The 175063-nt window shown below is 64.4% G+C and carries 171 protein-coding genes and 2 pseudogenes (1 of these 173 only partly in view); 88 read left to right on the forward strand and 85 right to left on the reverse strand.

Going from position 1 to position 175063, the window contains the following annotated elements:
• Both traA and KEC45_RS21000 read left to right on the forward strand, forming a co-directional pair.
• Positions 1-1159, forward strand: partial view of a Ti-type conjugative transfer relaxase TraA gene (traA, locus tag KEC45_RS20995; protein WP_062185656.1) — the 3' portion only. It extends 1793 nt beyond the left edge of the window; only the last 1159 of its 2952 coding nucleotides appear in the window; the start codon falls outside the window, past its left edge; the stop codon is at positions 1157-1159.
• 9 nt (positions 1160-1168) lie between these two features.
• A complete protein-coding gene (locus tag KEC45_RS21000) occupies positions 1169-1630 on the forward strand; it encodes a hypothetical protein (protein WP_062185654.1) in 462 nt (153 codons plus the stop codon).
• Between the two features lie 102 nt (positions 1631-1732).
• Here the strand turns inward: KEC45_RS21000 and KEC45_RS21005 are convergent, their stop codons facing one another.
• The 8 genes from KEC45_RS21005 to KEC45_RS21040 all read right to left on the reverse strand — a co-directional run bounded on the left by KEC45_RS21005 (position 1733) and on the right by KEC45_RS21040 (position 11402).
• Positions 1733-2233 (reverse strand): VOC family protein, encoded by a 501-nt coding sequence (locus KEC45_RS21005; protein WP_062185652.1) that lies wholly within the window; start codon positions 2231-2233, stop codon positions 1733-1735.
• A gap of 113 nt (positions 2234-2346) precedes the next feature.
• Complete coding sequence (locus tag KEC45_RS21010; protein ID WP_062185650.1) at positions 2347-3054, reverse strand: type 1 glutamine amidotransferase domain-containing protein; 708 nt, start codon at positions 3052-3054, stop codon at positions 2347-2349.
• A 118-nt stretch (positions 3055-3172) separates the two neighbouring features.
• Complete coding sequence (locus KEC45_RS21015) at positions 3173-5581, reverse strand: TonB-dependent receptor (protein ID WP_193749218.1); 2409 nt, start codon at positions 5579-5581, stop codon at positions 3173-3175.
• A gap of 257 nt (positions 5582-5838) precedes the next feature.
• A complete protein-coding gene (locus tag KEC45_RS21020) occupies positions 5839-6663 on the reverse strand; it encodes an enoyl-CoA hydratase/isomerase family protein (protein ID WP_252171281.1) in 825 nt (274 codons plus the stop codon).
• A gap of 102 nt (positions 6664-6765) precedes the next feature.
• Positions 6766-7437: a histidine kinase dimerization/phosphoacceptor domain -containing protein gene (locus KEC45_RS21025; RefSeq protein ID WP_083435981.1), complete on the reverse strand. Its 672-nt coding sequence runs from the start codon at positions 7435-7437 to the stop codon at positions 6766-6768.
• Positions 7438-7541: 104 nt separating this feature from the next.
• Complete coding sequence (locus tag KEC45_RS21030) at positions 7542-8213, reverse strand: response regulator transcription factor (protein ID WP_152682489.1); 672 nt, start codon at positions 8211-8213, stop codon at positions 7542-7544.
• Between the two features lie 26 nt (positions 8214-8239).
• On the reverse strand, positions 8240-8614 hold the full coding sequence (locus tag KEC45_RS21035; protein WP_062185642.1) for a response regulator transcription factor: 375 nt from the start codon (positions 8612-8614) through the stop codon (positions 8240-8242).
• A 403-nt stretch (positions 8615-9017) separates the two neighbouring features.
• Complete coding sequence (locus KEC45_RS21040; protein ID WP_083435980.1) at positions 9018-11402, reverse strand: PAS domain-containing sensor histidine kinase; 2385 nt, start codon at positions 11400-11402, stop codon at positions 9018-9020.
• 437 nt (positions 11403-11839) lie between these two features.
• On the opposite strand from KEC45_RS21040, the gene KEC45_RS21045 reads away from it, so the two are divergent.
• The 5 genes from KEC45_RS21045 to KEC45_RS21065 all read left to right on the forward strand — a co-directional run bounded on the left by KEC45_RS21045 (position 11840) and on the right by KEC45_RS21065 (position 15482).
• A complete protein-coding gene (locus tag KEC45_RS21045; protein WP_062185634.1) occupies positions 11840-12760 on the forward strand; it encodes a LysR family transcriptional regulator in 921 nt (306 codons plus the stop codon).
• 153 nt (positions 12761-12913) lie between these two features.
• Positions 12914-13624 carry an SDR family NAD(P)-dependent oxidoreductase gene (locus KEC45_RS21050; protein ID WP_252171282.1) on the forward strand — a complete coding sequence of 237 codons (711 nt, stop codon included), beginning with the start codon at positions 12914-12916 and terminating at the stop codon, positions 13622-13624.
• A gap of 24 nt (positions 13625-13648) precedes the next feature.
• Complete coding sequence (locus KEC45_RS21055; RefSeq protein ID WP_062185630.1) at positions 13649-13885, forward strand: 4-oxalocrotonate tautomerase family protein; 237 nt, start codon at positions 13649-13651, stop codon at positions 13883-13885.
• A 23-nt stretch (positions 13886-13908) separates the two neighbouring features.
• Positions 13909-14979 carry a nitronate monooxygenase family protein gene (locus KEC45_RS21060; protein WP_062186941.1) on the forward strand — a complete coding sequence of 357 codons (1071 nt, stop codon included), beginning with the start codon at positions 13909-13911 and terminating at the stop codon, positions 14977-14979.
• Positions 14980-14993: 14 nt separating this feature from the next.
• Positions 14994-15482: a DUF3237 domain-containing protein gene (locus KEC45_RS21065; protein WP_062185628.1), complete on the forward strand. Its 489-nt coding sequence runs from the start codon at positions 14994-14996 to the stop codon at positions 15480-15482.
• Positions 15483-15491: 9 nt separating this feature from the next.
• On the opposite strand, the gene msrB is transcribed toward KEC45_RS21065, so the two are convergent.
• Complete coding sequence (gene msrB / locus KEC45_RS21070; protein WP_062185626.1) at positions 15492-15977, reverse strand: peptide-methionine (R)-S-oxide reductase MsrB; 486 nt, start codon at positions 15975-15977, stop codon at positions 15492-15494.
• Positions 15970-17022: an alpha/beta fold hydrolase gene (locus KEC45_RS21075; RefSeq protein ID WP_238586770.1), complete on the reverse strand. Its 1053-nt coding sequence runs from the start codon at positions 17020-17022 to the stop codon at positions 15970-15972. The genes msrB and KEC45_RS21075 overlap by 8 nt, the downstream gene beginning before the upstream one ends.
• Before the next feature lie 396 nt (positions 17023-17418).
• On the opposite strand from KEC45_RS21075, the gene KEC45_RS21080 reads away from it, so the two are divergent.
• From KEC45_RS21080 to KEC45_RS21090, 3 genes are read left to right on the forward strand one after another with little or no spacing between them, the layout of a single operon-like run.
• Entirely contained in the window at positions 17419-17943 is a 525-nt protein-coding gene (locus KEC45_RS21080) for a hypothetical protein (protein WP_062185624.1), read from the forward strand.
• 11 nt (positions 17944-17954) lie between these two features.
• Complete coding sequence (locus KEC45_RS21085; protein ID WP_062185622.1) at positions 17955-18593, forward strand: isochorismatase family cysteine hydrolase; 639 nt, start codon at positions 17955-17957, stop codon at positions 18591-18593.
• Positions 18590-19507 carry an alpha/beta fold hydrolase gene (locus tag KEC45_RS21090; protein WP_062185620.1) on the forward strand — a complete coding sequence of 306 codons (918 nt, stop codon included), beginning with the start codon at positions 18590-18592 and terminating at the stop codon, positions 19505-19507. Before KEC45_RS21085 ends, KEC45_RS21090 begins: the two co-directional genes overlap by 4 nt.
• 46 nt (positions 19508-19553) lie before the next feature.
• Here the strand turns inward: KEC45_RS21090 and KEC45_RS21095 are convergent, their stop codons facing one another.
• Positions 19554-20867 carry an epoxide hydrolase family protein gene (locus KEC45_RS21095; protein WP_062185618.1) on the reverse strand — a complete coding sequence of 438 codons (1314 nt, stop codon included), beginning with the start codon at positions 20865-20867 and terminating at the stop codon, positions 19554-19556.
• Positions 20868-20891: 24 nt separating this feature from the next.
• Positions 20892-22178, reverse strand: coding sequence for a carbohydrate porin (locus KEC45_RS21100; protein WP_252171283.1), 1287 nt, complete (start codon positions 22176-22178; stop codon positions 20892-20894).
• 208 nt (positions 22179-22386) lie between these two features.
• Between KEC45_RS21100 and KEC45_RS21105 the strand changes: the two genes are divergently transcribed.
• Genes KEC45_RS21105 through KEC45_RS21120 form a run of 4 tightly spaced genes read left to right on the forward strand, consistent with a single transcriptional unit; the run spans position 22387 to position 25554 of the window.
• Positions 22387-23331: an enoyl-CoA hydratase/isomerase family protein gene (locus KEC45_RS21105; RefSeq protein WP_083435979.1), complete on the forward strand. Its 945-nt coding sequence runs from the start codon at positions 22387-22389 to the stop codon at positions 23329-23331.
• Positions 23328-24053, forward strand: a complete 726-nt coding sequence (locus KEC45_RS21110; RefSeq protein WP_202966828.1) for a hypothetical protein — start codon at positions 23328-23330, stop codon at positions 24051-24053. The genes KEC45_RS21105 and KEC45_RS21110 overlap by 4 nt, the downstream gene beginning before the upstream one ends.
• A 23-nt stretch (positions 24054-24076) precedes the next feature.
• A complete protein-coding gene (locus KEC45_RS21115) occupies positions 24077-24664 on the forward strand; it encodes an NADPH-dependent FMN reductase (RefSeq protein ID WP_062186933.1) in 588 nt (195 codons plus the stop codon).
• Between the two features lie 20 nt (positions 24665-24684).
• Positions 24685-25554 (forward strand): MFS transporter, encoded by an 870-nt coding sequence (locus tag KEC45_RS21120; RefSeq protein ID WP_062185614.1) that lies wholly within the window; start codon positions 24685-24687, stop codon positions 25552-25554.
• A gap of 119 nt (positions 25555-25673) precedes the next feature.
• On the opposite strand, the gene KEC45_RS21125 is transcribed toward KEC45_RS21120, so the two are convergent.
• From KEC45_RS21125 to KEC45_RS21140, 4 genes are all read right to left on the reverse strand, one after another.
• On the reverse strand, positions 25674-27902 hold the full coding sequence (locus tag KEC45_RS21125; RefSeq protein ID WP_062185612.1) for a triacylglycerol lipase: 2229 nt from the start codon (positions 27900-27902) through the stop codon (positions 25674-25676).
• 144 nt (positions 27903-28046) lie between these two features.
• Positions 28047-28256 carry a hypothetical protein gene (locus KEC45_RS21910; protein ID WP_168707824.1) on the reverse strand — a complete coding sequence of 70 codons (210 nt, stop codon included), beginning with the start codon at positions 28254-28256 and terminating at the stop codon, positions 28047-28049.
• Between the two features lie 213 nt (positions 28257-28469).
• Entirely contained in the window at positions 28470-29216 is a 747-nt protein-coding gene (locus KEC45_RS21135; protein ID WP_238586769.1) for a LytTR family DNA-binding domain-containing protein, read from the reverse strand.
• Complete coding sequence (locus KEC45_RS21140; RefSeq protein WP_062185608.1) at positions 29213-30304, reverse strand: sensor histidine kinase; 1092 nt, start codon at positions 30302-30304, stop codon at positions 29213-29215. The genes KEC45_RS21135 and KEC45_RS21140 overlap by 4 nt, the downstream gene beginning before the upstream one ends.
• Positions 30305-30510: 206 nt before the next feature.
• Here KEC45_RS21140 and KEC45_RS21145 point away from each other — a divergent pair, with 206 nt between their 5' ends.
• From KEC45_RS21145 to KEC45_RS21170, 6 genes are all read left to right on the forward strand, one after another.
• Positions 30511-31494, forward strand: coding sequence for an aspartyl protease family protein (locus KEC45_RS21145; protein WP_062185606.1), 984 nt, complete (start codon positions 30511-30513; stop codon positions 31492-31494).
• Positions 31495-31522: 28 nt separating this feature from the next.
• Positions 31523-32680 carry a hypothetical protein gene (locus KEC45_RS21150; RefSeq protein ID WP_062185604.1) on the forward strand — a complete coding sequence of 386 codons (1158 nt, stop codon included), beginning with the start codon at positions 31523-31525 and terminating at the stop codon, positions 32678-32680.
• A 28-nt stretch (positions 32681-32708) separates the two neighbouring features.
• Positions 32709-33563, forward strand: a complete 855-nt coding sequence (locus KEC45_RS21155; RefSeq protein ID WP_062185602.1) for a hypothetical protein — start codon at positions 32709-32711, stop codon at positions 33561-33563.
• Positions 33563-35482, forward strand: a complete 1920-nt coding sequence (locus tag KEC45_RS21160; protein ID WP_062185600.1) for a TonB-dependent receptor — start codon at positions 33563-33565, stop codon at positions 35480-35482. The genes KEC45_RS21155 and KEC45_RS21160 overlap by 1 nt, the downstream gene beginning before the upstream one ends.
• Positions 35483-35513: 31 nt before the next feature.
• Entirely contained in the window at positions 35514-36173 is a 660-nt protein-coding gene (locus KEC45_RS21165) for a hypothetical protein (RefSeq protein ID WP_062185598.1), read from the forward strand.
• A 63-nt stretch (positions 36174-36236) separates the two neighbouring features.
• Positions 36237-36791: a hypothetical protein gene (locus KEC45_RS21170; protein WP_252171284.1), complete on the forward strand. Its 555-nt coding sequence runs from the start codon at positions 36237-36239 to the stop codon at positions 36789-36791.
• A gap of 129 nt (positions 36792-36920) precedes the next feature.
• Here the strand turns inward: KEC45_RS21170 and ahpF are convergent.
• The 10 genes and pseudogenes from ahpF to KEC45_RS21220 all read right to left on the reverse strand — a co-directional run bounded on the left by ahpF (position 36921) and on the right by KEC45_RS21220 (position 44204).
• A pseudogene (ahpF, locus tag KEC45_RS21175) lies at positions 36921-38478 on the reverse strand (alkyl hydroperoxide reductase subunit F).
• Positions 38479-38601: 123 nt separating this feature from the next.
• A complete protein-coding gene (gene ahpC, locus KEC45_RS21180) occupies positions 38602-39165 on the reverse strand; it encodes an alkyl hydroperoxide reductase subunit C (RefSeq protein ID WP_062185594.1) in 564 nt (187 codons plus the stop codon).
• Positions 39166-39307: 142 nt separating this feature from the next.
• Positions 39308-39601: a hypothetical protein gene (locus KEC45_RS21185; RefSeq protein ID WP_056369387.1), complete on the reverse strand. Its 294-nt coding sequence runs from the start codon at positions 39599-39601 to the stop codon at positions 39308-39310.
• A 171-nt stretch (positions 39602-39772) separates the two neighbouring features.
• On the reverse strand, positions 39773-40042 hold the full coding sequence (locus KEC45_RS21190) for a hypothetical protein (protein ID WP_056369389.1): 270 nt from the start codon (positions 40040-40042) through the stop codon (positions 39773-39775).
• Positions 40043-40243: 201 nt separating this feature from the next.
• Complete coding sequence (locus KEC45_RS21195) at positions 40244-40801, reverse strand: hypothetical protein (protein ID WP_056369390.1); 558 nt, start codon at positions 40799-40801, stop codon at positions 40244-40246.
• Positions 40802-40837: 36 nt separating this feature from the next.
• Positions 40838-41446, reverse strand: a complete 609-nt coding sequence (locus tag KEC45_RS21200) for an NADH dehydrogenase ubiquinone Fe-S protein 4 (RefSeq protein WP_152682487.1) — start codon at positions 41444-41446, stop codon at positions 40838-40840.
• Complete coding sequence (locus KEC45_RS21205; RefSeq protein WP_062185592.1) at positions 41361-41876, reverse strand: Hsp20/alpha crystallin family protein; 516 nt, start codon at positions 41874-41876, stop codon at positions 41361-41363. Before KEC45_RS21205 ends, KEC45_RS21200 begins: the two co-directional genes overlap by 86 nt.
• A 74-nt stretch (positions 41877-41950) precedes the next feature.
• Positions 41951-42430 carry an Hsp20 family protein gene (locus tag KEC45_RS21210; RefSeq protein ID WP_062185590.1) on the reverse strand — a complete coding sequence of 160 codons (480 nt, stop codon included), beginning with the start codon at positions 42428-42430 and terminating at the stop codon, positions 41951-41953.
• Positions 42431-42634: 204 nt separating this feature from the next.
• Positions 42635-43729 (reverse strand): calcium:proton antiporter, encoded by a 1095-nt coding sequence (locus KEC45_RS21215; RefSeq protein WP_238586768.1) that lies wholly within the window; start codon positions 43727-43729, stop codon positions 42635-42637.
• A 106-nt stretch (positions 43730-43835) separates the two neighbouring features.
• Complete coding sequence (locus KEC45_RS21220; protein ID WP_252171285.1) at positions 43836-44204, reverse strand: hypothetical protein; 369 nt, start codon at positions 44202-44204, stop codon at positions 43836-43838.
• A gap of 210 nt (positions 44205-44414) precedes the next feature.
• On the opposite strand from KEC45_RS21220, the gene KEC45_RS21225 reads away from it, so the two are divergent.
• The gene (locus tag KEC45_RS21225) at positions 44415-45110 is read left to right on the forward strand and encodes an arsinothricin resistance N-acetyltransferase ArsN1 family B (RefSeq protein WP_238586767.1); all 696 of its coding nucleotides are present in this window, start codon (positions 44415-44417) and stop codon (positions 45108-45110) included.
• 87 nt (positions 45111-45197) lie between these two features.
• Here KEC45_RS21225 and arsH read toward each other — a convergent pair whose 3' ends face one another.
• The 4 genes from arsH to KEC45_RS21245 all read right to left on the reverse strand — a co-directional run bounded on the left by arsH (position 45198) and on the right by KEC45_RS21245 (position 47807).
• Entirely contained in the window at positions 45198-45953 is a 756-nt protein-coding gene (gene arsH / locus KEC45_RS21230; protein ID WP_062185584.1) for an arsenical resistance protein ArsH, read from the reverse strand.
• A 5-nt stretch (positions 45954-45958) separates the two neighbouring features.
• Complete coding sequence (arsB, locus tag KEC45_RS21235; RefSeq protein WP_238586806.1) at positions 45959-46954, reverse strand: ACR3 family arsenite efflux transporter; 996 nt, start codon at positions 46952-46954, stop codon at positions 45959-45961.
• An 82-nt stretch (positions 46955-47036) separates the two neighbouring features.
• Positions 47037-47465, reverse strand: coding sequence for an arsenate reductase (glutaredoxin) (gene arsC / locus KEC45_RS21240; protein ID WP_062185582.1), 429 nt, complete (start codon positions 47463-47465; stop codon positions 47037-47039).
• Positions 47466-47477: 12 nt separating this feature from the next.
• Complete coding sequence (locus KEC45_RS21245) at positions 47478-47807, reverse strand: helix-turn-helix transcriptional regulator (protein ID WP_058538767.1); 330 nt, start codon at positions 47805-47807, stop codon at positions 47478-47480.
• Between KEC45_RS21245 and KEC45_RS21250 the strand changes: the two genes are divergently transcribed.
• Positions 47724-48023, forward strand: coding sequence for a hypothetical protein (locus KEC45_RS21250; protein ID WP_252172060.1), 300 nt, complete (start codon positions 47724-47726; stop codon positions 48021-48023). The genes KEC45_RS21245 and KEC45_RS21250 overlap by 84 nt on opposite strands.
• A 219-nt stretch (positions 48024-48242) precedes the next feature.
• Entirely contained in the window at positions 48243-48617 is a 375-nt protein-coding gene (locus tag KEC45_RS21255) for a glycine zipper 2TM domain-containing protein (protein ID WP_062185580.1), read from the forward strand.
• Positions 48618-48705: 88 nt separating this feature from the next.
• On the opposite strand, the gene KEC45_RS21260 is transcribed toward KEC45_RS21255, so the two are convergent.
• On the reverse strand, positions 48706-48987 hold the full coding sequence (locus tag KEC45_RS21260) for a DUF1153 domain-containing protein (protein WP_062185578.1): 282 nt from the start codon (positions 48985-48987) through the stop codon (positions 48706-48708).
• A gap of 263 nt (positions 48988-49250) precedes the next feature.
• On the opposite strand from KEC45_RS21260, the gene KEC45_RS21265 reads away from it, so the two are divergent.
• Positions 49251-49685, forward strand: coding sequence for a hypothetical protein (locus KEC45_RS21265; protein ID WP_193749213.1), 435 nt, complete (start codon positions 49251-49253; stop codon positions 49683-49685).
• Between the two features lie 181 nt (positions 49686-49866).
• Here KEC45_RS21265 and KEC45_RS21270 read toward each other — a convergent pair whose 3' ends face one another.
• Positions 49867-50370 carry a DUF983 domain-containing protein gene (locus tag KEC45_RS21270; protein ID WP_336444415.1) on the reverse strand — a complete coding sequence of 168 codons (504 nt, stop codon included), beginning with the start codon at positions 50368-50370 and terminating at the stop codon, positions 49867-49869.
• A gap of 149 nt (positions 50371-50519) precedes the next feature.
• On the opposite strand from KEC45_RS21270, the gene KEC45_RS21275 reads away from it, so the two are divergent.
• The 4 genes from KEC45_RS21275 (at position 50520) to KEC45_RS21290 (ending at position 53245) form a co-directional block, all read left to right on the forward strand.
• Positions 50520-50840 carry a helix-turn-helix domain-containing protein gene (locus tag KEC45_RS21275; RefSeq protein WP_062186927.1) on the forward strand — a complete coding sequence of 107 codons (321 nt, stop codon included), beginning with the start codon at positions 50520-50522 and terminating at the stop codon, positions 50838-50840.
• Complete coding sequence (locus KEC45_RS21280) at positions 50837-52498, forward strand: SulP family inorganic anion transporter (RefSeq protein WP_152682485.1); 1662 nt, start codon at positions 50837-50839, stop codon at positions 52496-52498. Before KEC45_RS21275 ends, KEC45_RS21280 begins: the two co-directional genes overlap by 4 nt.
• A gap of 95 nt (positions 52499-52593) precedes the next feature.
• Positions 52594-52899 (forward strand): alkylphosphonate utilization protein, encoded by a 306-nt coding sequence (locus KEC45_RS21285; RefSeq protein ID WP_252171286.1) that lies wholly within the window; start codon positions 52594-52596, stop codon positions 52897-52899.
• Positions 52900-53056: 157 nt separating this feature from the next.
• Entirely contained in the window at positions 53057-53245 is a 189-nt protein-coding gene (locus tag KEC45_RS21290; protein ID WP_062185570.1) for a hypothetical protein, read from the forward strand.
• 161 nt (positions 53246-53406) lie between these two features.
• Here KEC45_RS21290 and KEC45_RS21295 read toward each other — a convergent pair whose 3' ends face one another.
• Positions 53407-53631, reverse strand: coding sequence for a hypothetical protein (locus KEC45_RS21295; RefSeq protein ID WP_062185568.1), 225 nt, complete (start codon positions 53629-53631; stop codon positions 53407-53409).
• Positions 53632-53754: 123 nt separating this feature from the next.
• Here KEC45_RS21295 and KEC45_RS21300 point away from each other — a divergent pair, with 123 nt between their 5' ends.
• Positions 53755-54501: a fused MFS/spermidine synthase gene (locus KEC45_RS21300; protein ID WP_202966826.1), complete on the forward strand. Its 747-nt coding sequence runs from the start codon at positions 53755-53757 to the stop codon at positions 54499-54501.
• Here the strand turns inward: KEC45_RS21300 and KEC45_RS21305 are convergent.
• Complete coding sequence (locus KEC45_RS21305; protein ID WP_152682484.1) at positions 54486-54698, reverse strand: hypothetical protein; 213 nt, start codon at positions 54696-54698, stop codon at positions 54486-54488. The genes KEC45_RS21300 and KEC45_RS21305 overlap by 16 nt on opposite strands.
• Before the next feature lie 371 nt (positions 54699-55069).
• Here KEC45_RS21305 and KEC45_RS21310 point away from each other — a divergent pair, with 371 nt between their 5' ends.
• From KEC45_RS21310 to KEC45_RS21320, 3 genes are all read left to right on the forward strand, one after another.
• The gene (locus KEC45_RS21310; protein WP_058538779.1) at positions 55070-55615 is read left to right on the forward strand and encodes a cytochrome b; all 546 of its coding nucleotides are present in this window, start codon (positions 55070-55072) and stop codon (positions 55613-55615) included.
• A 330-nt stretch (positions 55616-55945) separates the two neighbouring features.
• Positions 55946-56185, forward strand: coding sequence for a hypothetical protein (locus KEC45_RS21315; RefSeq protein ID WP_152682483.1), 240 nt, complete (start codon positions 55946-55948; stop codon positions 56183-56185).
• 216 nt (positions 56186-56401) lie between these two features.
• The gene (locus tag KEC45_RS21320; RefSeq protein ID WP_062185563.1) at positions 56402-57061 is read left to right on the forward strand and encodes a BON domain-containing protein; all 660 of its coding nucleotides are present in this window, start codon (positions 56402-56404) and stop codon (positions 57059-57061) included.
• A gap of 61 nt (positions 57062-57122) precedes the next feature.
• Here the strand turns inward: KEC45_RS21320 and KEC45_RS21325 are convergent, their stop codons facing one another.
• A complete protein-coding gene (locus KEC45_RS21325; protein WP_062186925.1) occupies positions 57123-57590 on the reverse strand; it encodes an NUDIX domain-containing protein in 468 nt (155 codons plus the stop codon).
• Positions 57591-57796: 206 nt separating this feature from the next.
• Between KEC45_RS21325 and KEC45_RS21330 the strand changes: the two genes are divergently transcribed.
• The 4 genes from KEC45_RS21330 to KEC45_RS21340 all read left to right on the forward strand — a co-directional run bounded on the left by KEC45_RS21330 (position 57797) and on the right by KEC45_RS21340 (position 60313).
• Positions 57797-57970 carry a hypothetical protein gene (locus KEC45_RS21330; protein WP_156419645.1) on the forward strand — a complete coding sequence of 58 codons (174 nt, stop codon included), beginning with the start codon at positions 57797-57799 and terminating at the stop codon, positions 57968-57970.
• 2 nt (positions 57971-57972) lie between these two features.
• Positions 57973-58101, forward strand: coding sequence for a hypothetical protein (locus KEC45_RS21915; RefSeq protein ID WP_274520277.1), 129 nt, complete (start codon positions 57973-57975; stop codon positions 58099-58101).
• 129 nt (positions 58102-58230) lie between these two features.
• Positions 58231-59784, forward strand: a complete 1554-nt coding sequence (locus tag KEC45_RS21335) for an NAD(P)/FAD-dependent oxidoreductase (protein ID WP_062185561.1) — start codon at positions 58231-58233, stop codon at positions 59782-59784.
• Positions 59785-59857: 73 nt separating this feature from the next.
• Complete coding sequence (locus KEC45_RS21340; protein WP_062185559.1) at positions 59858-60313, forward strand: potassium channel family protein; 456 nt, start codon at positions 59858-59860, stop codon at positions 60311-60313.
• Positions 60314-60343: 30 nt separating this feature from the next.
• On the opposite strand, the gene KEC45_RS21345 is transcribed toward KEC45_RS21340, so the two are convergent.
• From KEC45_RS21345 to KEC45_RS21380, 8 genes are all read right to left on the reverse strand, one after another.
• Positions 60344-61039: an ATP-grasp fold amidoligase family protein gene (locus KEC45_RS21345; protein ID WP_062185556.1), complete on the reverse strand. Its 696-nt coding sequence runs from the start codon at positions 61037-61039 to the stop codon at positions 60344-60346.
• 378 nt (positions 61040-61417) lie between these two features.
• Entirely contained in the window at positions 61418-62149 is a 732-nt protein-coding gene (locus tag KEC45_RS21350) for a VIT family protein (RefSeq protein WP_062185554.1), read from the reverse strand.
• Positions 62146-62520 carry an STAS/SEC14 domain-containing protein gene (locus KEC45_RS21355; RefSeq protein WP_062185552.1) on the reverse strand — a complete coding sequence of 125 codons (375 nt, stop codon included), beginning with the start codon at positions 62518-62520 and terminating at the stop codon, positions 62146-62148. The genes KEC45_RS21350 and KEC45_RS21355 overlap by 4 nt, the downstream gene beginning before the upstream one ends.
• On the reverse strand, positions 62508-63065 hold the full coding sequence (locus KEC45_RS21360) for a hypothetical protein (RefSeq protein ID WP_062185550.1): 558 nt from the start codon (positions 63063-63065) through the stop codon (positions 62508-62510). Before KEC45_RS21360 ends, KEC45_RS21355 begins: the two co-directional genes overlap by 13 nt.
• Before the next feature lie 72 nt (positions 63066-63137).
• Positions 63138-63791, reverse strand: coding sequence for a hypothetical protein (locus tag KEC45_RS21365; RefSeq protein ID WP_062185548.1), 654 nt, complete (start codon positions 63789-63791; stop codon positions 63138-63140).
• Entirely contained in the window at positions 63788-64855 is a 1068-nt protein-coding gene (locus KEC45_RS21370; protein WP_062185546.1) for a zinc-dependent alcohol dehydrogenase family protein, read from the reverse strand. Before KEC45_RS21370 ends, KEC45_RS21365 begins: the two co-directional genes overlap by 4 nt.
• 89 nt (positions 64856-64944) lie before the next feature.
• Complete coding sequence (locus KEC45_RS21375) at positions 64945-66561, reverse strand: MBL fold metallo-hydrolase (protein WP_062185545.1); 1617 nt, start codon at positions 66559-66561, stop codon at positions 64945-64947.
• Positions 66562-66609: 48 nt separating this feature from the next.
• Complete coding sequence (locus KEC45_RS21380; protein ID WP_062185543.1) at positions 66610-67194, reverse strand: NAD(P)H-dependent oxidoreductase; 585 nt, start codon at positions 67192-67194, stop codon at positions 66610-66612.
• A gap of 329 nt (positions 67195-67523) precedes the next feature.
• Here KEC45_RS21380 and KEC45_RS21385 point away from each other — a divergent pair, with 329 nt between their 5' ends.
• The 3 genes from KEC45_RS21385 (at position 67524) to KEC45_RS21395 (ending at position 70398) form a co-directional block, all read left to right on the forward strand.
• Positions 67524-69398, forward strand: coding sequence for a PAS domain S-box protein (locus KEC45_RS21385; RefSeq protein WP_062186924.1), 1875 nt, complete (start codon positions 67524-67526; stop codon positions 69396-69398).
• Positions 69388-70002: a response regulator transcription factor gene (locus KEC45_RS21390; protein ID WP_054733988.1), complete on the forward strand. Its 615-nt coding sequence runs from the start codon at positions 69388-69390 to the stop codon at positions 70000-70002. Before KEC45_RS21385 ends, KEC45_RS21390 begins: the two co-directional genes overlap by 11 nt.
• A 72-nt stretch (positions 70003-70074) precedes the next feature.
• Positions 70075-70398: a response regulator transcription factor gene (locus KEC45_RS21395; protein ID WP_058538791.1), complete on the forward strand. Its 324-nt coding sequence runs from the start codon at positions 70075-70077 to the stop codon at positions 70396-70398.
• Here KEC45_RS21395 and KEC45_RS21400 read toward each other — a convergent pair.
• Genes KEC45_RS21400 through KEC45_RS21415 form a run of 4 tightly spaced genes read right to left on the reverse strand, consistent with a single transcriptional unit; the run spans position 70395 to position 73650 of the window.
• Positions 70395-71714: an NRAMP family divalent metal transporter gene (locus tag KEC45_RS21400; protein ID WP_062185541.1), complete on the reverse strand. Its 1320-nt coding sequence runs from the start codon at positions 71712-71714 to the stop codon at positions 70395-70397. The genes KEC45_RS21395 and KEC45_RS21400 overlap by 4 nt on opposite strands.
• Before the next feature lie 60 nt (positions 71715-71774).
• Positions 71775-73052, reverse strand: a complete 1278-nt coding sequence (locus KEC45_RS21405; RefSeq protein ID WP_062185539.1) for a DUF4010 domain-containing protein — start codon at positions 73050-73052, stop codon at positions 71775-71777.
• A 20-nt stretch (positions 73053-73072) separates the two neighbouring features.
• Positions 73073-73402 carry a TraR/DksA C4-type zinc finger protein gene (locus KEC45_RS21410; protein ID WP_054731556.1) on the reverse strand — a complete coding sequence of 110 codons (330 nt, stop codon included), beginning with the start codon at positions 73400-73402 and terminating at the stop codon, positions 73073-73075.
• Positions 73402-73650: a YdcH family protein gene (locus tag KEC45_RS21415; protein ID WP_062185537.1), complete on the reverse strand. Its 249-nt coding sequence runs from the start codon at positions 73648-73650 to the stop codon at positions 73402-73404. The genes KEC45_RS21410 and KEC45_RS21415 overlap by 1 nt, the downstream gene beginning before the upstream one ends.
• 268 nt (positions 73651-73918) lie before the next feature.
• Here KEC45_RS21415 and KEC45_RS21420 point away from each other — a divergent pair, with 268 nt between their 5' ends.
• Together KEC45_RS21420 and KEC45_RS21425 are read left to right on the forward strand one after the other, a co-directional pair.
• A complete protein-coding gene (locus KEC45_RS21420; RefSeq protein WP_062185535.1) occupies positions 73919-74602 on the forward strand; it encodes a Crp/Fnr family transcriptional regulator in 684 nt (227 codons plus the stop codon).
• A 4-nt stretch (positions 74603-74606) separates the two neighbouring features.
• The gene (locus KEC45_RS21425; RefSeq protein WP_238586764.1) at positions 74607-75584 is read left to right on the forward strand and encodes a L,D-transpeptidase family protein; all 978 of its coding nucleotides are present in this window, start codon (positions 74607-74609) and stop codon (positions 75582-75584) included.
• Between the two features lie 24 nt (positions 75585-75608).
• On the opposite strand, the gene KEC45_RS21920 is transcribed toward KEC45_RS21425, so the two are convergent.
• Positions 75609-75737, reverse strand: coding sequence for a hypothetical protein (locus KEC45_RS21920; RefSeq protein WP_274520274.1), 129 nt, complete (start codon positions 75735-75737; stop codon positions 75609-75611).
• A gap of 79 nt (positions 75738-75816) precedes the next feature.
• Positions 75817-76302, reverse strand: a complete 486-nt coding sequence (locus tag KEC45_RS21430; RefSeq protein WP_238586763.1) for an Hsp20/alpha crystallin family protein — start codon at positions 76300-76302, stop codon at positions 75817-75819.
• Positions 76303-76586: 284 nt separating this feature from the next.
• Here KEC45_RS21430 and KEC45_RS21435 point away from each other — a divergent pair, with 284 nt between their 5' ends.
• The 3 genes from KEC45_RS21435 to KEC45_RS21445 all read left to right on the forward strand — a co-directional run bounded on the left by KEC45_RS21435 (position 76587) and on the right by KEC45_RS21445 (position 78729).
• Positions 76587-77246, forward strand: coding sequence for a BON domain-containing protein (locus KEC45_RS21435; RefSeq protein ID WP_062185533.1), 660 nt, complete (start codon positions 76587-76589; stop codon positions 77244-77246).
• Between the two features lie 138 nt (positions 77247-77384).
• Entirely contained in the window at positions 77385-78179 is a 795-nt protein-coding gene (locus KEC45_RS21440; RefSeq protein ID WP_062185532.1) for a universal stress protein, read from the forward strand.
• A 136-nt stretch (positions 78180-78315) separates the two neighbouring features.
• Positions 78316-78729 carry a response regulator gene (locus tag KEC45_RS21445; RefSeq protein WP_054733980.1) on the forward strand — a complete coding sequence of 138 codons (414 nt, stop codon included), beginning with the start codon at positions 78316-78318 and terminating at the stop codon, positions 78727-78729.
• Positions 78730-78751: 22 nt separating this feature from the next.
• On the opposite strand, the gene KEC45_RS21450 is transcribed toward KEC45_RS21445, so the two are convergent.
• The 3 genes from KEC45_RS21450 to KEC45_RS21460 are packed head-to-tail and all read right to left on the reverse strand — an operon-like array spanning position 78752 to position 80631.
• Complete coding sequence (locus KEC45_RS21450; RefSeq protein ID WP_062185530.1) at positions 78752-79018, reverse strand: hypothetical protein; 267 nt, start codon at positions 79016-79018, stop codon at positions 78752-78754.
• Entirely contained in the window at positions 79018-80034 is a 1017-nt protein-coding gene (locus KEC45_RS21455; protein WP_062185528.1) for a zinc-dependent alcohol dehydrogenase family protein, read from the reverse strand. Before KEC45_RS21455 ends, KEC45_RS21450 begins: the two co-directional genes overlap by 1 nt.
• Before the next feature lie 51 nt (positions 80035-80085).
• On the reverse strand, positions 80086-80631 hold the full coding sequence (locus KEC45_RS21460) for a GNAT family N-acetyltransferase (RefSeq protein ID WP_062185525.1): 546 nt from the start codon (positions 80629-80631) through the stop codon (positions 80086-80088).
• Positions 80632-80967: 336 nt separating this feature from the next.
• On the opposite strand from KEC45_RS21460, the gene KEC45_RS21465 reads away from it, so the two are divergent.
• Positions 80968-81777, forward strand: a complete 810-nt coding sequence (locus tag KEC45_RS21465; RefSeq protein ID WP_062185523.1) for a universal stress protein — start codon at positions 80968-80970, stop codon at positions 81775-81777.
• 31 nt (positions 81778-81808) lie between these two features.
• Complete coding sequence (locus tag KEC45_RS21470; protein WP_062185520.1) at positions 81809-82498, forward strand: Crp/Fnr family transcriptional regulator; 690 nt, start codon at positions 81809-81811, stop codon at positions 82496-82498.
• Positions 82499-82523: 25 nt separating this feature from the next.
• Here KEC45_RS21470 and KEC45_RS21475 read toward each other — a convergent pair whose 3' ends face one another.
• Positions 82524-83195 (reverse strand): OmpW family protein, encoded by a 672-nt coding sequence (locus tag KEC45_RS21475; RefSeq protein WP_062185518.1) that lies wholly within the window; start codon positions 83193-83195, stop codon positions 82524-82526.
• 171 nt (positions 83196-83366) lie between these two features.
• On the opposite strand from KEC45_RS21475, the gene ccoN reads away from it, so the two are divergent.
• The 11 genes from ccoN to hemA all read left to right on the forward strand — a co-directional run bounded on the left by ccoN (position 83367) and on the right by hemA (position 94034).
• A complete protein-coding gene (gene ccoN / locus KEC45_RS21480; protein ID WP_062185516.1) occupies positions 83367-85025 on the forward strand; it encodes a cytochrome-c oxidase, cbb3-type subunit I in 1659 nt (552 codons plus the stop codon).
• Between the two features lie 12 nt (positions 85026-85037).
• Positions 85038-85802, forward strand: coding sequence for a cytochrome-c oxidase, cbb3-type subunit II (gene ccoO / locus KEC45_RS21485; RefSeq protein ID WP_062185514.1), 765 nt, complete (start codon positions 85038-85040; stop codon positions 85800-85802).
• Positions 85799-85957: a cbb3-type cytochrome c oxidase subunit 3 gene (locus KEC45_RS21490; RefSeq protein WP_062185512.1), complete on the forward strand. Its 159-nt coding sequence runs from the start codon at positions 85799-85801 to the stop codon at positions 85955-85957. The genes ccoO and KEC45_RS21490 overlap by 4 nt, the downstream gene beginning before the upstream one ends.
• The gene (gene ccoP, locus KEC45_RS21495) at positions 85950-86876 is read left to right on the forward strand and encodes a cytochrome-c oxidase, cbb3-type subunit III (protein ID WP_062185510.1); all 927 of its coding nucleotides are present in this window, start codon (positions 85950-85952) and stop codon (positions 86874-86876) included. The genes KEC45_RS21490 and ccoP overlap by 8 nt, the downstream gene beginning before the upstream one ends.
• Positions 86863-88320, forward strand: a complete 1458-nt coding sequence (gene ccoG, locus KEC45_RS21500) for a cytochrome c oxidase accessory protein CcoG (RefSeq protein ID WP_062185508.1) — start codon at positions 86863-86865, stop codon at positions 88318-88320. The genes ccoP and ccoG overlap by 14 nt, the downstream gene beginning before the upstream one ends.
• Positions 88317-88787 carry a FixH family protein gene (locus KEC45_RS21505; RefSeq protein WP_062185506.1) on the forward strand — a complete coding sequence of 157 codons (471 nt, stop codon included), beginning with the start codon at positions 88317-88319 and terminating at the stop codon, positions 88785-88787. Before ccoG ends, KEC45_RS21505 begins: the two co-directional genes overlap by 4 nt.
• Positions 88784-90898 (forward strand): heavy metal translocating P-type ATPase, encoded by a 2115-nt coding sequence (locus KEC45_RS21510; protein ID WP_252171287.1) that lies wholly within the window; start codon positions 88784-88786, stop codon positions 90896-90898. The genes KEC45_RS21505 and KEC45_RS21510 overlap by 4 nt, the downstream gene beginning before the upstream one ends.
• Positions 90895-91050, forward strand: a complete 156-nt coding sequence (gene ccoS / locus KEC45_RS21515) for a cbb3-type cytochrome oxidase assembly protein CcoS (RefSeq protein ID WP_058538811.1) — start codon at positions 90895-90897, stop codon at positions 91048-91050. Before KEC45_RS21510 ends, ccoS begins: the two co-directional genes overlap by 4 nt.
• A complete protein-coding gene (locus tag KEC45_RS21520) occupies positions 91047-91277 on the forward strand; it encodes a hypothetical protein (RefSeq protein WP_062185502.1) in 231 nt (76 codons plus the stop codon). Before ccoS ends, KEC45_RS21520 begins: the two co-directional genes overlap by 4 nt.
• Positions 91278-91336: 59 nt before the next feature.
• Complete coding sequence (hemN, locus tag KEC45_RS21525) at positions 91337-92692, forward strand: oxygen-independent coproporphyrinogen III oxidase (protein WP_062185500.1); 1356 nt, start codon at positions 91337-91339, stop codon at positions 92690-92692.
• A gap of 127 nt (positions 92693-92819) precedes the next feature.
• The gene (gene hemA / locus KEC45_RS21530) at positions 92820-94034 is read left to right on the forward strand and encodes a 5-aminolevulinate synthase (RefSeq protein ID WP_062185498.1); all 1215 of its coding nucleotides are present in this window, start codon (positions 92820-92822) and stop codon (positions 94032-94034) included.
• A 424-nt stretch (positions 94035-94458) separates the two neighbouring features.
• On the opposite strand, the gene KEC45_RS21535 is transcribed toward hemA, so the two are convergent.
• From KEC45_RS21535 to KEC45_RS21555, 5 genes are read right to left on the reverse strand one after another with little or no spacing between them, the layout of a single operon-like run.
• On the reverse strand, positions 94459-95889 hold the full coding sequence (locus tag KEC45_RS21535) for an aldehyde dehydrogenase family protein (RefSeq protein ID WP_062185496.1): 1431 nt from the start codon (positions 95887-95889) through the stop codon (positions 94459-94461).
• Positions 95890-95900: 11 nt separating this feature from the next.
• On the reverse strand, positions 95901-97013 hold the full coding sequence (locus KEC45_RS21540) for an NAD(P)-dependent alcohol dehydrogenase (RefSeq protein ID WP_062185494.1): 1113 nt from the start codon (positions 97011-97013) through the stop codon (positions 95901-95903).
• Between the two features lie 12 nt (positions 97014-97025).
• Positions 97026-97910 carry a helix-turn-helix domain-containing protein gene (locus KEC45_RS21545; RefSeq protein WP_062185492.1) on the reverse strand — a complete coding sequence of 295 codons (885 nt, stop codon included), beginning with the start codon at positions 97908-97910 and terminating at the stop codon, positions 97026-97028.
• Positions 97907-99118, reverse strand: a complete 1212-nt coding sequence (locus KEC45_RS21550; protein WP_062185491.1) for a cytochrome P450 — start codon at positions 99116-99118, stop codon at positions 97907-97909. Before KEC45_RS21550 ends, KEC45_RS21545 begins: the two co-directional genes overlap by 4 nt.
• 2 nt (positions 99119-99120) lie before the next feature.
• Positions 99121-101343 carry a TonB-dependent receptor gene (locus tag KEC45_RS21555; RefSeq protein WP_252171288.1) on the reverse strand — a complete coding sequence of 741 codons (2223 nt, stop codon included), beginning with the start codon at positions 101341-101343 and terminating at the stop codon, positions 99121-99123.
• A gap of 331 nt (positions 101344-101674) precedes the next feature.
• On the opposite strand from KEC45_RS21555, the gene KEC45_RS21560 reads away from it, so the two are divergent.
• From KEC45_RS21560 to KEC45_RS21580, 5 genes are all read left to right on the forward strand, one after another.
• Positions 101675-102055: an OsmC family protein gene (locus KEC45_RS21560; protein WP_062185488.1), complete on the forward strand. Its 381-nt coding sequence runs from the start codon at positions 101675-101677 to the stop codon at positions 102053-102055.
• Between the two features lie 50 nt (positions 102056-102105).
• Positions 102106-102726, forward strand: coding sequence for a TetR/AcrR family transcriptional regulator (locus KEC45_RS21565; RefSeq protein ID WP_152682482.1), 621 nt, complete (start codon positions 102106-102108; stop codon positions 102724-102726).
• 405 nt (positions 102727-103131) lie between these two features.
• A complete protein-coding gene (locus tag KEC45_RS21570; RefSeq protein WP_062185487.1) occupies positions 103132-104403 on the forward strand; it encodes an efflux RND transporter periplasmic adaptor subunit in 1272 nt (423 codons plus the stop codon).
• Between the two features lie 133 nt (positions 104404-104536).
• On the forward strand, positions 104537-107731 hold the full coding sequence (locus KEC45_RS21575) for an efflux RND transporter permease subunit (protein ID WP_252171289.1): 3195 nt from the start codon (positions 104537-104539) through the stop codon (positions 107729-107731).
• Between the two features lie 11 nt (positions 107732-107742).
• Entirely contained in the window at positions 107743-109152 is a 1410-nt protein-coding gene (locus KEC45_RS21580) for an efflux transporter outer membrane subunit (RefSeq protein WP_062185483.1), read from the forward strand.
• A 16-nt stretch (positions 109153-109168) separates the two neighbouring features.
• On the opposite strand, the gene KEC45_RS21585 is transcribed toward KEC45_RS21580, so the two are convergent.
• Both KEC45_RS21585 and KEC45_RS21590 read right to left on the reverse strand, forming a co-directional pair.
• Complete coding sequence (locus KEC45_RS21585; protein ID WP_193749211.1) at positions 109169-110539, reverse strand: PLP-dependent aminotransferase family protein; 1371 nt, start codon at positions 110537-110539, stop codon at positions 109169-109171.
• Complete coding sequence (locus tag KEC45_RS21590) at positions 110529-110969, reverse strand: DUF983 domain-containing protein (protein WP_062185479.1); 441 nt, start codon at positions 110967-110969, stop codon at positions 110529-110531. The genes KEC45_RS21585 and KEC45_RS21590 overlap by 11 nt, the downstream gene beginning before the upstream one ends.
• A 270-nt stretch (positions 110970-111239) precedes the next feature.
• Between KEC45_RS21590 and KEC45_RS21595 the strand changes: the two genes are divergently transcribed.
• From KEC45_RS21595 to KEC45_RS21620, 6 genes are all read left to right on the forward strand, one after another.
• Positions 111240-112142 (forward strand): LysR family transcriptional regulator, encoded by a 903-nt coding sequence (locus tag KEC45_RS21595; RefSeq protein WP_062185477.1) that lies wholly within the window; start codon positions 111240-111242, stop codon positions 112140-112142.
• A gap of 105 nt (positions 112143-112247) precedes the next feature.
• Positions 112248-113057, forward strand: a complete 810-nt coding sequence (locus tag KEC45_RS21600) for an SDR family oxidoreductase (RefSeq protein WP_062185475.1) — start codon at positions 112248-112250, stop codon at positions 113055-113057.
• Entirely contained in the window at positions 113054-113989 is a 936-nt protein-coding gene (locus KEC45_RS21605; protein ID WP_062185472.1) for an alpha/beta fold hydrolase, read from the forward strand. Before KEC45_RS21600 ends, KEC45_RS21605 begins: the two co-directional genes overlap by 4 nt.
• 117 nt (positions 113990-114106) lie before the next feature.
• Complete coding sequence (locus tag KEC45_RS21610) at positions 114107-115438, forward strand: hypothetical protein (protein ID WP_238586761.1); 1332 nt, start codon at positions 114107-114109, stop codon at positions 115436-115438.
• A 177-nt stretch (positions 115439-115615) separates the two neighbouring features.
• Positions 115616-120319 (forward strand): NAD-glutamate dehydrogenase domain-containing protein, encoded by a 4704-nt coding sequence (locus KEC45_RS21615; protein ID WP_062186917.1) that lies wholly within the window; start codon positions 115616-115618, stop codon positions 120317-120319.
• A gap of 137 nt (positions 120320-120456) precedes the next feature.
• Complete coding sequence (locus tag KEC45_RS21620; protein ID WP_252171290.1) at positions 120457-121314, forward strand: RimK family alpha-L-glutamate ligase; 858 nt, start codon at positions 120457-120459, stop codon at positions 121312-121314.
• On the opposite strand, the gene KEC45_RS21625 is transcribed toward KEC45_RS21620, so the two are convergent.
• Positions 121299-121544 (reverse strand): ribbon-helix-helix domain-containing protein, encoded by a 246-nt coding sequence (locus KEC45_RS21625; RefSeq protein WP_062185466.1) that lies wholly within the window; start codon positions 121542-121544, stop codon positions 121299-121301. The genes KEC45_RS21620 and KEC45_RS21625 overlap by 16 nt on opposite strands.
• Before the next feature lie 215 nt (positions 121545-121759).
• On the opposite strand from KEC45_RS21625, the gene KEC45_RS21630 reads away from it, so the two are divergent.
• Positions 121760-122512, forward strand: coding sequence for a DUF4019 domain-containing protein (locus KEC45_RS21630; protein WP_062185464.1), 753 nt, complete (start codon positions 121760-121762; stop codon positions 122510-122512).
• Positions 122513-122554: 42 nt separating this feature from the next.
• Here KEC45_RS21630 and phbB read toward each other — a convergent pair whose 3' ends face one another.
• From phbB to KEC45_RS21670, 8 genes are all read right to left on the reverse strand, one after another.
• Positions 122555-123277 carry an acetoacetyl-CoA reductase gene (gene phbB, locus KEC45_RS21635; RefSeq protein WP_062185462.1) on the reverse strand — a complete coding sequence of 241 codons (723 nt, stop codon included), beginning with the start codon at positions 123275-123277 and terminating at the stop codon, positions 122555-122557.
• A gap of 117 nt (positions 123278-123394) precedes the next feature.
• Positions 123395-124957, reverse strand: a complete 1563-nt coding sequence (locus KEC45_RS21640; RefSeq protein WP_252171291.1) for a DUF1963 domain-containing protein — start codon at positions 124955-124957, stop codon at positions 123395-123397.
• A 92-nt stretch (positions 124958-125049) separates the two neighbouring features.
• Entirely contained in the window at positions 125050-126069 is a 1020-nt protein-coding gene (hemH, locus tag KEC45_RS21645) for a ferrochelatase (protein WP_062185458.1), read from the reverse strand.
• Entirely contained in the window at positions 126066-128354 is a 2289-nt protein-coding gene (locus KEC45_RS21650; protein ID WP_062185456.1) for a xanthine dehydrogenase family protein molybdopterin-binding subunit, read from the reverse strand. The genes hemH and KEC45_RS21650 overlap by 4 nt, the downstream gene beginning before the upstream one ends.
• Positions 128355-128428: 74 nt before the next feature.
• Positions 128429-129142, reverse strand: a complete 714-nt coding sequence (locus tag KEC45_RS21655; protein WP_062185454.1) for an SIMPL domain-containing protein — start codon at positions 129140-129142, stop codon at positions 128429-128431.
• Positions 129143-129192: 50 nt separating this feature from the next.
• The gene (locus KEC45_RS21660; protein WP_252171292.1) at positions 129193-129789 is read right to left on the reverse strand and encodes a hypothetical protein; all 597 of its coding nucleotides are present in this window, start codon (positions 129787-129789) and stop codon (positions 129193-129195) included.
• Positions 129786-130208, reverse strand: a complete 423-nt coding sequence (locus KEC45_RS21665) for a CoA-binding protein (protein ID WP_062185450.1) — start codon at positions 130206-130208, stop codon at positions 129786-129788. The genes KEC45_RS21660 and KEC45_RS21665 overlap by 4 nt, the downstream gene beginning before the upstream one ends.
• The gene (locus KEC45_RS21670) at positions 130208-131197 is read right to left on the reverse strand and encodes an Mrp/NBP35 family ATP-binding protein (RefSeq protein ID WP_062185448.1); all 990 of its coding nucleotides are present in this window, start codon (positions 131195-131197) and stop codon (positions 130208-130210) included. Before KEC45_RS21670 ends, KEC45_RS21665 begins: the two co-directional genes overlap by 1 nt.
• 91 nt (positions 131198-131288) lie before the next feature.
• Here KEC45_RS21670 and hflK point away from each other — a divergent pair, with 91 nt between their 5' ends.
• The 4 genes from hflK (at position 131289) to KEC45_RS21690 (ending at position 135411) form a co-directional block, all read left to right on the forward strand.
• On the forward strand, positions 131289-132443 hold the full coding sequence (gene hflK / locus KEC45_RS21675) for a protease modulator HflK (RefSeq protein WP_083435973.1): 1155 nt from the start codon (positions 131289-131291) through the stop codon (positions 132441-132443).
• Complete coding sequence (gene hflC, locus KEC45_RS21680) at positions 132443-133291, forward strand: protease modulator HflC (protein WP_062185444.1); 849 nt, start codon at positions 132443-132445, stop codon at positions 133289-133291. Before hflK ends, hflC begins: the two co-directional genes overlap by 1 nt.
• Positions 133292-133430: 139 nt before the next feature.
• The gene (locus KEC45_RS21685) at positions 133431-134924 is read left to right on the forward strand and encodes a trypsin-like peptidase domain-containing protein (protein ID WP_062185443.1); all 1494 of its coding nucleotides are present in this window, start codon (positions 133431-133433) and stop codon (positions 134922-134924) included.
• A gap of 118 nt (positions 134925-135042) precedes the next feature.
• Positions 135043-135411 (forward strand): VOC family protein, encoded by a 369-nt coding sequence (locus KEC45_RS21690; protein WP_062186915.1) that lies wholly within the window; start codon positions 135043-135045, stop codon positions 135409-135411.
• A gap of 130 nt (positions 135412-135541) precedes the next feature.
• Here KEC45_RS21690 and bdcA read toward each other — a convergent pair whose 3' ends face one another.
• Positions 135542-136255 carry an SDR family oxidoreductase gene (gene bdcA, locus KEC45_RS21695; RefSeq protein WP_252171293.1) on the reverse strand — a complete coding sequence of 238 codons (714 nt, stop codon included), beginning with the start codon at positions 136253-136255 and terminating at the stop codon, positions 135542-135544.
• A gap of 76 nt (positions 136256-136331) precedes the next feature.
• On the opposite strand from bdcA, the gene KEC45_RS21700 reads away from it, so the two are divergent.
• Both KEC45_RS21700 and KEC45_RS21705 read left to right on the forward strand, forming a co-directional pair.
• Positions 136332-136922, forward strand: coding sequence for a TetR/AcrR family transcriptional regulator (locus KEC45_RS21700; RefSeq protein ID WP_062185441.1), 591 nt, complete (start codon positions 136332-136334; stop codon positions 136920-136922).
• 70 nt (positions 136923-136992) lie between these two features.
• The gene (locus KEC45_RS21705; RefSeq protein ID WP_062185439.1) at positions 136993-138366 is read left to right on the forward strand and encodes a M20/M25/M40 family metallo-hydrolase; all 1374 of its coding nucleotides are present in this window, start codon (positions 136993-136995) and stop codon (positions 138364-138366) included.
• Positions 138367-138400: 34 nt separating this feature from the next.
• On the opposite strand, the gene KEC45_RS21710 is transcribed toward KEC45_RS21705, so the two are convergent.
• On the reverse strand, positions 138401-138991 hold the full coding sequence (locus KEC45_RS21710; RefSeq protein WP_062185437.1) for a TetR/AcrR family transcriptional regulator: 591 nt from the start codon (positions 138989-138991) through the stop codon (positions 138401-138403).
• 33 nt (positions 138992-139024) lie between these two features.
• On the opposite strand from KEC45_RS21710, the gene KEC45_RS21715 reads away from it, so the two are divergent.
• The 3 genes from KEC45_RS21715 (at position 139025) to KEC45_RS21725 (ending at position 143115) form a co-directional block, all read left to right on the forward strand.
• A complete protein-coding gene (locus KEC45_RS21715) occupies positions 139025-140194 on the forward strand; it encodes an aromatic ring-hydroxylating dioxygenase subunit alpha (protein ID WP_062185435.1) in 1170 nt (389 codons plus the stop codon).
• Between the two features lie 102 nt (positions 140195-140296).
• Positions 140297-141514 (forward strand): FAD-dependent oxidoreductase, encoded by a 1218-nt coding sequence (locus KEC45_RS21720; RefSeq protein WP_062185433.1) that lies wholly within the window; start codon positions 140297-140299, stop codon positions 141512-141514.
• Positions 141511-143115, forward strand: coding sequence for an NAD(P)/FAD-dependent oxidoreductase (locus tag KEC45_RS21725; RefSeq protein WP_062185431.1), 1605 nt, complete (start codon positions 141511-141513; stop codon positions 143113-143115). Before KEC45_RS21720 ends, KEC45_RS21725 begins: the two co-directional genes overlap by 4 nt.
• Here the strand turns inward: KEC45_RS21725 and KEC45_RS21730 are convergent.
• From KEC45_RS21730 to KEC45_RS21755, 6 genes are all read right to left on the reverse strand, one after another.
• The gene (locus KEC45_RS21730) at positions 143077-144399 is read right to left on the reverse strand and encodes an amino acid permease (RefSeq protein WP_062185429.1); all 1323 of its coding nucleotides are present in this window, start codon (positions 144397-144399) and stop codon (positions 143077-143079) included. The two genes, KEC45_RS21725 and KEC45_RS21730, sit on opposite strands and share 39 nt — an antisense overlap.
• A 148-nt stretch (positions 144400-144547) precedes the next feature.
• On the reverse strand, positions 144548-146920 hold the full coding sequence (locus KEC45_RS21735) for a TonB-dependent receptor (RefSeq protein WP_062186913.1): 2373 nt from the start codon (positions 146918-146920) through the stop codon (positions 144548-144550).
• A 140-nt stretch (positions 146921-147060) separates the two neighbouring features.
• On the reverse strand, positions 147061-148875 hold the full coding sequence (locus KEC45_RS21740; RefSeq protein WP_062185427.1) for a sulfotransferase: 1815 nt from the start codon (positions 148873-148875) through the stop codon (positions 147061-147063).
• Positions 148876-148886: 11 nt separating this feature from the next.
• Complete coding sequence (locus KEC45_RS21745) at positions 148887-150485, reverse strand: DsbA family protein (protein ID WP_062185425.1); 1599 nt, start codon at positions 150483-150485, stop codon at positions 148887-148889.
• Positions 150486-150541: 56 nt separating this feature from the next.
• Positions 150542-151945 (reverse strand): M48 family metalloprotease, encoded by a 1404-nt coding sequence (locus tag KEC45_RS21750; RefSeq protein WP_062185423.1) that lies wholly within the window; start codon positions 151943-151945, stop codon positions 150542-150544.
• A gap of 146 nt (positions 151946-152091) precedes the next feature.
• Positions 152092-154758, reverse strand: coding sequence for a ribonuclease E/G (locus KEC45_RS21755; RefSeq protein ID WP_193749210.1), 2667 nt, complete (start codon positions 154756-154758; stop codon positions 152092-152094).
• Between the two features lie 568 nt (positions 154759-155326).
• Here KEC45_RS21755 and KEC45_RS21760 point away from each other — a divergent pair.
• From KEC45_RS21760 to KEC45_RS21790, 7 genes are all read left to right on the forward strand, one after another.
• A complete protein-coding gene (locus KEC45_RS21760) occupies positions 155327-156328 on the forward strand; it encodes an N-acetylmuramoyl-L-alanine amidase (protein WP_368389951.1) in 1002 nt (333 codons plus the stop codon).
• A gap of 667 nt (positions 156329-156995) precedes the next feature.
• Complete coding sequence (locus tag KEC45_RS21765; protein ID WP_062185421.1) at positions 156996-158249, forward strand: D-arabinono-1,4-lactone oxidase; 1254 nt, start codon at positions 156996-156998, stop codon at positions 158247-158249.
• On the forward strand, positions 158246-159391 hold the full coding sequence (locus tag KEC45_RS21770; RefSeq protein WP_062185419.1) for a DSD1 family PLP-dependent enzyme: 1146 nt from the start codon (positions 158246-158248) through the stop codon (positions 159389-159391). The genes KEC45_RS21765 and KEC45_RS21770 overlap by 4 nt, the downstream gene beginning before the upstream one ends.
• Positions 159388-160011 (forward strand): TetR/AcrR family transcriptional regulator, encoded by a 624-nt coding sequence (locus KEC45_RS21775; RefSeq protein ID WP_062185417.1) that lies wholly within the window; start codon positions 159388-159390, stop codon positions 160009-160011. The genes KEC45_RS21770 and KEC45_RS21775 overlap by 4 nt, the downstream gene beginning before the upstream one ends.
• Positions 160012-160073: 62 nt before the next feature.
• Positions 160074-162593 carry a penicillin-binding protein 1A gene (locus KEC45_RS21780; protein ID WP_062185415.1) on the forward strand — a complete coding sequence of 840 codons (2520 nt, stop codon included), beginning with the start codon at positions 160074-160076 and terminating at the stop codon, positions 162591-162593.
• A gap of 72 nt (positions 162594-162665) precedes the next feature.
• Positions 162666-163793, forward strand: coding sequence for a peptide chain release factor 2 (prfB, locus tag KEC45_RS21785; RefSeq protein ID WP_062185413.1), 1128 nt, complete (start codon positions 162666-162668; stop codon positions 163791-163793).
• On the forward strand, positions 163793-164515 hold the full coding sequence (locus tag KEC45_RS21790) for a class I SAM-dependent methyltransferase (RefSeq protein WP_062185411.1): 723 nt from the start codon (positions 163793-163795) through the stop codon (positions 164513-164515). The genes prfB and KEC45_RS21790 overlap by 1 nt, the downstream gene beginning before the upstream one ends.
• 11 nt (positions 164516-164526) lie before the next feature.
• Here KEC45_RS21790 and KEC45_RS21795 read toward each other — a convergent pair whose 3' ends face one another.
• From KEC45_RS21795 to KEC45_RS21820, 6 genes and pseudogenes are all read right to left on the reverse strand, one after another.
• Positions 164527-164892 carry a DsrE family protein gene (locus tag KEC45_RS21795; RefSeq protein ID WP_062185409.1) on the reverse strand — a complete coding sequence of 122 codons (366 nt, stop codon included), beginning with the start codon at positions 164890-164892 and terminating at the stop codon, positions 164527-164529.
• The gene (locus KEC45_RS21800; RefSeq protein WP_062185407.1) at positions 164880-165629 is read right to left on the reverse strand and encodes a HesA/MoeB/ThiF family protein; all 750 of its coding nucleotides are present in this window, start codon (positions 165627-165629) and stop codon (positions 164880-164882) included. Before KEC45_RS21800 ends, KEC45_RS21795 begins: the two co-directional genes overlap by 13 nt.
• A 77-nt stretch (positions 165630-165706) precedes the next feature.
• Positions 165707-166168 (reverse strand): annotated as a pseudogene (gene dut, locus KEC45_RS21805) (dUTP diphosphatase); the annotation flags it as partial.
• Entirely contained in the window at positions 166131-167411 is a 1281-nt protein-coding gene (locus tag KEC45_RS21810) for a phosphopantothenate--cysteine ligase family flavoprotein (protein WP_062185402.1), read from the reverse strand. The gene KEC45_RS21810 and the pseudogene dut, both read right to left, overlap by 38 nt.
• A 110-nt stretch (positions 167412-167521) precedes the next feature.
• Complete coding sequence (locus KEC45_RS21815; RefSeq protein WP_062185400.1) at positions 167522-168634, reverse strand: hypothetical protein; 1113 nt, start codon at positions 168632-168634, stop codon at positions 167522-167524.
• Positions 168622-169746, reverse strand: a complete 1125-nt coding sequence (locus KEC45_RS21820; RefSeq protein WP_062185398.1) for a glycosyltransferase family 2 protein — start codon at positions 169744-169746, stop codon at positions 168622-168624. The genes KEC45_RS21815 and KEC45_RS21820 overlap by 13 nt, the downstream gene beginning before the upstream one ends.
• A gap of 160 nt (positions 169747-169906) precedes the next feature.
• Here KEC45_RS21820 and KEC45_RS21825 point away from each other — a divergent pair, with 160 nt between their 5' ends.
• Positions 169907-170923 carry a hypothetical protein gene (locus tag KEC45_RS21825; RefSeq protein ID WP_062185394.1) on the forward strand — a complete coding sequence of 339 codons (1017 nt, stop codon included), beginning with the start codon at positions 169907-169909 and terminating at the stop codon, positions 170921-170923.
• Here KEC45_RS21825 and ubiB read toward each other — a convergent pair.
• Positions 170916-172466, reverse strand: a complete 1551-nt coding sequence (gene ubiB / locus KEC45_RS21830; RefSeq protein ID WP_062186909.1) for a 2-polyprenylphenol 6-hydroxylase — start codon at positions 172464-172466, stop codon at positions 170916-170918. The two genes, KEC45_RS21825 and ubiB, sit on opposite strands and share 8 nt — an antisense overlap.
• Positions 172463-173200 carry a class I SAM-dependent methyltransferase gene (locus tag KEC45_RS21835; protein ID WP_062185391.1) on the reverse strand — a complete coding sequence of 246 codons (738 nt, stop codon included), beginning with the start codon at positions 173198-173200 and terminating at the stop codon, positions 172463-172465. The genes ubiB and KEC45_RS21835 overlap by 4 nt, the downstream gene beginning before the upstream one ends.
• A gap of 93 nt (positions 173201-173293) precedes the next feature.
• Here KEC45_RS21835 and mutM point away from each other — a divergent pair, with 93 nt between their 5' ends.
• Both mutM and rpsT read left to right on the forward strand, forming a co-directional pair.
• A complete protein-coding gene (mutM, locus tag KEC45_RS21840) occupies positions 173294-174106 on the forward strand; it encodes a bifunctional DNA-formamidopyrimidine glycosylase/DNA-(apurinic or apyrimidinic site) lyase (RefSeq protein WP_062185388.1) in 813 nt (270 codons plus the stop codon).
• Positions 174107-174295: 189 nt separating this feature from the next.
• Positions 174296-174559: a 30S ribosomal protein S20 gene (gene rpsT / locus KEC45_RS21845; RefSeq protein WP_062185384.1), complete on the forward strand. Its 264-nt coding sequence runs from the start codon at positions 174296-174298 to the stop codon at positions 174557-174559.
• Positions 174560-175063 lie beyond the last annotated feature (504 nt).

Consider the following 175063-nt stretch of genomic DNA (forward strand, 5'->3'; position numbering starts at 1 on the left):
CGTCGAACGCGGCGAGCGGATGTTCGCCGAGAACGACCGCGTCATGTTCCTCAGGAACGAGCGGAGCATCGGCGTGAAGAATGGCTCGCTCGGCACGGTGCAGAATGTCGACCGCATGCGCATGGCGGTGATGCTCGACGACGGACGTAGCATCGCCTTCGACCTGAAGGACTATGCCCATGTCGATCATGGTTATGCCGCGACGATCCACAAGGCGCAGGGCATGACCGTCGACCGCGTGCAGGTGCTCGCGACGCCGGGGGTAGACAGCCACTCGACTTACGTCGCGCTGTCCAGGCATCGCGAGCAGGTCGATCTATATTACGGCCGCGACGATTTTGCGACCCGGAACAGGCTCGTGCGCGCTGCCTCGCGCGAGCGCGGCAAGGACATGGCGAGCGACTATCGGGCACCGACACCCGCGAAGTCGACCGAGCCCAAGCGCGGCATGTTCCACGGGCTGAAACTTTCCATCGCGCGCGAGACGCCCGCCGCGGTGACAACCGAACGGCGGCGCCCAGTCAAGCTTGCGGAGGTCCGCGTGAGCGCCCGGTTGCTCGATGCCGAGCCGTCGCGTTCGCCGCTCGACAAGGCCGTTGAGCGATTCGCGGGCATCACGAAGCAGATCGTCGATGTCCGGCGCGCTGGCGGGAAGGAACTGCCGCACGAACTCGATGCCTATCGCACGGCCCGGCGGGAACTCGATGCGCTGCGTCCCGGCGCCGCGAACGATCTGCGTGAGGCTTTCGGAAAGAGCTACCAGCTGACGAAGGACGCGGCGGAGGGTCGGACTGATGGCGCGATGGCGGCGATGGATCGCCAGGACGCGGCACGCGCTGCCGAGCGAGCAGCGGCCGAACGCACTACGCGCGATCGCGTCAGGCTTGCCGCCGATACCGAGAAGCAGGCCGATCTGTTCGTTGCGACCTGGAAGAAGGAGAGCGCGCGCGTGAAGGACGCCCCGACCTATGCGGCGCGCGACGCGGCGCGTGCCAATCTGAGCGACATGGCGAAGAGCCTTCACCGCGACCCGCAGCTCGAGTCGCTGCTTCAGAACCGGCGTGCGCAGCTCGGGCTGGACGTTATGAGCACGAAAACACTGTCTCAGGATCTCCAGCTAAGTCTAGGCCGTGGACGCGGCATGGGCATAGGGATGTAGGCTGCATCCATGACCCAGAAACCAGCTCGCACAGCCCGGCAGCCCGCCGATGCCGCCACCGCCTTCGAGGATCTGCGCCGCGAGATATCGCTTCAGCGCACCGCGATCGAAGGCCTGACCTCGGCCAAGGACAAGCTCCCCGATTACTCGCCAACGCTGCGCGACATGGAAACGCGGCTCGGCCAGTTGGAAAAGCACGTAGAAAGCATCAACGAACACCCGGCGATGCTGCTCACGCCGCTGACGATTGCTACGGAAATGCACGAAGGATTGATCACCTACCGAGCTGATGACCGCAAGATCCTCGTGGAGGCGTGCGACGCGCTGGCGCGCTCGCTCGGCCGGGTCGAGGGCATGATCAAGCAGAAGCGCTCGAACGACCAACAGAACTGGTGGGTGACATGGGCGGGCACGGGCGGATTGATGTTTGGTGCGTTCTTGACGCTCATCGGCGTGGCGGTTTGGACCTAAAATGACAGTACCGTGTCTCGGCGGCAATGCGCCTCATGCCCGCCGCTCAGCTCTCGGAAACATGCACCCAAAAGCTGTCATTCGCTAAGAGCATGAAATACTTCAGGTGGCCGTCAGCCAGTCGACAAGCGGCTTCGTAAACCTCGTGTCTCCCCCTTGCAAGTCAGCCGATAGCCGCGCCGTGACTTCCTGAAATACCCAGCGATTGCCATCAGGATCGTTGAAGGAAGCGTAGCTTGCATAGCTTTTGCGCTCGGGATTGGGGCCGCGGGCGAGCTTGTCCGCATCGATATGATGGAAAACGCCGCCCTCGTCATGAAAAAGTTCGCCGACGCCGATTCCGTCCGCAATCAATCGGTCGCGGACCGCGACGAGATCCGAAACGATTAGGTGCAGCCCCTGCACCGAACCCGGCTCGGCCGTTGTAATTCCCTTGCCAAAGATGATCGAGCATCCCGATCCGGGCGGGGTGAACTGAACGATGCGGTAATCTTCGTCTGAAGAATAGTCGATGTCGAGACTCCATCCCATGCGGGTATAGAATTGCTTCGCACGATCGACATCCGAAACAGGAATCACGACGACTTCGAGCTTCATTTCCATGAGGAAAACTCCGGGGCTTCAGGCCCGAGACTTGGCGGAGCCATGTCTCAAGCTCGTGAGGGGTGACCCGCGGCACTGCGACACCGCATGCTGCAGGGGGGGAAGGATCGGACTCAGGCAGCGCTCTGCTTCTCTGCCGGCTTCGGTGCCGCCAGCAACGCTAGAAGCGCTTCGGCTCCCGCAGTCGATGAAGCGGGATTCTGCCCGGTGATCAGAAGACCGTCGGTAATTGCGAAGCTCCCCCAGTTTGGAACTTTCTCGAAGAGACCGCCAAGCCGCTTGAGCTCGTCCTCGACAAGGAAGGGCACGACGTCGGTGAGCTGCACTTCCTCCTCTTCGGCATTTGTGAAGCCGGTGACGCGCTTTCCCTTCACGATGGGGTCGCCCTTGTATGTCGCTCGGTGAAGAACCGCAGGCGCATGACAGACCGCCGCAACCGGTTTTCCGCTGTTGTAAAATGCCTCGATGAGCGCGATCGAGTCGGGGTTGTCGACAAGGTCCCACATAGGGCCGTGGCCACCGGGATAGAAAATTGCGTCGAAATCTTCCGCGCGCATATCCGAGAGCTTTTGCGTGGTGGCGAAAACCTTCTGCGCCTTGAGATCCTGCTTGAAGCGTGCCATTGCTTCGGTCTGATTTTCGGGGAGGTCGCTTTTCGGATCGACCGGAGGCTGGCCGCCCTTGGGCGAGGCCAGCGTGAGTTCAACGCCGGCGTCGCGGAATACGTAATAAGGCGCCGCGCCCTCCTCGAGCCAGAATCCCGTCTTACGGCCCGTGTTGCCCAAAATGTCGTGCGAGGTGAACACCATCAGAATTTTCATGTCGTGCCTCCTTCGGCTTCAGTGCATGGCGTCAATCTGTCACGTCGCGGGGCACCAGGAAATCGGACGATAGTATCGGAATAGCGCTAAGGCTCCGCAGTCAGGTGGGCGGCTTTGCTCACCGGCCGAAAGGTCGAACGGTGAACCGCAACCAGAACTCGCGCCCGCGCTCAAAGCCGCAGACTGTCTCTCCCGATCCAGCAGGCCCTTTGATGGGCGCCCCTGTGACAATGCCGGGGAAAACACCGCCGCCGCCTGGGTAGTTGATATTGAGACAGCCGCCGGTGGTGAGACGATCGGTCAGGTTGTTACCGATAAGCGCAAGCTCCCATCGATCGTCTCGCGCTTTGAGTCTGATATCGGCGCCGATCTTGGCGAATGCGCTTTGAAAGCCATTATCGCGGTTGCCGAGATCAACGACGTAGCGCGATGAATATTGGAGCCGCGCGCCCATTCCCAGTTCGAGGTTGCCGCCGACGGGTCGCACAAAATCGGCGCGAACGGTGGCCTGCCAACGCGGTGCGCGGTGGAGGGGCGTGCCTGACAAATCCTGCCCATTGTAACGGACGGGCGTGCCCAGCACAGGGTCTATGCTGAAGTAGCCGGCCGCAAGTTCGGCCGGATCAATTACGGGGGTCGGCAGCAGGTTGCAGCCCTGGCTAACCGTCTGACCGGGCTTACAGTCTGCGTTGGTGAAGCGCGTAAAGATGCCCCGGTTCCAGTTCAGCGCGCTGGTGAAACTTAGGCCGGGAACGCCGCGCGGGCGATAGCGCAGCGTGAGGTCGATGCCATAGACTTTCGCCGCGCCTGCATTGACGGTCGCGAGCCCGGGTACGCCGGCGTCGGTGATCCGGATAATGCCTGCTTGCAACCCATCATATCGGTAATAGTAGCCGGCAATATCAAAATAGAGTTGCCGGGCGCCGGCATAACCCTTGATGCCGACTTCACCTCCGCGTGCCCGTTCGTCACCAAATGAATTGTCGTCACCCGGGTTGAGCGCCTGATTGATGTTGTAGGAACCCGATTTATATCCCTGCTTGAACGCACCGAAGAATGTCAGTTCGGGGTTCGGATACCAGCTGATCGTCAGCTCGGGCGACCAGTTGCGCGAGTGCAGGCGGGGAAGCTGCGGCCTGATCGGTTCGCCTTCAACGCCAGTCACGACACCAAGAACGTCATAGGTGACCGGAGCGTCACTACGCTTCTCGTCTGTCCAGCGCATGCCGCCCGCAATCTCGACCTCGGGTGCCGGGCGGAACCGGGCTTGCGCGAACAGCGCGAGCGAGCGAATGTCGACATCGTGCGAGCCTTGCAGCGCAACGCGTGGGAGACCATAACGAGCGTTGCCGAAGAATCCGATATCGTTCGTGATATTGGCGTCCTGAAAAAAGACGCCCCCGGAAAAATCAATATCACCCCCAAGATCGGTGACGAGACGCAGCTCCTGGGTCGCTTCGCGCCGCCGAAATTCTTTCGTGATCGCAAGCGGCGCCATCGCCCCTCCTGCCCACGAGCCATTCTGAAGCGCATCGACCCTGATCCGGTAATAGCCGGTCAGCGAGGTCAGCATGAATCGCGGCGAGAGAGCCCAGTTCATTTCCAGCGTGCCGAAGTGCTGGTCGGTTTCGGTGAAGTTTACGCCTTCATTGGGCACGCGGAAGGCATTCGGATCGACATCGACGATATTGAGGTTGCGATCGGCCCTGCAATCCTCGTTCGCGCTATATTGCGACGGCAGGTCGATGCCTATCGAAGGCAGATAGTTGATTGTCCCGTCTGGGCAACGGACGAGCTGCTCCTGCAAGCCGCCGAGGCGACGGTCGTGGGTGGTGTTCAGCTTGAGCCGCGCGGTGAAATCGGGGCTCGGGTCAAATAGAGCGGTCAGGCGCAGATAAAGTGCGTGGCTCTTGCCAAAGCGATTGTCGGGCTGCATCGCGCCACTTTCGGGGATCGCGGTAGCGGTGTTGCGGAAATAGCCATCGCTCGAGGCGTATTGTGAAGAAAGCCGCAGTCCCAAAGTCTCGGTGACCGGCCCCGAGAGAATGAGGCGCGCCTGCCATTCGCGCGCCTCGGCTTCGTACGCCGCGCTTCCGACGATCTCGGTGCGATCGCCTGGATCGGCCGTTCGGATGGCTATGACGCCGCCCGGGCTGTTCTTACCGAAGAAGAGGGGCTGGGGACCCTTGAGAATTTCGACCCGTTCCATGTCGAAAATACCGATCGAATAGGCGGCGCCCTGTCCCAGTGCCAGTCCGTCGAGATTGAGCGCGACCGATTGGTCGACCCCGGGATCGAGTGGGCTCGAGCCGATGCCGCGGAGCGATACTTCGGTACCCACCTCCAGCGGTGCTGCGCCAAGTACCAGTCCCGGCGTGAAGGCGGCGATGTCATAAAGGTCGGTGGCTTGGCTGCTGCTCAGTTCGTCCGCCGGCAGCACTGCGGCTACGACAGGTACCCGCAGGGCGGCCTCCTCACGCTTGCGGGCAGTGACGATGATTTCGTCCGGATCGACAATTTGGGCCACCGCCGGGAGCGCTTGTCCAAACATTCCGGTCGCGAGCATGGCGCCGCAAATTGCGGTACGCATCGAAAACGGGGGGTTACCCGATACAGGCCGCATGTTTCTCCCGCCCACCCTGAAATGGCCTCAGCGTGCGATCCTTATGCCTGCCGCGCGGTGCCGGCGCTATTGATACGAAGGTATTGCCTCTAGCTCCATCGCTGCGTGGCCGGCCGCTGTGGGCCGCATTCCTTGCAAGTGCCTTTACGCATCGCTTCGCTTCAATGGGCCGGGTCGGCCACGTGACGCCCGAGTTCGAACTCGATCTCGGAGCGCATCTGAAGCCCGCGATCAAGAAGTCGGGCCATGCGCGCGCGCGTTTCGGGCCGCGCGGTCGATATGAAGAACTGGTCGAGCGCTGGCGGAAACAGCGCATCGTCCGGCAAGGTTACCTGATCGACGAGCCCTTTGGTCTGCGCGATCGCATATTTCTCGAAACCGGCAATCCGGCGAGCGAAACGATCCACAAAATCGTCGAGCTCGTCGTCGGGCAGCGCGCGATTGACGTACCCGTAACGCTCGGCGAGATCGCCGGTAAAATCGTCGGCGCCCAGCACGATCTCAAGTGCTCTTCCTCGGCCGGCCAATCCACCGAGCCGCGCCATCGGGTTGGCGCCCGGAACCGCCCCGACACCGACCTCGAACTGGCCAAGGATGGCCTTTTCAGCGCTGGCAAAACGGAGGTCGCACGCGAGTGCAAATTCGCTCCCCGCACCGCGCGCGCGTCCGCGCAAGGAAGCAATCGAGACGACCGGCGCACGGGCGAGGCGCGCGAGAACGTCGAGCCAGGGGTGCATGCCCGTGGGGCCCTTGGGCATTGCCGCCGTTCTCGCCTTGTCGACGAGCACGTCATAATGCGCGAGGAAGAAATCCGGGTCCTCGCTGGCGAAGACGATCACCTTGATCGTGGGGTCGGCCTCGAGGCGTCCGACGATGTTCGACAATTCCTCGATCGTGTCGAGATCGACAAGATTGATGGGCGGGTTCGAGATCGCCGCGCGCCAATAGCCGGGTGTAATTTCATCGATACGGATTTGCTGGGCCATGTCCTAGTCTCGCTCCATGATCGGGCAACGGCGCCCGCCATATAGATTGTGGAGGCGGCGCCTCCGGCGAAACTGGACGAACGTATCGCCTATACGTTCGTATCACTGCTCCGCGTCGCGAGTGGCCGACCGCGCAATCCGCAATTCCTCGGCGCAAGGGATTTGCACCCGGGCATGGCTTCCTCCGGGCGTGAACATCCATTCTACGCTACCCTCGAGATCGGCGATCAGCGCGCGAACCAATTTCTGCCCGCGGCCCGGCACCCTGCAAGTCGCGGCGACACCGTCTTCACAAACCATGGCATCGATGTGATCGCCGCACTCACGGATGCGAACGAGGATCATGCCGCTGCGGCCCTTCAGCCCGTGACGCGCGGCGTTCCGGACCAGTTCAGCAATGATCAGGCCGATGCGCCAGCATCTCTCCGACGCCAGGAAAATGTCGTCGGCCTTGAGAACAAGGCCCACCCCTCTTTCGTTGAGCGAGGCCTTCGCGAAACTTTGGCAGATGTGGCGCAGATATTCTGCGAGATTGGCCCTGCCGTGCGCGAAAGGTGGCAGCAGCGCGCGGTGCGAAGCAGCATGATCGCGCAGGCGTTCGGCGACGCACGTGAGACTTTTCCGGCTGCTCTCATCCTCAGCGCGGGCCGCGGCGAACGACAGCATCGAAATGGCTTCGGAATATTCGTTGATCACCCGGTGATTGATCTCTTCGACGAGATGCAGCGAGCAGGGTGGGGCGGCTGCGTCAGAAGTCAGGCTATGAGCCAACATATCGCGGTCCTCCTTTGGTCGGAGGCGATTGGACTGGATGGTGAGGCCGACCGCAATTGAACCTAGGTGTGGCGTATACCAAAGTGTCGCGTCGGGTGTTGCGCTCAGTGAAGCGATGCGGCTGCGAGACCCAGACGCTCGCTCATCTTGACAAGCGCAGCGAAGGATTTTGCCTGCATCTTCTCCATCACTCGCCCGCGGTGGGCCTTCACCGTAATCTCACTGATTCCCAGTTCCCAGCCAACCTGCTTGTTGAGAAGGCCGGATACGACCAGCGCGAGAACCTGTCGCTCGCGAGGGCTGAGTGTGTCATATCTAGCCTGCAAAGCTGTCAGGCCGGCGCTTTCCTCAAGGGCGACCTGACTTTGAGCGAGAGCTCGCTCGACCGCTGGCAAAAGCGCCTCCTCGCCGAGCGGCTTGGTGAGAAATTCCGTAGCGCCCGCTTTCATGGCCCGCACGGTGGTGGGAATGTCGCCACATCCGGTAATGAAAATTATGGGCATTTGGGACTGACCATCGGCAATCTGCTCCTGAAGATCGAGTCCGTTGAGATCGGGTAATCCGATGTCAAGGATGAGGCACGAAGGCGTGGAAGGAAACCCCCGGGCAAGGAATGCCGCCGCGGTCTCAAAGCTTTCAACGGCCCAGCCCGCTGACTTCAGCAGTGCCTCGAGCCCCTCGCGGGTCGACACATCATCGTCCACAACGATCACCGTCGGCGCCATGTCCTGCATCGGATTCCATCCAGATCTGGTCGCAGTGCTGTAAACTAACATCGCGGTCTTCCTCTTACATCAGAAAATCAAGACTCCCGCCCCAAAGCTGAACGGATGGCCCCTACGATCGCGCTCTCGCTGAACGGCTTCACGAGGCAGGCAACCGCGCCGCTGTTCAACAGGTCGGACCACGCGCCATCGTCCGAGTGCGCCGTGATAAACACGATCGGAACCGCTCTTTTTTGCCGGATCAACTCCTGCTGAAGCTGTGGCCCCGTCATGCCGGGCATCGCCACATCGAGGACCAAGCATCCCAGCAAGTCGATCTCGGCATCCCTCAGAAATGCGTTGGCCGAAGCGAACGCCTGCACTCGAAAGCCGAAGGATCTGAGTAGATCGGGTAAGGATTCTCTAACGGATTCATCATCGTCCACGAGCGCGATTATCTTTTCGTCGGACATGAACGTTCCTTGTTATTGCCCCGCATACTCGCCCATCCACCGGCGGCTTCCGTCACCGAGCCGGTAAGCATCTGAATGCGATACGCCCGCATGGCGCTCTCCATTTGCGCCTCTTGCTTCCCGTCCCGCAGGGTGCGCCAATCTCGGCCGCGCGTCTATTGATACTTTGGTGTCAGTGAAGAGGAAAATGTATGTTTTACATGGTCGTAGGCGACATCCAAGATCCCGCTCGTCTTTCAGGGAGCGCAAACGCCGGAGATCCGGCCAACCCTCCATCATGTGGGGGAAGTGCCCCCGTCGCCTTGTTTCTGGACATTGTGGGCGCCGCGATGTTCCTCGCTGCAGGGGAGGCGTCGCTCGTCCCAGGCACGAACATCCCCGCTGAAGGCCGCACGACCAGTTGCTAGCCTTGCAATCGGGGACGTTGTCCTTCCGATCCGCTGTCGGTCCCGGTTTCGACCAACGTCGAGGGGGCATCATCAGGACGCGCGCAAGGAACCGAAAAACAAAAACTAGCACCAGGGCCCTCATTTAAGTCGACCCATAGCTTCCCACCGTGACGCTCGAGAATGGACTTGCTGACGGAGAGACCGATCCCCATGCCATGCGGCTTTGTCGTGTAAAAGGATGCGAAGACGCGGGATCGATCTTCTGCAGCAATGCCGCACCCCGTGTCGCGAACTGCGAGCTGTGCGTTACCGCGATCAGAGTTTACGGTCTCGATGACAATTTGACGCTGAAGGTTGTCGGCGACGTCGATTGCGTCTGCTGCATTCAGGATCAGGTTCAGGATAACCTGCTGCAACTGGATTCGGTCGCCAAGCACCTCTGGCAAACTTCTGTCCAAATTGATCCTGAGTGCGATCCTGCGTCGCTGCAAATCGTGATGGCAGATGGCTACTACCTCCTCGGTCGCGTCGTTGAGATTAAATGGTTCGGCCGTAAAGTCCTTTCTCGCGAACAGGCCTCGCAGTCGTTTCAATACCTCGGCGGCCCTGTTGCCGTCGCGGATCGTGCGATTTGCCGTATTCGCGGCGCCCTCGACGTCCGGCGGGTCAGCTGCGAGCAAACGCAGACAGGCGCTCGCATTGGTTATGATCCCGGACAAGGGCTGATTGACCTCATGTGCAATCGAGGCCGCCAGTTCACCAAGGCTCGATACGCGGGTGATGTGCGCAAGCTCGGATCGCAGGCTCTCGACCGAATTCTCGGCAAGCCGCCGGCGGGTCACATCTTGGGCGACCCCGTAACATTCGCGGCGTCCATCCTCATGCGTTACAACGCGATAAGATGTGCTGAGAAATTTGATCCGGCCGTCGGGCATCAGCAGCCGCTCTTCATTTTCCGGATACCCCTCGCCTCGGAACACCCGCGCAATTTTCTCGTCGACCATTGGGAGGTCATCGGGATGACAGTAAGAACGGAGATCGGGACGGACCAGCCCAAAATCGCTGGGAAATTCATATATCTGACGCATCTGTTCCGAGAAAATTACTTCGTCGGCATCAACGTCCCAGACGAACGAGCCGGTTTGGCTGATTCGTTCCGAGGTCGTGAGAAGATATTCGCTACGTCGTAGCTCTTCCTCCACGAGCTTCCTTTCGGTGATGTCCTGGATAGATCCGACGACCACGGGACTGTCGGGATTATCCGGAATGAAATGGGCAATCGCATGAAGATGCTTAATGGCCCCGCTTGGTGTCACGATCCTGAAAACTTCGTCAAACTCGCTGTTATTCGCCATCGAGCGCGCGAAACCGGCGTTGAAAACTCCCAGATCATCGGGATGTATTCGGTCGCGAAACGCGATAAATGTTGGCGGCTCGTCTCTCGGATGATCAAGAATGTTATAGAGTTCATCCGACCAGCGGTGGATATCCGCCTTTACATCAGTCGTAAAACTCCCGGTGCGGCTGAGGCGTTGAGCCTGGCTGAGGTGATCATGCGCTTCTCGCAGTTTGTGCTCGCGCAGCGCGAGATCCTGTTCCGCGCGCTTGCGATCTTCGATGTCGGTTTTGACGCCGTACCATTGCACGACGTTGCCTTGCTCATCATGCAATGGACTGCTTTGGAAGTGGAACCACCGGAAGATTCCGTCGTGACGCATCAGGCGCGCTTCGATCTGGCCGCTTCGGCCGGAGGATCGGCATGCCTCCCACGTCGCCAAGACAGCTTCGAAATCATCCGGATGAACATGGTCGATCCACTGCCATTCGATGAGGTCCGCAGGGGATCGACCAACATAGTCGAGATAATGTTGATTAAAAAACTCGGCCGCTCCGTCGGGTCGCGCCGACCATACGAGAACCGGGATCGTGTCGATGATGAGCCGCAGATTCTTGGCTCTGTCTGCCAGCGCGGCTTCGGCTTCCCGGCGGTCGTGGATGTCGGTCAATAGGACTTGCCACCCCACGAGCCGTCCGCCCTCGTCATGAAGTGGCAGTCCGCGGTTGCTGAGCCAGCGATATTCGCCGTCGAAACGACGCATCCTTTGTTCGATATCATAGGGTTTGCCGGCCACTATGGCTGCGCCGAATGCCGCCGTCAGATGGGGCAGGTCGTCAGGATGGATGATTCCATTGGAATCCCAGTTTGCCAGCTCCTCTTGCGTTCGGCCGAAATACTCCCTCAATTCCCGATTGAGATGGAGAACGCTGCCGTCTGGTGCCAAGACACCAGCCAAGCCGGGCATATGATCGATCAATGCACTTGGCGTCAGCCCGCTAGGGAGCGGATGTTCTTCGTCTTGCGGGTGGTTCAGTAGGCCTTGCTGCGATTTGTCGCTCATGATTGCTCCCTCGACAGGCGCACACAAGTTTCTACTCCGCGCACCGCCGTGCGCCTAGCGCTTCGTCGACGACCGATACTTTCGTATAAGCCCCGAAAGCTCGAGCTCTGCAATCCGGCGAGGTGAGTTCAGCGGATCGTCGCCTTTAGAATGTTGGCCATCGGTGCAGCAGATGATGCCGATCCCAACGGCAATAGTCGCGTCGGCAAGGCGAACTGCGGGCTTTTGTTTGCATAGATAATTTCTGGTCGATCAGCACGCCCTCAAAATGCCAAATGATACTATCGTGCAATGGCGATTGCCGCATCAACGCATGACATCGGGGAACTACTTGGTGTCTCAAGGCTGACGATCGGTGGCGCGCGTTTGCCCATTCTCGATCGCTCTCGATGGTTGCATTAACATGATGAGCGCAGGACCATATTTTCGGACGGATCATGGATCGCATCGACTTGATGAATATCTTTATCACCGCGGTCGACGAGGGCAGCCTTGTCGGCGCCGCGCGGCGTTTGCGTCGTTCGCCAACCGCGATCAGCCGTGCGATCGCGTCGCTCGAGGGGCATCTGGGCGTCGAACTGCTTCACCGGACGACGCGAAGCATCCGGCTGAGCGAAGCGGGGCAACGTTATGCCGCCTCGTGTCGGCGCATCCTCGCCGAACTCGAGGAAGCCGACCTGCTCGCGGGCGGCGAACGTTCGGCGCCGCGTGGGATGCTGACGCTGTCGGCGCCACCGATCAGCGGCGAAGAGGTGCTGCGTCCGATCCTCGACGAATTTCTGGGAGCCTATCCGCTGGTTTCGGCGCGCCTGATGCTCGTGGACCGGTCGGTAAATCTGGTCGACGAAGGCGTCGATGTCGCGCTGCGCGTCGGGCAGCTTCCGGACTCTTCACTCGTCGCGACGCGCGTCGGCGAGGGGGTACGACGCGTGATCGTCGCGTCGCCGCGATATCTGAGCGAGCATCCGCCGATCGAAGAGCCTGCCGATATCGCGGGGCACCAGATCGTCTCGCTGACGCATTTCGGGATCGAGGCGTGGGGCTTCGGCAGCGGACCGGCGGCGCGTACCGTCCATTTTACGCCGCGGCTGGTCGTGAACACGGTGCGCGCGGCTGTCGGCTCGGCGGTGGGTGGGCGCGGGCTGACACGCGTCTACTCCTATCATGTCGCGCGCGAGGTGAAGGAGGGGCTGCTCACGATCGTTCTGGCCGAAGCCGAGCCGGAACCGCAGCCAGTACATCTGCTCGCGCCCGGCGGACGGATGGCCGTGCCCAAGGTCCGCGCCTTCGTCGACTTCGCGACCCCGCGGCTTCGTGCCGCCTTCGCAAGACTCGCGATCGACGCGCGCGAGCTCTAGTTACATCATTATCCCGATACGCGGGAGAATGTCTTCCGCTGAAGATCAATTATCTCGGCATTGCGCCTGACCTACGTTGCTCCCGTCGGCGCATGGCGCGCCACACGGGCGAGCTTTCCCGTCCCGTCCTCCCATAAGCAAAGGTTCAATGTCATGAGCAATGCACAGAAAGTCGCCGTCGTTACCGGCGCATCGCAGGGTATCGGCGCCGCACTCGTCGACGCCTATCTCGACCGTGGGTATCGCGTCGTAGCGACCTCGCGTTCGATCCAGCCATCGAGCAATCCCGACATGCTGGCGATCGCGGGCGATATCGGAGACCCCGAAACCGGCCCGCGCGTGATCGCCGCCGCGCTCGAACATTTTGGCCGCGTCGACACGCTGGTCAACAACGCCGGCATCTTCGTCGCGAGCCCCTTCACCGGCTATAGCGCCGATCAATATGCCGGCGTCGTATCGACCAACCTCAACGGCTTTTTCTACATCACGCAGGCCGCGGTTGCGGCGATGGAAGCGGTCGGGGGCGGGCATGTCGTCAGCATCACGACCAGCCTTGTCGATCATGCCAATTCGAACGTCCCGTCGGTCCTCGCCTCGCTGTCGAAGGGCGGCATCAATGCGGCGACCCGGAGCCTCGCAATCGAATATGCGAAGCGTGGTATCCGCGTGAACGCAGTATCGCCGGGCATCATCAAGACCCCCATGCACGCCCCGGAAACGCATGAATTCCTCTCGGCGCTGCACCCGGTCGGTCATATGGGCGAGACGTCGGACATCGTCGATGCCGTTCTCTTCCTCGAAAATGCGGCCTTCGTGACGGGCGAGATCCTGCACGTCGATGGCGGCCAGTCGGCCGGGCATTAATCCGGTCTGTCAAGGAGACGAGCCATGCCTATCGTGACCGTTCAACTGACCCGTGAAGGCACCGAGCCCGGTGTCGATCATGTAACCCCCGAACAGAAAGCCGAAATCTACAAGGGAATGAGCCAGGTTCTGCTCGACGTGCTCGGAAAGCCGCTCGACTGGACATGGGTTATCTTTCAGGAGGTCGAGATGGAAGATTGGGGCTGGGGCGGTATGCCCGTCGAGGAGTATCGCAAGAAGCTCGCGGCCACCTCCGGCTGAACCGTTCAATCTTGGAGACGATGATGAACGCCCGCCATCTTACCAGCATGCTCGGCATCGAATTGCCGATCATCCAGGCGCCGATGGCGGGTGTATCTTCGCCCGCCATGGCGGCGGCGGTCAGCAACGCGGGCGCGCTCGGCTCGATCGGGGTCGGCGCGACCGATGCCGATGGCGCGCGCGGGATGATTGCCGCGGTACGCGAGGGCGCCGCGAAGCCATTCAACGTCAATCTCTTCTGCCACGCGCCCGCCGTTGCCGATGCGGCGATCGAAGCCGCGTGGATCGCCCGTCTCGCACCGCTGTTCGCCGAGTTTGGCGTGGATGCACCGGACGCGCTGGGCGAAATCTATCGCAGCTTCGTCGCCGACGAGGCGATGCTCCAAATGCTTCTGGGCGAGCGGCCGGCCGTCGTCAGCTTTCATTTCGGCCTGCCTTCCGAATCCGCGATCCGGGCGCTGCGCGACGCCGGCATCCTGTTGCTTGCATCCGCGACCAACCTTGACGAAGCGCGGATTGCATCGGCCGCGGGCGTCGATGCCGTCGTGGCGCAGGGATGGGAGGCTGGCGGGCATCGCGGGGTTTTCGATCCCGACGCGCCCGACGATCGGCTCGGCACTATGGCACTGACGCGCCTGCTCGTCGATGCGATCGACCTTCCGGTCATCGCGGCGGGCGGTATCATGGACGGCGCGGGCATCGCCGCCGCGTTGGATTTGGGTGCCGCGGCGGCGCAGCTCGGCACCGCCTTTATCGCCTGCGACGAAAGTCTGGCCGATGCCGGCTATCGCGCCGCGCTGACGAGCGAAGCCGCGCTGCATACGAAGATGGTGCGCGCCGTTTCGGGGCGCCCGGCGCGCATATTGGCGAACCGGTTTGCTGCGCTCGACGGCAATGTTCCGGCGACGCATATCCCGGCCTATCCGATCGCCTATGACCTTGGCAAAGCGCTGCACGCAGCGGCCAAGTCGCGCGGCGAATATGGCTTTGGTGCGCAATGGGCAGGGCAGGGGGCGCCGATGGCACGCGCCATGCCCGCCGCGGACCTCATCGCGACGCTGGCCGCCGAGATGGCAGCGGCCCGAAATTCGTGACAGGAGCTGACAATATGGACGATTTCGACGAAGCCTTTGCCGCGCTCGGCGATCTGCGCGGGCGCCCGCTGTTCGTGATCAAGGTCGGCGTCGACCATATCCATCTGATCGGTGGACCAGCCGGAATCGACCGGCGCGTCGGCGAGATGGTCGCAGGGCGCTTCGCGGGCGAACGCCTGTCGGGCGATGTCCTGACCGGCGGTGCCGACTGGCAGATTGTGCGCGCCGACGGGGCCGTGCTGCTCGACGCGCGGGTGGTGCTGCGCACCGAAGACGGCGCCGAGATCGCAATGGAATATACGGGCATCCGTACCGGGCCGGCCGACGTCATCGCGCGGCTGGGGCGCGGCGAGCCGGTCGATCCGGCCGACTATTATTTTCGCATCGCCCCGCGCTTTTCGACGTCAGATCCGAGATACGAATGGCTGAACCGCATTATGGCGGTCGGCATCGGTCACCGGCTGCCCGGGGGGCCGGTCTACAGCATCTTTGAGATTGTTTGAAGGAGGCGGCTATCCCGGCCAGACCAGCCCTTCGGGCGCGCCGCGGCCGAGCCGGTCGGGAAGCGTCTCGCCGACGGCGACGAACTCGAGCGAGCCGCTGTTGATGCAATAGCGCAGCCCCGTCGGCGGCGGCCCGTCGGGGAAGACATGCCCCTGATGAGATCCGCAGCGCGCGCAGACGATCTCGGCGCGAACCATGCCATAGCGCCTGTCTTCGATCGTCTGCAGATGGTCGGCGCGGAACGGCGTCGTGAAGCTCGGCCAGCCGGTGCCGCTTTCGAACTTGGCGCCCGCGCGGAACAGCGGCAGGCCGCAAAGGCGGCAGCAATAGACGCCCTCGCGCTTTTCATAGAGGAAGAGGCCGCAAAAGGGTGCCTCCTCCGCATGCTCGAGGAGGAGGCTGCGCTCCTCGTCGGTCAACGCGGCGGCGAGGTCGTGCCGTTGCTGCCGCGTCGGCGGCGCCAGGTCGAACAGGTCGCTGCCGACCTCAGCCACGCGCTACGTCCAGCACTGCCTGCGCGAACGCCTGTGGGGCTTCCTGCGGCAGGTTGTGGCCGATGCCGCCGCCGATATCGCGATGCTCATAGCGGCCCGTGAACTTGGCGCGATAGGCGGCGGGCGGCGGGTGTGGCGCGCCATTCGCGTCGCCTTCCATCGTGATCGTCGGAACGCCAATCGTCGGCGCGGCCGCGATCTGACGGTCGAGGTCGGCATAGCGCGCTTCGCCGTCGGCGAGGCCCAGCCGCCAGCGATAATTGTGGATCACGATGTCGACATGGTCGGGATTGTCGAACGACGCGGCGCTACGGGCGTAGGTGGCTTCGTCGAAATTCCATTGGGGCGAGGCGAGCTTCCAGATCAGCCGGTTGAAATCCTTGCGGTTCTTGTCGTAGCCGAGACGGCCGCGCTCGGTCGCGAAATAAAATTGATACCACCATTGCAGTTCGGCCTCGGGCGGCAGCGGCGCCTTGCCCGCTTCCTGTCCGGCGACGAGATAACCGCTTACCGCAACAAGACCGCTGGTGCGTTCGGGCCAGATGGCGGCGACGATATCGGCGGTGCGCGCGCCCCAGTCGAAGCCTGCGAGAACGGCGCGCTTGATCTTCAGCGCGTCCATGAAATCGATCAGGTCCTGTGCGAGCGCCGCCGGCTGACCGTTGCGAAGGCTGTCGCCCGAGAGGAAACGCGTCGGGCCATAGCCGCGCAGATAGGGGATGAGGACGCGATAGCCCTTCGCAACCAGCAGTGGCGCGACATTGGCAAAGCTTTGGATATCATAGGGCCAGCCGTGGAGCAGGATCGCGACCGGCCCCTTGGCAGGGCCCATGTCGATGTAGGAAACGTTGAGAAGACCCGCCTCGACCGATTTGAGCGGCGGGAAGCCCCGGCCGGTCGAAGGTGCGGTCTGGGCACTTGCCGGGTCGGGCGCTGCACCGGCGCTGGCAAGGCTCAGTCCGATCTGCGCGGCCACGGCAACGCCGGTGATGCCGAGAAACTGCCGGCGGTCCGACAGGCCCTGTTCGAAAGTGGAAAGCTGCACGTCGTCATACCCCTTTGTATGGGCCTGTCGGGCCGGAAGTGGGACGCGGACGGACTGGGCGGGGGAGGGAGTGGAGTCCGTCCGCGTCCTCGGCCCGGCACGGCCAGCGGGAGCGGTGCCGGGATTTCACTATATATTCGCTTGATCGGGGCGCCTCGTTACCGGCTACCCGACGCCGGCCATATTGAGCGGTCGGGACGGGAAATCGATTATACGTTTGTCTTGGTGACACCATCGTATCGATCGCCCGTGCCGGTCCTTGGCAATGACGGCCCGCCGACACCAAAGTCCAATACTGCACCCGGGCCTCGGCCCCTATCTCGCCCTGCAGGCTCGGCGCGGACCACTTCGGCAGCCCGCGCGACGATGCCGCTCCCCTCGGCAAAGGATAGAGATATGGCCAATCCCGAAATCGTCGATTCCAGCTTCACCGCGATCATCAACGCCCCGATCGACAAGATCGACCTGCCCGCTTGGGCCTTTTCGCTCCCCGAACATGAATATCAGGGCTGTTCGCCCGCGCATGTTGCAGCGGGCGCCACCACCGCGCCCGACGGCCGGCGCATGTCGATCAACGTCGAGATCATCGGCGGAACCTTGATGGTGCAGCATTATATCGAGACGCTCGCCGAAATGGACCATCTGGTTCTGGAATCGGTGTCCGATATCTTCCCGCCCGCGGGCCGTACGACGATCCATGTGAAATGGGAGCTCAGCGTCAAGGATATGGGCGACGGCCGCTGTGAATTCACCAATCATGTGCAGACGCATGCGACCGACGAATTCCTGACCTATCTCGATCGGCAGGGCATCCCGTTCGAAGCCTTTGCGGCACAGCGCAAGCCGATGTCGCTCGCGCACAACGCCGGCGAAACGCCGCTCTTTGCCGAGAGCATCGAACGCTTCGCGCTGCGCGGCTGAGGAGACGAGTCATGGCATTGCCGACCTACAAGCGGGCGTCGACCGCGCTGCTTTTCATCGATCCTTACAACGACTTCCTGTCCGAAGGTGGAAAGGCCTGGCCGCGCGTCGGGCCGATCGCCGAGGAGATCGGACTGCTCGACAATCTGCGCGCGATCGTCGCGGCCGTTCGCAATGCCGGCATCCAGGTCGTCATCGCGCCGCACCGCCGCTGGGAGCCCGGAGATTACGAGGATTGGGATCATCCCAATCCGACGCAGATCGGGATCATGAGCCGGCACAGCTTCGCGCGCGGCGAGTGGGGCGGCGAATGGCATCCCGACTTCGTCCCGGAATCCGGCGATATCGTTGCCAAGGAACATTGGGGACAAAGCGGCTTCGCCAATACCGACCTCGATCAGCAGCTGCGCCAGCGCGGAATCACGCACGTCATCCTGATCGGTCTTCTCGCCAATACCTGCGTCGAATCGACAGGGCGCTATGCGATGGAAATCGGCTATCATGTCACGCTGGTTCGCGATGCGACCGCCGCCTATTCGAAGGAGATGATGCACGCGGCGCACGAACTCAACGGACCGACCTATGCGCATGCGATACTGACCACCGCAGAGCTGCTTGAGGCGATCGCCGCCGCCGGGGTGGATCGATGAGCGCGGCAGCCTTGCTCACGGCGGCGGCACTCGCATCGTCACCGGTGACCTATCAGCGCGTCGAGGTCGACGGCACGGGCATCTTCTATCGCGAGGCCGGACCGAAGGATGCGCCGGTCATCGTCCTTCTTCATGGCTATCCTTCCTCGTCGCGGATGTACGAGCCGCTGCTTCGCCGCCTGTCGGGGCGCTACCGGTTGATCGCGCCGGACTATCCGGGGTTCGGTCACAGCGATGCGCCGCCGCCCGATCGATATTCCTACACCTTCGATCATCTCGCCGAGACGACCGAGGAGTTTCTGAAAGCGCTCAGGATCGACCGCTACACCTTGTTTCTTCAGGATTATGGCGGTCCGGTCGGCTTTCGCGTCGCGATGAAGGCTCCCGGCAAGGTGCAGGCGATCATCGTCCAGAACGCCAATGCCTATTCCGAGGGGCTCGGCGTAAAATGGGCGGCGATTGCGGATTATTGGGCCGATCGTGCCGCCCACGCCGAGCAGGTCGACAAGTTCATGTCGCTCGAAGGAGCGAAGCAGCGACACTTAGGGCTCAGCCCCAACCCGGAACGCTATGATCCCGACAGCTGGACCGACGAATATGCCTTTCTGTCGCGCCCGGGACAGCGTCAGATCCAGGCCGATCTGCTTTACGACTATCGAACCAACGTCGCCTCCTATCCGGTCTGGCAGGCGTGGCTGCGCGAGCTTCGCCCGCCGCTGCTCGTGATGTGGGGGCGTTATGATCCCTCGTTCATCGTCCCGGGCGCCGAGGCGTATCGACGCGACGTTCCGGGTGCCGAAATCCACCTGCTCGACGCAGGACATTTTGCGCTCGACGAAAAGGCCGGCGAAGTCGCCGGCCTGACTCTCGATTTCCTCGATCGCCACCTCGGGGAACCTAACCCCCGTCCCTGAGGACAGGTGAGGGGAGGGGCCGGCGATCCGGTCCCTCCCAATTCGGTCAGCGCAGCGACTTGAAGGTCGCGCGCAGTTCCGACGTGAACGCCGCCGGCTGTTCCCATGCCGCGAAATGTCCGCCCTTGGGCAAGCGGTTATAGTGGATCAGCTTCGGATAGGCTTTCTCCGCCCAGCTTTGCGGCGCGGTGTAAATCTCGTCCGGAAAAGCGCTGACGCCCATCGGAATCTTGACGCCCTTCGGCGCGAAGAAGGGCAGCTTGCTCTCCCAGTAGAGCCGCGCCGAGGAGACGGCGGTGCCGGTCAGCCAATAGAGGGTGACATTGTCGAGGATATCGTCGCGCGACAGCCCTTCGGCGGCGCCGTCGAAAATGCGCGCGATCAGGTCCTGGCTCCGCGCGTCGTGATCGAGCATCCACGCGGCGAGCCCGATCGGCGAATCTTCGAGTGCGTAGAGCGTCTGCGGCCGCCCCGCCATCTCCTGCGCATAGCCGAGGCCATGCTTGTAGAAGAAGTCGAGCTGGTCGTAGGCATATTTCTCGTCGGCGGTCAGCCCTTCCGGGGCCGCACCGCCCGCCGCCAGCGCCTTGGCGATATCGTCGGGAACCGTCGCCGGCATGTTGGTGTGGACGCCGACGAGTTCGGGCGGCGCGATCAGTGCCATCTGTTCGGTCACCGCATTGCCCCAGTCGCCGCCCTGCGCGACATAGTGGTTGTAGCCGAGCCGCTTCATCAGCACGATCCATGCCTTGGCGATGCGGATCGGATCCCAGCCGAGTTCGGTGGGCTTGCCCGAAAAGCCGTGCCCCGGAAGCGAGGGAATGACGACATCGAAGGCGTCGGCCGCGGTGCCGCCGAACGCGGTGGGGTTGGTCAGCGGTTCGATGACCTTCGTCTGTTCGATGATCGATCCCGGCCAGCCGTGGGTGATGATGACGGGCAGGGCGTTCGCATGTTTGGAACGGACGTGGATGAAATGGATGTCGACGCCGTCGATATTGGTGATGAATTGCGGATGGGCGTTCAGCTTTGCCTCGCCCTTGCGCCAGTCATGCTCCTTCTCCCAATAGGATGCGAGCTTGCGCATCGTCGCGAGCTTCACGCCTTGCGACGCGTCGGGGACGAGTTCCTCGCTCGGCCATTTGGATGCCGCGATACGGCGTTTGAGGTCGGCAAGGGCGGCCTCGGTCGCACGGAATTTAAACGGGCGGATGCCGGCGCCGCCCGATCCGGATGCGCCCGACAGGGCTTCGCCCACTGCATCGCTAGCCTGCGCCCAGACGGGCATGATCAGGCTCGATCCGACCGCTGCGGAGGCAAGGAAATTTCGCCTCCCGAGCAAATTATGGAAAATGGACATGCTATTTTCTCCTTCGTTGAAAAATCAGAGGCGCAGCACCGCCTTGAGCCCCGCGACGCCGACCGCGCGCGCATCGCGGCGGCCGCCGGGATGGTGGATCCACTGGACATTGGGGCGGAGGTCGAGCCAGCCGACCGGCCTGAAGCCGTAGAAAAGCTCGAATACATATTCGGCGCCGCGCGGCGGCTTTCCGGCGAGGCGTTCGGCTCGCTCGATCCAATTGTTGACGTGCGTTCGGGCGACACCGAAACCGATCATATCGCCCGCGACGCCCGGCAGCGGGTCGTGCACGAACAGCCCGGCGACGATCTGGTTGTCGATGCGCGACGTGCGGCGATCGGCGGCAAGGGCGTTGAAGAAGATACTGATGCCCGAGGTGCTGGCGCCGCGCGCCGAGCGACCGCTGAGCTGCTGCTCGACCGCCAACCAGACGCCATGCGCCGATCCTCGTTGCATCGGCGGGCGGCCGGTCAGGATTGCGGGTTCGCGGTCGACGTCGAGGTACAGGTCGGGCGCATCGGCGGTGCTGATCCAGCCGCCGATCTTGTAGCTGCCCACCGGCCCGCCATCGCCGCCGCGTGTCAGTCCGAGCTCGATCGGGATCAGTGCGCCGGTTGCGCCTTTGAAACGCCCGATGGTGAAGCTCTTGTCGAGGTTGCGAGGATTTTCCTCATAGATGCCGATCTGTGCGTAGGCACCGCGATGCGCCGCCCGCAGCCGTAGCCCCCATTGGCTGACGGGCCAGTTGTACCAATAGTCGGTGACGATATTGCCCGGCTGTGAGCCGCAGAAGCTGAGGTTCTGGAAAGAGCAGGAAAAGGCGGAGAAGTCTTCGCTCGGTGCCGTTCGGCCGGCCTTCACTGCGATGGCGCCGTTCGCAAAGCGCTGCTCGTACCAGAATTGCGTCAGGCGCCAGGTCCGGCCACGGCCGTAGATCTCCTGTACTTCCTGAAGCGTGCCGAGCCCCGCCTTCGCATCGAGCTGCGGACCGTGGCGGTAGGTAATCGTCGCCTGAAAGCTGCCGTCCGTACCCGCAATCCGCTGCATGTCGAACCGGAGCCGGACGCCGAACTCGCCGGTCTCGGTCACATCCGGCCGTTGACCGCCGCGAAAATTCCAGGCGGTCTCGGCAACATAATGGCCGGTAAGCTCGACCCCCGCATCGGCGAGGCGAGGGCGAAGGCCCAGCATGTCGCCTGCCATCGCGGGCGCAACCGCCGTTTCGTCGTCGATTTCCTGCGCCTGTGCGGCTGCAGTGATCGACGATGCTATCAGAAGCGGTGCAACCATCTGTCTGGCGGAAAATGTCACGAACGAGCCCTCTGTCCACCGATCGGTTTTCCGATCGGCTTGGATGTGGCGTGGGGGGCGTGGGCGGCCATTGTCCGATGGTATTCATAGACCTTGGTATCGGATCGCTGTCCGGCGCCGGTCCTTGATACCAAGGTCCAATTTGGCGCGTCCGGCGGCCGTCCATCTATCCATCCGAACCCACCAGTTTCGGGAAGGATGGATTATGATGATTGCAGGGAAAATTTCCGCGGCTTTCGCGCTGGCGTCGCTCGCGGTCACGGGCGCGGCCGAAGCGAAACCCAAAGTCGCCGCAGCGGCGCCGGCAGCCGAGAGCGAGCAGTTTCGGATCACCAAGGTTACACCGGCCTATTGGCGGGTCACGATCGACAAGCCGCCCTTCAACATCTACGGCCCGGATTCGATGGCGCCGCTGAACCGCGTCATCACCGCGATCGAAACCGATCCCGCGCTAAAGGTCGTCGTATTCGACAGCGCGATCCCCGGCTTCTTCCTGACGCATTATGATTTCACGGTTCCGCTCGACCAGACGACGAGCATGCCGCCCGGACCGACCGGCCTGCCCCAGCTCCCCGACATGCTCGTCCGGCTTAGCAAGGCGCCCGTCGTATCGATCGTGTCGATCCGCGGGCGCGCCACCGGAGTCGGCAGCGAATTGTCGTTGGCGAGCGACATGCGTTTTGCCAGCCGGGAAAAAGCGATCCTCTCGCAGTTCGAGATCGGCGCCGGCTTCGCGCCGGGCGGGGGTCCGATGGCGCGGCTTCCGCGTCTCGTCGGCCGCGGCCGCGCGCTCGAAATACTGCTCAGCGGCAACGACATCGGCGGCGAACTCGCCGAACGCTATGGCTATGTGAACCGCGCGCTCCCCGACGCCGAGCTCGACGGCTTCGTTGACACGCTCGCGCGCCGCATTGCTTCGTTCGACAAACAGTCGATCGGGCAGATCAAGGCGCTGGTGAACGAGGCGAGCCTGCCGCCCGACGAAGCGATTGGCGCCGAATGGGCGGCCTTTCTTGAATCGGTCCAGCGCCCGGCGGCGCAGGAACTGATCGGTGGCTTGCTGAAGGCGGGGCTTCAGACGAACGCCGACGTCGAAACCAATCTCGCCAAATATACCGGCGAGGCGAATGTTCAGCGGAATGCGGGACAATGACGGTGCATCCGCAGCTCGCCGAGGCGCTCGACGCGCATGGCGGTGTCGATCGCTGGCGGCGCTTCGACTCGCTGTCGGCGACGATCATCACCGGCGGTGAATTCTGGGCGATGAAGGATGTCGTTCAGGATTCCGATCCGCGCCGCAGTACCGTCGATCTCCGCCGCGAATGGGCGACGCTCAATCCTTACGGCAATTCCGACTGGACGTCGGTCTTTACCCCCGATCGCATTGCGATCGAGGATCGCAGCGGAGCGGTCATCGCTGAGCGGCTCGAGCCGCGCGCGGCATTCGCGGGGCATGGCATGACGACGCCATGGGATCCGCTCCACCGCGCCTATTTCAACGGTTATGCGCTGTGGACCTATTTCAACGCGCCGTTCATTCTCGCCGATCCCGATTTCGCGATTGAGGAAATCGCGGCGATCGAGTCCGAGGGTGAAACCTGGCGCGGCTTGCGGGCCATCTTTCCCGATCGGATCGCGACCCATAGCATTGCTCAGGACTTCTATTTCGGCGCCGACGGCCTGTTGCGCCGCCACGACTATCATGTCGACATCGCGGGTGGCTTCGCCGGTGCCCATCTCTTGTCCGATTATGTCGATGTCGACGGGATCAAGCTGCCGACCCGTCGTCGGGCCTATCAGCGCAATGACGACCTCAGCGTGCGCTTCGACCCGCTGATGGTTTCCATCGACCTAAGCGATTTTAGCTTCGGCTGAACATTCTGGAAGGAGTGAGCGACATGGGGAAGCCCCGGATTGCAATCATTATGAGCACGACGCGCGCTACGCGCTTTGCCGACAAGCCGGCCCAATGGATCCACGATCTTGCGGTGGCGCGCGGTGACATGGATGTCGAATTGGTCGATCTGCGCGACTATCCGATGCCCTTTTTCGACGAGCCGGCATCGAACGCCTATGTCCCCTCGGCGAACGAGGTGGCGCAGCGCTGGCAGGAAAAGGTCGGCGGGTTCGACGGCTACATCTTTGTCACCGCCGAATATAACCACGGTATCTCCGGGGTCCTGAAGAACGCGCTCGACTACGCCTATCCCGAATGGGCGCGCAAGCCGGGCGCCTGCCTCGGATATGGCAGCGTTGGCGGCGCGCGCGCGTGCGAGCAGTTGCGGCTGGTCATGGTTGAACTGCAGATGGCGCCAACCCGCAACGGCGTGCACATCCAAGGCGGCGATTTCTTCGACGCGCTCCAGAACGGCCGCGATATTGCGAGCCTTCCCTACATCGGGCCGAACGCCGAACTGATGCTGGACGAGCTGCACTGGTGGGCCATCGCGCTTTCAACCGCGCGCGCCGCGGCGCCAACTACCTGATCCAATCCAGGAGACTATCGATGGGGTTGGCTCTCGCGCTGTTTATCGCGTTCGCTGTGATCGAGACCCGTGTTGCCCGGCCGATGCTGGACCTCGGCCTGTTTCGCTATCGGCAGTTTGTTGGTGTTCAACTTCTCGCGGCAGCTCCCGCCTACGGCTTCGTAGTGCTTCTGATCCTGCTGCCGATCCGCCTCGTCGGAATTGATGGAATGTCCGCCCCGGAAGCAGGCCGGACCATGCTCGCCATGTCGGCGCCGCTGCTCGTCCTGCCGCTGCTCGCGGGATCGCTGGCCCGCTGGCTGTCACCAGCGATACTCTGCGGCTTCGGCCTCTTGATCGCCAGTGTGGGCCTCTTTTGGCTTGGTCAAATTCCGATTCGTGCCGGGATCGCCGCAATCGCACCGGCCCTCCTTGTCATCGGCGTTGGCATCAGCTTCCCGTGGGGACTGATGGACGGGCTCGCGGTCAGCGTAGTGCCAAAGGAACGAGTTGGTATGGCTGCAGGCATCTTCGGGACCGTTCGCGTCGCCGGCGAGGGCATTGCGCTGGCGCTGGTCACGGCTCTTCTCAACGCCCTGGCGCAATCGCACGTCTCAGAGCTCGTACCGCAGAGCACGAGTTCTTCTGCCATCGCACAGCGGCTTGCGGCGGGCGATCTGACGGGTGCCTCCGCGCTCGCTCCACAGCTGTCGCCGTCGACATTGCTCGCCGGCTACAGTGATGCGTTCGGCACGCTCACGCTGTGCCTCGCCACCGTCACGCTAGCTACGGCGGTAGTCGTGTTCCTCTCGTTGAGGACACCGGCTGCCAAACAGGACCAAGTGGCACTGCTTCAATCCACCAAATCCACCGTATCGACTGACCCTGGACAGATATCCATCGAGACATGAGATCAACTGATATGAAAGCAAGCGGACGTTTCATGCCGTCCGTACGAGAGCCTGGCGATCGTCAGCTATCTTGGATCCACGCCCGAAAGCCGCCGGTCTGAAAGCGGCCATTAGAGCCTCTATCGGATGGCGTTCGACCAGGTGGAGAGGATGATCTCGCGATCGGCGCGGTCCTTGCTTTCGAGTGTCAGTTTCCAGCTTCCCTTAGTGGTTGCGCGGTCGATGAAGATTGAACGGAAGATCTGGTTCGCCTCCGGAGTGTCGCTCCTGTTGCTGGCGACGACTTGGCCTTTGTCATCGATCAGCGTCGCGGACACGCTGTTCGCGGCTAGGAAAGTCATGCCGAAATTGCTCGCTTCTTCGACAGGGATCGTGATGGTCAGCGTCTGACCGGGCGCGATGAGGAGAATCTTCGAAAAGTCGGGCGTGGTTGATCCGCTCTCATCTTCCGGCCCCTCGACGCCGAGCAGCATGAGGCGCGCCGGTGCCCGAGCGCTTCCAGCGGTCGCTGCGGATTTCGACGCGCTCCCCGACTGTTCGCCGGGGCCGAGCGCAATGCGCGGCATCACGAACGTAGAGAAGGGGCCGGTCTCGGTCATGCTCGTGTGCAGAACGGCCTGCGTTTCATTGTCCGCGATCATCCACTTCGCCGATGGCTCGGCGACCACGCCATCGCTCCGTGTGAGCATCCGGCACACGGGGGGCAGGGGGTTGCCGGCAAGAACCGAGAAGAGGACGCCCTTGCGATCGACGGTCTCCGCGTTGAACTTCATCACATTGATCGGCCGCAGTTCGCGCAGGGCCTCCATCGGTCTCCCGGCGAGCTCCAGCGGGATGCTCATCAGGTCGGCGCAGCTGCTCCCCCTGTTGGGTGTTCCGAGCATCACCAGGTGCGATATCTGGGGCTTGCCGTCGGGATAGGTTGGCATCGTCGCGTGGATATAGCGCCGGCTGATCAGGCCGCCCATCGAGTGCGCGACAAGGTCGACATGCCACGCATTGCGGTCCTTTTGCGCGTAGCGGACATAATTGCCGAGCTCGACGGCATTTTGGGCGATCGTGTTGGTGGGACCGAAGTTGCCCATCTCATCGCCGGTGTTCATCCGCCCATGTTCCGGTTTCTCGCCGACGGGAAAGGCCTTCCAGTCAAAGCTGTGGCTGGTGGTCAGGATATTCTGCCAAGGCTCCCACGCGCGCCAGTTGGACCAGAGGCCGTGAACGAGCACGAGCGGTTTCGGCGAAACTTTCAGATTGCGCGTCATGTCGTCGACCTTCTTCCCCTTGTCCTCGACCTCGGCCTTGATACGCTGCATGAGCCGCGGCCGGCCGTCGTCGAACCAGGCATAGCCCGAGCTGTCCCACTTGAACTGCACTTCGCGCTGCTGGCCTGCCGGCACGGTGACCGAGACTTCGCCGAGCAGGCCGTCGGGCTTGGCGCCGTCCCATTTGTCGCCCTTGTAGGTGTCACGGAACTTCACCGTCGCCGATTTCTCGTCGGGGCTGTCGTTTGCGACGACTGCTGTCAGGCGCACGATATTGCCATCGATCGTGCCAACCTGCTCGACGATCTCTTTCCAGGCGTCCCAGGTGGGAAAGCGCATGTCCTCGAACTTCACATCGACGAGGCGCAGATCGCCACCGCAGCGACGCAGGTTCCAGCGCAGCGACTCGGTCACACCATAGGAGGTAACCGAGTGCGCGCCTGTCAGGCGGTTGGGATCGGATGGCTGCATCCGGTCTTCGCCGCTGCTCGAGAAGCGCATCGCGTCGATCGTGGTGGGCATGTCTGCAATCTTCTGGTTCGTGGCCTCCTTCGATTTGCACTGGCCACTGAAGCTTGCCGAATTCGATCCCGAGGCGGTGCCTTGGAACTCGGGCAGCCGGACGCTGACGCTATAGGTGCCGTCGCTATCGGTCGTGATGTCCACGCCCGCCTCGAGGCCGCTTGCGTTACCGCGTCGCTCGCTCTTGCTCACAAACTGCCCCGACATCTGGCGCATCGTACGCTCGTGCGGACAGATCATCTGGTCGTTGGAGTTTATGGTTTCGGTCGCCGTCGCGTTGAGATTTATATTCGCCGTGCCGAGGCTGTATTCGCCATCGGGCGCCGGCCGGACCGCGACATGCGCGACATAGTCGTCGTTGATCGAGCTGTTGGTCGTCTCGGTGCCCTTGCCCGAAACCCGCTTGACTGTTTTGGAGTCGCTGCTCGCCTGGTGACGCGAATATTCCACCGTTCCCGCCCAGCCAGCCGTGCATTGGGCGGCCGCTGCGGCTGCCACCGGGGCGGCCGCACCCGACAGCGTCAATCCGATCGCAAGGGCCGGCAAGGTGCGCATGATCGTCATGGGAAAATCCTCTGGATGCTGCTGCGCGTTTCGGGCCGCAGGGAGCTGCGAAGCTGCTCGCATCAAATTTCTTCTGGGGTTGCGCGGCGGCAGGCGTGGCGGAGTGCCGGGAGGGGGCTCGTCGGCGCTCCGCTGCCGACGCGATCAGCCTTCCGGTTTTGCCTCGGCTTTTGCGCGGGCTTCGGGCTTGGCCTCGGCCTTGGCGCGCGCCTCGGGCTTTGCTTCGGCTTTCGCGCGGGCCTCCGGCTTGGCTTCGGCCTTGGCATGGGCTTCGGGCTTGGCTTCAGCCTTCGCCAATACGGGCATCGGCATGCCGAGCGCGATCGCAGCGGCGAGGAAGGGGAGTTTGCTCATCTTGGACTCCATCATCGTGAGGCTGAGCAGAGAGGCCGGCCCTTGCCGGGGTGGCGTGGGACGAACCGGCCATCTCTGCTCGCGGCTCGATGCCGCAACTGGCACGCTACGGGAGCGTCGATATCGACGCCCTGGGCTTGCTTCGAAACCGGATGATCGTGCGACATGACCGCCGTGGCATCGACCAAAGCGGACGCCGACGCGACGAAAATGTCAGGCGAGGCCGAGCCTCTCGAGCACGGCGCGGACATAGCTCGGCCCGACCTGAACGACCGCTCCATCTTCCATTTCGAGTGCGATGAGCCCCTTGCCGAGCCGCTGCACCGCTTTCACGAGCGCGGGCCGGATGAAGGTTGATCGATGGACACGCATGATCTGCGCGGGGTCAAGCAACTGCTCCAGCGCCGTCATCGAAATACGGTGGATGTAGCTGCGCGTAGCAGTGTGGAGCAGCACATAGTCGCGGGCGGCCTCGACCCATTCGATCTGCGCCACGGGGAGGCGGAGGTTGCCGCTCGCGACCTGGACCCAGATGGCCTCTTCCCGCGCGTCCGCTGGCGAAGCGTTCGCTATACGGTCGGCCGCGTCGCGCATCGCCCGCCGCCGCCGCGCCCGTTCGACTGCCTGGCGGAGCCGGTCGAATCGCACGGGTTTAAGCAGATAGTCGGCGGCATCGACCTCGAACGCATCGGGCGCATATTGTTCGAAGGCGGTGACGAAGATGATTTCGGGGCGCGGATCGGCGACGAGATCGGCGGCAACGCGGATGCCGCTTTTCTGGGGCATCGAGATGTCGAGCATCACGAGGTCGGGCCTGAGCTTGGCAATCCGGTCTTCTGCCTCTTCGCCGGTCGAAGCCGTGCCGACGACCTCGACATCGTCGATGTCTCCGAACAGCGTTTCAAGACGCCGCAGCGCAAGCGGCTCGTCGTCGACGAGCAGGACGTGCAGCGTGCTCATGCCGCTAACTCGTTGCGCCGTTCGAGCGGCAGTCGCGCGATCGCAAGAAAGCCGCGTTCGCGTTTCAGCGTTTCGAGGCTGCCCTTCGCACCATAGAGCGTTTCGAGCCGCTGGCGGACGTTGGCGATACCGACGCCGGTGCCGGGCCGTGCATCCTTTTCCTGTCCGGCGCCATCGTCCTCGACCGAGACGAGCAGCATGTCGGCGTCGCTCGACGCTTCGACCTTGATCGTCACCGGCACCGCGGATGGTGCGAGCGCATATTTGATCGCATTCTCGATCAACGGCTGGAGGAGGAAACCTGGCACCAGCGCGCTGTTAAGCGCGGGCGGGCAGACAAATTCGACCGCGAGCCGCTCGCCGAAGCGTACGCTCTCGATCTCGAGATAATGTTGCAGCGTCGCGAGCTCGTCCTCGAGCGGTAGCAAGGCATCGGGCTGCGACGACAAGGTCGCGCGCAGGAACTCGGACAGCTTGGCAAGCATCGCATCGGCGGTGCGATATTCCTTCGTGACAATCAGCGACGAGATCGCATTGAGCGTGTTGAACAGGAAATGCGGGTTGAGCTGGTAACGCAGCGCCGCGAGGCTGGCAGCGCTTGCGGCGGCCTCGGCGCGGCTCGCTGCTTCGCGAGCCACGGCAAGCTCCAGTTCGCGCTCACGCGTCAGCTTGTTCGCCTCGATCACGGTGAAGGCGGCGCCGAGCAAGGCGAACTGCCAGACGAGCGCGATGAAATTGTTCGTCGCGCGCAGCGCGAACGGCGCGGATTGTTGCGGTGATACGACGAGCCGCCCGATCCATTCGCCGGTCGAAGCGTCGATCAGCGCCAGCGACCCCGACGCGAGGATCACCGCCGCGCCCATCGCGGCGAGGCGGACGACGGTATTGCGGCGGCGCGTGGCCCGGACCGCCCAATAGACGCCGCCCGACAGCAGCGCGCCCATCACGCAGATGTTGATGACCGAGACGGTGACATAGATGCCTGCACCGCTGAACAGGTGATAGGGGATGATGTAGAGTACCCCGGACAGGATCCAGGTCGCGGCAACCAGAGAGATGGTCTGGCGGTGTTCGGGCTTCAGCGGCATGGCAATTCCAATGTGTAGTTCGCGCCGAGCATAAAGGAAGGGTGCGCGGTTGGCGTCCTGCCTCGTCGCACTGGCGTCGGCCTTCGTCGCGCGGCAATCGACTCCGGCGAATCAGTATCGGCCTTCGTCGCACAGGCGTGGAACACCCGCCCTCTTCGCCATAGCCGGACCCTGTTCGCGGCACTTGGCCGCCAGGAGATTCCTTCATGGCACTCACCCGTTACCGTCACAGCCTGATTGCCTTCGGCCTGCTCGGCGCCCTGATCATCGCCGAGCAGGCGCGCGCGGCTCCCTCCGAGCTGCCGACGAGCATGCGCGCAGCGGCGGCGCCTGCCGCCGCTGCGTCGAACACACGGCAGCCGCTTGAAGTCCTACCCTCGGGGCATCCGGTCGTACGGGTAAGTATCGATGGCGCGGAACCTAAACGCTTCGTCATCGACACGGCCGCAAGCAGCACGACGATCATGCCGAAGCTGCGGGCAGAGATGCCCGGCCTCGTCGCCAAGCTTTCGGACACTCCGCTCAATGGAGCCGCAGGAAGAAGCGATGTCGAAACGACAGTCGTCAGGCAGGTTGCAGTCGCCGGGCACGTGTTCAACTCTCCCGAGCTCATGCTTCTACCCCCCGGGCCGACCGACCATCTCGGCGTCGACGGGATATTGGGCGCGGATATCATCGCCGACTTTACGGTCGAGCTGGATATGCCCGGTGGCCTTTGGCGGATGACGCCGAAACTTGAAGCCGGGATGCTCGAGGGACTTTCCGCGTCGGTGCCCTTCGTCCTCGACGATATGCGCGCACCGCGCCTGACGATCCGTCTCAACGGCGTCGAAGTCCCCGCCATTCTCGACACCGGCGCGCGCGGGACGATCATCAATTGGGCGGCGGCGAAGGCGATCGGGCTCACCCCCGACAGCCCCGGTCTCGCCAAGGCGTCGGACATCAAGGGCGCGACCAACCATGCCATGCCGAGCGTCGAAGCGCCGATCGACGCGCTCATGATCGGCGATGCGATGGTTGCGGGCCGCAAGGTGCGCGTCGCCGACCTTTCGATCTTCAAGGTGCTGGGGTTCGCCCCCGAACAGCCCGCGGTGATCCTCGGGATCGATATGTTCGCCGACCGGCGCTTCGTCATCGATCACCCGGGACTGCGGCTCCACGTCTCGCCGCCGATTCTGCCGACATCCTAACAGCCCTGACGATCGGGAGAAGGCCATCATGAAAAAGACACTGACCCGCGGCGCCGCGCTCGGCGCGCTCGCCATCGCCGCGACCGCTGCCTTCGCGCAGCAGGCGCCCAAACCGAAGATCGAGGCCGTCTATTGGCTGTCGGCCGAAACCGTTTCGGGCATGGCAACTGGTCAGCCCGCGGGCGTCGCGAAGAATCTCTCGCTCCAGCTCGGCTCGGGGCGGAGCAACACGGCTCCCAACGCCGAGCATCTGCCGCCGCAGGGGCTGCGCGCCGGCGAGCGCCTTCCGCTGGTCTCGCCGGGCAAGGGCGTGCCCAAAACCGACGCCAACCCCGATTACCGGCCCGGAACGCCGGACAAGCCCAAAGGACGGATCGAGCTATATTGGGGCTGCGGCGAAACCGCTCCCTCGGGACAGCCGGTGGTCATCGACCTTGCGACGATGAGACCCGGCGCCGCATCACCCTTTGGCGCGATTCCCAATGTGAAGGCAATGGTACCGCCGTCGGCGGGGCGCCATGCGACCTATGGCGAGTGGCCAGGGGGCAAGAATGGCACTCGCGTCCCACGCGACGCCTCGCTCGTCGGCGATCATGTCGTGCAGGGCAATTACTCGCCCGAGATGCGCTTCGCCGTCGCCGGCGGCAACGACTTCCTTGCGCCGCTCGCGCCGCAAAGTGCCAACCTCGCGTCGGGCGCGGTCAAGGTCAGCTGGCCCGCGCTCGCCAATGCCCGCGGCTACATCATGACTGTGACGGGCGCGCGCGAGGATGGCACGATCGTGATGTGGACGTCGAGCGCGGTGCGCATGCCCGGCATGGCGCTGCCCGACTATCTCGAACAATCCGACATCGCGCGGCTCGTCCAGCAACGCATCCTCCTCGCGCCCGCGACCAGTGAATGCATCGTCCCTTCGGCGGTGGGCAAAGCGTCGGAATCGGCGATGCTGATGATGACCGCCTATGGACCCGAGGCCAATTACGGATCGCCGCGCGAAGCGCCGCTAGGCTGGGGCGTCAAGCTGCGCACCAAGGCCACGCATATGGGCATGCTCGGCGTCGATCTCGCGTCGCTGATGAGCGGAGGCGACGGCGAAAGCGACGCCCCGGCGAGCGAAGGGAAACCCAAAAAGAAACGCGGTCTGTTGCGCGGCGTCATCGGCGGCGCGCTGGGCCTGCCCGGCTAAGCCTCGAAACATCAAGAAAGTTCGATCGATGAAATCTTCCTTCCTGAAACTGGCCCTTCTCGGGCTGCTCGCCGTAGCGCCCGCCATTCCCGCAGCGCATGCCGCGGCGGGCGACAGCCGGGCACCGAAGAAACTGATGGAGCGTTGGGCGGCTGCAACGCCGCATCCCGGGGCTGGTCTGCCCGGCTGGTATTCGAAGACGCCCGACGTCCACGTCCATCAGCCCCGGAATCTCGCGAAGATACCGATCGCCGAGATCGACCTGCTGCGCCGGCGCGCGATGGTCGCCTTCAATGCGCTGATGCAGCAACCCTCGCTCCGCGACGTGCGCGGCACCAGCCTGCACGCCGACATCAACATCTCGGTCGTGCCGACACTCGATGGCGTCCGGTTGGTCGGCGCGACCTTCACTATCCGGGCCAAAAGCGTGATCGATGGCGACCCTGACACGATCCAGCGCGACGGACGTTATCTCACTCCATCGGAAGAGGGCGCGGTGCTTAGCGTCTTCCTCAATCCCTATGACATGATGGCGCGCCGACAGGTGCAAGCCGAGGGCGTGCAGCACCAAAGCTTTCAGGTGCGAACCGGGTCCGCCTTCGGTGTGTATGTCGCCGACCGGCTCCCCGAGTATGATCCCAATTCGGAATATGCCTGGGGTCCGCGGCCGCTTGCGCTGCAACTGCAGCACGACCGAAGCTGGTATCAGCCGGGCGCTGCGGGCGTCCATCCGCTGCTCGCCCACATGTCGAGCTATTCGCACGAAAATGACGACCTGCGCAGCGACCGGCTGAGCCCCGAGCGCCCCGCCGCTCGTCTCGCCGCGGCGATGTTCATGACCGATTGGGTAGATGTGCAACGCCGCATGAAGGAGACAAATTGATGAGCCGCTTGATCCTGACGACGCTCGGGCTCGCGCTTGCCGCCGCACCGGCCACGTCCTTGGCCCAGCGCACCGACGACAATGCGACGACCAGCGCCGAGGATGCTTTCGGTACCTCGATCGGCGGCGAGCAGATCGGCATCTATAACCCGAACTATGTCCGGGGCTTTTCGGCCGCGGAGGCGGGAAACATCCGCCTCGACGGGCTCTACATTGACCAGCAAGCGGCCTTTTCCGATCGGCTGATCGGAGGCTTGCAGATGCGCGTCGGCCTGTCGGCGCAAGGGTATCCCTTTCCGGCGCCCACCGGAATCGCCGAATATGAGCTGCGCCAACCCAGCGCGAAAAGGCTGCTCAGCGTCAGCGGGCGCCTCGGGCCGTTCGGATCGAAGGTTCTCGAACTCGACGCGCAAGTGCCGGTCACCGACCGGCTGTCGATCGGCGCGGGCTATGGACTGGTGTCCGACCGCAATCACACCGGCGGTGCGGCCGAATTTCGCACGGCTGCGCTGATTGCACGGTGGGAACCGGTCGACGGCGTCGAAATCATGCCTTTTTGGAGCCGCGTCGGGATCGCCGACGAGGAACTCCCGCCGTTGCTGCTGACCGCTGGAGACTTTCTGCCGCCGCGGCTCGAGCGCGTGAAGCGAATCGGACAGAAATGGGCGGCCAACGACGGCGAAACGATCACCGCGGGTCTGGCCACCACGTTGAAAAGCGGAGGCTGGACGCTGAAGGCCGGCGCATTTCGTTCGATCCTCGATCTTGACCGCTCGCACACCCAGCTGTTTCTTAATGTTCGACCTGACGGGACCGCCGATGAGGTTGTCATCGCGGAACCCGGGCGCCGTTCGGCCTCGACGAGCGGCGAGGTGCGGCTGTCGCGCCGCTTCGCCGACGGGCCGCGGCTCCACACGCTCCACTTTTCGATCAAGGGTCGCGACCGGGCACGCGTCTATGGCGGCAGCAGTGAAATCTTTGTCGGCAACCATCCGATCGAAGATCCCGTCGACTTCCCCGAGCCCGTTTCAAATTTTGGTCCGCAGACGCGCGATACCGTCCGGCAGTGGACCGCGGGCATCGCCTATGAGGGACGTTGGAAGGACGTCGGCGAAGTGAGCATCGGCGTGCAGAAGACCGACTATAGCAAGCGCGTGTTCGGCCCCGACCTGCCCGTGATCACGACGAAGGATGCGCCGCTGCTGCTGAACGCGACCGCCGCCCTCTACGCTTCGCCGTCGCTCGCCTTTTACGGCAGCTACACCGAAGGGCTGGAGGAGAGCCCCGTCGCCCCCGGTCATGCGGTCAACCGCGACGAAGCGCCGCCGGCAATCCGAACGCGCCAAGTCGACGCCGGCCTTCGCTGGTCGATCGTCCCCGGGATCCGTCTGGTCGCGGGGGTGTTCGAAGTTACTAAGCCTTTCTATTCGCTCGACAATGCAAGGCTGTTCCGCCAACTCGGCGACGTGCGCCATCGCGGCGCCGAATTCTCGCTTTCGGGCCAGATCGCTCCGGGCCTGACCGCAATCGCCGGGACGGCGCTGATCGACGCCAGGCTGTCGGGCGACGCCGTCGATAGCGGGCTGGTCGGCCGGAAACCGCTCGCGAGCTTCGGCCGGCTTTCGACCGCGGTACTTGATTATCGGCCGACCTTCGCGCCCGCCGTCTCGGTCGACCTCGTCGTCGAAAGCACGTCGGACCGGGTCGCAAGCGCCGACGGCAAGCTTGTTATCCCGGCGCGTGCCATAGCGTCGGTCGGGGGCCGCTACCGGTTCAAGCTCGGCAAGGCGCCCGCAACCTTGCGTGTGCAGGTCGCGAACATCGGCAACAAATATGGCTGGGCGAACGGGTCCTCGGGTATCTACCTCTACAACCTTCCGCGCCGGCTGACCGCCACGCTGACAGCTGATTTCGGCTGACCTTTTCCAATCGAAATTTCCGGAGATCATCATGCAACGCATCTTGTGCGCGGCGCTTGCCGCCTCGGTTCTGCTAGCTTCGGCCGAAGGCGCGCATGCCCAAGGTTTTCTGAAGCGGCTCGCCGATCGCGCTGCGGAGAAGGTAGAGCAGAACGCGGAAAAGCTCGCCGGCGACATAATCAATGGATCGGCAAAACCCCGACAGGATGAGAGCTCGAATGACGAGGCACCTGTCCCTGTTGAGACTTCGCAGGAGCCGGCGTCGGTTCAGCCCGTTCCCGAAGCGCCCGCGCCAAAAGCACGTTACATCGACAGCCTCAAGACGCCACCCCACGTTGAAGCGAAGAAGGCCGAGTATAACAAGTTCGGTGAAGTGAGCTGCAACGACTGCGAAGGCGGAATCGAACTCGATGGCCGCCCGACCTTCCCGTTCGACGAGTTCAGCGGACGATATAATGAACGTGCCAAGCGCGCGGGAAGCTGGCCGATCGGCCACATCCACCGCTGGCAGGGTAGAGCCTCTAAGGGGACGTTGACCTTGATGTCGGAAGAGCGGGTCGACGGCTTTCAGTGCCGCCGGCTTGAATATCGGCTGGAGCGGGGCGGGTCTTCTGTCAGTCGGCCCGGCCTGATCTGCCTTGGACTGGCGAACAGCTCGTCGGATGTCGAAAACTGGCACGAGATATACTGAGCCGCCGGGGTCGACGACGGGCTAAGGCTCGCGAGAAAATCGGTTACAAAGCGAGGTTTTTTTATGAAGAATTTGGCCATTTTTACCGCCGTAACTGCGATCGCCGCGACCTCGGTGCTCCATGCTGAGGCAATTCCGGCAAGCGCCGCAGGTGTCTGGACGCAATCCAGCAGCGGCAAAGAGCTGGTACTTGTCCCGCGCATCAAACTCCAACCCAACGTCGGCGTGTCCTATGGCACCAGCCTGGGCGGCACCGCCGGCTATGGTTCGCCTACGCGCACCACGATCGTGACCGAACCGGCGTCGATGCAGGTGGCGCGTTCCATGACGCTTGAAATCGGGAAGGACGGACGTTTTACGTGGAAGATCGCCAAACGCCATGCCGAAAAGGAAGGCTGCTCGATGACGACGACGCAAGTGAAACATGGGCGCGTCAGTCAAGAGGGTGGCAAGACAATTTTCGCGGTCGAAAATGGCACGGAAAGCTTTGAATCAAGCTGTGGCCGCCAAGGTGGTTCGAAGCTCGCGCAGACGTCGGAGCAATATGACGTTCAAATTGGCGGTGGGCGAATGGTGTTGCAGAGCGGTGCGACCCGATGGACCTTCTTGCGGGGCTAGGTGCGAACCATTCAACGTCTGCTTTTGTCGGTTTCAACCCGAAAGCTGGCGGTCCGCAATCGGCCAAAAACGGCTGCATTTGGATTCTGTAGTTCCGACTTCAGCGGAGAAATTATCGGCCCAGTCACATCAAGCCGAGGAGCGGATTAGGTGATCGAACGCAGAGAGCGACGCCTTTGATCCTTCGCCCATCGCGATGACGATCTGCTTGTACGGCACGGTCGTCACGTCGCCCGCAGCAAATATACCGGGCTGGCTTGTCGCGCCGCGCGCGTCTACCTCGATCTCGCCGCGGTCGCTGAGCGCCACGGCGCTGCCCAGCCATTCCGTGTTCGGAATGAGGCCGATCTGGACGAAGATGCCTTCGAGTTCGACAAGATGTTCCTCATCCTTGTTGCGGTCGCGATAACGCAGGCCAACCACCTTCTCACCATTGCCGAGCACCTCGGTGGTGAGCGCTGACGTAATGATCGTGACATTGGCCAGGCTGCGTAGCTTTGTCTGGAGCACCGCGTCGGCGCGAAGCTGGCTATCGAACTCGATCAGCGTCACATGCGCGGCGAGCCCGGCGAGATCGATCGCCGCCTCAACGCCCGAATTGCCCCCACCGATCACCGCGACGCGCTTGCCCTTGAACAGCGGGCCGTCGCAGTGCGGGCAATAGGCGACGCCCTTGTTGCGATATTCGGCTTCGCCCGGGACGCCCATTTGGCGCCAGCGCGCGCCGGTCGACAGGATCACGGTCTTGCCCTTCACGCTCGCGCCGCTCTTGAGCTTCACTTCGTGGAGGCCGTGCGCGCCGCCGGGGATGAGCTCGGCGGCTTCCTGAACGTTCATGACGTCGACGTCATAATCCTTCACATGCGCCTCGAGCTGCGTGGCGAGTTTCGGGCCCTCGGTGTGCTGGACCGAAATGAAATTCTCGATCCCCAGCGTGTCGAGCACCTGCCCGCCGAAGCGTTCGGCGACGATGCCGGTGCGGATGCCCTTGCGCGCGGCATAGATGGCGGCCGCGGCGCCGCCGGGCCCGCCGCCGACGACGAGCACGTCGAACGGCTCCTTGGTGGCGATCTTCTCGGCCGCCCGCGCCACGGCGCCGGTGTCGAGCTTCGCGACGATCTGCGCGAGGTCCATCCGGCCCTGCCCGAAAAGCTCGCCGTTGAGGAAGACGGCGGGCACCGCCATCACCTTGCGGCGTTCGACCTCATCCTGAAAAAAGCGCGCCGTCGATCGCCGTGTGGCGGATGTTCGGGTTCAGCGCGGCCATGATGTTGAGCGCCTGCACGACGTCGGGGCAATTCTGGCATGACAGCGAGAAGAAGGTTTCGAAGACGAAATCGCCTTCCAGCGCACGCACCGCGTCAAGCAGTTCGGCCTCTTCTTTCGGCGGATGACCGCCGACATGGAGGAGCGCGAGGATCAGCGAAGTGAATTCATGCCCCATCGGCAGGCCCGCGAACATGGCTTCGGCGCGGCCCTCATCGGCGCGGATCGCGAAGGACGGGCGGCGGGCGTCGTCGCCGTCGAACCGCGCGGTGACGAGGTCCGACTGCGCCGCGACCTCTTCGACCAGGCTGCGCATCTCGGCCGACTTGGGCGATGCGTCGAGGCTTGCGACCAGCTCGATCGGTCGGCGAAGGTTGCCGAGATAGGTCTTGAGCTGGGAGGTCGTGTTGGCGTCGAGCATCGGCATGGGGAGAGCCTTTCGGACAGAAACAGGGGTTCGCCGCGGGGAACGGCGTCAGAATCTTTTGTTTTATGAAAAGCTGAGACCGGGCGGGCGCCGCCCGCCCGGTCCTCGCAAATCGGCTTAGATCTTGCCGACGAGTTCGATCGAGGGAGCCAGCGTTTCGGCGCCTTCTTCCCACTTCGCCGGGCAGACCTGGCCGGGGTTGGCGCGGACATAGACTGCAGCCTTGATCTTGCGGACGAGTTCCTCGGCATTGCGGCCGACGCCTTCGCTGGTGATTTCCATCACCTGGATCACGCCGTCGGGATCGACAACGAAGGTCGCGCGGTCGGCGAGGCCCGAATCTTCACGCAGCACGCCGAAATTGTTGGCGAGGACGTGGTTCTGGTCGCCGAGCATGTGATAGTTGATCTTCCCGATCGCGGGCGAGCTGTCGTGCCAGGCCTTGTGGCTGAAATGCGTGTCGGTCGACACCGAATAGACCTCGACGCCGAGGCCCTGAAGCGTGGCATACTGATCCGCGAGGTCTTCGAGCTCGGTCGGGCAGACGAAGGTAAAGTCGGCCGGATAGAAGAAGAAAACCGCCCACTTGCCTTTGGTGTCGGCGTCCGTCACGGGGACGAACTTGCCCTGGTAGTATGAGGTGGCGTTGAACGGCTTGATCGAGCTTCCGATGATACCCATGGGAGAGTGTTTCCTTTGTTTGCTGCACTGCAAAACGATTTGCAGAGGCGCATCTATGCACTCCGTCCCGGCGGCTCAATTCCAATTTTTCGGGTACAGTAATCGTCTCGGTCGATTAAAATGAGAGCTAAATTTCAACCGTTCAGCGAGAAGCTCGCCGCAAGCCGCACAGCATCTCGATCACCTCGGAGTCGAATGCGTCGGGGGCATGTGGCGCGATTTTGCGAAAGCGGCTCGCGCAATAGGCTGCGCGCGGCCCCAGTTCCGCAACATCTCTGAAGTTCAGCGCCGTCCCGGCATTCCCCCCGGCAAGGTCGGGCATGTTAGCGAGCACGGCGCGGACAGTAAAAATCGCTCCGGGACGAACCTGGGAGGGGTAGCAGTCGTGCCGGCTGACGCACAGCGCCAAGTCATCCACTCGCCAATCGTCCGTCATAATCAACCTCGTGGTTGTTACGCAGCATCTGCCAGAGGTTATCATATTTGAAGAGCAGTGACGAATCGCTTGCGCCATTGAAGGAATCCAGGGGGCGAGAGGAATGAGGACCGGTAGCAATCGGTCCAGATCAACATAGGCTTCCCGCCGCTGCGGCCGAGCGAAGGAACACTACCGTTCAAATGCCACTGATTCGGAGACTTCTAAAGGCGGATCGCACATCGCTGACAGCGCGCCAGAGCGGAATCCGGGAAGGCCCTTCAGGTGCTCGATCAGCAATTCCCATCCAACCAGCGCTTCATCGAACGTCCAGACTTTTCCGGCGACCCTGACGTCGCAACAGACCAGGTCGGTTGTGAGTTCGTCGCGCTTATAGAAGGTAACCTTCTGCACATCTGTGATGGGGAGCCGGGAAAGAAGCTCTGCGTCGATACAGGTCATGGGAACATGCCTCAAGATTCGCCCGCCGGGCTAAGTTTCGGGTTTCGAGAAACTGCGCCGCCCGATTGGGCAAGCCCGTGAGCGGCGGGTAAAATAAAACGCGTTTCCGTCGTCTCATGTTCCATTTTTTACGGCGCAAAAGAGAACAAAAGCCCAAAGGGGGAGCAGCGCGTGATGCGCCGCTCCGCGCTCCCGGTGGCTCTAGGTCGTGTATTGCGCCGGGTGTTCGATCGCGACCTCGGTCTCTTCGGCGGTCGGGTCCGACAACATGCCCCCGCAGTCGCCGGAGCTCCTCGACACGACCTTGGGCTTCTGTCCGGACCCGTGCGAAGTGACCTCGACGCTGCGGCTGCAGGTTCCCGCTCCGCTGCTGGTCGCTACGTAACGATAGCTTACGGTTCCGGCCGGCAGCGAGCCGAGGCTGGCGAGGTTGATCTCTCCGAGCGGATTCGGCTGAGATTGCAGCGCGAGCATATGCCGCATCATCATGTCGCTTTGCCGGTTCATTGCCGCCGCGATCCGGTCGAACATCGCGAAGGGGGCCGCGTCGAACGGGTCGATCCACTGGACCGGAACGAAGCGTGCCGCGGGCGCCACGACAACCTTCGGCGCGATCTCGCCTCGATATTCGATCCGCGCGATCGAGCCATCGGGCAGACCGACCTTCATCACACGGGTTTCGGCAGGTGCCGCCAACGCCGTGCCTGCGGCTGCAAGAGCCGCGACACCGGCGAAGACGGCCGTACGGATTTTACGCATCAATCGTCCTCCTCTGTTGATGATGGAAGCCAAAATCTATCCTGCGAAACTGAATGCAGAATGACTCGCCGCGTCCGGCCTGGCCTGTGTTTCGCGGTGCGCGCCGATCGGATAATCGCCGCAGCGCAAAGCGTGCGGACCAGTTGGCGAGCAACAAAGCCGGGGCGGCGCTTCGCTAGTCAAGCAGGGCATGGCTGGCCGGCGTACTTCAGACGAGCCCCGTATCTCGAACGGGATAGTCGCTCGCCGGCAGTAAAGCTCGGCCGCATCGCGGTTCGCGAAGCGAAGTTCGATCTGTCCGAGGGGATCGCCGCCGCCGGTCCATCCGGTCAGCGGATCGGCCCGTGGAACCCAGCGCGGGCCGAAGCGCAACCGCCACAGTCCGGCATGCGCGCGGCCCGACTGGTTTACACGAAGGGGCACAGGCTCGATAATCGCCCATGCATCGGGCGGCAACATGCTGGCGCGATGGCCGACCGATGCACAATTATCATTTGCCGGCGAGGGGGGCGACGCGCCCCCGTAGCCCGGCCCGGGACCGAAGTCCCGGACCTGCCCGTCACGCCGCCTGTCCATTGATCGGGATACGGCGGACATTTTCGTTCGCCGCCTCCGCCTTCGGCAGGGTGACCGTGAGCACGCCATTTCTGAAGGTCGCGCTCGCCTTGTCGCGTTCGACACCGCGCGGGAGACCGATCCGCCGCTCGAAGCGGCCGTAGCTGCGTTCGCTATAGCCGCGGTCCTTGTCTTCGACTTCGGACTTCTTCTCGCCGCGAAGCGTCAGCACGCCTTCCTCGACACTGATGTCGACATCCTTCTCGTCCAGCCCGGGGAGCTCGGCGACGATGCGGACCTCCTTGTCGGTCTCGCCGAACTCGAGGTTCGGCCACGCGGGTTCGCGGCCGAGACCGCCGAACGACGACAGGCCGAAGCCGCGAAAGACATCGTCGAACAGCCGGTTGACGTCGCGGTGAAGCGAGAGGAGCGGATGATCGCCCCGCCCCTGCTCGGCGCGCACCGCGACGGGGAGCCGGTTCTCCTGCCGGCTCCAGGGAATCAGATCACGAATAGACATGATGTCATCTCCTTTCTGGCTAGAGGGTTCAGCAAGGCTCGCCGCCGTCATCGGCGGCGAGCCGGTGGCCTCGATCAGGCCGATTCGCGGTCTTTCTCCCGCGGGGCTGCGAGGCGATCCTGGGCGGGCGAGCTGCCGCCGATCTCGATCTTGCGCGGCTTCATCGCCTCGGGGACGACGCGCTGCAGATCGATCCGCAGCAGACCATTGTCGAAACCGGCGGATTCGACTTCGACATAGTCGGCAAGCTGGAAGCGCCGTTCAAAGGGGCGAGCCGCGATCCCGCGGTGGAGATACTGCTCCTCGTCCTTCTCTTCGCCGCGCTTGCCGCTGATGGTGAGCTGGTTCTGCTGGGCGACCACCTCGATATCCTCGGGGCGGAAGCCCGCCACCGCTAGCGTGATGCGGTAGCTGTCCTCGCCCCGCCGCGAGAGGTCGAAGGGCGGATAGCCTTCGCTGCCGTCGCCGCGCTGATCGGTCTCGAGGAGATCGAACAGGCGGTCGAAACCGACCGTGGAGCGCCGGAAAGGCGCAAAATCAAAGCTGCTTCTCATTTTCCAAATCCTCCTAAGTGAGCAATTTGGGCATGAGACGCGCCGGAGAGAGCCGGCGCTCTCATTTGACCCACCGAGCCCGGTTTCGGCGCCCGGCGATAAAAAGCTAGGAAGCGCCAAATCACTTTCAAGAGCTTTTTGCTTCGCCACTGCTTCGGCCCGTCGCATCATCAGACTTTGCCCGGCACGGCGAACTCAGGACGATCAGGAAAAGACCGTCGTAAAAATATAGGCGGCCAACAGTACGAGATGCACGGCGCCCTGCAAAATCGTGGTTCGTCCGGTTCCGAAAGATAAAATCGCGACGCCAAGCGAGAGCGCCAGAAGTGTCATGCCCTTGGGGTCGAGGCCGAGGGATAGCGGCCAGCCCATGACGAGTGCCGCAATCGCTACCGTCGGGATCGTAAGGCCGATTGTCGCAAGCGCCGATCCCAGCGCAAGGTTGAGACTTGTCTGGAGGCGGTCGCGCCGCGCAGCGCGCAATGCCGCAAGACTTTCCGGAGCGAGAACGAGCGCGGCGACGGCAATGCCGACAAGCGCGCGCGGCAATGCGGCGGCAGCGATCGCTGTTTCGAACGGTTTGGAGAGGCTTTTGGCGAGGAAGACAACGCTCACCAACGCGAGCAGAAGAAGGCCAAGCGATAGTGCCGCCGCGCGCGAGCTGGGTGGCGAAGCATGCGCATCGCCGGCCAGCGCGCCTACGCCTTCAGGCAGGAAATAGTCGCGATGGCGGATGGTCTGGACAAACACGAAGGTTGCGTAGAGCAGCGTCGACACGATCGCGGTAAATATAAGCTGCGCGGCGGAATAAGAGGGCGAGGCTGCGTTCGCGCTCACACTCGGCAGAACAAGTACCAGCGTTGCCATCGCCGCCAGCACGCAGAGCGCGGCGTTGACTCCTTCGAGCACGAAACGCTGCTCGCCGTGCCGAATGCCGCCGACCAACAGGCATCCGCCGACAACGCCGTTGAGGATAAGCATGATTGCGGCAAACACCGTATCGCGCGGCAAGGCCGGATTCGCCGACCCGCTCAGCATCATGGACAGAATCAGCGAAGCCTCGATAATGGTGACCGCGCCTGCGAGGATCAGCGTGCCGAACGGCTCTCCTACCCGGTGGGCGACGACCTCGCCATGATGGACCGTCGCGAGGATGCAGCCGACAAGGATCGCGCTTGTTCCGGCAAGAGCGATACCGTCCGTTTGTGCCGGATGCAGCAGAAGTGCTACCAGGCCTGCAACAGGCATCCACCGGGGCCAGCTCGACATCACCGCAGCCGAAAGGGACTGGATTCTCATGACGCGCCTTTCTGAAACAGGCCGGCGCGCGAAAGTCAAACGTGCAACTCCGGTTCTCCTGGACCGGCCGAGTTCGGACAGAATTAAGCCCCTTTAGGGGTGCCGATCAGAAGTCGCAGGCCGGTATCTGCTTCGCGTCGCGCTCGGCGACGAGGGTCCGCACCTCGGTTTCCAGCTCGAAGCGCGCCGATCTGAAGTCGTCGTCGTGAATCGCGCCGCGGTCGTAGTCGCGTCGCAGCCGGTCGCGATCTCTTGCCCGTTTTGCGAGTTCGCCGTCGATCCGGGATCGGCGCCGTTCGCTCTCGGCGCGCAGTTTCTCGATTTCCGGCAGGGCCTTCTTCCGCCAGGCGGGATCGGTCGCACGGGCCATCTCACCCTCAGAATCGGCGAAAATCTCGAAGCAGGCCTGGTTAGGTGTTTCGGATGCTTCGGAAACGGACGGCGCGATCAGCGCGACAGCAAGGAGAAGGGGCATGAGCGTTGGATAGCAAATGGCATTCCCGGTTTCTACCGGGGCATATGGCGCCGAGATGATTACGCCGTGCGACTTTGCTCGCACTTCACGGCGATTGGTACCCGAGATCTCAAAGCGATCATCCTGACCGTTTGGAGAGCAGGTTTCGCACCTTCGTCGGAAGGGCACTGCAATCGTTCGCTTTGCGCCGTCCGCATGCGATCCTGGCGAATGTCGGCTACCTCGGATTGGCGGCCGGAAGCTGCCGGTCAGAAATCGGCCAATCCTGCATGGGACCAGATCTGCGGCGAATGGCCGGAGTGGGCGGCTTCCGTACAGGCAGCCTCCGCGCTCCTCACAGGCTTAAGTGGACGCAGTGCCTTGATTGCCGGGACGTGGCGGGCCAGTCTGATTAAATTCTGCTTCGGAGGTGGTGCAAACATGCATGTGCGTCAAATAACGATGGGGGACGCGCCAGCGGTTCAAGTAATTTACGCACCCTATGTAACTGCCACCACCATCTCGTTCGAGGAAGTCCCGCCTGATATTATGGAGATTGAAAGGCGCATCGCCGCTATTCTGCCGCGCTATCCCTATCTGGTAGCCGAAGTGGATGGGCGGGTCGTCGGTTATGCCTACGCCAGCGAACATAGGGCGCGCGCCGCATACCGGACATCTGTCGATGTAGCAGTCTATGTGGCGCCTGGCGCGCAACGGCGCGGTGTAGCGCGAAGTCTATACTCGCGCCTGCTGGCTGACGCGGCAAGCTTGGGCTATCACGCGGCTTTTGCTGGCATCGCACTCCCAAACGACGCAAGCGTCGGGCTGCACGAAACCATGGGCTTCGAGCCGGTGGGCATCTACCGTGAGGTCGGGCGAAAATTCGATGCTTGGCACGACGTCGGTTGGTGGCAACGACTGCTGTGAGCGATGTAGAAGTGCCAAGGCATCGCTGAAGCGATTTTACTCATATCGAAGTGTGGGCAATGGGCGGAAACTGGTCCCGATGGCTCTTCAGCGCCCCGGCAACCGGGCTAGTTCAGCCGGCGTGGCAGTTGGTTTCTTGCGGTCCTTGCGCTCGGAATAGCGGTCGACGAGCTGGTCCACATGACCGCGTGTCAGCACGGTGAAGCGCACCAACTCCTCTGCGACGTCGACGATACGGTCGTAGTAGCTCGAGGGCAGCATCCGGCCGGCCTCGTCGAACTCCTGATAGGCCTTCGCGACGCTCGACTGGTTGGGAATGGTGATCATCCGCATCCAGCGGCCAAGGACGCGCAGCGTGTTGACGCTGTTGAACGATTGCGATCCTGCCGACACCTGCATCACGGCCAGCGTGCGGCCCTGCGTCGGGCGAAGGCCCTTGTAGGCGAGGGGGAGATGGTCGACCTGTGCCTTCATGATTCCGGTAATCTGGCCATGGCGTTCGGGGCTGCACCAGACCTGGCCTTCGGACCAGATCGAATGCTGCCGCAGCTCCTCGACCGCGGGGTGGTCGTCGTCGGCGATCTGATCGGGCAAGGGGAGGTCAGACGGATCGAAGATGCGTGTCTCGCAGCCGAAGAGCTGGAGCAGGCGCGCCGTCTCTTCCACGACGAGGCGCGAATAGGAGCGTTCGCGTAAAGACCCGTAGAGGAGGAGGATGCGCGGCGCCGGATCGAGCGGGCCGAGGCCGAGGGCGGGTTGCGCGCGGAGATATTCGGGGCTGAGCGCCGGCAGACGGTCGGGATCGGTAAGCGTGCGCAGGCGATTATGGGTCTGTTCTGTCATGATACTCAGGATTGTGAAGGAACGGTCGAGGGAAACCAGCGGCGTCCGAGGCGGAAAGCGACGCCGACGAGGAGAATGAGGATGGGAACCTCGACGAGCGGCCCGATCACGGCGGCGAAGGCGACCGGCGAAGCGAGCCCGAAGGCCGCGATGGCCACCGCGATAGCGAGCTCGAAATTATTGCCTGCGGCGGTGAAGGCGACCGCGGTGGTGCGCGGATAGTCCGCCTCGATGAGCTTGCCCATCCAGAAGCTGATGAGGAATTGGACGACGAAGTAGATAGTGAGCGGGATCGCGATCCGCACGACGTCGGCAGGGATGGTGACGATCTCGCCGCCCTTGAGGCTGAACATCGCGACGATCGTGAACAGCAGCGCGACGAGCGTGATCGGGCCGATCCTGGGCAGGAAGCGCGTCTCGTACCACTCGTCTCCCTTCGCCTTCGTGAGAAAGCGGCGGGTGAGGTAGCCGGCAATGAAGGGAATGCCGAGATAGATGAGAACCGCTTCGGCGATCGTCCAGAAGCTCACGTCGATGACGCTGCCTTCGAGCCCGAACAGCGGCGGCAGGACGGTCAGGAAGAACCAGGCGTAGATGCTGAAGAAGAGGATCTGGAAGATCGAATTGAAGGCGACGAGCGCCGCGACATATTGATTGTCGCCCTTCGCGAGCTGGTTCCAGACGATCACCATTGCGATGCAGCGCGCGAGGCCGATCAGGATCAGGCCTGTCATATATTCGGGCTTGTCCGAGAGGAAGATGACCGCGAGCGCGAACATCAACGCCGGGCCGATGATCCAGTTTTGGATCAGCGAAATCGCCAGAACGCGTTTGTCCTCGAACACGCGCGGCAGCTCGTCGTAACGCACGCGGGCAAGCGGCGGATACATCATCAATATGAGGCCGATTGCGATCGGGATGTTCGTCGTTCCGATCGACATGGCGTCGATCGCGGCGGGCAGCCCCTTGAAGGCCGACCCGAGCAACACGCCGAGGCCCATGGCAAGAAAAATCCAGAGTGTCAGATAGCGGTCGAGGAACGACAGGCGTTCGCGTTTGGCGGCAGTGGTCAAGATGCCGGCCTCATCCCTGGACGCGATTGCCAGCGGCATCGACGACCCGTTCGCCATCTTCCTTGGAGAAGGCTCCAAGCTGCCGTGCGGGCAGGATGTCGAGCACGGCTTCAGACGGGCGGCAGAGCCTGACCCCGAGGGGCGACACGACGAGCGGGCGGTTGATGAGGACGGGATGCTCCATCATCGCATCGAACAGGATGTCATCGCTCAGGCTTTCGTTTCCGAGGCCGAGGTCTGCATAAGGCGTGCCCTTCTCGCGGAGCAATTCGCGTGGCTTGATTCCCGCCCGGTCGATCAGTTGTTCGAGCAGTGCACGAGCCGGCGGCGTTTTTAGATATTCGACGACATGCGGCTCGATCCCGGAATTCCGGATCAGCGCGAGCGTGTTGCGTGACGTGCCGCAGTCGGGATTGTGGTAGATGATGATGTCGGTCACACGCCGGTTCCTTCAGCAGCAGGTGAGTTCGGCCAGAAGCGGTTCGCACAGCTCGGGGCGGCTTTGGCAACAGTCCTTCGCAAGGAAGAGCATCAGTTCTCGGAGCGTATCGATATCGGCTCGCTGTATCTGCTGCCGCCCGAGTTTCTCGGATTTTACGAGACCGGCTTTCGCGAGCACAGCGAGATGCGTCGAGAAGGTGCTCTGCGTGAGACCCGACGCGTCAACAAGTTCACCGGTCGATAGACCCTCCGGCTCATGCCGGACAAGAAAGCGGAAGGCTTCGAGACGTGTCGGATGGGCGAGAGCGGCGAGAGCGGGAAGCGCGGAATCGATATTCATACATCGGAATTATCCGATGCGTTGACGCTCGTCAATTCCTATCGGAAATATCCGATGAATTTAGCCGAGTGTCCGCTATTACCCCACTCGTTGGCTAATAGCGGACAGTATCCAACCGGCCACTTTGGTCTTCAAATCGCCAATCTTTGGACGCCAAAAAAGACGCCCGCGCGGCCGAAACCGTGCGGGCGTCAGATGAAGATCTCGGTTTTCTGAAAGGACGAGGTCTCCTGGGTCGCACGGCGCATATAATGTTGCGGGCCGGGTGATAATTGTACCGCTGCGCCAAAAAAGATGCCTTGGCGCGCATTGGACGTCGACCGCAGGTTGGTTCAAATAGGACCCGTTCTGCAATCGGCCGAGCCATGGCGGGTTGTTCAGCCGGGGTTCGGCTGCGCGCCGCTACGTCCGGTCCATGATTGAAGGAGACGGGTCATGAAAAAATATATCGCCGCCGCGGTCCTCGCTGCGCTCGCCGTTCCCGTCGGCCCGGCGCTGGCGGATCCGCCGCCCTGGGCGCCGGCGCACGGCAAGCGCGCCAAGGATCGTGGTCTTTATGACGGATATGGGCGCTATTACGAACCCCGCCGCATTTCGCACAACGACCGTATTTGGCGGAGCAAGGATGGCCGCTACCACTGCCGCCGCGAGAATGGCACGACCGGATTGATCATTGGCGCCGCCGTCGGTGCGCTCGTCGGGCGCGAACTCGATGGCGGGCGTGACCGCACGGTCGGCACGATCATCGGCGCGGCCGGCGGCGGGCTGCTCGGCCGGGCTATCGATCGCGGTGAACTGAAATGCCGCTGATGTGAAAGGACGGCGCGAGAGGGACCAGTCTGCTCGCGCCGTCCCCTGGACACCGCACGCAGTGGGGGTGCGGGCGGTGACGAAAAGTCTATTCGACAGTCTGATCGCGCAGGCGCCCCAACTTTGTCGCGCGCAGCCCGGGTATGCCCGCCCGGTCGATGGTGCGGCGCCACGATTCCAGCTCTTCGCCGCTGAGGCGGTATCTTGCGCAGGCGTCGGCCAGCCCGATTAGCCCGCCATCGATCGCGGCAAGCAACTCCGCCTTGCGGCGCGCGACCCAATAGCCTGCCGTCGATGAAGGCAAATCGTCGATTGTCAGCGGCCCGACCGGCCCGGCGACCGATGTCGGCCTCGTCGTAAATTCGAGCACTGCGAACTCTCCATTCGCTCGGCTGCTGCCGTATGAGTGCCCCCCGCGGCAAAGATGCGGTTTTGAGGTTAACAAAAGGTTGCGGAGGGGCATGGGATGCGCCCAACCGTTCGTCGCTCATGGGACGCGACGGGCCAATTTATGTGCGGGAGGGCGAGCCGCCTGCGGTCCTCTCAACGATTGCCGCTATTGCCAGGCCGGGCGGAATGCTGCAGCATTTTTCCATTAAGAGGGGGAAACTTATGCGAAATGCGAATATTTTTATGGCGATGGCGCTGGTGGCATCGCCGGCTCAGGCTCAGACGGTGCCGGACCTGCCCGCCAATCCGCTGAAGGCGATCGATGGCGAATGGTATGGCGTCGACCACAAGATCAAGTTGTCCGTGGCAAATGGCGTGGTAACGATCGTGGAGAACGACACCGCTGATCCCTACCTCAAGAAGATCGCGGCACCTGCCGGAACCGTCATCGCTCGCATCACGGGCGTGGAATCGACCGGACCCAAGTCGGCGCGGTTCGTCGGCCAATGCCTCGAATTGATCGACACCTCGCGGTCAGACACGATGGCGTGCCCTGGTCACGCTTTCGTGCAGTCGGCGGCCTACGACGGCAAGCCCGGATTGAAGATCAATTTCTGGACCGCCGCTTTTCTTCGCAAGGGCAATATTCCGGAGTATCAATGGCAATATCGGAAGTGACGGGCGAAAGAGCGGAGCAATAATTTCCGGCAACAAAATCAGGGGCCGCTTGGGCCAGATCCGATGTGATAGCAGCCCGTCCGCTATCAGCCACTAACCGCGCTGTCGCGGTTCGGATGCCGCGCGGAGGTTTCAAATCCCGCCTGATGGGCCATGATCGGGGCAGGCCCACCGATAACCTTCATTTGTCGCGACCGGTATTTTCCGGAGCGCGTCGTTCCGTGGTGAATCCGTGCATGCCGAACCACCACTGCAATGCGATTATCGCGCCCTTGGCGGGTTGAAGGAACCCGATCATCAAAACGAGCATGGCGGTCACGATTATCGCGGCCAATGCGATGAGCGACAGCTTCGTGTCCTGAACGAGTGCAATGATGATCGGCGCCATAATATGCCCCGTCAGGAGGATCGCGATATAAGCCGGGAAATCGTCGGCTTGCTGATGCGTCCAGTCTTGCGCGCACGCGGAGCAAATAAGGACGGGTTTGAGAAAGCGATGAAATAGCTTCGCTTCGTTGCAGCGGGGACAGCGACCGCGCGCGCCGCGGAGCATCGCTTTCCAGGCCGAGGCAGGAAGCTCCGCGCTTTCCGTCTTAGGATTCCCGTGATTGGCGGAGATCGGTAATTTTCGGGCGTTGTCCGCACGATAAGAGCGATCCAGAGGCGTTTGCATGAAATCGGGCATCAGCCGCCTCCTGCGCGAAGGTGGGAGCAGCGAGCGGCTCCCGCCAAAGCAAGCATATTCGATATAATGGCGAGCATGATGTATATATACAGCATCGATCCATAATGTTAAGATTGATAAATGATGTATGAAACATCATTGGAGTCGATATGATCACATCGCAGCAGATGCGCGCGGCGCGCGCGCTCCTCGGGATCGACCAGCGCGAGCTTGCCGAACTCGCGGGTCTCTCGCTTCCGACGATCCAGCGCATGGAGGCGTCGAACGGCCAGGTCCGCGGTGTCGTCGATACGCTGGTGAAGGTGATTACGGCGCTGGAAAGCGCCGGCATCGAACTGGTCGGCGAATATTCATCGAGTGTCGGATCCGGGCGCGGCGTGCGGCTTCGCGAGCCCGCCGACGCCGATCCCAAGGCGCCCGGCCGCGCGCTTCTGTCCGCCAAATTTCCGAGCCGGCCCGCAATCCGGTGAAGTCCGAGGCCTATACGCCGAAGCTCTTCACGGTCTTTCGCGAGGGTTATTCCGTCGCCACATTTCGCGCCGATGCGATCGCGGGTCTGACAGTTGCCATCGTCGCGTTGCCGCTTGCCATGGCACTCGGTATCGCCAGCGGCGCCTCGCCCGACAAGGGGCTGATTACAGCCGTCGTCGCGGGTTTCCTGATCTCGGCGCTCGGCGGATCGCGCGTGCAGGTGGGCGGGCCGACCGGCGCCTTCGTCGTCGTGATCTTCAACGTCATCGCGAGCCACGGCTATGACGGCCTGTTGATCGCGACCTTGCTCGCCGGGCTCATCCTCATCGCGGCGGGACTGCTCCGTTTCGGCCAGATGATCAAATATATCCCGCATCCGGTGGTGACCGGCTTCACCGCGGGGATCGCGGTCATCATCGCCTCGAGCCAGGTCAAGGATTTCCTCGGCCTCGCCATCGACAAGGTGCCCGCCGACTTCCTCCCCAAGTGGCAGGCTTATCTGGGGGCGCTGCCCAGCGCGAACTGGGCCGCGATCGGAATCGGCGGCGGCGCGCTGGCGATCATTATCGCGCTCCGCAAATTCGCGCCGCGGCTGCCGGGCTTCCTGATCGCGGTGGTCGTGACCTCGCTCGCCGTCCCGCTTCTGAACCTGCCGGTCGACACGATCGGATCGCGCTTTCCCGACATTCCGGCGGGCCTTCCGTTGCCCTCGTTTCCCGACATCTCGCTCGTCAAGATCAATGCCGTCCTGCCGTCGGCCTTCACGATCGCCTTTCTCGCCGGGATCGAGGCGCTGCTGTCCGCAGTCGTCGCCGACGGCATGGCCGGTACGCGGCATCGTTCGAACCAGGAACTGGTCGGGCAGGGCGTCGCCAACCTCGGTTCGGCGCTGTTCGGCGGCCTCCCGGCCACCGGAGCGATTGCGCGCACCGCGACCAATATCCGGTCGGGTGCGAAGACGCCCGTCGCGGGCATGATGCACGCGGCCTTTCTGCTCGTCTTCATCCTCTTCGGCACGGACCTGATGGCCTATGTGCCGATGGCGGCGCTCGCCGCGATCCTGTTCATGGTCGCCTGGGGCATGAGCGAGTATCAGCGCTTCCTCGCGCTGCTGCGGATGCCGAACAGCGACCGGGCGGTGCTGCTCATCACCTTCGGATTGACAGTCCTCGTCGATCTGACGGTGGCGATCGCGGTCGGGGTGACGCTCGCGTCGCTGCTTTTCATGGCGCGTATGGCCGAAGCGGTCGAGGTCGATCGAAGCGGGCGGCGCGACGCCGAACTCGATGCCGAAGATCTCGACCAGCGCGATGACCTGCCGCCGGGCGTCGAGGTGTTCCGGATCGCCGGTCCCTTCTTTTTCGGGGTCGCGGGTGAGCTGCTCGACACGCTGCGCCGCGTCGGGCAGTCGCCGCGCGTCATCATCTTGCGCATGCGGCTCGTACCGCTCCTCGATGCGAGCGGCGCGCAGGCACTTGAGGAATTTGTCGAACAGGCCCGGCTGGCGGGCGCGCGGGTGATTGTCTCGGGGGTGCAGCCCCAGCCGCGGGCGATGCTCGGGCGGATCGGCCTTGGCGAAGCGGCGGGCCGCATCGCCTATGCGGCCGATTATGCGGGCGCGCAGGCGCTTGCGATCGATCTCGCGGGTGCGAAATGACAGCGGCCCCTGTGAGCGGCAGGCCATTCGCACGCGCCGTTTCTCGATCGGCCGGCGGCCGGGAAACCCAATTCTGACCAAGTCTGGAGAATGAAATGAGTGACAGTGACGACTATGCCTATGACGAGAAAAGCGGCGAGTGGATGCCGGCGTCGGAGCTTGCGGAACGCAAGGCCGCGGCCTCGCAGGTCGAGGTTCGCGACGCGGTCGGGAACCTGCTCGAGGATGGCGACAGCGTCGCACTGATCAAGGATCTCGAGGTCAAGGGGGCCGGCAAGACGCTCAAGGTGGGGACGGTCATCAAGTCGATCCGCCTGACGGGCGATCCGCAGGAGATCGATTGCCGTCACGAGAGCATCAGGGGGCTCGTCTTGCGCGCCGAGTTCGTGCGCAAGCGCTAGGTTTTCCGCTTGCGAAGCCTTGTCGTGGCGGCAGCGGCGCGTGGCTCGTCGCCGGGCCGATCGGTGGAGCCGCAAAGTTCCGCCGGCCTGCCGGGGCCGGATCGACCGGGCCTCGCGATGACGTTCCACCACAATACCGAGAAACGGAACTTGCGACATGATTTCCCAGAATCTCAAACCGACCGCACGGAACAGCCGCTTCTATCTGGCTCGCATGCAGGCGTGTCAGACGGAAGCGAACGAGGCGTCGCTTCCGAACGTACGGGACCGGGCCCTTCGTGCGGCCGTTGCATGGCGCGAGATGTATCAGAAGGCACTGCAGTTCGAGCAGCGGCAAAGCCAATGATCCCGGCCGCGGTGATCATGACCCCAACGGGGTTTGTCTGGCGTTCGGAGGCGACCGGCAGCCTGGCCTTCGGGCAATCGACACATCCTTGCGGGAAGTGCGCATGACGATATTCCTGATCATTCTCGTCTCCGTCTTGCTTCTCGCCCTGTTTATCGGCGTCACCATTGCGGGCGGACGATCGCATGATCGGCAGAACGAGCGCCGCGACCATGACAGATAGGTCCGCGGAAGATTTCGAGGTCGAGATCGCTTGCGAACTCGAAACAGGGGCAGATTGCCGGAGCATCGATCAAGCGGAAACCGAACTCGATCGCTTTCTCGATCATCTCGACGATATCGACCGCGAACAGCGTTATTTTGAACGATATGGGACCGAACATCATCGCGCGTCTCCGATGGAGCCGGGCGAACTCGCCGCCCCGCTCGTCTTCGAGCTGGGCAATATACGGAGCCTCCTCGCAAACTGGGCTTTCGTGCAAAGCGCGATGAGTATCGACGATCCGGACATGTTGATCCTCGACTATACGCGCCGGATGATGGGGTTCCTCCTGTTCCATCCCTCTCCGGGGACCATCGAGATCATCGGGCTCGGCGGCGGATCGCTGGCAAAATACTGCCACCGATATCTTCCGGAGGCGTCGATCGTCGCGGTCGAGATCGACCCCGACGTCATTGCGGTCCGGGAGCAATTCTTCATGCCGCCCGAGAGCGAGCGCTTCGAGATCGTCTGCGATGATGGCGCGGAATTCGTGAGGCGGGATACACGAAGCTGCGATGTCTTGCTTGTCGATGGCTTCGACAAGGACGGACAGCCTGCGCAGCTCTGTTCTTCAAGTTTCTATCGTGATTGCCATTCGCGGTTGAAGCCTGGCGGCATTCTCGTCGTCAACCTGTGCGATGATTACTGGAAGCACGGCTCTATCCTGGCTCGCATAAGAGAGCATTTCGAATGTACGATCGATCTTCCCATGAAGATAGGGATGAACCGGATCATCTTCGCATTCAGGGATGGGCGGCTCCCTTCGGATCCTGCCGCGCTATTGCAGACCGCCGGCGATCTCGATCGCATCCATCCGATATCCTTTTTGCTTTTGGCGAACGAAATATCGGACGGCATCAAATCGCGCGATGAAAGGCTTGGCGACAGTTTCGATAGCGACTTTCAAGAAGCGCAGTCGCTGTCGATCGCCTCGCTTTGGCTCGCGACAGAAATTGAGCATCTGCCGACAATCGACCCCTATATTCTGATCTGAATGGCCGTCTTGAGCACGCCGCATTGCCCGCATAAGGTCTTGGCGCGGTTACATTCCTCGCGCTGGCCGAGTTCGCGGGTTACGACATTGGCCTGGCTTCGAACCGACAGGTTCAGCCGATCGGTGACGCAGTCGTCGCAGATGGGCGAGCCACCGAGGTTCCCTATCAATTGTTCGATCTGTCCGGCTATCGTCATTCGGCGTGGCATGGGTCCGTCATAGTCGCGGAGACAGCACGAAGAAAGTGGCAGCCTATGGACGGCGGTGGTCGTTGCGTGGACCCACAGAAGTTGGCCAGCGCTTCCTCACGGGGTGGCGGAGAAACCTTGATCGGGCCGTCAGGGCTGCTTCTGTGCACTGTGTTCCAAAAGCCGCCTGGCCGCAAAGCGGTTCAAGAGCGGACGGTCCCTTTGCGGCCAGGTCATTTTGTAGCGGGGCCTTGACCGGTGTCAGGTCAGGGGTTGGCCCAAACGGGGTAAAAAGCTTACCGCATAGCGATCCGCGCGGATTGATGCAGATCAATGTAGCGAGAATTCATACAGGGCAATGTGATCGCAGGAGCGCCGCCATGACGATTGAGAAAAAATCCGATTCTTACAGTCGGCCATCGATAATCCTCCACTGGCTTACGGTGCTGGTCATCGCTGCGGTCTACGCCGCTATCGAGCTACGGGAATTCTGGCCAAAAGGCAGTGTGTCCCGTGAAGCGCTCAAGAACTGGCACTTCATGCTTGGACTATCCGTCTTCGGACTCGTCTGGCTCAGGATCATGGCGCGGCTCATATGGCCGGCACCAGCGCCTTTGGAAGGGCCGGGCTGGCGGAAACTGATCGCAAACGCCACTCACTTTGCTTTATATCTTCTGATGATCGGAATGCCGATCGCCGGCTGGCTCATCCTCAGCGCTGAGGGCAAACCCATTCCCTTCTTCGGTTTGGAGCTGCCGCCCTTGGCGGCCCCAAACCATGCACTGGCGGAAGAGGTCGAAGACCTCCACGGCCTGGGCGGCACAATCGGATATTGGCTAATCGGTTTCCACGCAGCAGCAGCATTGTTTCGCCACTATGTTCTAAAAGACAGTCTTCTCTTTCGGATGCGCTATGCTCGGATTTGAATGTCCGCGACCCGGTCGTTTCCTGCCATCCCATCTGGGTCAGCGGCGTACGTCCGCTTTTTGCGATCCGTGCCAAAAAGCGGACTGACCGCAGCCGGTCAGCTCAGGGCGACAAGGTGGCGGTCAACCCTTGCCTTACGGGAACGAGGGCGAGAGCGAAGGCGGCGGCGAACCCGATCTTGCGTCGGGAGACCAAGCATGGCTGGCCGAGCCGAAAATGCCTCCGCCGACGAGGGCTAGCCAAAGCAGCAGGTATGGATTCCAGGCCGTCGGGCTACCGCCCAATGCCGCACCGCAAACCTATGGCCGAGTTTGGCCAAGGTGCCGGTCATGAAGGTGACGCTGATACGGACCTCTCCGTCGCGGTGGAAGATCGTGATCGAGGCGCCCGCCCGACCTGAGAAACCCGATGGCATCGACAAATCCCGCCGGCCCGGCGAGGCAGAATGCCACTCTTCGAAAGCTTTTATCGTACCGGATCATGGAGTCTTCGATTGCATCGCCGTGCCGGCGATGTCTCTACGCCATTGTTCGGCGCGAGCGGCCATCATGCTTCCGTTCAGGGGCTGAGATCGAAAGCAGGAGCAAAAGTCCGGTTCTCTGACCGGAGCCTTTAAGCCGACCCATATTTCGCTGACGTACGATGCCATTGGAGGCAGGCGCTACCCTTACGGAGTTTTCCGAATTGGGCCGGTGCGCGGGGAAGGCGAAGATCTCCGAACCGAACCATCGGGTCCTGCCGGCCTTTGGCCGGGTTGCGACCTTCGGACGAAGAGGAGACAGATGATGTTGAAGAAGACAGACGGGCAGTTGCAGCGCGACGTGATGGACGAGCTCGAATGGGAGCCAAGCGTCGATCATGCGGATATCGGCGTCGCCGTAACAGATGGCGTCGTCACTCTCTCGGGTTACGTGAAAACCTATCCGGAGAAGATCGCCGCCGAGAAGGCGACGCGCCGCGTCGCCGGCGTCCGGGCGATCGCCGAAGAGATCAAGGTCCATTTCGCGTCCGAGCCCAAGATGGCCGATCATGAAATCGCCAGGCGCCTGCTCGACATGATGGCTTGGACGGTGTCGATCCCGACCGACAGGGTTCAGGTCAAGGTCGAGCGGGGCCGGGTGACGCTGAGCGGCATGGTCGACTGGGACTATCAACGCAAGGAAGCCTTCCGGGCCGCCAGCCGCGTTACCGGCGTCGCGGGCGTGAGCAACCTGATCGAGGTCAAGCAGCACCCGGCGCCCGCCGACGTGAAGGAGCGGATCGTTTCGGCCTTCAAACGCCAGGCCGATCTCGACGCCGCCGCGGTGACCGTGACCACCGAAGGGGGAATTGTGAAGCTCGGCGGCAAGGTCAGGGCATGGGCCGAGCGCGGGGTCGCCGAGAGGGCCGCATGGTCGGCGCCGGGGGTCACCCGGGTCGAGGATAATATCACGATCGCCCTTTGAGCGGAGCGATCCCGAAAATACGCTTTGCGGCCGCCCTCGAAGACGGGCGGCCGCTTTTGCGTCAGTGTCGAAGCGCCAGATAATCGGCGAGCCGGTCGACAAAAGGCTGCTGGCTTGGAAGTATCATGGCCGCAGCCTCCGCCGCCGTGAACCATCGCGCCGCGTCGATTTCGGGAAACGACTGGTACAGGCCGCTGCGCGGTGGCCACTCGATCTCGAAGCGATTGCTCACGACCGCAGTAGCATCGAGATCCTGCTCGAGCGCGAAGCCTTCGACGATCTTTCCGCCAGCCTGCCGGAGCGGGCCCAGCGGAACAAGCGTACCTTGCAGCGATATGCCAAGCTCTTCCTGAGCTTCGCGCAAGGCGGCAGCCTCCGCGTTTTCACCCGCCCCAATTCCTCCCTTCGGTATCTGCCAGGCGCCGCGGTCGCGCCCACGCCAATAGGGTCCGCCGGGATGGACGAGCAAGACTTCCGCGCTCCCGCCCTTCAGCCGATAAAGCAGTATCCCGGCGCTTCGCGCTATCACTGGCAGTCGCAGCTGTTTGTCGGCATCGATCCCCTCTCCCAATCATCGCTGCGAGCGGTTCTGCCCGCCAGTCTTCGGCGCCGCCGCGCAGCTATGGCTGAAAGGTAACGCGCCCTTCGTTCCCCGGCCATGTGCGGAATCTACGTATTTCGCGGTCTGACGCTTTCGCTCAATCTCTGACCACGCTTAAGGTGAAGGAGGCCAATATGGATATGCCCGATGTCGACAAGTCGCTTGCGAAACTCGGCGTGCCGCGCCGGATGCGCAAGAAGATCGGCCGCGTTTCGCGATCGCCCAAGCTTCGCGCGGCGGCGGCGCTGGTCCCCATTCTTACCGCTGGCCTCCTCGCGGCGCGCAGATTTGCACGCAAGGGGTCCTGAAAGTGGCGCCATCGAACCCCGAGGATCCGATTGAGCGTGACCGCGAGCACGCGGCTTCGCTCCGACTGTGGCTCGTCTATTTCGCCTTCGTCATTCTGGGCTCGGTCTGGTTCTTTCTCTTCCGGCTCTGACCGGCGCCGCCCACGCGGGTGCGGCAAATCCCAGAGCAGATGAGGCGACGGCCTGGTTGACCAAGGTCAATGACCTTTGCCGATGCGGTGTTCATGCCTTTCCAAAGATAGAAGTGAAGGGAGCTGTCGATGGCGGAAATCAGGCACCGAGGGCGCGCGAGCCAGCCCCGTCCAATCCATGTCGACGTGTTGATCGTTGGTGCCGGCATCTCGGGCATCGGTTCGGCCTATCATCTCCAGCAGCAGTGCCCGGGGAAGAGTTACGCGATCCTCGAGGCGAAACCGACCTTCGGCGGGACATGGGACACGCACAGATATCCCGGCGTGCGATCGGACTCGGACCTCTACACCTTCGGCTATCGCTTCAAGCCCTGGGTGGGCGCGCCGATCGCCAGCGGCGCCGAAATCCTCAAATATATGGGCGAGGTGATCGAGGAGAACGAGATCGGGGTCCATATCCATTATGGCCATCGCATTACCGCCTGCCACTGGTCGAGCGCCGCCAATCACTGGACGATAGAGGCGGTGCGCGCGTCGGATGGCGCGCCGGTTACCTTCACGGCCGGCTTCCTGTGGATGTGCCAGGGCTATTATGATCATGAGAAGCCCTATATCCCCGATTGGCCGGGACTTTCGGATTATGAGGGGCAGTTCATCCATGCCCAGCTCTGGGATTCGGCGATCGATTATGCGGGCAAGCGCATACTCGTCATCGGGTCGGGTGCGACGGCTGCGACCATCGTGCCGGCCTTCGCCGAAAAGGCGGCGCATGTGACGATGCTCCAGCGTTCGCCGACCTATTTCTACTGCAGCGAGAACAGGAACGAACTTGCCGATCGGCTTCGCGAGGTCGGAATCGACGAGCCCACGGTCCACCGCGTCGTGCGGGCACAGATCATGCACGACCAGGATCTGATGACACGGCGGTGCCAATCCGAGCCCGACGCGGTGTTCGAGGATCTGAAAGCGCTGATCCGGGGTTATTCGGGCGATCCCGACTTCAAATTCGAGCCGCATTTCACGCCGAAATACCGCCCGTGGCAGCAGCGGCTCGCCTTCTGTCCCGAAGGCGACATCTTCAAGGCGGCGACCCAGGGAAAGCTGACGGTCGTCACCGATACGATCGACCATTTTACTGCGACGGGTGTCCGCACGGTCGGCGGCGAGGAGATCGAGGCCGACATCATCGTGGCCGCGACCGGATTCAATCTGTCGGTGATGGGCGGGATCCCGTTCGATATCGACGGCGCACCCGTCGATTGGGCGAAGACGATCACCTATCGCGGGATGATGATGACCGGCGTGCCCAACCTTGCCTGGGTCATGGGCTATTTTCGCGCCAGCTGGACCCTCAGGGTCGACATGATGGGAGACTTTGTCTGCAACCTCCTCAACCATATGGACGACATCGGTGCGAGGAGGGTCGAGGTCGCGCTCAGGCCCGAGGATGAGGGCATGCAGATCCTGCCGTGGATCGAGGAGGATAATTTCAATCCGGGCTATCTGATGCGTGGGCTGGGCGCGATGCCGCGCCGCGGTGACAAACCCGAATGGCGCCACAATCAGGATTATTGGGCGGAGAAGGACGCTTTCCCGCGCATCGACCTGCGCGGAGCGGAGTTCGTCTATGACGGTGAGCGACCGGGGGTGTCCAAGCGGGCCACTACGGACGTTGCGGCCTGATGGCGTGGCCCCGCCGCAACATCGGCGAGGGGCATAGGCCTCCCATGATAGAGGCGGCCGCCCCGCGCAGTCCGTGACGCTCGCCCATCAGCTGGCTCTCGCCACGCTCGTCGTCGGCGTCACGGTCGTCGTGCATCTCGCCGGCCTGGCACTGTTGCTCGCCATTCTGCGCCGCTATCGGCGTGCTTCGCGGCGTTATCTCGTCATTCTTCTCAACGGCGGCGCGATCCTCGTCGCCGCCTTCGGGCTATTCGCGCTGCACTCGGCCGAAATCTGGATCTGGGCAGGCATTTACCAGCTGCTCGGCGCTTTCACAGACTTCGAGCATGCGCTCTATTTCTCGACATCGACCTATGTCACGATAGGCTATGGCGATCTCGTCCTGCCCCCGGGGCTGCGCGTCCTCGGTGCGATCGAGGGCGCGAGCGGTATCATCCTGATCGGCTGGTCCACGGCCTTCTTTTTCTCGATCGTCGATCGCATGAAACTCCTCGAACGCAGTTTGGATACCGATCATGGTGGCGGATGACCTAGCGGTGATGCTGACGCGGTGTGGCTGCTAGGCATAACCAATCGGTGCGGATGACACCGGATTTTCAGCCATGGCCGCGAGCCAGAGCGCGCCCAGTTCAAGGTCTATCCAGTCCGCGGCAAAGGGGTCGAGACCGGAACCCGGATAGAGACAATATTCCCCGAAATAGGGTCGACCCCCGATGTCGTAGAAGTCGATGCGAAGAAAATTCATGTCGCCGGCCAGCGTTTCGGCCGCCTCCAGCATCGCAGGCAGTGACGGTGGCGGGGGTGGTTCGTCCGCGGCCCTGACGAGCTGTCGCCAGCTACGGTCGTGAAGGATCCATCGATGCCGGCGGCCCCGCCCGAGATGGACCTGGACATGCGTTGCGGTGCCGCCGAACACATAGATCTTATAGTCGATCGGGAGTGGGAGCGCGCCGCCAAGAAGCGGCTCGGTGAGGATGCCGCGCGGAACGTCGCGATAGGCCCATTCGTCGAGCCAGCGCCCGTGGGGTCTGCGCTGCCAGCGGCGGGCTGTTCTGCGCAGTTGCTGCCATCGCGCGCAGTCGGGCACGGCCGTGATGACCCTATATTGATTGCAGCCGTGGCGCGACTTGATGATCGCGGGGGCCGGGAACGGGATCAGCCAGGGCAGGTCCGTGCCTTGCCAGAGCGTCGGCACGATCCACTCCTCGCCCAGCCGCGCCCCCGCCAAGCGCTTCGCCGCGATCTTGTCCATCATCTGGGTCTGGATCTGCGACCGATCGGTCAGCTTTCTAAGCTGCACAAGTTCGGTGAAGCGGGCGGGATGGTTCCAGTCGATGGGGCGGCCATGGCGCCAGCCATAGAGAAGACCGACGCGCTGCGCGGCGAGCAGAAGCCCCGATCAACGCCGGGTTGGGTCGGCGCGGCAGCGACTGCCGCGGTCATGTTGCTCCCGTTCCACTACGACCGGCGCCCGGATTTCCACATGCGTGCAGGGTGGCCCAAGCGGCCGGGAGCCGCACATGCTTCGATGGTTTGTCCGCGGCCGTCATGAAACAGGTAACCGTGCAGGTGCGAAAAGGCTGCCTCGCCCGATCATTTGTTCTAAGATCGGGGCGGGGTCCGCCCATGTCCGTCAGACAGCCGTGCCCACCAGCCGGCCGATTCCGGCCGTGATGGCCATCGCAAGCGCCCCCCAGAATATGACGCGTGCAACCGGACGGGCGGGCGCGGCGCCACCTGCAAATGCGCCGAGCCATCCCAGCGCGGCGAGGAACAGCAGCGACCCGATGGCTTCGAGTGCAACGATCCCTGTCGTCGGCGCCAGCGCGGCGACGAGGAGCGGCAGCGACGCGCCGGCGGTAAAGGTGGCGGCAGACGCCAGCGCCGCGGTGACCGGGCGCGCGGCCGTCATGTCGGTGATATGGAGTTCGTCGCGCGCATGCGTCGTGAGCGCGTCGAACGCGGTCATCTGGTTGACCACGATGCGCGCGGTTTCCGGATCGAGGCCGCGTCGTTCATAAATGCCGGCCAGCTCGTCGCGTTCAGCCGCGGGGTCGCTCGCCAGCTCTCTCTTTTCGCGGGCAAGGTCCGCCCGCTCGGTATCGGCCTGCGAACTGACCGACACATATTCGCCGGCCGCCATCGACATGGCGCCGGCAACGAGGCCGGCAACCCCCGAAACCAGGATCGATTGACGGGTGGCACCCGACGCCGCGACGCCGATGATAAGACTTGCGGTGGAGACGATCCCGTCGTTCGCGCCGAGCACGGCTGCCCGCAGCCACCCCGTCCGCGATACGAGATGGGCTTCGCGGTGATCGCCGCGTGCCGACGGCCAGGGACCGGGCAGAAGGGTGCCAGTCATCCGTCGCGCCCTTCGACCCACATCAGCGCCGCGCCGCGATCCTCGGGCTTGAACACCCTATAGCTGATATGCGGCAGAAGGGCGCTTTCGATCCGCGTGAGGGCCCGGATCCATAACTGGTTGGCGACGACCGCGACGCGTCCGAACCGGTCGAGCTTTGCGAAAAGGGGCGCGGCGCGCGCGATATGAGCGCCCAGCCCGCTGATCTCGATACCGTCGATCGACCGCGTCTCTGCATAGACATGCACCGTCTCGTTCGCCGCCATCGTGGCGTCGAGCCGGTCCATGATCGAGGCCAGTTCTGCCCCGGTGATCTTGCCCTCTATACGGACGGCGAGCACGTCGTCGTTCGTTTTGATCATCTCGAACATGCCGGGGCCTTTCCGGTGACGCTCGCCAGCATCGCCGCGACGGCGAGCAGGTCGAGCGTGAGGCTTTGCGCCGCGGGGACGATCGAGGCGAACGGCCAGGCGAATCCGATCGCGAGCGATACCATCATGCTGACCGCGCCCGAGAGATAGAGCCAGCCGCGGCCCGCATGGCCCCGCACGAGGGCAAGCGTCAGCCGCGCCGCCGCGCCAGCGGCGAGAATACCCGCCATCGCCATGGCGGTATGATAACCCCCGAGCAGCGGATCGACGAACAGGATGATCGCCTGGACGAGGCAGGCGAGCGCGCTTGCGAGCCATAGCCGCCGGTCCAGCCGGTCATTGCAGGTCGCCGCCATGCGGCCTTGGACGAGCGCGGCGAACAGCATCGCGGCGACCAGCATGTAGATGGCGGCGATCGTCTCGAGGAAGGTGCGCGAGAGGACGAACAGGATGAGGAGGCACACCGCCACCCCGATCTCGAGCACCGAGATTTCCTTCCAGAGGCCGCTCTGCACGGGTCGGCCGGGCGCGTCGGTCGCAATCATTATCGTCTCCTTTGCGGAAATTGCGTCGGGAGCAGGCATAACGCCGTGCCGCAAGCGCCGCATTGCGGGATTCTACGGACTCGTCTGTTCCTCCGCTTCCGGTCGCGGTGACGCGGCGCGGGTCCCGGCGGCGATATCGTCGCCGTCCGCGGCCAGCAGCTCGCGGAACGCGGCGAGACGCGTCCGATACCCCTCGGCATCGCCGAATTCGAGAAACTCATAATAGCGCTGGTGCGGATCGCTGATCCTGAGCGCATGCTTGATCGGGCACCAATATTGCTCGGTCCGGCTTCCGATCTCGCGGGCGTAGGCGATCACGCCATTGGCATAGGCGCAATAGGCACAATTCAGCGCTTCGACCCAGTTGAGATAGGCGAGGCGACCCCGGTCGAACGCGATATAGTCGCGTCGCTCGACACGGGCGATCCCATAGGCGCGAAAACAGATGGCCTGGTAGACGCTGATCCAGATATCGAGCAGGACCAGCGGAAGCAGCATCGAGTAGATGACGGGCGCGGTGATGATGACACCGAAGGAGGAGCGGGCGAGAAACGCCCGCACGCTCGTCTTGAGTTTCCTCTGTTCGATCACGATGCCGCGTTCGAACTCGACGAGCCGGTCATGAACCCGGACGCCCAGCGCCCTTCGCCGAAATTCGATCTCGCGATCGAGTTCGACCTGCAGTTCGACGATGGTCCGCGCGATCTCTTTCATGCGCTGCGTCACGCTGCAGGCCTCGCCGTGCGCGGATCGTCGGCTTCGATGATGACCTTCAGTGCCTTGGTCTCGGCCGCCCGCGAGAAGACCTCATATGCGTCCATCATGTCGGCCATCGCAAAATGATGGGTGACAAGCTCTCCGGGATCCAATTGTTTCGCCTCGACCATCCGCAAGAGCTGCGGCGTCGAGACGGTATCGACCAATCGCGTCGTGATCGTGATATTGCGGGACCAGAGGTGTTCGAGGTGCAGGTCGGCCTTGGCGCCATGCACGCCGACATTCGCAATCGTTCCCCCGGCTGCGACAAGCAGCTGACAAAGTTCGAAGGTGGCGGCAACGCCGACAGCCTCGATCACCGTGTCGGCGCCGCGCGCATCCGTCATCTCCATCAGCGCCGCCGCGGCGTCGCGTGTGCCGCTGTTGATCGTGTCGGTGGCGCCGAACCGGCGCGCGATGGCGAGGCGCGCCTCGTCCAGATCGATCATGATGATCCGGGCGGGCGAGAAGAGCTGCGCCGTGAGCAGCGCGGCAAGGCCGATCGGACCCGCGCCGACGATCGCGACGGTCGATCCCGGCGCGACCTTGCCGTTGAGCACGCCGCATTCGAAGCCCGTCGGCAGGATGTCGCTGAGCATGACCAGCGCATCCTCGCCGGCCTCCTCGGGGATGGCATGGAGGCTCGTGTCGGCATGTGGGATACGAACATATTCTGCCTGCGTGCCGTCGATGATGTTGCCGAGGATCCAGCCGCCCGTCGTGCAATGCGATGGCATGCCCCGACGGCAATAGTCGCAGCGGCCGCACGCGGTTATGCAGCTGATCAGAACATGGTCGCCGGGCGCGAAAACGGTCACGCCCGTCCCGATGCTGTCGACGATACCGACGCCCTCGTGCCCGAGGATGCGCCCCGGTTCGCAGCTCGGGACATCGCCTTTCAATATGTGCAGATCGGTGCCGCAAATGGTCGTCCTGGTGATGCGCACAATCGCGTCGCCCGCGTCCTGCACCTGAGGCACCGGCCGCTCCTCGACGGCTTTCAGGCCGGGGCCGTTATAGACGAGGGCTTTCATGCGATGTCTCCTTTGTATGTGGCGGGGCGTCCGGACCTTTGTCTTGGCGGCCTCGATCGCGTGGAACCCGCCGGTTGCGAAGATTTTGTCTATGCCGCGCGGCGCCGCCGCTTCTGCTGGGAGCGCGCCGCCTCATAGTTGGCGAGCACCCGCCGCATCTCGTCGAGCGCCTTGCGCCGCCCTTCCTCGCTGCGGATGTGCGCGAGGTTGTGCTTCAGATTGGCGGCGAAATCGGCGTAGTCATTCTGCCAGTCTTCACCCGCGAGCCGGGCGATATCGACGCGTCCGGTCCGGATTCGCTTGGGCGGTGCGCCGGGGGCGAGCGCGAAAGTCTCCCCGATCGCCGGAGCGACGACGGCGAGGCGGGGCGTTTCGGATTGGACGAGCGTGCGCAGCGCTTCGATCGATTCGCTCTCGCCATGACCCAGAAAAAGTCCGCCACGGATCGGGTGACGTTCGCGTATCCATGCCGCGAGCTCGTCGCGGTCGGCATGCGCCGAATAGCTGTCGATGCGCCGGACGGCGGCGCGGACATTGATGTCCTTGCCAGAAATCCGCACGCGCCCGGCTCCGTCGAGGATGACTCGCCCGAGCGATCCGCGCGCCTGGAACCCGACGAACAGGATCGTCGACTGGCGCCGATGAAGATTATGCTCGAGATGGTGGCGGATGCGCCCGCCCTCGCACATGCCCGAGGCAGCGAGAATGATGGCGCCCGACACGCTGTTGAGGCGGATCGATTCGGCGACATCCTCGACATAGCGGATCGAGGGATGCCGGAAGATGTCGGCGCCTTCGACATCTTCGAGCTCGGCAGCATGGGCCGCGAACACCTTCGTCGCCTGGCTCGCGAGCGGCGAGTCCACGAAGATAGGCACATTGGGGATGCGGTTCGCGTCGGCAAGGCGCGCGAGATCGAGCAGCAGTTCCTGCGTGCGTTCGAGCGCAAAGGTCGGGATCACGAGATTCCCGCCCCTCGCGAGAGCCGCTTTGACTTCGGTTTCGAGTAGCGCGCGGCGCTGTTCGATCGAGAGTTTGGGCCGCGTGCGGTCGCCATAGGTCGCTTCGCATATGAGGAAATCGATGCCCTCCGGCGCTGCGGGATCGTCGTGAAACGCCTTGTTGTCGGGGCCGATGTCGCCGGAAAAGAGCAGATGCACCCCGCCGGCTTCCAGTTCGACCGAGGCCGAACCCAGGATATGGCCGGCGTTCCACAGCCGCGCCCGGAAACCCGGCGCGGGTTCGAACCATGTCCCAAGTCCGACCGGCTCGGCGAGTCGCCAGGCGCGAAGGCCATCGGCCTCGGTATAGAGCGGCTCGAACATCGCTTCGCCGGCGCGGTCATAGCGGCGGTTTCGGCGCGCGGTGTCGCTCTCCTGAATTCTCCCCGCGTCGGCGAGCATATATTCGAGAAGGTCTGCGGTGGGCGCGGTGCACCAGACGGAGCCGTGATAGCCTTCCTTCGCGAGCTTCGGTAACAGCCCGCAATGATCGATATGGGCATGGGTCAGGAGCGCGGCGTCGATCTTGCCGACCTCGAACGCGAACGCGCCATGGTTCAGTGTTTCGAGGCTTCGCGATCCCTGGAACAATCCGCAATCGATCAGGATTCTGTGCTGCCCGAGCGTGAGTTCCATGCACGAGCCGGTGACGGTTCCGGCGGCACCATGGAATTGGATCGTCAGCGGCGTTTCGGTATTGGCCATGACTAGCTGCCCTTCTTTCGCGGATGGGATCGACGACCTTGCATCGGCTCAGCGGCCCGCCGCGCCATGTTCGGCCATTGTCTCGAGCCACATGGTGCGGTGCTTGGGATCGCCCTCGACATTGCCGACGATGCTGCGTTCGGTCGGCGCGATGCCGACAAAGCGCAGAATGTTGCGCTCGAGGCTGCGCAGGCTGTGCGCGCGGAAAAAGAAGCGGTAGAAAAGCGCGGGCATCCCCATCGTCACGACGATATGGGCCGTCCGGCCCTTGAGGCGTTTTTCGGGCAAGCCGTTCGCCTTGGGCGCGAACGCGAAGCCCGGGCGCATCACCTGTTCGAAGAAGCCCTTGAGGCGAGCGGGCAGGTCTCCGAGCCAGAGCGGGTAGAAAATCACCAGATGTTCGGCCCATCCAATATCGTCCTGCGCCTCGGCGATCGCGGGCGGAAGCGGACCTTCTTCCCACTCGGCGCGACTTTCGAGCAAATCGAACGAGAGCTCCGCAACCGCGATGCGGCGGACCTCATGACCCGCCGCCAGCGCCGCCGCCGCATAGGTATCGGCCAGCGCATGGACGAACCGTCCCGGATCGGGGTCGGGATGTCCGTCGATGAGCGTGATCCGTCTGGTCTGCATGTGACATCCTGAACGAAGGGCCGCTGCCGGATTTTAGCGCGGGAGCAATGGACCGCCGCGCCGGGCCGAGCTGGACGGGACGGGCGAGGCGCGACGATCCGCGTGCCGCTTTTGATATCGCGGGCGGGTTCCTCCTATCCGTAGATTCCCGCATGGGCGCACGGCGCACACCGCCCTAGCGAAGCGGGATGTCCCTTAAGGAACAATACGGATCGCGAACGCGCCGGGCGTTTCGCGCCCCGCCAAAAGCCGCTATGGACGGTGATCGGGGGAAGGCGCACCGCGAGGGCGGCGGCGCCTTTGCAGCGCGGGCGGAGGCCGCGCGGTCGATGTCGATGATACAACGTCCTTTTGCGATACGCCTGGCGCTGGCGCTGCTGTTTGTCGCTGCTGCGGCGCTGCTCCGCTATGCGCTCACTCCCTGGCTTGGCGGCAGTGCATCCTTCCTGCTTTTCGCACCCGCCATCCTTGCGGCCGCTTTCTATGCCGGTCCGATGGCGGCATCGATTGCGACCGCGCCAGCCCTTGGGCTTGGTCTCTATTTCGCCGGCTTCCGGGACGGCGGCAGCTATAATCTCGTCGAGGTCATAGTGTTTCTGGTCACCGCGGCCGGCATCGTCGCGCTCTCGCAAGCCTTCGAGCGGATGCGGCGGCGCGTGCATGAAAGCGACCATCGCGCTGCGCGGCGCGATGCCGAGGCGGCGCTGGTCGCCGAGGAACTCAATCTGCTCATCGACGGCGCGCAGGGGCATGCGATCTACCTGCTCGATGCCGAAGGCCGCGTGACGATCTGGAACAAGGGCGCCGAACGCCTCAAGGGCTGGCGCGAGGAAGAGGTTGTCGGCAAGGATGCCGCGATCTTCTATCCGCCCGACGCCGTCGCGGCCGGCAAACCTGGGGGCGACCTTGCCGTTGCGGCGCGCGAGGGACGTCTCGAGATGGAGGACTGGCGCGTCCGCAAGGATGGATCCGAGTTCCTCGCCGATGTCTCTATCACGGCGCTTCGCACCGCGGGCGGCGATCTTCGCGGTTTCGCCAAGGTCGTCTCGGACATCACCGGACGGCGCGCCGCCGAGGAGGCGCTGCGGTCGCAGGAAAGCCATCTCCGGTCGATCCTCTCGACGGTGCCCGACGCGATGGTCGTCATCGACGATCAAGGTTCGATCGTGTCCTTCAGCGCGGCCGCCGAGCGGCTGTTCGGGTATCAGGAGGCCGAGCTGCTCGGGGTCAATGTCAGCCGGCTGATGCCCTCACCCGATCGCGAGCGCCACGATGCCTACATCCGGCGCTTCCTCGAAACGGGGGAAAAGCGCATCATCGGCATCGGACGCGTGGTGTTCGCCGAGCGCAGGGACGGCTCGACCTTTCCGATGGAATTGTCGATCGGCGAGGCGTCGAGCGACAGTCACCCGCTCTTTACCGGCTTCATCCGCGACCTCACCGAACGCCAGCAGACCGAGGCGCGGCTCGAATCGCTCCAGTCCGAGCTGATCCATGTTTCGCGCGTCAGCGCGATGGGGACGATGGCCTCGACGCTCGCGCATGAGCTCAACCAGCCGATTACCGCGGTCACCAATTATGTCGAAGCGGTGCGCGACCTGCTCGCCAATCCCGATCCCGACGATATTCCGATGATCCGCGATGCGCTCGACGATACGGCGAAGGAAGCGTTGCGCGCAGGGCATATCGTTCGCCGCCTGCGCGACTTCGTGGCGCGCGGCGAGGTCGAGAAGACGATCGAGAAACTGCCGGTGCTCATCAACGAGGCGGCGGTGCTCGGACTGATGGGCGCGCGCGAGAAGAGCGTTGAGCCGCGCTTCGACCTCGATCCCTATGCCTCGCCGGTGCTCGTCGACAAGGTCCAGATCCAGCAGGTGCTGATCAACCTCATTCGCAACGCTGTCGAAGCGATGGCCGACAGTCCGGTGCGGCAGCTGACCGTCACGAGCCGTCCCGACCAGCGCGGCTTTGTCCGCGTGATCGTCGCCGATACCGGACCGGGCGTGACGCCGGAGGTCGCCGAGCAGCTCTTTACGGCGTTCGTCAGCACCAAGGCAGAAGGCATGGGACTCGGTCTCTCGATCTGCCGGACGATCGTCGAGGCCAATGGCGGACGTATCTGGATGGAGCCGCGCACCGGCGGCGGGACCGAATTTCACTTCACACTGGTGAGCGCGAAGGCGGAGGAAAATGATGTCGGATAGGAAGCTCGTGCATATCGTCGACGATGAGGAGGCGATCCGGCGGTCGGCGAGTTTCATGCTCAAGACCTCGGGCTATGCGGTCGAGACCTGGGCCAATGGCGCGCTGTTCCTGAAGGAAATCCGGCACGTGCCCGAAGGCTGTGTCCTGCTCGACGTGCGCATGCCCGAAATGGACGGGCTCGAGGTCCAGCAGGCGATGCTGGAGCGCGGGGTTACCATGCCGGTGATCGTCCTTACCGGGCACGCCGACGTCTCGATCGCGGTCCGGGCGATGAAGGCCGGCGCGGTCGATTTCCTCGAAAAGCCGTTCGAAAAGGCGGTGCTCATTGCCTCGATCGAGGCCGCTTTCGCCCGCATGGCGGCGGCCGATGGAGCGGTGGCGCGCGCCGCCGAGGCCGAGGTCGTTCTTGGCATCCTGACCCCGCGCGAGCGCGAGGTTCTCGAAGGGCTCGCGCAGGGACTGCCGAACAAGACCATCGCCTATGACCTCGGCATCTCGCCGCGTACCGTCGAAGTCCACCGTGCGAACCTCATGGCGAAGCTCGATGTCCGCAGCCTGTCCGACGCGCTGCGGCTCGCCTTCGCCGCAGGACTCGGTGCCTGAAATCTGCGGACATTACGTAACGACCGCAGGACGCCCGAGCGCTAGACGACTGTCCATCGGAGGATGGACCGCATGACGACAGCCCGCCGCGAAGACCCACAGGCCGCGATCCGCCGCCCCGCGCCGGACCGCGCTGCGCGGTCGCGGCATTCGCCCCCTCTCATCGAACAGCTCACACATCGCGAGCTCGAAGTCGTGGGCGGGCTCGTGCGCGGTCTCACCAACAAGCAGATCGGGCAGGAGCTCGGCATCAGTCACCGCACCGTCGAAATTCATCGCTCGCGCCTGATGCGCAAGCTCGGCGCCGCGACGCTCGCCGGGCTCCTCGGTATCATCCTGCCCCAGCGCGACCGGATCGACGCACTGATCGCGCGGCACGCCCGCGCCCCGCGCTAGATATCTCCCGTCACGAGGAAGAAGAAAAACAGCAAGGTTGCTGCCGTCATCACCGCGGTTGCGGCCCAGCCCGACCAGCTCTGGCGGCGCGAAATGACGAGACGGCCCATCGCGCGCGGATTGCGGGCGATCAGCATCATCACCAGCATGAGCGGCGCGGCGAGCACGCCATTGACCACCGCTGCCCAGTAGAGCGCGCGTGCCGGGTCGATGCCGATCGCCGAGAGCGAGGCGCCGGCAAGCGTGGTCGCGGCGATCGTGCCGTAGAAGAGACGCGCCGAAAGCGGCTTGGCGTCGAGGCTACCTGCCATTCCCGCCATCTCGGTGACGGCATAGGCGGCCGATCCGGCCAGCACCGGGACCGCGAGAAGGCCGGTGCCGATGATTCCGAGCGCGAACATCGCGAAAGCAAACGGCCCGGCGAGCGGACGCAGCGCTTCGGCGGCCTGCGCCGATGTGGCGATATCGCGTATGCCCTCGGCATGCAGCGTCGCCGCGGTCGCGAAGACGATCGCGAGCGAAATGAGAGTGCTGAACGCCATGCCCGTCAGCGTGTCGACACGAATGCGCCTGAACTCGCCATCGGCTGCCGCGGGCGTCAGGCAGAGCGGCTTGGCATGATGGCAATGCTGTTCCTCGATCTCCTGCCCCGCCTGCCAGAAGAAGAGATAGGGGCTGATCGTCGTGCCGAGGATTGCGACGAACGCCGTGGCATAGGCTGCATTGAGTTCGATGTCGGGAAGCAGCAGCGCCGTGAGGGCCGTGCCCCATGGAACATGCACCACGAACAGCACCGCGACATAGGTAAAGAGGGTGAGCGTCGTCCATTTGAGGATTGCGGCGTAGCGAGAATAGCTAAGGCCGACTTCGAGGACGATGCTGAGGATCCCGAACAACAAGGTATAGAGTCCGGCCTTGCCTCCGGCGAGCAGGGCCAGCGCCGCACCCATCGCGCCGAGATCGGCGCCGAGATTGATGATGTTCGCGACGAGCAGCAGCGATACCATCGACCAGAGCAGGGGACGCGAATAATGCCGGCGGAGGTTGCGCGCGATCCCTGCGCCGGTAACCCGCCCGATCTCGGCGGCGATCTCCTGGATCGCCACCATCAGCGGGAAGCTCAGCACGAAGGTCCAGGAGAGCCGGTAACCGAATGCCGCGCCGATCTGGCTGTGCGTTCCGATTCCGCTCGGATCGTCGTCGGCGGCGCCGGCGATCAGGCCCGGACCGAGCGCGCGAAGAAATGTCCGCGGGTTTGACGAGAGGTTCGCCGGCTGGGTCGGCGGTCCTTCATTATGGTCTGTTGCTGCGGTCACCGAAGGCCCCCTTTTGAAACCATTCCACCTCTGGCCACTCCATGCGGCGTCCGATCGGGCTCAGACGAGAAGGGTCGGCAGGACCGCGAGGCTGGCTGCAACGCTCAGCACAAGCGGCAAGGCGAGCTTCCATCCTTTGCGCAGCCCCGCGATCGCCAGGGCGGTGGCGCCCTTGAACAGCGTGTTGGCGAGCACCGGGGCAATGATGACGATCGTCGCGATCTGGCCCTCGAGCAGACCCGGAGGTAGCGATCCCACCGTGATGATCGCGGAGTCGACGTCGGCCAGGCCCGAAAGCGCGATGACCAGCGCGAGGCCGCGTTCGCCCACCATCGCCATCATCCAGCGTGCGGCGACGGTCAGCACCATGACGAGCAGCATGAGGCCGATCGCCGGCGCGAGCCGGAACGGGTTCTTGAGCTCGACGGGACGGTTGGCAGCGCTTTCCTTGCGGCGGCTCCGCAAAGCCCAGAACATCGCGCCGCCGCTCACCAGCGCGGCGGGTGCCGCAAGCCAGCCGAAGGCCGGCATCGCTGCCGGCGCGAGGAACAGGGTCAGGACGATCGCGCGGATCAGCATGACCGCCGACGCCGCGCCGATGCCGGCAATGGCCATCGCCTCGCTTTCCTCTCCGTCGCGCACGCGCATCGCGAGCGCCGCGGTCACCGCGGTCGAGGAAACCATCGCGCCGGTCGCGGCCATGACGAGCGTGCCCCGCGAGGCGCCAAAGCGTTTCGCTGCGATATAGCCGAGAAAGGAGAAGCCCGAGACGAACACCACGACCAGCCAGAGCTGGCGAGGATTCCAGGCGTCATAGGGGCCGAAGCGCTGGTCGGGCAGCAGCGGCAATATGGCGAGCGCGATGAGCGCGAACCGGACGATCGCGCCGACCTCGATATCGCTGAGACCGGAAACCCAGCGATGAAGCTCGGTGCGCAGCGCAAGCACCAGCGTCATGGCAACGGCGACCACCGTCGCCATCTCGCTCCGACCGCTGGCCGCGAGATAGCCGCAACCGAGCGTGATGAGGGCCGCGAGGCTCGATGTCCCGCTCAGCTGCTCGGGCGCCCGCGCGGTTTTCGCATAGCCGATGAGGGTGAGGACAGCTGCAGCCCCGGCGACGATCGCCGCGATCGCCGGGCTTTGAGATCCGGTCGCTCCCGCGATGCCGCCCGCAAGGCCGAACAGCGCAAAGGTCCGCACACCCGCGAAGCGGCTGCCCGCGGTCTCGTTGCGCAGGCTCCAGCCGCGCTGGATGCCGACAAGCAGCCCGAGAAGAAGCGCCAGTCCGATGCCGGCGAGTTGCTGCAGGTTGGCGTCTGGAAGGGATTCGATCATGTCGTTCGCCGGGCGTATGTTCAGCCGCCGAACTCGCGCTCGCAGTCGATGCAATGCGCGGTGTGCGGAACGGCTTCGAGGCGCGCGGCATCGATCGGGATGCCGCACGCGGTGCAGAGGCCGTAATGGCCGGCATCGAGACGCGCGATCGCGAGCCGGATTGCCTTCATCTGCTCAGTTGCGGCGCTTTGCCGCGCATCGATCGTCTCGTCGTCTTCGCGCTCGACAGCCTGCTCGGCGGAATCGTCGTCGAGCGGCACGCGCTGCTCGCTTTCCAGCCGCTCAACCTCCGCTGCGAGCTGGTCGAGGCGCACGACCAGGCCCGCGCGTATTTCGGAAAGACTGTGCATCACGCCTCCTCCTCGATCGCGATGAGCGCGGCAATCTCGTCGAGGGTGAACAGCCGCCGTTTCTTGAGGTCCTCCAGCTGGTCGTCGGCGACCGCCGCAAGACCGGCCTCGACTCGCTGAATCCGGCTCTGAAGGTCATGATGCTCCTCGGCGAGCTGGCGAAAATTCGAACTGCCAAGCTTGAGTGCATGGAGCGCCGGCCCGTGGTCCGGAAACAGCGCATGAAGATCGTGGCCGGCTTCGCTCATCCTGGGTCCTTTCGTCGCGGATTTGTCTCGCCGGATTGCGCCGGGACGCGCGCCCTGTCGTTACGCAATAGCCCTTACGCCCCTGGCGGTTCGCGCCGGTCGGGCCTTTCCTCGCACCACATACGTACAGTTGCGTAATCACGGGCGCATGCGGAGCCGCTATTCCCGGCCGCATGAGGGGTCAGCCACATCTTTTCCGCCATCCAGGCCGCGACCGCCAAGCAACGGAGTGGCGTGCGGAGCGCGCGTCGCTTGCGGGTGCACGGCGATGAGCGATTGCGCATCCTGCGCCGTACGCTGCCGCGCCATCTGCGCCAGCCTTGCCGCCGACGAAGCCGCCGAACTCGGCCGCATGGGGCGGCGGCAACGCGTGAAGGCGGGTCACACCCTGCTCTGGGAAGGCGACGAAGCCCCGACGGTCGCAAATGTCCTGTCGGGCGTCCTGAAGCTGGTCGTCGCCACCGCCGATGGCCGCGAGCAGATCGTCGGGCTCGTCTTCCCTTCCGATTTTATCGGCCGCCCGTTCGGCAAGCAAAGCCCCTACCGGGTCACCGCTATGACCGACGCCGAGGTCTGCATCTTCAATCGCCAGCAGTTCGACGATTTCGCGGGTCGCCATCCGCATCTCCAGCAGAAATTGCTCCATCGCACGCTCGACGAGCTCGACCGCGCGCGGCACTGGATGATGCTGCTCGGCCGCAAGTCGGCACCCGAAAAGGTCGCCTCCTTCCTTCTCGACATGGAAGAGCGGCTGCCCGCCGACGCCGGCGAGACCCCGGGCGGGTTCGAGCTCCCCTTCGGCCGCCAGCAGATCGCCGACATATTGGGGCTGACGATCGAAACGACCTGCCGGCAGCTGACGCGCATGCGCAGCGACGGCCTCGTCGACTTGCCCTCGCGGCGCGCGGTACGGATCAACGACCGCGCCCGAGTGGCAGCGATGGCCGGTTGAGAAAGTGGGAACCTGGGCGAAGCTCGCCGGAAGGGCAGCGCTTTTGCTGGGAGCGGCGCTGCTGTTGCCACTCGCGGCCTCGGCCGTGCCCTCAAGCCCGCATGGGAGCGTGCTCGATGCCGCCGAGCGGTTGAAGCCCGGAGATTATATCTGGGCGCCCGAGATCGCGCCGCGCGGGCCCTTGATGATGATCGTGAGTCTCGCGACCCAGCGCGGCACGCTGTACCGCAATGGCGTCCCGATCGCGATTACCACTGTCTCGACGGGCAAGGCCGGCCATGAAACCCCGACCGGTGTCTTCACCATCCTCCAGCGCGACGTCGACCATCGCTCGAGCCTCTACGACGATGCGCCGATGCCCTATATGCAGCGGCTGACCTGGGGCGGCGTGGCGCTGCACGGCGGCACCTTGCCGGGCTACCCCGCTTCGCACGGTTGCATTCGCCTGCCGCATGGCTTCGCCCGTCTCCTCTATGGCGTCTCCCGGCTCGGCATGACGGTCATCGTCACCGATGCCGCAGCGGTGCCGCGTGCGGCCCCGACCGATCCGCTCGCCATGACCGAAACGCGCCCTTCCGATGGCGCGCTGCTCTGGACGCCCGAACGCGCGCGCAGCGGCCCCCTGTCGATCATCGCCAGTGCCACAGACCAGCGGATCCTGATCCTTCGCAACGGAACGATCATCGGCTCGGCGCCCGCGCGCATCGAGGGATCAATGACGGGCACTTCCGCCTTCATCCGGCGGTCGGGCGTCGAGGGGCCGGCAACCTGGACGGAAGTCCCCCTCCCGGGCGCGATCGCCGCGAGGACACCGACGTCGTTCGCCGGGCGCGTCCACATCGCGGCCGATCTGCGCGCGCTGCTCGGCCCGCTTCTGGTCGCGGGAACGAGCGTGATCATCACGCCCGATTCGCTGCGCGCCGGAAGCCCGGTGCCGGCGGAGATTCTCGGCGGGGACGAGGAAGGCGCGCCGGATCGCTAGGCGCCGACATCGGCGCGTCTGGTCCTACGGCCACAGCCGCGGAGCGAGCGACAGGATCAACGACGCGCAGATCACAAGCGAAAGCATCGCCGATCCGAGCTTGAGCCGAAGCAGCGCCTCGCCGTGCCGGTCGGTGTGAATACCAAGGGGCATGATATAACTCCGGTGCGAGGGAATCGCGCGAGATCGAGCGGGAGGGCCGGAGCCGCGTCTGCGGTTCCGGCCCGTTTGCCTAGCTGGCGATCTTGATCTTGCGAGCGTGATCGCGCGCCTTTTCGGTCTTCGCGATCTCGACGCTGAGCAAGCCGTGCTTGAACTTCGCTTCGATCTTGTCGGCATCGGCGTCGGCGGGCAGGGCGATGCGGCGCCGGAAGCTGCCGTGACGCCGCTCGCTGATCAGATGTCCATCCTCGCGGCGCTCGGAGGATTCCTCCTTTTCGCTCGCGAGCAGGAGGACCCCGTCGGCGACCTCGAGCCGGATGTCCTTCTCGGTGAGGCCCGCGAGCTCGGCGGTCAGCTTGTAGGCCGGGCCGGTATCGACGAGCTCGACCGCCGGGAGCGGGCTCACGAGCCGCGGGACATAGCTCAGCAGGCTGCGGCCGGGGCGAGCGAATTCCTCGAACATGCGGTCGAGCTCGCCGCGCAGCCAGTTCATCGCGCCAAGCTCCGCCTCAGCGGGCTGGCTACCCGCGGTGCGGGTCGGGGTCAGATCGTTCATCAGCTTGCTCCTTCTTGAAAATCGAGAGGGATCGCGGCGGCGGGCTGTGCCGGGCGGACCCTCGTCGCCGCGATACGCCGGAGCGCAATCGGGACCTAGCGAGCAGGCTGCGACGGCAGAATCGGGGAAGCTCCCAAGCGGAGCTCTCCTTACGGAAAGTTGCGGATAAGCCGCACCCTTCGTCCCGGGTAAGGCTGCCCGCACGCGCCGGCGGCTCCTGCCGATGTTCGCCGGCTTCGGTCCGCTCGCAACGCGAGCCGGATTTCTTTCGAAGGAGAAAGATCATGCAGAAGAAGAGTGACGGCCAGCTGCAGGATGACGTGGTCGCCGAACTCGAATGGGATCCGAGCGTCGATCACGCCGATATCGGCGTCTCGGTCAATGACGGCGTCGTGACGCTGGCGGGCTATGTGAAGAGCTTTCCGCAGAAGGTCGCGGCCGAACGTGCGGTGCGGCGCGTCGCGGGGGTTCGCGCGCTCGCCGAGGAACTGAAAGTGCGCTTCGCGTCGGATCCCAAGACCGCCGATCATGAAATCGCCAAGCGGATCGTCGACATGATCGGCTGGACGGTCGCGATTCCCGAGGGGCAGATCAAGGTGAAGGTCGAGCGCGGCTGGGTCACGCTGACCGGCACCGTCGACTGGCACTTCATCGCAAAGGAAGTCGCGCGCGCCGCGGGGCAGATATCGGGGGTCACCGGCGTCTCGAACCTGATCAAGGTCGGCGATATTCCCACCCCTGCCGACGTCAAGGCGCGGATCATGGCGGCATTCAAGCGCCAGGCGGGTCTCGACGCAAGCGGCGTATCGGTCACCACCGAGGGCAGCACGGTCACGCTGCGCGGCCGGGTCAAGGCGTGGGGCGAGCGGCGCATGGCCGAGCTCGCTGCCTGGTCGGCGCCCGGCGTGACCGACGTCGAGGATTATCTCGCGGTCGACAGCTGATCCCGCTCGCCTGGGGAAGAGGCGACCCCCCTGCGGCCGTCCGGACATCCGGGCGGCCGCCTTTCCATCCGTATCATTGCGCATATCGGCCTCGGCTGACGACACATAGTCTCGGTGCAGAAACCAAGGAGACGGCTCATGAAGAATATCCTGTTGCTCGTACATGACGACCATGGCCAGGAAGCTCGCCTGCAGGCGGCGCTCGATATCACCCGCGCGGTCGAAGGCCATCTGACCTGCATCGACGTCACGCCCTATCCCCTCATCGCCGGTGACGGGTTCGGCTTTGCCGAAACCGTCGTCATCCTCGACGAGCGCGAAAGCGAGGCGAAGAACAAGTCGGTGATCAGCGAGCGCCTGTCGCGCGAGGATGTCAGCTGGAGCTGGATCGACGCGATGGACGAGATCGCGAATGCGGTACTCGATGCAGCCGACCTCGCCGACCTCATCATCCTCAATCGCGCGCTCGACGGCTTTCCGATGCCCGACATGCGCGACATCGCGAGCCGCATTGTCGCGCGCGCGAGTGCGCCCGTGCTGGCGGTGCCCGAGACGCTCGAACGCTTCGAGCTCGAGCGCGCGCTCGTCGCGTGGGACGGCCGCCCCTCGGCGGCGGCCGCGCTCCGCGCCGCTGTACCGCTGCTCGTCTTCGCGAAAGAGGTCGAGATCTTCACCGCGCAAGGGTCCGACAATCATATCGTGCCCGAGGATGCCGCGGCCTATCTGTCGCGCCACGGCATCGCGGCAAATGTGCGCAAGACCGACATCGGCAAGTTTCACGCCGATTTCCTGATCTCGGACGAGGCAAAGATGTTCCGCGCCGATTATCTCGTGATGGGCGCCTACGGCCGCGGCCGGCTGCGCGAGACCTTCGGCGGCACCACGAAGAATCTGCTGACGAAGAGCAAATTCCCCCTGCTCATGAGCCATTGATCGGTGGCCCCCGGCCCTGTTTTCCGGCTTCGGGCTCGCACCTCCGAAAGGGCGAGCCCAACAATTCTGCAAGACCTGGCCGGTAGCGGCCGGAAACCTGCCGCCATGCCAAAGCTTCGATAACGGGACCATGGACATGTTGATCGCCCGATCGGGTTGGAGCGAGGCACCGCCGACCATTCTTATCGTCGAGGATGACCCGGCAGTGCGCCGCTCGCTCCTCCTGCTTCTGCAGGGACGCGGATTTGCGGTGAAGGCCTGGCCCGCCGCCGATCCCGCGCTCGCCGAGGCGGCGCGTGCCGCGCCCGACTGCCTGATCGTCGATTACCGGCTCGAGAGCAGCGACGGGATCGCGATGCTGGGCGCGCTGCGCGCGCAGGGCTGGGATGGGCCGGCCATCCTGATCTCCGCCTATCCGTCCGGGGAACTGAGCGCGCGCGCGCGCGAGGCGGGCTTCGCGCTCGTTCTGGAAAAGCCCTTGCGCGAGCATATGCTTGTCGACGCCGTGACGAGGCTCACGCGCAGCGGCACGCCGCCCGCAAGCCCTTGAGGTCTTGTCCGGCCGCGCGCAGCTATTCGGGATATTCGCGCGGCGTGGTTTCGGGATGGCTGTCGGGAAGCACCGGTGCCTCCGGCGACGTGCGCAGCGGCTGGCGATCGGGGTCCGGTGCCGGCGTCTCCGGATAGGCCTTGTCGGGCTGCGTCGGCGGGTCGCAATCGGGACATTCGGGAGGGCGCGCCGCGCTGGCGGGGTCTCGCTCGAAACGATCCATGGCAGTCTCTCCTGACAGGCCGATCTGGCCTTCGCCACTTTCGCGCCGCCGGTGCGGGCGCGCCATTAGGGATTCCCCCTAGCCGCGCCCTCGGGGACGAGGACGAGCGCGCCTTCGACTTCGCCGGCGCGCAACCGGTCGAGCGCGCGATTGGCGTCGGCGAGCGGTAGCGCGGTGACATGCGTCCGCACGCCGCAGCGCGCCGCGGCTTCGAGAAACGCTGCGCCATCGGCACGGGTCAGATTGGCGACCGACCGGATAGACCTTTCCTCCCAGAGATCGGCATAAGGAAAGGACGGGATGTCGCTCATATGAATGCCGGCGCAGATGACGCGTCCGCCCTTGCGGACATGGCGTAGCGCTTCGGGAACCAGTGCTCCGACCGGCGCAAAGAGGATCGCTGCGTCGAGCGGGTCCGGCGGTGCTTCGGTCGACGCGCCCGCCCAGGCGCAACCGAGGCGGCGGGCGAAATCCTGACCAGCGGTATCGCCTTCGCGTGTGAAGGCGTAGACATCGGTGCCGTCGGCGATCGCGAGCTGCGCGAGAATATGTGCGGCGGCGCCGAAACCATAGAGGCCGAGCGCCTTCGCGCTGTCCGCCATGCGATAGGCGCGGTAGCCGATCAAGCCGGCGCAGAGCAAAGGCGCCGCATGAAGATCGTCGAAGGCGGCAGGGATTGCGAGGCAGAAGCGCGCATCGGCGACGACATGCGAAGCGAAACCGCCGTCGCGCGTGAATCCGGTGAACTCGGGCGCGTCGCAGAGATTTTCATGGCCCGCAGCGCAATAGGGGCAGGTGCCGCAACTCCTGCCGAGCCAAGGCACGCCGACCCGCTCGCCAAGCCCGAACTGGGTGACGCCCGCGCCGAGTGCGTCGACGCGGCCGACGATCTCATGTCCGGGGACAATCGGAAGCCGGCCGCTGATGTCGCCGTCGGCGATATGGAGATCGGTCCGGCACACGCCGCAAGCGGTGATCGCGATCCTGATTTCGCCGTCGGCCGGAGTCGGGATCGCGCGTTCGACGCGGTGCAGCGGTGCGCCCGGCGTGTCGAGCTGCATGGCATGAAAGCCTTGGTCCATTGGGAGTGTCTCCAGCCGGCTGCCTGCCGGGCGCCGACCCGATGGCCAAGGTCAGCGAAGCTCGAGTTCGAGCAGAGCGAGCGTGGCGTCGCCATCATAGTCGCTCGCCTTGAACCCCAGCGTCCGCTCGACCTCCATCGCGCCTCGATTGGCGCGGCTCTCGATCGACCGCAACGTCTTGAGGCCGCGGGCGCGGGCGAGATCGACGGCATGATTGAGGAGGGTCCAGCCGACGCCGCGTGTCTTATACGCCGGCGCGACCGAAATCGCGACCTCGGCGGTCACGAACGCATCGTCGGCAGCAATCAGCAGGCTCGCAATCAGCTCCGAGGTCGCGGCATCGAACGCGAGCAGATGCTCGCGGTGGCGGTGATCGACACCGATCATCGCTGCGAGCTGGGCGCTCGACAGGTGCGACTGGCCGCTCAGGAAGCGGAACTGCATATCGTCCGCCGTCAGGCCGTCGAAGAAATGATTGACGATATCCGCGTCGCTCTCCGCGACCGGCCGGAGACGAAGGTCGACGCCGCTGCGGGTCTGCAGGCAGGTCTCGGTCGCCTCGCTGAGCGTGGTGTCGGGCGCATTGGTGAGCGTCATCCTCTGTCTCCTTGATTTGGATCGGACCGCCGGAGCGGCGAAGGGCGAAGGGTGAGGGTGCCCGCGATACGGCTTTGCTCGCGCCGCGGGTCAGCCGGCGCGCGATTCACCGGAGTCCGGCGCGGGTGCGCGCGAAATGGGGTCAATGGACTGGGTCTCGGCATCGCTTGCTCCTTTGCGACGTCAGGCTAACGCCCCGCGCGGTCGGCGCATTTCGTAATTATACGGAGCGACGCCCATTATGCCGCCCGGCCTGAAGGGCGCGGTTTATTGACCGGTGTCAATGAAGCCGGCGCGCATAAGCGCTTCCCTCTCCATCATGAAGGAGAGCAAGACATGCGAAATCTTTTGATTCACGCCGACGCGAGCCCGGCCATGGCCGCGCGCACCGAGACGGCGCTCGCTATCGGACGGCGCCTCGGCGCTCATCTCAGTTTCCTGATCTGCTCGCCCTTCCAGCAGTTCATCGCCTCCGATCCCTTTGGCGGCATGTATCTGGCGCGCGAACAGCTCGCCAAGGCGCAGCTTGCCGATGCCGAGCTCGAGACCCGGCTCGCGGCGCAGCTCGCGCGCGAGGATGTGCCCTGGGACGTCGCCATCGCCGACGGCGATGCGCTCGCGGCGCTCTCGCTCGCCGCGACGCTAGCCGATCTTGCCATCGTATCGCTCGGCCCCCGCGACCGGCGCGGTCTCGCTCAGCCGACGCTGGCGGGCGACCTCGCAATGACTGTGCCCGCGCCCGTGCTCGCGTTGCCCGCCGAAGGCCAGCCGCTCGACCTTGATGCCCCGGTGATGATCCTGTGGAACGGCAGCCCGCAAGCCGCGCACGCCTTGCGCGCCGCTGGGCCGTTGATGGCGGGCGCGGGCAGCGTGACGATGGTGCAGGTCGGGCCGGATGAGGGACGGGTGCCGGCCGAGGACGCGCTCTGCTATCTGTCGCGGCACGGCATTCATGCTGAGCTTCGCCGCCACGATCGCGGGGCGCTTACGCCCGAGGAGATACTCGAGCGAACCGCGAAGGAAATGGCCCCGGGGCTCATCGTGATGGGAGCCTATGGGCGTCCGCGGCTGCGCGAGACCCTGTTCGGCGGGGTGACGCGCTATCTGCTCGAAGCCGCGCCGGCGCCGCTCCTCCTCGCCCATTGACCGCGATGCCTGCCTGCCGGGCACCCGGCGCATGACCGATTGCCTGTCCTGCATCGTGCGCAACCGCGCCATTTGTGCGAGCCTGCGGCCGGACGAGCTCCTGTTGCTCGGCCGGATGGGCCGGCGCCAGCGCGTGAGCAGCGGGCATACGCTCCTGTGGGAGGGCGACGACGCGCCGGTCGTCGCCAATGTCCTTGAAGGCGTCCTGAAACTCGTCGCCGCCACCGCCGACGGGCGCGAGCAGATCGTCGGTATCGTCTTTCCCTCGGACTTCATCGGGCGGCCGTTCGGGAAGGAAAGCCCGTATAGCGTCAGCGCGATCAGCGCCGCCGAGCTTTGCATCTTCCATCGCGACCAGTTCGACGAGTTCGCCGCCGACCATCCCGATCTCCAACAAAAATTGCTGCGCCGCACGCTCGGCGAACTCGATCGCGCGCGCCGCTGGATGCTTCTGCTCGGGCGCAAGTCGGCGTCCGAGAAGGTTGCTTCCTTCCTGCTCGAAATGGCCGATCGCTTGTCGCCACCTCCCGGTGCGGCGGATACGGCGCGAGGCTTCGAGCTGCCCTTCGGCCGTCAGCAGATCGCCGACATCTTGGGTCTCACCGTCGAGACCACGAGCCGCCAGTTCACCAAAATGCGCGCCGATGGCCTGATCGACCTTCCATCCCGCCGCAAGATCGTCATCAACGACCTTGCGGCTCTGAACGAAATGGCAGGCTGACCGGCCAACGGCGCCAGTTGGGAGGTCAGAAACGAAAAGCGACGCCGGCGCTGATCACCCAGGGATCTAGCTTGTGCCGCGTCTTCAGCACCTCGGTCGTCCCGGCATACCATGTCGCGGTCGGACGCAGGAAATAGCGTTTGGCATCGAAGGATAGCGCGAGTCCCTTGTCGTTCACCGGAATATCGACCCCGGCCTGGAGCGCGGCGCCGAGCTTGTCGCCCATCTTCTGGCGGGTCGCGCCGAGCGACCGGGTCGTGGCGCCGGGCTTTTCGTCGATGAAGATGAAGTAGCTCGGACCCGCCCCCACATAAGGCTGGATGCCGCCTTCCTTGCCGAAATGATATTTGAGCGTCAGCGTCGCGGGGACGATCTTGGCGTTCGACACCAACGTCGCGCCGCTCAGCGCGCCACGGCCGTTCACGTCATGCTGGGTCACCCCGGCGATCGTCTCGAGCGAGATATGGTCGGCGACAAAATATTCGATAGCGACCGTCGGCGTGACATTGTCGTCGGCCTTGGTTTGTGTCCCGGCCGGAAGCCCGATCCGGTCGAGCTTGACGTCGCTGATCTTGCCGTCGGGTGCGACATAGGTCGCGAAAATCTTGAACTGGACATCGCCGGCCTTGGCCGCGGCCTGCCCGGGAATCGCGGCGGCGGCCGCCAGCGCGATCAGCGAGAGATGCTGTTTTTTCATGGTCGTTGCTCCTTGCGTTGACCTGGGCTCCCTGCACCCGGCGTGGTCGCCGGGCATTGATGCCGCGCAATCTATTCGTTGATCCTGGTCAATGTTTTTGCCCCGCCGCACGGCCAAGAGCGGTCCTGAACCATGCGGCGCCAAAGCCGCGCGAAAACAGGGACAAGCGATATGGACACTCTGGTAGCAAAGGCGGGGGGCTGGCTCGGCCTGGCCCTGCTCGCGCTGGTGATGGCGGCGGTCGCGGTCGATGCGCCCTTCGCCGTCCATATGATCATCGTCGCGCTGGCCGCTTTGCTGATGCTCTGGACGACCGTGTCGCGCGCCGATTATGAGGCGATCGCGCGCGGGATATTGAAGATGCCCGCCGATCAGGGCGTCTATGACGACGATCCGGTGCGTTGGGGGGTCGTCGCCACGCTGTTCTGGGGCATCGCCGGCATGGCGGCAGGCCTCTTCATCGCATTGCAGCTCGCTTTCCCGGCGCTGAACCTCAATCTTGAATATACGACCTTCGGCCGCCTGCGGCCGCTGCACACCTCGGCGGTGATCTTTGCCTTCGGCGGCAACGCGCTGATCGCGACGAGCTTTTACGTCGTCCAGCGCACCTGCCGCGCGCGGCTTGCCTTTCCGGCGCTCGCGCGCTTCGTTTTCTGGGGATATCAACTCTTCATCGTGCTGGCCGCGACCGGCTATCTGATGGGCGTCACCGCGGCCAAGGAATATGCCGAGCCCGAATGGTATGTCGACCTATGGCTGACGATCGTCTGGGTCGCCTATCTGGTCGTTTTCACCGGCACGATCGTCAAGCGCCGCGAGCCGCATATCTATGTCGCCAACTGGTTTTACCTCAGCTTCATCGTCACCATTGCGATGCTCCACATCGTCAACAATCTGTCGGTGCCGGCGAGCATCTTCGGGTCGAAGAGCTATGCCGCCTTTGCTGGGGTGCAGGATGCGCTGACGCAATGGTGGTACGGGCATAATGCGGTCGGCTTCTTCCTGACCGCGGGCTTCCTCGCGATGATGTATTATTTCGTGCCGAAGCAGGCCGAGCGGCCGGTGTACAGCTATCGCCTGTCGATCATCCACTTCTGGTCGCTGATCTTCCTCTACATCTGGGCGGGGCCGCACCACCTCCATTACACCGCGCTGCCCGACTGGGCGCAGACGCTGGGCATGGTCTTTTCGGTGATCCTGTGGATGCCGAGTTGGGGCGGCATGATCAACGGTCTGATGACGCTCAACGGCGCGTGGGACAAGATCCGCACCGACCCGATCATCCGCATGATGGTGATGGCGCTCGCCTTCTACGGCATGAGCACCTTCGAAGGCCCGATGATGTCGATCAAATGGGTCAACTCGATGTCGCATTACACCGACTGGACGATCGGCCATGTGCACTCGGGCGCGCTCGGCTGGAACGGCATGATCACCTTCGCCTGCGTCTATTATCTCGTGCCGCGCCTGTGGGGCCGCGAGCGGCTCTACAGCCTGCGCATGGTCAACTGGCACTTCTGGCTCGCGACCGTCGGCATCGTTTTCTACGCCGCGTCGATGTGGGTCGCGGGCATCATGCAGGGGCTGATGTGGCGCGAATATGGAGCCGACGGCTACCTCGTCTACAGCTTCGTCGAAAGCGTCGCGGCGATGCACCCGATGTACCTGATCCGCGCCGCGGGCGGGGCGATGTATCTCGCCGGCTTCCTGATCATGGTCTTCAACGTCTGGGCGACGCTCAGCGGCAAGGTGCGCGCCGAAAAGCCGATGACCGAAACCCCGTACAACGCCGCAGCGGACCGCCCGCTCGCGCCCGTCCCTGCCGAATAAGGAGCCCGGATCATGGCCACCAGACCCGCCAAACAGGGCTTCAGCCACAAGAAGATCGAGCGCAATGTGACGTTGCTCGGCGCGCTCGCGCTGCTCACGGTCACGATCGGCGGCATTGTCGAGATCGCGCCGCTCTTCTGGATCGACAACACGGTCGAGAAGGTTGAGGGGATGCGGCCCTACACCCCGCTCGAACTCGCCGGGCGCAACATCTATATGCGCGAGGGCTGCTACACCTGTCACAGCCAGATGATCCGTCCGTTCCGCGACGAGGTCGAACGCTATGGCCATTACAGCCTCGCCGCCGAGAGCATGTACGACCATCCGTTCCAATGGGGATCGAAGCGTACCGGGCCCGATCTGGCGCGCGTCGGCGGCCGTTATTCGGACGAATGGCACAAGGCGCATCTGATCGACCCGCGCAGCGTCGTGCCTGAATCGATCATGCCGCCCTATGCCTTCCTTGCCGAGCGCGACCTCCAGACGGGGGATATGTCGAACGACCTCACCGCGCTCTATCGTGTCGGGGTGCCCTATACGAAGGCCGACATCGCCAAGGCGAACGATGACATCCGGGCGCAGGCCGACCCCGATGCCGGCGCGGGCGATCTGCAGAAGCGCTATCCGAAGGCGCAGGTCCGCGACTTTGACGGCGACCCCGCGCGCGTGACCGAGATGGATGCGCTGATTGCCTATCTTCAGATGCTCGGCACGCTGGTCGATGTCGACAAGGCGGCGCCGCAGGAACGCGCCGGCGAAACGGAGGCGGCGCGATGAGCTACGACGCGCTTCGCCATTTCGCCGATAGCTGGGGGCTGCTCGCGATGGCGCTGCTGTTCCTCACCCTTATCGCCTGGCCGTTCCGGCCGAGCGCGCGCGCCCGCAACGACGAGGCCGCGAGCATGATCTTCAAGGACGACGAGCATGGCTGATCTGAAACAGCGCATCGACGAGGCGACCGGCACGAGCACGGTCGGCCATGAGTGGGACGGGATCGAGGAACTCGATACGCCGATGCCGCGCTGGTGGCTCTGGACCTTTTACGCGACGATCGTCTGGGGGCTGGCCTACGTCGTCCTCTATCCGGCCTGGCCGATGGTCGACAGCGCGACCAAGGGCGTGCTCGGCTGGTCGAGCCGAGGCGACCTCGCAAGCGAAATGGCGGCCGATGCGAAGCGCCGCGCGCCGACGGTCAATGCCATTGCGGCAACCACGATTACCGATCTGCCCGCGAAGCCCGAACTGATGCAGGCGGCGGTACAGGGCGGCGGCGCGGCGTTCCGCGTCCATTGCGTCCAGTGCCATGGTGCGGGCGGCGCGGGGGTGAAGAAGCTCTACCCCAGTCTGACCGACGACGACTGGCTGTGGGGCGGTGATCTGGCCACCATCGAATATACGGTCACCCATGGCATCCGGAACCCGGACCACAAGGCGACACGCACCAGCCTGATGCCCGCCTTCGGCCGCGACGGCATTCTCGATGCGGCGCAGATCGGCGATGTCGTCAGCTTCGTGCGCACGATCAGCCGGCAGGAAAAGGCCAGCGCGTCGTCGGCGCGCGGCGCGGCGCTGTTCGCGGACAATTGCGCGGTGTGTCACGGCGCGGGCGGTGAAGGCGGGCGGCAGGTCGGCGCGCCGAAACTGACCGATGCGATCTGGCTGTACGGCGGCGATCGCGACAGCCTGACCGCGACGATCACGCAGCCGCGCAACGGGGTGATGCCGCGCTGGGGTGGCCGGCTCGATCCGGTCACGATCAAGATGCTGTCGGCCTATGTCTATTCGCTGGGCGGCGGCGAGAAGGGGCTCGCGCCCGTCGCCGAAGGGGCGGGAGCCGATGGCCAGCCCTGAAGATCTTTCCGGCCAGTCGGCGCCGCTCTATGAAGCGCGGAAGGGCGTTTACCCCAAAGCGGTGAACGGTCCCTTCCGCCGCTTCAAATGGGCGATCATGGCGGTGACGCTGGCGATCTATTACGGCACGCCGTGGATCCGCTGGGATCGCGGTCCTTACGCGCCCGATCAGGCGGTGCTCGTCGACCTTGCGAACCGGCGTTTCTACATGTTCCAGATCGAGATCTGGCCACATGAATTCTATTATGTCGCGGGCCTGCTCATCATGGCGGGGATCGGGCTGTTCCTTGTCACCAGCGCAGTCGGGCGCGCCTGGTGCGGTTATGCCTGTCCGCAGACGGTGTGGACCGACCTGTTCCAGCATGTCGACCGGCTGATCGACGGCGACCGCAACGCGCAGGTCCGGCTGGCGAACGGCCCGTGGACGGCCGAAAAGCTGGCGAAGCGGGTGATCAAATATGGCATCTATCTGGCCATCGCCTTCTGGACCGGAGGCGCGTGGATCATGTATTTTGCCGATGCGCCGACGCTGACGGCGGATTTCTGGACGGGACAGGCGGCGCTTGTCGCCTATGGCACCGTCGCCGTGCTGACCGCGACGACCTTCATCCTCGGCGGATTTATGCGCGAACAGGTGTGCGTCTACATGTGCCCCTGGCCGCGCATCCAGACCGCGATGATGGATGAAAAATCGCTGCTGGTGACATACAAGGACTGGCGCGGCGAACCGCGCGGCAGCGTCAAGAAGGCGCAGGCTCACCCCGGCGGCTTCGGCGACTGCATCGACTGCAACCAGTGCGTCGCCGTGTGCCCGACGGGAATCGACATTCGCGAAGGGCCGCAGATCGGTTGCATCACCTGCGCACTCTGTATCGACGCGTGCGACGGGGCGATGGCGCAGGTCGGTCGCCCACGCGGGCTGATCGACTATTGCACGCTCGACGATGCGGCGACCGAAAAGGCAGGCGGCACCGGGCAGCCGATCCGCAAGACGCTGCTGCGTCCGCGCACCTTGATCTATTTCGGCGTCTGGACCGCAATCGGTGCGGCGATGCTCTTTTCGCTCGGCCAGCGGACGCGGCTCGACCTTGCCGTCCAGCACGAGCGCAGCCCGCTCTTCGTCCAGCTTTCCGACGGCCACATCCGCAACAATTACACGCTGAAGCTGCGCAATATGGAAACGCGCCCGCGCCGGGTCGCGGTGAGTGTCAGCGGGCTTCCCGGTGCGGTGCTGTGGACCGACGCCGGTTCGCGTGAAAAGGCCGGGCAGCGTATCGAACTGGCGCTGCCCGCCGACAGCGTCACGAGCGTCAAACTTTTCGTCGCGGCGCCCGCCATCGGTCCGGCGCGGCAGGATTTCACGATCGGTACGCGCGGGCTCGACGGCGATCCGCGCGGCGACAGCGACATCATCCAGTTCGACCGGCCGGAGGCAGGACAATGACCGACACACGCAAACCCAAGGCCTTCACCGGCCGGCATATGACGGCGATCCTCGTCGGCTTTTTTGCGGTCGTGATCGCGGTCAATCTCACCATGGCGCGCTTCGCCATGTCGACCTTTGGCGGCAAGGTAGTCGAGAACAGCTATGTTGCGAGCCAGCATTATAACGAATGGCTAAAACGTGCCGACGCGCAGGACCGCCTCGGATGGGATGCGCGCATCACGCTCGATGCGAGGCGGCACGTGCTTCTGGCGCTCAGCAAGGATGGCGTTCCGCTCGACGGCATTCGGGCGTCGGCAACGATCAACCACCCCGTTGGGCGCACCCCGCCCGCCGCGCTCAATTTCGAGCCGGCGGCGGGCGGCGTGCTGCGCTCGGTCGAGCCGCTGGTGTTGGGGCGCTGGCGGCTCGACCTTATCGTCCGGCGTGGCGCCGACGAAGCCCGCTATCGCGAGAATCTTCAATGACCGCGACCGCCCTCGTCGTACGCGACTTCGCGGTGCCCGATATCCGCTGCGCGGGCTGCATCGCCAAGCTGGAGCAGGGGCTGGTGCGCGACAGGCGCATCGCCGCCGCGCGCGTAAACTTCACCGAGAAGCGCGTCCATCTGTCCTGCACCCCCGACACCGACATGCCCGACCTGATCGGCGCCTTTTCGAGCCTGGGTTTCGAAGCCCACCCGATCGGGAGCGGCCCCGACGAAGCCGATGCCGAAGCCGAAACGAGCCGTGAGTTGCTGCGGGCGGTCGCGGTGTCGGGCTTCGCGATGATGAACATCATGCTGCTCTCGGTGTCGGTCTGGTCGGGCGCGGCGGGGGCTACGCGCGACCTGTTCCACTGGCTGTCGGCGGCGATCGCCCTGCCGACGATAGCTTACGCCGGACGCCCCTTCTTCCGTTCGGCCTGGCGCGCGCTGCGTCATCGCCGCACCAATATGGACGTGCCGATCAGCATCGGGGTCCTGCTCGTCAGCGTCATGAGCCTCTACGAGACGGCGACGCACGGCGCCCACGCCTATTTCGATGGCGCAGTAATGCTGCTCTTTTTCCTGCTCTGCGGCCGCTGGCTCGACAGCGTGATGCGCGACCGCGCGCGGGGCGGCGTCACCGCGCTGCTCCGCAACATGGGCACCGGTGCGATGGTCTTTGGGCACGAACGCTCGACGCGCTGGGTGGACGCGACTGCGCTTGAGCCGGATATGGTCATGCTCGTCGCTGCCGGTGAGCGGCTCGCGGCGGACGGCGTCATCGCGAGCGGATCGAGCAGCATCGATCTGTCGCTGCTGACCGGCGAAAGCGCGCCGCAGACGGTTCGCCCGGGCGACGTCGTTCATGCGGGCACCCTCAACCTCGATGCACCGCTGAAGGTTCGCGTCACCGCTGCGGGCAGCGATACTGCGATCGCCGATATCGCCAGGCTGATGGGCGAGGCCGCGCAGGGTAAGTCGCGCTATGTCCGGATCGCCGATCGCGCGGCCCGCCTCTATGCACCGGCCGTCCATTGCCTTGCGCTGCTTGCCTTTGCAGGCTGGATGATCGCGGGCGCCGGCTGGCATCACAGCCTGCTCATCGCTGCAGCGGTGCTGATCATCACTTGCCCGTGCGCACTCGGCCTTGCTGTGCCCGCCGCGCAAATCGTCGCCGCGGGGGCCCTGATGCGCAAGGGGGTGCTGATCAAGGATGGCTCGGCGCTGGAGCGCCTGTCCGAAGTCGACCTCGCGCTTGTCGACAAGACCGGGACGCTCACGCTTGGCCGCCCCGAGGCGCTCGATCTCGGGCTGCTCGATATCGGCGTCAAATCGTTGGTCCTCGCGCTGGCTCAGTCGAGCCGTCATCCGCTCAGCGAAGCGCTGACCCGCGGGCTGCAAGCCTATGACGTTCGTCCCGCCGAGGTCGCTTCGATCCGAGAAACCGCGGGGTTCGGGGTGGAAGCTCGCTGGGCCGGCCGCACCGTGACGCTCGGTCGGCCGCTCGGCACCGGGCTGGGCGATGCGCTCGCGACCCAGTTCGCCGTCGACGGGCGTCCGGTGGCGACGATCCGCTTCGCCGACCAGCTGCGTCCCGACGCGCGCGACGCGGTCGATGCGCTGCGCGAAGCCGGGATCGCGGCCATGATCCTGTCGGGCGATCGCGCCGAAGCCGTCGCCCCCGTGGCGCGTGAGCTCGGCCTTACCGCGCAGACCGGTATGACCCCGCAAGACAAGCTCGCCGCGATCGCACGGCAGACGGCGCTCGGGCACAAGGTGTTGATGCTCGGCGACGGCCTCAATGACGGTCCGGCGCTTGCCGCGGGGCATGCCTCGATGGCGCCGGGCTCCGCGAGCGACGTCGGCAAAAATGCCGCCGACTGCATATTTATGGGCGACCGGCTGATGCCCGTGGTCGAGACGGTGCGCATGGCGCGGCGAACCCAGGCGGTCGTTCGGCAGAACTTCATGCTCGCGATCGTCTACAACGTCGTCGCCGTGCCGCTCGCTTTCGCCGGACTCGTCACCCCGTTGATCGCCGCGGTCGCCATGTCGGGATCGTCGCTTCTCGTCGTCGGCAATGCCCTGCGCCTTAAAGGCGCGATCCGGTGAACGGCCTTATACTGCTCATACCGATCGCGCTGGGGCTCGGCCTGCTCGGGCTCGCTGCATTCTTCTGGTCATTGCGCCAAGGGCAGTTCGAGGATCTCGACGGCGCGGCGCTGCGGATCTTCGTTGAGGATGAAGAGGACCGGGCCGCATGATCGCGCGCCGGATCGGAGCCGTTGTGGCGGCGGCGGGCCTCGCCACCGCACCGCTCGCGACCGACGCGCGCGTCATACGCGTCGGGAAGTGCGGCGGCGCCGCGCAGCATCTTGTCGTGCCTGCCGATCCCGCCCGGCCGAGCGACGAGGGCGGCAATTGCGCCAAGGCGTGTCACACCATGACCGACCGGCGGGACCGGCTGTCCGGCAAGCGAGGATGCTGTTGACGCGGCGGGTTTTGATCCCGGTCAATGTCGCCGCTGCGGGCGCCGCGTAAAACCGTCGCATGTGGTCCTATCATCCCGATCTTCTCGCCCGGCCCGTGCCGCGCTACACCAGCTATCCAACGGCGATGGAATTTGCCGACGACGTCGGCGCCGACGCCTATGCACAGGCACTCGACGCAGTCGAAGCCGCGACGCCGATTTCGCTTTATGTCCATATCCCCTTTTGCGAGCAGATCTGCTGGTATTGCGGCTGCAACACCGGCGCGGCGGGACGCAAGCATCGGCTCGCCGACTATCTCGCGGCGCTCCAGTCGGAGATTACGCTTGTCGCCAAGCGGCTCGGGGGCCGCGGACGCGTGCAGCGCATTGCATTCGGCGGCGGTAGCCCTAATGCGATCGCCCCGGTCGAGCTGGTGCGCCTGCTCGACCTGTTGCTTACCCTGTTCGATGCGCACCGGCCCGAGATATCGATCGAGCTCGATCCTCGCGGCTTCTCTGCCGAATGGGCACTTGTACTGGCTGCCGCGCGCGTGACCCGCGTGAGCCTCGGCGTGCAGACCTTCGCACCGCATATCCAGCAGGCAATCGGACGCATCCAGCCGCTCTCCCATATCGAACGCGTCGTGGCCGGGCTTCGGCTGCGCGATATCGACGCCATCAATTTCGATCTGATGTACGGCCTGCCGGGTCAGACCCTCGCCGATCTCGATGAGACGCTCGAGGAAACGATCCGTCTCGCGCCGAGCCGGATATCGCTTTTCGGCTATGCGCATCTCCCGAACATGATTCCGCGCCAGCGCCAGATCGACGCCAGCAATCTGCCCGACCATGAATTGCGCTTCGAGCAGGCTCGGCGCGGGTATGAGCGCCTCACCGATGCGGGCTATGTTCCCGTCGGATTCGATCATTTCGCGCTGCCTTCCGATCCACTTGCCGACGCCGCGCGCGACGGGCGGGTGAGCCGCAATTTTCAGGGCTTTACCGAGGATGACAGCCCGGTTTTGATTGGCATCGGTGCCAGTGCGATCAGCCGGTTTCCCGATCTCATTGTCCAGAATGAAAAACGCGCGGGCGTTTATCGTGACCTCATCGCGGCCGATCAGTTGACCGCTGTTCGCGGCGTTGCGATCGACGCCGATGACCGCGAGCGCGGGCGGCTCATCAAAGAATTGCTGTGCCACGGGACCGCTTGCCTCGACGCGCGCTGGCTAAAGTCTGCGCGGGCCGCGCTTGCGCCCTTTGAGCGCCTGAATATCCTTCGCTGGGAGGGCGAAAGGCTCGTCGTCGAGGACCATGGCCTGCCCTACGCCCGACTGGTCGCCGCGCAATTCGACCGTCATCGCGGCGCGATCACTCGTGTGGACCTCGAGCCTATGTTTTCCAATTGCGCAGATAGGACAGCAAGCAGGGCATGATATAAATCCTCCGCTAACTGCAGAAATCTGCAGCTTACCTGTACGTGTTATTCCTAATGGGAAGCGTATCCGCCCTGACAGATAGAAGCCTCATATCCCGGCTATTTCAACCTTTAGGGGCAGGCTCATGCGCTACGACCAGATTTTCAGCGATGCGATCGCGCGCCTGCACGACGAGGGACGCTATCGGGTGTTCGTCGATATCCTGCGGGACCGCGGCGCCTACCCCGGCGCGCGCTGCTTCGATGCCGATGGGGAAGCGAGGCCGATCACCGTCTGGTGTTCGAACGACTATCTCGGCATGGGGCAGCACCCGGCGGTCCTCGATGCAATGGAAGCCGCAATCGCTGATGTCGGTGCGGGCTCGGGCGGCACACGGAATATCAGCGGCAACACCCATTATCATATCGAACTCGAGCGCGAGCTTGCCGATCTCCATGGCAAGGAGAGTGCGCTCCTCTTTACGTCGGGCTATGTGTCGAACGACGCCACGCTCGCGACGCTGGGCAAGCTCCTGCCCAGCTGCGTGATATTTTCGGACGAGCTAAATCACGCAAGCATGATTGCCGGCATTCGCAATGCGGGATGCGAGCGGAAGATCTTTCGCCACAATGATCTGGCGCATCTCGAGGCACTGCTTGCCGAAACCGACCCCGCGCGGGCCAAGCTCATCGCCTTCGAGAGTGTGTATTCGATGGACGGCGACGTCGCGCCGATCGCCGCGATCTGCGATCTGGCCGATCGCTATCAGGCCCTCACCTATCTCGATGAAGTCCACGCCGTCGGCATGTACGGCTCGCGCGGTGGCGGTATATCGGAGCGCGATGAAGTGGCGCACCGCGTCAGCGTGATCGAGGGCACGCTCGCCAAGGCCTTCGGGGTCATGGGCGGTTATATCGCCGCGGACCGCGCAGTCATTGACTGCATTCGCAGCTATGCACCAGGCTTCATCTTCACGACCTCGCTGTCACCTGTTCTCGCCGCCGGCGCGCTCGCAAGCGTTCGCCACCTGAAAGTGTCGACATCTGAACGCGAAGGACAGCGGGCCGCTGCTCAGCGGCTCAAGTCGCTGTTTCGGGCCGCAGGGTTGCCGGTCTTGCCGAGCGACACGCACATCGTCCCGCTCCTCGTGGGCGACCCTGTCCGCGCCAAGGCCCTCAGCGACCATCTGCTCACCGAGCATGGCGCCTATGTTCAGCCGATCAACTATCCAACGGTACCGCGCGGAACCGAGCGGCTTCGCTTCACGCCGGGTCCGCTGCATGGCGAGGAGGAAATGAAGGCACTGACGGCGGCGCTTGCCGCTTGGTATTTCCCATATCGCATGCCGATTGCCGCGTGACGAACTGAGTGGGAATCGGCACGATTAGGGTACGCAGCCGGCCAAAAATCCGATGTAATCCAGTGGTCTAAGATCAATTTGGGGCCTTTTTGGGGGCACTGGACGATTTGCGAATAGAGGAATATCCCGGAAAACTGCCAATTTTTTCGCGTAATTAGATTCCGGCTCGGCCTCCAAACTTTTTCCGAAATTGTGACAACGGCCTGACGGCGGAAAGCCGCCGGCCGCCTCCAAAGACAAAGGGCTGCCTCTTTCGAAGCAGCCCTTCCATTGTCGTACCGGTTCGCGGACGATTATCCGAGTCGGACCCCCGCGAGGAAGGTCATGCCCAAATCTGCCGCATGCGGCGTGTGACAATGAGACATTCGACCACCTCCTTTCGCTTGTTGACGATGGGGCCAATGTAGAATTTTTTGCGCCTCATTCAAGTTGTAGCGATCGCCTTCCTCCTTACGATCGTCTGAGCGTTGGTATATTCCAGCAGGCCTTCAACCCCACCTTCGACCCCCACGCCCGATTGCTTCATCCCGCCGAACGCCGCGGTCGGCGACAAATGTTGCGTTTCGTTGACCCAGACGGTGCCGCTCGCGATGCGCTGCGCAATTTCGAAAGCCTTGTCCTCGTCCTTTCCCCACACCGAGCCGCCGAGGCCGTAGTCGGTCGCATTGGCCCGCACGACGACATCGTCATAATCGTCGAATTTAATGAGCGGCAGAACGGGGCCGAACTGCTCCTCCTGCACGATGCGGCTGTTCTCCGGCGGATTGTCGAGGATGGTGACGGGAATGAAATAGCCTGGCACATCCGCCGTCTCGCCGCCGACGAGGAATTTATAGCCCTTGTCCTTTGCATCCTGGATCAACTCGAGGACGCGGCGGTATTGCGCTTCGTTGTTGATCGGGCCGATCTGGGTCCCCTGCTCGGAACCGTCGCCGACCTTCACTGTCTTCGCATAGGCGACGAGGGCTTCTTTCAGCGGTTCGTAGATGTCCTTGTGCACATACATGCGCTTGGTCGCGATGCAGATCTGGCCATTGTTGCGGAACGCGGCCCAGAAGAGTTCCTCGGCGACCTTTTCGACTTCGACGTCGGGCATCACGATCGCCGCATCGTTGCCGCCGAGTTCGAGCGTCACGCGTTTGAGGGTCGGCGCCGCCGATTCCATCACGCGGCGACCGGTCGCGGTCGATCCGGTAAAGCTGATCTTGTCGAACCCGGGATGGCTCGTCATCCACGGGCCGAGCGCATCGCCGCCGGTGACGATATTGAGCACGCCGGGGGGGAGCATGTCTTTCACCAATTCGCCGAACTTCAGGGTCGCGAGCGGCGTGAAAGGGGAGGGTTTGAGCACCATGCAATTGCCGGCGAGCAATGCCGGGCCGACCTTGAACATCGCAAGGACCATCGGGAAATTCCATGGCGCGATCGCCCCGACGACGCCCAGCGGGACATGGCGCGTCTCGCTATAGCGCTCCGCACTATCTTCATTGATCGTGACTGGCAGTTCGAGGCTGGCGGCGCCCATCAGCCAATATCCGGCTCCCATGACTTCGCCTTCGGCTTCGGCGTGGGGTTTGCCCTGTTCGGCGGTCAGCAGGCGCTTGAAGGCGTCGGCGTTCGCGAGCACGGCCTGCCCCATCGCGTTGAGCGCCGCCTTGCGCTCGGCGATCGGCGTCGCGGCCCAGCCGGAGAAAGCAGCGCGGGCGGCAGCGATGGCCCGGTCAAGGTCGTCCGGGCTCGCGTCGGGGGCGCTGCCGATGACCTGTTCGGTTGCGGGGTTGAGCACGTCGAAGCGGGCGCTGCCACTATCGAGCTTACCGCCGATCAGCATCGCATAGTCGCGGTCGAAATCCATCGTCTCTCTCCTTAGGGTATCAGCACGACCTTGATGCACTCGCCGCGCGCCTGCGCGCCCAGCGCCTCGTTGATCTCGGCGAGCGGGAAGGTCTTGATCAGCTTGTCGAACGGGAAGCGTCCGGCGGCGTGATGCGCGATCAGCTCGGGAATGAAGCTTTGCGGGTCGCTGTCGCCTTCGATGATCCCGATGATCCGGTGCCCCGGGGTCATCAGCGCCGCGATATTGACGCTGATTGCGGCGTCGGCCTTTGATGGCACGCCGACGAGCCCGATTGCGCCATGGCTGCCGAGGGCGGCGAGGCCCGCCTCAATGACGGGCACGACGCCGCTGGTGTCGAAAGCGAAGTCGAGGCCCGCGGGCACAATCGCGCGCAAGGCCTCGGACAGATTGACCGATTCGCCGGGGTCGATGACATGCGTCGCGCCGAGTTCCAGTCCGATTGTGCGCCGCGCGGCGACAGGTTCAACGAGAATGATCGTCGAACAGCCCTGGATCACCGCGCCCATCACCGCGGCGAGCCCCACGGGGCCGCCACCGAAGATTGCGATGCTCGAACCTGAGGGACAGGCGAGCGAGTTCATCACCCCGCCGGCGCCGGTCTGGAAACCGCAGCCGAGCGGGCCAAGCAGTTCGAGAGCGACCTTCGAAGTGTCGACCTTCACGACGTTGCGCGCGCGGGTGACTGTGAGGGCCGAGAAGGAGGATTGGCCAAAGAAGTGCGACGTGACGCGTTCGTCGCCTTTCGAATAAGCGGTCGAGCCGTCGTCGAGGCGCATCCCCGCATAGTTGAGCGGCACGAAGCTTTGGCAATAGCTCGGCAGATGCTCGTCGCAGCGCGGACAGGCGCCGCAGCTTGAGAAACCGACGACCACCTCGTCGCCGACGCTCAAGCCTTCGACACCCTCGCCGATTGCCTCGACCACCCCTGCGCCTTCATGGCCGAGCACGCCGGGCAGCGCGAAGGGGGCGAACTGGTCGCGGAAAATGAGGTCGGTGTGGCAAAGTCCGACACCCGCGATCCGTACACGCACCTCGCCCGCACGCGGCGCCTCGACCTCGATCGTCTCGATCGTGAAATTGCCGCCGGGCTGACGCACCACGGCCGCCGTCGCTTCGGTCATCTTTTTCTCCGTTCAGTGCAGCCCGCGCCGTTCCTGCTGGCGATAATCGCTTGGTGCCATGCCGAACCAGGCGCGGAACGCGCGGCTGAAATGGCTCTGGCTGGTGAAACCCGTCGCTTCCGACAATGCTGCAAGGCTGAGGTCGGTCTGAACGAGCATCTGCTGCGCACGATCAAGCCGCGCCTTCATCACATATTGATGCGGGGAGATGCCGGTCGCCTTCTTGAACAGGCGGCAAAAGTGCGAGGGCGTGACGCCCGCGACCGACGCCATCGCCTCCAGGCTATGCTCTTCGGCAGGATTGGCGAGCACCGCATTCATGATCTTGTGCAGTCGGTAGGCCGAGAAATCCGAGACCGGGATTTCGGTCGGATTGCCGTGCGCGGGCGGGCCGGAGAGGATATGCGCCTTCAGCGCATTGACCATCGCTGCGACATAGGCGGTGCGTTCCTCGGCCTGCGGGGCATAGAGTTCGGAGAGGATTTGCCGTGTGAGGGCGACGCCCAAAGGATCGGCGAAGGCGAAGCGCATCTTGTTGAACTGGTCGGCGTGCGGTTGCCCCGCGAGTACATCCGACGACATCGACAGGGTGACGACATCAAGTTCGCCGTCGACGAGCCAGCCCGTCGGCATTCCCGCGGGAACGATCGTCGCGCAGCCGGGGATCGAACTGGTTTCGGTCCAGCCGTCGCGGTCCCATGTCTTCACCTGCGGCTTGCCCGCGACATGGACGGTGAAGATCGGCTGCGGCAGCGCGGGGAGGGTATAGCTGCCGACGAATTGACGCCAGCGGCAGAGCGACCACCCATCGCCGATGGATCCCATCTCGACATCGGGCGCGCGGCCGAGAACGTCGCAGATGATCTCCTTATTGTCCCAGACGCTCTCGTTGTTCACGTCACCAGCCTGACGTCGAGCCGCTTGAAGCCGTTGATGAAGTTCGACCGCACGCGGATCGGCTCTCCCATGATCTCTATGCGGCGAACATGACGCGCCATTTGCTCAAAGGCGAGTCGCAATTGCATTTCGGCGAGTCGCGATCCGACGCAGACATGCGTACCGGCGCCGAAGGCGAGATGCTGGCGGATCGGGCGCATCACATCGAAGGCGTCAGGATCGGCGAACACCGCGGGGTCGCGATTGCCGGCGGGGTAGAAGACGACGACCTTGTCGCCCTGGCGGATCGTCTGCCCGGCAAGTTTTGTGTCGCGTGTCGCGGTTCGTCGCATGTGGATCACGGGGCTGGCGTGACGCACCATTTCCTTGACCGCATTGGGCAGCAGGCCGGGATCGGAGCGGATGGCGTCCCATTGATCGGGATTGTTGGCAAATGCGATCAGGCTGTGGTTGATCGAATTGCGCGTCGTCTCGTTACCGCCGACGAGTGCGAGGATCAGATTGCCGATGAAATCGCCGAGCGGAACGGGTTGGCCGTGTATTTCGGCATTGGCGAGCAGCGACGCGATGTCGGGACCGGGGTTGGCGCGGCGTTCCGCGAACAGCGCCGAAGCAAAGCCGATGAATTCGCCCATCACCGCCTGCATCGCTTCAGGCGACTGGCGGAAATCGGGGTCGTCCTCGCCGACGAAGGCGTCGGTCCAGCGGTGGAGATCGTGCCACATATCGGCGGAGACGCCGAGCAGTTCGGCGAGGGTGAGGAGGGGCAGCGGCACGGTCAGGAGCGGCAGGATGTTCACCGCCTCGTTCAGCGGCACATCGGCGAACAGCCGCTCGACGCGTTCGGCGATCCGCGCTTCGATGCCTTCCAATCGCGCCGGCGACAGCGCGGGCATCACGAATTTGCGGTATTGGGTGTGCGTCGGCGGATCGCGCGAGATGAAGGGAATGCCGATCGCCGATTCGCCGGCGCCGGTCAGCCCGACCTCATTTTCATTGAAGATGCGATGCCCGCCATTTTCGTGTGCCGAGGAAAAGAGATCGGCCTGCCGCGACACGGTGATGATGTCATCGAACCCCAGCACCGCCCAGAAGCCCGCGCCATCGCTTTCGGGGTTCCAGTGGACCGAGCCTGCGGCGCGCAAGGCCGCAAGCTCGGCATAAGGCATGCCGCCGACGTAGAGATCCGGATCCTTGAGATCGGTCATCGTCAGAAGCTGTAGCGCAAGGACACGCCATAGGTACGCGGCGCCGACGGTACGAGGAAGTTGTACGGGAAGCCCGCGCCGCGCAAGTCGAGGCCGTAGCCATATGTCTTGCGCTCGAAGATATTGTTCGCGAACGCCCGGACCGTCAGTGCGTCATTGCTCCAGCTGAGCGACGCGTTGACTTTGGCGTTCGCGCCCTGCTGCAACTCGCTGTTCACTTGCGGCGTGCCGGGCGCGTCGATCTCGTTGAACGGCGAGAAATATTGGCGGCTCGAATAGGCCATGTTCGGCGCGAAAGTGATTTTCCCGCCCACGACGTCCAAGACATCCCATTCGAAACCGAGTTGCGCGGTAAGCTTCGGCGCGAAGGGCAGCTCATTGCCCGACAGGTCGGCGCCCTGCAGCGTCAATTCCTTATATTTCGAATGCAGCCAGCCGAGCGAGGCGTTGATGCGGAGACCGTCGGTTGGGCGCAGCGTGGTCTCGACCTCCAGCCCATATACTTCGGACGATGGCGCGTTGACGAGGAAGGATACCGGTCCCGCGCGCGTGTCCTGCAACTGCTGGTTCGAATAGTCGTAGTAAAAGGCGGATGCTGCGTAAGTGAGCAGGCGCCCGCCCGCGCGGCCCTTGATCCCGATTTCATAGGCGTTGACGCGCTCGGGCTCGATATAGCCGATGCCGCTCGACGACGTGTAGCCGCCGCCATTGACCGCACCCGCGCGGTAACCGCGGTTGTAGCTCGCATAGACGAGCGGGCCGTCGTCGAAGGTGTAGCTCAATGCCACGCGGCCGGTCAGCGCATTATTCGTATCTGCGAGCGCGAAGCGCGCGGCGGGATCATAGGGGCAGGTGCCCGCGACCCCGGCGCACGGCACCGTCGTCGCGATCGGCGTCTGCGGGTCGTCGACCCCGCCGATGAACAGATAGGCAAAGGCGTCGTCGTAGCGCGACTTGTCCTTGGTATAGCGCGCGCCGAGCGTGAGCACGAGCCGATCGGCGAGGTCGATGTCGGCTTGTCCGAACACGGCATAGCTTTTGCGGACCTGCCGGTAATGCTGGAAGAAGCCGCCTGCCGGCGGCAGCGGCAGGTTGAACGTGTTGTCGGTGATGTTGCGGTCCCAGCCATAGAAGAGCCCGCCGACGAAGGTCAGTCCGTCGCCGTCGTAATTGGCGCGCAGTTCCTGACTGAATTGGCGATAGTTCGAGCGCCAGTTGATATCGAGAATATCGAGCGGCGATCCGTCGGCCGCCTGCTGAAGATTCTGCTTTCCGCCATCATAGCTGGTGATCGAGGTCAGGCTGAGCGTATCGCTGAGTTCGAGTGCGATATTTGCCGAGAATCCCCAGGCGTCGGTGCGGTTCTCGCCGATCCGATTCTCGTTCGTCTCGAAAAAGCCGAGCCCGGTGCGGAAGGGTTCGAGGCCATGCACCGCGGCCTGCGTCCCGCGGTCGCGGCCGGCATAGGCGCGCAGCACGATGTCGAGCGTCTCGACCGGCTTGACGCGCAGCGAGGCGCGGCCCTGCAGCGTGTCGATCGACGCGGCGTCGCGTCCGCCGGGGAAGATGTTTTTGATCTGCCCGTCGCCCTTGGCGTAGTTCACCGCAAGGCGCAGCCCTGCGACATCCTCGGCGAGGGTTGCTTCGGCGGCGCCCTGCGCGGTGATTGTGTCGAAATTGGCGTAACCGAGCTGGACATAGCCGTTGGTGCCGGAGAGGCCGGGCTTCTTCGTGATGAAGTTGATCGCGCCGCCCGTGGTGTTGCGGCCGAACAGCGTGCCCTGCGGCCCGCGAAGCACTTCGATGCGGTCGAGATCGAACAACCCCATGCCGTGGCTGGTGCGCGGCGCCAGATAGACATCGTCGAGATAGACGCCGACGGGCGACGCCTGATTGCTGTTATATTCGTTCGCGACGCCGATGCCGCGCAGCGAGAAGTTCGGCTGCGTGTCGCCATAGGGGCTGTTGATCTGAAGGTTCGGGACCGCGTCGCCGAGTTGCGCGGAATTGGTGATGCCGCGGTCGGCCAGCGTGTCGCCGCCGAGGGCAGTAACCGCGACCGGCACGTCGAGCAGCGACTGCTCGCGGCGCTGCGCGGTGACGACGATATCGCCGTCGGTCGCAGCGGTGTCGGGCGGCGTCGGCGCATCCTGCGCCATGGCGAAAGTCGATGTCGAAACGGCGAGCGCAGCCAGCATGGCGCGCGCGAAAGGCAAAGCTGCCATAGTCCTTCTCCCAATTTGGCGGGGCTTCTGCGAGCCCTGTCAGCTAGGAAGACTAAGGCGAGGGGCGCGATCTGGCTTTAGCGCGCCTTGCAACGAGTTTTGACATTTCTTGCGCGCAAAATCGGCCTCCGGCACGCGGTCGCAGTTCCGAAACAGTCGCTGCAAGCCGCGAACGACTGCTCGCGCGCTGTCGTTCAACGTCACCGACGCGCATGCGTTCGACTATTTCTGGACGCGCGTTGCTCCGGCGCCCGCGAAGTTGGGGAATCGACTTGTCGTTTCGCCGTAACACGGAATAGGGATGGCGACCCCATCGCCAGAAAGGATCGTCATGGCTCACGGAACCGCGCGTATCGGCAAGGATCATTATCGCACCGAGATCAACGTCAGCGGCCATGACCTGATCGGCGACGAAGGGCCGGGGCTTGGCGGAAAGAATGAGGGACCCGCGCCCTATGACTTCCTGCTCGCCGGTCTTGGCGCCTGTACAGCGATTACACTCCGCATGTACGCCGACCGCAAAGGCTGGCCGCTCGAATCGGTCGACGTGGGCCTGCGATTGCTGAGCAAGGACGGCCTTCGGGTCGACCGGGTGCTGGCGATTGCGGGGCTCGACGACGAACAGAAGGCCCGTCTGGCCGATATCGCCGAGCGGACGCCGGTTACGCTGACGCTCAAGAATGGCCTGCCGATCGATACGCGGCTCGCCTGACGGGCGCGCCACTGGACAAGTTGCGATCTACCACTTATATACCAGCCGTTATGGAAATCGAAACTGCCACCGTCGCCGCTCCGCATAAGGGCCGTCCGCGCGAATTTTGCGTCGATATGGCCTTGGCGTCGGCGCTGCGCGTCTTCTGGTCGAAGGGCTATGAGGGCGCCTCGATGGCCGACCTCACCGAGGCGATGGGGATAACGAAGCCCAGCCTTTATGCCGCATTCGGCAACAAGGAGGCGCTCTTCAACAAGGCGCTCGACCTCTATGAGCGCGAAAAGGCCGATTATATGCGCGCGGCGCTCGAAGCGCCGACCGCGCGCGGTGTTGCCGAGCGGCTGATGTACGGCGCACTCGACATGTATACCTGTCCGGAGAATCCAAACGGCTGCCTGGGCGTGATTACATCGGTCGCGTGCGGTGCGGAGGCCGAATGCATTCGTCAGGCCGTGCTCGAACGCGGCGCCGCGGCGAAGCGCGCGATGCTCGAACGCTTCGCGCGCGCCAAGGAAGAAGGCGACTTCCCGCCCGATACCGACGCCGAAGGACTCGCTGCGTTCCTGACCGCAGTCAATCAGGGCATGTCGGTGCAGGCCGGCGCCGGCGCGACGCGCGCCGAACTTGAACGGCTGGTCGAAACCAGCCTGAAGCTGTGGCCGGGGCGCTGATAGAATTATTTTTACTGCCCGGTACAGAATGGTCTTGACGCAGCGCAGCAAGACTTATATACCACTCAGTATACAAAGATAGGGCTCTCCCCCCGGGCCGGCCGCCGCAGGACAAAGATCGTGCGGCGGCCGGAACCATCATCACCGATCAGTAACCCGGGAACGCGTCCTGTTCCGGTCTGGCGCCTGCTGGCGTTCGTCCGCAAGACATAAACAGGGACCTCGCGCGCGCATCCTTGCGTGCGGCGGGACAGGGTGGCCGTCCTCTTCGAAGAGGGCCCTCTGGCGACAAGGACCATCAAGTCACCGGCCGGAAGCACGCGCTTCCGGCACAGGATTTCTGCGCCCTCGCTCTTTCAGCGGGGCGCGGGCGACCGAAACGAACGAATAGAAGAGGGCATATTCATGACCGTCCACACCCCGATCGAAAAGCTCGACCCCGCCGATGCGAAGGTCCGCCGCGAACTCAAAACCTTGCTCCATCCCGCCCGCGGCCGCCGCGCCGCATGGGTCGGCGCGTTTCTGGTCCTGATCGTCGGCGCCTGGTGGCTGCTCCGCGATGGTGCGCCGCCCGCTGCTGCCGCGCCTGCACCCGTCCTCACTGTCGCCGCGCCGCTCGCGCGCGACGTAACCTTGTGGGACGAATATATCGGGCGCTTCGAGGCATCGAAGGCAGTCGAGGTGCGTCCGCGCGTTTCGGGTGCGATCACCGGCATCCACTTCACCGACGGCCAGATCGTCCGCCAGGGACAGCCGCTCTTCACCATCGATCCGCGTCCCTATCGCGCCGCGCTTTCCGAAGCACGCGCTTCGGCGGCGAGCGCGCGTAGCGATCTCGCGCTCGCACGGCTCGAACTCGAACGTGCAAGCCGTCTCGTCGATGTCGAGGCGGTGTCGCAGAGCGAGATCGATCGGCTGCGCGCCCGTGTCAATGCGGCCAACGCGGCACTGGCTGGCGCCGATGCCCGCATCGCCGCACGCGCGCTCGATGTCGAATTCACCACCGTGCGTGCACCGCTGAGCGGTCGCATCTCGGACCGCCAGATCGACGCGGGAAACCTTGTGTCTGCGGGTGACGCCGGCGGCACGTTGCTGACCACGATCAACGCGCTCGACCCCGTATATTTCACCTTCCAGGGTTCGGAGGCCTTGTTCCTCAAGACCAAGCGCGAGGGTGGCGACAAGGGAGCGGCGGTCGAAGTCCGCCTGCAGGATGAAAGCGACTATCGCTGGAAGGGCCAGCTCGATTTTACCGACAACGGCCTCGACCCGCGTTCGGGCACGATCCGCGCCCGCGCCAGCTTCCGCAACCCCGAGATGTTCCTGACCCCCGGCATGTTCGGCAATATGCGCCTTTCGACCGGCCAGACGGCGCGTGCGCTGCTGGTCCCGGCTGCCGCGGTGCAGACCGACCAGGCGCGCAAGATCGTCTATGTCGTCGGCAAGGACGGGATGGTCGCGGCAAAGCCGGTCGAGATCGGCCCCGAAGTCGATGGCCTGCGCGTCATCCGTTCGGGCCTGACGCCGACCGACCAGATCGTCATCAACGGCTATCAGTTCGCCCGCCCGGGTACCAAGGCAGTAACCAAGGTCGGCAAGATCGCCGCAGCGGCACCGAAGCAAGGTGCGGCCGCAGCCGCTGAACCGGTGTCGGCGCAGGCGACGTTCGCAAAATAATTAAACTCGTCATCCCGGCGCAAGCCGGGGTCTCAAAGGTGCGTTGATTTGCTGACGTCGAGATCCCGGCCTGTGTCGGGATGATGGAAGCGCTCGCGTTACCGAAGGCCAAATTTCAGACAGGGGCTCTCCCATGCGCCTATCACGCTTTTTCATCGACCGGCCGATCTTCGCCGCCGTGCTCGCCGTTATCATCACCATCGTCGGCGCGGTCGCCTATATCGGCCTGCCCGTGTCGCAATATCCCGACATCGTCCCGCCGACGGTGACCGTGACCGCAACCTATCCGGGCGCGTCGGCCGAAACCGTCGCTGACACGGTCGCGGCGCCGATCGAACAGGAAATCAACGGCGTCGACAATATGCTTTATATGAGCAGCCAGTCGACCGGCGACGGCGTCGTCACGATCACCGTGACTTTCAAGATCGGCACCGACCTCGATGCCGCGCAGGTGCTGGTGCAGAACCGCGTCGCGATCGCGACGCCGCGCCTGCCCGAAACGGTGCAGCGGCTGGGCGTGGTGACACGCAAGACCTCGCCCGACTTCCTGATGGTTGTGAACCTCGTCTCGCCCGACAAGTCGCTCGATCGCGCCTATATCTCCAACTATGCGCTGACCCAGCTCCGCGACCGTTTGAGCCGCATCGACGGCGTCGGCGACGTGCGCCTGTTCGGTGCGCGCGACTATGCGATGCGCGTGTGGATCGATCCCGGCCGCGCCGCCGCGCTCGACCTGACCGCGGGTGAGATCGTCGCCGCACTGCGCCGCGAAAATGTGCAGGTCGCGGCGGGGACGCTCGGCCAGCCGCCTTATGCAAATGGCAGCGACTTCCAGCTCAACGTCGAAACGCAGGGCCGCCTTACCGATCCCAAGGATTTCGCGAATATCGTCATCCGCAGCGATGCGGACGGGCGGCAGGTCCGCGTGTCGGACGTCGCGCGCGTCGAACTCGGCGCGTCGGATTATAACAGCAACACCTATCTCTCGGGCGATCCCACGGTCATCATGGCGGTGTTCCAGCGCCCCGGCTCGAACGCGCTCGCCGCCGCTGAAGCCGTCGAGGCCGAAATGGCGTCGTCGTCGAAGAATTTCCCCAAGGGCCTGGAATATCGGGTCATCTACAACCCCACCGAGTTCATCGCCCAGTCGATCGACGCCGTGATGGAAACGCTGATCGAGGCGGTGTTCCTGGTCGTCATCGTGATTCTCGTGTTCCTTCAGAAATGGCGCGCAGCGATCATTCCGGTACTCGCGATCCCGGTATCGTTGATCGGGACCTTCGTGGTGCTCGCGGCGTTCGGCTACAGCCTCAACAACCTCTCCCTCTTCGGGCTGGTGCTTGCGATCGGCATCGTCGTCGACGACGCGATCGTCGTCGTCGAGAATGTCGAGCGCAATCTCGAAAAGGGCATGAGCGCGCTCGAAGCCGCGCGCACATCGATGGACGAGGTATCGGGCGCGCTGGTCGCGATCGTGCTGGTGCTCTGCGCCGTGTTCGTGCCGACCCTGTTCCTGACCGGCCTGTACGGCGCCTTCTATCAGCAGTTCGCGGTGACCATCTCGACCGCGACGATCATCTCGCTCGTCCTGTCGCTCACCCTGTCGCCAGCACTTGCGGCGATCCTGCTCAAGCCGCACGCCCCGGCGCAGGCCGACGGATGGCTGATGGCACGCATCCACCGCGCCGGCGAACGCTTCAACGAGGGTTTCGAGCGGCTGAGCAACGGCTATGCGCGGCTCACCGATCGGCTGGTGCGCGCGCCGAAGAAGATGATGGTCACCTATGCCGGGCTGATCGCCGCGACGGCCGGCCTGTTCTGGGCTACGCCGACCGGCTTTATCCCCGCACAGGATCAGGGCTATTTCCTCGTCGTCGCCAAGCTGCCTTCAGGCGCCTCGGTCGAACGCACCGACGCGGTGCTGAAAAAGGTCGCGGCGCGCGTCCTGCCGGTCGAAGGCGTTCTCGGCTCGGTGATGCTCGCGGGCTTCGATGGCCCGTCGCAGACGCTCGCGCCGAACTCGGCTGCCGCATACTTCCCGCTCAAGTCGTTCGAGGAACGCGGGAAGCTCGGCGTCAATTTCGAGGACATCATGAATCAGGCGCGGGCGAACACCGCCGACATCACCGAGGCGCAGATCGTCGTGATCCCGCCGCCGCTGATCCAGGGCATCGGTTCGGCGGGTGGCTACCGGATGATCGTGCAGGATCGCGGCGGGAACGGCTATGCCGCGCTCGCGAACGAGACGAACAATCTGATTGGCAAGGCGAACCAGACCCCGGGCCTCGCGAACGTCTTCACCTTCTTCGATCCGTCGAACCCGCGCGTCTTTGCCGATATCGACCGTGCGAAGGCGAATGCGCTCGGGGTGCCGCCCGAACGTGTGTTCGAAGCGTTGCAGGTCTATCTCGGCTCGGCGTTCGTGAACGACTTCAACCTGCTCGGCCGCACCTATCGCGTTACCGCACAGGCTGATGCGCCCTATCGCCAGACCGTCGCAGATATCGCGAACCTTCGCACGCGGTCCGATTCGGGCGCGATGGTGCCGATCGGGTCGGTCGCGAATTTCGAGGACCGCACGGGGCCGTACCGCGTCACGCGTTACAACCTGTTCCCGGCAGTCGAGATCGACGGCGATACCGCGCCGGGGTCGTCTTCGGGTGCGTCGTTGACGACGATGGAAAAGCTCGCCGCCGATAATCTGCCGGCGGGTTATGGCACCGAATGGACGGGCATCGCCTTCCAGCAAAAGGCGGCGGCGAACACCGCGGGGATCGTCTTTGCGCTTGCAGTGGTCTTCGTCTTCCTCGTGCTCGCGGCGCAATATGAGAGCCTGATGCTGCCGCTGGCGATCATCTTCATCGTGCCCATGTGTCTGCTCGCGGCGATGGTCGGCGTGAATCTGCGCGGCATGGACAATAATGTGCTGACGCAGATCGGGCTCGTCGTGCTCATCGCGCTCGCGGCGAAGAATGCGATCCTCATCGTCGAATTCGCCAAGCAGGCCGAAGAAGAAGATGGCTTGTCGCCGATCGAAGCCGCGGTGCGTGCCGCACGCGACCGTCTGCGCCCGATCCTGATGACCAGCTTCGCCTTCATCCTCGGCGCCGTGCCGCTGTTGATCGCGAGCGGGGCGGGGGCGGAACTGCGCCAGGCGCTGGGTACCGCGGTCTTCTTCGGCATGCTCGGCGTGACGGCGTTCGGCCTCATCTTCACCCCGACCTTCTACGTCGTCGCGCGCTCGCTCAGCCTATGGTCAGCCGAGCGGCGGGCGCGGCGCGGCGGATCGGACGACCACGGGGCCGCGCTGCCGGTTCCGGCGGAATAAGGAACAAGATCATGATCCTTCGTAACATCCTAACCGCCGCCTCGGCCCTGGCGCTTGCCGCCTGCGCCGTCGGCCCCGACTATAAGGCGCCGCAATCCGCGTCGGCGCCCGTCGCCACCGGGCCGTTCGTCTCGGCGAACAGTCCCGCAGTATCGCTCGCGCCCGTCGCGGGCGACTGGTGGCGGCTCTACGACGATCCCGTCCTCGACGGGCTCGTCGGCGATGCGCTCGCCAACAACACCGATGTGCGCGTCGCGGTCGCGAATATCGCCCGCGCCCGCGCATCGCTGCGCGGTGCGCGCGCTGACCGGCTGCCGCAGGGTGAGATCGGCGCCGGCGCCAACTACGGCCGCAGCCCCGAAGGTCAGCGCCTTCCCGGCGCCGACCGCGAGGATTGGGCGGTCGATGTCGGGATCAACGTTTCGTACGAGGTCGACCTGTTCGGCCGCGTCAGCCGCTCGATCGAGGCCGCGCGCGGCGACGCCGCCGCTGCCGAGGCCAATGCCGACGCGGTGCGGGTGATCGTCGCCGCCGATACGACGCAAGCCTATGCCGATGCCGCCTCGGGCGCCGCCCGTCTGGACGTCGCACGGCGCATCGTCAGCCTGCTCGATCAGCAGGTAAAGCTTACCGAACGCCGCAAAGAGGTCGGGATGGCGACGGGGCTCGACCTCGCGCGCATTACGACGCTGCGCGACCAGCGTTCGGCGGACATACCCTCCATCGAGGCCGAGCGGCAGGCGGCGTTATTCCGCCTCGCGACTCTGACCGGTCGTGCCCCCGCTGCGCTCCCCCCCATCGCGGCGGACCGCAACATCAGCCTCGAGATCACCGACCCGATCCCAGTCGGTGATGGGGCGGCGCTGCTGAAGCGCCGTCCCGATATTCGCGCCGCCGAGCGCCGCCTTGCCGCCGATACGGCGCGTATCGGCGTCGCGACGGCGGATCTTTACCCGCGCATCACGCTTGGCGGTTCGGCCGGTTCGACCGGCTCCGGCTTTGGTGACATATTCGGCGGCGGCCCGGTCCGCTGGTTGCTCGGCCCGCTGCTCAACTGGGCCTTCCCGAATCAGGAGCCCGCGCGCGCGCGCATCGCCGCCGCCGAAGCGGACACGCAGGCCTCGCTGGCGGAATTCGACGGCACGGTGCTCCGCGCGCTCGAGGAAACCGAAACCGCGCTGTCGTCCTACGCGCGTTCGCTCGAACAAAGGCAAGCGCTGCGGGCCGCACGCGATCAGGCCGAACGCGCGGCGCGTATCGTGCGCGCGAAGCGGCAGGAAGGCGCATCGGATTCGCTCGAATGGCTCGACGCCGAACGGACTTTCGCTGAGACCGAAGCCGTGCTCGCCGCGCAGGACGGTCAGATTTCGCGGCGCCAGATCGCATTGTTCCGCGCGCTCGCGGGCGGCTGGTCGACCTAGGGTCGGGCCCTGGGGGTCAGACGATGTTGTTCGCCGCGCTGCCGGGTGTCCAGAGCTGCGCGGCGAGCCGGTGCAGCGCGCGCGACAGGTTCCGGCGATCGATCGTTCCCCCGAGCGAGATACGCATCGCCGCCGGCGCATCGGGCGCCACCGCGAACCGGTCCGAAGGCACCGCCGACAGTCCGTCGAGCGCCAGCGCGGCGGCGAGCGTATCGGGGTTAATATCATCGGCCAGCGGCAGCCAGAGATGATAGCCCTGCGGGTGTGCGTTATGGTGCCCCTCGCCGAGCACGGTCCGGGCGAGCTTTTGCCGCCAGGCGGCTTCCTTGCGCACCGCGTCGACGAGCGTGTCGAACGTGCCGTCGGTCAACCACAGCGATATCATCGCGGCATTGAGCGGCGGTGCCATCACGGCGCTTTCGTGCTGGAATGATGAAATTTGCATGGCCTCGGCGACGCCTGGCGCGCGGACAAAGCCGACGCGCAGTGCGGGCGACACGACCTTCGCCATGCTCGCAATGTACCAGCCGTTGCCGGGCGCGAAACTTGTGATCGCGGGAAGCGGTGCATCGGGAAGCAGGCCGTAGGCATCGTCTTCGATGATCTGCACGCCGGTATCATGCGCCCAGCCCGCGATGGCTTTGCGGCCTTCGAGCGCGATCGTCGCGGCGGTCGGATTGTCGTTCGTCGGCACGACATAGAGCGCACGCAGAGGCGCATCGGCATGCGCTGCCTCGATCGCTTCGACGGTCATTTCGGCCAGCGGGACGAGGTGGGCGCCGATCCGGCGGGCGACAGCGCGAAACCCCGGATAGGAATAGAGCCCGCACGCGATGCGGTCGCCGGGCCTAAGGATGGTCGACGCAATGGCATGAAGTCCGTTCTGCGCACCCGCGGTGACGACGATCTGTTCGGGGTCGGACGACAGGCCAAGGCGCATCAGCAGTTCGGCGCCGCTTTCGCGGTCGGCCGCGGCGCCGCCGGGGCGCTGATAGTGAAGGCGGGCGACGCCGCCGCCCTGCGTCAACGTTCCGAGTGCCGAGGCCATGGCTTCGGCAAGCCGCGATTCGGCGGCGACCGGCGGGCTGTTCATTGCGATGTCATTTTGTGCGGTGGTGGCTATCTCCCCCGTCCGCACCGCATCGCTGATAAAGCTGCCGGCGCGTCCGCGCGCGACGATCAAGCCGCGTTGCCGTGCCAGATCATAGGCCTTGGTAACGGTCGTCAGGTCGATGCCGAGCCGCGCTGCAAGCTCGCGCTGCGGCGGCAGGCGGTCGCCTTGATGGAGTTCGCCGCGCGCCACGGCGGCGGCGATCGCGCCCGTCACCGCCTTATATTTGGGTCCTGCGGCACCCGCGATATCGGGCGTCCAGGCGTCAGCCGCCATGCCGTTCGTCCGCTTCGTGCCTTTCGCGCGCATTCAGCTTTGCCCACAGATGCTCGGTTCCCGATTCCTGTGCCTTGTTCACATATTGCGAGGCGACCAGCCAGCCCTTGATCGGGCGCAGCGGGAGCACGCACCCGATGACCATGATCGGGATCGAGAAGACGAGGTGAATCCAGAGCGGCGGGCTGTAGGCGATCTGCAACCATACGATCACGAAGGTGAGCGGAAAGGCGACGATGCACTGCGAGAAAAAGGCCGGGCCGTCGTCAGGCGCGGCAAAGCTGAAATCCAGCCCGCAATTCTCGCACCGGTCGGCCAGCTTGAGCCACGAGCGGAACATGCGACCCTTGCCGCATTCGGGGCATTTGCCATGCCAGCCCGACCACAGAATCCAGCGCAGTTTTTCGTTTCCGAGATCGCCGCTTGTCATATCCGACTCCAATCGACGCATAGCCAATGCCATGCAAAGCGGACATAGGTTCAGGACCGAGAAAATTGAAGAATTCAATCAAGTAATTGAAATATATCTATTATATAACGAGATCCCAATTTTAGCATGGCTATCTGAACAATATAATCCATGCATAATTTGGCAATACCGACCCAACGGCGACGGTTGCGGGGTATTTTGCCGGACAATCTCGCCGGCTATGTCGCGCGGCCGAATGGGATTAAAGCGGGTGGGTGGAACGGAGGGCGGATGGATCGTCTCGACGCAATGCGGGTGATTTTGGCGGTCGTCGATGCCGGCAGCCTGTCGGCGGGCAGCCGCAAGCTCGGCGCACCGCTGCCCAGCGTCAGCCGCAAGGTCGCCGATCTTGAACGCCATCTCGGCACCAATCTGCTCGTTCGGACGAGCCGCAATATCCAGCTCACCGACGCGGGGCGCGACTATGTCGAGGCGGCGCGGCGCATCATCGCCGATGTCGACGAGGCCGAGCGGCGCGCGTCGGGCGAATATCAGGCACCGCGCGGCGAACTGGCAATCACGATGCCGGTCGAGTTCGGCGCGCGCCACGTCGTGCCGATTGCGCTCGCCTTCATCGAGGAATTTCCCGAGGTCACGCTGAAGCTCGTGACGTCCGACCGCATCGTTCCGATGGTCGAGGAACATGTCGACGTGGCAATCCGCCTAGGTCATCTCGCCGATAGCGGCCTCTATGCGGTAAAGGCGGGCGCGTTCCGGCTGATCAGCTGCGCCAGCCCCGCCTATCTTGAACGGCGCGGCATACCGCGGCATCCGGACGAGCTGGCGGGGCATGACGGCGTGGCGTTCGGGCCAAAGCCGATATTCTGGACCTTCACCGTCGATGGCGAGGAACGGATTGTCACGCCGCGCCCGCGCGTCGCGGTCAACACCGCCGCGAGCAATCTGGCGGCCGCGCTCGCCGGAATGGGGATCGCACGGCTTTTCGACTATCAACTGACCGGCGAAATCGCGTCCGGCGCGCTCGTGCCGATCCTGATCGATTATCCCGATCCGCCGCGGCCGGTGCATATCGTCTATCCGCGGCAGGGCCTGCTGCCCCTGAAGGTGCGCAGCTTCATCGACTGGGCGGCGCCACGCCTACGTGCCGCCTGCGACGGCTTCGGGACCGGCTGACCCTATCGGCGGACGAGAGGCTGGCTCCCGGATCGGGCGTCTACTGGCGCTCTGCCGCACCCGTTACATCGCTTCCATTCCCGATTTACCTGGAAAGGAAGCATCATGAACGAAGCAAAGGGCATCGCCCTCATCACCGGAGCATCGAGCGGAATCGGTGCGCTTTACGCCGATCGTCTCGCGCGGCAGGGCTATGATTTGATCCTTGTTGCGCGCAGCGCCGACAAGCTCGGCGGGGTGGCCGAGGCGATCCGCGAGGCCACCGGCCGCAAGATCGAAACCGTCACCGCCGATCTTGGCAACCCGCACGATCTGCGGGCCATCGAGGATCGGCTCGCGAGCGATGGGGGTATCACCATGCTCGTCAACAATGCCGGCATCGGATCGACCGCACAGGCGCTGGAAGCCGACGTCGACGCGATGAGCGCGATGGTGTCGCTCAACGTCAACGCGCTGATGCGCCTCAGCTATGCGGCGGTCCCGGCCTTTGCCGGACGCGGGCACGGCACGATCGTCAACATCGCCTCGATCGTCGCGGTGGCGCCCGAAGTGCTGAATGGCGTTTATGGCGGAACCAAGGCCTTTGTCCTCGCCTTCAGCCAGAATCTGCGTCACGAACTCGCGGGCACCGGGGTTCAGATCCAGGTCGTGCTCCCCGGCGCCACCGCGACCGATTTCTGGAGCATCGCGGGTACACCCGTCGAGCATCTGCCCGGCGAGATCGTCATGCGCGCCGACGATATGGTCGATGCCGCGCTCGCGGGCCTTGCACGCGAAGAATTTGTCACGATCCCCGGTCTCCATGACGAAAGCCGATGGGAGACCTTCGAGGCGGCACGGCAGGCGATGGCGGCCGAGCTGTCGACCGATACGCCCGCACCGCGCTATGCGGTTCGTGAAGGGGTGGCGGCATGAACCGGGTCGTCCGCGCCGCGCTCGCCGCGGCCCTCACTATCGGCTCCGCGCCCGTCCTCGCCGGCGAACCGGCGAAGGCAGCGGTCGGCTTTATCGAAGTCGACCCCGCGATCACGCTCCGACATATGGTCGTCCATAATCCCAACCCGAAAGGGACGGTGCTCCTGCTCCACGGCTTCCCCGAAACATTATATGTCTGGCAGGACATGTCGGCGGCGCTCGCCGACGATTATGAGGTCCATGCGTTCGATTGGCCGGGCTATGGGCAATCGTCGCGCCCCGCGGCCAGCGAGTTCGCCTATGCGCCGCGCGATTATGCCCGTGTCCTGAAAGCCTATATCGCGAAGGCGGGGATCGATCGGTCGAAATTGACGATCTATGCGACCGATATCGGGGCGCTGCCCGCGCTGCTCGCCGCGCTCGACGATCCCGACATTGCTCGCACGATCATCGTCGGCGATTTCGCGCCGTTCGATCGGCCGCAGCATATGCAGGAAAGATTACAGCAGTTGAAATCGCCCGAAACGGCGGAGGCCGCGCGGATACAGTTCAATCAGGCGCGCGACGAGATTTTCGAGAATTCGACCCGGCGCGGCCTTGCGCCCGAAGCGCAGTTCGGGGTGCCGCAAGCCTATCAGGAAGACCGGCGCCGGGGATGGGGGCAGGGCGCCATGACCTCCGCCGATGCCTTCTATCATTATTATTCGCACTTCAGCCGCGATCAGAATGATTTCGAGGCCAATATCGGGCGGCTGAAGACCCCGGTGAAGGTCATGTGGGGTGAGAAGGACGTCTTCATAAATCACGCGTTGGGAGCCGAACTGGCCCAGCGCATCGGCGCCTCATTCCGTCTCTTGCCAGGCATCGGACATTATCCGCACCTTCAGGACCCGCAGGGTGCCGCCGGGGAAGTCCGGTCTGCCTTTCGATAGGCGAATGCGGCGGCGCGCGGGATCGCGCGTCGCCGTAGCCATCGTTTACGCCGCTTTTACCAGTCCCGGTGCATAAGATTTACCGATGTTTGCGACTGGGGACAAATGATGGACAGCATGCGCGGCCTGCTTTCGGGTAGCCATGATCAGGATGACGGGGCGATCGATGCGCCCGCGTCCGTCGGAGTCGACGAACGGCGGATGCAGGTCCGGGCCTATAATTACTGGGCTTCGCTGCTGGCCGACCGTGCCTATCCCTCCGTCGAGGATCTCGATCTGGAGGGCGCCGATTTCGGTCCCTATTCGGTGCTGCTCGATTTCACGCAGGGCATCGAGAACCCCGGCATTGCCTTTCTGGGCGAACGGCTGCGCGACGAATCGCAGATCGACGAGGACGTCCATTATATCAGCCAGATTCCCGGCCGCTCGCTGCTGTCGCGGTTGACCGACCATTATCTCCAGATCATCGCCAACCGCGCGCCGATCGGATTCGAGGCCGAGTTCGTGAATGATCGCGGTACGACGATCATGTACCGCGGCATCCTGCTGCCCTTCTCGTCCGACGACGACACGATCGATTTCATCATGGGCGTGATCAATTGGAAGGAAGCGGTTCCCGCCGATCAGGCAGAGGAATTGCAGCTTTCGGTCGAGCAGGCGCTGCGCAGCGCGCCGCCGCTGACCGCGCCGGTACCCGTGTGGGCCGACGGCCCCGATTCGGAGCATCTCGACGACGATGTCGCGGCCGATGTCCTGCCGGGCTTTGCCGGGCTGGGAACCGACCCATTCGCCGACGCGAACGACCCGGCGAACGATGACGAACTGTCGGCCGATCCCGGTCAGGATGCCGAACTCGCGGACTGGCTGGCGCTTGCGCGCGAAACGGCCGAGCGCGCGATCGCTGCCGACAGCCGGAGCCGCGGTGCGCTCTATCAGGCGGTGGGCAAGGCGTGGGATTTCGCACTGGCGGCCGAGGAACAGCCCGAAGCCTTTGCCGCGCTGCTCGACGATGCCGGACTGGCGGTACAGGACCGCGCGCCGATGACGCCGGTAGTGAAGCTGGTATTCGGCGCCGCCTATGACAAGACGCGGCTGGCCGAATATGCCTGTGTTCTGGGCCATGCCAGGGAAGAGGGCGTCGGCCGGGGCGAACTTGCAGCCTATCTCGATCGCTATCCGGGCGGGCTCAAGGGACTGGTCAAGGATGCGCGCGCGCGCCGAAAGCCGGCGCAGGACGACGGCGAGCGGACGGACGAAAAACTCGAAGCGCTGCGCCGCGCGCACCCGGCGCTGATCCTCGAACATGATGCCGGCGACGCCGAATTCGTCGTGCTGATCGCGCGCGCGATGCCGGGCGGCCATATCGGGATCGTTGCCAAGGCGGCGGACGATCCGACCCTCGTCGCGAAGCTTGCGAAAAGGGCGGTTCCGATCACGCCCGGCGCCTGACGGCGCGGATTGAGAGCGTTCACGCAACAGACAATCTCAAAATTGAAATATTTTTGCGTGGACGCGCGAACGAGGCCTTGAGCCGCGCGCCGCGCAGGCGCATAGGGGGCGCAGCGAACGGACCCCCGCCGATCGTCGGCTGGGATCCCCCTCTTTTGGTTCGGGATGCTGCACTTTATGCCTCAGAATACGTCCGACACGCCGGAAACGGACACGCCAACCCCCTCCACCGTCAAAATTCCTCCGAAAGTTGCCGCCGCCTATCTGGCCGCGCTCGCCGGCAGCGCGCTGCCGGGCGAGGGCGACGATATGGACAAGGCGGCGCTGTCCGATGCGAGCCAGTTCGCTGCGCGTGCTGCGCTTGAGCGCACGGCCGAAACGCCGTCGTTGCTGCTCGAACCGATTGCCGCCGACGGCACCGACCGCCGCATGCGGCTTGTCATCATCAATGACGACATGCCCTTCCTGGTCGATTCGACGTCGCAGATCGTCGCGGCGCAGGGTCTGGCCGTCCACCGCATCCTCCACCCCGTCGTAACCGTGAAGCGCGATGCCAAGGGGCATTTGCAGGAAGCCGGTGAAGGATCGGCCCGCGAGTCGGTCATTTATATGGAACTCGAACGCGGCGACGCACGCGCGCGTCGCCGCCTGCTCGACGCGCTCGAGGCCGCGCTGCGCGACGTGCGTGCGGCGGTGCGCGACTGGCGTGCGATGCGCGCCGCGATGCTCGCCGACGCCGCGATGCGCGTCGAGGGCGAGGCGGCCGAACTGCTCCGCTGGTTCGAGGGCGGGGCGATGACCCAGCTCGGCCACGAATGGCGCACGCGCGACGGCAAGGTGCAGGACCCGCTCGGCATCAGCGAAAGCGCCGACGGCCAACTGCTGTCGCCGGCCGCGCTCGAAGCCGCTTTCGCCTGGTTCGATCAGGGCGGCACCGCGCCGCTGCTGATCAAATCGAACCGCTTGTCGGCGGTGCATCGCCGCGTCCTGCTCGACCTCGTCATCGTACCCGAGGTGAAGGGCAAGAAGGTCGATCGCCTGTCGATTCATGCCGGCCTCTGGACCAGTGCCGCGCTGTCCGCGCCGCCCGCGAAGGTGCCCGTGCTGCGCGCGCAGCTCGAAGCCTTGATGGCGAAATTCGGTTTCGACCCCACGGGCCACGCGGGCAAGGCGCTCGCGCACGCGCTGACCGCGCTGCCGCACGATCTGCTCATCGCGTTCGACGCGGCGTCGCTCGAAGAGCTGGTGCTGACCTCTATGTCGATCACCGACCGGCCGCGGCCGAAGGTGGTGATGGTGCAGAGTGCGCTCGGCCGTCACCTGTTCGCTTTCGTCTGGTTGCCGCGCGACGAAGTTTCGACCGGCCGCCGCCTTGCGGTCGAATCGCTGCTGGTGCGCGAGGCGAAGGCCGGCGTTATCGGTTGGACGATGGTGCTCGAAGACGGCGGCGCGGCGCTCTTGCGCTATACGCTCGACCTGCGCAGCGGCGGGGTCGTACCCGACGCCGAGGCGCTGAACACCCAGCTCGAACAGATGGTGCGTGGCTGGCAGCCCGAGGTTGAAGCGGCGCTGGCGAAGCGCGGGGATCCCGGCCGCGCGGCGGCACTCGCGGCGCGTTTTGCGCCGACCTTCCCGCCCAACTACCGCAACCTCTATAATCCTGAGGAAGCCGCGCGCGATATCCTTCGCCTGCGCGATCTCGACGCCGCCAACCCGCGCAGCGTGCGGCTGGCGCGCAAGAGCCTCGACGGCGACGACCGGCTGCGGCTCAAAGTCTATAGCGCGGTCGGCCCGCTCGCGCTGTCCGACGTCGTACCCGCGCTCGAACATTTCGGGTTTGAGGTGCTCGAGGAAATCCCGACCGCGCTCCAGAGCAGGGCTCCCGGTGCCGAGGGCGAAGACGAGCAGTCGATCGTCATCCATGATTTCACGCTGCGGCTGCCCGCCAATGTCGATGAACTCGCGCTGCTTCCCTATGCCGAAGTGCTCGAAGGCGCGATCGCGGCGGTGCTCGACGGGCGCGCCGAAAATGACGCCTTTAACGAGCTTGTGCTGACCAATCAGACCGACCCGCACGCGATCGTGTGGCTGCGCGCCTGGTTCCGCTATCTGCGTCAGGGCGGCTCCGCCTATGGCATGGACACGGTGGTGAGCGCGCTGCGGCATGCGCCCAAGCTGACGGCGGCGCTGATCGAACGGTTCCGCGCGCTCCACGACCCCAAGGCGCGCGACGCGAAGCGTGCCGACGCGCTTGCGGCTGAAATCCTTGCCGACTTTGCCGACATCAAGTCGATCGACGAGGATCGCATCCTCCGCCTGTTCCACGCCGTGATCAGCGCGACGCTGCGTACCAACGCGTTCGCACCCGCGGCCGAGGAAGCGCTGGCGTTCAAGATCGATTCGAGCCTCGTTCCCGGCCTGCCCAAGCCGCTGCCCTGGCGCGAAGTGTGGGTCTATTCGCCGCGCGTCGAGGGCATTCACTTGCGCGCCGGTCCGGTCGCGCGCGGGGGCCTCCGCTGGTCCGACCGCCGCGACGACTTCCGCACCGAAATTCTCGGGCTGATGAAGGCGCAGCGAGTCAAGAACGCCGTCATCGTGCCGACCGGCGCAAAGGGCGGCTTCTATCCCAAGGCGCTGCCCGACGTGTCGCTCGACCGCGACGCCTGGTTCGCCGAGGGCACCGAATGCTATCGCATCTTCATCCGCTCCTTGCTGTCGATCACCGACAATCTGGTCGCGGGCAAGGTCGTGCATCCGAAGGGCGTTGTGATCCACGACGGTGACGATCCTTACTTCGTCGTCGCCGCCGACAAGGGCACCGCGACCTTCTCCGACGTCGCCAATGCGCTCGCGATGGAACGCGACTTCTGGCTCGGCGACGCGTTCGCCAGCGGCGGATCGAAGGGCTATGACCACAAGGCGATGGGCATCACCGCCAAGGGCGCCTGGCTCTCGGTCCAGCGCCACTTTGCCGAAATGGGCGTCGATGTGCAGAGCGACACGATCCGCGTCGTCGGTTGCGGCGACATGTCGGGCGACGTGTTCGGCAACGGCATGCTGCTGTCGAAGGCAATTCAGTTGACCGCAGCATTCGACCATCGCCACATCTTCCTCGACCCCAATCCCGATCCGGCAAAGAGCTGGAAGGAACGCGAGCGGATGTTCAACCTGCCGCGCTCATCCTGGGCCGACTATAATGAGAAGCTGATCTCGAAGGGCGGCGGCATCTTCCCGCGTAGCCAGAAGAGCATAACGCTGACCCCCGAAGTGCAGGCGATGCTCGGCCTTTCGGTCAGCGAAATCGACCCTGGCTCGCTGATCTCGGCAATCCTGAAAGCGCCTGCCGACCTCCTCTGGTTCGGCGGCATCGGCACCTATGTGAAGGCGGCAAGCCAGAATAATGCCGAAGTCGGCGATCCCGCGAACGACGCGCTGCGTGTCGATGCGGAGGATCTGCGCGTCAAGGCGGTGGGCGAGGGCGCCAACCTCGGCACGACGCAGGCCGCGCGCATCGCCTTCTCGGCGAAGGGTGGGCGGATCAATACCGACTTCATCGACAACTCGGCCGGCGTCGATTGTTCGGATAATGAGGTGAATATCAAGATCGCGTTGAACCGCGAGATGGCCGAAGGGCGCCTGTCGCAGGATGATCGCGACGCGCTGCTCGTGCGCATGACGGACAATGTCTCGGAACTGGTGCTCGAGGACAACCGGCTGCAGGCGCTTGCGCTGTCGATCGCCGAAAAGGGCGGTTCGGCGGCGGTGCCGTCGCTCGTGCGGATCATGGAGACGTTCGAGGCATCGGGCCGGCTCGATCGCAAGGTCGAGGGACTTGCTGCGAACGACGAGCTTCTCCGCCGCGCCGCCGAAGGGCGCGGACTGACGCGCCCCGAACTCGCGGTGCTGCTCTCGACCGCCAAGCTCGCGCTGCAGGATGCAATCGAGCATAGCGACCTGCCGAACGATCCTGCGCTCGGCAGCGACCTTGCCGCGGCCTTCCCTGACGAGATGCAGCGCGATTTCGGGCAGGCGATCGCCGACCATCAGCTTCGCCGCGAAATCATCGCAACGAAGATCGCGAACCGCATCATCAACCGCATGGGCATCGTCCATCCGTTCGAACTGGTCGAAGAGGAGGGCTGTGCGCTCGGCGATATCGCGGCGGCATTCGTCGCGGTAGAGCGCCTGCTCGACCTGCCCGCGATCTGGGACGCGCTCGACGAAGCGAAGATCGACGAGAGCATCCGCCTGTCGCTGTTCAGTCAGGCCGCGTCGGCGATGACGTCGCAGATGGCCGACCTGCTGCGCGTTACGCAGTCGCTCTCGCAGCCCGGACCCGTCGTGGCGCGGCTCGAACCCGGTGTCGACCGTCTCAACGCCAGCGTCGACGGTCTGCTCAGCCCGTCGGTCAAGCATCAGTGGGACATGCTGACGCAGCAACTGCTCGACGCGGGCGCGCCCGAGGCGCTGACCGCTTCGGTCGTGCGGCTGTTCAAGACCGACGGCGCGATCGGCATCGTCGACCTCGCCGAACGGCGCGGCGACGACGAGGTCGCGGTGACCAGCGCCTTCAGCCATCTGGGCGAAGCATTGGGTCTCGATTGGGCGCAGACGCTGGCGGCGCATATGAGCCCGGCCGATCCGTGGGAACGCCTGCTCGTCAACAGCCTCGCGCGCGATTTCCAGCAAATGCGGCTGACCTTCCTCGCCGGGCTGCCGAAAGGCGATCTCGACGCGGCGGTGACCAAATGGCTTGCCGACCATGCACCGCGGGTCGAGCAGTTCCGCGCCACGGTCGACCGCGCGCGGATGATCCCGACCCCGAACGGTGCAATGCTGTCGCATATTGCGGGGCAGGCGCGCGGGCTGCTGGGGCGGTAAATATCCCGCTGCCTACCCCGTCATTGCGACCCCGGCGAAAGCCGGGGGAAGCAATTCAGGGCGGTTTGTGCCTGCTCTGGATTGCCGCGTCGCCTTCGGCTCCTCGCAATGACGGATTTGAGAAAGTGAAGTAGGTCATGCCGTTTCAGCCCCGCGTCGCGATCCTCGTCCCGGCGCCCGACTATTACGAGAAGTGGCAGCCCGCCTTTGCCCGCAAGGCGGCGGCGCTGACGGCGGCCGGGTTGATCGTCGAGCAGCGGGTCTGGAGCGATCCCGGCGATCTGTCGGGTTATGACCTCGTCCTTCCGCTGTTCGCCTGGGGTTATCAGCGCGATGTCGCCAGTTGGTATGCGCTGCTCGATCGGCTGGAGGACGCGCGCCTGCCGGTTGCCAATCCGGTGCCGGTGCTGCGCTGGAACAGCGACAAGGCCTATCTTGGCGAACTCGGTGCAAAGGGCGTCGCGGTCGTGCCGACGGTCGAGGTCGATGCGCTCGACGACGCGAGCCTGACCGAAGCGATGTCGGAGCTGGCGACCGACGAAATCGTGATCAAGCCGGCGATCTCGGGCGGCGCCGACGAAACGCATCGCATCGCGCCAGGGGCGCCGATCCCGGCCGATGCATTGGGGGCGCGGCGGCTGGTCCAGCCGCTGATGCCCGGCATCCTGACCGAGGGCGAATATTCGCTCTTCTTTTTTGCGGGCAAGTTCAGCCACGCGATCGTCAAGCGTCCGGCTTCGGGCGATTTTCGCGTTCAGGAGCAATTCGGCGGGCGCGAGACGGCGTGCGCGGCGAGCGACGCCGCGCAGGCGCTCGCCGCGCAGGCCCTCGCCGCGGCGCCGGCGGCGCCTGTTTACGCGCGCGTCGATATGGTCGGCGACGCGCTGGGCACGCTGCACATCATGGAACTCGAACTGATCGAGCCGTCGCTGTTCCTCCACCATGCACCGGACAAGGGCGCGGCGTTCGGATCGGCGGTCTATGGGGCGATCTGACCGGGCCGGCTCCGCCAAAGCCATTGGCGGATCGCCGAGGTCAGGTTCGGCGGATCGTCCGCTTCCATCCGCGCGACATCGATCCGCGCGACGAGCGCGTTGATGGGCAGGCCCTGCCGCGCGGCTTCGGCTTCGAGCGCGTCCCAGAACATCGGCTCAAGGCTGATCGAGGTCGGATGGCCGGCGATCGTCACCGATCGTTTGACCGGGGGGTGAAGCGGCGTGCTCAACGGCGCGCACGCCCGCGACGAACGATCAGGGCAGCGGCGAACGGGGCTTCGATCATGTTTCGGGTGTAGCGACTTGATGCGCCACAGCAAGGCTGCAGCCCGGCGGCTCCTGTTCCGGCCATCCCCAAAGCCGAGGTACGATTTATTTGGGGTGGCAGGCCATTTCGGCCTTCCGTAAACCGGCCAGCCGATCCGGTACAAATGCAGGCAGGCTCATGACAGGACTTCAGGCGCTCACCGAAAAGGAAAAGGAAACGTTGCGCCTGCTGGTCGACGGCCATGACGCGAAATCCATGGCGCGGCATCTGGGATTGTCGGTCCATACGATCAACGAACGCCTGCGCGATGCACGGCGCAAGATGTCGGCGTCGAGCAGCCGTGAGGCCGCGCGGCAGCTACGCGAGATCGAACGGGAGACCCCCCAATTTTTGGCGGACAGGGCTTTCAGGGATGCGGCCGTCGCGGCCGACATGGGAGAGCTTCGGACACCAGCCGGGACGCGCCGCATATCGCGCCGCACTGGCTGGATAGCCGGAGGAATTGTCATGTCGATCAGCCTTGCTCTCTTTGCGTTCGCGTCCTTGTCGGGGACCGCCGGGGCGCCCGCCGCGCCCAAGCCAGCCTCGGAGGCACCGGCGAGTGAAACCGCTGCGGTACAGGCGGCGCGTCAGTGGCTCGCCCTGACCGACAAAAGCGACTGGAACGGCAGTTGGAACGCCACCGGACAGGCGTTCAAGTCGCTCAACACGAGCGACCGGTGGGCCGAAGTGTCGCGGTCGGTCCGCACGCCGCTCGGCGCGCTCGTTTCCCGCGAATTGATCGGCGAAGAATATGTGCCCGCGCCGCCCTATGGCTATCAGGTCGTAAAGTTCAGGACGAGCTATGCGAACAAGGCAGGGGCGATCGAAACGCTGTCGCTGGTTCGCGAGGGCGAGGAGTGGCGCGTCGTCGGGGTTACGATCGAATAGGGGCAGCTTCGCGGGCGACGGCAAAGCCGCCGCCCGCCATCGTCAGTACATATGCTGGCCGCCGTTGATGCTCATCGTCGACCCGGTGACGAAGCCCGCATCCTCGCTGCACAAAAAGGCGACGCCGCGCGCGATTTCATCGGCCTGGCCGAGGCGCCCGACGGGAATCTTCGCGACGATCTTTTCGAGCACCGGCGCGGGCACCGCGGCAACCATGTCGGTGTCGATATAGCCGGGCGCGATCGCGTTGACTGTCACGCCTTTCTTCGCGCCTTCCTGCGCCAGCGCCTTGGTGAAGCCGTGGATGCCCGATTTCGCGGCCGCATAATTGACCTGGCCGTACTGGCCCGCCTGTCCGTTGATCGAACCGATATTGACGATGCGGCCCCAGCCGCGCTCGACCATGCCGCCGAAGGTCGCTTTCGCCATGTTGAAGCAGCCGCCAAGATTGACGCGCATCACATCGTCCCAATCGTCATAGCTCATGCGGGCAAGCGTGCCGTCGCGGGTGATGCCGGCGTTGTTGACGACGATGTCGATGGCGCCGATCTCTGCCGCGATCTGCGCGCAGCTGTCGAGGCATGCTTGGTGATCGCCGACGTCCCACTTCATCGCCCGGATGCCGGTCCGCTCGCTGAACTCGCGCGCCTTTTCGTCATTGCCGGCATAGTTGGCGACGACGGTGACGCCCTGTTCCTGCAGTTTCAGTGAAATCGCTTCCCCGATGCCGCGGCTGCCGCCGGTGACGATTGCGATTCGTGCCATAAATCAAGCTCTCCCACAGAGTTATGGGACGATGATTAGGCTGCGTCGCCGGAGCCCGCAAGTTGACCGGAACGTCAATCGCAAAGCTATGCAGCCGCATGAACCCTTTGGGGGGCGCTAGCTGCTCACCTGCGCCCGGACTTTGGAAAAGTCGCCGACGGCAAGGTTCGCCCTATCGATCGTCACGACCAGATTGTCGCGATCGCCAAAGATGCGGCTCATAAGTCCGCTGGTCGGCAATTCGAGCAGCACTGCGTCGCGCTCTTCGTCATAGTCGATCAGGTGGCGAAAGGGCTGATGCCCCATCGCGGCCATTTCGCGTTCGGCCAGGGCCTGCCACCAGGGTTCGAACAGCGCGCGCGCGGGTGCCGAAAGATTATCCGGATTGGCGCACCATGCGTGCTTTGCGCGATCGAACAGGATTGTCTGATAATCATGGACCCACAAATTCGCGTCGGCGCGATGGGTCGTCAGGGGCAGGATGATCGTCTCAACCTGTTCCGCGCCCGTTTCGGGATCGACCGAGCGGATCGCCTTGGCCCAGCGGATCGCGTGCAACCCCGCCATCACCGCCGTAGCGTCGGCCGCCGAGAAATCGGCGCGCGCCGCACTGTCACGGATAATGGCGATAATCTCTTCCGCGCGCGTGCGCGCCTCGCGGTTGATCGCGGCACGTTGTTCCATCTCGGAGACGTGCTCGGCGGCGGCGCCCGGCGGCGGCATGGCCTCGGCCGTCAGCCGGTCGAGCCGTTGCTCGAGCAATGTGACCATCATCGTCATACTGCCCCAGTCGAAGGGGTGGAAGGCTGGGTCGGCGATGTCGTAGCCGCCGTCGTAAAGCGCGGCGCCGGGCTCGGCGGGATCGCTTTCGCTGCGCGGATCAGCTTCGCCCGGATGCACGGCGACAAGGTCGACCGGCCATTCGGGAAAGGCGCGCACCGCATATGAAGCGAGATCGCCCGAGCCAAGGCGACCATAGGGGGCGAACCATCCTTCGGGGTCGTTGAGCGTGAAGGGTGGCGCAACGGGCAGACCCGGTTCGTGCAGATGAAGCACGCTCACGGCATATTTGCGGCGATGGATGAAGAATGCGAGCGCGCCGTCGCGCGGCCCCAGTCCGCCCCACAGATGCTGCGGCAGGTCGGCGCAGTTGATCTGCGCCAGGAAATCTGCCGGCTGATCGTCAATCTTCGGCCAATTCGTCCCGGCCGGCAGGTGTGGGCGACCACCGATCCAGCTATTCGTCGAGATCGCATCGCGCGGCGGGATCTGGGGGACGAGGCGAAGCGTGACCTCTTCGGCGTCGGGATTGCCCATACGGTGCGCTTCCGCCGCGACTTCGGATGCCATCGTCTCGAGCGTGGCTTCGACGGGTTCGATAACGGGCTCGACCGCGGCCGTTGGTTCGGAGTCGGCCTCATATCCGCTCTCGTCCGGCATCTCGGGCGGGTCGGTGCGGCGGATCCGCGCGAGGCGCGAGGGGGAGATTTCGACCTCCTCATATTCGGGTACGGCCTTGCGGGAGAGCTTTGGCAGACGGATTTCACGCGGCGCTCGTGGCGCGCGCGGGGCGGCGGCGACCGGGCGCGGGCGCCGCGACCACCAGATGGCGAAAGCGATTCCCAGAAAGGCCAATGTGGCTCCGGCGAGCATCAGCATCGCCGATTCGACCTCGTTCATGGTGAATCTCCAAAATGGCGCGTTCATGGCTTTTCCGCACCGGGTCGGAGGAAATTAGCGCATGGACCTAAACAGTTGGTAAGCGGACGGGATCAGAGCCATCCCGCCAGTTCGCGGCGCACCAGCGTTTCGAGCATCGCCATGCCGGGCGCGTCGGCGTTGAGGCATGGAAGATAGGCGAAATGCCGCCCGCCTGCGCTCTCGAACTGCTGCTTGCCGCGGATCGCCAGCTCTTCGAGCGTTTCGAGGCAATCGGCCGAAAAGCCGGGCGCGAACACCGCGACGCTGCGGCCTTCGCGGCCGAGCTGCTCAAGCCGCACATCGGTCGCGGGTTCGAGCCATTTGGCGCGCCCGAAGCGCGACTGGAACACCACCTCGACAGGACGGCCGAGTGCGTCCGACAGCAGTCGTGCGGTTTTGCGGCACTGGCAATGATAAGGATCGCCGAGGTGCAGCGTCCGTTCGGGCATCCCGTGAAAGCTGGCGAGCAGTACGTCGGGGGTGAAATCGAGCGCGGCAAGTCCGCGCTCCGCCGACTCTTTGAGCGCGCCCAAATAAGCGGCATCGTCGTGATAGGGCGGCAGAAAGCGCAACGTCGGCTGCCAGCGCAGCGTCTGCAGATGTTTGCCCACGGCATCGACCACCGTTGCGGTCGTCGCGGCGCAATATTGGGGATAAAGCGGCGCGACGAGGATATTGCGGCAGCCCGCCGCCGTCAGCGCGTCGATGGCCCCGCCGATCGCCGGTTCGCCGTAGCGCATGGCATGGGCGACTTTCACGGTTTCCCCGAACACGGCTTGCAATGCTTCAGCCTGCCTTTGCGTAATCGCGGCGAGCGGCGATCCTTCGTCGGTCCACACTTGCGCATAGGCGTGCGCGGATTTTTTCGGCCGTGTCGTCAGGATGATCCCGCGCAGGATCGGTTGCCAAAGGATCTGCGGGATTTCGACGACGCGGCGATCGGATAGGAATTCAGCGAGATAGCGGCGCACCGACGGCGCGTCGGGCGCGTCGGGAGTGCCGAGGTTGACCAGCAGCACCCCGATGCGCGGCGTCGCCACTTGCGGGTGGTCGGCCGGAAGGGGCGCAGCGGCTGCCTTGCCGTTTGTCATAACGGCTGCGCCGACAGCGGAATACGGCGGATGCGGCGACCGGTCGCGGCGTACATCGCATTGGCGATGGCCGGTGCGACGACCGGAACGCCGATTTCCCCAAGACCGCCGGGTTCGCGGTCGCTTTCGATGAATTCGACCAGAATCTGCGGCGTCTGTGACAGGTCAGGCAGGCCGAGCTGGCCGAATTTGCGTGCGGTTGCCAACCCGCCTTCATAATCGGTCGTTGCGCCGACCGCCGCGGCAAGGCCGAAGACCAGCCCGCCCTCGATCTGCTGGCGCGCGATCACCGGGTTCACAAGCCGTCCGGCGTCGACCACCGCGACCAATTGTTCGACCTGAAGCCCGCGTTCGCTTTGCCGTGCGGTTGCCATCAGCGCGATATGGCTGCCGCGCATCGAGTGGCAGGCCAGCCCCTGCGCTGTGCCTGAAAGCCCGCCTTCCCAACCGCCGAGGCTGGTCACCGTAAGCAGGCAGCGCGCGAGCAGCGGCGAATTGCCGAGCATCGCCATGCGATAGGACAGCGCGTCGGTCCCGGCGCGCGCCGCCATTTCGTCGACGAAACATTCGGTGAAAAAGGCGGTGTAGCTGTCGGCATTGCCGCGCCAACGCCCCGTCGGCAGGCCGATATCGGCGGGGCAATGATCGACTGCCCGATGCGGGATCGCATAGCCGCTTGCCGCGCCTTCGACCGCCATTGCATCGGCGCTGCCCGCCGCCGCGCGCTGTGCGACATCGGCCGGCGCATTGTCGAACAGGCGATCCCGAACCTCGTGATTCGTCGGCGGCACCGCGATGCGCGTCACCAACGCATCGATCCCGCCCGCGGCGTTGAGCGTCGCGGTCAGCTTGGCGCGCGCCGGTGCGCGGGGCGGCAAGCGCATGATCTCTTCGGCGCGCGACCAGGCAAGCTGGACCGGGCGTTTGACTTCGAGCGCGATGATCGCCGCCTGCACAGCGACATTGTGATCGAGGCAAGCGTCGAATGATCCGCCGGCCATCATCGGGAACAGCGTGACATTCGCGGGTGCCAGTCCGGTCGCGCCGGCAATCGCGTCGCGGCACTGCGCGGGCGCCTGCGTCGCGACCCAGACGCGCAACCCGTCGCGGTCGGGTGCGGCCGTTGCGCTGCGCGTTTCAATAGGGGCATGGAGCGCGGGGGCGACGGCATATTCGGCCGCCACCTTCTGCCGCCCTTCCATCGCCTCGGCGACGTCGCCCTCGCTCGCGATGCGATAGCCGTCGTCCTTCAGCGCGGCCTTCAGCGCCTTGTCGATCCGGTCCGTCGATATCGGCGTGCCCTCGGTCTCGAACACCGGGGCGAAACGGTCGAGCGCGCGGTTCGCCGCCCACCAATTGCGCGCCACGGTCGCGACCCAGCGTTCGTGCGTGACGACATGGAGCAGGCCGGGCGAAGCGAGCCCCTGTTTGCGATCGATGCTTTTCAGTCGAGTCGCGCCCAGCGGCCCCTGCCGGATCGCCGCGAACACCATGTCGGGCAGGCGAATGTCGCCGGCATAATTGGCCGATCCGTCGATCTTCGCGGGCAGGTCGAGCCGCGTCAGTTCCTTGCCGTAGAGCGGGTCCGCGCTGCTCGCGCGATAGACGGGCTCCACCGGCGGTTCGAGCAAGGCGGCCGCCGCCGCGACGTCGCCGAAGCGCATCCTTTTCTTGCCGTGAGTGACGAAGCCGTCCTGCGTGTCGCATTCTTCCCAATCGGCATCCCAGCGCGCGGCCGCGGCCATCATCAGCAGCGCGCGCGCCTGCGCCGCCGCGGCGCGGCACGGCGCCTCGAACATCCGCACCGACGAGCTGTTGGCGGTCAGCATCACGGCATGGCGAACCGCCCATTCGCGGCGCGCCCAACTGCGCACGTCCGAAACGAAATCGGGGACGCCCGTGCGCGGGGTAAAGACCGCGCTATCCTCGTCGACGAGCAGCGTGTTCGTATAGAGCGGGTTGATCGGCGCGGTTTCGACCGCGATCGTGCGCCAGTCGGCGCCGAGTTCGTCCGCCATGATCTGTGGCAACAGCGTCGTGACGCCCTGACCCATCTCGCATTGCGGGACGATCGCGCTGATGCGGCCATTGTCGCCGATCTTCAGAAAAGCGTTGAAAACATGTTCGTCGGGCGCGGCGGTAAGGTTGGGCTGGTAATCGCGCGGCCACATGCTCCATGCGACGGCAAGTCCACCCGCCGCGGTCGCGCCGACCAGCAACGAACGGCGGCTGACGTGCGGCAGGCGCGATTTATCTTTCCTCACAGTGTCGCGAATGCCGGCCATGCCCGCTGCTGATAGTCAGGGGCGCGAATCGGCGCAAAGAAAATCGCCCTTTCGCGTGGGGGGCTTGGTCGCGGTTATTTTTCCGAGAGCGCGAAATCGACGCGCACCGAAACCTGCGATTCGCTGACCCCCGGATTGAAAGGCGGGGCGGCGGATTGGGCAACGACCGCATTGGCTGCGTCGGCTTCGGCATAATAGGGCATTGGCGGCGAACCGTCGCCGCCATCGCGGATCGTCAGCACGCGGTCTATCTTGAGCCCGGCCGCCCCCGCATAGGCTTCGGCGCGGGCGCGAGCGGCGCGGTAAGCGGCGGCATAGGCCGATTTGGTCGCGGCTTCCTGATCGGATACGCGCAGCGTCGGCCCCGACAGGACATTGGCGCCGGCCTGCGTCGTTGCGGCGACCGCCTCGCCCGCCTTGTCGACCGCGCGCATCCGCACCTCGACCTGATTGACCGCTTCATATTTGCCCTTGTTGGCGCCCCAATCGATCCGGTTCACCGTGAGCTGGCGCGTCTGAAGGTCCTTGCCCGCCACACCAAAGGCTTTCAGCGCCTCGGTCACCTTGGTCATCGTTTCATTGTTCCGGCGGGTCGCGTCCTCGGCGGAGGCGGCGATCGTGCTCACCCCGGCGGTGAAGCGTGCCTCGTCAGGCCGCGTTTCGGATCGGCCGGTTGCCGAGACCGAAAGCAGCGTTTCGTCATGTCCGACACCGCGCGGGTCGGGCGCCTTTTCGCTGCATGCGCCGAGCGCGAGCAGCGGGATCAGTATAAGGGTCTGGCTGCGCATGAACTTTCTCCCGTCATGGCTGTCCAGCGTATGACGCGCGAAGCGGTTCCCTACCAGCCCCACGGCGCGGGTGGCGGCGCGACCGGCTTGGCATAATCGAACGCGACGCGAAAATGCCGGCCCTCGCGGTCCAGGCCATAGGTGAACCCAGCATCGGTGGTTTCGACCGACCAGATATTGGTCGTCGACACGCCGCGGCCGGTGCGTTCGAACATCGCGATCGATTCGGCGTCGACGGGGAAGGTCTGCCGCGCCGAGCTGCCGGCATCGGCGGTGTCGCCGCCATAGAGCGTGACGTCGTCCGACGTGCCATCGGCGTGGCGATGATCGTGCTTGAGGCGGAGGCCGGTGGCCGTCCGACTGATGATCCACGTCCGCGAACGGTCCCAGCCGCCGTCTTCGGCCATCCCGTCGATATGAAAGGGAATTTCGATCCGGTCTGCGGTGCAATGGCGGATATGCATCACCATCGCCTTGCCGCGCATCTCGGCATCGGCTTCCTGATCGCTCGCGAGCTTGCCGGCATAGGCTTGGCCGCAGCGGGCGGCGAGCCCCTCGAAAAAGGCGTCTTGCGGGTTTGCCCTGGCAGGCGTGCTTGCACAGCCCACGAGCATTGCTGCAGCGAGCAGCGCGGTGCCGCGCCTCATTTCAGCAGGCCCAGGCGCGGAACCTCGATCTTGGGACAGCGGTCCATGACCACGGTCAGTCCTGCTGCATCGGCGCGTTTCGCCGCGGCTTCGTTGATGACGCCGATCTGCATCCACACAGCTTTCGCGCCGTGGACGATCGCCTCGTCGACCGCGGCTCCCGCATCGTCGCTGTTGCGAAAGATGTCGACCAGTTCGGCAGGGGGCTCGACATTGGCGAGCGTCGCGACGACGGGGGCGCCGTGGATCGTCGATCCGGCATGGCCGGGATTGACCGCAATCACGTCATGGCCCTGCCGGACGAGGAAGGCGAGCACGCCATTCGACGGGCGCGCCGGGTTGGGCGACGCGCCGACGACCGCGATGCGGCGCGGCTGGCTCAGCAAATCGCGAATTTCGCCTTCGTCGTTGATCGCCATCATCTACCCTTTCGTGCGTTCAGCCATTCGGCCACTTTTGCCGCTATCGCGTGGAATGGTTCACCGGCGGGATCGGTTCCCGCCGCGGGCGGCACGCCGCCATCGCTCGCAAGGCGGATACCCATCGACAGCGGCACGCGGCCGAGGAAGTCGAGACCCATCGTGCCCGCCGCCGCCTCGGCGCCGCCGCTGCCGAACGGGTCGCTGACCTCGCCGCAATGCGGGCAGGTATAGCCCGCCATATTTTCGACGAGCCCGATGATCGGCACATGGGCCTGTTCGAACAGGCTGACCGCGCGCGTCGCGTCCATCAGCGCCAGGTCCTGCGGGGTCGAAACGATGACGGCGCCCGCGGGCTTGTGCTTCTGGATCATCGTCAATTGGACGTCGCCGGTGCCGGGGGGCAGGTCGACGACGAGCGTGTCGATGTCGCCCCAGCTTGCATCGACGAGTTGTTCGAGCGCCTTGCCCGCCATCGGGCCGCGCCAGGCGATCGCCTGTCCGGGCGCCGCAATCTGCCCGGTCGACAGCATCGGCACGCCATAGGCATTGGGCACGGGTGCCAGCTTCGATCCCCGCGCCTCGGGCTTTACGCCCTCGCTGTCCATCAATCGGGGCTGCGATGGACCATAGATGTCGGCGTCGACCAGCCCGACCTTCACGCCGAGACGGCGCAGCGCGACCGCCAAATTGGCGGCGAGGGTCGATTTGCCGACGCCGCCCTTGCCGCTGCCGACCGCGATGATCGTCATCGCCTTTTTCTCGGCGGTCATCGCGATGCGGACTTCACGCACCCCCGCTTCGGCGAGCAGGCCGGCGCGGAGCTTGTCCTCAAGCGGTTTGCGTTCTTCGGCCGCCAGCCCCGACACGTCGAGAACCACGGCAAGCAGGCCCGAATCGTCGAGCAGGCGCAGGCCGGATGTGCGCCCTTCGCTAAGCTCGGCGGCGGCGGCGGTCAGGCGGGCGATATCGGCGCTTTGTTCGGTCATGTCCGCGGCAGATAGGCATGATTGGCCTGTTTGCCAGCCATTTTCGCTCGCACCCCCTGTTAATCGCGCACGCCGCCCCTATAAAAGCAGCATGAGCAACGAAAATAACGGAAGCATGGCTGGCCGCGGTCCGGGGGGATTGCGGCGATTTTTCGGGTCGATCACCCAGATGGCGAACAGCCCCTGGGGCAGCCCCGGCAAGGGCGATGACGACGGAAAGGGCGACGGCAAACGCCCCGGTCCGCGCAACCCGTGGGTCACTCCCGATCCGGCTGACCAGCGGCGCGCGCAAAAGCCGCGCGGCCCCTCGGCGCTCGACGAATTGCTGCGCAAAGGGCGCGGCGGTTTCGGCGGTGGCGGCTCCGGCGGCGGTGGCCAGTTCAATTTCGGCGATTCGGCGAAGCTTTGGAAATGGGTGGTCCTCGCACTCGTCGTCGCATGGGTGCTATTCTCCTCTTTCCACATCGTCCCGCCTGAAAAGGAAGGCGTGATCACGCGCCTTGGCAGCTATTCGCGTACTGTCGGACCGGGCGTAAAGCTGACTTGGCCGGCGCCGATTGAACGCATCCGGCTGGAGGACGTCCGTGCGATCCGTACGATGGCGATCGGCTCGCCGAACGCGACGGACGAGAATTTCGTGCTGACGCGCGACCAGAGCATCGTCGACCTCGCCTATGAAGTCCGCTGGTCGGTGCGCGATCCCGAACTCTTCTTCTTCCAGCTCGCCGATCCCGAAGGCACGATCCGCGAAGTCGCCGAAAGCGCGATGCGCGCGACGGTCGCGAACTTCGACCTTGTTCAGGCGATCGGCCCCGGTCGCGTCGAGATCGAGACGCAGGTCCAGCAGCGCATGCAGGAATTGCTCAATCAGTATCGCGCCGGCGTGATGATCCAGGGCATTGCGATCCGCCAGGTCGATCCGCCGAGCCAGGTCGACGAGGCGTTCAAGGAAGTGACTGCGGCACGGCAGGAACGCGAATCGGCGATCAACCTTGCACGCGCCTATCAGCAGCAGGTTCTGGAGCGCGCGCGCGGCGACACTGCGGCGTTCGACAAGATTTACGAACAGTATAAGCTGGCGCCCGGCGTGACCAAGCAGCGCCTTTACTATGAAACGATGGAGACGGTGTTGTCGAACGTCGACAAGACGATTGTCGAGGCGCGCGGGGTAACCCCCTATCTGCCGCTCAATGAAGTGCAGAAGCGGATCAAGGCGCCCGAAGCCACCCAGAAGGGAGGCGAATGATGAATTCGCTGTTCCAGAACCCGATGCGGCTGCTCTTTGGCGTCGTCATCCTGCTCGTGATCCTGTCGCAATCGCTCGCGATCGTGCCGGAGGATAAGCAGGCGCTGATCCTGCGTTTCGGCGAGATCGAGCGGACGGTGAACCGTTACAAGCCGAACGAGGATTTCGGGCGCTCGGGCGCCGGTCTTGTCCTCCGCGTGCCGTTCACCGACGGCATTCAATATATCGACAAGCGCATCCTCGGCGTGAACATGGAGCGTCAGCAGGTGCTCTCGACCGATCAGCAGCGGTTGCAGGTCGACGCCTTCGCACGCTTCCGCATCACCAATCCCGTGCGCATGTACACCGCGATCCGTACCGAGGATAAGTTGCAGGCGCAGCTTGCGACGATCCTCGGCTCGTCGCTGCGCAACGAGCTTGGCAAGCGTACCTTCGCGACCTTGCTGTCGCCCGAACGCGGCGCGGTTATGGACAATATCCAGGTCGCACTGAACCGTGAGGCGAACAAATATGGCGCCGAGATTATCGACGTCCGGATCAAGCGCGCCGACCTTCCCGAAGGCGCAACGCTGGAGGCGGCATACAACCGCATGCGCACGGCGCGCCAGCAGGAAGCGATCTCGATCCGCGCCGAAGGGCAGAAGGAAGCGCAGATCATCCGGGGCGGTGCCGACGGTGAAGCGGCACGCATCTATGCCGCCAGTTTCGGCAAGGATCCCGAATTCTATGACTTCTACCGGGCGATGCAGAGCTATCGGCAGACTTTCCTGGGTGAAAATAACCAGGGCGGGACGTCGATCATCATGTCGGCAGATAATGAATATCTGAAGCGTTTCCGCGGCAACTGACGGTTCTGCGCCGGGCGGACGGCTCGATGAACAGATTGGGCAACTCCCGTTCATGTTCAATTGCCGTTCAGCCAATTCGCCGCAGACCGCCGCAGCCGGGGTAAATTGAGTTTTTCGAGAACGAAGAGGATTACCGATCGTGCGTTATGTTTATGGCATCACTTCGGCCTTGCTGGCGGGTGGCACCGCGCTGGCGCTGGTCACCCAGTCTCCCGTCGGCGCGCAGGTCGCGCAGAATGAGAAGAGCGAAATCGCCAAGGTCGTGCCGCGTTCGGGCGCGCCCGAAAGCTTTGCCGATCTTGTCGAACAGCTGCAGCCTGCGGTCGTCAACATTTCGACCAAGCAGGAAGTCACGCTGGGCGTCCGGCTCAATCCCTTCGCCGGGACGCGTGAGCCGATCACGCAGGAACAGCAGGGCGGCGGATCGGGTTTCCTGATTTCGGCCGACGGCTATATCGTCACCAACAACCATGTCATCTCGGGCGGTCCGCGCGGTGAAGAGGTGAATCAGGTCACGGTGACGCTGACCAATCAAAAGGAATATAAGGCGACCATCGTCGGCCGCGACGTCGCCTCTGACCTCGCGCTGCTCAAGATCGATGCGACCGGCCTGCCGTTCGTGAAATTCGCCGACAGCAGCACGGCACGCGTCGGTGACTGGGTCGTCGCGATCGGCAACCCGCTCGGCCTTGGCTCGACAGTGACCGCGGGCATCATCTCGGCGGTTCAGCGCAACCTTGGCAGCGGCGGTGCCTATGACCGCTATATCCAGACCGATACCGCGATCAACCGCGGCAACTCGGGCGGTCCGCTGTTCGACCTTCAGGGCAATGTCGTCGGCATCAACAATATGCTGATCTCGCCCGTCGGCGCGAACATAGGCGTCAATTTCGCTATCCCCGCCGATGCCGCGATGCCCGTGATCAATGCGCTGCGTTCGGGTGAGAAAATCCAGCGCGGCTATCTGGGCATCGGCATCGCGCCGGTCGACGAGGATCTGGCGGCTGCGCTCGGCCTGCCCAAGGATCGCGGCGAGTTCGTCCAGCGCGTCGAAGACGATCAGGCGGCGGCGAAGGCCGGGCTGAAGCGCGGCGACGTCGTGACCAAGGTCAACGGCAAGGATGTCACGCCGCAGCAGACGCTGTCGTACATCGTGTCGAACACCAAGCCCGGGACGCGCATCCCGATCGAGATCATCCGCGACGGCAAGACGATGACCCTCAATGCCGTGGTCGGTACGCGTCCGCCCGAGAGTGAACTGACCGGCTCGAACTTCGATCCCGAGGATGAACAGGCGGTCCCCGAGGATCCGACCGGCGCCGCCGACAAGACGATCCAGGAAGTGCTTGGCCTGTCGGTACAGGTCGTGACGCCCGACATCGCACGTGCGGTGGGTGTCGACGCCGGAACCAAGGGGCTGGTGATCGGCGCCGCGTCGGCGAACAGCGATGCCGGCCGCAAGGGCCTGCGTCGCGGCGACGTGATCCTCAGCGTCAATCGCGCGGCGGTGACGTCGAGCGATGCGCTTGCAAAGGCGGTCACCGACGCAAAGAAGGCGGGCCGCGATGCGGTATTGCTCGAAATCCTGCGTCGCGGTGGCCCCTCGGCCTTCATCGCCGTACGCGTGAAATAGGCCCAGCTTCGGCTGGCCGAAAAGGGGCGCCGCACCTTCGGGTCCGGCGCCCTTTTTGTTGCGCATGCTCCTCAATGTTCCTACTATGTTCGCATAACATCGAGTCGGGAGAATGATGATGATTGGCTATGTGACGCTGGGAACGAAGGATATCGCCAAGGCTGCGGTCTTTTACGACGCAATCGCCGCCGAGCTCGAAACGCCGCGGATGATGGAATATGACAGCTTCATCGCGTGGGGCAAACCGGGCGGCGGTGCCGGCATCGGCATCACCAAACCCTTCGACGGCAATGTCGCGACCGTGGGCAATGGCGTGATGGTCGCGCTAGAGGCTAAGGACCAGGATCAGGTCCAGCGTCTCTACGATATCGCGCTCGCCAACGGCGGCACCTGCGAAGGCCCTCCGGGGCCGCGCGGCGAGGGATTCTACGCGGGCTATTTTCGCGATCCCGACGGCAACAAGCTCAACGCCTTCATCATGGGGTGAACGGCTGCTGGCGACGGCCTTGGGGTGGTGAGCGGACGTTGCTTCCTTAATCCTTCGTCATCCCGGGCTTGACCCGGGATGACGATAGAATCGTCCGTTATCGGTCGTTACCGATGCCGTCCCGAACGGTTCAGGCGCCGAACGCGCCGTCGATGGTGTGCATTGCGCCGGTGACAAAGCCCGCTTCGGGGCCCGCCAGCCAGGCGACCATGCCCGCGACCTCTTCGGGGCGCCCATGGCGCTTGATCGCCATGAAGCTGTGCATCAACTCGCGCATCGGGCCATCCTCCGGATTCGCATCGGTATCGATCGGGCCGGGTTGCACGATATTGATCGTGATCCCGCGCGGTCCGAAATCGCGTGCCAGCCCGCGCGCCATGCCCTGCAACGCAGACTTGCTCAGCGCGTAGGAGGCCATACCGGGGACGGGCATGCGGTCGCCGTTGACCGACCCGATCACGATGATGCGACCGCCCTCGGGCATCTGCCGGGCGGCCTCGACCGACGCATGATAGGGCGCATTCACATTGACGCGGATCAGCCGGTCGACGTCGTCGGGATCGAGGTCGAGCGCGTCGCCGAACAGCGCAAAGCCCGCATTGACAACGAGTATGTCGAGCGGGCCGCTCTCGCGCACGCGTGCAATCACGGCGTCGCGGTCGCCGCTGTCGGTCGGGACGGCGGTCGTGCCGGTTTCGGCCGCCAACTGCTCGGCCGCCTCGCGCGAGCCATTATAGGTGAAGACGAGCTTTGCGCCGTCCGATGCGAAGCGGCGGACGATTGCCGCGCCGATCCCGCGGCTGCCGCCGAGGACGAGAACGGATTTTCCTTGGAATTCGGACATGGGGAGACTCCTTGCTTATTAATGTAGGAACCACTACATAAAACTGCGAAAGCTATCGTCAAGGTATTTTGTAACAGTGACTACAAATAAATCCCGTTCGCGCGGCCGGCCTAGGCGCTTCGACCCCGAAGCGGCGGTGGTGACGGCGCAGCAATTGTTCCACGCGCGCGGCTATGATGCGGTCAGCGTCGCCGATATCACCGAGGCGCTCGGTATCAATCCGCCCAGCTTTTATGCCGCTTTCGGCAGCAAGGCCGGACTTTATCAACGTGTACTCGACCATTGGACGGGGACCGAGGCGATCCCGCTCGCGGATATCCTGCGTCCCGACGTTCCCGTCGCCGCTGCCCTGGCCGCAATGCTGGAGGATGCCGCGCGTCGCTATGCCTCCGATCCGGCGGCGGGGGGCTGTCTCGTGCTCGAAGGCACGCGTTGCAACGACGACGGTGCGCGCGAAGCCGCCCGCACGCTCAACCTTGGGGCTGAAGAGTTCATCCGCGACTATATTGCGGCCCGCCATCCCGAAGCCGCCGATGAGGTCGGCGATTTTGTGAGCACGACGATGTCGGGGCTCTCAGCCAAGGCGCGAAGCGGGCACGATCTGCCGCGCCTTCTTGCCACCGCACGTCTCGCTGGCGGCGTTCTCGGGCAAATCCTGCCTGCCTGATCGCCGCCCCGATCATCACTTGGCCTATGCCCTCTTGCGAAGCCCTGCGGACGCGGCATAGTCCGCCGCCATGCGCATGTCATACAGCCCGCTCGCCCTCGCCGCCGCCTTGCTGGCCGCCGCACCCGTCCACGCCAAGCCCGCCGATACCGACGCGGCGAAAAAGATATTGAAGGACAGCATTGCGATCCCGACGGTCGAAGGGCGCGGACAGGTGCCGAAGCTCGCGGCCTATTATGCGAGCGTGCTGAAAGCCGCGGGCTATGCTGACAGCGATATCGAGATCACGCCGATGGGCGAAACCGCAACCTTTGCCGCGACGCTCGCCGGAACGGGCAAGGGCAAGCCGATCGTGCTGCTCGGCCACATGGACGTCGTCGAGGCCGACCCCAAGGACTGGACGCGTGATCCCTTCGTGCCCGTCGAGGAGGAAGGCTATATTTTCGGCCGCGGGTCGGAGGATAACAAGTTCGACGTCTCGATGATGGTCGCCACGATGGCACAGCTCAAAAAGGACGGCTTCAAGCCGAAGCGTTCGATCATCCTGTTGCTTTCCGGTGACGAGGAAACTTCGATGGTGACGACGCGCGCGCTTGCGGCGAAGTATAAGGGCGCCGAATTCGCCTTGAACGGCGACGGCGGCGGCGGGCTGATCGGCGAGGACGGCAAGCCCAAATATTACGGCCTGCAGGCGGGCGAGAAGACCTATGCCGACTTCACGCTCGAAGTGACCAATCCCGGCGGCCACAGTTCGCGCCCGTCGGACACCAATGCGATCGTCCAGCTTTCGAACGCGCTCGCCAAAGTCGGCGCCTATCGCTTCACGCCGCAACAAAATGAGCTGACCAAGGTCGGCATGCCTATCGTCGCCGATCAGGTCGGCGGCGATATCGGCGCGGCGCTCAAGGCTTTTGCCGCCAACCCCGCCGATGCGAAAGCCATCGCAGCAATCCGTGCCGACCCCGAATATATCGGCCAGATCGGTACCACTTGCGTCCCGACGCTGACCAAGGGCGGACATGCCGAAAATGCGCTGCCCCAGCGGGCGACCGCGAATATCAACTGCCGCATCTTTCCCGGCGTTCCGGTCGAAACGGTGCGTGCCGAGCTCGAAAAGGTGATCGCCGATCCTGCGGTCAAGGTGAAGACCGATCCCGACGCGAGCGCGAGCGATGCATCGCCGCTGCGCCCCGATGTCGTCGCGGCGGTGACGAAGGCCGTGCATGCGCGCGCGCCGGGCCTGCCGATCATCCCGTCGATGAGCGCGGGCGCCACCGACAGCTATCATTTCCGCATTCAGGGCGTGCCGAGCTATGGTGTCGCGGGCCTTTTCTCAAAGGCCAGCGACAGTTATGCGCACGGCCTTAACGAGCGCGTCCCCGTCGACGCGATCACGCCCGCGCTCGCGCATTGGGACAGCCTGCTGCGCGATCTTTCGAGATAACTGCTCGTCGCCCCGGCTTTGCTGGGGCGACGCGCTACACCAAAGCGCTCACCGCGCGCTCGACCATCTGGACTGCCGCATCCGCGCCGAAGCTTGTCGAGTCGAGCGACAGTTCGAGCCACAAGCCGTCGACCATGGCGGTCAGCATGATCGCCAGCCGTTCGGCATCCGCCGCGCCGCATGCCGTGAGCAACTCGCCCAGCCGTTCGCGATAGCCGGCGTAGCTTTCCGCGTGGATGTCCGCCATCCGTGCATCGCTTCGTGCCAGCGCCCAAAAGGCGGTCCATGCGCCCAGCAGTTCGGGATCGGTCACCGGCGGACGGAAGCTGGCGGTAAGATATGCGTTCAGCCGCGCGCGCGAATCCTTGCCCGCGCCCTCGACCGCCGCCGCGAAAATCGCGTCCATCCGGTCGCTCGTCGCTTGATAAGTGGCCGCGACCAGATCGTCGATGCCGCCGAAATAATGGCGCAGCAGACCGGGCGAAACACCTGCCTTTGCGCAGATGGCTCGAACATTCGTGCCCGCAAGACCATGTTCGGCAAGCACCGCCGCAGTCGCCTCGATCAGGTCGGCCCGGCGGGCATCGGCGCTTTCGCGCGTAAAGGCTTGGCGAGAGGGCTGCATGTTGTTATACGTTTGTACAACAAGGACGGGATTATGGCAACGCTACGCGACACTTTCGACAACATCGACCCGCTGGACGGCTGGTCGCTTCCCGCGTGGACATACAGCGACCCCGATTTCTACGCCGCCGAAATGGAGCGCATCTTCCGCCCGAGCTGGCAGGTCGTCTGCCACGACAGCGATATCCCGAACGTCGGCGACTGGCACAGCATCGACTATTGCGGCGAGAGCGTGATCCTGGTGCGCGGCACCGACCGCAACGTGCGCGCTTTCACTAATGTGTGCCGCCACCGCGGCTCGCGCCTCGTCGATGGCGCGGCCGGCTGCGCGAAGAAGCTCGTCTGCCCCTATCACGCCTGGACCTATGAACTCGACGGCCGCCTGACCGGGGTTCCCGATTCGGCGAGCTATCCGACGCTCGACAAGAGCAAGGCCGGGCTCGTTCCTGTGGGGCTCGAACAATGGCGCGGTTTCTGGTTCGTGCGGCTGGAGGATGATGGCGGGCCGTCGGTCGCATCGATGATGGCACCCTATGAGGCGCAGGTCGCTCCGTACCGTTTCGAGGAACTCGGCGCTTTGGGCCGCGTCACGCTGCGCCCGCGCGAGGTGAACTGGAAGAATGTCGGCGACAATTATTCGGACGGCCTTCACATCCCCGTCGCGCACCCTGGGCTGACGCGGCTTTTCGGCAAAAGCTATGGTGTCGAGGCCGAGGATAATGTCGATCGCATGTGGGGCGACCTGATCGACCGGCCGTCGGTGAACTGGTCCGAACGCATGTATCAACGACTGCTGCCCCCGGTGCCGCATTTGCCCGAAGCGAACCAGCGCCACTGGCTCTATTTCAAGCTGTGGCCGAATGTCGCGTTCGACATCTATCCCGATCAGGTCGATTTCATGCAATGGCTTCCAACCGGGCCGACGACCTGCCTGATCCGCGAGATCAGCTATGTGCTCCCCGATGAGCGCCGCGAGATGAAGGCTGCGCGCTACCTCAACTGGCGCATCAACCGACAGGTCAACGCCGAGGACACCGAACTGATCACGCGCGTCCAGCAGGGGATGCAGTCAAAGAGCTTCACCATGGGACCGCTCAGCGACAAGGAAGTGTGCCTCAAGCATTTCTGCTCGCGGATGCGCGACCTGGTTCCAGAGGCGCGGCTGGAGCGAGCGCCGGCGTCGGGGTGGAGCAGGAGGGGATGAGTATCCTCCTATTTCCGTTCGCATCGAGCGAAGTCGAGATGCCCATCGGGAACGCCCTGCCTCCCGGTGTCTCGACTTCGCTCGACACGACCGGAGATAGCCATGGCTGATCTACCTACTATCATCGTGGGCGGCGGACCCGCGGGCATGGTCGCCGGCCTGCTGCTCGCGCGCGCCGGCGTGCCTGTCACCATCCTCGAAAAGCACGCCGACTTCCTCCGCGATTTCCGCGGCGACACGGTGCATCCCTCGACGCTCGCACTGTTCAACGAGATCGGTCTGCTCGAAGAGTTGCTGAAAGAGCCGCACGCTGCGATCGACACGATGACGCTGAACTTGCTCGGCGGTCACTATACGATCGCGACGATGAAGCATCTGCCCGTCGCGGCGCGCTTTGTCGCGATGATGCCGCAATGGGATTTGCTCGATTTCATCGCCGGGCAGGGCCGGAAATATCCGACCTTCGACCTGCGCATGTCGACCGAGGCGACTGGGTTGACCTTCGATGCGAACGGCCGCGCCAGCGGCGTGGCGCTGGCCAGCGGCGAAACCTTGCCCGCGCGGCTCGTCATCGCTGCCGACGGCCGTCGCTCGGTGCTGCGCGATGCCGCCGAATTGCCTCTCGAAGATCTGGGCGCGCCGATGGATGTGCTGTGGTTTCGTGTCCCCGTTCCGGCAGGAATGAACATGTCCGAAGTCGCGCTCGGCACGATCGACAAGGGCGGCATGGTCGTCGCAATCCCGCGCGGCGATTATTGGCAATGCGCGCAGATCATCGAAAAGGGCGGCTTCGCTCCGATCGAGGCGCGGGGAATTGCAGCGTTTCGCGACAAGGTGGTCGAAATTGCCCCGGGTCTGGCTGCGGGGATTGAGGCGATCCAGAGCTTCGACGATGTGAAATTGCTTTCGGTCGCGCTCGACCGGCTGACGCGCTGGTCGCGCCCCGGCCTGCTTGCGATCGGCGATGCCGCACACGCGATGTCGCCCGTCGGCGGTGTCGGCATCAATCTCGCTGTGCAGGATGCGGTTGCGGCAGCGAACATCCTTGCGGCGCCGCTCGCTGCGGGCGCCGACCCCGATCCGCTGCTCGCGCGCGTGCAGGAGCGCCGCTGGAAACCGACGACGCGTATGCAGGCGATCCAGCGGTTCGCGCATCAGCGCGTCATCGAACCGATGTTGCGCGGCGAAATCACGCGTGTGCCCTTCGCTGTCCGCTTGCTCGACCGCGTTCCGCTGCTGCGCCGCATTCCGGGCCGAATCCTCGGCCTCGGCTTCGGCCGCCAACATGTTCAATCCCCGCTCGCGAAAGATTTTCAATGACCAAAGCCTATGACGCCCTGATTATCGGTGCCGGCCACAACGGCCTCGTCTGCGCCTTCTATCTTGCCAAGGCGGGGCTGAAGGTACGCATCGTCGAGGCGCGGGATGTTGTTGGCGGTGCCGCGGTGACCGAGGAATTCGCCCCGGGTTTCCGCAATTCGGTCGCGAGCTATACGGTCAGCCTGCTGCAGCCGAAGGTGATCGCCGACATGAAGCTGGCCGATCACGGTTACCGCGTGATCGAGCGGCCGATCAGCAATTTCCTGCCGCAAGAGGATGGCGGTTATCTGAAGCTCGGCGGCGGGCTCGAACGGACGCAGGCCGAGTTCCGCAAGTTCAGCAATCGCGACGCCGAGGTGCTGCCGCAATATTATGACGCGCTTGAAAATGTCGCCGAACTGCTTCGCGACCTCGCGCTGCGCGTCCCGCCCAATGTCGGCGAAGGACTGCGCACGCTGCTCGACGGCGCGCGGCAGGGGCGGCGCTTTGCAGGCCTCAGCCTCGAACAACAGCGCGATGTGCTCGACCTCTTCACGAAATCGGCGCGCACGATGCTCGATAGCTGGTTCGAAAGCGAGGCGGTCAAGGCTGCCTTCGGCTTCGACGCCGTAGTCGGCAACTACGCCAGCCCCGATACGCCGGGTAGTGCCTATGTCCTCCTCCACCACGTCTTTGGTGAGGTGAACGGCAAGAAGGGCGCATGGGGCCATAGCGTCGGCGGCATGGGCAAGATTACCGAGATCATGGCGAAGGTCTGCCGCGACATGGGTGTCGAGATCAGCCTCGAAAGCCCCGTTGCCAAGGTACTTGTCGACGGCGGCAAGGCGGTCGGCGTCAAGCTTGTCGGCGGCGAGGAAATCGCCGCGGCGCGGGTGATCGCCAATGTCGGTCCGAAGCTACTCTACGAGCGGATGATGGACGCGAGCGATCTGCCCGCCGACTTCGAACGCCGGATCAAGGGCTTCAAGGCGGGCAGCGGCACGTTCCGCATGAATGTCGCGCTCAGCGAGCTGCCGAAATTCACCTGCCTTCCCGAACCGGGCGAGCATCATCAGTCGGGGATCATCCTCGCGCCGACGCTCGATTATATGGACCGCGCTTTCCTCGATGCGAAGCAGTACGGCTGGTCGAAGGCGCCGATCGTCGAGATGCTGATCCCTTCGACCGTCGACGACAGCCTCGCGCCCGAGGGGTGCCATGTCGCGAGCCTGTTCTGCCAGCAGTTTGCGCCGGAGTTGCCCGGCGGGCGTGATTGGGACGATGAGGAGGGGGCCGCGGCCGACTGCATCATCGACACGGTCGAAAAGCACGCGCCCGGATTCCGCGCGAGCATCGTTGGCCAGACGCGCCTTTCGCCCAAGGGGCTCGAACGCAAATTCGGCCTCGTCGGCGGCGACATCATGCACGGCAATATGAGCCTCGATCAATTGTGGGCCGCACGGCCCGTGCTCGGCAATGGTGGCTATCGTGGGCCGGTGAAGGGGCTCTATATGTGCGGTGCGGGCACGCATCCGGGTGGCGGCGTCACCGGCGCACCGGGACATAATGCCGCCGAGGTCATCTTACGCGATCGGGGCTTCTTCGCCCCCCGATGGCGTTGAGGCGGGCGCCGACTCGCGCGTCCACCAATATAGCGGCAACCCCGCCGCCATCAGAATCAGGCTCATCGCGCTGACCTGTAGCCCGGCGCCCCATAAGGTCCAGACCGAATAGGCTAGGCCGATAAGGGCGACCGGGATCGCGACGCGTAGCCGCAACGCGGCCGCCGCGCAGGAGAGGTAGAGCCAGAGCGTCACCGACGTCGACAGGATCGCCATGAAGGTGAACATTTCGGCGGTCGACTTGCTGTTGTTGAGAATGACGCACGCGGTCGCCAGCATGCTCGCGCAGAGCAGCGCCGCGACCGGCGTCCCGTGGCGGTTGGTGCGTGCGAACCACTGCGGAAACAGGCCCTGACGCGCGAGTGTGGCCGGCAGCTCGGCCTGGATCAGCGTAAAGCCGTTGAGCGCGCCGATTGCGCTGATCGCTGCGAAGGCGGCGATGAACAGCGCCGGCCCGTGGCCCCAATAGGTTTCGGCAAAAAGGGCGAAGGGTGCGTCGGATTTGGCGACTTCGTCCGCGGGCAGCATCAGCGCGACCGCCGAACAGACGATCAGGTAGAGAATGCCGGTTGTCAGCGTGCCGATGATCGTCGCGCGCGGGATGGTGATGGTCGGGTCCTTGACCTTATCGGTCGCGACGCTCGCCGATTCAAAGCCAAGCAGCGCCCATAAGGTCAGGATCGCCGATCCGCTGACCGCAGTCAGCGACAATCCCTCGGCCGGGAAGGGCGTCGTGACGACGGGTGTCTCGCCGCCGAACGCGACGGGGATAAGGACGATCACCGTCAACAGCGGGATCAGCTTGATGAGCAGTGTGACGACCTGGAATCGCCCCGCCGCGCGCGCGCCGCGCCAGTTGATTGCGGTGACGATCCAGATCAGGGCGAGCGTCGACAGCGCGATATGCTCGCCGAGCACGGGCGCAAACAGGCTGAGAAAGCTGACCGCAGCGACCGCGAGCGTAACATTGGCAGTCCACACCGACACCCAATAGGCCCAGCCAATCATGAAGCTGGGGATGCGTCCGAAAGCGAGTTGGACGAAAGCGGTCGGCCCGCTCGCCTTCGGAAAGGCGACAGTCAGCCGCGCGATCACCACGGCGAGCGCGAGCGCGCCGGCGATTGTGATCGCCCAGCCTGCAACGCCGTTCCAGCCAAAGGGAGCAAGGCTGGCGGGGAGGAGGAACACCCCCGACCCGATCATATTTCCCATGACGAGCGCGACGCACATCGAAAGGCCGAGCTTCTGGGCGGGCCTGACGCCTGCGGTCGTCGTATCTGTCATGCGAAGCCGGTTCCCATCCTGAATGTCCGGTCGCGATCGACCCGGGCGTCGATACCGTCCGAACGGGACCTGTTCGTCCATGCCCCGGGTGGGGAATGGTGTCCGGGGCGCGGCACGGCGGATATTGCGCCGCGCCCCGGCGGGTTGCTCAGAAGTCCTTGCTTACCTTGATCCCGATCAGCCGCGGACGGATGACATTGTCGTAAAAGACGCCGCCATTCGCCGTGTCGCCATCGGCATCGCCGCAGACCGTCTCGCCGCACTGGACCGCGCTGTTGATCACGCCGCGGCTGTCGAACAAATTGGTCGCGAACAATTCGGCATCCCAGCCTTCGCCCTTCACGCCTATGCTGAAATCGGCGGTCGTATAGGCTTTGAAATCGCCGACGATGTCATTTTCGAGCGTGCGAAGGTCGGACCGCCTTTTGCCGATATGGTTGACCGCAAACTGGACGTGGCCGTCCAACCCGCTGATAGGAAATTCATAGCGCGCAACCGCGTTGCCCTTGAATTTCGCGGTGACCGGCAGGCGCGATCCCGACGGCGCGAGCTCGGCGTTGCCGGGTGTGGTGCAGTCGAAATCGGCGTTTGCAATGGCGCAGAAATCGCGGCGGATCGTCGCGTCGTTATAGCTGCCGCCTATGCCGAGCGAGAAGCCGCCCGCGCGATAGCTGACATCAGCCTCAAGCCCTCGAATCCGCGCGATGCCCGCGTTGCGCACTTCGCTGAGGCCGTTGGCGCCGAGGAAGGAAAGCTGGATATTCTTCCAATCCTCCTGATAGACGGCCCCGTTGAAGCGGACCGGGCCGAAGCTGGTCTTCCACCCCAGTTCATAATTGTCGAGCGTATCAGAACCATAGGGCGGCAACGAGCCGCGCCGGTTGATGCCGCCAGGGCGGAAACCGCGCGACCATGTCGCATACATCATCACATCGTCGGTGAATTTGTACGTCAGGTTCAGCTTGTGGATAAAGTCGGTCTTCTTCGTCCGCTTGTCGAGGTTGGTGCAGGGCGACCCGTCGACCACGGCCGGTCCCTGGCAAGCGTAGACCGGATTGCTGCTGAAACCCGGATTATTGTATCCGAAGAAGCCGACCAAGCTATTGTCGAACTTGTACAGGCGGCCGCCACCGGTAAGCGTCAGCTTTTCGGTGATGTCGAAGCTGAGTTCGCCGAATGCCGCATAATCGCGGTCGACGCGCAGCTGTTTTGTCAGCCAGATATTGTCGATCGTGGTCGGCACCTGCTGATCGTCGGACAGATTGTCGATGATATAATGCTGTTCGATATTGTGTGACTGGCGCTGGTAGAACAATCCGCCGATGAAGCGGATGCGCGCGTCGGCGGGCGAGGCGACGCGGATTTCTCCGAAATTGCGGCGATAGCGATCGATGCCCTGGATATATTGATTGGGGCTGATGACATCGCCCGCATTGTCATAGAGATAGGCCCCTGACCCAAAGAGCGCGTCATAGAAATACGCATAGTCCGAATAGTCGCTGTCCGTCAGTGTCTTGCGGCGCAGGTGGCCGCCAGTCACCGTCAGGTCCCAGCTTCCGATCTTGCCCTCGATCGTCAGCGCGGCCTGGATCCATTTATCGTCGCTGCGTTCGGGGTTGTACTGGACCGTCTGCAGGCTGCGCGTCACTGCGGATGAACGTTCCTGTGCAAAGCTGCCGTCGGCTTTCTGAATCTGCCCCATCAGCGTAGGACGGATCGTCCAGTCGTCGTCGAGTTCGATACCGAGCGCAAGGCGCGCGCCATAGGTGTCGACGGTGTTATAATCCTTCTCGACCAGATCGTCGTTGGTCTGGGTCACGCCGCTAGACGGATAAGTTCGGCTTCCCGCGATATTGTCGATATAGCCCGCATCGTGGCGATACCAGCCGACGAGACGCAGGGCAGCGCGATCGCTGAGCCGGGCGTTGACAAAGCCCTCGGCAACCCCGCCGATGCCGCCGTGCGACACCGTATTGAGCTCAAGCCCCGCCGAGCCATAGGTTCCGCTCGTGTCGGGCCGGTTGGTGACCAGCTTGATCGTGCCCGCCATCGAGCTCGCGCCATAAAGCGTGCCCTGCGGCCCCGCGAGCGCCTCGACGCGCGCAAAGTCATAGGCGTGGATGTCGAGCGCGCCCTGGATGGTCGTGATCGGCATTTCGTCTAGGTAGGTGCCGACGGTCGGGAGCGAGGTCGAGTGGTTGGCGTTCTCGCCCGATGCGACGCCGCGGAAATAGACCTGGCTGAACCCCGGCGCGAGCGTCTGGATCGTTACCGAGGGCAGGAATTTGACGACGTCCTGGAATTCCTTGACCTGCAGCTCGTCGAGCCGCTCGGTCCCGATCGCCGTGATCGCGAGAGGGACGTCCTGCAGATTTTCTTCGCGCTTCGACGCTGTAACGACGATGTCGCGATCGTCGTCGGTGTTGCTTTGCTGCGCCAGCGCCGCTCCCGATGTGCACAGGACTGTGGTGCCGAGCAGAAATGCGCCGCTTTTGGTCAATACTGTCGATAGTTTCCGCATGGAGTTCCCCCTCGATGACAGTGATGTGACGAGAATGACGCGGCGCACCGCAAGCGCAAGCATTGTTGTGCCGCGCCGAAGTTGTTGGTCGAAAATGTCGCATGCTGTTGCCCAAAGGCAACGTTTTGTCGTGCGGCGACTTAGCGCAACCCGACCGGAACTGCGGGATACGTGTCCAGAACGGGCCCCAGGGCCTGTTTCAGTGGGGCGAGCCATTGTTCATATGGCTGCCACTGCCCGACCCCGTCGCGGTTGATCGGCCGCCGCACCTGCTCGCTAGACGCCGTCCGTACTGCGCGGGCATTGGTGTGGAACGCCATGCACGCCTCTTCGAAAGGCTGGTTCAGCCAGGCGAGCATCGCGCGCACTTCGGTCTCGGGATCGTCGAGCAATGCCTCATGGATCACACGGTGGACGCGGCCGGGTTGCACCGCGTCGATATGCGCCATCAGCCGCACATAGTCGCGATAATAGCCGCCGACGTCGGCAAGGCCGTAACTGAATGCCTGCCCCTTGGCATAATGCTGGCGAAAGTTCGAAAAGCAGCAGTCGAGCGGATGCCGCCGAGCGTCGATGATCTTCGCATTGGGCAGGATCAGGCGGATGAAGCCGGTATAGAGCCAGTTGTTCGGAAGCTTGTCGATATAGAAGGGCTTGCCGGTCTTGCGCTGCACGGCAGTATGCTGAAGGAAGTCGGCCCCCAGTTCGGCCAGCCGTTCGTGCGGCGTATCCGCCAGCGCCTCGATCCAACGGCGGCCGTCGCCATACGCCTCGCGGCCCAGGCCGAGGGCGAGGGCGGGGATGTCGGGCAGTTCCATCGTGCCCTCGATCGCCGAATGGCAGCTAAGAATCTGTTCGATCAGCGTCGATCCGGCGCGCGGCATGCCGAGGATGAAGATCGGATCGGGCGCGGGGTCGCCGGCACCGGCGCGCGCGGCAAAGAATTCGGGGGTGCAGGCGGCGATGATCGCATCGACCGCGGCGCTTGTTTCGGCGGCACGATAGCCAAGCTGGGCAGACCGGATCGCGTTGCCCGCCGCATAATGCCGAAACGCCGGCTCGTGCTCGGCCGCATCGTCATAGGCCTTGCCGAGCGCGAAATGCAGGTGAAGCCGGTCGTCGTCGCGCGCGTCGCCGTCAGGCTCGGCTGCGACGAGTGCGGCCTCCATCGCGGCGCGGTCGCCAGCATCGAAGCGGATCGTCTTGAGGTTCGCAAGGCTCCACCAGATTTCGCCGAGTCCCGGATCGGCGGCAAGCGCGCGGCGATAGGCGGCGATGCTGTCGTCCTGGCGCCCCACGGTCTTGAGCATATGGCCATAGCTCATCCACAGCTTGGCATGATTGGGGAAGCGCTGCGTCAGTTCTTCATAGAGTGCGAGGGCTTCGTCATACCCCCCGATCCGCCCGAGTGCCGCGGCGCGCAAATTCGCGTGGGCGGGGTTGTCGGGATCGTCGCCGAGCACGGCATCGAGCGTCGCCGCCGCGTCGGCGAAGCGATTCTGCTTGTAATAGACGGTTGCGAGATTGGCCCGTGCGGCACCGAAACCCGGCGCGAGTTCGAGCGCGCGCGACAGCAATTTTTCGGCATCGTCGTAACGCCCGATCCGCCCCGCGACCTCGGCGAGCATGCGGATCGCGGCGACGTCGGTCGCATCCTCGCGCAGCCGCTGGCGCAGCGCCCCCTCGGCGTCGGGCAGTCGGTCCTCGGCGAGCGCGATCGCGGCATCGACCATCGCTTCGTCGTGGATCGTTGCACCGACTGCGGCAAGCGACGCGGCCTGCGCTTCCGCCTCGCGGCGTAGCGCGCGCAGTGCATGGGCGGCGAGACGATGCGCCGCCGCCGACGTCGGGACGGCGTCGATGATCGCCTGCGCCTGCGCAAGCGCGGCGGCGGGCTCGCTGCTCAGCAGGCGGCGGGCGTTGGCGAGCGCTTCATCATGGGTGACGGTCGCCAAATGCGCCGGCCTCAGCTTTTCGCCGCGCGGGCTTTCGCCACCGCCTGGCGCAGCCCGTCGTAACCGATCTGGCCCTGGAACAGCTGGTTGCCGATGATCCACGTCGGGGTGGCGTTGAGCTGCAGTTGGGTCGCGATCGCAAGATTGCTGTCGAGCTCGCGCTGGAACAGCGCCTCGTTCGCGGTCGCGTCGGCGGTGCCGTCGGTAACGACGCCGACCTTTTCGGCGACCGCAGCGATCGCCGCCTTGTCGAGCGAACCCGCCGCGAACATCGCGTGGTGGAAGGCGTCATATTTGCCCTGCCGCGCTGCGGCGAGCGCCATGATCGCGGCGTCGCGGCTTTGCGGTGCGATGATCGGCAGTTCGCGGAACACGACCTTCAGCCGCTTGTCCTCGCGGATCAGGCGGTCGACGTCGGGCACGCTCGCGCGGCAGAAACCGCACGCATAATCGGTGAAGACGACGAGGGTGACGTCGCCGTCGGCATTGCCCGCCCACGCACCGGCATAGGGTTTTTCGAGTGCTGGGCGGATCGCGTCGATGGCCTTTGCTATTTCGCCATTGCGCTGCGCTTCGAGCGCCTCGGGAATAATCTGTGGGTTTGCCTTGATATAGTCGGCGACGATCGTCTCGACCTCGCTTTTGCTCATTCCGCCGCCGAAGCGCCCGCCGAGCCAAAAAACGGCAGCGAGCAGAAGAATTCCGCCCGCGACCATGGCCCATGGGCGCGTTGAAACGCCTTCCATCCCCATCCCCTTCACCTGCGGCAAGCTTTGCGCCGACATCGCCTTGGTCGTTGCGGCTTTTTTCGCCGGCTGCGCAATCGGCGAGCGATCATCGCCCTCCATTGCATGCGCCGCGGCTGGCTTTGCAATAGCGGGGATCGCAGCGTCGCCGGCGAACAGCGGCAGATCGGGCGCCGCAGGCGCATTCGCCTGCGCGGCCGCGGCTTCCTCGCGCGCGAGCAATTGTTCTAGTCCGGAAGGCGGCGGGACCAATTCCTCGCGCGGTGCGGGGCGCAGCTTGCTTGCGGCATCGCCGATCCCGTCGCGCAGGCTTTCGCCCCCTGCCTTGGCGATATCGACCACACCGGCCTTGGTCTTGCCCGCGACTTCGCCGAGCCCGCGCCCGGCTTCGCTCGACAGCTTGGCCACCTTGTCGCCAAGAGCCATTTTCTCCCACGCTTCGCCGCTCGCTTTTGCGGCAGCGCGGCCCGCCTGCGCCGACCCGCGGCCCGCAGCGCGAGCCGCGCGCGCCGTCAGCGCGCCGGTCTTTGCCGCGAGTTCGCGCGAACGGCGCGGGATTTCCATCGCTTCGACGCGCGCGGGAATGTCGGCGCGGTCGCCGACGCGGATCGTCCAGTCGGCAAAGGCTTCGGCGCCGCTCTGAATGCGGTCCCACAGATTCGCAGCGCCAGCCTTGAACGCCTCCGGCTTTACAAGAGGATCGCGCGGCTTTTCGGGGGCGCCGTAACGCGCGAGGTCGATGCCGACGGGCGGCTCCTCCTTCGGTTTCGCCAATCCCTCGTCATGCGCCGGCGCGCCGCCGGTCGGCGTCGGTGCGGGGTTGCGCAGCCATGGCTGGTAATAATCGTCTTTTTTATCGGTCACTTATCGCCCTCGAGCATCACGGAAATGCGACGCGTCGTCCCTGTCTTCACCCGAATCTAACGCCGTTTGCGCTCGCGTTCCACCTCGGCGCGAGCGACCAGTGAAATATCCTGTGCACGGATCCAGTCGGGCGAGCCCTGGGGCAAGCCCTGCATCGCCAGTTCGGCATTACGCAGCGCGAGCCCCGACTGTCCACCCTCAAGACTGTAGCGTTCGGCCGAGGCGAGCGCGGCGCGCGCCTGATCGCCCTTGTTCGCATAGACGATGCCAAGCTGATACCAGGCGAAAGGATTCTGATTGTCGAGCGCAACGGCGGTTTTCAGCACCTCTTCGGCTTCGGCATAGTTTGCCGGATCCTCGGTTGCGATCAGCGCATGGCCCAGCGTCGCGCTGATCAGCGGCTGTGACCGCGACAGGGTCACGGCCTTGCGCAGTGCCGGGATCGCTTCCTTCGGCCGCCCCGATTCGAGCAGAACCTGTCCTTCGAGTTCGAGGAAATAGGGATCGTTCGGGTTTGTCGCGAGCAGACCTTCGACCTCGGTCAGCGCCTTTTGCGGATAGGCGCTCTTGTGCCAGGCATAAGCCCGGGCGTAGCGCGCCGGGATGGTCGTGTTGCTCTCGGGGAATTTGCGCAATGTACGTTCGGGCTCGGCGATATAGCCCGACAGCTTCGCCTTGATCCGCTGAAAACGGGCCTCGATCTTCGGGTCGGCGGGCTTTTCCCACGCGGGATCGATGACATAGACTTCGCGCAGCGCCTGAATGCGGTCGCCCGACATCGGGTGCGTCCGGCCATAAGCCTGATCGTCGTCCTGCTTTACCCCGTAACGGAACTCCAGGTTTTGCAGTTTCTTGAAGAAGGCCAGGCTGCCACGGCCGCTGATTCCGGCCTTCGACAAATATTGGGCGCCTGCGGCGTCGGCGGTCGATTCCTGCACGCGGCTGAACGCGAGGAACTTGCCGAGTGCGGCCTGCTGGCCCGCCATCATGATCCCCATGCCGGCCTCGCCGCCGCCAGCCGCAATCGCCGCGGCGCCGAGAAGCAAGCTGAGAAGCGAGATGCCCGTCGCGGTCTTGGCGCCTTCATTGACGCGGATCGCGTGGCCGCCCATCACATGTCCGAGTTCGTGCGCCAGCACGCCCTGCACCTCTTCGGCGCTGTCCGCGGCTTCGATCAGCCCGCTGAAGACATAGATGTCCTGACTGCCGGCGACAAAGGCGTTGATGCTGCGGTCGCCGAGCAGGTGAACGCGCACCTGCCCGGGCTTGAGCCCCGCGGCGACGAGCAGCGGGTCCATCATGTCCTGGAACAAGGCCTCGGTTTCGGCGTCGCGCAGGATCGACTGCGCCGCCGCCGGGCGCAACGCGATGGCGAACATCGCAAGCAATGTCAGCGCGATACGGAAAATGGAGCGCAGCCTGTGCGTTCCGAGCGCGGGTTGCAGGGAGGGGGCAGTCATCCCCGCCTCTCTTGCGCCGCGCGCCTGAACCCCGAGTGAAGCCATGAGGGCTTATTGGGGGGCAGGTCGCGCGGACGCAAGATGCAGATCGTGCTTATGCGATCAATCGGCCCTGATATCAGTTGCCACTCGATCGGCGTGGACGATCAATTGCCAAACGTACGCTGCCACCAGCCGCGGCGGGGTTCGCCGTCGGGGCCTTCGCTCTCGCCGTCGGCATCCGCTGCAACCGGCTCGGCTTCGCCCGCGGTCGCGGGTTCGGCTGGAGCTTCGGCGGCGATCGCCTTCTTCGCGCGGCTCGCGCGCTTTTTGGGCGCGGGCTTGGCCGGTTCGACTTCGGCTTCGGCAGGCGTCTCGGCGGCGGGTGCTTCCACAACCGGCGCTTCCGCAGCTTCCGCGGCCTCGGCTTCGGCGGCCAAAGCGGCTTTGGTCTTGCGCGGCGCGCGCTTGCGCTTCGGCTTTTCCTCGGCGGCCGGGGCTTCTTCGGCGACGGGCTCGGCGATTTCGGCGACCTCTACCGGCGCAGCTTCCGCTTCGGCTGCAGCGTCGTCAGTGGTCTCTACCGCGTCGGTCTTTTTCCGGCCACGTCCACCACGGCGGCGACGCGGCTTGGCTTCGGCTTCCTCGGCGTCTGCTTCGGGAGCGGCCTCGACAGCCTCTGCCGGCGCAGTTTCGCCGTTCTCGGCGTCGGAGTCGGCGATATCGTCACCGCGATCGTCGCCGCCCTCGCCACCTTCGACGATTTCATTGCCCTCGTCGTCGCGGCGGCCGCGGCGGCCACGGCGGCGGCGGCGGCGGCGCTTGCGGCCCTCACCGTCGCCTTCGCCTTCGTCGCGTTCGCGCGCGCCTTCCTCGCGGTCGCGCGAACGCGCAGGACGTTCTTCGGTCGCCTCTTCTTCGGCTTCCTCTTCTTCGTCCTCGGGATAATCGTCGTCGTCGTCCTCGATCGGGGCGATGGGGGCAAAGCTGCGGCGCGCGATCGGCGGCGGGCCGCTCACCTCAACCGCCATACGCGCGCCCTCGGTCTCGCCATCGGGCAAGATTTCGACGGTAACGCCATAAAGCTCTTCGATCTCGCGCAGTTCACGGCGCTTTTCGTTGAGCAGGTAGAAGGTCGCTTCCTGGCTTGCGCGCAGGGTGATCTTGTTGCCCTTGCCGCGTGCCGCTTCCTCTTCGATCAGGCGCAGCGCGCTGAGACCCGCGGAGCTGGCGGTGCGGACAAGGCCGGTGCCTTCGCAATGGGGGCAGGGGCGCGTCGACGCCTCAAGCACGCCTGTGCGCAGGCGCTGGCGGCTCATCTCCATCAGGCCGAAGCCCGAAATGCGGCCGACCTGGATGCGCGCGCGATCGTTCTTCAGCGCGTCCTTCATCGCGCGCTCGACCTTGCGGACGTTCGAGCCATGATCCATGTCGATGAAGTCGATCACGACCAGCCCGGCCATGTCGCGCAGGCGCAACTGGCGTGCGATCTCGTGCGCGGCCTCAAGATTGGTGCTGAGCGCCGTCTGCTCGATATTATGCTCGCGCGTCGAGCGTCCCGAGTTGATGTCGATCGACACCAAAGCCTCGGTCGGGTTGATCACCAGATAGCCGCCAGATTTTAGCTGGACGACGGGATTGAGCATCCCCGCGAGCTGATCCTCGACGCCGTAGCGCTGATAGAGCGACACCGGGTCGGCATATTGTTTCACGCGTCGCGCGTGGCTGGGCATCAGCAGCTTCATGAACTGCTTTGCGGCCTTATAGCCCTCGTCACCCTCGACGAGCACTTCCTCGATATCCTTGTGATAAATGTCGCGGATCGCGCGCTTCACCAGGTCGCTGTCCGAATGGATCAGCGCGGGCGCGCTCGATCCCAGCGTGTTTTCGCGAATTTCGTCCCACAGGCGGGCGAGATAGTCGAAGTCGCGCTTGATCTCGACCTTGGTGCGGCTCATCCCCGCGGTGCGGACGATGCAGCCCATCGTCGGCGGCAGCGCGAGTTCGTCGATCATCGCCTTCAGCTTGCGGCGATCGGCGCCGTTCGAAATCTTACGGCTGATCCCGCCGCCGTGCATCGTGTTCGGCATCAGCACGCAATAGCGGCCGGCGAGCGACAGATAGGTGGTAAGCGCTGCACCCTTGTTGCCGCGCTCTTCCTTGACGACCTGCACCAGCATCACCTGACGGCGACGGATGACGTCCTGAATCTTGTAGCGGCGGCGGAGCGACATGCGGCTTTCGCCGTCCTCGTCTTCACCCCGACGGCCCCGGCCGCGGCCCCGGCCGCCCTTGCGCCCGTCGCGTCCGCGGCGCTTGCGGTCGCCGCGGCCGTCCCCGGTTCCTTCTGCGCTTTCCTCAGCGCCTTCTTCGCCGTCGTTGTCGCCATTATCGGCGTCGCTATCCTCGTCGCCGTCGCCATCTTCGCCGATGGTTTCGGGTGCGGGTGCATCGCCATTCTCGTCTTCGTCGTGATATTCGACGTCGGCGACATCGCCTTCGAGTTCGTCCAGATCCTCTTCCGCGCGCTGCGCGGCGGCGGCGGCATGTTCGGCCTCTTCGCGCAGCAGCGCGTCGCGGTCTTCCTTTGGAATCTGGTAATAGTCGGGGTGGATTTCGCTGAAGGCGAGGAAGCCGTGGCGATTGCCGCCATATTCGACGAACGCCGCCTGCAGCGACGGTTCGACACGGGTAACCTTGGCCAGATAGATATTGCCCTTGAGCTGCTTGTGCTCGGCGGACTCGAAATCAAACTCCTCGATTCGGTTTCCCTTGGTGACGGCGACCCGGGTTTCTTCCCGGTGCCGCGCGTCGATCAACATGCGCGTGGTCATTAGATACACTCCAAGCGCGCCTCAGCGCGCCATCAAAAAATCCCGCGAACCTCCCCGAGGGAAGGCCACGGCGGATACGGGTGAAAAGAAAAAAGACGTTATTGCCGAAAGGAGCCTGCGTCCGGTCCTGGACGCGCATGCGGTCTTCAAATCCGGCGACGGCCGGGGCGAAAGCGCCCGCGTCGGGATTCAAAGAGGGCATGGCAAGCCTCATGCGGCATCAACCTGTTACGGGATGAGCGGGCGGGCAGGGCGGGCGTTTGCGAACGCCCCGACTGTCCGGTCAACCGGGTGGACTGGCGGCAGGTCGCCCTTCCCCGCATGTCCGGCACCAAGGCGGCCATGATCCGCATAGTCGCGGAGCAGGCCTTCCCCTCAAAAGGCCGGACGGCACCGGGAACGACACCGTCAGTGAGGGCGTGCTAGCATCGGCATCTGTCGACGGCAACCACAACCACCGCACAAAGATAGGATGGTGCGGGGGTGTTGCAAGAAAACCCGCATCCGCAAACGGGTTGAATTGCCCGATAATCCCACCGGTTGCGGTGGGTTTGACCCATGATGACTAATGGATGATTCACATCGTCGTGCGGCCGGCGACGCCATGTTTTTCAATAAGCGCTGGACCGGGACGCGTTTCGGGCGGCATAGACGCGCCATGAGCCTGCTCGCCCTGCTTGGCATGATCGCGTCGCCGTCCGCAGTCGTTGCGGGACGGCCAATCGTCGATCCGGCATTCGACAGGCCGCGCGGCGAAATGCAGATTTCGGCGGGTTTCCGTGCCAAGCGCCCCGGAAAACGATACAGCGTGACCGTTCCGATCGGAAAGCCGAAGCCTTCGGTCGCGCTGCCGCGCATCGAGGGGCCGGCGAACGACCGCCTGCCGCTGGTCGTGATCGACGCGGGGCATGGCGGGCACGACCCCGGCGCGATCAGCCCGCATAGCGGAAAACGCGAAAAGGATATCACGCTCGCGCTTGCCCGCGCGATCCGCGCCGATCTGCTTTCCTCGGGCCGCGTGCGCGTTGCGCTGACGCGCGCAGACGACCGTTTTCTGGTGCTTGAAGAACGTTATGGCATCGCCCGGCGGCTGAAAGCCGACCTGTTTATCTCTGTCCACGCCGATGCTGCCGAGAATCAACAGGCGAGCGGCGCATCGATCTATACCTTGTCCGAGGTCGCTTCCGACCGAGAGGCTGCGCGGCTTGCCGCGCGCGAGAACAAGGCGAATGTCATCAATGGCGTCGATCTCGGCGCGCACAGCGGCGATGTGTCGGCGATCCTGCTCGACCTGACCCAGCGCGAGACGATGAATGTCGCGTCCGAATTCGCGCGGCTGCTGCAGCGTGAGGCGTCGGGCGACGTCAAGTTCCGCACCACCGCGCACCGCTTCGCCTCGTTCATCGTGCTGAAGGCGCCCGACACGCCGTCGGTCCTGTTCGAAACGGGCTTTATCTCGAACAAGGATGACAGCGAATTTCTCGGTTCGCAGGCGGGCCAAAAAAAGGTCGCGCGCGGCGTGCGCAATGCGGTGCAGTTCCACTTCGCGCGGCAGATTTCGGCTCGTTAGGCGCGGTTCGTACTCAGCAGTGAGGTTGCCATATTGTCCGCCTAGGGGTGGAGAGTTGCCGTTGCCCTCTTTGGATATCGCTCGGCTGGATCCGGGATCGGGTCGGCGCAATATTCCAAAGTTCAGGGAAGTTCAGCCCTGTGAACGCCCCGATTTGCAAGTCGCGGAGCGCTGGATGTGCGCGGCACGTCCGATCATGGTCGCACCCGCAAGCTAGGCAGCGACCGCTTTTTGTTCACCGAATGAAAGAGCCGGATGAAGGCTGGCACGGCCAGATAATGTAGGAAAGACCTTTTTGGAGGCTATGTCTGTTTGGGGTGGGAAGCGGGCGTTTGCTACTATGTTGTACCTCGGCGAAGGCCGGGCCCCAGGGCTCTGGAAAGCCGAGCTGTGCGGATTGCCGCCCTGGACCCCGGCCTTCGCCGGGGCACATATTGCCGTCGTTAGTTTCCGGTCGTTTCTTCGCTCTCGTCATCCCGGGCTTGACCCGGGATCCCGCTTTTTGACGCACTCACCGACTTCTAGCGGGACCCCGGGTCAAGCCCGGGGTGACGAGGAGAGAATCTGCTCGCTTCCGGCCGAAAGCTGTCTCCAAGACGAATAAATATAGTCTTGACTAACTTTCTTGCGGCGCTCAGCTTCGCGTGGCTTACCGCGGGAGAGAAGCATGGCGTGGAGCAATTGGTCGGGCAGCGTCACAGCGAACGGCGAGGTCGCGCGTCCGCGAAGCGAGGATGAACTGGCGGCGCTCGTCCGCAGCGCGAATAGGCTGCGCGTCACCGGCGCGGGGCACAGCTTCATGCCGCTGTGCGAATCGGGTGAGCTCATCGTCAGCCTCGACGATATGGCGGGCGCGATACATGTCGCCGCCGACCGCCGCACCGCGCGCATCCCCGCCGGCTGGAGCATCCGACGCCTGACCGCCGCGCTGTGGGAGGAGGGGCTGGCGCTTGCCAATCAGGGCGACGTCAACCCGCAGTCGCTCGCCGGTGCGATGGCGACGGGCACGCACGGCACCGGGGTCGATCTGGGCTCTCTGTCGACTTTCGCGCGCGGGTTCCGCCTCGTCGGGGCGGATGGCGAGGCGCATTGGTGCGATGCGGCGACCAACGCCGATCTCTTTCAGGCGCAGCGGCTGTCGCTCGGCCTGTTTGGCGTCGCGACCGAAATCGAGGTTGCGGTCGTCCCAGCCTTTTGTCTTTCAGAGCGGATCGAAAAGCGGCGTTGGGCGGAAATCCGCGAAAGCTATGACGCGCTGGCGCAGCAGCACCGCCATATCGAATTCTGGTTCTTCCCGCACAGCGACCATGTGATCCTGAAAACGCTCGATCCGTGCGACCCCTGCGACCCGCCGCCGAGCACGACCGACATGGAAGAGGCGACGTTCCGGCGCATTCTCGACATTTCGGCGCGGCTGCCGTTCCTGACGCCCTTTCTTCAGCGCCTGATGATGCGGACGAACATCAGCGGTCGGCGTCGTGGTCCTGCGCACGCCATCTTCCCGTCGGATCGCACGATCCGGTTCGAGGAGATGGAATATGAAATGCCGCGCGCGGTCGGGCTTGAGGCGCTCGACGAGGTCGTCGGCTGGATCCGCAAGAAGCGGCTGTCGGTCACCTTCCCCTTCGAATATCGCACCGTCGCTGCCGACGATATCTGGATGAGCCCGATGAACGCGGGCCCGGTCGCGGCGATCTCGATGCATCAATATTCGAAAATGCCTTGGCGAAACCTGTTCGCCGACGCCGAAGCAATCTTTCGCGGCGCCGGAGGCCGGCCGCACTGGGCAAAGCGCCACACATTGAGCCGTGCCGACGTCGCCGCGCTTTACCCGATGGCGGGACGCTATACAGCGGTGCGCCGCGGCGCCGATCCGACCGGCAAATTTCTGAACCCCCACCTGGAGACATTGTTCGCATGACGACCGACCGTGAATTGCACGACCATCTGATCGGCCGGCAAGGCTCGCGCGCCGACCTCAACACGCCCGTGCTGGTGCTCGACGTCGATGCGCTCGACCGCAATATTGCGGCGATGGCGGCGCTTGTGGCCGCCCGCGGCGTCGCGCTGCGCCCGCATGCCAAGACGCACAAGAGCGTCGATATCGCAAAGCGTCAGATCGCGGCGGGCGCCGTCGGCGTGTGCTGTGCCAAGATCGGCGAGGCCGAGGCGCTGGCGGGGGGCGGGGTGACCGGCATCCTCATCACTTCGCCCGTTGCAGCGCCCGCGGCGATCGACCGGCTCGCGCGGCTCGCGGTAACAGCGGACGGGCTGATGGCGGTCGTCGATCATCCGAATATCGCCGAACGCCTCGATGTGGCGTTGGGGGCGGCCGGCGCAAAGCTCGACGTAATCATCGACATCGACCCCGGCATCGCGCGCACCGGCGTTGCTTCGGCCGAGGCGGCGGTGGCGCTCGCGAAGACGATCAGCGCATCGGCGAACCTCGAATATCGCGGGGTGCAATTTTACTGCGGGTCGCAGCAGCATATCGAAAGCTATGCCGATCGCCGCGCCGCGATCGTCGAACGCACCGCCTATCTGCAGGAGGTCATCGCCGCGCTCACCGACGCAGCCTTCGCGCCGTCCATCGTGACCGGATCGGGCACCGGTACGCACCGGATCGACCTGGACCTTGGCGTCTTCAATGAATTGCAGGCGGGAAGCTATGTCTTCATGGACAAGCAATATCTGGACTGCGACATCGCCGATGGCGCCGAACCGCCCTTCGAGGTTTCGCTTAGCGTCGATTCGCGCGTCGTCAGCGCCAATCACAGCGGGCTCGTCACGATCGACGCGGGTTACAAGTCGCTGTCGACCGACGGCGGCGTTGCGGTGGTCCAGCGCGGCGCGCCCGAAACCGCCTTTTTCGCGTTCATGGGCGACGAGCATGCCGCGCTGATTGCGCCCGAAATCGGAAATGAACTCCGCCCCGGCGATCCGGTCAGCCTGACCGTGCCGCACTGCGACCCGACGGTGAATCTCTATGATCATTACCATGTCGTCGCGGGCGACGCGCTCGTCGATATCTGGCCAGTGAGTGCGCGCGGCCGGGCGCGGTGATCGCCGCTGCCCGCCAGCCGCCGAAGCAGGATCGCGCGCGCCAGACGCGCGAACGGCTGCTCGACGTCGCGGGCGACTTGCTTGCCGATGTGGGGCTCGAGCGGATTTCGACCAACATGATCGCCGCGCGTGCCGGGCTGACGCCGCCTGCGCTCTATCGCTATTTCGACGATAAATATGCGGTCATCGAGGCGCTCGGGCGGCGGTTGATGGAAGGCCAGAACGATGTGCTCGAACGCTGGATCGCGCGCCATTCGCCCGGCGGGATAGCGGGCATGGCCGATCATATCGGTGAGCTTCTGGCCGAAAACGCCGCAGTGACGCGCGCCGAGCCGGGGGCGGTTTGGATCCTGCGCGCGCTCCACGCGACGCCGCGCCTCGTGCATGTCCGGCTCGAATCGCACCGGCACGTGACTGGTAGGCTCGCCGATGCCTGCGTGCCGCATATTCACGGTATCGACAAAGAGATGCTCTGGTCGCGGCTGCGTCTCGCGGTCGAACTCGGCTTCGCCGCCGACGAAATGCTCTATGAGGAAGATCGTGTTTCAGCGGCCACCGTGCGCGCCGAAGTGGCGGCAATGCTCCGCTCGACGCTGTTCGATCTGACAACGGGCGCCTAGTCGTGCGCCTCGCCGCATGCACGCTTCCCTTTCGTCGACACAGGCTTTAGAGGCGGGGACATATGGCCGCCGACAGTCCGCCCAATTTCCGCCTTCGCCTGCGCCGCGACAGCAATGCCGTCATCGCCTGGGTCCGCGATATGTGGACGCGGCGCTGGTTCCGCTGGCTTGGCTATCTTGCGCTGGCGGGTATCCTTTTCCTTGCGTTGATGTGGGTGGTTTTCGCGCGCGACCTGCCCTCGGTCGACCAGCTTCGCGATTACGAGCCGCCGCTGCCGACCATGGTCCGCGACGGCGAAGGCAAGCCCGTTCACAGCTACGCCCGCGAACGGCGCGTCCAGCTCGAATATAGCGAATATCCGCAGCTCCTTGTGCGTTCATTCCTCGCGGCCGAGGATAAGACCTTCTTCAGCCACGGCGGCATCGACTATCCGGGCATCGCGACCGCGATCGTCACCAACTTGACGAGCAGCGGCCGCCCTGTCGGTGCGTCGACGATCACGCAGCAGGTCGCGAAGAACCTGCTGCTGACGAACGAGCTCAGCTATCGCCGCAAGGTGCGCGAGGCGATTCTCGCGATGCGGATCGAGAGTGCGCTGACCAAGGAACAGATTCTCGAGCTTTATCTCAACGAAATCCCGCTCGGCCGCCGCAGCTTCGGCGTGCAGGCTGCGAGCCGCGCCTATTTCGACAAGGACGTCGACCAGCTCCAGCTTCACGAAATGGCGTTCCTTGCGATCCTGCCCAAGGCACCCGAAAAATACGGCCGCGCGCGTTTCGAGCGCGAGGCGCTGGCGCGCCGCAATTTCGTGCTGGGGTCGATGCAGAGCAATGGCTGGATCAGCACTGCGCAGCGCGACGCGGCGCGCGCGATGCCGCTCGGCCTTACCAACAGCGGCAACACTGCGATCGCGCAGGTCGGCGGCTATTATATGGAAGAGGTGCGGCGTCAGTTGATCGCCCAGTTCGGGGAAACTGCCGACAAGGGCCCCCATAGCGTCTATGCTGGCGGCCTCTGGGTGCGCACACCCTATGACGGGAAGATGCAGCAGGGTGCGACGATGGCGCTCCGCAAGGGGCTCCAGCGCTACGACGCGGGCAAGGGCTGGTCGGGGCCGATCGCGGCGATCGAGGCCGACGACCAATGGCAGAGCCGCCTCGCGTCGAGCTTCATCGGCATCGACTATGACAATTGGCGGATCGCCGCGGTGCTGTCGAAATCGGCGGGCGCGGCGCAAATCGGCTTTTCCAATGGTGACACCGGGACGCTGCCCGCCAGCGCCGCGACAATGGGTTATCGCAAGACCGGCGGCAGCGCCTTTTCGGCAATGCGCCCAGGCGACCTGATCGCCGTCAAATCCAGCGGCGGCAGCAGCTATGCGCTTCGCAACATCCCTGAAGTATCGGGCGGGATGGTCGTTGAAAGCCCGCATTCGGGCCGGATTTATGCGATGCAGGGCGGCTTCGACGTGCGCCTGTCGCCCTTCAACCGCGCGACGCAGGCCGAGCGTCAGCCGGGGTCGACGATCAAGCCCTTCGTCTACGCCGCGGCGCTCGACAATGGCATGACGCCCGCGACGATGATCGTCGACGGGCCCTTCTGCGTCTATCAGGGCGCGCGTTTCGGCAACAAATGTTTCCGCAACTTTGGCGGCGCGGGCGGCTCGGGCGAACATACGATGCGCTGGGGCCTCGAACAGTCGCGCAACCTGATGACGGTGCGCACCGCGAGCCAGATCGGCATGGAGCCGGTGGTCGAAATGATCAGCACGATGGGCATCGGCAAGCACGAGCCCTATTTGTCGACGGCGCTCGGCGCGGGGTCGACGACGGTCGAGAAGATGACCAACGCCTATGCGATGCTCGCCAATCACGGCCGCGAACTCAAGCCGCGCGTGATCGACTATGCGCAGGATCGCCGCGGCAAGGTGATTTTCCCGGCGAACTGGCGGCCGTGCGAAGGTTGCAACAAGAAGGACTGGGATGGCCGGCCGATGCCGCGTTTCGCCCGGTCGGGCAAGCAGCTGATGGACCCGATCACCGCCTATCAGGTCGTGCATATGCTTGAAGGCGTCGTCCAGCGCGGGACCGCGGTGCGGCTGCGTGACCTTGGCGTGCCGCTGTTCGGCAAGACCGGCACGACCTCGGGCCCGAACGACGTGTGGTTCGTCGGCGGCTCCCCCGATGTCATCGCTGGCATGTACATCGGTTTCGATCAGCCGCGCAGCATGGGCGGCTATGCGCAGGGCGGCAGCTATGCGGCGCCGATCTTCAAGGATTTTGCGCTCGCCGCGCTTGCCGACCGCCAGCCGATTCCGTTTTCGGCGCCAAAGGGCGTGCGGATGGTGCGGATCGATCGCCAGTCGGGCCGCCGCGTTTACGGTAGCTGGCCGGGCACCGATCCGAAGGCGTCGATCATCTGGGAGGCCTTCAAGCCCGAGAGCGAACCGCGCCGCACGATCCGTGAAGAAGAAATCAAGCCGATCAGGACACAGCGGCGGGCGACCGGCGGCGCGTCGCAAAAGGGGTCGACCGGCCGTACCGACAGCGATTTCCTCGACGACCGCGGCGGCATCATCTGACGCCGCGCACCGCCTTCCCCTGCGGCTCATGAGGCCGTAAGGGCGGGATCAACATATTTCAGGAGCAAGGACATGCGCGCCGAAGCGCAGGATCATATCGACAAGATTGGCGCCGCGCTGGCGCTGCTGCGCCGTTTTCTCGACTGGGACCGCGCGGTGCGGCGGCTGGACGAACTGAATGCAAAGGTCGAGGACCCGACGCTGTGGAACGACGCCAAGGCGGCGCAAGAAGTCATGCGCGAACGCCGCCGGCTGGACGAGGCGATCACCGCGACGCGTGCGATCGAAAAGGAATGTACCGATACCGCCGAACTGATCGAACTTGCCGAGATGGAAGGCGATGAGTCGATGGTCGACGAGGCGGTGGCCTCGCTTGGCGTCCTTGCCGCGCGCGCCGAAGAGGACAAGATCAAGGCGCTGCTCGCGGGCGAAGCCGACGCGAACGACTGCTATATCGAAGTCCACGCGGGCGCGGGCGGAACCGAAAGCCAGGACTGGGCCGAAATGCTTCAGCGCATGTATATGCGCTGGGCCGAAAAGCGCCGGATGAAAGTCGAGCTGGTCGAATATCAGGCGGGCGACCAGGCGGGCATCAAATCGGCGACGATGCTGGTGAAGGGCGAAAATGCCTATGGCTATGCGAAGACCGAAAGCGGGGTTCATCGCCTCGTCCGCATCTCGCCCTACGATAGCTCGGCGCGGCGCCACACGAGCTTTTCGAGCGTCTGGGTCTATCCGGTGATCGACGATAATATCGAGATCGAGATCAACGAAGGCGACCTCAAGATCGATACCTATCGCGCCTCGGGCGCGGGCGGGCAGCACGTCAACACGACCGACTCGGCGGTGCGCATCACGCACATCCCGACCGGCATCGTCGTCGCGAGCCAGAACGATCGCTCGCAGCACAAGAACCGCGCGACTGCGATGGGGATGCTGAAGGCGCGCATGTACGAGGCCGAGCTCCAGAAGCGCGAGGCGGCCGCGTCGGGCGAATATCAGGCGAAGACCGAGATCGGCTGGGGCCACCAGATTCGTTCGTATGTCCTCCAGCCGTATCAGCTGGTGAAGGATCTGCGTACCGGAGTGACTTCGACGGCGCCGGGTGACGTGCTCGACGGCGCGCTCGACCCGTTCATGGCGGCGGCGCTGTCGCAGAAGGTGACGGGCGAAAAGGTCGAAGTGGAAGACATCGACTGATGCGGGGCGCGGTTGTCCTTGCCGCGCTGGTGCTTTTGCCGCTGCTTGGCAGCTGCGATGCGCCTTGGGATGACGGCAGCGACCGCGCGACAAGCGCACGCGACTTTCCGCCTGCCGACCGGCCGGTGGCGCCGACCGTATCGACCAAATGGTCGACCGAGGAGGCGCGCGACCGCGTTAACGAGGCCGAGGATGTCATGGACTCGGCCGACGTCCGCCCCGGAATGACCGTCGCCGATATCGGCGCGGGCGACGGCTATTATACGGTGCGGCTTGCCCAGCGTGTCGGCGCGAGCGGGCGCGTGCTTGCGCAGGACATCATTCCCGAGGTGATCGAGCGTCTTGCCGACCGCGTCGCGCGCGAGCGGCTCGACAATGTGTCGCTGAAACTCGGCGCGGTCGACGACCCGCGCCTGCCCGCGGCGAGCTTCGACCGAATCTTCATGGTCCATATGTATCACGAGATCGGCGAACCCTACGCCTTCCTGTGGCGCCTGCGTCCCGCGCTTCGCAAGGGGGGGCAGATACTCGTCGTCGACGGCGACCGTCCGATCGCGCAGCACGGCACGCCCTTCCGCCTGCTCGTCTGCGAGTTCGAGGCTGTGGGCTACAAGCTCGTTTCCTATGACGACAAGCAGCATGCCGGCGGCTACCTCGCCCGCTTCGAGCCCGAGGGCAAACGCCCCGAGCCCGATGCGATCAAAGTCTGCGACAATCCCTGAGGACACTCGTCCTAATAGACGATCAGACGATCCTCGGCGCCGACTTCGGCGAGGAAACTGACCAGCCCCGCGGCGCGAACGTGCGGCACGAGTTCGGTCGCCGCCAAGCCGACGAGCGCCATGCCCGATTGACAAACCAAAAGCGCGATTTCCATCGCGATCGCTTCCTCGACAAGCCATGCGAGGTCGGGCTGCCCAGCGGCGCGGCGCGCCTCGTCGCCGGCGAACGCCACCGGCTCGCGCAGCAGCGCTGCGGCCTCGCCCTGCAGGAAGACGCGCACCGGACGCCCCAGCGCCGCCGCCGCCATTCCCGCCTCTAGCGCCGCATAGAGCCGCCGCCCTTCGGCAACCGCGACAATGATGTTCAGGCCTTGCATATCGGGCACTCGGGATCCTCAGGCACGCCGACCTCGCGCCAGCGCCGGTCGAGCATATCGACGATCGCGAGCCGTCCCGTCAACGCGGAGCCCCAGCCGCTGAGCGCGCGTACGGCCTCCAGCGCGGCCATGGTGCCGATCATTCCGGCGAGCGCGCCCATGACGCCGGTTTCGGCACAATTGATCCCCGGCCGGTCGGGATCGTTACCGACCAGACAGGCATAGCAGGCGTGCCCCGCGCGCCAGCCCTCATAGAGTGCGACCTGTCCCTCGAACGCGCCGATCGCCGCGCTCAGCAGCGGAATGCGCAGCGCGACCGCGGCGCGGTTCACCGCCAGCCGCGTTTCGAAATTGTCGCAGCCGTCGAGAATCAGGTTCGCGTCCGCTAACAGGGCTTCGGCATTGCCGTTGTCCAGTCGTTCGGCGACCGCGATGGCCTCGACATGCGGGTTGATCCGCTGCGCCGCGCGGGCGGCAACATCGGCCTTCAGCGCGCCGATATCTGCGTCGGTGAAGAGTGGCTGCCGCTGCAGGTTCGACAATTCGATCACATCATGGTCGATGATCGTCAGCCTGCCGACCCCCGCCGCCGCCAGATAGGTAATTGCGGGACAACCAATCCCGCCCGCGCCGATAATCGCGACATGCGCGGCCTTCAGCTTCGCCTGTCCCGCACCGCCAAAGGCCGGAAGGATGATCTGGCGGGCATAGCGGTCGAGTTCGGCGTCGCTGAGCACCGTCAGCGCAGCTTGATGCCCGATAGCGAAGCGACGCCCGCCGCATCCGCAGTCTCGTCAACCGCGTCGCTTTCGACTCCGGTCGACCCGAAACCGCCAGCGCCGCGCGCCGTTTCGTCGAGCGTCTCGACTTCGGCGAAGGCTGCGCGCTGGACGGGCGCCGGGACGATCTGTGCTATGCGATCGCCACGCCTGATTTCGAACGGCTCGTCACCAAGATTGGCGAGGATCACCTTCACCTCACCGCGATAATCGCTGTCGATCGTCCCGGGCGTGTTGAGGCAGGTGATGCCATGCTTGAGCGCGAGGCCCGAGCGCGGGCGGACCTGCACCTCGTAACCCGCCGGGATCGCCATCGCGAAGCCGGTCGCGACCGCGTAGCGCGCACCGGGGCGCAGCGTCAGCGTCTCGGCCGCGACGACATCCATGCCCGCTGCGCCGTCACTGGCATAGGCAGGCAGGGGCAGACCGCCGCCGTTGGGCAGCCGCTGGATGGCGATCTCAATCTCTTTCAAGGAGTGCACGTTTTTCGAGCTCATCGGCGATCTTTTCCATCAATTTGCGGGCGACGGCCTGCTTGGGAAGCCGGTCCCAGCTATCTACGCCGTCTTTGCTAACGATATGTACCCGGTTGCTTTCGCCACCCATCGGATCAGCCGAGACATCGTTCGCGACGATCCAGTCGCATCCCTTGCGCGCGAGCTTCGCCTGCGCGTGGGGGATGACGTCGTTGGTTTCGGCGGCAAAACCGACCAGCAGTTTCGGGCGTTCGGACGATTTGGCGAGGCCGGCGAGGATGTCCGGATTCTCGGCGAGCGCGAGCGGCGGAACCTGCCCGCTGCCATCCTTCTTGATCTTTTGCGCGGCAGTATCGGCGGCGCGCCAGTCGGCCACCGCGGCGACCATGATCGCGGCATCGACGGGCAATGCCTGCTCGACTTCGGCCGCCATCTCGACGGCGGTTTCGACATCGACGCGGATCACGCCCGGCGGGGTCGGCAGCGGGACGGGCCCGGCGATCAGCAGCACTTCGGCTCCGGCCTCGGCGGCGGCGGCGGCAATCGCGAAGCCCTGCTTCCCGCTCGAGCGGTTGGCGATGTAGCGCACCGGGTCGATCGGCTCATGCGTCGGTCCCGCGGTGATCAGAATGCGGCGGCCATAGAGCGGGCGGCGGTTCGCGGGCGCAAAATCGGGCTGGCCCGCCAGCGCCTCCGGAGCGGTCAGCGGAATCGGCGTGGGTGCGTTGGCAAGCGCCGCGTCGATCGCATCTTTGATCACCGCGGGTTCGGGCAGCCGGCCCGGACCATATTCGCCGCACGCCATCTCGCCTTCGTCGGGTTCCATCACCGTCACGCCGTCGCCGCGCAGCGTCGCGATATTGCGCCGCGTCGCGGCGTGCAGCCACATGCGCACATTCATCGCGGGCGCGGCGAGCACCGGCTTGTCGGTGGCAAGCAGCAACGTGGTTGCAAGGTCGTCGGCGATCCCCGCCGCCATTTTGGCCAGCAAATCGGCGGTCGCGGGCGCGACGACGACCAGGTCGGCCTCGCGGCTGAGCTGGATATGCCCCATCTCTACCTCATCCTTGAGGTCGAAGAGGCTGGTGTAGACCTTGTTTTCGCTCAGTGCCGCGAGCGTCAGCGGCGTCACGAACTGCTCGCCCGCACGTGTGATCACGCAGCGGACGACATATCCGCCCTTGCGCAGCAGCCGGACGAGCTCGATGCTCTTGTACGCGGCAATGCCGCCGCCGATGATCAGAAGAATGCGCGGCGCGGGCATCAGCGGTGGCAGGCCTGCGCGCTAGGGCGGGCGATCGACAGGGGGTGATTCATCGCCGTCTCCTTCGCGCATCAGTTATGCGCTTCCTGGCTTCAGTTCAAGCGCACGCCTTAAACGGGGGCAGCTCGAACAGTTCGCTTTTCACCGCGCAGCGAACGGATGATTTCGGCGAGCGCGGCGGGCGCGAAGGCGAGCCCGATGAACAGGGTCGGCGTCACGAGCATCGCCCAATAGAAATTGGCGGGCCGCGCGAAGACCATCAGCAGGGCCGCATAGCCAAGCTGGATCAGCAATGTCGCCAGCCCCAGGCGTGAACGCCATGCCGCCCAGCCGAGCAGCGCGAGCGGAACGAGCAGTGCGCCGACCCATCCCGCGAAGAAGCGGAGCAGCGACGAGGCTTGGACGAACGACACGTAGGCGATCCAGCCGCCTTGCCCGTTCCAGCCCTGGCTCGCGGCATCGGTGGGGGTCGTGACCGTCGCCAGTGCCGCGATATGCGCCGCAAGGCCGGCGGCGAAGCAAAGGCCGATCGCGAGCCATCCCGCTGCCGCACGCCAGTCGCGGTCGATCAATGCGAAGAGGCCGAACAGCATTGCGACCGGCAATACGGTCTCGCGGATCGCGAGCGCGGCCGCGATAACCGCCATCGCGGCCCATGGGCGGGCGGGGCGATAGAGCGCGAGCGCGAGCGCGACGAGCGCGCCCGCCGCGACTTCGTGGATGAACAGCCACTCGCGTGCGGCCAACTGCGTCAGGTTCGCAGCGACGAACAGGGCACCGATCGTGGCGGTGCGCGGGAGGTCCGGTTCGGTTCGCAGCCGCCGATACCACGCAAGGACCGCGGCACCGCCGATAAGGAGAAGTGCGAACTGCACCTTCTGCTCGCCAAGCGCGGCCACGATATAGGCGAGCGTGGGCAGACGAACGGCGACGAAGGGGCGCAGCGGATAATTGCCGGCGCGGTGTTCGGCCGCCGCCGCGGCATAATAGGAGTCTCCCGCCTCAACCCGCTGCGCGATGCGCGCATAAAGCGCATGATCGCCGACGAGTCCGTCGAAATGCGCCGAAGAGGGCTTTGCGACTTCGACATGATCGCGGCCGACGCCGCCGGCAACTCCCCACGCCATCAGCAGCACGAGCAGGCCGAGAATCGCCGCTGCGACCGGGCGCGAGACGCCGGCGAAGCGGTTCCAGTCTCGCTTTGCGGTCGCTACTTGCGCCATGTCAGCGCCGACGACATTGCGAAGTTCCAGATCGCGCCGACCACGACGCCGGCAACCCCGGCGACCCACCAGCGCTCGTCATGCCCCGCCATCCATGTGCCGATGCCGATATTGGCGACCGCGCCCAGTGCCGAAATCGCATAGAAGCTGGCAAGGCCGCCGACGACGCGCCAGCCCTTGAGCTTGCGATCGGCGTAAGTGAAGCTGTTGTTGAGAAAGAAATTGAAAGCGATCGCGGTCATCACCGCCGCCGTCTGCGCGGTGACGAAGGCGCTGCCAGTGCCGAGGATCGTGCGCAGCACCGCGAGATGGACGAATACGCCGATCCCGCCGACCATCAGGAATTTGAGCAGACGGACGGGGATGAAACGGCCGATCGTCTTGTCGGCGATCAGCTCGGCATATTCGGCGATCACGCGTGCGCCGATCTTGCTTTCGCCCGCCTCGCGCGTGCGGAATTGATAGGGGATTTCGGCGACCTTCAGCGGCGTCGGGCTCGACGCCAATATGTCGATCAATATCTTGAAGCCGATCGCCGACAGGCGCGGCAGCGCGCGTTCAAAGGCGTCGCGGCGAACCGCGAAAAAGCCGCTCATCGGGTCGCTCACATCGGTGCCGAGCGCGATCTGCCCGGCGCGCGTCGCAAGCCGGCTCATACGGGCGCGGTCCTTGTCCCAGTCGCCGATTCCGCCGCCTGCGACATAGCGCGTTCCAACGGCGATATCGGCGCCGTTCGCGATCGCGTCGATCAGCTGCGGCAGCGCATCCTCACTGTGCTGAAGATCGCCGTCCATCACCGCGATCACGGGGGCCGCCGTCGCCAATATGCCTTCGACAACCGCCGATGACAGGCCGCGGCGGCCCACGCGCTGGACGATCCGCACATGCCGCGATCCGCGGCCGATGCGGCGTATCAGTTCGCTTGTTCCATCGGGCGAATTGTCGTCGACGAATACGACTTCCCATCCGCGCCCGGCGAGTACGACCGAGAGTTTTTCGATCAACCTTTCGACATTGCCCGCCTCGTTGAGCGTCGGCACGACGACCGCAACCTCGAGCGGCAGCGCGTCGACGGGGAGGATCGTTTCGGCAATCAGGGTGTCGTGGCGCATGAAACCTCGGTTTTTCCGGATTTCACGTCCGGGGTTGGTCAGGATCGGATAGTGGCGATTTAAGGTAAATATCCGGTAACCAATGGCGGCTTCATGTGGACGCGACCTTGTAAACATGCAATTTCGCGATTGGGGGTCGCCTTCGGGGATGGGGGGCTGAATGAACGGGTTTTGGGGCGGGACGCTTGTGCTTGCGATATCGCTTGCGCTTTCGGGGTGCGGTTACGCAAAAAAGGCGCCCGAGATGCTGCCGCCTGCGCCGGGCGGGGCCTCGCCTTATGAAGACGAGCGCGCGGCCGCCTATCGCGCCCAACAGGAAGCAATGGCACAGCAAGCTGCTCGCGAACAGCAATCGGCACGCGCCGAAGCCATGCGCGCCTATGAAGAAGCAAAGGCCGCCGTGGCCCAGGCCAAGAAACAGGTCGAAGCCGCGCGCAAGGGGCATATCAACATCCCGGGCGCCAGTGCAGGGTCGACGGGGGCCACGCATTTGGCCGATTCCGCTGCGGGCTCCGCGAGCGATCCGGGCGCCTCCGCAAAGATCGCCTGCCCGCAGCTCGGCGGCCTCGCGACACCCGAAGAATGTGCCAATTATTCGGGCCTGCTCGCGACGATGCAGAGCGGCGTTGCCGCCTTTGATCCGCCCCGCCGGATGGCGATGGGGCGCGATTATCCGGTCAAGCTGGTGATCGGCGCGAAGGAGGTCGCGGCGCAGGTCGTCGACAGCGCGACCGACGCCGGCGACGTGAAGACCGTCGACATTCGGCTCGGCTCGTGGGTCTGCGCCGAATTGCTCGCGACACAGTTCGAGCTGAACGGGCCGGCACGTCAGTGCAAGGAACGCGGGCTGTCGCGCATGCTCTCGTTCGACTGGACCGTCTCGCCAAAGCAGGACGGACAGCTCAAGCTGGGCGTGAAGGTCGAAAGCCTTGCCGAACAGAATGGCAAACCGCTCGATACGATCGACAGCCGGATGATCGCGGTCGATGTCGAAGCCGACGCGATCGGCCGCTTCGATATGATGGTGTCGCGGTTGACCGACAGCCTTGGCGGTGTCCGTACGATGCTGCTCGCGCTGGTCAGCGCGCTTGGCGTGCTGTCGGTCGTGGTCTGGCGCATCCGCAACCTTGGCAAGAAGCCCGAGAAGGATGCGCTGAAGGACCTGACCTCTAGCTGATCCCCAGCGCCCACAATGCCGCGGCGCCCGCCGCCGCACCCGCCAGCGCGGTCAGCGCATAACGCCACCAGCGGCGGTTCTCGCCCGAATCCCACATCAACGGAATGTCGGGCAGCGGCGGTGCGGGCGGCGCGGCGCCCTTCTTCGGCAATTGCGCGTCGAGGCGGCGGATGATGTCGGGGATCAGCGCCAGCGTCTTGCCCTGTTCGCGCAAACCATCGGCCAGTGCGGCCTCGGGGCCGAGTTCGTCGCGGATCCATTCGCTCACGAACGGGCCCGAGACGTCCCACATATTGATCTTGGGGTTCAGCATCGTGGCGACGCCCTCGACCATCACCATCGTCTTTTGCAGCAGCAGCAGATGCGGCTGGGTCTGCATGTCGAAATCGCGCGTGATCGCGAACAGGCCGTCGAGCATCTGCCCGACGCTAAGCTCGCTCACCGGCTTGCCGCGCATCGGCTCGCCGACCGCGCGCAACGCCGTCGCGAATTCCTCGACGCTGTGATAGTCGGGGACATATTGCGCCTCGAAATGGATTTCGGCGACGCGGCGGTAATTGCCCGTGGTCAGCCCATAGAGGATTTCGGCGAGCCAGTAGCGCGCCTGCCGGTTGATCCGCCCCATGATGCCGAAGTCTACGGCGGCGATCGTGCCGTCGGACTTCACGAACAAATTGCCCTGGTGCATGTCGGCGTGGAAGAAGCCCTCGGCGATCGCTTGCCGCAGGAAGGCGTTCACGAGGTTCGCCGACAATTTTTCCATATCGTGCCCGGCGGCGATCAGCGCGTCGCGGCGCGAAATCTTGATCCCGTCGATCCAGTCGAGCGTCATGACGCGGCTCGCGGTACGGTCCCAGTCGATGGCGGGGACCTCATAGGTCGGAACGCCGACCATGGCGTCGCGAAGTTCGGACGCCGAGGCGGCTTCGCGGCGGAGGTCGAGTTCGCGAAGCGTCCAGCGGCGGAAATTGGCGATCACCTGCCGCGGGCGCAGCCGCGTTGCTTCACCGCCGAGCGCCTCGAGATGCGCGGCTGCCCATTCATAGGTTTCGATGTCGCGCGCGAATTGCTTGTCGATTCCGGGACGGCGCACCTTTACCGCGACCTTGCGGCCATCGGTCGTCACCGCGCGGTGGACCTGTGCGATCGACGCCGATCCGATGGGTTCGGGATCGAATTCGCTATAGAGGCTCTCAAGCGGAACCTCGAAGGTCGCCTCGATTTCCTGCCGGATGCGCTCGAAGGCGACGGGGGCGAGCGCGTCCTGCAGCGTCAGCAGATTGTGCGCGGCTTCCTCGCCGACGAGGTCGGGACGCGTTGCGAGCGTCTGGCCGAGCTTGACCGCGGCCGGGCCGATCGCCTGAAAGGCCGCGGCATAGTCGGGTATCTTTGGCTGGATCGTACCTAGCCGAGCAATGCGGCAGAGGCGCTTGACCCCCGGCGGGGTCTGCGGCGCGCTCTCGATTCCGCGCAGCGCGCCGTGACGCGCAAGGATGCGCCCCCACTTCAGCAGGCGGACGATATGGGTGACGGGTCGGGTCAAGCTTTCCACCCGCTGTGGATCGCGACGAGCCCGCCGAGGATCGGCTCGACCTTGACCGCCGTGAAGCCGGCTTCGCGGATCATCCTCGCGAATTCGGGCATCGGCGGAAAGCGGCGGATCGATTCGATCAAATAACGATAGCTGTCCTCATCGTCGGCGATCAGCTTGCCGAGCTTGGGGACGAGATGGTGCGAATAGGCGTCATAGGCCTGCGCGAAACCCGGCCATTCGTTGGTCGAAAATTCGAGGCAGAAGAAACGCCCGCCATAGCGCAGCACGCGGTGCGCTTCCTTCAGCGCGGCGGGGATGTCGGTGACGTTGCGGATGCCGAAGGCGATCGTATAGGCGTCGAAAAACTGGTCGGGAAACGACAGCTTCTCGGCATTTTGTTCGGACCAGACGAGGCTGTCGATGCCGCGTTCGGCGGCGCGTTCGACACCCACGCCCAGCATGTCGGGGTTGATGTCGGCAACGGTGATGCTGGCGCCGAAGCGCTCCATGCGAAAGGCGATGTCGCCGGTGCCGCCCGCCATGTCGAGGATCGTCTCACCTTCGCGCGGTTTCACGCGGCGCACGAAGCGATCCTTCCACAGGCGGTGCATGCCCCCCGACATCGCATCGTTCATGATGTCATATTTGCGCGCGACGCGGCTGAACACCTCGCCGACCATTGCGGTCTTTTCCCCCGCAGGGACCTGTTCATAGCCGAAGCTGACGGTGTCGGGAGTGGCCATGGAGTGCGCGCCTTTGCGGGGGAGTGGTAAAGTCGAACGGCCTTTAGCGGGGCCTTGCCGCCCGCGCAAATGGCGCGTAGCCCGATAGGCGATATGCCCGAACTCCCCGAAGTCGAAACCACTGTCCGCGGCCTCGCGCCGTTTCTCGAAGGCCAGCGGCTGACCGCCGTCACGACATATCGTCCGGACTTGCGCCGCCCCTTTCCCGCCGACCTCGCGCAGCGACTGACCGGCGCGACGGTCACCGGCCTGTCGCGCCGCGCCAAATATGGCGTCATCTCGACCGACCGCGACGATCATATGATCTTTCATCTCGGCATGTCGGGGCGCTGGCGTACCGAGGGCGGCGAGGCGGGCAAGCACGACCATCTGCTGCTCGAAACCGGGGCGGGGCATCGGCTATTCCTCCACGACCCGCGGCGATTCGGATCGGTCGACCTGGTGTCGGGTGATCCGCTGATGCGGTTTCCCGCCTTTGTCACGCTGGGCCCCGAACCGCTGTCGGATGCTTTCGACGCCGCCTATTTGTCCAGGGCGCTGGCGGGACGGCGTGCACCGATCAAGGCGATGCTGCTCGACCAGACGATCGTCGCAGGGCTGGGCAATATATACGTCTGCGAGGCGCTCAACATGGCGCGCATTTCGCCGGTGAAGCCTGCCGCCGACGTATCGAAGGCCAAGCTTGCGGTGTTGGTGCCCGCGATCAAGCAGGTGCTGATCGCCGCCATCGCGGCCGGCGGATCGACCTTGCGCGACTTCCTCAGCCCCGAAGGCGACCTCGGCTATTTCGCGAAGGACTGGCGTGTCTATGGCCGCGAAGGCGAGGCCTGCGAATGCGGCGGGACGATCGCGCGTATCGTGCAATCGGGCCGGTCGACCTTTTATTGCCCGAAATGCCAACGATAATGCGGGGAATCACCCGCAAAGCCATTGACCAAATCACCCTTCATCGCTATGCGCGCACCCTTCGAGCAGGGTCCGGTCGTCCGGAACCGGCCGCATCCGGACATTGATTCGCTGCAAATTGCGCGATTCGGCTGCTCCGCTGAGGCTGTGCTCCGACCATGTAGACCGTTTGAAAGACTAGAGGAATTTATGGCCAATACGCCGCAGGCAAAGAAGCGCATCCGCCGCAACACCGCGCGCACCGTCGTGAACAAGAATCGCGTTTCGCGCATTCGCACGCTGGTGAAGAAGGTCGAAGTCGCCGTCGCAGCGGGTGACAAGGATGCGGCCGCGACCGCACTGAAGGCGGCGCAGCCTGAAATGGCGCGCGGCGTTGCCAAGGGCGTGCTCCACAAGAACACCGTGGCCCGCAAGTTCTCGCGCCTGACGAAAAGCGTCAACGCGATCGCCTGAACCGGCTCGTCCCGAAAGGGAACAAAAAGGACCCGCTGGCATCTTGCCCGCGGGTCCTTTTTTGCGTCCGATATTGTGACAGCGCGATGGCAATAGTGTTGCAGCGCGGTAAGTGACGGAATTACGGCGATTCGTTGTTTCGTCTCTGGATTGTCACATTTAACTCATTGAAAATATAAGGAAAAATGGCACGCTGGCGCGATTCCGGTGCCCCCGATGAGTCAAGATTTTTATTTCAGTATTTTTACATGGGCGCCCCTTGATCGACTCGGCGACCCCTGACTAGACAGGGGCGTCGTCGGCCTTCGCCGGCGGCCGCCACATCGACATGATTCGCAACTTTTCGGGACGCTTTGTCTCGGACAGGAAAGCTGTGCCACTTGCGCAGCGGACGGATCGGCGCGTGGCCGGCCGCCCGATCGTCCGGCGCGCGGGGACCTGAGGGGGCGGCACGGCGTGATAGAGAGCAGCAATCGGCATGGGCAAGACGCAAAGGGCGGAGCG

It is taken from the genome of Sphingopyxis sp. USTB-05 (genome assembly GCF_023822045.1).
GTDB lineage: Bacteria > Pseudomonadota > Alphaproteobacteria > Sphingomonadales > Sphingomonadaceae > Sphingopyxis.

Bases quoted from the DNA above. Each gene is read 5' to 3' on its own strand.
- KEC45_RS21765 (WP_062185421.1), top strand. From the start codon at position 156,996: ATGGCGTGGAGCAATTGGTCGGGCAGCGTCACAGCGAACGGCGAGGTC.
- KEC45_RS21405 (WP_062185539.1), bottom strand. From the start codon at position 73,052: ATGATCGAATCCCTTCCAGACGCCAACCTGCAGCAACTCGCCGGCATC.
- KEC45_RS21690 (WP_062186915.1), top strand. From the start codon at position 135,043: ATGATTGGCTATGTGACGCTGGGAACGAAGGATATCGCCAAGGCTGCG.
- KEC45_RS21505 (WP_062185506.1), top strand. From the start codon at position 88,317: ATGACCGACACACGCAAACCCAAGGCCTTCACCGGCCGGCATATGACG.
- KEC45_RS21120 (WP_062185614.1), top strand. From the start codon at position 24,685: ATGGGGTTGGCTCTCGCGCTGTTTATCGCGTTCGCTGTGATCGAGACC.
- KEC45_RS21345 (WP_062185556.1), bottom strand. From the start codon at position 61,039: ATGATGGACAAGATCGCGGCGAAGCGCTTGGCGGGGGCGCGGCTGGGC.
- KEC45_RS21600 (WP_062185475.1), top strand. From the start codon at position 112,248: ATGAACGAAGCAAAGGGCATCGCCCTCATCACCGGAGCATCGAGCGGA.
- KEC45_RS21285 (WP_252171286.1), top strand. From the start codon at position 52,594: ATGAGTGACAGTGACGACTATGCCTATGACGAGAAAAGCGGCGAGTGG.
- KEC45_RS21470 (WP_062185520.1), top strand. From the start codon at position 81,809: ATGACCGATTGCCTGTCCTGCATCGTGCGCAACCGCGCCATTTGTGCG.
- ccoN (WP_062185516.1), top strand. From the start codon at position 83,367: ATGGACACTCTGGTAGCAAAGGCGGGGGGCTGGCTCGGCCTGGCCCTG.
- KEC45_RS21575 (WP_252171289.1), top strand. From the start codon at position 104,537: ATGCGCCTATCACGCTTTTTCATCGACCGGCCGATCTTCGCCGCCGTG.
- KEC45_RS21145 (WP_062185606.1), top strand. From the start codon at position 30,511: ATGGCACTCACCCGTTACCGTCACAGCCTGATTGCCTTCGGCCTGCTC.
- KEC45_RS21820 (WP_062185398.1), bottom strand. From the start codon at position 169,746: ATGCGCCACGACACCCTGATTGCCGAAACGATCCTCCCCGTCGACGCG.
- KEC45_RS21655 (WP_062185454.1), bottom strand. From the start codon at position 129,142: ATGCGCAGCCAGACCCTTATACTGATCCCGCTGCTCGCGCTCGGCGCA.
- KEC45_RS21080 (WP_062185624.1), top strand. From the start codon at position 17,419: ATGGCCAATCCCGAAATCGTCGATTCCAGCTTCACCGCGATCATCAAC.
- KEC45_RS21060 (WP_062186941.1), top strand. From the start codon at position 13,909: ATGAACGCCCGCCATCTTACCAGCATGCTCGGCATCGAATTGCCGATC.
- KEC45_RS21105 (WP_083435979.1), top strand. From the start codon at position 22,387: ATGATTGCAGGGAAAATTTCCGCGGCTTTCGCGCTGGCGTCGCTCGCG.
- KEC45_RS21395 (WP_058538791.1), top strand. From the start codon at position 70,075: ATGACGACAGCCCGCCGCGAAGACCCACAGGCCGCGATCCGCCGCCCC.
- KEC45_RS21595 (WP_062185477.1), top strand. From the start codon at position 111,240: ATGGATCGTCTCGACGCAATGCGGGTGATTTTGGCGGTCGTCGATGCC.
- KEC45_RS21295 (WP_062185568.1), bottom strand. From the start codon at position 53,631: ATGATGTTCGGTCCCATATCGTTCAAAATAACGCTGTTCGCGGTCGAT.
- KEC45_RS21510 (WP_252171287.1), top strand. From the start codon at position 88,784: ATGACCGCGACCGCCCTCGTCGTACGCGACTTCGCGGTGCCCGATATC.
- KEC45_RS21290 (WP_062185570.1), top strand. From the start codon at position 53,057: ATGATTTCCCAGAATCTCAAACCGACCGCACGGAACAGCCGCTTCTAT.
- ahpC (WP_062185594.1), bottom strand. From the start codon at position 39,165: ATGGGTATCATCGGAAGCTCGATCAAGCCGTTCAACGCCACCTCATAC.
- KEC45_RS21910 (WP_168707824.1), bottom strand. From the start codon at position 28,256: ATGAGCAAACTCCCCTTCCTCGCCGCTGCGATCGCGCTCGGCATGCCG.
- ccoP (WP_062185510.1), top strand. From the start codon at position 85,950: ATGGCTGATCTGAAACAGCGCATCGACGAGGCGACCGGCACGAGCACG.
- phbB (WP_062185462.1), bottom strand. From the start codon at position 123,277: ATGGCACGAATCGCAATCGTCACCGGCGGCAGCCGCGGCATCGGGGAA.
- KEC45_RS21565 (WP_152682482.1), top strand. From the start codon at position 102,106: ATGGAAATCGAAACTGCCACCGTCGCCGCTCCGCATAAGGGCCGTCCG.
- KEC45_RS21155 (WP_062185602.1), top strand. From the start codon at position 32,709: ATGAAATCTTCCTTCCTGAAACTGGCCCTTCTCGGGCTGCTCGCCGTA.
- KEC45_RS21810 (WP_062185402.1), bottom strand. From the start codon at position 167,411: ATGCCCGCGCCGCGCATTCTTCTGATCATCGGCGGCGGCATTGCCGCG.
- KEC45_RS21040 (WP_083435980.1), bottom strand. From the start codon at position 11,402: ATGAGCGACAAATCGCAGCAAGGCCTACTGAACCACCCGCAAGACGAA.
- ccoG (WP_062185508.1), top strand. From the start codon at position 86,863: ATGGCCAGCCCTGAAGATCTTTCCGGCCAGTCGGCGCCGCTCTATGAA.
- mutM (WP_062185388.1), top strand. From the start codon at position 173,294: ATGCCCGAACTCCCCGAAGTCGAAACCACTGTCCGCGGCCTCGCGCCG.
- KEC45_RS21090 (WP_062185620.1), top strand. From the start codon at position 18,590: ATGAGCGCGGCAGCCTTGCTCACGGCGGCGGCACTCGCATCGTCACCG.
- KEC45_RS21300 (WP_202966826.1), top strand. From the start codon at position 53,755: ATGTTGATCCTCGACTATACGCGCCGGATGATGGGGTTCCTCCTGTTC.
- KEC45_RS21165 (WP_062185598.1), top strand. From the start codon at position 35,514: ATGCAACGCATCTTGTGCGCGGCGCTTGCCGCCTCGGTTCTGCTAGCT.
- KEC45_RS21705 (WP_062185439.1), top strand. From the start codon at position 136,993: ATGCGCATGTCATACAGCCCGCTCGCCCTCGCCGCCGCCTTGCTGGCC.
- hflC (WP_062185444.1), top strand. From the start codon at position 132,443: ATGAATTCGCTGTTCCAGAACCCGATGCGGCTGCTCTTTGGCGTCGTC.
- hemA (WP_062185498.1), top strand. From the start codon at position 92,820: ATGCGCTACGACCAGATTTTCAGCGATGCGATCGCGCGCCTGCACGAC.
- KEC45_RS21195 (WP_056369390.1), bottom strand. From the start codon at position 40,801: ATGCGTAAAATCCGTACGGCCGTCTTCGCCGGTGTCGCGGCTCTTGCA.
- KEC45_RS21825 (WP_062185394.1), top strand. From the start codon at position 169,907: ATGAACGGGTTTTGGGGCGGGACGCTTGTGCTTGCGATATCGCTTGCG.
- KEC45_RS21115 (WP_062186933.1), top strand. From the start codon at position 24,077: ATGGGGAAGCCCCGGATTGCAATCATTATGAGCACGACGCGCGCTACG.
- KEC45_RS21660 (WP_252171292.1), bottom strand. From the start codon at position 129,789: ATGAGGCGCGGCACCGCGCTGCTCGCTGCAGCAATGCTCGTGGGCTGT.
- KEC45_RS21630 (WP_062185464.1), top strand. From the start codon at position 121,760: ATGACAGGACTTCAGGCGCTCACCGAAAAGGAAAAGGAAACGTTGCGC.
- KEC45_RS21450 (WP_062185530.1), bottom strand. From the start codon at position 79,018: ATGGCGCGCCCGCACCGGCGGCGCGAAAGTGGCGAAGGCCAGATCGGC.
- KEC45_RS21465 (WP_062185523.1), top strand. From the start codon at position 80,968: ATGCGAAATCTTTTGATTCACGCCGACGCGAGCCCGGCCATGGCCGCG.
- KEC45_RS21245 (WP_058538767.1), bottom strand. From the start codon at position 47,807: ATGAATATCGATTCCGCGCTTCCCGCTCTCGCCGCTCTCGCCCATCCG.
- KEC45_RS21160 (WP_062185600.1), top strand. From the start codon at position 33,563: ATGAGCCGCTTGATCCTGACGACGCTCGGGCTCGCGCTTGCCGCCGCA.
- KEC45_RS21415 (WP_062185537.1), bottom strand. From the start codon at position 73,650: ATGAGCGAAGCCGGCCACGATCTTCATGCGCTGTTTCCGGACCACGGG.
- KEC45_RS21045 (WP_062185634.1), top strand. From the start codon at position 11,840: ATGGATCGCATCGACTTGATGAATATCTTTATCACCGCGGTCGACGAG.
- KEC45_RS21095 (WP_062185618.1), bottom strand. From the start codon at position 20,867: ATGTCCATTTTCCATAATTTGCTCGGGAGGCGAAATTTCCTTGCCTCC.
- KEC45_RS21135 (WP_238586769.1), bottom strand. From the start codon at position 29,216: ATGAGCACGCTGCACGTCCTGCTCGTCGACGACGAGCCGCTTGCGCTG.
- KEC45_RS21220 (WP_252171285.1), bottom strand. From the start codon at position 44,204: ATGCCCCTTCTCCTTGCTGTCGCGCTGATCGCGCCGTCCGTTTCCGAA.
- KEC45_RS21555 (WP_252171288.1), bottom strand. From the start codon at position 101,343: ATGGCAGCTTTGCCTTTCGCGCGCGCCATGCTGGCTGCGCTCGCCGTT.
- KEC45_RS21055 (WP_062185630.1), top strand. From the start codon at position 13,649: ATGCCTATCGTGACCGTTCAACTGACCCGTGAAGGCACCGAGCCCGGT.
- KEC45_RS21430 (WP_238586763.1), bottom strand. From the start codon at position 76,302: ATGAACGATCTGACCCCGACCCGCACCGCGGGTAGCCAGCCCGCTGAG.
- KEC45_RS21410 (WP_054731556.1), bottom strand. From the start codon at position 73,402: ATGCACAGTCTTTCCGAAATACGCGCGGGCCTGGTCGTGCGCCTCGAC.
- KEC45_RS21620 (WP_252171290.1), top strand. From the start codon at position 120,457: ATGCCGTTTCAGCCCCGCGTCGCGATCCTCGTCCCGGCGCCCGACTAT.
- KEC45_RS21085 (WP_062185622.1), top strand. From the start codon at position 17,955: ATGGCATTGCCGACCTACAAGCGGGCGTCGACCGCGCTGCTTTTCATC.
- KEC45_RS21225 (WP_238586767.1), top strand. From the start codon at position 44,415: ATGTCGGCTACCTCGGATTGGCGGCCGGAAGCTGCCGGTCAGAAATCG.
- KEC45_RS21920 (WP_274520274.1), bottom strand. From the start codon at position 75,737: ATGCCCCTTGGTATTCACACCGACCGGCACGGCGAGGCGCTGCTTCGG.
- KEC45_RS21540 (WP_062185494.1), bottom strand. From the start codon at position 97,013: ATGACCGAAGCGACGGCGGCCGTGGTGCGTCAGCCCGGCGGCAATTTC.
- KEC45_RS21665 (WP_062185450.1), bottom strand. From the start codon at position 130,208: ATGGCGATCAACGACGAAGGCGAAATTCGCGATTTGCTGAGCCAGCCG.
- KEC45_RS21275 (WP_062186927.1), top strand. From the start codon at position 50,520: ATGATCACATCGCAGCAGATGCGCGCGGCGCGCGCGCTCCTCGGGATC.
- KEC45_RS21150 (WP_062185604.1), top strand. From the start codon at position 31,523: ATGAAAAAGACACTGACCCGCGGCGCCGCGCTCGGCGCGCTCGCCATC.
- KEC45_RS21610 (WP_238586761.1), top strand. From the start codon at position 114,107: ATGCGCGGCCTGCTTTCGGGTAGCCATGATCAGGATGACGGGGCGATC.
- KEC45_RS21375 (WP_062185545.1), bottom strand. From the start codon at position 66,561: ATGGCCAATACCGAAACGCCGCTGACGATCCAATTCCATGGTGCCGCC.
- KEC45_RS21790 (WP_062185411.1), top strand. From the start codon at position 163,793: ATGCGGGGCGCGGTTGTCCTTGCCGCGCTGGTGCTTTTGCCGCTGCTT.
- KEC45_RS21560 (WP_062185488.1), top strand. From the start codon at position 101,675: ATGGCTCACGGAACCGCGCGTATCGGCAAGGATCATTATCGCACCGAG.
- hemN (WP_062185500.1), top strand. From the start codon at position 91,337: ATGTGGTCCTATCATCCCGATCTTCTCGCCCGGCCCGTGCCGCGCTAC.
- hemH (WP_062185458.1), bottom strand. From the start codon at position 126,069: ATGACAAACGGCAAGGCAGCCGCTGCGCCCCTTCCGGCCGACCACCCG.
- KEC45_RS21020 (WP_252171281.1), bottom strand. From the start codon at position 6,663: ATGGCCCAGCAAATCCGTATCGATGAAATTACACCCGGCTATTGGCGC.
- KEC45_RS21385 (WP_062186924.1), top strand. From the start codon at position 67,524: ATGTCGATGATACAACGTCCTTTTGCGATACGCCTGGCGCTGGCGCTG.
- KEC45_RS21710 (WP_062185437.1), bottom strand. From the start codon at position 138,991: ATGCAGCCCTCTCGCCAAGCCTTTACGCGCGAAAGCGCCGATGCCCGC.
- KEC45_RS21835 (WP_062185391.1), bottom strand. From the start codon at position 173,200: ATGGCCACTCCCGACACCGTCAGCTTCGGCTATGAACAGGTCCCTGCG.
- KEC45_RS21050 (WP_252171282.1), top strand. From the start codon at position 12,914: ATGAGCAATGCACAGAAAGTCGCCGTCGTTACCGGCGCATCGCAGGGT.
- KEC45_RS21520 (WP_062185502.1), top strand. From the start codon at position 91,047: ATGATCGCGCGCCGGATCGGAGCCGTTGTGGCGGCGGCGGGCCTCGCC.
- KEC45_RS21670 (WP_062185448.1), bottom strand. From the start codon at position 131,197: ATGACCGAACAAAGCGCCGATATCGCCCGCCTGACCGCCGCCGCCGCC.
- KEC45_RS21715 (WP_062185435.1), top strand. From the start codon at position 139,025: ATGGCAACGCTACGCGACACTTTCGACAACATCGACCCGCTGGACGGC.
- KEC45_RS21720 (WP_062185433.1), top strand. From the start codon at position 140,297: ATGGCTGATCTACCTACTATCATCGTGGGCGGCGGACCCGCGGGCATG.
- KEC45_RS21140 (WP_062185608.1), bottom strand. From the start codon at position 30,304: ATGCCGCTGAAGCCCGAACACCGCCAGACCATCTCTCTGGTTGCCGCG.
- KEC45_RS21030 (WP_152682489.1), bottom strand. From the start codon at position 8,213: ATGTTAGTTTACAGCACTGCGACCAGATCTGGATGGAATCCGATGCAG.
- KEC45_RS21380 (WP_062185543.1), bottom strand. From the start codon at position 67,194: ATGCAGACCAGACGGATCACGCTCATCGACGGACATCCCGACCCCGAT.
- KEC45_RS21815 (WP_062185400.1), bottom strand. From the start codon at position 168,634: ATGGCGCAAGTAGCGACCGCAAAGCGAGACTGGAACCGCTTCGCCGGC.
- KEC45_RS21605 (WP_062185472.1), top strand. From the start codon at position 113,054: ATGAACCGGGTCGTCCGCGCCGCGCTCGCCGCGGCCCTCACTATCGGC.
- KEC45_RS21125 (WP_062185612.1), bottom strand. From the start codon at position 27,902: ATGACGATCATGCGCACCTTGCCGGCCCTTGCGATCGGATTGACGCTG.
- KEC45_RS21065 (WP_062185628.1), top strand. From the start codon at position 14,994: ATGGACGATTTCGACGAAGCCTTTGCCGCGCTCGGCGATCTGCGCGGG.
- KEC45_RS21000 (WP_062185654.1), top strand. From the start codon at position 1,169: ATGACCCAGAAACCAGCTCGCACAGCCCGGCAGCCCGCCGATGCCGCC.
- KEC45_RS21330 (WP_156419645.1), top strand. From the start codon at position 57,797: ATGGATATGCCCGATGTCGACAAGTCGCTTGCGAAACTCGGCGTGCCG.
- KEC45_RS21315 (WP_152682483.1), top strand. From the start codon at position 55,946: ATGAAGGTGACGCTGATACGGACCTCTCCGTCGCGGTGGAAGATCGTG.
- KEC45_RS21215 (WP_238586768.1), bottom strand. From the start codon at position 43,729: ATGAGAATCCAGTCCCTTTCGGCTGCGGTGATGTCGAGCTGGCCCCGG.
- KEC45_RS21420 (WP_062185535.1), top strand. From the start codon at position 73,919: ATGAGCGATTGCGCATCCTGCGCCGTACGCTGCCGCGCCATCTGCGCC.
- hflK (WP_083435973.1), top strand. From the start codon at position 131,289: ATGAGCAACGAAAATAACGGAAGCATGGCTGGCCGCGGTCCGGGGGGA.
- KEC45_RS21795 (WP_062185409.1), bottom strand. From the start codon at position 164,892: ATGCAAGGCCTGAACATCATTGTCGCGGTTGCCGAAGGGCGGCGGCTC.
- ccoO (WP_062185514.1), top strand. From the start codon at position 85,038: ATGGCCACCAGACCCGCCAAACAGGGCTTCAGCCACAAGAAGATCGAG.
- KEC45_RS21585 (WP_193749211.1), bottom strand. From the start codon at position 110,539: ATGGCGGCTGACGCCTGGACGCCCGATATCGCGGGTGCCGCAGGACCC.
- arsH (WP_062185584.1), bottom strand. From the start codon at position 45,953: ATGACAGAACAGACCCATAATCGCCTGCGCACGCTTACCGATCCCGAC.
- KEC45_RS21360 (WP_062185550.1), bottom strand. From the start codon at position 63,065: ATGATTGCGACCGACGCGCCCGGCCGACCCGTGCAGAGCGGCCTCTGG.
- KEC45_RS21210 (WP_062185590.1), bottom strand. From the start codon at position 42,430: ATGAGAAGCAGCTTTGATTTTGCGCCTTTCCGGCGCTCCACGGTCGGT.
- KEC45_RS21770 (WP_062185419.1), top strand. From the start codon at position 158,246: ATGACGACCGACCGTGAATTGCACGACCATCTGATCGGCCGGCAAGGC.
- KEC45_RS21170 (WP_252171284.1), top strand. From the start codon at position 36,237: ATGAAGAATTTGGCCATTTTTACCGCCGTAACTGCGATCGCCGCGACC.
- KEC45_RS21190 (WP_056369389.1), bottom strand. From the start codon at position 40,042: ATGACCTGTATCGACGCAGAGCTTCTTTCCCGGCTCCCCATCACAGAT.
- KEC45_RS21460 (WP_062185525.1), bottom strand. From the start codon at position 80,631: ATGACGCTCACCAATGCGCCCGACACCACGCTCAGCGAGGCGACCGAG.
- KEC45_RS21475 (WP_062185518.1), bottom strand. From the start codon at position 83,195: ATGAAAAAACAGCATCTCTCGCTGATCGCGCTGGCGGCCGCCGCCGCG.
- KEC45_RS21535 (WP_062185496.1), bottom strand. From the start codon at position 95,889: ATGGATTTCGACCGCGACTATGCGATGCTGATCGGCGGTAAGCTCGAT.
- KEC45_RS21265 (WP_193749213.1), top strand. From the start codon at position 49,251: ATGGCGATGGCGCTGGTGGCATCGCCGGCTCAGGCTCAGACGGTGCCG.
- KEC45_RS21490 (WP_062185512.1), top strand. From the start codon at position 85,799: ATGAGCTACGACGCGCTTCGCCATTTCGCCGATAGCTGGGGGCTGCTC.
- KEC45_RS21615 (WP_062186917.1), top strand. From the start codon at position 115,616: ATGCCTCAGAATACGTCCGACACGCCGGAAACGGACACGCCAACCCCC.
- KEC45_RS21350 (WP_062185554.1), bottom strand. From the start codon at position 62,149: ATGACTGGCACCCTTCTGCCCGGTCCCTGGCCGTCGGCACGCGGCGAT.
- KEC45_RS21580 (WP_062185483.1), top strand. From the start codon at position 107,743: ATGATCCTTCGTAACATCCTAACCGCCGCCTCGGCCCTGGCGCTTGCC.
- KEC45_RS21205 (WP_062185592.1), bottom strand. From the start codon at position 41,876: ATGTCTATTCGTGATCTGATTCCCTGGAGCCGGCAGGAGAACCGGCTC.
- KEC45_RS21370 (WP_062185546.1), bottom strand. From the start codon at position 64,855: ATGAAAGCCCTCGTCTATAACGGCCCCGGCCTGAAAGCCGTCGAGGAG.
- KEC45_RS21250 (WP_252172060.1), top strand. From the start codon at position 47,724: ATGCCGGACAAGAAAGCGGAAGGCTTCGAGACGTGTCGGATGGGCGAG.
- KEC45_RS21725 (WP_062185431.1), top strand. From the start codon at position 141,511: ATGACCAAAGCCTATGACGCCCTGATTATCGGTGCCGGCCACAACGGC.
- KEC45_RS21005 (WP_062185652.1), bottom strand. From the start codon at position 2,233: ATGGAAATGAAGCTCGAAGTCGTCGTGATTCCTGTTTCGGATGTCGAT.
- rpsT (WP_062185384.1), top strand. From the start codon at position 174,296: ATGGCCAATACGCCGCAGGCAAAGAAGCGCATCCGCCGCAACACCGCG.
- KEC45_RS21185 (WP_056369387.1), bottom strand. From the start codon at position 39,601: ATGACGGACGATTGGCGAGTGGATGACTTGGCGCTGTGCGTCAGCCGG.
- KEC45_RS21335 (WP_062185561.1), top strand. From the start codon at position 58,231: ATGGCGGAAATCAGGCACCGAGGGCGCGCGAGCCAGCCCCGTCCAATC.
- KEC45_RS21010 (WP_062185650.1), bottom strand. From the start codon at position 3,054: ATGAAAATTCTGATGGTGTTCACCTCGCACGACATTTTGGGCAACACG.
- KEC45_RS21255 (WP_062185580.1), top strand. From the start codon at position 48,243: ATGAAAAAATATATCGCCGCCGCGGTCCTCGCTGCGCTCGCCGTTCCC.
- KEC45_RS21270 (WP_336444415.1), bottom strand. From the start codon at position 50,370: ATGCCCGATTTCATGCAAACGCCTCTGGATCGCTCTTATCGTGCGGAC.
- KEC45_RS21760 (WP_368389951.1), top strand. From the start codon at position 155,327: ATGGATGATTCACATCGTCGTGCGGCCGGCGACGCCATGTTTTTCAAT.
- KEC45_RS21650 (WP_062185456.1), bottom strand. From the start codon at position 128,354: ATGGCCGGCATTCGCGACACTGTGAGGAAAGATAAATCGCGCCTGCCG.
- arsB (WP_238586806.1), bottom strand. From the start codon at position 46,954: ATGGGCCTCGGCGTGTTGCTCGGGTCGGCCTTCAAGGGGCTGCCCGCC.
- KEC45_RS21735 (WP_062186913.1), bottom strand. From the start codon at position 146,920: ATGCGGAAACTATCGACAGTATTGACCAAAAGCGGCGCATTTCTGCTC.
- prfB (WP_062185413.1), top strand. From the start codon at position 162,666: ATGCGCGCCGAAGCGCAGGATCATATCGACAAGATTGGCGCCGCGCTG.
- KEC45_RS21355 (WP_062185552.1), bottom strand. From the start codon at position 62,520: ATGTTCGAGATGATCAAAACGAACGACGACGTGCTCGCCGTCCGTATA.
- KEC45_RS21110 (WP_202966828.1), top strand. From the start codon at position 23,328: ATGACGGTGCATCCGCAGCTCGCCGAGGCGCTCGACGCGCATGGCGGT.
- KEC45_RS21730 (WP_062185429.1), bottom strand. From the start codon at position 144,399: ATGACAGATACGACGACCGCAGGCGTCAGGCCCGCCCAGAAGCTCGGC.
- KEC45_RS21200 (WP_152682487.1), bottom strand. From the start codon at position 41,446: ATGGCGTGCTCACGGTCACCCTGCCGAAGGCGGAGGCGGCGAACGAAA.
- KEC45_RS21440 (WP_062185532.1), top strand. From the start codon at position 77,385: ATGAAGAATATCCTGTTGCTCGTACATGACGACCATGGCCAGGAAGCT.
- KEC45_RS21025 (WP_083435981.1), bottom strand. From the start codon at position 7,437: ATGTTGGCTCATAGCCTGACTTCTGACGCAGCCGCCCCACCCTGCTCG.
- KEC45_RS21755 (WP_193749210.1), bottom strand. From the start codon at position 154,758: ATGACCACGCGCATGTTGATCGACGCGCGGCACCGGGAAGAAACCCGG.
- bdcA (WP_252171293.1), bottom strand. From the start codon at position 136,255: ATGTCCGAATTCCAAGGAAAATCCGTTCTCGTCCTCGGCGGCAGCCGC.
- KEC45_RS21390 (WP_054733988.1), top strand. From the start codon at position 69,388: ATGTCGGATAGGAAGCTCGTGCATATCGTCGACGATGAGGAGGCGATC.
- KEC45_RS21035 (WP_062185642.1), bottom strand. From the start codon at position 8,614: ATGTCCGACGAAAAGATAATCGCGCTCGTGGACGATGATGAATCCGTT.
- KEC45_RS21305 (WP_152682484.1), bottom strand. From the start codon at position 54,698: ATGACGATAGCCGGACAGATCGAACAATTGATAGGGAACCTCGGTGGC.
- KEC45_RS21435 (WP_062185533.1), top strand. From the start codon at position 76,587: ATGCAGAAGAAGAGTGACGGCCAGCTGCAGGATGACGTGGTCGCCGAA.
- KEC45_RS21455 (WP_062185528.1), bottom strand. From the start codon at position 80,034: ATGGACCAAGGCTTTCATGCCATGCAGCTCGACACGCCGGGCGCACCG.
- KEC45_RS21780 (WP_062185415.1), top strand. From the start codon at position 160,074: ATGGCCGCCGACAGTCCGCCCAATTTCCGCCTTCGCCTGCGCCGCGAC.
- KEC45_RS21550 (WP_062185491.1), bottom strand. From the start codon at position 99,118: ATGACCGATCTCAAGGATCCGGATCTCTACGTCGGCGGCATGCCTTAT.
- KEC45_RS21445 (WP_054733980.1), top strand. From the start codon at position 78,316: ATGTTGATCGCCCGATCGGGTTGGAGCGAGGCACCGCCGACCATTCTT.
- KEC45_RS21590 (WP_062185479.1), bottom strand. From the start codon at position 110,969: ATGACAAGCGGCGATCTCGGAAACGAAAAACTGCGCTGGATTCTGTGG.
- KEC45_RS21750 (WP_062185423.1), bottom strand. From the start codon at position 151,945: ATGACTGCCCCCTCCCTGCAACCCGCGCTCGGAACGCACAGGCTGCGC.
- KEC45_RS21570 (WP_062185487.1), top strand. From the start codon at position 103,132: ATGACCGTCCACACCCCGATCGAAAAGCTCGACCCCGCCGATGCGAAG.
- KEC45_RS21640 (WP_252171291.1), bottom strand. From the start codon at position 124,957: ATGAACGAGGTCGAATCGGCGATGCTGATGCTCGCCGGAGCCACATTG.
- KEC45_RS21320 (WP_062185563.1), top strand. From the start codon at position 56,402: ATGTTGAAGAAGACAGACGGGCAGTTGCAGCGCGACGTGATGGACGAG.
- KEC45_RS21310 (WP_058538779.1), top strand. From the start codon at position 55,070: ATGACGATTGAGAAAAAATCCGATTCTTACAGTCGGCCATCGATAATC.